The following is a 224,556-nucleotide window of genomic DNA, read 5'->3' as shown; positions in this document are numbered from 1 at the left end:
CGCCGCCCATTCCGTTGAGCAGCAGCACATCCGGCCCGAGGGGGCTGGTGATTTTGGCCAGGCGTGAGGCTTGGTTAAAAAGCATCGGTTAACCCGTAAATGTCGTTATGTCTGACGAAACCGCATCAAAATGTGGGAGCGGGCTTGCTCGCGAAGGCGGTGAATCAGTCGCCGGTTGTGTCAACTGACACACCGCTTTCGCGAGCAAGCCCGCTCCCACAGTTTTTCCCGCATTTCTTCAGGTCAATCGTTGAACTGGTAGTGCAATTCGTTATCCCGGCTGCTGATCCGCACACCCGCCAACGCCTTGCCTTCGAGCATGCGCGTGAGGAATTCACGGCTCATGTCCGGCAGCAGGCTGTTGGTCAGGATCGTATCGATCATGCGCCCGCCGCTTTCAGTCTCGGTGCAACGCGAGACGATCAGATCGACCACCGCGTCGTCGTAATCGAACGCCACCTTGTGCGTACTCTCCACACGCTTCTTGATGCGGCCCAGTTGCAGGCGGGTGATCGCCTTGAGCATCTCGTCGCTGAGCGGGTAGTACGGAATCGTCACCAGGCGCCCCAGCAGCGCCGGCGGGAAAATCTCCAGCAGCGGCTGGCGCAGGGCCTTGGCGATCTCTTCCGGCTCCGGCAGGTTCGCCGGGTCTTTGCACACGTGGGAAATCAGCTCGGTGCCGGCGTTGGTGGTGAGCAGGATCAGGGTGTTCTTGAAGTCGATCACGCGGCCTTCGCCGTCTTCCATCACGCCCTTGTCGAACACCTGGAAGAAGATTTCATGCACGTCCGGGTGGGCTTTTTCCACCTCGTCCAGCAGCACCACGCTGTAGGGCTTGCGCCGCACGGCTTCGGTCAGCACGCCGCCTTCGCCATAGCCGATGTAACCCGGCGGTGCGCCCTTTAGGGTCGACACCGTGTGGGCTTCCTGGAACTCGCTCATGTTGATGGTGATCACGTTCTGCTCGCCGCCGTACATGGCTTCGGCCAGGGCCAGGGCGGTTTCGGTCTTGCCCACGCCGGAGGTGCCCGCCAACATGAACACGCCAATCGGCTTGCTCGGGTTGTCGAGGCCGGCGCGGGAGGTCTGGATGCGCTTGGCGATCATCTGCAAGGCATGGTCCTGGCCGATGATGCGTTTTTTCAGGTGCTGGTCGAGGTTGAGCACCGTCTCCAGTTCGTTGCGTGCCATGCGGCCCACCGGGATGCCGGTCCAGTCGGCGACCACCGAGGCCACGGCCTGGTAATCCACGGTCGGCAGGATCAGTGGGGTTTCGCCTTGCAGGGCGCTGAGGCGCTGTTGCAGGTCGACCAGTTGAGCGCGCAATGCATCGTTGCCGCTGTCCACCGCGCCGACGGTCTCGCGCAGGGTCGCGCGGGTGGCGAGCAGTTCGTCCACCAGGGCCTTTTCTTCGGCCCAGCGGCTTTCCAGGGTGGCGAGACGCTCACGCTCGGCGCTCAACAGGGCTTCGGTATTGCTCTGGCGCGCGCCAATCGCGATGCCGATGGCATGCTCGCGGGCGATGATCTGCAGCTCGGTTTCCAGCGCTTCGATACGCCGGCGGCTGTCGTCCACTTCCGCTGGCACCGCATGCAGGCTGATGGCGACGCGGGCGCAGGCGGTGTCCAGCAGGCTGACGGATTTGTCCGGCAGTTGGCGCGCGGGGATGTAGCGGTGGGACAGCTTCACCGAAGCTTCCAACGCCTCGTCGAGGATCTGCACCTGATGGTGCTTCTCCATGGTCGAGGCCACGCCGCGCATCATCAGCAGGGCCTTGTCTTCCGAAGGTTCGGCAACTTGCACCACCTGGAAGCGACGGGTCAGGGCCGGGTCTTTCTCGATGTGTTTTTTGTACTCGGCCCAGGTGGTCGCGGCCACGGTGCGCAAGGTGCCACGGGCCAGCGCTGGCTTGAGCAGGTTGGCCGCGTCACCCGTGCCGGCGGCGCCACCGGCACCCACCAGGGTGTGGGCTTCGTCGATAAACAGGATGATCGGCTTGGGCGACGCCTGCACATCTTCGATGACTTGGCGCAGGCGCTGTTCGAACTCACCTTTCATGCTCGCACCGGCTTGCAACAGGCCGACGTCGAGGCTGCGCAGTTCCACGTCTTTCAGCGCTGGCGGCACGTCACCGGCGACGATGCGCAGGGCGAAGCCTTCGACCACGGCGGTCTTGCCCACGCCCGCTTCGCCGGTGAGGATCGGGTTGTTCTGGCGGCGGCGCATGAGGATGTCCACCAGTTGGCGGATCTCTTCATCGCGACCCACGATCGGGTCGAGCTTGCCGCTGCGTGCCTGTTCGGTGAGGTCGACGGTGAAGCGCTTGAGGGCTTCCTGCTTGCCCATGGCACTCGGCGCCATGGCGCCGCTGGCTTCGCCCGGAACCCCGGCGTTGAAACCGTCGCTGGCGCTCAAGGCATTTTCCGGCGAGTCGCCGACGTATTCGTCAAAACGTTCGCTCAGGGCTTCGGCCTTGATCTTGTCGAATTCCGACGACAGGCCCAGCAGCGCATGGCGCAGGCTCGGCGTCTTCAAGATGCCCAGCACCAGGTAGCCGGTGCGCACCTGGCTTTCGCCGAACATCAGGCTGCCGTAGACCCAGCCGCGCTCAACGGCTTCCTCCACATGGGACGACAGGTCGGTGATCGACGTCGAGCCACGGGGCAGGCGGTCCAGCGCTTCGGTGAGGTCACGGGCCAGGCGCGCCGGCTCGACGTTGAACTGGCGGATGATGCGGTGCAGGTCCGAGTCCTGCAGTTGCAGCAACTGGTGGAACCAGTGGGCCAGTTCCACATACGGGTTACCGCGTAATTTGCAGAACACCGTGGCGGCTTCGATGGCCTTGTAGGCCACGCTGTTGAGTTTGCCGAACAGTGCGGCGCGACTGATTTCACCCATGCTCTGGATTCCTTGAGGTGGTGGCGTGATCGGCGTAGTGCCGGGCCAGGATTAGGTCGTTGGCGTCTTGCTCGGGTTTGCCGAGCCAGGTGTTGAAGCCCAGGCGGAACCGGCCATTGAGTTGCAGCGCCGGGACTTCGGGTTGTTGCAGGACCAGGTTCAAGTCCCAGTCCAATTCATGCCCCAGGTACTCGGCCACCCATGCCACCAGCTCGTTGAACGGCTGTTGGCCGGGCAGCATGCCCATGTAGTCGTCGAGGCTGAGCGGGCCGAGGCGGATGCGGAATTTATGCTGGCGGTCCCACACGTGGCTGCCCAGGCAAAAATCCACGCCCAGGCGGTTGGCGCTGACCCCGACGCGGCTGCGTTCGGGCAGTTCCAGCCATTGGCCGACGTACTCTTCGATCGTCACCGGCAGGCCGAAATACTCGCCGAGGATCGCCTTCAAACCGTCCGGGTAGCGGGTTTGCGCCGACAAGTGGCCGCTGTAATGCAGCTTCGCCGTGTCGGGGATCAGGCCCTGATCGAGCAGGCTCGGCATGCCGCGACCGCTCAGGGCGGCGAGGCGGGCGGACCAGTAATCGTCGTGCGGGCGGTCGTGGCTGACCGTCGGCCGCGCCTCGGCCCAGGCCCGGTAAAACAGGCTGAGCAGGCGGTGGTGGAACACGTCCAGAAATTGTTTGCTGGTGCTGTCGGCGTTGTTGCGCTGGCGCTCGCGCACGTACTCGGTGATGTGCAGCGGCAGCGGGCCGTTGGGGCCGCCAAGGCCAAAGAAGAACTGCTCCAGGCGCGCCGGTTTGCCGTCGCCACCCGGATCGACCGAGGCCAGGGTGGCCGGGGCGAAGGTGCAATCGGCCCGCTGGCCAAGGCGCAGCGGGTCGTCCGCCAGGCGCAGGGAATGGCCCAGGCGCGGCAACTCTGGCGATTCGCACTCGATACGCCGCAGCGCCTGGAAAAAATCGTATTCCCAGGGTTCCTGATGCATCGCATCCAGGGTCTTCACAGGGTTGGCCGCCGCCCGGGCTTGGCTTTCCAGCGCATGATCTCGCCGCGCTCCGTGGTGCGGATCACCGTCTCGGTAAAGCTGTTGATCGACACGTAGCGCGCCAGGAAGCGTTCCAGCACCGCACCAAGCAGGAACACGCCGGTGCCGCGAAACGCGTTTTCGTCGAACTCCAGGGTGATCTCCAGGCCGCGGCCAAACACAATCGGGCCGGGCATCGGCAGGCGCCGGGTCACGGCTTTGCTGCTGACCTCGCGCAGGCCTTCGATCTGCAATTGCAGCGCGGCGTCGTTGCTGTCGCCGTACAGGCGCAGCAGTTCGCGCAAGGCGCCGGCCCCCTGGCCCTGTTCGCTTAAGGAAAGGTAATTGAGCGAGAGCTGGCTGATCAGGCGCCAGGCCTTGGCGTCATGCGCATGGCTGGCCCGTGGGCGGCTCGGGCCGGCGACGCAACGCACGGCCAGCACCGGGGCGCTGTCGGCCAGGGTGAAGTCGGTCTTGCCGTTGCCCACGCTCATGAACAACGGCAGGTCGCGGTTGGTGCACAGGGCGGTCACGCCGAGTTGGCGCAGGTCGTGGCCGTACGGCGCTTGGCGGCTGTCGACCAGGCTGACAAAGGTTTCGCTGCCCACATAGGTCGAGCGCGGCCCGTTGCGACGCTGGTCGCTGGACAGCACCCGTGGCTCGCGGCGCACCGTGTAATACGCCTGGTCGCGGCCGTAACGCGACGGATCGCGCACCGCGTAGAACGGCAAGAACGGCTGTTCCGGCCCGGTGCCATGGCCCGTCAGGCCGCTGAGCGAGTGAATCTCGAAATCCATCGGCCGCGTACGGTCGGCGATCACATGGTGTTCGTTGACGCGGTCGGACAGGTGGATACGGTCCACGCGCTTGGGAAACAGGTTGATTGCCGGCGTGCAGAACGGCAGGAACTGCGCCGCGCCGACGCTGCCTTCCAGGCTCGGCTCGTGGCGGTCGAACAGCACGATCAACTCCAGCTCCTGGCCGTCGCAGCGTTTGACCGCACGGCCCAGCTCGGCGAATTCGACGAACAGGAAACGGTGGGGCAGGGCGAAGTATTCCTGCAACAGGCGATAGCCCTGGAACGCGCGCGCCACCACCGGCATGGCGGCGTCGGCGTCGTCAAAGCCCCGGGAGCGCAACGCGTCCTGCGGCAGGCGTTCGACCCAATCGCCGCCGGGCTTGCGCGCAAATACCGCGCAGGCGTTGCCCAGCAGTTGCTCGTAAAGGCGGAACGGTTGCTCATCGGCGCCACTGAGGTACAGCGGCAAGGTGTCGAGGTCGAGGTTGTTGAACGGCAATTCGGCGCCGGTGCGCAAGGTCAGGCGCAGGCCGGCCTTGGCTTTCGGCTCGCTGGCGGCCAGGCGCCCGAGCACGGCGGCGGGGTTGCCGAAGTATTCGGCATTGGCCACCTGCAATGGCCACGACGTCACCGGGTGCGCGGTGCGGTACTCGCAGCAGGTCTGGGTTTCGCGGCCCAATGCGGCGCGCAGGACGGTGTCGCGGGGCAGCGGGAAGCCGCTGGCCAGCGAGCCTTCGTCCGGGTCGGTCTGCAATTGCACCACGGTCATCGACGGCGTCGGCGCCAGGTAGTGCGGGTAGGCGATTTCCAGCAGGTTGTGGGTGAAGGTCGGGTACTCGGCGTCGAGCTTGAGCTGCACGCGGGCGGTCAGGTAGGCAAAGCCTTCGAGCAAGCGTTCGACGTACGGGTCGGCGCAGTCCATGCCGGACAGGGTCAGCCGACTGGCGATCTTTGGGTATTCCTTGGCGAACTCGGCGGCGCTTTCGCGCACGTGGTGCAGTTCCTGGTTGTACAACTCCAGCAGGCGCGGGTTCATGGGCGTCTCCGCTGGTCGGCATTCACCACGCGCACGTGGCCGGATTCCAGGTCGAGGTCGGTTTGCAGCAACAGGCGCAACGGCACCGGCTGCGCCCACAGGTCGCCTTCGATCTCGAAACTCAGCGCGTTGTGGTTCATCTCGCCGTGGCCGACGCGGGCTTTGACGCGCAGGGTGTGGCGCAGAATGCGTGGCTCGAAGGTGGCGATCGCCTGGTAGATCAAGGCTTCCAGAGCCTTGATGTCGACGCCGGAAACACTGTTGCCAGCCAATGCCGGCAGGCCGTAGTTGACCACCGACGTACCGGCCGGGGTGTGCAGCGTGGCATCGGCATCGAGCAACGACGTGGTGTTGAGCAGCCACGCCAGGTCACGCAAAACCGAGGCTTTCAATTGGGTCAGGGACAGCACGCGTTTGTCGGCGCTTTCCTTGGGGTTGGTTGGGTCGTCGTCGGTCAACCTGTCCAGCAGGGACGGTTGCAGACGGTCGCGGGAAGCGATTTCAGTTACCACCAAAGCAGCTCCACGGACGGGTTGCGAGAGGAACAAAAATGCTGGGGCCGTGGCGGCAAGCCACGGCCACCAGAACTATCAGCGCTTGGTGTTGGAACGGATGTTCCAGCCAAACTTGATCGCGCCGCCGTCTTTGGTGCCGTCGGCTTTCTGCGGCTGGTAGTCGACCATCACTTGGGCGAAGTTCAGGGTGACGTTCTCGGTCAGGCGATCATCGGAGCCCGAACCGCCAGTGCTCAGGGACGTGACCAGCACTTCTTCCAGGTTGATCACCATGTACTCGACCTGGCTTTCACCACCGGCCTTGCGCACGGTCAGCTTGACCTTGTCGATGTGCTTGCCGCTGGCGCAGTGCATCATCAGGTTCGGCGAAGCCTTGTCGACGTACTTGGTCAGCGACAGGTCCTGGATATTCACCTTGCCCGCGCCGCCGCCACCGCCAACGTGCATGTTGCCGGACTGGGCCATGCCCCAGCTCCAGTTCAGCACGTCGATTTCGTCCTTGTGGGCCTTGTCCATGGACTCGCCCTTGATGTCGCCGATCTTGATGAAAATATCAACAGCCATGTTTTCTCCCTGTGTGGCCCAAGCCACTGAATTTGATTTGTGTGGGAGTCGCTTTGTGTGGGAGCGGGCTTGCTCGCGAAAGCGGTGTATCAGTCAAAGATAGTTCGACTGACCCACCGCTTTCGCGAGCAAGCCCGCTCCCACACAAGCCCCTCCCACAGACGAGCGAATGGTTTAGGCGGATTTTGCCGAAGGCAGCTTCGATACCAGACGCAGCGACACGGTCAGCCCTTCCAGTTGATAGTGCGGGCGCAGATAGAACTTGGAGTTGTAGTAACCCGGGTTGCCTTCCACTTCTTCCACGATCACTTCGGCGGCGGCCAACGGGTGCTGGGCCTTGGTGGTTTCGGTGGAGTGGGCCGGGTCACCGTCCACGTAGTTCAGGATCCAGTCCTGCAACCAGCGCTGCATCTCGTCCTTCTCTTTGAAGGAGCCGATCTTGTCGCGCACGATGCACTTCAAGTAGTGGGCGAAGCGGCACGTGGCGAACAGGTACGGCAGGCGCGCGGCCAGGTTGGCGTTGGCGGTGGCGTCCGGGTCGTCGTATTCGGCCGGTTTCTGCAACGATTGCGCGCCGATGAAGGCGGCAAAGTCGGTGTTTTTCTTGTGCAGCAGCGGCATGAAACCGTTCTTCGCCAGTTCCGCTTCGCGGCGGTCGCTGATGGCGATTTCGGTCGGGCACTTCATGTCCACGCCACCGTCATCGGTCGGGAACGTGTGGGCTGGCAGGTTTTCCACTTCACCGCCGGATTCCACGCCACGGATGCGCGAGCACCAGCCGTAGTGCTTGAACGAACGGTTGATGTTCACCGCCATCGCGTAGGCGGCGTTGGCCCAGGTGTACTTGGAGCTGTCGGCGCCGTCGGTGTTTTCTTCGAAGGCGAAGGCTTCCACCGGGTCGGTCTTGGCGCCGTATGGCAGGCGCGCCAGGAAGCGCGGCATGGTCAGGCCGATGTAGCGCGCATCTTCCGATTCACGCAGGGAGCGCCAGCCGGCGTATTCCGGGGTGGTGAAGATCTTGGTCAGGTCGCGCGGGTTCGACAGTTCCTGCCACGAGCCCATGCCCATCACGGTCGGCGAAGCGGCGGCGATGAACGGCGAGTGCATCGCGGCGCAGACTTTCGACAGCTCGCCCAGCAGCTCGACATCCGGCGGCGACTGGTCGAAGTAGTAGTCGCCCACCAGGCAGCCGTACGGTTCGCCGCCGAACTGGCCGTATTCTTCTTCGTACATCTTCTTGAAGATCGGGCTCTGGTCCCACGCGGTGCCCTTGAATTTCTTCAGGGTCTTGTGCAGGTCCGGCTTGGAGATGTTGAGCACGCGGATCTTGAGCTGCTCATCGCTCTCGGTGTTGTTGACCAGATAGTGCAGGCCGCGCCAGGCGCTTTCCAGCTGCTGGAAATCCTGGTGGTGGATGATCTGGTTGACCTGAGCGGTGAGCTTGGCGTCGATGGCGGCGATGATCGATTCAATCGACTTGATCGCGTCGTTGGACACCAGGTCAGTCTGCGCCAGGGCCTGTTCTGCCAGGGTACGCACGGCGGTTTCCACGGCTTCGCGGGCACGCTCGGTCTTGGGCTTGAACTCTTGCAGCAGCAGGTTCGCGAACTCGCTGGCTTCTTCGGTGGCGCCCAGGATCTGGGAGCCTTCGCGGGCGGTATTGTCAGTCATGATTACTGGTCCCCTGCAGGCTTGGGCGCACTGGCAAGTGCTTGCAGCAGTGCCGGGTCCTTGATCGCCTTCATGATGATTTCTTCAGCGCCGGTCTTGCCGTCCATGTAGGTCAGCAGGTTGGCCAGCTGGGTGCGGGCTTCGAGCAGTTGGTTCAGCGAGTCGACCTTGCGGGCCACGGCGGCCGGGCTGAAGTCGTCCATGCTTTCGAAGGTGATGTCCAGGCTCAGGTTGCCTTCGCCGGTCAGCTCGTTCGGCACGTGGAAGGCCACGCGCGGTTGCATGGCCTTGAGGCGCGAGTCGAAGTTGTCGACGTCCACTTCAAGGAACTTGCGGTCGGCCACGGGCGCCAGAGGCTCGGCGGGCTTGCCGGCGAGGTCGGCCATCACGCCCATCACGAAGGGCAGCTGGACCTTTTTCTCGGCGCCGTAGAGCTCGACGTCGTACTCGATCTGCACTCGAGGCGCGCGGTTGCGCGCGATGAATTTCTGAGAACTTTGCTTCGCCACGTTGCTGCTCCTGGTCGCTTGAGCGACGGTGTTGTTACTGCACAGCCGGGCGGTTTACTCGCCGTCCGGGCCGCGCAGGTTTTCAAATTGGGACATGCCGTCGGGAATCAGATTGCGCACGATGGCCGCGAAGTCGGCGTGCACCAGATTCTTCGCCCGGTTCAACAGCACCGGCAGCGGGCTCGAAGGCTCGTGCCGGGTGTAGTACGCAAGGATCTTGTCGAGGCTGCGCAGCACGTCATCGCGGCTGGCGATGTCGCCCACCGGGCGCGGTGCTGCGGGGGCGGCGTATTCGACCGAGGGGGCACTGTCGTCACTGACGGCCTCGGGCTCGCTGCTGCCTTCGGTGCCGGGCACCGCTTGATTGAGTATTTGCAGCGCCTGCTTGAGCGGCTGCTTCAAGGCGCTGAGGTCCACGCCCTGGGCGGAACCGACCTGCTCGTTGACCTGCTGCTCGATGGCTTCGCAGGCCGCCCGCGCTGCACTCAGGGCGTCGCGGGTGGCTTGCAGGTGCTCGGGGTCGCTGTCGAGGAAGGCGGCGTTGAGCTGCTGGGTGCCGAGGGTTTCATCGGCGAAGTTTTGCAGGCCGCTGGCGTTGAGCGCTGCGCGCAGGCTCACCGGGCCGAAGGTGCGCGAGCGCGTGAGGATGCTTTCGCGCAGCAGGCGAATGTTGGTGTCGCAGGTCAGGCCGGTGAGGGCGTTGATGCGCACGGTGGGGTCGTTGTCGTCGTCGGCATCCAGGCGCGGGTGCAGGTCGGCCCAGTAGTCACGCAGCAGTGCGTTGATCAGCGACAGGGCTTCGGCAAGCCCGGCCACACCCTGGAGGGCGAGGCTGCTTTGCACTAGGAAATGGGTGATGCGCAGGTCTTTGCTGCGCTGCAGCAAGTCCAGGCTTTGCTGCTGGATGCTGCGCCATTCCGGCGGTTCAGCGGGCAGGATGGAGTCGCCCATGCTGCGCTCGGGTTGGCCCTTGGCGGCACGCTCAAGTTGAAGAAAGTCTGCGTCATATTCCATGTCTTCACCACACGGCGAAGTCGCGGAAACGGCGGTGAGCAGCAACGGCACATCCACTGAATTCGATCTCCCTATCAGCCCGTTAAATGGCGGGCAATTCATGCATTAGTTGCGCGGGGAACTTTGCATGTTTTCTCGGTCATATAAGCAAGATGCCACTACTGTGCCATCACTGGTATTCGAGAAGTTGTGCATTTTTGGTGTAGTACTTATGCCTTGTCAAGGTAAGCTATTCGCCCTCTGTGACAGATGTGCGGTGTTTAACAACCTGCGCGACTGATGGGTCGAACGGCGCACCGGGATAGGATTTTTGTCATGGAGCCCAGTTAAGATCAGCGATCATGCTGGCATTGGCTGGTTTTGATGGTCGATTGCACGACCTGATGGGGATTTCTCGGGAACCGCTGTCCCGGGAGTCGACCGCGCGCGGAAGTATCAGCAAGGAGGCAAGATGGCGCTGTGTTTGACTATCACTAGTTATCACAAGATTACCCCTGGGCAATGCCCCGAAAAGTCCATGAATCAGGGCGTGATGGCTATTGGCCGCAGCGCGGATAATGACTGGGTATTGCCTGACCCCGAGCGCCTGGTGTCTTCCCAGCATTGCGTTATTCAATACAAAGATGGTCGTTATTATTTAACCGATAACAGTACAAATGGTGTGGAGTTGGTTAACGCCGGCATCCGTCTGCGCAGAGGTAATAGCGAGCCGCTGCAAGATGGTGAGTTGATCCGTATCGGCGATTACGAGATCCAGGCCCGCATCGACTTCAATGTGCAGGCCGTCGACAGTCAGCCGTTTGTCGGCGATTCCTCGAACAGTTTCGAAGCGCTGATGGGCGCGGTGGCGAGCAAGCCTGCGCCGATGCCCGCGCCTGTGATCGCACCGCAGTTCCAGGGCGCCTCGTCGATGGACACCCTGCCGGACCTGTTCGACTTCCTCAGCCCCACCGCCGTGCCGCCGCCGACCGTCGCCGATCATGTGCCGTCCGAGCAGCATGATTTCCGTCCGCCGACGCCGGTTGTCGTCGAGAAGCCCGTGGTATCCGGTGCGGTGATTCCCGAAGACTGGGACCTGTTTGGCGACGCGCCCGCCCCGGTCGTGTCCGCGCCACCGCCACCGCCACCGCCACCGCCGCCGTCACCAGCGCCTGCGCCAGTCGTGCAGCCGCCACCCGTGATCGAAGCGCCGGTCGCCAACCCGGCACAACCCGACCTGCTGCAAGCCTTCCTGCGCGGCGCCGGCCTTGAGCAGTTGAACCTCGACAAGGCCCAGGCTGAAGCGCAGATGGAAAACATCGGCCGCAGCTACCGCCTGATGGTCGACGGCCTGATCGACGTATTGCGCGCCCGCGCCAGCCTCAAGGGCGAGTTCCGCATGCAGCAGACGATGATCCAGCCTGCCGAAAACAATCCGTTGAAATTCGCGCCGAACGCCGACGAAGCGTTACTGCTTCTACTGCGCCACGGCAACCAGGCGTTTATGGCACCGGATGCCGCCGTGCGCGACAGTTTCAACGACCTGCGTGCCCACCAACTGGCGGTGATGGCTGGTGTTGAAGCAGCGATCAAACACCTGCTCACGCGCTTTGAGCCGGCGCAGCTGGAAGAGCGTATGGGCAAGCCCGGCGGGCTCTCGAGTATTTTCAACGGTTCGCGCCAGGCCCAGTACTGGCAGCAGTTCACCGAGCTCTACAGCAATATTTCCCGCGAGGCCCAGGAAGATTTCCAGGACCTGTTCGGCCGCGAGTTCAGCCGCGCCTACGAAGAGCACAGCGCACGACAGCGTCGCTAAACATCGCAGTACATGGATTAACGGAAAGCTAAGTACGTCATTGAGGACGCAGGATGATTCCCAGGTTTTTACTCGCAGTCGCCACGATGCTGCTGCTGACGGCGTGTGCCAAAGATGCCGCCGCACCCGCAGCGCCCGTCGAGGATGAGGCAAACACGGCCGCCATCGAGCTGCATTTCCACGCCATCGAAGGCCTCAACCCCGGCGCCAACGGCCAGGCCGCCCCGGTGCGGGTGCGCATCTTCGAACTGAAAAACGCCGCTACCTTCGCCCGTTCCGATTACTTCGCACTGGCTGACCGCGCCCAGTCCACCCTCGGCCTCGACCTGCTGGACCAGGACGAAGTGGTGGTGCAGCCCGGCCAGCAATTGAGCATCCAGCGCGACCTCGACCCGTCCACGCGCCAGATCGGCCTGCTGGTGGGTTACCGCGAGTTGGACCGCGCGCAATGGCGCACGGTGATCAACGTGCCGGCGCGCCAATACACTGAATACCAGATCAGCCTCGATGTGCGTGCCGTGCGCGCCGACATCGCGGTCACCCCATCCAGCCCTGCCCAATAAAAAGCAATCGGAGCCCCCATGTCCTGGAACAATCGCGTGGTCTGGTCGGAAGGCATGTTCATCGGAACGCAGCACTTCCAGCAGCATGACCGTTACCTGGAAAACCTGATCGACGCCCGCAGCCGCCCGCTATCTGCAGGGGCCTGGGGCTTTTCCGAACTGCTGATCGACCAGGGCCTGCTGGCCCAGGGCAAGCTGGCAATCATCTCGGCACGCGGCCTGTTGCCCGACGGCACGCCGTTCAACATCCCCCAGGATGACCTGGCGCCGAGCCCGCTGAACATCGACGACCACCTGCGCGACGGCCTGGTGTACCTGGCCTTGCCGCTCAAGCGTGCCGGTGCCCGCGACACCGTGGACGAAGGCGAAGCCCTGGAAGCCGCCCGCTACGTAAGCCAGGTGCGCGAAGTGCGTGACGACAACGCGCCGTTCGAAAACCGTGCGCCGGTGGCGGTGGGCTCCCGCGCCCTGCGCCTGCTGACCGCGCAGGACGGCATCAGCGATTACGCCGCCATCGGCCTGGTGCGCATCAAGGAAAAGCGCGCCGACCGCGCCTTGGTCCTCGATGACACCTACATCCCGCCGGTTCTCGATGTAGCCGCGAGCAAACCGCTGGCGGCCTTTCGCAGCGAACTGCTGGGCCTGCTGCACCAGCGCGGTGAAGCCCTGGCCGGGCGCGTGGTTGCATCGGGCGCCGGTGGCGCGTCGGAGATTGCCGACTTCATGCTGCTGCAACTGGTCAACCGCGCCCAGCCGCTGATCCAGCATTTCAGCCAACTCAGCCCGCTGCACCCGGAGCGGTTTTTCAGCGAGCTGGTGAGCCTGGCCGGTGAGTTTTCGACCTTCTCCACCTCAGGCCGTCGCCCCCAGGAATACCCGCAATACCAGCACGACGACCTGGCCGTGAGCTTCGCCCCGGTCATGGCCGCACTGCGTGAAGCGCTGTCGATGCTGATCGACAGCAAAGCCACGCCGATCCCGATTGTCGAGAAAGCCTACGGCATCCACGTGGCGATGCTGGCCGACAAGACCCTGCTCGACAGCGCCAATTTCATCCTCGTGGTGCGTGCCGATGTGCCCGGCGAAACCCTGCGCGCGCGCTTCGGCCAGCAAAGCAAGGTCGGCTCGGTGGAGCACATCCGCGACATGGTCAACCTGCAACTGCCGGGCATCGGCCTGCTGCCGCTGCCGGTGGCGCCGCGTCAACTGCCGTACCACGCGGGCAGTACCTATTACGAGCTGGACCGTGGCAGCGAGCACTGGCAGCAGCTGCAGAATTCCGGTGGTTTTGCCTTCCACATCGCCGGGCAGTTCCCGGGCTTGAACCTGGCCTTCTGGGCGATCCGAGGATAATCCGCGATGCACCCCAATGATGACGATCGCACCCAGTTCATGCCGCGCCCCGGTGGCCGTGCGCCGGAGCCTGCGCGTGCCGAACCCTCGCCCCTGGCGATGCCGGCCGCGCCGATGCTCACTGGCAAAAGCCAGGGCCTCAACCCGTTGGAAAGCGCCGCCGGCCCGCTGCTGGCGTTGTTGACGCGCCTGCGCAACACCATCGCTCACCCGGCACCGGCCAGCCTGCGTGCGCAGTTGCTGGCGTACCTGCGCCAGTTCGAAGAGCGCGCCGAGGCCGCCGGCATTGCCCGCAACGAGGTGCTGCTGGCGCGTTACGCGCTGTGCACCGCCCTCGATGAAGCCGTGTTGAGCACGCCGTGGGGCAGCGCCAGCGACTGGGGCAAGCAAAGCCTGCTGATCACCGTGCACAACGAAGCCTGGGGCGGCGAGAAAGTCTTCCAGTTGCTCGACCATTGCCTGCAAAGCCCACGGGAACGCCTGTACCTGCTGGAGCTGTTGTACCTGTGCATGTGCCTGGGTTTTGAAGGCCGCTACCGCGTGATGAACGACGGGCGCAGCCAGTTGGAAGCCTTGCGCGAACGCACCGCAGCGGCCATCCGCAGTGCCCGCGGTGAACACGAGCGCGAGCTGTCGCCGCACTGGCGTGGGGTGACCGTGGCGCGTGATCGCCTGGCGCAATTCATGCCGCCGTGGATCGCCGTGGCCATCGGCGTGGCGCTGCTGCTGGCGTTGCTGTTTGGTCTGCGGCTCAAGCTGGCGGCGGATGCCGAGCCGGTGTTCAAGAATATTCATGCCCTGGGCGAGATCCCGGTGCAGGCCATCGACCGCCCGGTGGCGCAGCCGAAAGTGATCGAGCGGCCGCGTCTGGCCGGCTTCCTGGTCGAGGACATCAAGGCCGGGCGCGTCGCCGTCGAGGATGCGGTGGACCGTTCGGTGGTGACCATTCGCGGCGATGAGTTGTTCGCGTCGGCCAGCTCCAGCATTGTCGATGACTACCAGCCACTGATGCTGCGCATCGCCGATGCGATCCGCAAAGTGAAGGGTCAGGTGCGTGTCACCGGGCACAGCGACAACCGTCCGATCGCCACGCTGCGCTTCCCGTCCAACTGGGCGTTGTCCGAGGCGCGGGCCAAGTCGGTGCTGGAGATCCTGGCGGCCAAGACCGGCCAGGCCGAACGCTTCAGCGCCGAAGGGCGCAGCGACACCGAGCCGGTGGCTACCAACAGCACCGCCGAAGGCCGTGCCCGCAATCGTCGGGTTGAAATCACCGTATTGGCGGAGGGCGTCGAGTGAAGGCGTTTTTCAGTTTCATGATTCGCTGGGTGATCCCAGTGCTCGGGCTGATTGCCCTGAGTTTGATCATCTGGTTTGTCGGGCCGTTGCTCGATGTGTTGGTCCCGCAAGGCCGTCGTTGGGCGCTGATCATCCTGGTGTTCGGCGTGTGGCTGGCCTACCGCGTGTGGCGCATCATCCAGGCACGCCGTCAGGCCGCCGAAGTGATGCGCAGCCTCGCCGCTGAAACCCCGGTCGATCCAAACTCGGTCGCCACCGCCGAGGAACTCAGCACCCTGCGCCAGCGCATGGACGAAGCCCTGGCGCTGCTGAAGAAAGCCAAGCTCGGCGGCGATGAGCGACGCAATCTCTACGAACTGCCGTGGTACGTGATCATCGGCCCGCCGGGTTCGGGCAAGACCACCGCGCTGGTCAATTCCGGCCTGCATTTCCCGTTGGCCGCCCAACTGGGCGCCGGTGCGGTACGTGGCGTCGGCGGTACGCGCAACTGCGACTGGTGGTTCACCGACCAAGCGGTATTGCTCGACACCGCTGGCCGCTACACCACCCAGGACAGCAACTCCACAGTGGATAAAGCCGCGTGGCTGGGCTTCCTCGGCCTGCTGAAGAAGCAGCGCTCGCGCCGTCCCATCGATGGCGCCTTTATCGCCATCAGCCTGTCGGACCTGCTGCTCGGCAGCGACGCCGAGCGCGCCGCCCACGCTGCGGCGATCCGCCTGCGTATCCAGGAGCTGTACACCCAGCTGGGCGTGCGTTTCCCGATCTACCTGATGCTCACCAAGCTCGACCTGGTGCCGGGCTTCATGGAGTACTTCGACAACCTGAGCAAGGAAGAACGTGCCCAGGTGTGGGGCATGACCTTTGCCCTGGACGACGGCAAGAACAGCGACAGCCCGCTGGCGCACCTGCAAAGCGAATTCGCCGGTCTCGAACAGCGCCTCAACGAACGCCTGGTGGAGCGTCTGCAACAGGAACGCGACCCGGCGCGGCGCGACCTGATCTACGGCTTCCCGCAGCAGTTCGGTGCGTTGAAGGATTGCCTGCAAAGCTTTCTTGAAGGTGTGTTCAAACCCAACGCCTTTGAAGAGCGCGTATTGCTGCGCGGCGTGTACTTCACCAGCGGCACCCAGGAAGGCAGCCCGATTGACCGCCTGATCGGCGCGATGGCCCAGAGCATGAACCTGGACCGCCAGCACCTGGCGCGCCAGAGCGGCACCGGACGCAGTTACTTCATCGAAAAACTCTTCACCGCCGTGGCGTTTGCCGAACGCGGCCTGGTGGGGGTGAATCCCAAGGTCGAGCGGCGGCGCAAGTGGGTCGCCCGTGGCGTACTGGCGGCCACCGTGGCGTTGGTGCTGGTGGTCAGCAGCCTGTGGTGGGTGAGCTATCGCGCCAACCAGGCGTATATCGCCCAGGTCGACCAGAAGGTCGCGCCGCTGGGCCAGACCGTGCAGAACCTGAGCCCGGCACAACGCGAAGTGCTCGCTGTACTGCCGTTGCTCAATGCGGTGAAGAACCTTGCTGGGGATTCGCCGAGTTGGTCAGAAGGCTTGGGCTTGTACCAGGGCGACATGCTTGAAGCCGAGTCCGCCAGCGTCTACCGCAAGCTGTTGATCGCCGTGCTCGCGCCGCGCCTGGTGACGCGCATCGAAGAACAACTGCACGCGGGCGGCAATTCCGACTTCCTCTACGAAGGCCTCAAGGCCTACCTGATGCTGGCTGACAGCGAGCATTACGATCCAGATTTCATCAAGGCCTGGATTGCCCTGGACTGGGACCGCAACCTGCCGCGTGATCTGCCGGCCGAGCAGCGCCAGGCGTTGAGCGGGCATTTGCAGGCACTGTTCGATCGTCATCCGCCGAGTGCGCGTCTTGATCCACGCTTGATCGACGACCTGCGTCGGCAACTGCAACAGCTGCCGGTGGCGCAGCGCGTCTACGACCGGGTCAAGCGCCAGAAACTGCCGGAAGGCATCGCGGATTTCCGCCTCAACGAAGCCGCCGGCCGCGATGCCGCGCTGGTGTTCAGCCGCAAGAGCGGCAAGCCGCTGGGCGAGCCGTTGAGTGGCTTCTTCACGGCCAAGGGGTATCGCCAGGCGTTCCTGCTGAGCAGCCTGAACCAGACCGGCACCCTCGCCGAAGAGCAATGGGTGTTGGGCCATGAACAGGCCGACCAGCAAAACGTGGTGAGCCTGGCCGCCGACGTGCGCCGCCTGTACTTCCAGGACTACCAGCGTCAGTGGGATGCACTGCTCGCCGACATCGACTTTGTGCCAATCACCAGCGTGGCCCAGGCCGCCGATGTACTGCGGGTGATTTCCGGCCCGACCTCGCCGCTGAAAAAACTGCTGGTGGCGGTGGCCAAGGAAACCGATCTGCAGGCCGAGGAGCGTCAACTGGCGGCCAAAGGCGTGCCGGTGGAAGGTGGCGTCGACAAGCTCAAGGAGCGCCTGGGCAGCTTGCTCGGCCAGGAACAACCGAGCGCTAACGCCGCGCAAGCCTCGGATGATCCGGTGACGGCGCACTTTGCCGAACTCAACAGCATCGTCAGCAAGAACGAAGGTGAACCGGCGACCATCGACGCTTTGCTCGCGGATATGAACGCGCTGTACGTGCAGGTCAGCGCCATGGTCGGCGCCAGCGGCGATGCGTTGCTCGGCGAGGCGAAGAACCAGGCGGCGGCTGCGGCCACGCGGGTCAGCCTGAATGCCGAACGCCAGCCGCCGTTGGTGCAGGGCATGGTCAAGTCGGTGGTCAACTCCACCACCAACAGCATGATGGGCGGGGTGCGCAACCAACTGAACGCGGCCTGGATGAGCGAAGTGGTCAACGTCTACCGCCAGTCCCTGGCCGGGCGTTATCCCCTGGCGCCGGGGAGTGCGCGGGATGCGACGCTGGATGACTTCGGCATGTTCTTCGGCGTGGGCGGGGTGATGGATAACTACTTCCGCAAATACCTGCAGCCTTACGTGGACACTTCCACCCAGACCTGGCGCTGGCAGCCGGGCGCGGCGCAGAAGCTCGGGATTGCGCCGGGCGTGCTGCAAACCTTCCAGCGCGCCGCGACGATCCGTGATGCGTTCTTCCGCGCAGGCGGTACGCAGCCGATTGTGCGTTTCGAACTCAAACCGGTGTCGATGGACCCGACCATCACCCAGTTCCTGCTCGACCTCGACGGCCAGCAACTGAGCTACGACCACGGCCCGAGCCGCCCGGTGGCCATGCAGTGGCCGAACCCCGGCAGCATCGGCGTGGTGCGCATCTCGATCATGCCCCCTGCCGCCAGTGGCCGCTCCGGCGTGACCCTTGATGGGCCATGGGCCTGGTTCCGTCTGCTGGAGCAATCGGACCTGACCCCGGGCAACTCGCCAGACCGTTTCAACCTGCGCCTGCGTGTGGATGGCGCGAGCATCGCCTACGAATTGCGCGCCAACAGCGCCTTCAACCCGTTCAAGAGCCGCGTACTCAGTGGCTTCAGCCTGCCGGAGCGGCTATGACGACGCTGGGTTTCTACGGCAAATTGGCCAGCCGTGGCGACTTTGTCAGCCGCGCCTTGCCCCAGAGCTTTGTCGGCCCGTGGGACAGCTGGCTGGCGGCCGGTTTGCTCGCCAGTCAGAACAGCCTCGGCGCCGATTGGCTCAACGTGTATCTGGTCAGCCCGCTGTGGCGCTTCGTCCTGGCGCCGGGTGTGTGCGGGCCGGACGCAGCGGCAGGGGTGGTGATGCCGAGCATTGATCGGGTCGGGCGCTATTTCCCGTTGGCGGTGGTTGCGCTGCTGGATCACGACACCAATCCGGCGTCCCTGGTGGGCGGGCCGGACACTTGGTTCGAGCAGGCCGAAGAGCTGCTGCTGAGCACACTGGACAGCGGTGCAAGCTTTGAAAGCTTCAACGCTGGCCTCGACCAACTGGGCGTCCCGACCCTTGAGCTGCGTGCGGTAGACAGCCGCTTCGCCGGCCTGCAACGGGTGTCCGCCACTGAGCCCCATAGCCGCATGACCGCGCTCGCCGAACAGGCCTGCGAAGGTGCGAGCCTGTGGTGGGGCCGAGGTTCGCAACGTATTTCACCCGGTTTATTGCGGTGTCAGGGCCTGCCTGCCGCCGGCGATTTTGCGCAGTTTTTGCTCGGACAAGAAGGTGTGGTGTAGATGGGGGCGACGTACAAATCCGCGAGCAAAAGCCATGTGGGCATGGTGCGCCAAGTCAACGAAGACGCCTGTCTGGATCTGCCGGAAAACCGCCTGTGGGTGGTGGCCGACGGTATGGGCGGGCATGCGGCGGGGGACTATGTCAGCAGCCTGATCGTCGACAGCCTGCGCAGTGTGGCGCCGGGCCGTTCCCTTGAGGAGTATTCGGCGGCGCTGCGCAACGACCTGGTACGCATCAACGCCGCTGTGCGCGAAGAAACCGTCAACCGTGGCGTGACCTTGATGGGCAGCACTGTGGTGTTGCTCGCCGCACGCGGTTTGCGCGGCGTGTGCGTGTGGGCCGGCGACAGCCGCTTGTACCGCCTGCGTGACGGCGTGCTGGAGCGCATTTCCCGCGACCACAGCTACGTGCAAGACCTGCAAGACAGCGGCCTGCTCAGCGAAGCCGACGCCCGCGTGCACCCGCGCGCAAACATTGTCACCCGCGCCATCGGCGTGGAAGCGCAGCTGGAACTGGCGGTGGTCGACCTGCTGATCGCCCCCGGCGACAGCTACCTGCTGTGCAGCGACGGCCTCAACAAGACCGTCGAAGACCACGAAATTCGCGAAGTCCTCAGCCACGACGCGCCGGACGAAATCGTCCGCAGCCTGGTGCACCTGGGTCTCAACCGGGGCGCGCCGGACAACATCACCACCATCGTCGTGAAGGTCTCGGCATGAATATCCTGATCCCCGGCTACGACATCGACGGCGAAATCGGCGAAGGCGCCATGGCCAGCGTGTACCTGGCGACCCAACGTTCGCTGGAGCGCAAGGTGGCGTTGAAGGTGATGGCGGCGGCGCTGGCGGCCGACCCGACCTTCTGCGAGCGATTCCTGCGCGAGGGCAAGACCCTGGCGCGCCTGTCGCATCCGCACACGGTGACCATCCATGACATCGGCAACGTCGGTGAGCTGTATTACATGGCCATGGAATACCTGCCCAACGGCACGCTCAAGGAGCGCATCGCCGCCGGCATGACGCCGGAGCAGGGGGTGACGCTGATCCGCCAGATCGCCTCGGCGCTGGGCTATGCCCACGCCCAGGGCCTGGTGCACCGCGACGTGAAGCCGGCGAACATTCTGTTTCGCGCCGACGGCACGGCGGTATTGTCGGATTTTGGCATCGCCAAATCCCTGGACGACCGCACCCAGTTCACCCAGGCCGGTTTTGCCGTGGGCACACCGAGCTACATGAGCCCGGAACAGGCGCGGGGCCAGGAGATCGATGGCCGCGCCGACCTGTATGCGCTGGGCGTGGTGTTGTATGAAATCCTCGTCGGCAAGCTGCCCTACAGCGGCACCGACGCGCTGTCGACGGCGCTGGCGCACCTGACCGAACCGTTGCCGGAATTGCCGGTGCATCACGGCCGTTATCAGGACGTGCTGCGCAAACTGTTGGCCAAGGACCCGGCTGAGCGTTTCCCGGATGCGGCGGCGCTGTTGCGGGCCTTGGACAACCTGCCGGCGGACTCCCCGGAAGCCACGCTGGTGCGGCCGTTGCCGATCCCGATGAGTTTTGACCTGGGGGGCATCACCCCAGAGTCGATCGAAATCCCCACCGAGAAACCCCAGCCGGTGCGCCAACCCGTGGTGCCACCGACCCAGCACAGCGAGCAGCGCCGTGGGCCGGTGTTGGCGCTGGCGGCAGTGGCAGTGGCGGTTGCACTGGCGATGGGTGGCGCGAGTTACTGGTGGTTGAGCGGCAGCGACGAGCCGGTGGCCAAGCCACCTGCCGCCGAGGTACCGAAAGTCACGCCACCGCCGCCAGCGGTCGCCGAAGTCGATGGTGGCCAGCGCCCGCTGTTGATGGCGGGCAAGAAGACCCTGTTCCAGCGCGTGCTCAGCAAGCCGGGCGCGAAACTCTCAACGGATGCCGGCGGCGCGCCAGGCAAGGCCCTGCCGGCGTTCTCCGTGCTCTACGTCTACCAGCGCAAAGACGTCGATGGCAGCCCGTGGGTACGTGTCGGCGCGGCCACCGATGGGCGCAGCGACGGCTGGTTGCCGGCGGCACAGGTCAGCGACTGGAAACAAAGCCTGGTGCTGAAATTTACCGAGCGCTCGGGCCGGGCACCGGTGATGTTCCTGCGCCAATCCGGCGAAGTGGAAAAACTGCTGGCTGATCCTTCCGCAGCCAAAGGCGTGCTGGCCAAGGCGCAGAAAAACAGCGAAGACAACAGTCAGATCCTGGCGTTGGAGCCCGCAGCCAGTGCAGTGCCGCAGAACCAGTTCTACCTGTTGCCGATCTTCGACTCCAAAGAGAGCTTCGACGAAAACGGCCAGCCGGTGCAGTTGCTGAATGTGGCGTCCATCGATCCCGGCAGCAGCGCGGTGGCAAAACCCGCAACGCCAGTGATCAGCGCCAACGCCGACGCCTTTCGCACCGCCGTGGTGTTGGTGGTCGACACCACGGTGTCGATGCAGCCCTACATCGACCAGATCCGCGACGTGGTGCACGAGCTGCAAACCCGCATCGCCGAGCGTGGCGAGTTGGACAGCGTCAGCTTTGGCATGGTGGGTTTCCGCAGCAGCGTGAAGAAGACGCCGGGCCTGGAATACGTGGCCAAGACCCTGATCAGCCTGGATCAAGGCCGCGACCCGCAGCGCTTCCTCGACTTGGCGCGGCAGGTCAAGGCGTCCACGGTGTCCAGCCATTCCTTCAACGAAGACGCGTTCGCCGGGGTGATGCAGGCGGTGGACGGCATGGACTGGTCCGGCTATGGCGGGCGCATCATCCTGCTGGTCACCGACGCCGGTGCGCTGCGCAAGAACGACCCGTTCGCCGCCACCCAGATGAACGAAGCCGAAGTGCGCCAGGCCGCGCTGGGCAAGCAGATCAAGATCTACGCCCTGCACCTGCGCACCGACGTTGGCAAGAAAACCCACGCCGGTGCCGAGAGCCAGTACCGCATCCTCACCGCCGACGCCAACCCGCAGATCGGCGACCTGTACACGCCGGTGCCCGGTGGCGATGTGCGCAAGCTCGGTGAGCGTGTGGATGAGATCGGCACGGTGTTCGCCAACCTCGTGCACCAGGTGCGCAGCAACACGCCCCAGCCGGTGCCGTTGCTGAGCAGCGCGCCGAGCCTGGCGGACAAATCCGCCGCCGTCGGCTACGCCATGCACATGGATTTCCTCGGGCGCAAAACCGCGAGCCAGGCACCGCAACTGGTCAGCGCCTGGACCGCCGACCGCGACCTGACCAACCCGGCGCTGCCGGCGTTCCAGGTGTGCGTGATGCTGACCAAGTTGCAGCTCAACGACTTGCAGCAGTCGCTGAAACTGATCGTCGATGCGGCGCGCAAGACCCAGACCTCGCCGAAGGATTTCTTCCAGGAAATCGCCAGCGCCTCGGCCTACATGAGCCGCGACCCGCAAGCCCTGCGCAAGGGCGGCAACCTGGCCGACGGCGGCATTCTCGGCGAATACCTGGAGGGCCTGCCGTACCGCAGCAAGTCGCTGAACATGACCCAGGATTTGTGGTTGTCGTTGAGCGTGGCCGAGCAGGAAGATTTTATCGACGAGCTGGATTCGAAAATCCGCCTCTACGAAACCTTCCACAACGACCTGGCCAACTGGGTCCGTTTCGGTGATGCCGAGCCGGGCGACGCGTTGTACCGCGTGCCGTTGTCGACGTTGCCGTGATGCTGAACCTGAGCGCGGTGCACAAGAGCCGGGGCGTCGGCAGCCAGCGCTACAGCCTGGTGATCCCGGCGCTGGCACTGCGTGCCGGCGAGCAAGTGGCGATTGTCGGGCCCAGCGGTTGCGGCAAAAGCACTTTGCTGGACCTGCTGGCGCTGGTATTGGCGCCGGATCAGGTCGGGCAGTTTGAGTTTCATCAGCAGGACATTGCCGGGCTGTGGCGCGCTGATCGGCAATCCGCGTTGGCCGCGCTGCGTAGCCAGCACTTGGGCTATGTGCTGCAAACCGGCGGCCTGCTGGGCTTTCTCGATGTGCGTGGGAATATCGCCTTGTCCCGACAACTGCTGGGCTTGAAGGACGATGGCAGCGTGACGCGCCTGGCCGAGCAATTGGAGATCGGCGACCAGTTGGCCAAGAAGCCGGCGGCGTTGTCGGTAGGCCAGCGCCAGCGCGTCAGCTGTGCCCGCGCCCTGGCCCATGCGCCGCAACTGGTGCTGGCGGACGAACCCACGGCGTCCCTCGACCCCCTGAACGCCGAGCGCGTGATGCAGGCGCTGCTCGCGCAGGCTCGCCAGCACCAGGCGGCCTGTGTGATCGCCACCCATGACGAGCCCCTGGCCCGCGCCAGCGGCTTGCCGGTGCGGCGCATCAGTTGCCGTCGCGACACCGACGGCGGCGTCACCGCGACCCTCGGGGAGGCGTGCTGATGCGCATCGGCTTGGTGGCGTCGCTGGCCTGGCAGGATTACCGCAACGATGCGTGGCTGTCGGCCTGTTCGGTGCTGGCGTTGGTCGCGGTTATCGCGCCGTTGCTGGTGTTATTCGGCCTGAAATTTGGACTGGTTAGCAGTTTGACCGAACGTTTGGAGACCGACCCCGCTACCCGTGAAATTATTCCGCTGGGCGGTGGTCGATTCAGCAGTGCGTTTATCGAGCAACTGGGCGAGCGCAGTGAGGTAGCCTTCGCCATCCCGCGTACGCGGCAGATTGCAGCGACGGTGCAGGTGGGCAGCCTGGCGTTGGAAATGCTGCCGAGCGCCTCGGGTGATCCGCTGCTGGCCGGCTTGCCGGTGCCCCGCGGCCTGGACCAGGTCGTGCTGAGCCACACCGCTGCCGAAAAGCTTGCGGCGCGGCCTGGCGATTGGCTGGAAACCAGCTTTGCGCGGCAGGTGGCCGGGCGTGTCGAAGCCCTGCGCACACGCGTACAGGTGCTGGCGGTGTTGCCGCTGGAGGCCTTTGCCCGTGACGGTTTGTTTGCCGACCTGGGTTTGCTGGAAGCGGCGGAAGACTACCGTGATGGCCGCGCAGTGCCGGCGTTGGGGTGGGCCGGTGAAGCGGTGGGTGTGAGTGAGCAGCGTGTGTACCCGGCATTCCGCCTGTACGCCCGCAACCTCACCGATGTGGAACCGCTGCGCGTGTACTTCGCCGGGCAGAACCTGTTGGTGTCGACCCAGGCGCAGACCATCGCCCAGGTGCAGTCGTTGAGCCGCAACCTGTCTATCGTGTTCTGGGTGATCTGCGGGTTGGCGTTGGCAGGGGCGTTTGCGGCGATCTTCGCCGGGGCCTTGGCCGCCGTGGCGCGCAAGCGCCGGGAGTTGTCGGTGTTGCGCCTGCTGGGGTTTTCCACGGGTGGGCTGCTGGTGTTCGTGGTGGTGCAGGCGCTATACAGCGCGGGTTTTGCCGCCGTACTCAGTGCCGGTCTGTATGGCCTGGCCGAGGCGGGTTTGAATGAATTATTCGTGCAGGTGCCGGGCGAGTACGCCAGCCACCTGCTGGCGCGCCATTACGGCCTGGCCCTGGTTGCAGTCCTCGGCGTCAGCGCCGTGGCGGCGGCTTGTGGTGGTTGGCGAGTGGCGCGTATCCAGGCTTCTGAAGGAATCAGAGATGTATAAGTTACTGGGCGCCTGTGTGGCGCTGACCCTGGCCTCGATGGCCTGGGCCGATGAGGCGAGTGACAAGCTCGACAACCCCAAGCCCTTGGAAGGGGATGTCAGCTTGCCGCTGCCCTGCGAAGGCAACATGGTGTTCCGCTACGCCTACGTGTTGGCCCAGGGCACCCTGGATGACCGCGAGATCAGCCTCGGCTACCCCTTTGCCGAAGGCGAGGCGGGTTACCAGCAATCGTTTATTTCCGGTTACCGCCGCGACTTCATCAACGGCCAGTTCACCCTCAAGGACTTGCCCAAAGACTGGAACAAAGTCATCGCGCCCTTGATGCCGAAGACCGACGCCAAGACCCCGCTCAAGCCCATGCTGTACTTCATCGGCAAGTACGAAGTGACTGCGCGCCAGTACGCCCAGGTCATGTCCCAGGCGCAGTCCCTGGCCAGTGGCGAGCCTGCGCCGGCGTGCGATGCGCCGACCGGGATGGCCGGGCGTTTGCCCAAGGTGAAATTGTCGCGCTTTGAGGCCGAACGCTTTTCGGCGGTGTACAGCGCGTGGCTGATGAAGTACCACCGCGACCTGCTGCCGGTGAGCGGGCGTGGTTCGTCGGCAGAGGATGGCGGCGTCGGTTTTGTGCGGCTGCCTACCGAAGTCGAGTGGGAGTTCGCTGCACGCGGTGGCCAGGCGGTGAGCCGTCAGGACCTGGAAGGGCGCCTGTTCCCGCGCCGCGCCGAAGGCAGCGACAGCGACGGCCCGCTGGGCGACTACGCAGTGTTCAACCAGGTCGCTGGCGGCACCGGCCAGGCTGCACGCCTGATGCCCATCGGCACCAAGCTGCCCAATCCCATTGGGATGTTCGACGTGATCGGCAACGCCGCCGAGATGGTCCAGGAATCCTTCCAACTGGTGCACGCCGGACGTCGCCAGGGCACCTACGGTGGCTTTGTGGTCAAGGGCGGCAACTACCTGGAAGGTGAGGGCACGCTGTTCACCGGCATGCGCCGTGAATACCCGCTGTTTGGCGCCGATGGCACCGAGCAGAGCAACGAGACCACCGGTTTCCGCGTGGCGATCGGCGCGCTGTCGGCACCGCGTTCGCGCTACAAGGAGCTGTTCGCCCAGTGGCAGAAAGAGGGCCGCCTGGCCTCGCTGACCGACGCCATCGACGACGCCCAGGACCCGACCAAGCGCCTGGACAGCATCATCGCCGCCAGCGTCGACCCCAAGCTGCAAGCCGAGCTGGGGCTGGTCAACGAGGAGCTCAAGCGCAACGTCTCGCTGATCGCCCAGCAACGCGAGGAAGCGGCGGGCAACCTGATTCAATCGGCCGCGCTGGTGGCCGAGACCATCGCCAACTACAACATCCGCCTGGCGAACCTGCAGAAAAGTCGCCAGCAGGCGCTCGACAAAAAGGACGAGGCCAGCGCGCAACTGTTCGACATGGCCATCGCCAATGGCCGCAGTGCCCTCGACGGCGCAGTGGCGATCTATATCGACAACCTGGCCACCGGCACGCGTTATACCGATGCGGTGATCCAGGCGCAGTTTCAACGGATCAAGGAAGAGTTGGATCGCAAGCCGGTGCTCGGCAAGAGCCTGGTGACGCGCGCGACACTGTTCGTTCGCCATGTCGGCAACTACCGCAAGCAACAGCGGGCCGACCCGGCAACGATCTTGAAGGAATTGCTCGCAGCGAGCGGTCAGCGATGAGCGCTGGCTGTAGAGCGAGCTTGGAAGGGACTCAGGCGGCCGTGGCCGTGCTGGGCAAGTCAAACTTAAAAGAGAACACACCTATGCTTTTTTCCCGTAAGGCGGTTTCCAAGCGTCACTTGCTGCTGATCGCAGCCGGCTTCAGCACCGTGCTGACCGGTTGCGCCACGTCGCCGGCCTCCAAGGTCGCGTCGAGCACCAAGGTCGAGTACTACCCCAACTGCTACGAGCCGGTGCAGCACTTGCGCGCCACCGACTCGAACATGACCAAGTCGGTTGTCACCGGCGCGGCCATCGGTGCTGCCGGCGGTGCCCTGCTCGGCGTCCTGACCGGCGACAAGGAAAAACGTGGCCGTAACGCCGCCATCGGTGCTGCGGGCGGTGCCCTGGCGGGCGGCGCAGCGGGTTACTACACCGAGCGCCAGAAGCAGATCGCCGATGACAACCAGCGTATTGCCTCGTATGCGGCTGATGTGAACAAAAGCGCCTCCGACATCGACCGCAGCACCGCGTACGCCAAGGCGTCCCAGCAGTGCTACCAGAGCGCGTTCACCAAGCTGGTGGCTGATCGCAAAGCCAAGACCGTCAACGACACCGAAGGCCGCAAGCGCCTGGCGGAAATCGTCGCGGGCCTGAAGGAATCCAATGACCTGATCGTTGCGGTCAACGGTAAAGCGGCCGAAGACCTGAACAACTACACCCAGGCCTACGAGAAAGACCTGCAACAGGTTGGCGTACAGCGTACCGACGTGGTCACCGTGGCCAAGGCCGATACAACGACACCTGTGGTAGCCGCGGGCAAGAAGAAAGGCACAGGCTCCAAGCCGCCGAAAAAGCCGCCGCTTCCAACCGTACCAACAGAAGCGGTGAGCACCGAGAAGACCTTCCAGACCGCCCAGACCAAGCAGGATGAAAGCAAGAGGGTCGCCAGCGCCGGTAAAGCTCAGCTCGAAGGCAGCTGCCGCGATCCGAACCTGGCCGACTGGGCGCCGGTTCCTTGCCCAAACGTTTAAGTAACATGCTGCTATAAGCGTCAAACGCCAGCCGATCTTCCGCTAATGCGCCAGATCGGTGGCGTTCTTTTTGCAAATCGCTACACTGCTGCGGCCACTCAATAATTACCCGAGGCCGTGTGCATGAAATTCCGTCTTCTCCTGTGGGTGCTGGGCCTGATGATGGGCAAAGCCAGCCGCACCAACCCTGCCTTCCAGCAACAACTGGGTGATAAAGACCTGGCCTTCCAGTTGCAGACCCTCGACGGCAAAGTCGCCCGTCACTTCATCGTCAAAGACCAACGCATCACCAGCCGTTCGGGTGTCCATCCGACGCCGGCGTTTGCCATCGCGTTCAAGGACGCTGCCTACGGCTTCGCCACGATGCAGGCGAAGAACAAGCAATTGGCGTTCATGACGGGGATTCAGGACAAGTCGATCCAGATCAAGGGCAACCCGGCGCTGGTGATCTGGTTCCAGGGGTTGACCAAGTATTTGAAGCCGAAGAAAAAGAAGTAGGGTTTTCAGGTAGACCGAGGTGGATTCTTCGCGAGCAAGCCCGCTCCCACATTCGACCGCATTCTCATGTTGGAACTCGGTCAACTGTGGGAGCGGGCTTGCTCGCGAAAGCGGTCTGACAGGCTACAGAGTCAGGGCTGGCTGAACTGTGAGGCCAGTTCGCGCAACAGCACCTCGGCATCCAACACCTTGCCCACCACTTCCTCCGCCTTGTCCCGGGTCAGTCCCAGGCGCTCAAGCAGTTCGTCGGGAATGGCCTCGTCCGGCCCGGAACCGATGCCTCGGCTGCGCAGCAAGCGCACGGCCAGGCACACCAGGTTCGGATACTCGGCGTACTGACCGTCATAGGTCGGGTCGTGCTGGAAGCGCAGGGCGGTGGACAGTTCGTCCGGCATGTCCCAGTAGCGCATCAGCCAGGCGCCGATCTGCTCGCGGCTGATACCCAGCAGGTGCTGTTCCACGTAGCTGTGGCATAGGTGCGGGTTGACCTCCAGGTGCCGGCAGATCAACGAGAAGTGCGGCGGGAACACGTGGGCCAGCAGCAGGTAACCGAAGTTGTGCAGCAAGCCGGCCAGGTAGGTCAGGCCGGCTTCCGGGCGCTGGGCGCGTGGCATGGCGCGGGTCAGTCCTTCGATCACGGCGGCGGTGTAGATCGACTGGTGCCAGTACGGCGTGGCCTGGTGCGGGTGGTCCTTGGGCAGGCTCAGGGTCTTGCCCAGGGCCAGGCCCAGTGCCAGATTGATCACCAGGTCGAAGCCCAGCACGCGCACGATGGCGTCTTCCACCGAGCGGATCTTGCCCGGCGAAGCGTAGTACGGCGACGCGGCCCAGCTCACCACCTGGGCGGCCAGGGCCGGGTCGGTTTCCACTACGCCCGTGATGTCATCGATGGTGGCGTTGGGGTCGACGCGCAGCTTGATGATCTTTTGCGCGGTGTCGGCCAGCGGCGGGATCTCAAGGGTCGCTTCCAGGCGCTGCTGGATACGGCGGGCGGTGAACGCCTGCATCGCCTGGGTGATTTCCTCACGGTCATCATTGGGGCGGTCGAGGTTCGGCCGGATGTTGCTCAGGGGCTCGCCGAACTGCGCGGCGCTGGCCTTGGTGAGCATGCTCTTGAAGTGTTCGCTGGCGATCTCCAGCAGCAACCCGGCTTCACCCGAATGCACCAGCAGGTTCGGCTCGTTGAGCAGGCTGCCTTCGTACAGGCACGGCGAGCTGGTCAGTGCCGGCAGGCCGGGCAACAGGCTTAGGTCGTGCTTGCCGAGCATGCGCGCGACGCGATCCGGCGCCACGGCCGTGAGGCGGCGGCCGGTGAGTTCGGCGAGGCGGTTGAGGTCGAGCAGTTGGTTCTGCGGGAACAGCACCATCAGAGCGCCCACGGCATCTTCCAACAACACCGCCTGGACCTTGCGCGCAGGGTTCAAGCCAAGGTGTTCGGTGACTTCCGTGTAGGGGATGGCGAGTTTGGCGAGCAGCGCCTGAATGACCGGCGGAGTGGTCAGTGGGGCTGTGGCGTGGGCAACTTCTGACATGGCCTGATCCAATTTCTTACAGTCGTTGGAGTATAACCAGCTTGATACACATGGGGGTCGTATAAGTGCGCGCAGCGTCACACTTGGCCGTATTGCTGCCCATGTCGGAGCCAGCGGTCCAGCAACGGACTGACATGTTCCGGCCAACGCTCCAGCAAGGCTTGCGCCGCATCACGCACGGCGGGTAGCAGGTCGGCGTCGCGCATCAGGTCGGCGACCTTGAATTGCAGCAGGCCGGTCTGGCGCGTGCCGAGCATTTCCCCGGGGCCACGCAGTTCGAGGTCTTTTTCGGCGATGACAAAACCGTCGTTGGTCTCGCGCATGATGCCCAGGCGCTGGCGGCCGATCTGTGACAGCGGTGGGTGGTACAGCAATACGCAATGGCTGGCGGCGCTGCCCCGGCCGACGCGGCCGCGCAGTTGGTGCAGTTGGGCCAGGCCCAGGCGCTCGGGGTTTTCGATGATCATCAGGCTGGCGTTGGGCACGTCCACCCCGACTTCGATCACCGTGGTGGCGACCAGCAGTTGCAGGTTGCCGGCCTTGAACTCGGCCATCACCGCGGCTTTTTCCGCAGGTTTCATGCGGCCATGGATCAGCCCGACCTTGAGCTCGCCGAGGGCGCTGGTGAGGTCTTCATAGGTGGTTTCGGCGGCCTGGCAGGTCAGCTCTTCGGACTCTTCGATCAGTGTGCAAACCCAGTACGCCTGGCGGCCTTCGGCGCAGGCGCCGCGCACGCGCTCGATCACTTCGACGCGGCGGGTGTCGGTGACCAGCACGGTGTTGACCGGGGTACGGCCGGGGGGCAGTTCGTCGAGGATCGAGGTGTCGAGGTCGGCGTAGGCGCTCATCGCCAGGGTGCGTGGGATCGGCGTGGCGGTCATGATCAGCTGGTGCGGATTCATGCGCCCGCCCACGCCTTTCTGGCGCAGGGCCAGGCGTTGTTGCACGCCGAAGCGGTGCTGTTCGTCGATGATCACCAGGGCGAGGTTCTTGAACTGCACTTCGTCCTGGAACAGCGCGTGAGTGCCGACCACCATCGGTGCGCCGCCGGCGATCTGCTCCAGCGCCGCGGCGCGGTTCTTGCCCTTGAGCTTGCCGGCCAGCCATGCCACTTCCAGGCCCAGGGGTTCAAGCCAGCGCTTGAACGTGATGAAGTGCTGCTCGGCGAGGATCTCGGTAGGGGCCATCAACGCGACCTGGTAGCCGGCTTCCAGCGCCTGCAAGGCCGCGAGGGCGGCGACCACGGTCTTGCCCGCGCCGACGTCGCCCTGGATCAGGCGCAGCATCGGTTCTTGCTGGCTGAGGTCGTAGGCGATTTCATTGCCGACGCGCTGCTGGGCCCCGGTCGGGGTGAAGCCGAGGTTGGCCAGGTATTGTGCAGGCAACCTGGTGGCCTTGGGCATCGCCGGTGCGCGCAGTGAGCGCATGCTTTCGCGCAGGCGTTGCTGGGACAGCTGGTGTGTCAGCAGTTCTTCGAAGGCCAGGCGGTGCTGGGCCCAGTGGTGACCAAGGGCCAGCTCATCGACATCGGCGTCGGCGGGCGGGTGATGCAGATAGCGGATCGCATCGTCCAGCGGCGCCAGTTGATAGTCGCGGGCCAGCTCCAGCGGCAGCCAGTCGGGCAGGCTTTTCGGGCCGAGCAGGGTCAGGGTCTGCGTGCACAACTGGCGCAGGCGCTGTTGGGTCAGGCCTTCGGTGAGCGGGTAGATCGGGGTGAGGGTGGTGTCCACCGGAGGCGGCTCGTCGCCGGTGATGGCCCGGTACTCCGGGTGGTAGATCTCCAGGCCGGATGCACCGGGCCGCGCTTCGCCGTAGCAGCGCACGCGGGTGCCGCGCTTGAGACCTTCCTTCTGCGCATTGCTGAAATGATAGAAGCGCAGGCTCAGGCCGCCGGTGCCATCCTGCAAGCGCACCACCAGGCTGCGTCGCTTGCCCATCACCACGTCGGCGCCGCTGACGGTGCCTTCGACCACCGCGTCCTGCCCTGGGCGCAAATGGCCGATGGGCACCACGCGGGTGCGGTCCTGGTAGCGCAGGGGCAGGTGGAAGAGCACGTCCTGGAGATTCTCCAGGCCGACCTTGGCCAGTTTTTCGGCCATGGCTTCACCGACACCCTTGAGTGCCGTCACCGATACCTGCGACAGCTCAGTCATACGGTTACTTAGCTCGCAACAGGCGGCTTGGCCACCGAACACAGGCGGATCGAGTCGGCGAGGATCTCAATGGCCTTTGGCCGTGGGAAGCTGGCGCGCCAGGCAATCGCTACGGTGCGAAATGGCACCGGCGGTGTCAGTGGGCGCACTTCGATCACGCCGGGGGCATAGTGATGGCTGTCGACTGCCGACAGCGGCAGGATCGAGATGCCCAGGCCGGAGGCGACCATGTGGCGGATGGTTTCCAGGGAGCTGGATTCCACGGTGGTGTGTTTGGCGCCGTCGTTGCCCTTGGTCAGGGTCGGGCAGGCTTCCAATACTTGATCGCGGAAACAGTGGCCTTCACCAAGCAGCAGCAGGCTCTTGTCGTTGAGCAGGGCGGCGTCGATGGTGTCTTTTTTGGTCCACGGGTGGTCGGCGGGCATCAACACCTGGAATGGCTCGTCGTAGAGCGGCAGGGTCAGCACGTCGGCCTCGTTGAATGGCAGGGCGATGATGATCGCGTCCAGCTCGCCGTTGCGCAGTTTGTCGCGCAGCACGTGGGTGAAATTTTCTTCGATATACAGCGGCATCTGCGGCGCGACGCGGTGCAGTTGCGGGATCAGGTGCGGGAACAGATACGGGCCGACGGTGTAGATGGCGCCGACTTTGAGCGGGGCGGTCAGCTGGTTTTTACCGGCTTGGGCCAGCTCGCGGATGCTTTGCGCCTGCTCCAGGACTTTTTGCGCCTGGGCCACGATGCCTTCGCCCACGGGTGTGAGGCGCACGGCGCTTTTGCTGCGCTCGAAAATCAGCACACCGAGTTCGTCTTCAAGCTTTTTCACGCCCACCGACAGCGTCGGCTGGCTGACATGGCAACGCTCGGCCGCATGGCCAAAGTGCTGCTCTTGGGCGAGGGTCACGATGTAGCGTAATTCTGTAAGAGTCATAGCGGGCGTCCATGAGGTTGCGGGCCAAGCATACCGGCTGCAATCGATAGACACACGTTATCAGAAGTTTGCTGGGGATTGAGCGGGGAATGCCGGGGATTTTGTGGGAAAGAGACTTTATGCAGCGATGAAATCAAATGTGGGAGCGGGCTTGCTCGCGAAAACGGTGTGTCAGTGATGAATGTATCAACTGACACTCCGCTTTCGCGAGCAAGCCCGCTCCCACATATAGGCCGCGCTTGCGCGCGGTATTTAGCGGCGCTTCTCGATGTTGTACACGAACGGTGCAACGATCTCGATGGTGCCACCTTTGAGCATGTCGCTTGGCGGCTTGGGCAGCGGTTGGGCACGACGGATCATGTCCAGGGTCGCACGGTCCAGGTCGGCGTTGCCGGAGCGGCCCACCAACTCATAGGACAGCACGTTGCCGTCTGCATCCACCACGAACTTCAGGCGGTTCAGGCCTTCCTTGCCACGGGCCTGGGCGCCGGGCGGGTACTTCTTGTATTTCTGCAGGTGCGCCAGCAGGGTGCCTTCCCAGGATGCCTTGGCGGCAATCTGTTGTGGCGATGGGCCGGGCACGGGCTGGGCCGATTTTTCAGCCGGTGCCTGGGTCGGTGGAGCGTCGCTCGGCGGCTCTTCGGAAGGCTTCTCCTTGACCGGCTCGACCTTTTTCTCCACCGGCTTGGGCGGCTGCGGTTTCGGTTTGGGCTTGGCCGGCTTGGGCACCTGGATTGTCGGCTTGGGTGCCTCGGCCAGTTTCGGCAATGGCAGCTCTTCCACCGGCGCTGGTGGTTGCGGCGGCGTGATCACCTTCGGCGGAGCCGGCGGTGGCGGCGCGGGCATCGGCGCCAGGTCGATGACCATGGCAGCCGGCGGCAACTGGACCGTATGCGGCGCGGACCATTGAAGCGCGATGATGATCGCGACGGCATGCACGCCCAGCACGACAGCGAGGCTTGTGCCATACCGCGTCAGTTTGTGGCGCGTCGTGATCATTTCTTGGCTGCCGTCTCAAGTCCGACCAGGCCTACCTTGAGGTAGCCGGCTGCCCGCAGGGCATCCATCACGCTCATCAGGTCGCCGTAGTCCACGCCCTTGTCGGCCTGGAAGAAGATCGTCGTGTCTTTCTTGCCCTGGGTCTTGGCGTCGAGCACCTGGCCGAGGGTTTCGGATTTGACTTCTTCTTCGCCCAGGAACAGACGCTGGTCCGCCTTGACGCTGAGGAACACCGGTTTCTCTGGCCGTGGCGCCGGTTTGGCGCTGGAGGCGGGCAGGTCGACCTTGATGTCCACAGTTGCCAACGGTGCCGCCACCATGAAGATGATCAGCAGCACCAGCATCACGTCGATAAACGGCGTGACGTTGATTTCGTGGTTCTCGACGAGTTCGTCGTCGCCTTGATTCAAATGCAGGCCCATGGCCGATTACCCCACTTTCACCATGTGCGGTTGCGAGCTGCGCTCGGTAGGCAGGTGATCGAGGTCGCGGCTGACCAGCAGCAGGACTTCTGCCGACGCGTCGGATACCTGGGCCTTGTAGCCGGCAATCGAACGGGCGAAGACGTTGTAGATCACTACCGCAGGAATCGCTGCAACCAGGCCCAGGGCGGTGGCCAGCAGGGCTTCGGCGATGCCCGGGGCGACGACGGCGAGGTTGGTGGTCTGGGTTTTGGCGATGCCGATGAAGCTGTTCATGATGCCCCACACGGTGCCGAACAGGCCGACGAACGGTGCGGTGGAACCGATGGTTGCCAGCACGCCGGTGCCGCTGCTCATGTTACGGCCGCAGGCCGCAACCAGGCGCTCGAGGCGGAAAGCCACACGTTCCTTGATGCCTTCTTTTTCGCGGGTGTTGGCCGACAGGCGCATTTCTTCCAGCGCGTCGTGCACCAGAGTGTTGGCCAGGGTGCCCTTCTTGGTCGCGCTTTCGCTGGCTTCCTTGAGGGTGGTGGCTTTTTTCAGGTGGACGATTTCAGCGCGCAGACGACGCTTGGCGCCCAGCAGCTCGAAGCCTTTGGCGATCCAGATGGTCCAGGTGATGATCGAGGCGATGGCCAGGCCGATCATCACGGCTTTCACCACTACGTCAGCGTTCTGGTACATGCCCCATGGGGACAGGTCGTGGGCCATGCCCAGGGTGTTGTCTTCTTCCAGGACCACGCCGGTTTCGTCGGCGGGTGCAGGTGCAGGTGCTGCAGCCAGGGCTGGATCGGTGGCGGCCGGCGCGGCGGCAGGCGTCGCAGTGCTGTGCTCGGCAGCAGCTGGAGCGGCCGGCGCGGTGGCATCGGCGAATGCTACGGTCGGTGCCAGCAGGACGCTGAGCATCAGCGCGGCAATCGCGCGCCAGGCGCGGGACGTGGTTGGCGAAGCGGGGTTTGTATTACGTGTCATGCTGGCCGGACCTGAGAAGAAAAAGTGGGTGATCGTCCTTCCAGACCCGGGGGGGCCGAGGACAAATGGGCGGTTATTATTGCAAGTAATTCTTGTTAACAGAAGTAATACAGTAACTTTATTTGTGCTTTTTCTGGCCGCCGGTCTGCTGCGAGGGCTAATCTAGACCTTTCAGTACGGAGTTTTGTGATGTCTGCGCCTTCTGTTGTGATTGCCGGTTGCGGCGATGTGGGTAGTCGGCTGGCTAGCCAATTGCTGGCCTCGGGATGGGAGGTTCATGGCCTGCGTCGCGATATTTCGCGCCTGCCCGAGGGCGTCATTGGCATCGCCGGCGACCTGTTCAGCAAGGACTGTCCGGACACCTGGCCGATTGGCGGGGTGGATTACCTGGTGTATTGCGCAGCCGCGACCGACCACGACGAGGCCGGGTATCGCGCGGCTTACGTGCAGGGCTTGAAGCATGTGCTGGAGTGGCTGGACGACTACGGCCAGGCGCCGAAGCACCTGCTGTTTGTATCCAGCAGCAGTGTGTATGGGCAGCAGAACGGTGAGTGGGTCGACGAAACATCCGATACCCAGGCCAAGGGCTATTCCGGTCAGGTGATGCTGGAAGCCGAGCAAGTCGCGCTCAATAGCGGCATCCCGGCGAGCGTCGTGCGGCTGACCGGTATCTATGGTCCTGGGCGTGAATGGTTGCTGACCCAGGTGCGCCAAGGCTATCGCGTGGCAATCGACCCGCCTTTATATGGCAACCGTATTCATGCGGACGACGCCGCAGGCTTGCTAGCGTTTTTGCTGCGGCATGTGGAACAGGGCGGGCAGTTGGACAAGGTGTACATCGGCGTCGATGACGCGCCGGCGCCGTTGGCCGAGGTGGTGGATTGGTTGCGCGGGTATCTGGGCGTGACGGAATGGGCGGATGATGCGAGTGTGCGCCGTGCCGGGAGCAAGCAGTGCAGCAATGCGCGGGTGAGGGCTCTGGGTTGGAAGCCAACTTATCCGAGCTATCGCGAAGGTTATGCGGCCATCCTCAAGGGCTGAAATGCGGTCAAAAATGTGGGAGCGGGCTTGCTCGCGAATGCGGTGTTTCAGAAGCACATTCAGTGACTGACACTCCGCATTCGCGAGCAAGCCCGCTCCCACATTTATATCAGCGTGAGGCTGGCTATTGTTTTTCAAGCAACCATTGGCGCGGGCCTGGGGTGAACTGAGGCACTTCATCCGCCTGTGCAGTGTTGACGGCCTGGAAAATTTCCAGCTGCCCGCCTTTGCGCACAAAGATCCAGGGATTGCCCTGGCCATTCAATTGCAGCCAAATGCTGTCGTAACCGCCGCTCATCGACGCACAATCACCCGCCAGGCACAGCGAGTACTGGTCCGCATTCGGCAGGCCGACCACCTTGCCGTTGGCCTGGAACTGCACGATGGCGCCATTGCCGAAGCCGTCGGTAATCTTCCAGTCGCCGCCCAGGTAAGCGGCATATAGCGCCCGTTCGAAGTTGGCGCCCAGTGGGGCACCGTCCGGGGCGGGGTCTTTGGCGCGGGCGAACAGTTGCTCGGGCTCATTGTCGTTGGCCGCTTGCAGCAGTTGCTTGCCTTTGCGCTTGAGTTCGGTGGCGGAGCTGCCGTAGAAATCCACGCGCCATATGCCGGATTGTTCACCCAGCAACTTGCCTTCGGCTACTTCAAAACCGTTGTAGTAGCGTGCCTGGCCAGCCTTGGTGTTGACCTCCCATTCGAGGTTCGGGCCAAAGCTTTGCAGGGCTTCACGCAAAGGGCCGCCCTTGGCCGCTGCATCGATGGCGACCTGGTTGATCCAGGTGCCGCTCACATCGAGGTCGGCGGGGTTGCTGGCGCAGCCGCCGAGCAGCAGGGTGAGCAATGAAGAGGCTACAAGCGCTTTGCGCATTACGAAATCCTTCTGAAACAAAGTCGGCGCAGCCCGTGAGGCTGCGCCGGGTGTTTTACTCGATGACCAGAATCGCGTCCATCTCAACCTGCGCACCCTTTGGCAGGGCGGCTACGCCGATGGCGGCGCGGGCTGGGTAGGGTTGTTCGAAGTATTTGCCCATGATCTCGTTGACCTTGGCGAAGTGGCTCAGGTCGGTGAGGAAGATGTTCAGCTTGACGATGTCCTTGAACGAACCGCCGGCCGCTTCAGCCACGGACTTGAGGTTTTCGAAGACCTGCACGGTCTGTGCTTCGAAGCCTTCCACCAGTTCCATGGTCTTTGGGTCCAGCGGGATCTGGCCGGACATGTAGACGGTGTTGCCCGCCTTGATGGCCTGGGAGTAAGTGCCGATGGCGGCTGGGGCCTTGTCGCTGGTGATAACAGTCTTGGTCATGAGTGACTCCTTGTAAGAGACAGGTTATGCACGCATGCGGGTGATGCGGATCACTCCGGTCAGGGCGCGCAGTTTCTTGATCACGCGGGCCAGGTGCACACGGTCGTGCACGCTGACTACCAGCTGGACCACGCTGATGCGACCATCGCGTTCGTCCATGCTGATTTTCTCGATATTGCCATCGGCCGCATTGACGCTGCTGGCCAGCAAGGCGATCAGGCCGCGCTGGTGTTCCAGTTCGACGCGCAGCTCGACGTTGAATTCGCCGGTAACATCCTTGGCCCACGACAGCTGGATGCATTTTTCCGGGTTGTGGCGGATCTCGGTGATGTTGCGGCAGTTGTCCAGGTGCACCACCATGCCTTTGCCTGCCGACAGGTGCCCGACAATCGGGTCGCCCGGGATCGGCGTGCAGCACTTGGCGTAGCTGAGCACCAGGCCTTCGGTGCCGCGAATCGCCAGCGGGCCTTCGGGGCTTGGCAGTTGTTCGCCTTCGCCAAGCAGGCGACGGGCGACCACGTAGGCCATGCGGTTGCCCAGGCCGATGTCTTCCAGCAAGTCTTCGATGGTTTCCTGGCGGTACTCGTGGAGCATCGCCTGCACGCGTTCGGCCGGGATCTTGTCGAGGGCGCTGTCGAAACCGTTGAGCACCTTGTTCAGCAGGCGCTCGCCGAGGCTGATGGACTCGGAGCGACGTTGCAGCTTGAGGGCGTGTCGGATGTGGGTGCGCGCCTTGCCGGTGACCACGAAGTTGAGCCAGGCCGGGTTCGGGCGGGCGCCCGGTGCGCTGACGATCTCGACCGTGGAGCCGCTTTGCAGTGGCTCGGACAGCGGTGCGAGACGACGATTGATCCGACAGGCAATGCAGCTGTTGCCCACGTCGGTGTGCACGGCGTAGGCAAAGTCGACCGCCGTGGAGCCCTTGGGCAGCTCCATGATCCGGCCTTTGGGCGTGAACACGTAGACCTCGTCCGGGAACAGGTCGATCTTCACGCTTTCGATGAACTCGAGGGAGTTGCCGGCACGTTGCTGCATTTCCAGCACGCCTTTGACCCACTGGCGCGCGCGGGCATGGGTGCCCTTCGGCTGCTCGTCGCCGCTGGACTTGTACAGCCAGTGGGCGGCAATGCCGTTGTTGGCCATCTCTTCCATTTCGCGGGTGCGGATCTGGATCTCGATCGGCACGCCATGCATACCGAACAGCGTGGTATGCAGCGACTGATAGCCGTTGGCCTTGGGAATCGCGATGTAGTCCTTGAAGCGGCCCGGCAGGGGCTTGTACAAATTATGTACAGCGCCCAGCACGCGGTAGCAGGTGTCGACCTTGTCGACGATGATCCGGAACGCATACACGTCCATGATCTCGTTGAAGGCCCGGCGCTTGCCGCGCATCTTCTTGTAGATGCCGTAGATGTGTTTCTGCCGGCCGCTGACTTCGCCCTCGATCTCGTCGATCGCCAGGCAATGGCTCAGGGACTCTTCGATCTTGTTGACGATTTCCTTGCGGTTGCCCCGGGCGCGCTTGACCGCCTGGTAGATGCGCGCCGAACGCATCGGGTGCATGGCCTTGAAGCCGAGGTCTTCGAATTCGATACGAATGGCGTGCATGCCCAGCCGGTTGGCGATGGGCGCGTAGATTTCCAGGGTTTCCTTGGCGATGCGCCGGCGTTTTTCGCCGGACAGCACTTCCAGCGTGCGCATGTTGTGCAGCCGGTCGGCCAGCTTGACCAGGATCACCCGGATGTCGCGGGCCATGGCCATGGCCATCTTCTGGAAGTTTTCCGCCTGGGCTTCGGCCTTGGTCTCGAAGTTCATCTGGGTCAGTTTGCTGACCCCGTCGACCAGTTCGGCCACGGTTTCGCCAAATTGTGCGCTGAGCGCTTCCTTGGCGATGCCGGTGTCTTCGATCACGTCATGCAGCATCGCGGCCATCAGGCTCTGATGGTCCATGTGCATGTCGGCAAGAATGTTTGCCACCGCAAGAGGATGGGTGACATACGCCTCGCCACTGCGGCGGCGTTGGCCGTCATGGGCTTGTTCGGCGTAGAAATACGCTCGGCGGACCAGGTTGACCTGGTCTGGGCCGAGGTAGGCCGATAAGCGATCGGCGAGGGCGTCTATGCTCGGCAAAGTGTTAACTCCTGCCGATGGCTGTGACCCCGCGCCGTGCTACGTCGACCAGGCATAGGCTTAGACGGCCTCGTTGGACTCGTCCTCGAACGCTGCAAACAGCGGTTCGTCTTCAACGATTTCAGCGTTGGCGATGAACTCGTAGCTCATCAGGCCTTCAGCGATTTCACGCAGGGCTACAACGGTAGGCTTGTCGTTTTCCCACTGGACCAGTGGCTCTTTGCCGCCAGTGGCCAGTTGACGGGCACGCTTGGTAGAGAGCATGACCAGCTCAAAGCGGTTATCCACGTGTTCTAGGCAGTCTTCAACGGTTACGCGGGCCATGGTATTCCTCGGAGCGAATGCAAGATGCGCGCTGCCCGGTTGGGCGAGCGGACTGAGCAGTTTAAAAAATCACCAGCGTTTAGGGAAGCGCTGATTTTTCGCGAGCCTTCGTAAACCGCCGCAAGTGCCAATGTAAAGCCCTTGCAGCGGTTTTGGGAAGAGCCAATCAGCCGAGCAGTTCAGCCAATAATTTGCCGAAACGCTGCTGTTGACGCTTTTGCTGGAGCTGATTGGTGCGGAAAATCGCCTTCAAATCATCCAGCGCGTGGGAAAAGTCGTCGTTGATGATCAGGTAGTCGTAGTCGACGTAGTGGCTCATTTCGCTGACGGCTTCACGCATGCGGCCTTCGATGATCTCGTCGCTGTCCTGGCCGCGGTTGGTCAGGCGCTGGTGCAAGGCGTCGAGGGATGGCGGCAGGATGAAGATCGAGCGCGCCTGGGGCATCAGCTTGCGTACTTGCTCGGCGCCCTGCCAGTCGATTTCCAGGATCAGGTCGTGGCCTTCGTCCAGGGTCTGCTGCAGGTGGCTTTGCGAGGTGCCGTAGAGGTTGCCGAAGACTTCGGCGCGTTCGAGGAAGTCGCCGTGTTCGATCATCTTGACGAATTCGGTGCGCTCGACGAAGTGATAGTGCACGCCGTTCACCTCGCCCGGGCGCATGGCGCGGGTGGTGTGGGAGACCGAGATGCGGATCTGCGCGTCAGCGTCGGTCAAGGCCTTGACCAGGCTGCTCTTGCCCGCGCCCGAAGGAGCGGAAATGATGTAAAGGGTGCCGGTGCTGTGGGTCATGGAAGTTGCCTTACTCAATATTCTGTACTTGTTCGCGCATCTGCTCGATCAACACTTTAAGGTTGACCGCCGCTTGTGTGCTGCGCGGATCGAACGCCTTGGAACCCAGTGTATTGGCTTCCCGGTTGAGTTCCTGCATCAGGAAGTCCAGGCGCCGACCGGCGGCGCCGGCGGACTTGAGCACGCGGCGCACTTCAAGGATGTGGGTGCTCAGGCGGTCGAGCTCTTCGGCGACGTCGCTCTTTTGCGCCAACAGCACCATTTCCTGCTCCAGGCGCGTCGGGTCGAGGTCGGCTTTCATGTCGGTGAAGCGATCGAGGACCTTCTGGCGTTGGGTCGCCAGCATCTGCGGTACCAGCTCGCGCAGGGTGACCACGTCTTCTTCGATCGACGTCAGGCGTTCGTTGATCAAACGGGCCAGTTCGGCGCCTTCACGCTCGCGGCCGGCTTTCAGTTCCTTCAAGCCCTGGTTGAACAGGGCGAGGGCTTCGGCGTTGAGGGCTTGCGGGTCGCTGGCGTCGGCCACCAGCACGCCGGGCCAGGCCAGGACTTCCAGGGGGTTCAGCGCGGCGGGTTGCTTGATCAGGCCGGCGATGGTCTCGGCGGCGGCGACCAGTTGCGCGGCGCGGTCGCGGTCTACCTGCAGCGGCTTGCCGGTGGTTTCCTCGGTAAAACGCAGGGTGCACTCCAGCTTGCCGCGGGAGATGCCCTGACGCAGTGCTTCACGGACGGCGCCTTCGAGGTCGCGGAACGATTCCGGCAGGCGCAGGTGCGGCTCCAGGTAGCGGCTGTTGACCGAGCGCAGTTCCCAGCTCAGGGTGCCTTGGACGCCGGCTTTTTCGACGCGGGCGAAGGCGGTCATGCTGTGCACCATGGAGGTACCTCGCGTTGCAGCCCGTGTACACGGGCTGATGGTTAAGAAGGCGCAGGATTGTAGCGCAGTGGGGCGAGCGCGCCCAAACAATGGGCGACGGCCCGAGCATTCGTAAGCGAATTTTTTAGGCGTGCCCCGAATCGGTTCGCGGCTCTATAATGTCCGGCAGTTTTTCGTCCTCTGTACAGGTATCCCCTATGAAACGTCCAAGTGGTCGCGTTGCCGATCAGCTCCGCTCGATCCGCATCACCCGCAACTACACCAAACACGCCGAGGGTTCTGTACTGGTCGAGTTTGGCGATACCAAGGTGATCTGCACCGTCAGCGTCGAAAACGGCGTGCCACGTTTCCTCAAAGGCCAGGGCCAGGGTTGGTTGACTGCCGAGTACGGCATGCTGCCGCGCGCCACCGGCGAGCGTAACCAGCGTGAAGCCAGTCGTGGCAAGCAAGGCGGGCGCACCCTGGAGATCCAGCGCCTGATCGGCCGTTCCCTGCGCGCGGCGCTGGACATGTCCAAGCTGGGCGATGTGACCCTGTACGTCGACTGCGACGTGATCCAGGCTGACGGCGGCACCCGCACGGCATCCATCACCGGCGCCATGGTGGCCCTGGTTGATGCACTCAAAGTGATCAAGAAGCGTGGCGGCCTGAAAGGTGGCGACCCGCTCAAGCAAATGATCGCCGCCGTATCGGTGGGCATGTACCAGGGCGAGCCTGTACTGGACCTGGACTACCTGGAAGACTCGGCTGCCGAGACCGACCTGAACGTGGTGATGACCAGCACCGGTGGTTTCATCGAAGTGCAGGGCACCGCCGAAGGCGCGCCATTCCAGCCGGCCGAGCTGAACGCCATGCTCGCCCTGGCCCAGAAGGGCATGACCGAGATCTTCGAACTGCAGAACGCCGCACTGGCTGACTGAACCCGTCTCAAGGAGAAGCGCCATGAATGACAACCAAGTGCCGGTACCTACGCCTTCCTACGAAGTGCGCCAGGGCGCGATGTTGTGCCATCTCGCGGCGTTTCTGGGGTTTATATTCCCCTTCGGCAGCGTCGTGGGGCCGCTGATCCTGTGGCAGATGAAGAAGGAATTGGACCCGTTCATTGATGATCAGGGCAAGGAGGCGCTGAATTTCCAGATCACCGTGGCCATCGCCTGGATTGTTTGCATCGTGTTGGCTTTTGCGGTCATCGGGTTTTTCCTGATGACGGCGCTGGCCATCGCCGGTGTGGCGCTGACGATCATCGGCGCGATCAAGGCCAACAAGGGCATCGCCTACCGCTATCCCTTGACCTGGCGCCTGATCAAATAATGAACGCTCACAAAAAAACCGACAGCGATGTCGGTTTTTTTGTGCCTGGAAAAAGACCTTAGATGGTCAGTGTCCAGTCGTAGTCCACGATCAGCGGCGCGTGCTGCGAGAAGCGCGGCTGGCGCGGCAAGCGTGCGCTGCGAACAAACCGGCGCAGGCCAGGGGTCAGCAACTGGTAGTCGAAACGCCAGCCCAGGTTGAGCATCTCGGCCTGTTCGTTGTCTGGCCACCAGCTGTACTGGTCGCCTTCGCGGCTGACTTCGCGCAGGGCATCGACATAACCCATGTTGCCGACAATCTCGTCCATCCAGGCCCGTTCCGGCGCCAGGAAGCCCGGGGATTGCTGGCTGTCACGCCAGTTCTTGATATCCAGCTTCTGTTGCGCCACGTACAGCGAGCCACAATAAATGTACTCGCGACGCTTGCGTCGCTGTTTATCAAGGTAACGGGCGAAATCGTCCATTAGCTTGAACTTCTGGTTCAAGTCTTCATCGCCGTTCTGCCCCGAAGGAAGCAGCAAGGTCGCGATGCTGACCTTGTCGAAATCGGCTTGCAGGTAGCGCCCGTAGCGGTCGGCTGTCTCGAAGCCGAGGCCGCTGATGACCGCCTTGGGTTGCAACCGCGAGTACAAAGCCACGCCACCTTGGGTGGGCACTTCGGCATCGCAGGCATAAAGGAAGTAGCCATCCAGTTGGAAGGCTGGGTCGTCCAGTTCAAAGGCGGAGGCGCGGGTGTCCTGCAGGCAGATGACGTCGGCATTCTGGGCTTGCAGCCAACTGAGCAAACCACGCTCGACTGCAGCCTGAATACCATTAACGTTCACACTGATGATCCGCATAAATGGCCCCAAAAATCGCGTGCGTGTATGATACACGCCGTCTACCTAATTAGCTAAATCCGTGGTATCTGAGGCTTTTTTCATGCAGGCGTATCAACGCGATTTCATTCGTTTTGCCATCGATCGCGGCGTTTTGCGCTTCGGTGAGTTCACTTTGAAGTCCGGGCGCACCAGCCCGTACTTCTTCAATGCAGGCTTGTTCAACTCGGGCTCGGCCCTGGCGCAACTGGGTCGTTTCTACGCAGCGGCCATCGTTGAAAGCGGTATTTCCTTTGATGTGCTGTTTGGCCCAGCCTACAAGGGCATTCCTTTGGCGGCCGCTACGGCCGTGGCGTTGGCGGAGCATCATGGGCAGGATCTGCCTTGGTGCTTCAACCGTAAAGAGGCCAAGGCCCACGGCGAAGGCGGCAGCCTGGTCGGGGCGCCGCTCAAGGGTGACGTGCTGATCATCGACGACGTGATCACCGCTGGCACCGCCATCCGCGAAGTGATGCAGATCATCGCTTCCCAGGACGGCGCCAAGGCCGCTGGCGTGCTGATCGCGCTGAACCGCCAGGAGCGTGGCAACGGTGAATTGTCGGCGATCCAGGAAGTGGAGCGCGATTTCGGCATTCCGGTGGTGAGCATCGTGTCGCTGAACCAGGTGCTGCAGTTCCTGGAAGATGATCCGCAGCTCAAGCAGCATTTGCCGGCTGTTCGTGCGTACCGCGAGCAGTTTGGCGTCTGACGCAGTAAGTCCTGTGGGGTGGGCTTGTGTGGGAGCGAGCTTGCTCGCGAATACGGTGTTTCAGAAACATATCTGCTGACTGACACTCCGCTTTCGCGAGCAAGCCCGCTCCCAAAAGGGGATCTCCATTGGTCTGCAGGTTCAGCGCACATAAAAAAGGCCCCGCTCAATCAGATTGAGCGGGGCCTTTTGTTTGTAGCGTTTAAGGACGCTTGCGGTTACTGATCAGTGTGCCCACACCGGTATCGGTGAAGATTTCCAGGAGGATTGCATTCGGAACCCGGCCGTCGAGGATCAGCGAGCTGCCCACGCCACCTTGCACCGCTTCCAGTGCGCAACGGATCTTCGGCAGCATGCCGCCGTAGATGGTGCCATCGGCGATCAACTCGTCCACTTGTTGCGTGGTCAAGCCGGTCAGCACCTTGCCTTCCTTGTCCATCAGGCCGGCGATGTTGGTCAGCAGCATCAGCTTTTCAGCCTTCAGCGCTTCCGCCACCTTGCCTGCTACCAGGTCGGCGTTGATGTTGTAGGACTCGCCGTTGGCGCCCACGCCGATAGGCGCGATCACCGGGATAAAGTCACCCTTGACCAGCAGGTTCAGCAGGTCGGTGTTGATACCGATCACTTCGCCCACCTGGCCGATGTCGATGATTTCCGGCTGGGTCATTTCCGGCGTCTGACGGGTGACTGTCAGTTTTTTCGCGCGGATCAGTTCCGCGTCCTTGCCGGTCAGGCCAATGGCGCTGCCGCCGTGGCGGTTGATCAGGTTGACGATGTCCTTGTTCACCTGGCCACCGAGGACCATTTCCACCACATCCATGGTCTGTGCGTCAGTCACGCGCATGCCATCGATGAAATGACTCTCGATCGACAAGCGCTTGAGCAGGTCGCCGATCTGCGGGCCGCCACCGTGGACCACCACCGGGTTGATCCCCACGGCTTTCATCAGCACGATGTCACGGGCAAAGCCGGTTTTCAGCTCTTCGCTTTCCATGGCATTGCCGCCGTATTTGATCACCAGCGTCTTGCCGACGTAGCGTCGAATGTAAGGCAACGCTTCGGAAAGGACCTTGGCGGTGTTGGCAGCGGCTTCGCGTTCGAGGGTCATTCAGGGCTCCGGTGCAAAAAATCAGAACGGTAATTGGAGATCAGGGGCAACACGTTTCAACTGGGCGTGGAACACGTCCTTGATGCGCTGCAACTCAGCCTCGGTATCCGCCTCGAAACGCAGGACCAGCACCGGTGTGGTGTTGGACGCGCGAACCAGGCCCCAGCCTTTGGCGTAATCGACTCGCACACCATCAATGGTGGTCAGGTTGGCGCCTTCGCCCCATTGCGCATCGTGCAGTGCGTCAATGATGCTGAATTTGCTCTCCTCGGTCACATGGATATTGATCTCTGGCGTAGAAATATCATTCGGGAAGGTCTCAAACAGCTCTTGGGCCGTGGATTTTTCCTTGCTGAGGATCTCCAGCAGACGAGCGGCGCTGTAAATGCCGTCGTCAAAACCGAACCAGCGTTCCTTGAAGAACACGTGACCGCTCATTTCGCCGGCCAACAGGGCGCCGGTTTCTTTCATTTTCTTTTTGATCAACGAGTGGCCGGTCTTCCACATTAGCGGGCGGCCGCCATATTCCTTGATCAGCGGGGTGAGGCGGCGGGTGCACTTGACGTCGAAGATGATCTCGGCGTTGGGGTTGCGCGCCACCACGTCACGGGCGAACAGCATCAGCAAGCGGTCTGGGAACACGATCTCGCCGGTTTCGGTCACTACGCCGACGCGGTCACCGTCGCCGTCGAAGGCCAGGCCGACATCAGCCCCGGTTTCCTTGACCTTGGCGATCAGGTCCACCAGGTTTTCGGGCTTGCCCGGGTCCGGGTGGTGGTTGGGGAAGTGGCCGTCGACTTCGCAGAACAGCGGGATCACTTCACAGTTCAGCGCTTCGAGCAGTTGCGGTGCGATCACGCCGGCCGCGCCGTTGCCGCAGTCCACGACCACTTTGAGGCGGCGGGCGAGCTTGACGTCGCGGGTAATTTCATCGGCGTAGCGCGGCAGGATGTCGACCTTGGTGATGCTGCCTTTGCCGCTGCTCAGGTCGTTGGTCTTCAGGCGTGTGTGCAGGGCCTGGATCTGTTCGTTGGCCAGGGTGTCGCCAGCGATGACAATCTTGAAGCCGTTGTAGTCCGACGGGTTATGGCTGCCGGTGAGCATCACCCCGGACTTGCCGGCCAGGACGTTGGCGGCGTAGTACAGCGCCGGTGTTGGCACCAGGCCGACGTCGCTGACGTGGCAACCACTGTCGGCCAGCCCCTGGATCAGTTGCTCCACCAACTCCGGGCCAGACAGGCGGCCGTCACGGCCAACCGAGACATTGGGCTCATCCTGCGCCAGGCTTTGGGCGCCAATGGCGCGGCCGATCCAGTAGGCGGTTTCGGCGGTCAGGGTCTTGGGCACTACGCCACGAATGTCGTAGGCGCGAAAGATGCTGTCGGGGAATGTCGGGGCTACTCGGGCTGCGGTACTCATCGCGGGGGGAAACTCCATCTGAAAGGGGCAAGGCTGGCCGTAAAGCGGCTGACCGGCAGGCTCAAACTGAAGGGTATGACGGCTTTTTCGGCAGAGAGTTCGTGGTGCAAAAGTGCCATCGGAGCAGTCGCTCCGTGCTTCATCGTGCGTAATCTGTTGATTTAGCTCGTGAAATCTCGCTGATTAGGTCCGCGCATTCTTCATCCCGAAAAGCCATGCGGTGGCATCGAACCGGGCTGGGCTGCCCGGTTTGATTCAGCGTAGTCAGTGGCTGCCAGAATGGCCAAAGCCGCCTGCGCCACGTTGTGTTTCAGCAAATTCCGTAACCAGTTCGAAGTGCGCCTGCACCACCGGCACCAGCACCAGCTGCGCGATGCGCTCGCCGACGGCGATGTTGAACGCGGTCTGGCCACGGTTCCAGCACGACACCATCAACTCGCCCTGGTAGTCCGAGTCGATCAGGCCGACCAGGTTGCCCAGCACGATCCCGTGTTTATGGCCCAGGCCCGAGCGCGGCAGAACCAGCGCGGCCAGGCCCGGATCGCCGATGTAGATCGACAGGCCGGTGGGAATCAGGACGGTCTGGCCCGGTTCAAGGACGGTGTCTTCCTTGAGCATGGCGCGCAGGTCCAGGCCGGCGGAGCCTTCGGTGGCGTAGGCCGGCAGTGGGAAGTCGGTGCCGATGCGGGGGTCGAGGATCTTGGCTTGCAAAGCGTGCATGGAAATTAAACCTGGTTCAGCCGTTGGGCGATAAATGAGATCAGTTGGCGGGCAATCTTGCCTTTGCTGGTCTGGGCGAAAAGGGTGGCGTGCAGCTCGCGGTCGATCACGCTGCAGGCGTTTTCCTCACTGTTGAAGCCGATGCTCGGGTTGGCGACATCGTTGGCAACGATCAGGTCGAGGTTTTTGTCTTTCAATTTGCGCGAAGCATAGTCCAGCAGGTGCTCGGTCTCGGCGGCGAAACCGACGCTGAACGGACGGTCAGGACGGGTGGCAATGGTGGCCAGGATGTCTGGGTTGCGCACCATTTGCAGGAGCAGGCCGTCACCGCTCGTAGGGTCTTTCTTGAGCTTTTGCGGGGCGACGACTTCCGGGCGGTAATCCGCAACCGCTGCCGAGGCGATAAACAGGTCGCACGGAATCGCCGCTTCACAGGCCGCAAGCATGTCCCGTGCGCTGACGACGTCGATTCGCGTGACGCGATCGGGGGTCGGCAAATGCACCGGGCCGGTGATCAGGGTGACGCGTGCGCCTGCCTCGACCGCCGCTTCCGCCAAGGCAAAGCCCATTTTTCCTGAGCTATGGTTGGTGATGTAGCGCACCGGGTCGATGTTTTCCTGGGTCGGCCCGGCGGTGATCAGCACGTGCTTGCCGGTCAGGGCCAGGTGTTGGAAGCACTCCGCGGCGCACAACGCCAGGTCGGTGGCTTCAAGCATGCGACCCATGCCGACGTCACCGCAGGCCTGGCTGCCGGAGGCCGGGCCGAACACCTTGAGGCCACGGCTTTGCAGGAGTTGGGTGTTGGCCTGGGTGGCCGGGTCGCGCCACATGGCCTGGTTCATGGCTGGGGCGATGGCGACGGTGGCGTCGGTGGCCAGTACCAGGGTGGTCAGCAGGTCATCGGCGATGCCTTGGGCCAGGCGGGCGATCAGGTCGGCGGTGGCCGGGGCGATCAGTACCAGGTCGGCCCATTTGGCCAGCTCGATGTGGCCCATGGCGGCTTCGGCGGCCGGGTCCAGCAGGTCCAGGTGAACCGGGTGGCCGGACAGCGCCTGCATGGTCAGAGGGGTAATGAACTCACTGCCACCGCGGGTCATGACCACGCGCACTTCGGCGCCCTGGTCCAGGAGCCTGCGAACCAGTTCTGCGCTCTTGTAGGCGGCAATGCCGCCGCCGACGCCGAGAACGATGCGTTTCCGATACAGACGCTGCATTGGTTTGCCTTTCCAGTTCAGTGATGCCAGTTCAGTGACGCCTGCGATACCCCCTCCCCAGGGGAAATCACATGCAAAAAAGAGGGCTTACGATAACACAGCGTCCGCCAGGCAACAGCGGCGTGCATGCCATGGCGCTTACGAAGAGGGAGGTGGGATGAGTATTCGCGATTGGCCTGTGGCGGAGCGGCCACGGGAGAAACTGTTGGAATGGGGGGCGAAGAGCCTTTCGGATGCCGAGTTGCTGGCGATCTTCCTGCGTACGGGGGTTTCCGGCAGAAGTGCGGTGGACCTGGCGCGCCATTTGCTGACGCAATTTGGCGGTTTGCGCCCACTGTTGGAGGCCAGTCAGAGCTTGTTCAGCCAGCATCTGGGCTTGGGGCCGGCCAAGTTTGCGCAGTTGCAGGCGGTGCTCGAAATGTCCCGGCGGCACCTGGCAGAGCGTTTGCGCAGTGACTCGGTGCTGGAAAGCCCGGTAGCGGTACGTGATTACCTCAAGGCGCTATTGCGGCATGAGCCCCATGAGGTTTTCGGCTGCCTGTTCCTCGACTCGAAGCATCGGGTGCTGGGGTTCGAGGCGTTGTCCCAAGGCACTATCGACACCGCCGTGGTTTATCCGCGGCAAGTGGTCAAGCGTGCCCTGGCATACAACGCCGCGGCCTTGATCCTGTGTCACAACCACCCTTCCGGCAGCCTTGAGCCCAGTGCAGCTGATCGAAAATTGACCAAGTTGCTGCAAAAGGCCCTGGAAGTGGTGGACGTGCGGGTACTCGATCACATCATCGTGGGGGACGGGGACCCCTTGTCGATGGCGGAATACGGCTGGATGTAGACCCGCCCCATGGGGGGGCGGGGCGAGTGTTCAGGGCTTGACGCGGACTTTCGAAAAGTCCTGGCGGCCGAACGGGCTCACTTGATAGCCCTGGACATTCTTGCGTGCCAGGGCAAACGCGGTCGGGTGCGCCAGTGGCAGCCACAGCGCCTGTTGCTGGATCTGCGCCTGGGCCTGCTGGTACAGCTTGCTGCGCACCCCTTGCTCGTTGGTGGTCTTGCCAGCGCTTATCAGTTTGTCGAGGGCAGGGTCGCAGTAACGGGCGAAGTTGGTGCCGGATTTCACTGCGGCACAAGAGAACTGCGGGGTCAGGAAGTTATCCGGGTCGCCGTTGTCGCCGGCCCAGCCCATGAACAGCAGATCGTGCTCGCCGGCTTTGGCGCGGCGAATCAGTTCGCCCCATTCGATCACGCGGATATCGGCCTGGATACCGACCTTAGCCAGGTCGGCTTGCAGCAATTGTGCACCAAGGTTCGGGTTGGGGTTCAGCAGGCTGCCGGTGGGCCGTGTCCAGATGGTGGTCTTGAAGCCGTCCTTGAGCCCGGCGCGCTCCAGCAGGGTCCTGGCTTTGGCGAGGTCCTGTGGATAACCCGGCAGATCCTTGGCGTAGCCCCAGGTATTGGGCGGGTAAGGGCCGTTGGCGGCTTCGGCGGTGCCTTCAAACACGGCCTTGAGGTAGCTGGCCTTGTCGAAGGCGAGGTTGATGGCCTGGCGTACTTCGGGCTTGTCCAGCGGCGGGTGCTGGCTGTTGATGGCAACGAAGGCGGTCATGAAGGCCGGGGTTTTCTCGACCTTCAGCGCAGGGTCCTTTTCGGCCTCACCCACGTCCAGGGGCTTGGGCGACAGGGCGATCTGGCATTCATCGCGGTGCAGTTTCTGCAGGCGTACGTTGGCATCCGGCGTGATGGCGAAGATCAAGTTATCCACAGCGGGTTTGCCGGCGAAATAATCCGGGTTGGCCTTGTAGCGCACCACGGCGTCTTTCTGGAAACGGCTGAAGATGAAGGGACCGGTGCCGATGGGCTGGCTGTTGAGCTTCTCCGGCGTACCGGCCTTGAGCAGTTTGTCGGCGTATTCGGCCGGGTAGATCGAGGCAAAACCCATGCTCAGGGCGGCGAGGAAGGTGGAGTCGGCGTGGTCGAGGGTGAAGCGCACGGTGAGTGGGTCGAGGGCGTCGATCTTCTTCACCAGCGCCGGCAGTTGCAGCGATTGCGCGTGGGGGAAGCCGCTCTGGGCAATCTTGTGCCAGGGGTTGGCCGGGTCGAGCATGCGTTCGAAGCTGAAGCGCACATCTTCGGCAGTCAGGGTGCGGCTCGGGGTGAAGTATTCGGTGCGGTGGAATTTCACGTCCGGGTGCAGCTTGAAGGTGTACGTCAGGCCATCCGGCGAGACGTCCCAGCTGTCCGCCAGGCTTGGCACCAGCTTGCCGGCGGCTGCGTCATAGTCCACCAGGCGGTTCATCAGCACGTCGGCCGAGGCATTGGTGGTGGTCAATGAGTTGTACTGCACCACATCGAACCCTTCGGGGCTGGCCTCGGTGCAGACGCTCAAGTTGTTGGCGGCAGTGGCCAGCGGGGCGATAAATAGAGGGGCTAGCAATAGCGGTAGGGCAGCGAGGCGCATGTTCGGTTTCCTTTGCAGATCGAAGGCCCATCTGCGAGTGCAGTCTGGAAAAGGCCTACCGTAGAGGTCTGATTGAAAAATGACTAGTCCATTTTTGCCTGTGCTTTTGCTTCAAATGCTGTTTTCATGGCGCCTCAGCGCGTTTCGCCGAGCACTTCATCGTGCCTGCGGGCGCTGTAAATCATTCTGTGCGACGAGCGGTCGGCTGTGACAGCGGCCCCTCCTGGCAACGGTTCAGGTGTGTTTTGCCTAGATTTACACCGGTAAAAACACACGGGCTGTTGTTGCACCAGGGTCTTTCTGGTATAAAGCAGCGCTCTTTTCTAGGGGCCCGGTTCCTTCGCTTGTAGGTGTAGCCGGTAAGACCCTAAAGAAACGCGGCGCCTGGCGCCAAATGACTGAGAGATTAAGCGGCCAACCCATGCCGGGTTGGGCATGTGGTTTTAGAGGGCTGAGGCATGTCGAGAGTCTGTCAAGTTACCGGTAAGGGTCCGGTGACTGGGAATAACATTTCCCACGCAAATAACAAAACCCGTCGTCGTTTCCTGCCGAACCTGCAGCATCACCGCTTCTGGGTTGAAGAAGAGAAACGTTTTGTTCGCCTGCGTGTATCTGCCAAAGGCATGCGTATCATCGACAAGCGCGGCATCACTGTCGTGCTCGCCGAAATCCGCGCCGCTGGCAAGATCTAAGGAGCTCTATCATGCGTGAATTGATTCGAATGATCTCTAGCGCCGGTACTGGTCACTTCTACACTACCGACAAGAACAAGCGTACTACCCCGGACAAGCTCGAAAAGAAAATGTTCGACCCGCGCGTTCGCAAGCACGTGATCTACAAAGAAGGCAAAATCAAGTAATTGATTTTCCTCCTTGTGAAAAAAAGCCCGTATCTCACGATACGGGCTTTTTTTTGCGCCGGATTTGTTGATCAGGCTTTTTGTTCGAACACCACGTAGATCTTGCGGCACGGCTCCAGTACTTCCCAGGTGCCGCTGAAACCCGCGGGGATCACGAAGCGATCGCCAGCACGCAAGGTCTTGGCGTTGCCGTCGGCATCACGCAGCACCGAAACACCCTGCACAATCTCGCAGTACTCATGTTCGGTGTAATTGACCTTCCACTGTCCGACTTCACCTTCCCAGACGCCGGCACTCATCTGGCCGCATGGGCTGTTGTAGTGGTTGTAGATCGTTTGCTCGGGGTCGCCCTTGAGGACTTTCTCGGCGGCGGGGCGGTAACGGTCGGCGGGGGTCTTGGCTTGGCTGAAGTCGACGATGTCCTGGATGCTCATGTGCGTGTCCCGTCTGGCCTGCGGTGGGGGAGTCCAAAGTCTATGTTTATTAAAATGAACATCGCAAGGGCGTTTGCCGCGCTTGTGTCAAATATATTGAAACATCCCCAGCCGCTGGTTTAGGGTGGCAGCTGCCTTGAGCCGAACAGCAGGCTGGCCGGGCAAGAATTCTTTGAGGCTGCCGGGGGACATCACCTGGCCCTTGTATTCAATAAGAGGAGGACACTCGCATGACCACCCTGACCCGTGCCGATTGGGAACAACGCGCCAAGGACCTGAAGATCGAAGGCCGCGCCTACATCAACGGCGAATACACCGCCGCAGCTTCCAGCGACACGTTCGAATGCATCAGCCCGGTCGATGGCCGCCTGCTGGCCAGCGTGGCCAGTTGTGACGCCACCGACGCCCAGCGCGCCGTGGAAAACGCCCGCGCCACCTTCAATTCCGGTGTCTGGTCGCGCCTGGCGCCGGCCAAGCGCAAAGCCACCATGATCCGTTTCGCCGCGTTGCTCAAGGCCAATGCCGAAGAGTTGGCGCTGCTCGAAACCCTGGACATGGGCAAGCCGATCAGTGACTCCCTGAATATCGACGTGCCCGGTGCAGCCAACGCGCTGAGCTGGAGCGGCGAGGCGATCGACAAGATCTACGACGAAGTCGCGGCCACCCCTCACGACCAATTGGGCCTGGTGACGCGCGAGCCGGTGGGCGTCGTCGCTGCCATTGTGCCGTGGAACTTCCCGCTGATGATGGCCTGCTGGAAACTCGGCCCGGCGTTGTCCACAGGTAACTCGGTGATCCTCAAACCGTCCGAAAAGTCTCCGTTGACTGCCATCCGCATCGCTGCCCTGGCCGTTGAGGCCGGTATTCCAAAAGGCGTGTTCAACGTGTTGCCAGGTTACGGCCATACCGTAGGTAACGCGCTGGCGCTGCACATGGACGTCGACACCTTGGTGTTCACGGGTTCGACCAAGATCGCCAAGCAGCTGTTGATCCGCTCCGGCGAGTCGAACATGAAGCGTGTATGGCTGGAAGCCGGCGGCAAGAGCCCGAACATCGTGTTCGCCGACGCCCCGGACCTGCAAGCCGCTGCCGAATCCGCCGCCGGCGCCATCGCCTTCAACCAGGGCGAAGTCTGCACCGCCGGTTCGCGTCTGCTCGTGGAGCGCTCCATCAAGGACAAATTCCTGCCCATGGTGATCGAGGCCCTCAAGGGCTGGAAGCCCGGCAACCCGCTGGACCCGGCGACCAACGTCGGTGCACTGGTGGACACCCAGCAGATGAACACGGTGCTGTCGTATATCGAAGCCGGTCACGCCGATGGCGCCAAGCTGGTGGCGGGCGGCAAGCGCACCCTGGAAGAAACCGGTGGCACCTATGTTGAACCGACGATTTTCGACGGTGTGACCAACGCCATGAAAATCGCCAAGGAAGAGATCTTTGGCCCAGTCCTGTCGGTGATCACCTTCGACAGTGCCGAAGAAGCGGTCGAGATCGCCAACGACACCATCTACGGCCTGGCCGCAGCAGTGTGGACGTCGGACATCTCCAAGGCGCACCTGACCGCCAAGGCGCTGCGTGCCGGTAGCGTGTGGGTCAACCAATACGATGGTGGCGACATGACCGCGCCGTTTGGTGGCTTCAAGCAATCGGGTAATGGTCGCGACAAGTCGCTGCACGCGTTCGACAAATACACCGAGCTGAAGTCGACCTGGATCAAGCTGTAACTTTCAGGGCTCATCGCAGGTAAACGTGTGGGAGCGGGCTTGCTCGCGAATACGGTGTATCAGTACCAGATGAGCTGGCTGGCCTACCGCATTCGCGAGCAAGCCCGCTCCCACAGTGTTTTGTGTGATTTCAGGAATTATCCACAGGAGCGTGGACATGCGTTGGGCGACTTATTTCGCCGTTCTGGCCTCGGTCCTCAGCGTTGGCCTGGCCCTGGGGGTCAGCATGCCGCTGGTGTCCCTGCGACTCGAAGGCTGGGGCTACGGCAGTTTTGCCATCGGGGTGATGGCGGCGATGCCAGCTTTTGGTGTGTTGCTGGGGGCGAAGCTTTCCAGTCGTTTGGCCTCGTGGCTGGGCACTGCCAATTTGATGCGCTTGTGCCTGTGGGGCGGGGCGCTGTCCATCGGTTTGCTGGCGATTTTGCCGAGCTATCCGGTGTGGCTGGTGCTGCGGCTGATGATCGGGGTGATCCTGACCATCGTGTTTATCCTCGGCGAAAGCTGGATCAACCAGTTGGTGGTGGAGCAATGGCGTGGCCGGTTGGTCGCGTTGTATGGCTGTAGCTATGCCTTGAGCCAACTGTCCGGGCCCTTGCTGCTGGGCCTGATCGGCACCGACCATGACTACGGCTTCTGGGTGGGTGTCGGCTTATTGGTGGTGGCGCCCGTGTTGTTGCTGGGACGCTCCGGTGCACCCACTGCCGAGTCGTTCAGCGTGACCTTCGCCGACCTGTGGCGCTTCTGCCTGAGCCTGCCGGCGATTGCCTGGGCGGTGGCCTTATTCGCCGCGTTCGAGGCGATGATTCTGACGCTGCTGCCGGTGTATTGCCTGCAACAGGGCTTCACTGCCGAGATCGCCTTGGCGATGGTCAGCACCGTGGTGGTGGGTGATGCGCTGCTGCAATTGCCCATCGGTGCGCTGGCTGACTACCTGCCGCGACGCACGCTGTTCCTCAGTTGTGCGGTATTGCTGCTGGCGTCGAGCCTGGCGATTCCGCTGACCTTGCACACGTTGTTGATCTGGCCGGTGTGGGTGGTGTTCGGCGCCAGTGCTGGAGGGTTGTTCACCCTGTCGTTGATTCTGATCGGCGAGCGTTATCGCGACGATGCGCTGGTGCGCGCCAATGCCCACGTGGCGCAGTTGTGGGGGATTGGCTGCCTGATCGGGCCGTTGGTGGCGGGGGCAGGGAGCCAGTGGATCAGCGGGCATGCGTTGCCGTTCCTGATGGCGGCCGGCGCGTTGGGCCTGGTGGTGTTGCTGCTGCGCCAGGGGGCGTTCGGCGCAGCGCAACCGGCCTGACCTTACCGTGCAGTCAGCTCCCACAGTTGATCGGTGTTGTTCTTAAAGCATGCGTTCCAGGCCCACAGACGTGGCAAACCATGCATTGAAGCGCCGCCACCAACTGCCCGGCTCGCGGTTCAGGGTGTGCAATTGGCCGTTGTCCTCGGTCACCCACACCAACTGCCCATCCTGCAATTTTGGTTCATAACTCAACGCTGGCGCCATGCCTTGCAGCGCCAGGTTGCGCACATGTTCAGCCAGTTCGGGACTGTCGACCAATACGCCGACTTCGGTGTTCCAAAGCACCGAACGCGGGTCGAAATTGAACGAGCCGATGAAGGACTTTTCCCGATCAAAGATCATCGCCTTGCTGTGCAGGCTGGAGTCCGAACCGCGAAAGGTGCCACGCCGAAACAGGTGGGGGCCGCTGCCGCTGCCATCGCCCGGTTGGCGGCGCAGTTCGTAGAGTTTTACCCCGTGTTCCAGCAGGGCCTTGCGATACGGCGCGTAGCCGCCGTGCACGGCCGGTACGTCGGTGGCCTCCAGGGCGTTGGTCAGCAGGCTCACGGACACGCCTGCGTCGGCGCGCCCGGTCAGGTACACCAGCCCCGGCTGGCCGGGCACGAAGTACGCCGAGATCATGATCAGCTCGTGATTGACCCCTGCCAGCTCCGGCGCGAGTTGGGTGGTGAGCAGCAAGTGCGGGTCCGGTTCGGCCGTGGCCAGCACCTTGCTCGGCGCATCCCACAGCGCCTGGTTCCAGGCCCAGATCAACTCGCGGCGCCAGGTGTCCATGCGCGGTTGGGTCTGATAGGTGCGCAGCCGGTTGTACAGGGCGTAATGCTGCTGGCGTGATTCGGCCAGCGAGTCTTGCAGGCGCGCGCGTGCGGTCGCCAAGTCGCCTTTGGATGGCGTGTTGGAGACAAAGTCGTCAATCGGCTTGCTCAGGGCACTGTTCCAGTACTGGTCGAAGCTGTGGCCGAGCTGCTCGGCCACCGGGCCCAGGCTGAGCATGTCGATGTCGGTGAAATTCAGGTTGGGCTCGGCGTCGAAATACTCATCGCCCAGATTGCGCCCGCCGACGATGGCTGCGCTGTTGTCGGCCAGCCACAACTTGTTGTGCATGCGCCGGTGCTGCAAAGACAGATTGAACAGACGACCCATGGCCCGCGTCACGCCGGTGCTGCGGCCCAGATGCAACGGGTTGAACAGGCGGATTTCGATCTTGGGGTGGGCGGCGAGGGTGGCGATGATCTGGTCGAGGCCGTCGCTGGTGGTGTCGTCCAGCAGGATGCGCACACGCACACCGCGGTCGGCGGCCTTGAGCAGTTCGTCCACGAGCATGCGCGTGCTGATACCGTCGTGGACGATGTAGTACTGCAAGTCGAGGCTGGTCTGGGCGTTGCGGATCAGTTCGGCGCGGGCCATGAACGCCTCGCTGCTGTTGGGCAGCAGGCGAAACCCGGAGCGGCCCTGGTAAGGCGCGGCCTGGGCCTGGATCGAGCGGCCGAACGACGACTGGGCGGCGGGCAGCGCATCGCTGGGGACGCGCGGTGCGTTCACGGTGGCACAGCCGCCGAGGGCCAGGGCTCCCAACAGGAAAAACGGGAATAGCCGTTGCATCATCAAGGGAGTCGCTTCCAGATCAGGGCGGTTGTCGACATCTGACGGCTATTTCTCGGGAAAGGTCAGTGCATTTCCTCGTTCAGCAGTTTGATCGCGGCAGCACCGACCTTGCGCACGGCCTCTTCGATCTGCGGGCTCGGCTTGGCGCCGTAGTTCATGCGCAGGCAGTTCCGGTATTTGCCCGAGGCCGAGAAGATGCTGCCTACCGCCACCTGTACGCCTTGTTCCAGCAAGATCCGGTTGAGCTTCAAGGTATCAAAGCCATCCGGCAACTCGACCCACAGCATAAAGCTGCCCTGAGGGCGGCTGGCTCGTGTGCCCGCGGGAAAGTAGCGGCTGACCCAATCGAGCATCAGGTCGCGATTGCGCTGGTATTGAGTGCGCATCCGCCGCAAATGCGGTTCGAAGTGGCCGTTTTTCAGAAATTCTGCGATCGCAATCTGCGGTTGGGTCGCAGTCGAGCCGGTGCTGATGTATTTCATGTGCAGCACCCGTTCCAGGTAACGCCCCGGTGCTACCCAACCGATGCGCAGGCCGGGCGCCAGGGTTTTGGAGAACGAACTGCAGAGCAGTACGCGGCCGTCTTCGTCGAAGGATTTGATCGTGCGCGGGCGCGGGTAGCTGTAGGCCAATTCGCCATACACATCGTCTTCGATGATCGCCACGTCAAAGCGCTGGGCCAGGGTCAGCAGGGCGCGTTTGCGCGCTTCCGGCATGATGTAGCCCAGCGGGTTGTTGCAGTTGGGGGTCAGTTGGATGACCTTGATCGGCCATTGTTCCAGGGCCAGTTCCAGGGCTTCCAGGCTGATGCCGGTGATGGGGTCGGTGGGGATTTCCAGGGCCTTCATGCCCAGGCCCTTGAGGGTCTGCATGGCACCGTGAAAGCTGGGTGAATCCACCGCGACAATATCCCCAGGTTCACAAATGGCGCGGATGCTCGCAGACAGCGCCTCATGGCAACCGGTGGTGACCACAATGTCTTCGGCGTTCAGTTGGCAGCCGGAATCCAATGACAGCCGAGCGATCTGTTCGCGCAATTCCATACAGCCCATGATGTTGTCGTAATACAGCCCCGGCAGATCCTGGCGGCGGCTCACGCGAGCGAGGCTGCGCAGCAGGGGCTTGAGGGTCGGTGACAGCACATCCGGCATGCCGCGGCCCATCTGTATGACGTCTTTGCGCGGGACGGCGCGAATCAGCTCCAGCACCTGGTCCCACTGGGAAATGTCCACCGGGCGCTGGGCCGGGCGGCCGACTTCAGGCAGGGCCGGCAACTCGCGGCCGACCGGCACAAAGTAGCCGGATTTGGGCTTGGGCATCGCCAGGCCATTATCTTCCAGCAAGCGATAGGCCTGTTGCACGGTGCTCAAGCTGACCCCGTGTTCCACGCTCAAGGCGCGTACGGAAGGCAAGCGATCGCCGGGACGGTAGAAGCCTTGTTCGATGCGCGTGCCCAGCAAATCGGCGAGGTTGACGTATAGGGTCATGGTGGTCGCTCCCAGGGGACCAGTACAGATACAGGGAAAATACAGGATTCAGCCGCCCATAGGCAGTGTCTGTATGGATTTAATAAAAATTGATTGGATCTGTAATGGTTTTGCTCGCGCGCCCATCCTAGTCACTCATGGCAACAGGTAAATGAGGGGCGACACAATGAGCGGCATGAGCGATGTGCGGTTGGCGTTACACAGTCAGGAACTGGAAGCGGAGCAGGGACGCACGCTGTCGGCGCCGGCCAACAGCCGCTGGAGTCTGTTCTGGCACCGCAGCCATACGCGCAAGGCCTTGCTGGACATGACCGCCGAACAGCTCAGGGACATCGGCCTCAGCGCAGAACAGGCGCGCCAGGAAGGGGTGAAACCGTTCTGGCGCAAGTGATCACATCAGCTCTTTGAGGCGGTGCCAGAGCATCCCTAGCGCCAACAGTGGCGAGCGCAAATGCTTGCCGCCGGGGAAGGTGATGTGCGGCACCTGGGCGAACAGATCGAAGCGGCCCTGCTGCTGGCCGCTGATGGCCTCGGCCAGTAGCTTGCCCGCCAGGTGCGTGGCGTTGAGGCCATGGCCGGCGTAGGCCTGGGCGTAATACACATTGGGTTGGTCGGGCAGCCGGCCGATCTGCGGCAGGCGGTTGGCGCCGATGCCAATCATGCCGCCCCACTGGTAATCGATCTTCACGTCGGCCAATTGCGGGAACACCTTGAGCATTTTCGGCCGCATATAGGCGCCGATGTCCTGCGGATCGCGGCCGGAGTAGTGGCAGGCGCCACCGAACAGCAGGCGTCGGTCGGCGGACAAGCGGAAGTAGTCCACTGTCACCCGCTGGTCACATACGGCCATGTTCTGTGGCAGCAGGCTGGCTGCCTGGGCTTCGCTCAACGGTTCGGTGGCGATGATGTAGCTGCCGGCAGGCAGCACTTTGCCGCTCAACTGCGGGTTCAAGCCGTTCAGGTAGGCGTTGCAGGCCAGCACCAGGGTCTTGGCGCGCACGTTGCCCTGGGTGGTGTGCACGTTGATCTCGGGGCCGTAGTCGATGCGCGTGACGGCGGATTGCTCAAACAACTGCACGCCCAGTCGCTGCGCGGCGGCGGCTTCGCCCAACGCGAGGTTGAGTGGGTGCAGGTGGCCGGAGCCCATGTCGATCATGCCGCCTACGTAACGGTCCGAGCCGATCACGCTGCTCATCTGGCTGGCTTGCAGTAGGCGTACTTCGTGGCGATAGCCCAGGCTGCGCAACTCTTCGGCGTCTTCGGCCAGGCCTTGCAGGTCGCGGGGTTTGTTGGCGAGGTCGCAGTAGCCCCAGGTCAGGTCGCAGGGGATCTGGAAGCGTTCGACGCGCTCGCGCACGATCTCCACAGCTTCCAGGCCCATCAGCTTCATCTGGCGCACGCCGTCGCTGCCGATCACTGGGGTGAACTGCTCGAGGCCATGGCCGACGCCGCGAATCAATTGGCCGCCATTGCGCCCGCTGGCGCCCCAGGCGATTTTGCGGGCTTCCAGCAGCACCACGCTGAAGCCGCGTTCGGCCAGCTCCAGGGCGGTGTTCAGCCCGGAAAAGCCACCGCCGACCACGCACACGTCGGCCGTCATTTCGCCGGTCAGTACCGGGTAATCGGGTTGCGGCACGCTGGTGGCGGCATAGTAGGAAGCGGTGTGCCGGGCGCTGGCGGTCATGGGAGCATCCCTGTTTGGAAAATTTGACGCAGGATACAGCGGTCGGACGAAGCTGTCTCACCGCGGGCTTTTGCGGCAGAATCCACGCCTATTCGCCGTTCGGTACGTGTTTCGATGAGTTGCAACAACCAAAAGATCAGCGCACTGCGCCGACAGATTCCTTCGTTCGAGTGCGTCCCCGGCTGCCACGACTGCTGTGGGCCGGTGACCACTTCGCCTGAAGAAATGTCCCGTCTGCCGCGCAAGACTGCGGCCGAGCAGGACGCTGCCATGGACGAGCTGAACTGTGTGCACCTGGGCCCCAGCGGTTGCACGGTGTACGACGAGCGGCCACTGATCTGTCGGCTGTTCGGCACCACTAAGACCTTGCCGTGCCCGAATGGGAGACGGCCGGTGGAGCTGATCCACCCGCGGGTGGAAAAGCAGATCCACGACTATATGGCGAGCACCCGGCAGGTATTGGTCTGACAGGTGTACTCGGTCAAAGTGTGGGAGCAGGGTGCCAGTTAATCGGGAATCGGCAGGTTCAGGCTCTCTTTCACTTCTTCCATCACGATATAGCTCTTGGACTCCCGCACATGGGGCAGCTTGAGCAGGATGTCGCCAAGCAATTTGCGGTACGAGGCCATCTCGGAAATCCGCGCCTTCACCAGGTAGTCGAAGTCACCCGACACCAGGTGGCACTCCAGCACATGGGGCAGTTTCAGTACGGCGCGGCGGAATTCCTCAAAGGTGTCGCCTGACTTGTAATCGAGGCTGATCTCGACAAATACCAGCAAACTCCCCTTCAAATGCTGAGGGTTGAGCCGCGCGTTGTAGCCCATGATGATCCCTTCGCGCTCCAACCGGCGCACGCGCTCGGTGCACGGCGTGGTCGACAGCCCGACTTTTTCTCCCAGCTCCGTGAACGAAATCCGCCCGTCGGTTTGCAGGATTCGCAGGATGTTGCGGTCGATCTTGTCCAGCTCCCGCTTGGTCTGGGTATTGGTACGCATAGGGGATCTGCCTCTGTGAAAAGGGTTTTTGCCGAGAATTGTCGCCAAATATAGGCATTTATATAGTGAAATGCACTGGTCATTGTTTTTTAAACTGCGCTCATCATTGCTCGAACAACACACGTCAGCGGCCACGCCCGCGATGAGGATATAAAAATGCGCGTTCTGGTCTTGGGTAGCGGCGTCATTGGTGTGACCAGTGCCTACTATTTGGCGCGGGCCGGCTTTGAAGTGGTCGTGGTCGACCGTCAGCCCGCCGCTGCCATGGAAACCAGTTTCGCCAATGCCGGCCAGGTGTCCCCAGGCTACGCCTCGCCCTGGGCGGCTCCGGGTGTGCCGCTCAAGGCCATCAAGTGGCTGCTGCAACGCCACGCACCGCTGGCGATCAAGGCCACTGCCGATGTCGATCAATACCTGTGGATGGCGCAGATGCTGCGCAACTGCACCGCCAGCCGCTATGCGGTAAACAAAGAACGCATGGTGCGTTTGTCCGAATACAGCCGTGACTGCCTCGACGAACTGCGCGCCGAGACCGGCATTGCCTACGAAGGTCGTAGCCTGGGGACTACCCAGTTGTTCCGCACCCAGGCCCAACTCGATGGCGCCGCCAAGGACATCGCCGTACTGAAAGAGTCCGGCGTGCCGTTCGAACTGCTTGACCGTGCCGGTATCGCCCGTGTGGAGCCGGCCCTGGCCAGCGTCACCGACATCCTCGCCGGCGCCCTGCGCCTGCCGAATGACCAGACCGGCGACTGCCAGATGTTCACGACGCGCCTGGCCGAGATGTGCAAGCAGTTGGGCGTGGAATTTCGCTTCGAGCAGGACATCCAGCGCCTCGACTACGCCGGCGAACGCATCAACGGCGTGTGGATCGACGGCAAGCTGGAAACCGCCGACCGCTACGTACTGGCCCTCGGCAGTTACTCGCCCAAATTGCTCAAGCCGCTGGGGATCAAGGCGCCGGTGTACCCGCTCAAGGGGTATTCGCTGACCGTGCCGATCACCAACCCGGCGATGGCCCCGACTTCGACCATTCTCGACGAAACCTACAAGGTCGCGATCACCCGCTTCGACAACCGCATCCGCGTCGGCGGCATGGCGGAAATCGCCGGTTTTGACCTGTCGCTCAACCCGCGTCGGCGCGAAACCCTGGAGATGATCGTCAACGACCTTTATCCTCAGGGCGGCGATCTGGCCGAAGCGACTTTCTGGACCGGCCTGCGCCCGACCACACCCGATGGCACACCGATCGTCGGTGCCACGCCGTTCAAGAACCTGTTCCTGAACACCGGCCACGGCACCCTCGGCTGGACCATGGCGTGTGGCTCGGGCCGCTTGCTGGCCGACCTGATGGCCAGGAAAACCCCGCAGATCAGCGCCGCAGGCCTCGATATTTCCCGTTACGGCAACCACCAGGAGTCCGCAAAACATGTCAATCCAGCGCCAGCTCACCAATGAGCGCATGAGCCAGATCGTAGTCCACAGCGGCACCGTCTATCTGGCCGGGCAAGTCGGCGACGACATGAACGCCGGGATTGAACAGCAGACCCGTGAAACCCTGGCCAACATCGAGCGTTTGCTGGACCTGGCCGGTACCGACAAGACCAAGTTGCTGTCGGTGACGATCTACCTGAAAGACATCGACGCCGATTTCGCCGGCATGAATGCGGTGTGGGACAAGTGGCTGCCCAAGGGCGTCGCCCCGGCCCGCGCCACGGTTGAAGCCAAGTTGTGCGAACCGCAAATCCTGGTAGAGCTGTCGGTCGTGGCTGCGCTGCCGTAAACCAGATCCTCCCCCGGTGCCGACGTTATTGGGCGGCATCGGTTTTTTTTTCACTCTGTCGCCTAGAAGCCTGCCGCCATGCGTCCTGCCCGTGCCCTGATCGATCTCCAAGCCCTGCGCCACAACTACCAATTGGCCCGTGAAGTCACGGGGGCCAAGGCCCTTGCCGTGATCAAGGCGGATGCCTATGGCCATGGTGCCGTGCGGGTGGCCCAGGCGTTGGAGGCCGACGCCGATGGGTTTGCCGTGGCGTGTATCGAAGAGGCGCTGGAGCTGCGCGCCGCCGGTATCCGCGCGCCGGTGTTGCTGTTGGAAGGTTTTTTCGAAGCTGACGAGCTGCCACTGATCATCGAGCATGATTTGTGGTGCGTGGTGCATTCGTTGTGGCAGCTGGAGGCGATCGAGCAGGCCAGGCTGAGCAAGCCGCTGACCATCTGGCTCAAGCTCGACTCCGGCATGCACCGCGTCGGCCTGCATCCCAAGGATTATCACGAGGCATACCAGCGCCTGCTGGCCAGCGGCAAAGTGGCCAAGATCGTATTGATGAGCCACTTCGCCCGCGCCGATGAGCTTGATTGTGCGCGCAGCGATGAGCAAGTGGCAGTCTTCGACGCGGCGCGCCAAGGCCTGGCGGCCGAGGTCAGCCTGCGCAACTCGCCGGCGGTGATGGGCTGGCCCAACGTGTCCAGTGACTGGGTGCGCCCCGGCATCATGCTGTACGGCGCGACGCCGTTTGGCGAAGACCAGGCCGTGGCCGCGCGCTTGCAGCCGGTGATGACCCTGGAATCCAAAGTCATTTGCGTCCGTGAACTGCCGGCCGGCGAGCCGGTGGGCTACGGCGCCAAGTTCATCACGCCAAAACCGATGCGCATCGGCGTGGTTGCGATGGGCTATGCCGACGGTTACCCGCGCCACGCACCGACAGGTACACCGGTACTGGTCGCCGGGCAGCGCAGCCAATTGCTCGGCCGTGTGTCCATGGACATGCTGTGCGTCGACCTGACGGACGTGCCTGAGGCGGGTCTCGGTTCGACCGTGGAGCTGTGGGGCAAAAACATCCTCGCCAGCGACATCGCCACTGCCGCCGAAACCATTCCCTACCAGATCTTCTGCAACCTGCGCCGAGTGCCAAGGCTCTATTCCGGCGATTGACCGCCCGCTACGAACGCCGCTGCCCGGGATTTAGGCCCAAGTGTTGTAAATACTGAACGCTGTCGCCATGATAACGCTCAATTACAACAAAGCCTGAATCCTAGGAGGCTCCTGCATTGGACGTCGGCGAACGACTGCAATCCATCCGTAAACTGAAGGGTCTTTCCCAGCGCGAGCTCGCCAAGCGTGCGGGTGTCACCAACAGCACCATTTCGATGATCGAAAAAAACAGCGTCAGCCCCTCGATCAGCTCCTTGCGCAAGGTGCTGGGCGGTATCCCCATGTCCATGGTCGAGTTCTTTTCCGAGGAGATCCTCCAGGAAATACCGACGCAGATCGTCTATAAAGCCAATGAGCTGATCGACATCTCTGACGGCGCCGTCACCATGAAACTGGTAGGCCGGGCGCACCCCAGCCGGGCGATTGCGTTTCTCAACGAGATCTACCCGCCGGGCGCCGACACTGGCGAAGAAATGCTCACCCATGAAGGCGAAGAAACCGGGATTCTGGTGGAAGGTCGTCTGGAATTGGTGGTCGGTCTTGAAACTTTTGTGCTCGAAGCCGGCGATAGCTACTACTTTGAAAGCACCAAGCCCCATCGTTTTCGCAATCCGTTCGATGTGCCGGCGCGACTAATCAGCGCAGCCACACCCGCGAACTTTTAACAAAAGAGGCGCCCTGCCAGCGTTGCAGAGGTTCCCGCAGCCGTATCCGCAGGGCCGAATCCCCCTTTATTTAATAGGGTTGTTTCGGCCCGGCGGGCTAACCGTTATACTTTCGCCGCCTGCGAAACCGTGGCCGCAGGCGTGAATAGCCACCATTGAGGGTGAACGCGTGAACCTAATTATGAAAATGCTGGCTGCACCAGCAACCGTACTGGCCCTATGGGCTGTCAGCGCTCAAGCTGCGACCAATGATGACATTGCCAAACGCCTGGAGCCGGTCGGCCAAGTCTGCGTCCAGGGCCAGGAATGCAAGGGGATGGAAGTCGCGGTCGCCGCTGGTGGAGGCGGGGCGAAAACCCCGGACGACATCATTGCCAAGCACTGCAACGCCTGCCACGGTACCGGCCTGTTGGGCGCGCCGAAAATCGGCGACACCGCCGCCTGGAAAGAGCGCGCCGACCACCAGGGCGGCCTCGACGGCATCCTGGCCAAGGCGATCACCGGTATCAACGCCATGCCGCCAAAAGGCACCTGCGCTGATTGCTCGGATGACGACCTCAAGGGCGCCATCAAGAAGATGTCCGGGCTCTAATCCGCCGATCTTCGCCAAAAAAGCCGCTTACGAGCGGCTTTTTTGTGCCCGTTATGTGTGCTGAGGGCTGTTCATTGCAGCAAACACCGGCCACTCTCTGTCCAACCCCTAATCACGGAATGTTCAGGAGGGTCGGATGGTGCAGTTGTGTTCAATCGAGCAAGCAGTTGACGACGTACTCGCGCGTTTGCCGGCGCATATTCATTTGGGTATGCCGTTGGGTCTGGGCAAGCCCAACCTGTTCGTCAACGCGTTGTACCGGCGCATTGCCAAACTGCCGGAGCGGGCGCTGACGATCTACACCGCGCTGAGCCTGGGCCGTCCAACCCTGGGCGACGGCTTGCAGAAACGCTTTCTCGAACCTTTTATTGAAAGGGTGTTTGGCGATTATCCCGAGTTGGATTTTCTCGCCGACCTGCGCAAAGACAGCCTTCCACACAACATCCGCGTGCAGCAGTTCTTCATGCAGCCCGGCAGCCTGCTGCACAGCACTTCGGCCCAGCAGGATTACGTCAGCAGTAACTACAGCCACGCCGCCCGGGACATCAACGCCGCCGGCCTGAACCTGGTGGCGCAACTGGTGGCCAGCAGCGCCGAGCATCCTGATCGCCTGAGCCTGAGCTGCAACCCTGACATCACCCTCGACCTGCTACCGATGATCGCCAAGCGCCGCGCCGCCGGGGAAACCGTCCTGATCGTCGGCCAGGTCCACACCGAGTTGCCCTACATGCCCGGTGATTCCGAACTGGGCATGGACGCCTTTGATTACCTGATCGACGAAAAGGACAGCACCACGCTGTTCTCCACGCCAAACATGCCGGTGGGGTTTCAGGACCACTTTATCGGCCTGCACGCCAGCACCCTGGTGCGCGATGGCGGCACCTTGCAGATCGGCATCGGCTCCATGGGCGATGCGCTGACCGCCGCGCTGCTGGCGCGCCAGGCCGACAACGAAGCCTACCGCTCGTTGCTGACCGACCTCGACGTGTACCAGTGGGCGCCGCTGATCAGCCATGAAGGCGGCGTCGAACCCTTCGCCCGCGGCCTTTACGGTTGCAGCGAAATGTTCGTCAACGGTCTGCTGGTACTGGCCGATGCCGGGATTGTGCGGCGCAAGGTCTACCCGGATGTGCCGACCCAGGAACAGGCCAACGCCGGCACCCTGGACGACGCCGCGCAATCGGATGGGGTTTCGATCCACGGCGGTTTTTTTGTCGGGCCGCGGAGTTTTTACCAGCGCCTACAGGAGATGACCCACGGCAAACGCCTTGAATTCAACATGACCCGCATCAGCTACATCAACGAACTGTACGGCCAGGAAGAACTCAAGCGCCTGCAACGCCTGGATGCGCGGTTTATCAACAGCGCCATCATGGTCACCTTGCTCGGTGCGGGGGTGGCCGACCAGTTGGAAGATGGCCGGGTACTCAGCGGTGTGGGCGGGCAGTACAACTTCGTTGCCCAGGGCCATGCGCTGGAGGGCGCGCGCTCGATCCTGATCCTGCGCAGCTGGCGCGAGGCGGCGGGGGAGGTCAGCTCCAATATCGTCTGGGACTACGGCCACTGCACCATTCCCCGACACTTGCGGGACATTGTCATCACCGAGTACGGAATTGCCGACTTGCGCGGTCAGACGGATGCCAAGGTGATTGAGGCGTTGCTCAATATCACCGACTCACGCTTCCAGCACGACTTGATCGAACAGGCACAGAAGGCCGGCAAGTTGCCCAAGGATTTTCAGCTCGATCCGCGCTTTGCCGACAACACGCCGCAGCGGCTCACAGGTATCCAGGCCCGGCATCGACGGTTGTTTACGGAGTACCCGCTGGGCAGCGACTTTACCGATGAGGAGCGGGATCTGTTGCGCGCGTTGAACTGGCTCAAGAGCAAATTCAAGCTGACGGAGATACTGGAGTTGGGCAAGGCGGCGTTGGATGCGCCGGAGCCGGAGATGTTTCCAGAGCACTTGAAACGGATGGGGTTGGATCAGCCGGAAGGGCTGAAAGAGGACTTGTACCAGCGCCTGCTGCTCGCCGGCCTACAGGCCACCGCGCACTAACAACCCACACAAAACCAACTGTGGGAGCTGGCTTGCCTGCGATAGCGGAGTGTCAGGCGACATCAATGTCGCTGTACCACCGCGATCGCAGGCAAGCCAGCTCCCACATTTTTAACCGTGCGCGTTCAGGAGTAGTGCTTACTCGATGAAGGTCACCACACCACCCGCCAGCGATTTAACCCGCGCCAGCGACTCAACCCGATAACCCTGCGCATCCAGCTCTGCACGGCCACCCTGGAACGATTTCTCGATCACGATCCCCAGGCCGGCAACGGTGGCACCGGCTTGCTTGATGATCGAAATCAGCGCCTGGGACGCCTTGCCGTTGGCCAGGAAGTCATCAATCACCAGTACACGGTCGCTGCTGGTCAGGTGGCGCGGCGAGATCGCCACGGTGCTTTCGACCTTCTTGGTGAAGGAGTACACCGTCGCCGACAGCAGGTTTTCGGTGAGGGTCAACGATTGCTGCTTGCGTGCAAAAATCACCGGGACCCCCAGGTTCAGGCCCGTCATGATCGCCGGCGCGATGCCCGAGGCTTCGATGGTGACGATCTTGGTGATGCCCGAATCCTTGAACAGCGCAGCGAATTCGTCGCCGATCAGTTTCATCAGCGCCGGATCGATCTGGTGGTTCAGAAAGGCGTCGACCTTGAGTACCTGATCGGAAAGCACGATGCCTTCTTCGCGAATTTTCTTGTGCAGTGCTTCCACGAAAGCTTCCTCTGTTGACGCAATACGCGTCGAAAGTAGATTGAAAAGTAGTCGATTCTAGCGCTTTAGCATCGCGCGTATGTCCGCCAGGGCGGTGTTGCCGCGAACGGCTTTCACCTCGGTCGGGGTGTCGTCATTGCCTTCCCAGGCCAGGTCGTCCGGCGGCAGTTCATCCAGGAACCGGCTGGGGGCACAATCGATGATTTCGCCGTATTGCTTGCGCTTGGCGGCAAAGGTGAAGGCCAGGGTCTGACGGGCGCGGGTAATGCCCACGTAGGCCAGTCGGCGTTCTTCCTCGATGGTGTCGGCTTCGATGCTGGAGCGGTGTGGGAGGATTTCCTCTTCCATGCCCATGATGAACACGTAGGGGAATTCCAGGCCCTTGGATGCATGCAAGGTCATCATCTGCACACCTTCGGCGCCGTCTTCCTCTTCCTGCTGGCGTTCGAGCATGTCGCGCAGCACCAGCTTGCCGATGGCGTCTTCGACGGTCATCTCGCCGTCTTCGTCTTTTTCCAGGGTGTTCTTCAGCGCTTCAATCAGGAACCAGACGTTGCCCATGCGGTAATCCGCGGCCTTGTCGCTGGAGCTGTTGGTGCGCAGCCAGTTTTCATAGTCGATGTCCATGACCATGCTGCGCAGGGCGCTGATCGGGTCTTCGCCGGCGCACTGCTCGCGGACCTTGTCCATGAAGCGCTTGAAGCGCGACAGGCGGTCGGTGAAACGGGTGTCCAGGTGTTCGCCCAGGCCGATCTCGTCGGTGGCGGCGTACATCGAGATCTTGCGTTCGGTCGCGTAGTTGCCGAGCTTTTCCAGGGTGGTGGAACCGATCTCGCGGCGCGGCACGTTGATCACGCGCAGGAAGGCGTTGTCGTCATCCGGGTTCACGATCAGCCGGAAGTAGGCCATCAGGTCTTTTACTTCCTGACGTCCGAAAAAGCTGTTGCCGCCCGACAGGCGATACGGCACCTGGTGGTGCTGCAATTTCAGCTCGATCAGCTTGGCCTGGTAGTTGCCGCGATACAGGATCGCGAAATCGCTGTAGGGCCGGTCAGTGCGCAAGTGCAGGCTGAGGATTTCCACGGCCACGCGCTCGGCTTCGGCGTCTTCGTTGCGGCAGCGGATCACGCGGATCTCGTCGCCGTGGCCCATCTCACTCCACAGTTGTTTTTCAAACTCGTGGGGGTTGTTCGAGATCAACACGTTGGCGCAACGCAGGATGCGGCTGGTAGAGCGGTAGTTCTGCTCCAGCATCACCACTTTCAGGGACGGGTAGTCGTCCTTGAGCAGCATCAGGTTTTCCGGGCGGGCGCCGCGCCAGGCGTAGATCGACTGGTCATCGTCGCCTACCACGGTGAACTGGTTGCGTTTGCCGATGAGCATTTTCACCAGCAGGTACTGGCTGGCGTTGGTGTCCTGGTATTCGTCCACCAGCAGGTAGCGCACCTTGTTCTGCCATTTTTCGAGGATGTCGGCGTGTTCCTCGAACAACTTCACGGGCAGCAGGATCAGGTCGTCGAAGTCCACCGCGTTGAACGCCTTGAGCGTGCGCTGGTAGTGGGTGTAGACGATGGCGGCGGTCTGTTCCTTGGGGTTACGTGCGTTTTCCAGGGCCTGGGGCGGCAGGATCAGGTCGTTCTTCCAGGCGCCGATCATGTTCTTGATCTCGTCCACGCCGTCGTCGCCTGCGTATTCCTTCTGCATGATGTCGGTCATCAGCGACTTCACATCGGTTTCGTCGAAGATCGAGAAGCCCGGCTTGTAGCCCAGGCGTGCATGCTCCTTGCGGATGATGTTCAGGCCCAGGTTGTGGAAGGTACACACGGTGAGGCCACGGCCTTCGCCACCCTTGAGCAGGGTGCCGACGCGCTCTTTCATTTCCCGCGCCGCCTTGTTGGTAAAGGTCATGGCGACGATGTACTGGGCGCGGATGCCGCAGTTCTGGATCAGGTGCGCGATCTTGCGGGTGATCACGCTGGTCTTGCCGGAGCCTGCGCCGGCGAGCACCAATAGAGGGCCGCCGACGTAGTTCACGGCTTCTTGCTGCCGGGGATTGAGTCGGGACATACAGAATTTCAGGAGTCGTTGTTCAAAAGGGCGGGCATTTTAACAGGCTGGCAGGATTCTGCTCTCTCAGAACGACGGTGTGACGTACCACTCGATCTAAATTTGCCGGTTTTGCTACTTTGCCGCAGGATGTCAGGGCATTTGCGACTAACTGCGTGCAGTCTGTGTATTTGATAACCCCTATCATTGGTGATTGTCAGGCCGCACGTCATACTGCCTGTCGCCAACGAAATCTTGCAGAGTCTAGGGAGCTAGCTTGTCTACGCCTGTCGAACCCTTGCGTTTGCTGCTGCTGGCCGATGAGCCGGCATGGGCAGCGTTGTTGCGCGAGTGCCTGGCGCCGATGGGCGATGGGGCTGTGCTGATCAGTGCACCAAATTGGGATTCCGTAAGTCGTCTGTTCGATGACGACCACGGTGCCGTGCTATTGACCACGCCAGGCCTGCAACCCGCTCCCGGTCGTTGCAGCTTGCCGTGTGTGTTGCTGTTGGAGCAGGAGCCGCTGGTGCCGCCGCTGGGTGCCAGCGATTGGCTGGTTCGCACGGTGTTGGACGCCGATACATTGCGCCGCTGCCTACGCCATGTGCGCGAACGCGGTGTGCTGGAAAACACCCTGCAACGCCTCGCCGAGCAAGACCCGCTGACCGGTATCGCCAACCGTCAGGGTTTCCAGACCTTGCTGGCGGCGCGGCTGGCCGAGAATGAAGGTCGCGGCCTGGCCCTCGGTCACCTGGACCTCGACAATTTCCGTCACGCCAACGACGCCCTCGGGCACCAGGCCGGCGACCGGTTGATCCTGCAAGTGGTCTCGCGGCTCAAGAGCCAGCTGGAAGCCGGCGACCAACTGGCGCGCCTGGGCAGCGACGAATTCGCCCTGCTGATCGACACCCGCCGTGCGCCCCAGCGCGCCGAGTGGATGGCCGAACGCATTACCGAGGTCATGGCCGAACCCTACTGGGTGGACGGTGAAAGCCTGTTGATCGGTTGCAGCCTGGGCATGGCCCATGCGCGTGCGCGTGCTGGCGCCGACCCGCTGATGTGGCACGCCCACATCGCCATGCAGCAAGCCAAGAGCACCCAGGGCTGCACCTTTCATATTTTCAACGAACGCATCAATCGTAACGCGCGCAGCCTGGCCGACCTGGAAAGCGAACTGCGCCGCGCCTTGCGTCGGGATGAGCTGGAGTTGCACTACCAGCCGCGCCTGGACCTGGACGACGGGCATATCGTCGGCCTCGAAGCCCTGGTGCGCTGGCGTCACGGCGAGCGCGGCCTGTTGCCGCCCAGCGAATTCGTGCCCCTGGCCGAGCAAAGCGGGCTGATCGTGCCGTTGGGTTACTGGGTGATTTCCCGGGCCCTGCGCGACATGCAAGACCTGCGCGAACGTGGCCTGCCGCCGTTGCACATGGCGGTCAACCTGTCGTTCCGCCAGTTCCAGGACAGCCAATTGCTCTCCACCCTCAGCCGGCTGATCGCCGAACGCGGCGTGGAAGCGCAATGGCTGGAATTCGAACTCACCGAAACCGCCGTGATGCGCCGCAGCGATCTGGTCAAGCAGACCATGGACGCCCTCGGTCGCCTCGGCGTGCGTTTTTCCCTGGATGACTTCGGCACCGGTTTCTCATCGTTCGTGCACCTCAACAGCCTGCCGATTGCCTTGCTCAAGATCGACAAGAGCTTTGTCGGCGGCATGGAAGAGCGCGAAGAGAACCGCAAGCTGGTGCACGCGATGATCAACCTGGCCCACAACCTCAACCTGGAAGTGGTGGCCGAGGGTGTGGAAACCCCTGAGCAACTGGCGTTGTTGCGGTTGTTTGGATGCGACCAGGCCCAGGGATATCTGATCAGCAAGCCGTTGCCGTTGCCGGAGTTGATCGAGTACCTGACCTTCGGCAAAGGCCGTGAGGCTTTACTGGGTTGAATTGCAACGCCGGTCGACTGTGCGAGCGGGCTTGTGTGGGAGCGGGCTTGCTCGCGAATGCGGTGTATCAGTCACTGACTATTTGGCTGACCCAGCGCATTCGCGAGCAAGCCCGCTCCCACAGTTGTTGACCTGGTTAGGTCGTTACTCCGCTTGTGCCGCCTGAAATGTGGCTTGAACCTGCGGCTCGTGGCGGATCATCCGCTTCATCTTCGCCTCAAACGCCCATGTCAGGCTCACCGCCGCGCACGCCAGCCCCAGCGCCAAACCCCACCACACGCCTGTCGGCCCCCAACCGAGGGTGAACGCCATCAGCCACGCCGACGGTGCACCGATCAGCCAATAGCAACCCAGGCCCACCAGGAAAGTGGTCTTGGCGTCCTTCAGCCCGCGAATGCAGCCCATGGCAATGGTCTGCACCCCGTCGAACAACTCGAACCACGCCGCCACGGCCAGCAAGCTGACGGCCAGGACGATCACGTCGTGGAATGCCGGGTCGTTGTGGTCGAGGAACAGTCCTATCAATGGGTCGGAAAACAGCCACAGCACCGCCGCAAATCCCAACATCACCGCGGCGCCAAAGCCGATGCCGACCCGGCCGGCCAAACGTGCCTGCAGCAGTTGCCCGGCACCGTAATGCTGGCCGATACGCATGGTCACCGCGTAGGACATTCCCGCCGGCACCATGAAGGCCACCGAGACGATTTGCAGGGCGATCTGATGCGCCGCCAGCTGCGTGCTGCCCATGGTGCCCATGCACAGCGCGGCGAAGGCAAACAGTCCGACCTCGACCGCATAGGTGCCGCCAATCGGCAGGCCCAGGCGCCACAGTTCGCGCAGATAGTGCGTGTTCAGGCGTAGGAGGCCGGTGCCCAGCGGGTAGGCAGCATAGGCGCGGTTGCTGCGGATGTACCACATCAACGCCAATGCCATGCCGTTGGCCACAATCGCGGTCACCAGGCCGATGCCCATCAAACCCAGTTTCGGCAAGCCGAACATGCCTTCGATCAGGGCGTGGTTGAGCAGGTAGTTGAGCACCGTGCCACACAGGCTGATCACCATCACCGGGGTGGCCTTGCCGATGGCGCTGGTGAAACCGCGCAAGGCCATGAAGCTCAGGTAGCCGGGCAGGGCGAAGGGCAGGATCGTGAGGAATTGCCCGGCGGCGTGCACGTTGGTTTCGGTCTGGCCGAACATCAGCAGCACCGGCTTGAGGTTCCACAGCAGCAGCGCGGCGGCCAGCGCCATCAGCCAGGCCAGCCACAGCCCGGCCTGGGTCAGGCGTGTTGCACCGTCGATGTCGCCCGCTCCATGCCGGATCGCTACCAGGGTGCCCACCGCCGCAATCACGCCGATGCAGAAAATCGACACGAACGAATAGCTGGCCGCGCCCAGGCCACCACCGGCCAAGGCTTCGGGGCTCAGGCGGGCCATCATCAGCGTGTCGGTCAGCACCATCAACATGTGCGCCAACTGTGAGGCAATCAACGGCCCTGACAGCCGCAGAATGGCCCAGAGTTCGGTACGTGCCGGATGCTGCATGATCATCACGCTCAAAAAGTCATAGGGTTGTGGAAGGGTTGATTCTCGGCGCTCTGGGCCTATTGCACAAAGGGATAAAAGCGATCACTTGCATGATTAAAACTCATGCCTGAATGATTCTGGTAGGGTTTCGGCATCCTGCTGTCGGAGCCTTCCCTATGTCTCGTCGTCTTCCTCCGCTTTACGCGTTGCGCGCATTTGAAGCCGCGTCCCGACACCACTCCTTCACCCGCGCGGCAGAGGAGTTGTCCATCACCCAAAGCGCGGTGAGCCGGCACATCCGCACCCTGGAGGAACATTTCGCCTGCCGCCTGTTCCAGCGCAGTGGCCGCACGTTGCAGCTCACCGAAGCGGCCCGCCTGCTGCTACCGGGCGTGCGTGAAGGCTTCGCCGCCCTTGAGCGGGCCTGCCATACCTTGAACGCCGAAGATGACATCCTGCGCATGAAGGCGCCGTCCACCCTGACCATGCGCTGGCTGCTGGCGCGGCTCAGCCGGTTCCGCGCGTTGCAGCCGGGCAATGAGGTGCAATTGACCAGCGCGTGGATGAGCGTGGACGAGGTGGACTTCAACCAGGAGCCGTTCGACTGCGCGGTGCTGTTGAGCGACGGGCATTTTCCGGCGGACTGGGAAGCCTGCTACCTGTTCCCCGAGTTGTTGATCCCGGTGGGCGCGCCGAACCTGCTGGACGACGGCCCGTGGGACGCTACGCGCCTGGCCACTGCCGAGTTGCTGCATCCCACGCCCGACCGCCGTGACTGGCGCAACTGGCTGCAACGCATGGGCTTGTCGTCGCAGGTCTCGCTCAAGGGCGGGCAGGTGTTCGATACCCTTGAACTGGGCATGATCGCCGCTGCGCGGGGTTACGGCGTGTCCATGGGGGACTTGCTGATGGTGGCCGAAGACGTCGCCCAGGGGCGATTGAGCCTGCCGTGGCCAACTGCCGTGGCCAGTGGGGAAAATTACTATCTGGTGTGGCCTAAAACCCGTCCCGGCGGTGAGCGCCTGCGCCGCTTGGCGGACTTTCTCCAGAACGAGGTGCAGGCCATGGCACTGCCGGCGGTAGAGCGCCTCGATTGAAGGGGGATGGCTCGGTATAGCAATCGTTTGCGTGATACCCCTGTGCAGTACTCAAGTATTGCTCGGCGCCGCCGAAGTAGGGTGTTGGAACCATCGTACTCCAACGCTACCCACCAGATAATTTGCCGAGCCGCGCTATGAGATCAGGATGATCCTGGCCTCGGCCAGGAGCTGTCATGTCTCAACCTCGTGCTCGGATTGCTTCCCAGCTAGGCCTCGCGCTCGCCGTGATTTTGGCTGTCGTCATCAGCGGCAGTACGGTGTTTGCCTTGCGTTCCCTCGACTCCGCCAACCTCGACACCCGCGAGGAACACCTGGCCAGCGAAGCGCGCCTGCTCGCCGATCAACTCAACACCTTCCACAGCACCTTGCGCGAAAGTACCCAGCGTTTGAGCGGGCTGTTCGAAAAGCGCTTCGGCGCCGGTTTGAGTGTGCGTGCCGACCAGCCGGTGAGCGTGGCCGGCGTGCAGACCCCGGGCCTGTACCTGGGCAACGCGGTGCTGAACAACGATTTCGCCGAAGTCGATGAGTTCAAGGACACCTCGGGCGGCGTGGCCACCGTGTTTGTGCGCACGGGCGAGGACTTTGTGCGCGTCAGCACGTCCCTGACCAAACAGGACGGCAGCCGTGCCATCGGCACCGCGCTGGATCACCAGCATCCGGCCTATCAACGCCTGCTGGCCGGGCAAAGCTACGTCGGCCGTGCAGTGTTGTTCGAACGTTCCTACATGACCCAGTACACGCCGGTGCGCGATAGCGCGGGCAAAGTCATCGCGGTGCTGTTTGTCGGTTTCGACTACACCGACGCGCAAAACGCCCAGTTCGATAACCTCAAGCGTTTCCGCATCGGCCAGACCGGCTCCCTGGCGCTGCTCGATGAGCAGAAACACTGGCTGGTGCCGCCCGCGGGCGTGCAGGCGCTGGACCAGGCAGCCCCAGTGATCGTCGACCTGGCGAAAAAACCGGGTGAAGGGCGCTTCTGGAGCGACAAGAACGAAGACTTCTACAGCGTCGCGGTGCCGTTCGACGGCGGGCCGTGGTCGGTGGTGGCGAGCATGCCCAAGGCAGAGATTCGCTCCGTGACGTGGTCGGTCGGGATTCGCCTGATCATCGGCAGCGTACTGGCGATGTTGCTGGCGGTGGGCGCAACGGTGTGGTTGCTACGCAGCAAGCTGGCGCCGTTGAGCGACCTGGTACGCCAGGCCGAAGCCCTCGGCGCGGGCGATTTGAGTGCCCGTCTGAACGTCTCCAGCCATGACGAAATCGGCCAACTGGCACGCAGCTTCAACCAGATGGGTGAAGCGCTGTCGACCATGGTTTCGCATATCCGCAAGGCCGCCGAAGAGGTCAACAGCCGCGCCCAAGCGTTGTCCGGTTTGTCTGGCGGTGCCTATGAAGGCATGGAGCAGCAATCCGGCGAGATCACCAGCATGGCCGGTGCGGTGGAAGAATTCAGCGCCACCTCGTTGAACATTGCCGACAATATGGGCAGCACCGAACGCCTGGCCCAGGAAAACGCCCAGCAGACGCGCATCGGCCGCAATTCGATGCAAGAGGCGTCGTCGTCCCTGGAGCACATCGCCACCGCCTTGAACAGCACGGCCACGGTGATCAACACCCTCGGCCAGCGTTCCCAGGAAATCGGTGGGATCGTCGGCGTGATTACCTCCATCGCCGACCAGACCAACCTGCTCGCGCTCAACGCTGCCATCGAAGCCGCGCGCGCCGGTGAGCAGGGCCGTGGGTTTGCCGTGGTGGCCGATGAAGTGCGCAACCTGGCCTCGCGTACCCGCCAGGCCACCGACGAGATTTCCGGGATGATCCAGAGCATCCAGCAGGAGACCGGCAACGCCATCAGCACCATGGAGCATGGCAACGTATTGATGCAGGAAGGCCTGTCGCGCAACGCCGATGTCGCGTCGGCCCTGGCGCGCATCGATGAGCAAAGCCGTTCGGCGGGGCAGCAGTTTGCCGCGATCACCACCGCGACCCAGGAGCAGAGCAGCACCGCGACCTTGCTCAGCAGCAACCTGCAAAGCATTGCCCTGGCCAACAGCGAGCAGCGTGAAGTGGTGTCGAACCTGGCGATTACCGCCAAGGAGCTGGAGACATTGGCGGCGGGCCTGCGCCATGAGGTTGACCGCTTTCGTTGACCCAGACACGGCAACGCCGGTGTACGGGATAGCGATTCCCATACACCGGCGTTGCTCAAGCGCGTAAGCCGAGGGTTACACGGTCGCGCCCGCTGGCTGGGCGTCGATCACCTCGTTGTACGGCGCCTGGACCCGATCACGCAGGCCGTAGTCACGGATCACCGAGGTCACGCGCACGCGGTAGTCGTCGAAGATCTTGTCGCGGCCGGCTTTTTGTGCCGACAGGTGCGCGGTTACGTTGCGCCATTGGACCACGGCTTCTTCATCGCGCCAGGTGGTCACCGACATGACTTTCTTGGGGTTCAGGGTGCTTTGAAAGCACTCCACGGAGATGAAGCCTTCCATGGGCTCAAGCATCGGCGTCAGCTTGTTGACCAGATCGACATAGGTCTCGCCCTGGCCCGGCAGCGCTTGCAGCTCAAACAAAACTACGATCATGTTAATTCCTCATCCTTGTGTTTTTAGTGGGTGTCGCTCAGGCGGCCGTCACGGTCGACGGCCTGCTGTTCAGTGCTGTGCTGGCGTTTCCAGTGCGTCCAGCCAGTCGTTGATCACGGTGCGGGCGGCCACGGTCAGGCGGTCGCCCAGCTCGATGGCGGCGGCGCGCAAGGCGTGGGGGTTGATGCCGGTTTGCGACAGTTCGCAGGCATGGCCGACCAGCCAGTGTTCGAGCTTGTTTACATCGGCTTCGAGGTGAAATTGCAGGGCCAGCACGTTGCGACCCAGGGCGAATGCCTGGTGGGCACCGACCGCCGTGCTGGCCAGGTGCACGGCATCCTTGGGAATGTCGAATTGGTCGCCGTGCCAGTGCAGTACGGGGGTGCCTTGCAGTGCCGCGAGCACCGAATCCTGGCCGGCCGTGGTCAGGGTCAGGGCTGAAAAACCGATTTCCTTGACGCCCAGCGGGTACACCTTGGCGCCCAGGGCGCGGGCAATCAGTTGTGCCCCCAGGCAGATCCCCAGCATCGGTTTGCCCGACTGCAAACGCTGGTTGATCAGCGCCAGCTCGTCATGCAGGAACGGGTAAAGCTGCTCGTCGTAGGCCCCGATCGGGCCACCCAGCACGATCAGCAGGTCGGCCTTTTGCACGTGCGCGCTGTCGAGTGTGTCGAGCATGGGGTCAAGGTAGTGCAGTGCGTAACCCTGTGCGGCCAGGACGGCTTCCAGGGTGCCGGCGTCCTCGAAATGTATGTGGCGCAGCGCAATTGCAGTCTTCATGGAAAAAACTCGTGTGTGAAAGCGATTAAGTGCCGGTTCATGCCGGCGGGTTCAGGTCTACGTTGAGCGTCCCGGAACGCGGGAAGGTGCAGCAGGCCAGGGCATAGCCTTGCTGCTTGTCCTGATCGCTGAGGCAGAAGTCCGGTTGCAGGGTGTAGTCGCCGTCGGACAACTTGACCCGGCAGACACCACAGATCCCTGCCCGGCACAGACTGCGCACGGCAATATCACCGGCTTCGAGCATGGCCAGCAGGCTTTGGCCGGCGGGGCCTTCAACCACCTGGTCGGTGTCCTTGAGCTGCAAGCGCACGCTAGACGGCGATTCGGCCGCCGCTGCGGGGGCCGCTACCGGCGTGAACGATTCGATCAACAGCGTGCTGTCAGGAAACAGCGCCGTTGTGTGTTCGCGCATGCCTTGGGCAAATGCCTGGCTGCCGCAAATCACCACGGCCTCGGGCGCGCCCAGCAGGCTCAGGTCGGCGGCGCTGGGGCGCCCGGCCTTGAAGTGGCCGTTGCTCTTGACCGTCTCGCGGGTGACAAACACCTGCAAGGCGAACCACGCCGTGGTCAGTTCCAGCTCCAGCAGCTCCTGCAAGAACGGGATCTGGGCAATGCTCGGTACGCACAACACCAGCGCCACATCGGGCACCGCCAAGCCGCGCTGTGCACGTTCGCGCAGGCCGCGCAGCAAGGCGATCGGCAGCGTGATGCCAATGCCACCGGCGAGCATGCCGACCTGCTGGCAATCCACAATCGAGGCCAGGCAAATGTCGCCGGCGACAAAGTGCATCGGTGCCGTTTCGCCTGCGCACAAGGTCGCGTGCAATTGGTCGGAGACGCCGCCGTGGCCTTCGCGTTTGACCGCAATTTCAAACAGGTCCGCCGCCGGTGTGCGGGTGATCGAATACAGGCGCTGCTGGGGCGTGCCGGTGGTGTCCGGGTAACTCACCGCCACGTGCCGGCCGGGGCGCAGGCCGTCGAGGAACTCGGCGCTGGCGCCGTGGGCGCGCAGGGCGAAGACCTTGATGTCGGCGGTTTCATGGGTAACGCTTTCGCAGCGCGCCTGAAGTGTCATGCCGTTCATGCGCGGGCCTTTTCGCGAAGGGCGTCCATTGCGCTGTCGACGTTGCCCAGGCCGTTGCCGGTCAGGCCGATGCGGTCGATCAGGGCTTCGACCGAGTCGGTGTAGACGCTGATCTCATTGTTGTCGCCGACGTCATGCAGGATGTCCTGGGCATGGGGGAAGTCGAGCATCGCGAACACGGTCGACCAGGCGCCCATTTCGTTGTTGGCGAACATCTGCACGGTCTTGAGAATCACCGCGCGCAGGTACTCGCGCTCCTTGCGGCTCAGGCCGTGCACGATGTCGGACGCGACGAAACTGAACACGCTGGAATGGCTCCATTCGTCCATGGCGTGGGTGCGGGTGACCTCATGACAGATCGCCTGGATGCTGGTGTCTTCCGCCATGGTCTTGAGGTAGTCGGTGATCAGCGTCTCACTGGCGCACGCGACCCCAAAGCGGGTCAGGCGCCGTTCCCATTCGGCGGTGCAGTTGGCCAACAGCCCTTCGCGCCAGGTCACCAGGTTGAACGCGCTGAAGTCCAGCGGCTTGAGTTTGCGCATGTCGTAGATGTAGTTGCAGGCCATGATCGACATGCGCGTATGCAGCGCCTCGTCCAGCAGCGCCTGGGACATCACGTCTTGCAGCAAGGCGCGGTTCTGGCTGGGCGGAGGGGTCTTGATGATGTCTTCGCAGGCAGGCACCACCACATCGCATTCGATGTAGATGGTCTTGAGGTTGTAGATCCCCCAGGCGTAGGACAGGCACTGCGATTGCAGGGCCTGCGGGGCTTCGCGCCACGCCTGGTGATCGCGGAACGGCAGCAGGCAAGCACTGAAATCCTGCTTGGCCGGGTTGAAGGCCAGGTTCCAGTAGTCGGGTTGTGGGTTGTTGACGGCGGCGCGGGTTTTCCACAGGCCGGATAATTTCGTCAGCATGTTCTGAACCACGTCATCGGTTCCACAGTTCAAACGGTCCATGTTTTCTTTCCCATTGGTCAGGCTATTTTTTTGTCTGTGTCTGGTTTGCGCATGTGGTTTTTTTCTACAGGCATGCGCTTTTCAAGTCTGCGGCAATTCGGTTGGCACGGTGTTGTCCTGGGTCATTTAAGGGCCACGAGCGGTGCGGTTGATGGGTTTGATCGCTCCAGGTACCAGGACTGCATCAAGGTCAACGCCACGGTCAATCCCATGAAAGCGGCGCTGGCCCAGAAGATGGCGTCGGGGTGGCCCCTGTCGAGCAGCCAGCCGAAACCGACCGGCCCCAGCGTGCCGCCGATGTTGAAGCCGGTGCTGACGATGCCAAAGGTTTTGCCCTCGGCGCCCTTGGGTGAGGCGGCGCGGACGAGCATGTCGCGGGACGGTGCGATCAGGCCGGTCAAGAAGCCGGCGCTGCCCAGGGTGATCAGCAAGGCCATGTCGCCCAATTCGGCGTTGGCCACAATCAGGATCAGTACGCCGGCCAGTGCAAAGGCGAGGGCGGCGACGAGGCCGTGGCGTCGGGTCCGATCCGCCAGCGCACCGCCGGCCAGCACGCCAAAGGCGCTGGCGAACAGGAATGCGGTGAGTGCCGCATTGGCCCAGGTCAGTGCCACGCCCTGGCCTTGCATCAATGCCGCGACAGAGAATTTTTCAATCGCGCTGGTGCTCAGGTTCAACACCACAAACAGCAAGGTCAGGCTCAGGATCATCGGCGAGAGCAGCACGGCCCGTCGGCCGCCGTTGCTGTCGGACGGCGTGGCGACGCGGCGTACATGGCTCACTTCTGCCAGCCCCGAGCCGGGCAGCAGCAACACCCCCAGCGCCACCACGCCCACCAGTGCGGCCGCCACGAAGGCCAGGCCCGGATGACTGGCGGTGGCAATCGTGAGCAGCAATACCGGGGCCACCGCTGCGCCGAGAAAACCGGCAAAGGTGTGCACCGAAAACGCCTTGCCGATATGGGCGGGGTTGATCGCCTGGGAGAGCAGTGCGTAGTCCGCCGGGTGATAGACCGCATTCGCCAGCCCCGCCAGGACCATGGCGATCAGCAGGCAGGTGTAGTTGGGGAACAGCGCAATCAGCAGGAAGCTCAGGCTGCCCAAGGCCACGGCGGCGATGAGCAGGCGCCGGGCGCCATAGTGGTCGACGGCGTAACCCATGGGGGCCTGCACCAGCGCCGTGACGATATTGAACAGGCTCAGCGCCACGCCCAGTTCCACATAACTGACGCCCAGAAACGCCGGCAACACCGGAAACAATGCCGCCAGCACCATGATGTGCAAATGGCTGACAAAGTGCGCCGTGGCGACCTGTGAGAGCAGTCCGATACGAACGATCGACATGGCTGAACCTGTTCAATGAGCGAAGAGTCGTTTGTTGAGCCGGGGCATTGGAAAAGCCATTGCGGCTCGAATCGGCGCAGATATTAAGCAGGCTATGGTCTTGCGCAGTAGTCCATTGCGGGCGGAGTAACCAGACCACTTGTAGGGTTATGCCAGCCGCTTGCGATGTGCCCAGGGATACAAGGTGCGTGGTTGCGAAGTGGTCTGTAGAACCGGCACGCAATGGTCTATCTGGCGCGTCGGGAGGCCGTTAGGGTAGTCGGCCATGGATAAGCCCGCTGGCGGGTGTGGCTTGCTATTCGATGTGCGCCGACAGGAGTCAATATGCCGAATTTCGCTCGAAGGGACGGATGTGCGCTGCCATTCGTCAGTGCCGATCACTTGTCCCAGGTGGACCGCGAAGTCTGGGGCGCGATCGAAGCCGAGCGTCTGCGCCAGATCCATTCCATTGAACTGACGGCCACGGAAAACGTGGTCAGCCGGGCCGTGCTCGAAGCCCAGGGATCGATCCTCACCAACAAGCACGCCGAGGGTTACCCCGGGCGGCGTTATTACGCCGGTTGCCACAACGTCGACGTGGTGGAAAACCTCGGCATCGAACGCGCCAAGCGGCTGTTCAATTGCGCCTACGCCAACCTGCAACCCTATTCGGGCAGCCAGGCGAACCAGGCGGTGTTGCTGGCATTGCTGGTGCCGGGGGACAAGATCCTCGGGCTGGACCTCAAGGCTGGCGGGCACCTGTCCCATGGCGCGCGGTTCAACCTGTCAGGCCGGTGGTTCCAGGCCTTGAGCTATGGCGTGCACCCCGAGACGCATCGCGTAGACATGGAGGACGTCGAGCGCATCGCCCGGCAAGAGCGTCCGCAACTGCTGATCGCTGGCGCTTCGGCGTACTCGCGCACGCTGGACTACGCGCGGTTTCGCGCAATTGCCGACGAGGTGGGCGCTTACCTGATGGTCGACATCGCCGAGGTGGCCGGGCTGGTCGCGGGCGGCGCGTTTCCGTCGCCGATCGAGTTTGCCCATGTCACCACGGCGACCACGCACACCACCCTGCGCGGGCCACGTGGGGGAATCATCCTGTGCAATGACCCGGTGATTGCGCAAAAAATCAACGCGGCGGTGTTCCCAGGCCTGCAATGCGCGCCGCTGATGCACATCATCGCGGCCAAGGCGGTGGCCTTGGGCGAGGCCCTGCAACCGGGTTTCAGCACCTATGCCCATGCCGTCATCGCCAACGCCCGGGCCTTGTGCGGACGGCTGGCGGAGGGCGGGTTGTCGGTGGTGTCCCAGGGCACCGACTCGCACCTGGCGGTGATTGACCTGCGGCCCTGGGGCCTGGCGGGCAACGTCGCCGAACACGCCCTGGAACAGATCGGCATCACCTTGAATCGCAATGCGGTACTGGGCGACCAGGCCAAGCCCAACGTCACCTCCGGTATCCGCCTGGGCAGCGCGGCGTGCACCTCGCGGGGGATGGGCATCGAAGAGTTCCAGGAAATCGGCGACATGATCCTGGCCTTGCTCGGCGGGGTCCGCAGCGGCACCTTCGACCGTCGCACCGCGACGTCCATCCGCGAAGGCGTCGCCAGCCTGACCAAGCGCTTCAGGCTGCCCTACTGACGCCTCCCGCCATTTGCCAGAAGAAGGACCTGCCATGCCGGACATCGCTCATCGCTACCGTCACAAAACCCTGCGCACGCCAGCGCAGACCGCCGCGACAGCGTGCGCCAACAAGCTGCGGCGCGCGCGGATGTATGCCCAGGCGCAGCGCCTGTTGATGAACTACGCCCTGGGTCACTAGCGGGTTTTCAGCGCATTCGCCAGGCGCAGCATGGCGGCTTCGATCTCGTAGGCGGTCAGGGACGAATAGCCGAGCAGCCAGCCCTGCTTCTTTTCCTCGCCCGCATACAGTCGGCTGAGGCCGGACAACTGCACACCGGCACTGGCGGCCTGGCGGATGGTTTTCTCTTCCGACCAGCCTTCATGCAGCAGACACGGGATCTGCAAGCCACCCTGCGGGCGCCAGGCCGTTACCACCCCGGCCAAGTGCTTGCCGATCGCGTCCAGCATGATCGACTGGCGCCCGGCGTAGAGCTTGCGCATGGCGCGCACGTGGGCGTTGTAGTGACCGTCTTCCATAAAGCGCGCCAGGGTCAGTTGCAGGATCTGCGGCGTGTGGCCGTCCATCATGCTGCGGGCGTAGGTGAAGGCCTTGACCAGCTCGCGCGGCAGCACCATGTAGCCCATGCGCAGGCCGGGGTAGAGGGTCTTGCTGAAGGTGCCGATGTAAAGCGTGCGCTGGTACTTGTCCAGGCCCTGCACGCAGGCGGTGGGTTTGCCGTCGTAGTGAAACTCGCTGTCGTAGTCATCTTCGATCAGCCATTTGCCTTTTTCCGCGGCCCAGTTGATCAGTTCGAGGCGGCGTTCCAGGGTCAGCGTGGCGCCGGTCGGGTATTGGTGCGAAGGCGTGACGTACACGCAGTGGGCGCCGCTGCGGTCGGCGTACAGCAGGTCGGTGCGAATGCCATGCTCATCGACATCGATGGGCAGCACCTTGGTCTCGGCGGTTTCAAAGGCCTTCTTGGCGCCGTAGTAGCCCGGATTTTCCAGCAGGATCGGTTTGCCCACGTCTGCCAGCAACTGGGCGCACAGGAACAGCGCCTGGCGGGTACTGCTCAGCACCAGCACCTGGTCCGGCGAGCATTTGGCGCCACGTTCGAGGTTCAGGTAGGTGGCGATGGCCTTGCGCAGCGGCTCGGCGCCTTGGGGGTCGCCGTGCAACAGCACATGGCTGCGATAGTCCTTCATCACCTGGCGTTGCAGGCGCTCCCACACGTCGGTGGGGAAGGTGCGGGTTTCCGGCAGGCCGGTGGCGAACGCCTTGATCACCTGTTGATCGGTGACGCCGCCGCTGTCGAGGATCATCCGCCCGCGCTGGCTCAAGCCGGCGCCGGGTGTGGCCTGGTTGCTTTTGACTTCCTGAGCCTTGATGCGTCGGCGCGAGGCGCCGCGCAAGTCGGTGCCGATGGCGTCGCACACATAGCTGCCGGAACCTTCGCGGCGCACGATGAAACCGTCGCGGTGCAACTGCACGTAGGCGTTTTCCACGGTGTCGCGGGCGATCCCCAATGACTTGGCCAACACCCGCGTCGCCGGCAGCTTGAGGCCGGGGGCGAGTGCGCCTTCCAGGATCAGGGCGCGCAAGGCGCGTTGAATGCGCTGGTGCAGGTCCAGCAGTTGGAATTCAGCATCCTTGAGCCGCATCTGCAGCGTCTCCAACTCGAACGTTTTTGCCATGTGGTCTGCCTAACTTCCGTGAATTGGCCTGTAGCGGCAGGCCAGTCTATCCGTAGACTTCAAACCCTGCCACCGCCTTCATCGGCGGCCAATCCAGATGCTGCGTGCATGCTTCGACAGGGAGTCGTCAATTATGGCCAGGTCACACAATTTCAGCGCGGGCCCTGCGGCATTGCCCATGGAAGTGCTGCGCCAAGCCCATGAGGAATTTTTCGACTTTGCGGGCACGGGCATGTCGGTGATGGAAATCAGCCACCGCAGCGGGATCTTCATGGAAGTCGCCCACCAGGCCGAACAGGACCTGCGGGAGCTGTTGCAGGTGCCCGCCGCGTACAAGGTGCTGTTCCTGCAAGGCGGTGCTTCGCTGCAATTTGCCCAGGTGCCGATGAACCTGTTGGGCGACAAACGCAGCGCGGACTACCTGCATACCGGTCTCTGGTCGGGCAAGGCCATCGAGGCTGCCCAGCGTTACTGCGACGTGCGTATCGCCGCCAGCGCCAAGGCCGACGGGTTTGATCGCGTCCCCGCCGTGGCGGGCTGGAACCTCAACCCGGACGCCGCCTACCTGCACTACACCGAGAACGAAACCGTGCACGGCGTGCAATTTGCCGATGTGCCCGACAGCACTGTGCCGCTGGTATGCGACGCCTGCTCAAGCCTGCTTTCCAAGCCGATCGACGTGGCCCGGCACGGCTTGATCTATGCCGCCGCGCAAAAAAACATGGGCATTGCCGGGCTGACGGTGGTGATTGTCGACCCGGCGCTGCTGGATGCCGCCCAGGCGTTCACCCCCGACATTCTCAGCTATGCGCGCATCGCCGACGCGCAGTCGATGCTCAACACGCCGGCGACCTTCCCCTGGTATCTCACCCACCTGACGCTCCAATGGATCAAGCGCAGCGGCGGCGTCGAGGCCCTGCACCGGCTCAACCAGGCCAAGGCCGAGCTGCTCTATGGCGTGCTCGATAACAGCGACGGGTTTTATCGCAACAGCGTGCAAGTGCCGTTTCGTTCGATCAACAACGTGCCGTTCCGGCTGGCCGATACCGCGCTGGAAAAGACCTTTGTGCAGCGCGCCGAACAGGCCGGCCTCTACGGGCTCAAGGGGCACGCCTCGGTCGGCGGATTGCGCGCCAGCCTCTACAACGCGGTCACGCTCGATTCCGTCGCGGCGCTGGGCGACTTCATGCAGGGTTTTGCCCGCGTGCACGGCTGAACCCGGGCGGTCTGCCAAGTGGTCTGGTCAACCTGGCGCAAGTGTCGGGGCAAAACCAGCCATTTCAGGGTTAAAAATTATCCACCTCGCGGGGCCCGAAACCTCGTTCTGTCAGGAGCAAATCCGTCATGTCTTCTCTGAGATCACCGTCATCGCTGCGCTTGCGCGACCTGTTTCATCCCGTGATCGCCGGACTAATCTCGGTGATCGTCAACTATGGCGGGACCTTTATCCTGGTGTTCCAGGCGGCCAGGGTCGCCGGGCTCAGTCCGGAGCTGACGGCATCGTGGGTGTGGTCGGTGTCGATTGGCGTCGGCGTGACCGGGCTGTTTCTCAGTTGGGTCAGCCGCGAGCCAATCATCACCGCCTGGTCGACGCCCGCCGCGGCGTTCCTGGTGGTGGCGTTGTCTACCACGCCCTACGCGGAGGCGGTCGGCGCATACATTATTTCCGCGGTCGCCTTCGTATTGCTGGGGTTGTCGGGCTGCTTTGAAAAAGTCATCCGGCTGATTCCGCCAGGCGTTGCCGCGGCGTTGCTCGCCGGGATCCTGCTGCAATTCGGTATCGGTGCGTTTGGTGGCATGAGCCTGGACCCGGTGCTGGTGGGGTTGCTGATCGTCGCCTACATCGTGCTCAAACGCTTTACCGCCCGTTACGCCGTAGTCGGCATCCTGGTGCTGGGGTTGGTGTTTCTGTTGACGCAGAACCGCGTGGACCTGTCCGGGTTGTCGCTGCAATTGGCCGCGCCGGTGTTCACCGCGCCCGAGTTTTCGCTGAATGCGCTGCTCAGCGTGGCGCTGCCGCTGTTTCTGATCACGCTGACGGGCCAGTACATGCCGGGCATGCTGGTGCTGCGCAACGATGGCTTCAAGACCAGCGCCAACCCGATCCTGACCGTGACCGGGCTGGGCTCGCTGCTCATGGCTCCGTTTGGCTCCCATGCGTTCAACGTGGCGGCGATCACTGCAGCGATCTGCACCGGCAAGGAAGCGTCGGAAGACCCGTCCAAGCGTTGGGTCGCCGGGGTAGCGGCGGGCGTGTTCTACATCCTCATCGGTGTGTTTGGGGTGACGCTGGCCGCTGTGTTCATGGCGTTCCCGGCCACCTTCATCACGACGCTGGCCGGCTTGGCGCTGCTCGGCACCATCGGCGGGAGCCTGGCCAGCGCCATGGCGGACGTCAAATCCCGCGAGGCCTCGTTGATTACCTTCCTGGCGTGCGCCGCCAACATCACCCTGCTGGGCATCGGTGGCGCGTTCTGGGGGCTATTGATCGGGCTGACCGCGTACGCCGTGCTCAACGGCCGCCTGCCACGGCGCAAGGCACAAGTGGCCGAGACCGACGTGACCGTCAAGGAGGCGACCCAGTGACAATCGCCCAACCGCAAGACCTCGGCACCCTGCACTCAGGTCACGGCCGCTATCCGCAGGCCACCAGCGTGGAGGATTTCCGCCGCAACCTGGCGGCGGTGCAGCAGCGGATCAACGACGCCTGTGCACGGGTCGGGCGCGATCCGGCGAGCGTGCGCCTGCTGCCGGTGAGCAAGACCTTTGATGAAGCGCATCTGCGCCTGGCCTACGCCGCCGGTTGCCGGTTGCTGGGGGAAAACAAGGTGCAGGAAGCGCAGCGCAAATGGGAGGCAATGGCCGACCTGACCGACCTGCAATGGTCGGTGATCGGTCATCTGCAAACCAACAAGGCCAAGCAGGTCGCGCGCTTTGCCAGTGAGTTCCAGGCGCTGGACAGCCTGCGGGTGGCCGAGGCGCTGGACCGTCGCTTGCAGATCGAGGGGCGCCAGCTGGATGTGTTTGTCCAGGTCAACACCTCCGGCGAGGCCAGCAAGTACGGGCTGGCGCCGGATGCCGTGGCGGATTTTCTACAGGCCCTGCCGGCGTTTTCCGCGCTGCGGGTTCGCGGCTTGATGACCCTGGCGCTGTTTTCCGCCGATGTGGTCCGCGTGCGCCCGTGCTTTGTACGTCTGCGTGAACTGCGCGAACGCCTGCGTGACAGCGCCCCGGCGGGTATCGGCCTGGGCGAGTTGTCGATGGGCATGTCCGGCGACTTTGAAATTGCGATTGAAGAAGGCGCCACCGTCGTGCGCGTCGGCCAGGCCATTTTCGGCGCCCGCGCCATGCCGGACGCCTACTACTGGCCGACAGCGGACGCCTGATCGACCGGCCTTGAACAACCTACGTATCGAGTGACTTGCAAGGAAACCCTGTGATGTCTTCTGCACCCGCGTACCTCATGCACACCTATGCCCGCCAACCGGTCGCGTTTACCCGGGGCGAGGGACCCTATCTTTGGGATACCCAGGGCGTCCAATACCTGGACGCCATTGCGGGCGTCGCGGTGACCAGCCTGGGTCACGCCAACCCGGAGATCGCCGCGGCCATTGCCGAGCAGGCCGGCCAGTTGCTGCATACCACCAACATGTTCCAGATCGAGTGGCAGGCGCGGTTGGGCGAACGTTTGTGCGGTTTGTCCGGCATGCAGCGCGCCTTTTTCTGCAACTCCGGTGCGGAAGCCAACGAAGCCGCGCTGAAGCTGGCGCGCTTGCACGGCAACGCCCGGCAGGTCGCGCAGCCACAGATCGTGGTGATGGAAAACAGCTTTCACGGGCGCACCCTCGCCACGTTGGCCGCGACCGGCAACCCTGCGGTGCAGCGCGGCTTCGAACCGTTGATGCCAGGTTTTATCCGCGTGCCCTACAACGACATCGACGCCATTCGCGCAGTGGCCGAGCAGTATCCCGACATCGTCGCGGTGCTGGTCGAGCCGGTGCAGGGCGAGGGCGGTGTACACCCGGCGTCCCGCGAGTACCTGCATGCCCTGCGAGAACTATGCGATGCCCATGACTGGCTGATGATGGTCGATGAAGTGCAGACCGGCATGGGCCGCACAGGTGCCTGGTTCGGCTTCCAGCACGCGCAGGTCGTACCGGATGTGATCACCCTGGCCAAGGCGCTGGGCAATGGCTTTCCCATTGGCGCCTGCCTGGCGCGGGGCAAGGCCGCCGAGTTGTTTTCGCCCGGCCACCATGCCTCCACGTTTGGCGGCAACCCGCTGGCCTGCCGGGTCGGGTGCACGGTGGTCGACATCATGGCGCGGGACCAGATCCCGCTGCGTGCGGCCGTCTCGGGGCGGCGCCTGTTGGCCACGTTGCAGGAGGCGTTGGGCAATCACCCGGAAGTGGTGTCGATTCGCGGCCTGGGCTTGATGGTCGGCATCGAACTGAATCGCCCATGCGCCGAACTGGTGGGACGCGCGCGTGACGAACAACACCTGCTGATCACCGTGACGCGGGGCACCACTATCCGCCTGCTGCCGCCGCTGATCTGCGACGACGCGCAGATCGACGACATCGCCGAGCGTGTCACTCGACTCCTGGCCCACAGCGCCTGACTTTTCACTCAAGGACCTCTTCACCATGTACGACTCAACGTTGACCCTTAAAGCTTTCGACCCTCAGCTGTGCGAGGCGATTCATAACGAAGAACATCGCCAGGAAGACCATGTCGAGCTGATCGCTTCCGAAAACTATGCAAGCCCCCTGGTGATGCAAATCCAGAGCACGGTGCTGACCAACAAGTACGCCGAGGGGTACCCGGGCAAGCGTTATTACAGCGGCTGTGAATACGTCGACGTGGCCGAGCGGCTGGCCATCGAGCGGGTCAAGACGCTGTTCGATTGCGACTACGCCAACGTGCAGCCCCATGCCGGTGCCCAGGCGAACGCCGCCGTATTCTTGGCGCTGATCAACCCCGGCGACACGGTGATGGGCATGAACCTGGCCCAGGGGGGTCACCTGACCCACGGTAACCCGTCGAACTTTTCCGGCCGTCATTACAAGATCGTGCCGTATGGCCTCGATCCAAAGACAGGCCTGCTCGACTACGACGAGATGGAGCGCATTGCCTTGGAAACACGGCCGAAGATGTTGATCGGTGGTTTCTCGGCCTACTCGCGATACAAGGACTGGGCGCGTATGCGCGAAATTGCCGACAAGGTCGGGGCGATTTTCTGGGTCGACATGGCGCACGTCGCCGGGCTGGTCGCCGCCGGTGAATACCCGGACCCATTGCCCCATGCCCATGTGGTCACCAGCACCACGCACAAGACGCTGCGCGGTCCTCGGGGCGGCCTGATTCTGTCCAAGGGGCAAGACGAAGCGTTTTACAAGAAGCTCGACTCGGCGGTGTTCCCGGGGGTTCAGGGGGGGCCGTTGATGCACCAGATCGCGGCCAAGGCGGTCGCGTTCAAGGAAGCGCTGACGCCTGAGTTCAAGACCTACCAGGCCCAGGTGGTGACCAATGCCCGGGCCATGGCTACGGTGTTGCAGCAGCGCGGGTACAAGATCGTCTCGGGCGGCACCGATAACCACATGATGCTGATCGACTTGTCCGACCGGCCTTACACCGGCAAGGAAGCCGACGCGGCCTTGAGCAACGCCTACATCACCGCCAACAAGAACTCGGTGCCCAACGATCCACGTTCGCCGTTTGTGACCTCGGGCCTGCGCATTGGCACGCCGGCCGTCACCACCCGTGGTTTCGGCGTATTCGAATGCGAGCAGTTGGCCGGCTGGCTGTGCGACGTACTTGACGCAATGGAGCGCGATGACAGCGATAGAGTCGCCCATCATGTGCGCGAACAGGTGATTGCGCTGTGCCGGCGTCACCCGGTCTACCGTTGATCGGCCTGGCCGCAGGCGACTGGCCGGTATTGCAGCGCTTCGGCCAGGTGCGGGCGGGTGATGGTGTCCACACACTCCAGGTCCGCCAGGGTGCGGGCGACTTTCAACAGCCGATGGGCGGCCCTGAGGGATAGGGTCAAACGCTCGCACGCGCTTTCCAGCCACGCTTCATCCGGCTTGGACAGCGCGCAGTGCCGGCGCAGCCCGGGCAAATCCAGGAAGGCGTTGGCGCAGCGCTGGCGGTTGTGTTGGCGCTCCCGCGCCTGGGCAACCTGCGCCGAGGCGGTGGCCGTGTTGTCGCCACTTTGCGGCGTGGGGTTCAATGCGGTGGCTTCCCGGGCAACGGTCAGGTGCAGGTCGATGCGGTCCAGCAGCGGGCCGGAGAGTTTGTTGCGATAGCGCTGGATCTGTTCCGGCGTGCAGCGACAGCGTCCGCTGGCATCGCCCAGGTAGCCGCAGGGGCAGGGGTTCATCGCGGCCACCAGTTGAAAGCGCGCCGGGAAACTCACCCGGTCGCGGGCGCGGGAGATGACGATATGCCCTGACTCCAGGGGCTCGCGCAGTACCTCCAGGACCTTGCGGTCGAACTCCGGCAATTCATCCAGGAACAACACGCCGTGGTGCGCCAGGGTGATTTCCCCTGGCTGCGGTTTCGACCCGCCGCCGACCAACGCCGGCCCTGATGCCGAATGGTGCGGCTGGCGGAACGGCCGGTGGGGCCAATGGTTCAACGGCTCCAGGCTGACCACCGATTGAATCGCGGCGACCTCCAGGGCTTCCTGCTCACTCAGCGGCGGCAACAGGCCCGGCAAGCGGCTGGCAAGCAGGGTCTTGCCGGTGCCCGGCGGGCCGCTGAACAACAGGTTGTGCGCGCCGGCGGCGGCGATCAGCAAGGCGCGCTTGGCGGCGAGTTGGCCCTGTACCTCGCTCAGGTCCGGGTAAGGTCGGTTCAGGTACAACAAACCATCGGACTTGTAGGGCTCAATGGGCTGGTGCCCGTTCAGATGGGCCACCACTTGCAGCAAATGATCCACTGCAATCACCTTCAGCCCCGACGCCAGGCAGGCTTCCTCGGCATTGGCCCGCGGCACTATCACGGTGCGTCCAGCCTTGCGCGCGGCCAATGCCGCCGGCAACACGCCCTTGACCGCCCGCACGGCGCCCGACAAGGCCAGTTCACCCAGGCATTCGACCTCATCGAGCATCAACGCCGGCACCTGCACGCTGGCCGCGAGGATTCCCAGGGCAATCGCCAGGTCAAACCGCCCGCCGTCCTTGGGCAGGTCGGCGGGCGCGAGGTTGAGGGTGATGCGCCGGGCCGGGTATTGCAGCGCGCTGTTGAGGATGGCACTGCGTACGCGGTCCTTGCTTTCCTTGACCGCGGTTTCGGGCAAGCCCACCAGGGTGAGGGACGGCAGACCATTGGCCATGTGCACTTCAACGGTGACGGAAGGGGCTTCGACGCCGACCTGGGCGCGACTGTGGACGATGGCGAGGGACATGCTCGTTCCTTGAAATGGGGGCCGCATCCTGCGGGCTTTTCAAGGGTAGACGAGGAGTGAAACTATCGATGGCGGGAGGTTTTACAGAACGTATCCAGAGAGCGACGGGGCCAAATGTGGGAGCGGGCTTGCTCGCGAAGGCGGTGGGTCAGTCAATAAACTCGGAGACTGACACCCCGCCTTCGCGAGCAAGCCCGCTCCCACAATGGGCCGCGTTTATTCAGCAGATGGCGGCGTCAATCGTGCTTCCAGTTCGGCGACCTTCGCTTCCAGGCTCTCCAGCCGCGCACGTGTGCGGGCCAGCACGACCATCTGGCTGTCAAACTCTTCCCGGCTCACCAGGTCGAGCTTGCTGAAGCCGCTTTGCAACAGCGCCTTGAACTGGCTTTCGATTTCGTTGCGGGGCAGCGGGGTGTCGCCGCTGAACAGGCGAGAGGCATGGCCGCTCAGGGCGTCGAGGAGATCTTTGGGCGCGAGCATGGGAAATATTCCGGAATAACTGTTGGCCGGCAGTGTATCACGCAGCGTCTATAGTCTTTTTCACCGCGTGGGGCGCACGCTTTTCGCGCAACGTGCCGTCCGGCTGCGCACTGTTTTTGTGCGCAATACGGCCGCCAAAAAGCCCCGAAGGTGGACAGAAGTGGGCAAAGGACTGATTTCAGTGATTTTTACGGAGCTGGCAAGGTTTCTGCTTAGACGATCATGACCCATGCACTGATGCAGTCGCTGTGACGAATGCAGTGCGCCGACGGATCAGGGGTACAGGTTTCGTCACCAGTGGTTCGCTGGTGTCGCAATGGCAACTGCCGTTGAGACGATGCGTTACAAAGCCAGGCACTGCGCTTAGACTTGAGACGGGTTTGTTTTCCTGGGGCAAGTCCACCAATTCGGGAGAGAGTTTTCATGAAGCTAGTCACTGCCATCATCAAGCCGTTCAAGTTGGACGATGTACGCGAGTCGTTGTCCGAGATCGGCGTGCAGGGCATTACCGTTACTGAGGTCAAAGGCTTCGGTCGGCAGAAGGGTCACACCGAGCTGTATCGCGGCGCGGAATACGTAGTCGATTTCCTGCCGAAGGTGAAGATTGATGTCGCCATTGACGACAAGGATCTTGACCGGGTTATCGAGGCGATAACCAAGGCGGCCAACACCGGCAAGATCGGTGACGGCAAGATCTTCGTGGTCAATCTGGAACAGGCTATTCGCATCCGTACCGGCGAAACCGATACCGACGCAATCTAAGCCGCCAAACCCCAACGCCCCAGGAGAAAACAATATGACTCTGCGTAAATTCGCAGGGCTAGGAGCCCTGTTGTCCATCGTAATGCCAAGCCTGGCCATGGCGGCAGACGAAGTGGCTGCTCCAGTCCTCAATTCCGGCGACACGGCGTGGATGCTCACATCCACCGCGCTGGTGCTGTTCATGACCATTCCAGGCCTGGCGCTGTTCTACGGCGGCATGGTGCGCTCCAAAAACATTCTTTCCGTGATGATGCAGTGCTTCGCCATCACCGGCCTGATCAGCATCCTGTGGGTCGTCTACGGCTACAGCATCGCCTTTGATACGACCGGGATGGAGCAGGGCGTCGTCAACTTCAACTCCTTCTTCGGCGGCATGGGCAAGGCGTTCCTGGCGGGCGTGACCCCGGCCAGCATCACCGGGCCTGCGGCACTGTTCCCCGAGGCGGTGTTCATCACCTTCCAGATGACCTTCGCGATCATCACTCCGGCGCTGATCGTCGGTGCCTTCGCCGAGCGCATGAAGTTCTCCGCGATGCTGATCTTCATGGCGATCTGGTTCACCCTGGTCTATGCGCCGATCGCGCACATGGTCTGGAGCGGTAACGGTGGCCTGCTGTGGGACTGGGGCGTGCTGGACTTCGCCGGCGGCACCGTGGTGCACATCAATGCCGGTGTGGCTGGCCTGGTGGCGTGCATCGTGCTCGGCAAGCGTAAAGGCTACCCGACCACCCCGATGGCCCCGCACAACCTGGGTTACACCCTGATCGGCGCGGCCATGCTGTGGGTGGGCTGGTTCGGCTTCAACGCCGGTTCCGCCGCTGCGGCCAACGGCACCGCCGGTATGGCGATGCTGGTCACCCAGATCGCGACCGCTGCTGCAGCGCTGGGCTGGATGTTCGCCGAGTGGATCACCCATGGTAAGCCAAGCGCACTGGGTATTGCCTCGGGTGTCGTGGCCGGCCTGGTTGCTGTAACGCCAGCCGCAGGCACCGTGGGCCCGATGGGCGCCCTGGTGATCGGCCTGGTGGCCGGTGTGGTCTGCTTCTTCTGCGCTACCAGCCTCAAGCGCAAGCTGGGCTACGACGACTCCCTGGACGCCTTCGGCGTGCACGGTATCGGCGGTATCGTCGGTGCAATCCTGACCGGTGTGTTCGCAGCGCCAGCCCTGGGCGGCTTCGGCACCGTGACTGACGTTGCTGCGCAGGTCTGGATCCAGTGCAAAGGTGTCGGCTTCACCGTGATCTACACGGCGATCGTGACCTACATCATCCTCAAGGTGCTGGACATGGTCATGGGCCTGCGGGTTACCGAAGAGGAAGAGGCTGTCGGCCTCGACCTGGCACAACACAACGAACGCGGCTACAACTTGTAAGTACGCGGAAAAAAGATGCCCGGCTTGCCGGGCATTTTTTTGCCTGGCGTTTGTCAGTGTCTCAAAGCTGTAACGGTTTTTGCGTTGTGTTTGTGATGGGGCACACAAGCCACTTTCAAGCATGCGAATGTCTTACAGGCATGTAGGCGTATTCGGCACTTTGTTTTTTTCCTGAGCGCGCTAGAATGCGCGCCGATGGGCGCAGAACTGTATTTATCCGGCGAGCAGCGTGAACACGGCGGTGCTCGTAAAGTCCTCGCCATCTTGCACGGTGATGGGGCATAAGCCACTGGTTATCCGGTGGATGTTGATTTTTTTCCAGCGGCCTCGACAGGGGATGAAGCTGGGCTATAACTAATCTGCTTTTCGCAAGTCATGAGGTAGAACATGAGCGACGATGATCTGGAAAACGACGACCTCGAAGTAGGTGATGACGACGAGACCGATGAAGGTCTTGAAGTTGCAGCGGATGATGACAGTGCCGACGAGGTCGATGACAGTGGCGACGACGCTGCTCCCAAGGCCAAAGGCAAAGCCAAGGCCGCCGTTTCGGTAGATGAACTGCCGAGCGTTGAAGCCAAGAACAAAGAGCGCGATGCGCTGGCCCGCGCGATGGAAGAATTCCTCGCCAAAGGCGGCAAAGTGCAGGAAGTCGAGGCCAACGTGGTGGCAGATCCACCGAAGAAGCCGGATAACAAGTACGGCAGCCGACCTATCTGAGGTCAGCCACCTGCTTGTAAGAAAAGCCCGCCGTCGCTGCGGGCTTTTTCATGTCTGGAATAATTTCCTAAGGCCCGCCGCATACCCAATGTGGGAGCGGGCTTGCTCGCGAATGCAGTCTGTCAGTTACTGATGTGCTGACTGACACACCGCATTCGCGAGCAAGCCCGCTCCCACAGGTTTGATCTGCGTTTTTACTGCCAGCCGCGAAGCAACTCTGGCAATTGCGCCAGGTTACGAATCTCGGCATCCGGGCGCTTATCTGCATCCCACACCTTGCCCGTCGGGTTGAACCACACCGCCCGCAACCCCGCCTGCTGCGCCCCGGCAATGTCATCCCCTGGATGATCGCCGATATGCACCGCCGCACTGGCCTCCACGCCGCCGCGCTTCATAGCCTCCTGAAACAATCGCGCATCTGGTTTGGCAATCCCGATGTCTTCGGCGCGCAGGGCAAAGTGGAAGTAGTCGGCCAGGCCAACGCGCTGCACATCGGCATTGCCGTTGGTGATTACCCCTAGCAGGAAGTGCTGACGCAGCGCTTGCAGCATCGGTTCGGTTTCAGGGAACGGGGTGAGCTGATGACGCGCATGAATGAACGCCTCAAAACACACATCGGCCATTTGTGTGGCCTCGGGCTGTGGATAACCGGCTTCTTCAAAGGCATGCATCAACACCCGGTGGCGCAGCACGCTGATGCGGTGCTTCAGCTCCGGATGGCGCTCCAGCACCTGCTGGCGCAGGCTGGCGAAATGCTCCAGGGGCAAGTCGCCGACCTTCGACGCGTGGTTCGCCAGCCATTCACGCATCGACGCTTCGGCGCTGATGATGACGGGTACGTTGTCCCAGAGCGTGTCGTCCAGGTCGAAGGTGATCAGCTTGATACTCATGAGTCGCCGCCCTTGATGCGTTTGGCCCGTGGATGGGCGCTGTCGTACACCGTTGCCAGGTGTTGGAAATCCAGGTGGGTGTAGATCTGCGTGGTCTTGATGTCGGCGTGGCCGAGCAGTTCCTGCACCGCGCGCAGGTCCTGGGATGATTCGAGCAAATGGCTGGCGAAGGAGTGGCGCAGCATGTGCGGGTGCAGGTTCTGGCCCAATTCACGCTCGCCCGCCGCCTTGACGCGCAATTGGATGGCACGTGGCCCCAGGCGTCGGCCTTGTTGGCTGACAAACACCGCGTCGTCCGCCGGGTTGGTCAACAACCGCAGCGGCAGCCACAGTTGCAGGGCTTCGCGGGCTTTGCGGCCCACCGGCAGCACTCGGGTCTTGCTGCCTTTGCCCAGCACTTGCACCAGGCCGTCCGCCAGGTCCAGTTGATCCAGGTTCAGGCCGGTCAGTTCCGACAGGCGCAGACCTGAGGAATAGAACAGTTCGAGGATCGCCTGGTCGCGATGGGCCAGGAAGTCGTCCTCGACCGCACCGTCGAGCAATTGCAGGGCGCGGTCGGTGTCGAGGGTCTTGGGCAGGCGTCGCTCGCCTTTGGGCGGTGACAGGCCATTGGCCGGGTCGTGCTCGCACAGGCCTTCGCGATTGAGATAGTGATACAGGCCGCGCACCGCCGACAGCAGGCGCGACAGGCTGCGCGAGGATTGGCCGGCCTGGTGCAGGCGAGCAATCAAGCTGCGCAGGCTTTGGATGTCCAGGGCCTTCCAGCTGGCGATCTGCTGTTTTTCGCAGTACGCCAGGACCTTGTTCAAGTCGCGCCGATAGGCTTCCAGGGTGTGGGGCGACACCTGGCGCTCGCTGCGCAGGTGAGCGCAGTAAGCGTCCAGTTGCCGTTCCATGCCTAGCGCACCGCGCGCAGGGCGGTGGTGAAACGCGGCAGGACGCGGCCCAGCACTTCGGCGATGTAGGTCAAGAACAACGTACCCACCGAGCTTTTGTAGTGCGCCGGGTCGCGGCTGGCGATGGCGAGAACGCCATGCAGGCCTTGATGGCTGAGGGCGACGACGGCAGTGGAGCCGATCTGCTTGCGCTGTTCGGCGCCAAACAGGAAGTCCAGCTCATGCTCGCGCAGGGTGCCGCTGATGGTCTTGCCTTCGGACAGCAGGCCGCCGATGGCGGTCTGTGCTTCGGCACCGCTGACCCATCGCCCCACCGGCATCGGGTTGTCGCTGAACAGGATCAGGCTGACAAAGGGCACCTGGAAATCCTGGCGCAGGCTGTCTTCCACGGCGATCACCGTTTCTTCCAGGCTGGTGGCGTCCATCAGTGTGAGGATCAGGCGGCGGGTTTTCTCGAACAGGCGGTCGTTGTCGCGGGCCACGTCCATCAGGTGCGAGAGCTTGTGGCGCATTTCGATGTTGCGCTCGCGCAGGATCTTCATCTGCCGCTCCACCAGCGACACGGTGTCGCCGCGCTGGTGGGGGATGCGCAGGGCCGGCAGCAGCTCCTCGTGTTCGACGAAGAAGTCCGGATTAGCCTCAAGGTACGCCGCGACGGCAGCGGCCTCCAGACTGTCGCTCGGGGATGCTTGTGCGGGTACTTGAGGCTTATCGGTCATTGGCTGGGCTCACTCATAGACGGACCTGTCCTTCGTATACACGCGAGGCCGGCCCGGTCATCAGTACCGGGTGGCCAGGGCCTGCCCATTCGATGGACAGACGTCCGCCGGGCAGGTCGATCAACAGTGGCGAATCCATCCACCCCTGGCTGATCGCGGCCACGGCAGCGGCGCAAGCACCGGTGCCGCAAGCCTGGGTTTCGCCGGCACCGCGTTCCCAGACGCGCAATTGCGCGCGGGAACGGTCGATCACCTGCAGGAAACCTACGTTGACCCGGGCCGGAAAGCGCGGGTGGTGTTCGAGCTTGGGCCCCAATTCGTGTACGGGCGCGTTATTGATGTCGTGGACCCGCAGTACCGCATGGGGGTTGCCCATGGACACGGCGGCCAGCTCGACACTCTGCCCGTCGACGTCGACCGTGTAGCTGGCGGCCTGCTCGGTGGCCTGGAACGGAATGTCCGCCGGCACCAGGCGTGGCGCGCCCATGTTGACGCTGATCTGGCCGTCGTTGCGGACGTCCAGTTCGATCACGCCGCTCTTGGTCTCGACGCGGATCTGGCGCTTGGCGGTCAGGCGCTTGTCCAGCACAAAACGCGCAAAGCAGCGCGCGCCGTTGCCGCACTGTTCCACTTCGGAGCCGTCGGCGTTGAAGATCCGGTAACGGAAATCCACCTCCGGGTTGCTCGGCGCCTCGACGATCAGCAATTGGTCGAAACCGATGCCGGTGTGACGGTCGCCCCACTGTTTAGCGTGTTTGGGCAGGATATGCGCGTGCTGGCTGACCAGGTCGAGGACCATGAAATCATTGCCCAGCCCGTGCATCTTGGTAAAACGCAGCAGCATGGCTTACTCCGGCAGCAGGCTTTCGCCAGCATACAACTCGGCTACCGTCTCGCGGCGACGCACTTCAAACGCTTGATCACCGTCCACCAGCACCTCGGCGGTACGCCCGCGGGTGTTGTAGTTGGAACTCATGACAAACCCGTAGGCACCGGCCGAATGCACGGCCAGCAGGTCGCCTTCTTCCAGGGCCAGCTGACGATCCTTGGCCAGGAAGTCGCCGGTCTCGCAGATCGGGCCGACGATGTCGTAGGCGCGCGCTTCGCTGTCGCGAGGGGTTACGGCGGTGACGTTCATCCAGGCCTGGTACAGCGCTGGGCGGATCAGGTCGTTCATCGCCGCGTCGACGATGGCGAAATCCTTGTGTTCGGTGTGCTTGAGGTACTCGACCTGGGTCAGCAGCACGCCGGCGTTGGCGACGATATAGCGGCCCGGCTCGAACAGCAGCGCCAGGCCACGGCCTTCGATGCGCTCGCGCACAGCCTTGATGTAGTCGGCGATCTGCGGCGGCTCTTCATCGCGGTAACGCACACCTACGCCACCACCGAGGTCGATGTGGTGCAGGTAGATGCCGCACTCACCGAGGCGGTCGACCAGTGCCAGCAGGCGGTCGAGGGCGTCGAGGAACGGTGGCAGGGTGGTCAGTTGCGAGCCGATATGGCAGTCGACACCCAGTACTTCCAGGTTTGGCAGTTGGGCGGCGCGGATGTACACGTCCTCGGCGTCGGCAATGGCGATGCCGAACTTGTTCTCTTTGAGACCGGTGGAAATGTACGGGTGGGTGCCGGCGTCGACGTCCGGGTTGACGCGCAGGGAGATCGGCGCGCGAACGCCCATCTCGGCGGCCACCACTTGCAGGCGTTCCAGCTCGTCGGTGGATTCGACGTTGAAGCAGTGCACGCCGACTTCGAGGGCGCGGCGCATGTCGTCGCGGCTCTTGCCGACGCCGGAGAATACGATCTTGTCAGCCTGGCCGCCGGCGGCCAGTACACGTTCGAGCTCGCCACGGGAGACGATGTCGAAACCAGCGCCCAAGCGCGCCAGGACATTCAGTACACCCAGGTTGGAGTTGGCCTTGACCGCGTAGCACACCAGGCTCGGCGTGCCTTCCAGCGCGTCGGCAAAGCTGCGGTATTGGGCTTCGATGTGCGCACGGGAGTACACGTAGGTCGGGGTGCCAAAACGTTCGGCAATCGCGGACAGCGCCACGCCTTCCGCGAACAGCTCGCCGTTCCGGTAGTTAAAAGCGTCCATGAATGTCCCTTAGTAGGTGTCGTGCTTATGCGCTTTTGCAGATTTTTGCGACGATTGCGCCTGTTCATTCGGGTCTTTACTGTCGTCGGGCAGGTACAGCGGGCCTTTTTGACCACAGGCACTAACGAGGCAAGCGACCGCGACGAGCGCAGCAAGGGAAGAGATCAGGCGCTTCATGGCGAAATCCTTGAATATGCATTAATTGCGCCCGAGTATACCGACCACCCGCCAGCTTGCCTATGCGCTGAAATACCCGTCCGGCGGGGGTTTGCCGAGATGGCTGCGAAGCGGACTACGCTGACTGGGGATATTTCATACCGCCAATCGCGATGGAATCGGTATCCTTTGCAATCGGCCGGGCTCGCCCGTATCGTGCGGCGCTTGAGCAAAACCAGACACTTTTGAGGTTGCCACAATGAGTTTGACCGAAGCCCGTTTTCACGACTTGGTGGATGCGACCCAGCAGGCGCTGGAAGATATTTTCGACGACAGCGGCCTGGATGTAGACCTGGAGAATTCGGCTGGCGTGCTGACCGTCAAGTTCGAGAGTGGCCAACAACTGATCTTCAGCCGCCAGGAGCCGCTGCGTCAGCTGTGGCTGGCGGCGCGTTCCGGTGGCGTGCACTTCGACTACGACGAAGAAAGCGGCAAATGGCAGTGCGACAAGAGTGAAGAGTTGTTGGGCGAAATGCTTGCGCGCCTGGTCCACGAATACACCGGCGCCGAGCTGGACTTCGACGAGATCTGATGGTGACGCAGCCCGCTCCCGTACGTCCGCCCAAGCCGCTGTTCAGCAATGTCAGCCCGGCGGTGCCGTCACCTTGTATCAGTTTGTGTCGCCTGGACGAGGAAAAAGTCTGCCGCGGCTGCTTCCGTCACGTCGAAGACATCCGTGAATGGCGCTCCGCCGACGATGCGCGGCGCCGGGTGATTTGCGCCGAGGCCGAGCAGCGCAGGGCTGGCGCCTGAGGTCGTCTTGTTTATTTGTGACGCTGTGGTAGTGTCCGGCTACGCCTCAACTCATCGAGGCCAGTGAGAACCCCGCCTTTTTCTGGCGGGGTTTTGCTTTTTTGTGCAGAAAAAAGGAGTCTGCCTGAATCATGACCACCGCACCGTCCATCATCCTCACCCGTCTTGACGTGCAGCGTCTGGAGCAACTGATCGACCGCCTGGGCGACGAGTCTCCTGGCGTCGAAGCATTGCAAGCCGAACTCGACCGCGCCGAAGAGGTGGTTGGCCACGATGAAGTGCCTGCGGGTGTCGTGACCATGAACTCCAGCGTGCATTGCCGTGAACAAGGCAGTGGCAAGGACTACCACCTGACCCTGGTCTACCCGAAACACGCGAATGCCGATGAAGGCAAGATCTCGATCCTGGCACCTGTGGGCAGCGCGTTGCTGGGCCTGCAAGTGGGCCAGCATATCGACTGGCCGGCGCCCGGCGGCAAGACCCTCAAGCTGGAACTGCTCAGTGTTGACGGCCAGCCCAAGGACGGCGGCGCCTTCCCGCTCTAAATCTGCTTCAGCGCCGCGTTGAGCGAAAGCTCCAGCTCGGCCTTGTAACGCAGGTACAGGTTGCTCGGGCTTTGCACGTCGCCGAGCAGGCCCGACAGGTCCAGATCGGTGATGTAGCAGCGGTAGCGCTCGGTTTCCCGGCGCTGCCCGACGATCTCCTGAGCGACCACGCTAAAGAGCTGGTCGCCAAATTCCAGTTCGCAGAACTCCCGCTGATTGCAATACAAGGTAACGCCCACCTGGCCCGGTGCGGCCTTGCCAATAATCGCCTGCACGTCATAAAACGGTTTGTTGGCCGAGTTCTGCGGCGCCGGACGCGGCTCGACGCTGCGCGCGCGATTGCTGCCCGACGGCAACAGTTGGTAATACAGGATTTGCACTTCACCCAAGGGTTGCCTGTTGTCCAGCGGTGCCAGTGCTTCGCGTCGATAGATGATCGATTGCAGGAAGCGCTGCAGCGGCGCCAACAGGCTCTGCTCATCATGAAACGGCAATTGCTGGCGCCAGAGCGCGTTGAACTCATCCAGCACGTACAGCTCGGCAACACCGTCGTTGACCCGGTAGAACACCTGCACGCAATCGGCCAGGCCCATGGGCAGCAACAGCGCCAGGTCGTCGCCTTCCAGTGCCATGGCGTCCAGGTGCAGCGGGCTGTAGCCTGCCAGCTCTTCGCTGAGGTAGCTGATCAATGCGTCCTGGGTTGGCAGCGGTACGTGGGTGGCCTGGCCCGGCACCAGCTCCATCACGTGATAGTGCTGCTGCACCTGCAACAGGTAGCGGTGATTGCCTTGAGCCAGCAGCAGGTTCTGCGCGGTGTCGAAGATGTCCTCGACGCGCTGGGCAATGAACTGCGCACGGTTGTGACAGAAACAGCGCACCCGCAGGCGTGGCAGGTGATCCGACGGCAGTTGGTTCAGGTAGTCGCGCAGGCAATCGAGCAGGGCGTGCGGGCCGTCGTAGCGGCTGACCAGCACCTCGTTCCAACTATTGAGCGTGACCTGATCCAGGGTCAGGACCAGGTTGTCACGCACCCCGGCGTAGCTCAGGGAGTCGGTACGCTCGGTGGTCATCAGGATGTTCAGGTCGCGGTGGTGCTTGAGCGGGTCGACGCCGACGTTGATCAACAGCAGCACTTCCTCTGGCACGGCCGAGCGCAGCAGGCGTTCTTCATCGACACTGGCCAGGGGCAGGGCGACCGTCTGTTGCAGACTGCCGAGCAGGTTGAACAGCTCGAATTCGGTCATGTCGCTGATGCCAGGGTGCAGCGCCAGGCGGGTGCTGCTGTCGATGACGCCGTTGCGATGGCACCAGGTGAGCATCTCCAGCAGGTCGCGGCTGCGTTTGATCGGCGCGAAGTGTTCCGATTCCTGGGCTGTGAGGTTGCCGTTGTACAGGCCCCAGTAATGTTGACCGGGCTCCTTACGGTTGGGCGATTGCACCAGGGTCAGGGTGTCTTCAGCCAGGTCCGGGGCGATGCCGGGGTTGATGAACTCGACTTTGCTGGCCTTGCGCTCGAACGCGGCATACAGGCGGCGGCCGAGTACATTCAGGTCGCGCTTGTTGATCAGGCTGACGGTCTGCTCGGTGCGGGCGAACTGGGTAAGGAAGCGGTAGCTGTAGTTCAGCTCGTTGACCAGAGCGCGGCGCTCGGAGGCAACCTGGCGCACTTTCCATTGGCTGCGGCTGTCGAGCAGGGCCAGCTGGCGTTGGTCCCAGCCCCATTCGTGGGCCAGCCGCTCCAGCAGCAAGCGTTGCCAGCTGGTGGTGCGCTGGCCAGCGCTGAGCTTGCGGTTGACCTTCAGGTACAGGGCGCGTCGCACCAGTTCCAGACGCTCGGGCTCGTTGCGTGCCTTGAGGTATTCCTCGATGCGGCGGTAGACCACGATGTAGGGGTCCAACTCGTCGAGGTCGATCTGATTGGCGAACACCGCCCGCTTGAACCGCAGGCTCAAGCAATGCACGTGGGGGTGTTCGCTGGCGTAGACCTCGGTCAGCAGCAGCTTGAGCACCGATTTGTAGGGTGATTCGATGCCCTTGAACAGCTGCCACAGCCCGGCGCCGATGAACTCCCCCGGAGGGATGCGCGCCAGATGGCCGAGGTCGAGGGTTTCGTCGGCGCGGATAAAGCGCTTGGAGATCAGCGTGTGGGTGAATTCGGCGTAGCGGGTTTCTTCATACACCGGCACCAGCCACCAGATCGGCGTGCGTCCGGCCAGCCAGATGGCGGTACGGTAGAACTCGTCCAGCAGCAAGTAGTGCTGGGTGGTACCGCAGTCGTCGGAACTGAGCTGGGTGTCGCGCTCGCCCAGTACAAAGCGTGTCGGCTCGATCAGGAAGAAATGCGCTTCGGCGCCCATGCCCAGGGCCCAGGTTTCCAGCAACTGACACTTCTTGCGCAACTCGGCCAGTTCGTTTTCGCCGAGGTCCGGGGCGTGGCAGACCCACACGTCCATATCGCTCTGGTCGGCCTGGGCCAGGGTGCCGAGGCTGCCCATCAGAAACAGGCCGTGGATCGGCTGCGGCGGGTTGCCGTGGCGTGGCTTATAGGAAAACGAACGGGTCAGGCGCTGGGCTTCGGCCAGGGCTTGGGTGTCGGGTTCGAAATTCGACAGCCCGGCCGGCGTGCTTCCGGAGACGTAGCCGGGCAACAGCGGATGATTGACGTGGAAGAACAGCGGCAACAGGGTCAACACGCTTTGTTGGCGTGGTGTCAGCCCCTCGACAGCCCGGGCCATGCGGCCGTCGTTGAGCGCCATGAAGCGCGCACGCAGTTGGGCCAGCACCTTGCGGTCGATGCCTTCGTCCAGGTCAGGGCGGATTTCATGGGTGCGGGTCATGTCGAGCTCGGTGGCGCGCAGGGCCCGACGTGGGCGGCCGTATTGGAGTTTACCGCCAGGAGCATAGGAGGTTTAGAGGGTAATCGGTCTTTGACGTCAGAACTTTAACCCTTTCACAGCAGCGCCCCCGGAATCCGCATTGGGCGGACTCCATGGGCGGGTATCGAGCGTCAGGCGGCTTCTTTGGTACTGGCGGTGGTCAGGATGGTCAGCAGGGTTTGGGCCTGCTCTGCAGCGTCACGGCCAAGGCTGGTCAGGTAGCCTCCGTCCGGCTGGTCGATAAGTCCTTTGGCGTGGAGGCGCTTGGCTGCGGCGATAGCAGTGGGAGCGGCGGTCTGGTGGACTTTCAGACCTTCCTTGGTGCTGTCCAATGGGAAGAGTACAAGGATTTCCAGTTCGGCAACCAACTCAGGGGTATACGACATAAGGACTCCAGACTTTCTAAGAATTTATTAGAGGCTAGCAGGCCATAAGGTGAACGCACTTTGCCGAACTGTCCAGCGTGTTGCTGCGCCCTTGGATTATTGCTTTTCCGGCGGCAGATCCGGCAGGGCGCGCAGTGCAGTTTCATACCATTCGGTATTGAACGCACGGTCCTCTTCCAGCAGCGCATCAATCTCGACAGCCAGCACGTGGGCCATCAGTTGCAGGATTTCTTCACGCTCGTAACCCACCAGGGTCAACTTGTTGAACGTGGCCTTGGCCGCTGGTGGGTTTTCGCTTTCGATCTGGTTCTCGATCGCTTCGATCAGGGTGTTTTCGGCGAATTCTTCTTCGTCGTTGTCGATATCGGTCGGCTCGCTCATGGCAGGCTCCTCACAGGAAAGGGCGCCAGTCTACCCCCATTCAGGCGGGTGATGCTGCTGGCAACGTCGGGCTCTGGGAGCTATAACCCTTGCAGCCAACCCCATTCCCGGCCTGGAGGCGCCAGCAATGCTCAAGCTCTACGGATTCTCGGTCAGCAACTACTACAACATGGTCAAGCTCGCGCTGCTGGAGAAGGGACTGCCGTTCGAAGAGGTGCCCTTTTTTTCCGGGCAGACCTCCGATGTCTTTGCGGTCAGCCCACGTGGCAAGGTGCCAGTCCTCGGCGTCAAGCAGGGGTTTATCAACGAAACCAGCGTGATCCTCGAATACATCGAACAGAGCCAGGAAGGGCCTTCGCTGCTGCCCGCCGAGCCGTTCCAGCGAGCCCAGGTGCTGGCGCTGTGCAGGGAGATCGAGTTGTACATCGAGCTGCCGGCCCGTACTTGTTACCCCGAAGCGTTTATGGGCATGCCGGTGCCGGAGGCGATCAAGGAGAAGTCCAGGTCCGAGTTGCTACTGGGGTTCGGTGCGCTGGGCAGGCACGGCAAGTTTGCGCCGTATGTGGCGGGGGAGAGCTTCACGATTGCCGATCTGTATTTCATGTACAGCGTGAACCTCGCCTGCGCGGTGGGCGAGAAGCTGTTTGGGCTGGATTTGCTGGCTGAGATGCCGGCGGCCAAGGCGTTGCTGGAAAAACTGCATGCACTGCCCAATGCCCAGAAGGTCGCGGCGGACAGGGAAGCGGCGATGCCGGCGTTCAGGGCGATGATTGCTGCCAAGAAATAAGCAAGCCCGAGTGGATCAAGTGTGGGAGCGGGCTTGCTCGCGAAAGCGGTGTGTCAGTCAGCCCATAGCTAACTGATAGACCTTATTCGCGGGCAAGCCCGCTCCCACATTTGCCCGAGGTGTCTGGTAGTACTCGGTCTCTAGTGGGAGCTGGCTTGCCCGCGCTGCTTTTAGCTAGCGGCTGGCGAGCAATGCCTGGCCACGTGCAACGGCGGCCTTCACCTGCGCCGGTGCGGTCCCGCCAATATGGTCACGCGCATTCACCGAACCTTCCAGGGTCAGCACGGCAAACACATCCTGCTCGATCTGGTCACTGAACTGGCGCAGTTCTTCCAGGCTCATTTCCGCCAGGTCCTTGCCGGTGTCCACGCCGTATTTCACGGCGTGACCAACGATTTCGTGGCAGTCACGGAACGGCAGGCCGCGGCGTACCAGGTAGTCCGCCAGGTCGGTCGCGGTGGAGAACCCGCGCAGCGCCGCTTCACGCATGATCGCGTGCTTGGGCTTGATCGCCGGGATCATGTCGGCAAACGCGCGCAGCGAGTCGCGCAGGGTGTCGGCGGCGTCGAACAGCGGTTCCTTGTCTTCCTGGTTGTCCTTGTTGTAGGCCAATGGCTGGCCTTTCATCAGGGTCAGCAGGCCCATCAGTGCGCCGAATACGCGGCCGCTTTTGCCACGCACCAGCTCTGGCACGTCGGGGTTTTTCTTTTGCGGCATGATCGAACTGCCGGTGCAGAAGCGGTCCGGCAGGTCGATGAACTGGAATTGCGCGCTGGTCCACAGCACCAACTCTTCGGAGAAACGCGACAGGTGCATCATCGCGATGCTGGCCGCAGCGCAGAATTCGATGGCGAAGTCACGGTCGGACACGCCGTCCAGAGAGTTGCCGCCCACGGCGTCGAAGCCCAGCAGTTGCGCGGTGTAGGCGCGGTCGATCGGGTAGGTGGTGCCGGCCAGTGCGGCGCTGCCCAGCGGCATGCGGTTGGCGCGCTTGCGGCAATCCACCAGACGCTCGTAGTCGCGGCTGAGCATTTCGAACCAGGCCAGCAGGTGGTGGCCGAAAGTCACGGGCTGTGCGGTTTGCAGGTGGGTGAAGCCGGGCATGATGGTGGCGGATTCACGCTCGGCCTGCTCCAGCAGGCCTTTTTGCAGGCGGGTGATCTCGCCCAGGATCAAGTCAATCTCGTCACGAATCCACAGGCGGATGTCGGTGGCGACCTGGTCGTTGCGGCTACGGCCGGTGTGCAGTTTCTTGCCGGTCACACCGATGCGGTCGGTGAGGCGGGCCTCGATATTCATGTGCACGTCTTCCAGGTCGACGCGCCAGTCGAACGTGCCGGCTTCGATCTCACCCTGGATGGTGTTCAGGCCATCGATGATGCTGTCGCGCTCGGCGTCGGTCAGCACGCCGACCTTGGCCAGCATCGTGGCGTGGGCGATCGAGCCCATGATGTCGTGGCGGTACAGGCGCTGGTCGAAGGTGACGGAGGCGGTGAAGCGGGCGACGAAGGCGTCGACGGGTTCACTGAAGCGGCCGCCCCAGGACTGGTTGGTCTTGTCGGTGCTCATGGATTCGCTCGTGATCTGCTTTAAAGAGGCTTGGAGGTGTGCCGGCGATAATAACAGGGTTGCCCGTGGAGGCGGTGCTACGGGTGATCGGCATTTTTATTTGCACGAAGGATGGCAAAGTGCCTTGCCGCCGGACGCGTCCGGGAAGAGACTGGACTCGGGTGTTTATTGAAACGATATTTGACGATAGAGCAATACCGTCGCAGTGAGCGTCTACAGTTGCACTGAACAGAGCGTGAATGCACCAATGTCGGGTGCTGCGGTCAGAGCCCTGACTATCCATCAAACACGGGGGGATTCGGATTGTGTATCAGCAAACCCTACGACGATGCCCGAAGTCAGAAGGTCCTGGGCGCAATTGAACAGGTCCGGGTAAATATGGGTGCCGCTGTCAGGGCACTTTTTGCCGCTCGCGCTAGTCTTAGCGTGGATCGCTGTGACGCAAGTCACCGCACCTGTCTACGCTATCCTTGTGCGAGACTCACGCAGGAATCCAGCGCAATATGAATGTCCTGATCGTTGAAGACGAACCCCAAGCCCGCGAGCGACTGAGCCGTTTGGTCAGTGAACTCGAGGGTTATACAGTCCTTGAACCGAGCGCCACCACGGGCGAAGAAGCGTTGACGCTGATCGACAGCCTCAAGCCGGATGTGGTGTTGCTCGATATTCGCCTGCCGGGCCTTGATGGCCTGCAAGTCGCCGCCCGCCTGAGCGAGCGTGAATCGCCACCGGCGTTGGTGTTGTGCGCGGCCGAAGCGGAATTTTCGGCGCAGACCCTTGAGGTCAGTGGCGTCAGCTTCCTGTCCAAGCCGGTCGAGGCAGGTGCGTTGCTCAAGGCCCTGAAAAAGGCCGAGCGCCCCAACCGCAGCCAGCTCACCGCCTTGACCCAGCCTGCCGCCCAAAGTGGCAACGGGCCGCGCAGCCATATCAGCGCGCGTACCCGCAAGGGCATCGAGCTGATTCCCCTGAGCCAGGTGGTCTACTTTATTGCCGATCACAAATACGTGACCCTGCGCCACGAGGGCGGTGAAGTGCTGCTCGATGAGCCGCTCAAGGCTCTTGAGGATGAGTTCGGCGACCGCTTCGTGCGAATCCACCGCAATGCCCTGGTGGCCCGCGATCGCATTGAACGCCTGCAACGCACGCCACTGGGGCACTTTCAGTTGTTCCTGAAAGGGCTTAATGGCGATGCGTTGATCGTCAGCCGACGCCATGTCGCCGGTGTGCGCAAGATGATGCAGCAGCTTTAGCCCAAGGGTTTTGGCGCGACCTGCAGTCCTTATCCCGGTGCGATGCGGCCAGGGAGGCCCCGCACTTGCTGATTCAAATCAAAGCGTATTTGCCTGAGCTGTTATTATCTGCCGTATCTATTCAGTACGGATTGATCCATGTCCTCTCGCGAAATCCGCATCGCCACCCGTAAAAGTGCCCTTGCCCTGTGGCAGGCCGAATACGTCAAAGCACGCCTCGAGCAGGCCCATCCCGGCCTCACGGTGTCCCTGGTGCCCATGGTCAGTCGCGGCGACAAGCTGCTCGACTCGCCGCTGTCGAAGATCGGCGGCAAGGGCCTGTTCGTCAAGGAACTGGAAACTGCGTTGCTGGACAACGAAGCCGACATCGCCGTGCATTCGATGAAAGATGTGCCCATGGACTTCCCTGAAGGCCTGGGCCTTTTTTGTATCTGCGAGCGCGAAGATCCGCGCGATGCCTTCGTCTCCAATACCTACGCGTCCCTGGATGAGTTGCCCCAGGGCAGCATCGTCGGCACCTCCAGCCTACGGCGTCAGGCGCAGCTGTTGACCCGTCGCCCGGACCTGCAGATCCGCTTCCTGCGCGGCAACGTCAACACGCGCCTGGCCAAGCTGGATGCCGGTGAATATGACGCGATTATCCTGGCGGCAGCCGGTCTGATTCGCTTGGGCTTCGAAGACCGCATCACGTCGGCCATCAGCGTCGAAGACAGCTTGCCGGCCGGTGGCCAGGGCGCCGTGGGTATCGAATGCCGCACCGCTGACACTGAAATCCACGCACTGCTCAAGCCTCTTGATCACCACGACACTGAGGTGCGCGTTACCGCCGAACGTGCCCTGAACAAACACCTTAATGGGGGCTGCCAGGTGCCCATCGCCTGTTACGCGGTGCTCGAAGGTGAAAACCTGTGGCTGCGCGGCCTGGTCGGCGACCCGGACGGCGGCACCCTGTTGACCGCCGAGGTCCGTGGCCCGCAGGGCGACGCGGCAGCTTTGGGTATTCAGGTGGCCAACGCGCTGCTGGACCAGGGCGCCGGTGCCATCCTGCAAAAAGTCTACGGCGAGGCCGGCCCGCAGTGACCGATTGGCGTGTGCTGCTGACGCGGCCTGCCGAGGAGTGTCTGGCCTTGGCGGCGTCGTTGTCGGCAGCCGGGATCTTCAGCAGCAGCCTGCCGTTGCTGGACATCGAGCCGCTTCCCGTCACCCCCGAACAACAGGCCGTGTTTCGTGACCTGGGCCGCTATTGCGCGGTGATTGTGGTCAGCAAGCCGGCCGCCCGCCTGGCGTTGCAGCAGTTGGATCGCGCCTGGCCGCAGTTGCCGTGGTTCAGCGTCGGCGCCGCCACGGCCCAGGTATTGGCCGATCATGGCCTCAACGTTCACTATCCCCCAACCGGCGACGACAGCGAGGCCTTGCTAGCACTACCCGCCTTGCGCGAGGCTATCGCACGGCCTGGCGCCCGGGTGTTGATCCTGCGCGGCGAAGGCGGCCGGGAGCTGCTGGCTGAGCGTTTGCGCGAGAGAGGTGCTAGTGTCGACTATCTGGAGTTGTACCGTCGTTTCCTACCGACCTACGCCGCTGGGGCACTGGTGCAACGCATCCAGTTGGAACGCTTGAACGGCGTGGTGGTCAGCAGTGGGCAGGGTTTTTTACACCTGCAAGCCCTGGCCGGTGTCGATTGGCCCCAGGTGGCACAGTTGCCGTTGTTCGTGCCGAGCCCGCGAGTCTGTGAGATGGCGCGGGCTGCCGGCGCAGAAAAAGTTGTGGATTGTCGCGGCGCGAGTGCCGCGGCGTTGTTAGTGGCGTTGCGCGCCCATCGTGCGGCCACTCTCTGATACGCAAAGGACGGATACGTGAGCGAAACAGCCTTGCCCAAAGATGAAACCCAACCCGCAGCTGCTGCGTCGGTTGAGTCAGCTGTCACCGCGCCACGCCGTGGCAATGGCCTGGCGATCGTTGCCCTGTTACTCGGTGCGGCCGGTGTTGCCGCTGGCGGCTGGGGGCTCTGGCAGGTCCGTGCCTTGCAAGCCGGCAGCCAGCAACAGCTGGGCCAGGTGCAGACGCTTGCCGAACAGACTCAAGGCCTCAAGCAGGGTCAGCAACAGTTGGCGGCACGCCTGGCCCAGTTGCCGGCTGCGGACGAGCTCGAAGAGCGTCGCCGCCTGGTAGCCCAATTGCAGGGCGATCAACAGCGCCTCAGCCAGCGCCTGGAAACCGTGCTGGGTGCCAGCCGCCAGGATTGGCGCCTGGCGGAAGCCGAGCACCTGATCCGTCTGGCCAGCCTGCGTTTGTCGGCCTTGCAGGACATCAACAGCGCCCAGTCGCTGGTGCAGGGCGCCGACGAAATCCTGCGTGAGCAAAGCGATCCGGGCGCCTACGCCGCCCGTGAACAATTGGCCAAGAGCCTGGCCGCGCTGCGCAGTACCGAGCAGCCGGACCGCACCGGGCTGTACCTGCAACTGGCGGCGCTGCGCGATCAGGTGGTGCAACTGGCCGCGATCGCACCGGAATATCAGCTCACCGAACCTGCGTCCCAAGGGCGCCCGACCACCGATACCGAAAGCCGCTGGAGCCAATGGTGGGAGCAGATCTCGCGCTACTTCCGCATCGACTTCAACCCTGACGACAACATCCGCCCACTCCTGGCCGGCCAGGGTTTGAACCAGGTGCGCCTGGCCCTGAGCCTGGCGCTGGAGCAGGCGCAATGGGCTGCGCTCAACGGCGAGACGGCGGTCTACAGCCGCTCGTTGGGCGAGGCGCGTAGCGTGCTGCAGGACAACTTCAATCAGGACAACCCGCAGAGCAAGGCGATGCTGGCGCGTATCGCCGAGCTTGAGCCCAAGGCCGTGTCGGTGGTGACGCCGGATCTGGCGGCGAGCCTGGCAGCTGTGCAGGCATACCTTGAGCGCCGCCATTTGTCTGCCGACGAAGCCAAGGCGTCGGCGGGTAAGCCGGCCACCCAGGAGTGAAGCCGATGAAGCGTTTCTATGTGGTCCTCGTGCTGGCGATTGCAATCGCCCTGGCACTGGCTGTGGGCATCTCGAAACATACCGGCTACGTGCTGATTACCTATCCCCATGTGCTGAATTACGAGTCGAGCCTGTGGGCGACGCTGGTGGCGGTGTTTGCCATCGGCCTGGCGATCTACCTGGTCCGCCTGTTGTTGAGCCTGGTGACCACCTCCGGCGGCGTGGTCAACCCGTGGTCGCGGCGCAACCGCAGCCGCCGTGTGCAGATCGCGATTGAGCAGGGCCAGATGGACCTCGCCGAAGGCCGCTGGGCCAGCGCCGAGCGTCACCTGCATCGCGCCGCCGAAGCGGAGCGCCAGCCATTGCTCTACTACCTCGGTGCCGCGCGTGCGGCGAACGAGCAGGGTCGTTATGAAGAGGCGGATGGTTTGCTGGAGCGCGCCTTGGAGCGTCAGCCCCAAGCCGAGTTGGCGGTAGCCTTGAGCCATGCGCAATTGCAGATGGATCGCGGCGACACTGAGGGTGCCCTCGTCACCTTGCAGGCCATGCACGCCCGTCATCCCCATAACGCCCAGGTCCTGCGCCAATTGCAGCGCCTGCATCAGCAGCGTGGCGATTGGTCGTCGGTGATTCGCCTGCTGCCCGAGTTGCGCAAGGACAAAGTGTTGCCCGCCACCGAACTGGCCGAACTGGAGCGTCGCGCCTGGGGTGAAAACCTCAGCCTGGCGGCCCAGCGCGAGGAGCAGGGCGAAGCGGGCTTGCAGTCCCTTGAGCGGGCCTGGCAGCAACTGACCTCTGCCCAGCGTCAGGAGCCGCAGTTGGTGCTGGCGTATGCCGAACAGCTGCGCCAACTGGGCGCCGACGCGAAGGCCGAAGAGTTGCTGCGCGGGGCGCTCAAGCGCGGTTATGACAGTCATCTGATCCGACTGTATGGCTTGCTGCGTGGCAGTGATCCGGCGCGGCAACTGAAGTTTGCCGAGGGCTGGCTCAAGGACCATCCGGGCGATGCCAGCCTGCTGCTGACCCTGGGCCGCCTGTGTCTGCAAAACAGCCTGTGGGGCAAGGCACGCGACTATCTGGAAAGCAGCCTGCAGGTGCAGCGCAACCCCGAAGCCTGTGCCGAACTGGCGCGCCTGCTGGCGCAACTGGGCGATACTGAACGCAGTAATCAGCTGTTCCAGGAAGGCCTCGGCCTGCTGGATAACCGCCTGCTTGCTTCACCTTTGCCGGTGCCTGCGCGAGTCTGAAGTAGGAAGGATGCAAGGGGTGGCTCGGATACGTCTGACGGCCAACCCCTCAAGTCTACGCATTTACTCGGCCGAATCGCATTCGTCATAAACTCCTACGTAGCGTTGTGTTATGTCCTCCAAACTCTGGTGGGATGTCCTTACGTTTTCGCGGAATTGTCTGCTCTAGCGCGTATTGAAAGGGGTCAGGCCTTTCCTCTACCGTAACGACCTATCTTTTGCGGTACGGATAAACAATGTCTCTGGCCCCCTCACGTTCCCTGTTTCTCCTGGCGTTCATGGCAGGTGTGCTGACGTTGGGCGCGTCTTTCTACCTGGAATATGGCGCGCTTCTGCGGCCCTGCTTCCTGTGCCAGGTGCAGCGGGTATTTCTCGCCACGTTCACGCTGATCAACTTGATCGCGGTCGCTCATAACCCCAGACGTTTCGCCGCGGGTCTGTACGGGTTGGCGGGCATGGGGTGTGCGTTGCTTGGCGCAATTGCCGCAGCACGCCAGGTATTGCTGCAGAGCAGCACGTCGGGTGTAGCCCCTGAATGTTGGCCAAGCCTGCAGGACATGCTGGAAAAGCTGTCGTTCTGGCAGGCGGTGCACGCGATTTTCAACGGTACCGTCGATTGCGTGGAAATCAACTGGACGCTATTCGATTTGAGCCTCCCCGAGTGGAGCCTGTTGTTCTTTGTCGCGATGCTGATCCTGGGGGTCATGCAGTTTGCGGGGCTGTTGTCCGGCCAGCGATTGAGTCTGGGTTAGCACGCAAATCAACATTAGGGTTGTAGGACGGGATTAAACACTTGTATGAACTTTCTGTCCTGCGTACCTTGAAGCCATAGTCATGCGGGCATAATCTGGCCCGCATGCAGTATCGGAACCGTTTGTCCGATGCGGCCTTGTCCGGCCGCGGCGTTATCCTTTAAGTGTTGCGCGGGCACCAGGCGGCAGCGCCCCTATAGGGAAGAGAGATCATCATGCTGGAAAGTTGTCAGAATGCTCAGGAACGCTGGGGTGGGGTGCACAAGCTGATCGACAGCTGGTTGAAGGCACGTCACGAACTGGTTCGGGCCTTTGATGCGCTTGGCGCCAAGCCCGAGGAACTGGCTGAGAATCGCAAACCGTTGTTGGGTTTTTGCGGTGTACTGATGGACTACGTGTCTGAGGGACACTTCGGTGTCTACGATCAATTGACCAAGGAAGCAAAAGCCTTTGGTGATGATCGCGGCCTCAAGCTGGCGGATACTATTTACCCGCGCCTTGATGCAATCACTGAGAAGCTTGTCGCCTTCAATGACCTGTGTGATGCCGGTCAATGCGTGGCCGAGAAATTCAAAGAGTTGGGCGGCCTGCTTCACGAACGATTCGAGCTGGAAGACTGCCTGATCGAAGTGCTGCACAACGCTCACAAGGAAGAGCCCGCCACCCAGGCTTGACCCCTGAACTGCAGATAAGGAAACGGCGCGTTTTACGCGCCGTTTTTTATTGGGTCAGTGGCGGATGCCGAGTAATTCGATCTCAAAGACCAAGGGCGTGTAGGGCGGGATCAACTCGCCTGCACCGTCGGCGCCGTAGGCCTGGGCAGAGGGGATGACCAGGCGCCATTTTGCGCCCGTCGGCATCTGTTGCAGCGCGCTGGTCCAGCCGCTGATCACACTGTCCAGGCGGAACCATTGGGGCTGCGTGCTCTGATCGAATACCGTCCCATCGGGCAGTCGTCCCACGTATTTGACCTGCACTTCATCCGTCGCCAATGGCTTCGGACCACTGCCTGGTGCCAGCTCCGTCAGCAGGATTGCGTCGGCCAGTTCGCGCACGCCGGCAACGGCTTTTTCCTTGCTCAAGAACTGCTGTTCTGCGGCGAGTGCTTTTTCGCTTTGAGGTGCCTGTGCGTCGGCTGCGCTCTGTGCTTCGTGCTGGGCCAGCAGCTGTTCGATGCGCGCATTATCGAGTGCCAGCGGCTTGCCTTGATAGGCTTGCTTGAGGCCGTCGAGCAAGGCCTGGATCTGCAAGTCGGGGACTTCCTGGCGCAAGCGTTCGCCGAGGCTGGCGCCCAGGCTGTAAGCGAGGTCGTGCCGGTTCTGGTCAGTGGTTTTGGACGACGATTGCTCGCTCCCATTGGCCACTGAAATCGCCAGGCCCAATACAAGAAAAAGGTAACGCGACATGGGCATCCTCCCGCCGAAAGTGCGACGGATTATGCCAGTGCGAGGCGGTAAAAAGTGTCGTGTATTTTCGTTATGACGATAAGAATTTTCGCACGGTGCAACGCCAGGCAAACGATACTGTCAACATGCCCTAGCGGCGGTAAGAGCAGAGGGCTAGTATGAGCCGCACCCACGTCAGCCAGGAGGTAAACCATGTCGGCCAAACAGAAGCCTGTAAATACCCCGTTGCATTTACTCCAACAACTTTCGGGCAGCCTGCTCGAACATCTGGAAAGCGCTTGTTCCCAAGCCTTGGCCGATGCAGAAAAGCTGCTCGCCAAGCTGGAAAAACAACGCGGTAAAGCGCAAGAGAAGCTGCACAAATCCCGCACCAAACTGCAAGACGCCGCCACTGCCGGCAAGGCCAAGGCACAAGCCAAAGCCAAAGACGCAGTCAAAGAACTTGAGGACCTGCTGGATGCCCTCAAGGATCGCCAAGCCGAAACCCGCGGCTACATCTCCCAACTCAAAAAAGACGCTCAAGAAAGCCTGAAACTGGCCCAGGGCGTTGGTCGTGTGAAGGACGCCGTAGCCAAAGTGCTGGGCGCTCGCACCCCGGCAAAAGCCGCTGCGCCAAAAGCCCCAGCCAAAGCTGCTGTCGCCAAGCCAGCTGTTAAAACTGCTGCTGCAAAACCAGCCGCCAAGCCAGCTGCCAAAACCGCTGCTGCAAAACCAGCCGCCAAGCCAGTTGCTAAAGCCGCTGCTGCAAAACCAGCCGCCAAGCCAGTTGCTAAAGCCGCTGCTGCAAAACCAGCCGCCAAGCCAGCTGCCAAAACCGCTGCTGCAAAACCAGCCGCCAAGCCAGCTGCCAAAACCGCTGCTGCAAAACCAGCCGCCAAGCCAGCTGCCAAAACTGCTGCTGCGAAACCAGCCGCCAAGCCAGTTGCTAAAGCCGCTGCTGCAAAACCAGCCGCCAAGCCAGCTGCCAAAACTGCTGCTGCAAAACCAGCCGCCAAGCCAGCTGCCAAAACTGCTGCTGCGAAACCAGTCGCCAAGCCAGTTGCCAAAGCCGCTGCTGCAAAACCAGCCGCCAAGCCAGCTGTTAAAACTGCTGCTGCGAAACCAGCCGCCAAGCCAGCGGCCAAACCTGCTGCCGCGAAACCAGCCGCCAAGCCAGCCGCAAAACCTGCTGCTGCAAAGCCGGTCGCTGCTAAAGCCGCACCGGCCAAGCCTGCAACACCAGCGGCTACCCCGGCAGCGTCCACCACGCCAGCTGCTGCTCCAGCTGCTGCGCCGGTAGCACCAAGCACCACTCCAACCAGCGCTTCCTAAGTGCCGGTGACCATGACGCGCAGCTGTTGCAGCGCGTCATGGTCAAGGTTGGCGGCATCCTCGGCCGCCAATCCTTCCAGCCACGGCTGGTGACCTTTCACACCGGTTGGCCATTCCAGCGCCAGCGTTTCCAGGCGTGCCAGCAATTGCCGTTCGGCATCCAGCTCCAGACTTTTGACCCGCTCTCGCAACTGCGCCAGTGATTCGTCCTGCTGCGCCAAGGCGCGCCATTGCGTGCGCAGCTGTCGCAAGGGTTCAATCACCTGTGCGCGCCACGGGCGGGCGAGCTGTTGCAGTGCATGAACGCGCCCAGGCTCAAGTGCAACACCGCGTTGCTCCAACCATGCAGCGCAGAGCAGCAGGCACACATCCGCCCCGTGTTCCTGCAAGCGCAGGCACGTGCTTTCGACGCCCGGACGGGCGTAAGTCGAGAGGGCAAAGCTCCACAGGTCAGCGCACATATTCACACCCAAGCCAGCGGCCAACGAAGCTGGTAGACTCCGCCGCCATTATGATCCGACTTCAAAGCCTAACATTACAGCGTGGCCCGCAACGTCTTCTCGAAGACGCCGAGCTGACCCTGCACGCCGGTCACAAAGCCGGCCTGATCGGTGCCAACGGCGCCGGCAAATCCACGTTGTTCGCCCTGTTGCTGGGTGAGCTGACCCCGGATTCCGGGGACTGCTTGCTGCCGGCCGACTGGCGCATCGCCCATATGCGCCAGGAGATCGACACCCTGGACCGCATCGCGATCGACTACGTGCTCGATGGCGACTTGCGCCTTCGCCAGGTGCAGCGCGACCTGGCCGAGGCCGAGAAAGCCCAGGACGGTGCCGCCCAGGCGCGTCTGCATTCGGAGCTCGACAGTGCCGACGGCTACACCGCCGACGCCCGTGCGCGCAAGATGCTGGCGGGCCTGGGGTTCACCAACGAACAGATGGATCGCCCGGTCGCCGACTTCTCCGGTGGCTGGCGCATGCGCCTGAACCTGGCCCAGGCGCTGATGTGCCCGTCCGACCTGTTACTGCTCGACGAACCGACCAACCACTTGGACCTCGATGCGATCCTGTGGCTGGAAGATTTCCTCAAGAGCTACCAGGGCACCTTGCTGCTGATTTCCCACGACCGGGATTTCCTCGACGCCGTGGTCGACAACATCGCCCACGTCGAACTGAAGAAAATCACCCTCTATCGTGGTGGCTACACTGCGTTCGAACGCGCCCGCGCCGAGCGCCTGGCCCAGCAGCAACAGGCCTTCGAGAAGCAGCAGGCGCAGCGTGCGCACATGGAAAGCTACATCGCCCGGTTCAAGGCCCAGGCCACCAAAGCCCGTCAGGCCCAGAGCCGGATCAAGGCGCTGGAGCGCATGGAAGAGCTGTCGGCGGCCCACGTCGATTCGCCGTTCGACTTTGTCTTCCGCGAGTCGGTAAAAATTTCCAGCCCGCTGCTGGACCTCTCGGATGCACGCCTGGGTTATGGCGACAAAACCATCCTGGAGAAGGTCAAGCTGCAGCTCACGCCGGGCGCGCGCATCGGTTTGCTCGGTCCCAACGGCGCGGGCAAGTCGACGCTGATCAAGAACCTGTCGGGCGAGCTTGAGCCGCTGGCCGGGCGCCTGACCCGTGGCGAGAACACGGTGGTGGGCTACTTCGCCCAGCATCAGTTGGACTCCCTCGACTCCAAGGCCAGCCCGCTGCTGCACCTGCAACGCCTGGCGCCGACCGAGCGCGAGCAGACCTTGCGTGACTTCCTCGGTGGTTTCGACTTCCGTGGCGCTCGCATCGACGAGCCGGTGCTGAATTTCTCCGGCGGCGAAAAGGCCCGCCTGGCCCTGGCGCTGATCGCCTGGGACCGGCCGAACCTGCTGCTGCTCGACGAACCGACCAACCACCTGGACCTGGAAATGCGCCTGGCGCTGACCATGGCCTTGCAGGAGTTCAGCGGTGCGGTACTGGTGGTGTCTCACGATCGCCACTTGCTCAAGAGCACCACCGACAACTTCCTGCTGGTGGCCGACGGCAAAGTCGAAGAGTTCGACGGCGACCTCGACGACTACGCACGCTGGCTGACCGACTACCGCCTGCGCAACGCGCCGGTCAGCAACACCCCGGTCAACCCGGACAAGACCGACAAGAAAGCCCAGCGCCAGGCCGCTGCCGCATTGCGTCAACAGTTGGCGCCGCACAAGCGCGAGGCCGACAAACTGGAAGCCGAGCTGGGCAAGGTGCACGAGCGCCTGGCCAAGATCGAAGCCAGCCTGGGCGACAGCGCCGTGTACGAAGCCGCGCGCAAGGACGAATTGCGCGACCTGCTGGCCGAACAGGCCAAGCTCAAGGTGCGTGAAGGGCAATTGGAGGAAACCTGGATGGAGGCCCTCGAGTTGCTTGAAACCCTGCAAGCGGAGCTGGAGGCGCTGTCCTGATGGAAGCGCTGCAACTGCCGCTGCCGGCGCAATGGATCGCGCCTGTATGGATTGGTGTGCAAATCCTGCTGATCCTGCTGGCCGGCTACCTGGCCCAGCGTTTTGTCGCCAAGGGCCTGACGCGCCTGGGCCAGCGTTATCCGTTCCCGCCGCAGCTGCTGATGCCGCTTCGCGGCGGTCTGCGCTGGCTGATCATGGGCAGTGCATTGATCTTTGTGCTGGAGCGCGTGGGCGTGTCGGCCACGGTGTTGTGGACGGCGCTGTCGGGGTTTGTCGCCGTGGCCGCCGTGGCGTTCTTCGCCATGTGGTCGGTGCTCTCCAACCTGCTGTGCGCAATCCTGATCTTCACCGTCGGGCCATTTCGCATCGGTGACATCGTCGAGTTGGTCGACACGGTCGACAAACCCGGGGTGAAAGGTCGGGTGGTGGCGATCAACCTGCTGTACACCACACTGATCGAAGTCGCGGAGGCCGGGACTGACAGTGCGATGGTGCAGGTGCCGAACAGCCTGTTCTTCCAACGCTCGGTGCGTCGCTGGATCACACCCGCTTAAAAAAATCTATAGCCAGGCCTCGTTGCTCGGAGTTAGCTTAACGCTCACGACGAATTTGAAATGAGGTGTGTAATGGCACTCGATACATGGCTGGCCTTTTTCGTGGCCAGTTGGGTCATCTCTCTTTCCCCTGGTGCCGGCGCCATCGCCTCGATGTCCAGCGGCCTGCAATACGGTTTTGCGCGCGGCTACTGGAACGCCATCGGCCTGCAAATCGGCCTGGCGATGCAGATTGCCGTGGTCGCCGGCGGCCTGGGTGCCATTCTGGCGACGTCTTCCACAGCGTTCTACGCGATCAAATGGTTTGGCGTGGCGTACCTGGTGTACCTGGCCATCAAGCAATGGCGCGCCTTGCCCGTGGACATGACCGACGACGCGGCCGTGCGCCCGATCGGCAAGCCGCTGGCGATGATGTTCCGTGGCTTCCTGGTCAACGCGAGCAACCCCAAGGCCTTGGTGTTCATGCTCGCGGTGCTGCCACAGTTCGTGAACCCGCAGGCGCCGCTGCTGATCCAGTACCTGATCCTGGGCGCGACGATGATCTGCGTGGATATGATCGTGATGGCGGGGTATACGGGGCTGGCGTCGAAGGTGTTGCGGTTGTTGCGTACGCCTAAGCAGCAGAAGCGTATGAATCGCACGTTTGCGGGGTTATTCGTGGGGGCCGCAGGCTTCCTTGCCAGCCTGCACCGCGCCACGGCATAACTGTCGAAACCGGATTAAAAAAGTGGGAGCGGGCTTGCTCGCGAATACGGTCTGTCAGTCACTGATGTGCTGACTGATACACCGTATTCGCGAGCAAGCCCGCTCCCACATTGGTTTTATGTTGCCTGTGAGATAGCTGATCAGCGCAAGATCTTCGGTGCTTCATCCCTCGGCAAGTTGTTGCGCAGCACCGGCTGGTCTGGCGCTTGATAGCCGCCGCCCAACTGTTCTGCCAACTGCCGTGCCACATCCTCCCCCAACGTCTTGGACACTTCCTTCACCACCCGCGGCCGGTTCAGGCTCACACGCACATCGCGGCTGCTGACCAATTTGGTGTCCTGGCCTTCGCCCATGGCGGTAAACGCCGAGGTGATCTCGAAGGTGCGCGTATTGATCAGGCTGAAATCCGCCACCAGGGTCAGGCCCAGCACCGCCGAGTAGCTGTTGGTGCGGTCGATGGCGTTGAGGTCCTGGGTGAAGTCGATGTCGGACAGGGTGCCGAACAGCACGTAGTCCGCGCCTTTGAAATTGCCGGCCTTGATGCGCTTGATCACGTCATACACGTCAGCTGTGGCATCGGCGGTGTAAGGCGTGCCCTGCACCAGTTGGAACTGGCGCGACTTGAGGATCTCGCCCTTGATGTCACCGCTGAATTTACGCAGCTCGTTCTGCTCGATGTAGCTGGAGCGGCTTTCGTACTCGCTGTAGCTCGACGCGCCACTGGCGTTGTACGCGCTTGCCTGGAAGTTGTTGCTGGCCGAGACCTGGTGGATGTATTCCTCGACCCGCGCCTGATAGGCCAGGTCGGTCACCGCGATCTTCGGGGCGGCCGTGGCGCCAAAGGCACACAACAGGCCGATCATGCCGATCCATGCACGCATTGCTTAGCGCTCCGTGGTCTTGCGGATTTCTTTTTCGTCCATCCATTCAGCCAGACCGCTCTCGACGTCGATCAACTGCAGGCTGAATTTGTAGAACACGTCCTTGTAGTCCGAGCTGCGCTTGACTATGGAGCTGATGGAGCCTTCCAGGCGGTACTTGGCAGCGACCATGTTGCCGGTCTTGCTCACCGTGGACTTCTTGTACAGGCCGCTCTGGTTTTGCAGCTTGAGCTGGTCGACCTGGCTCTGCATGTCGGTGTTGTCGCTGGCGAAGCGCGCGGTGCCAGTCTTCATCAGCTGGGTCTTGATCGACGTGGTGATCTCACGGGTGTCGATGTACTCGCTGGTCTTGTTTTTCACGTCGTACACCTGCACCACCGGGCGGCCTTGCAGGATGCCGGACTGGGCGAGGGAGCGGGTCATGCTTTCGGCGATCATCTGCAGGTCGGTGGAACCGAACTCGTTGGTGACCAGTTCCACGGCCTTGGTGTCGCCGTAGCTGATGTTTTTACCGCCCAGCACCGGCGACGTGTTGGAGCAACCGCTGGCCAGGACGGCAACCACGGCGAGAATCGAGAAGCGTGCAAACATGGGGAAATCTCTCAGCAGCAAAAAGGATGAACGGCTCAAGGGGTTTTCACTTCAAGACGGAAGTCCGCCGCCTGCGGCAGGTTGGCAATGGCCGGCAGGAAGGTCGCCTGGTTGGCGTACAGGCTCAGCACCTTCCAGGCTTCTTCATCACCCACCGGGAAACCGTCGGCGCCCAGCCAGGCAAAGCGGTAATACATCATCTGGTTGCTGCTGGTGATGTTGCTCAGCTGCACCTTGGCGGTGAGGAAACCGTTCTCGCGGGCCACACGAATGGCGCCGACGGCGATGCCCTTGAACTTGCCCATCACCACGATTTTGCTCGCGGCGCTGCCAGGGGCCGGTGGTGGCGGGGTGGCGCAGCCGGCGAGCAGGACCAGCGCCAGGGCGCCGAGGATGAAATGACGCATAGCGTGCTCCTTAAGGTTGTTTGAGGGCGATGGCTTGGGTTGCCGCGTTCGGCACCACGTGGGCGGCGAGACCGCCGGCGAACACCTGATTGCCGACCACGCGCAGGGTGATCACCTGGTAACGCTGGTCGGCCTTGACCGTGACCAGCGTGCCGCCCAAAGCGTTGGGTAGGCTGACCTGGTGCTCGCCGCGCTTGAGGCGCAGGCGGGTGACCTGGGTCAGGTCCGGCAGGGTGCGCCAGGTGCGCGTGTCGGCGCCTTCGGCGACGGCCGAGGCGATACCTAGTACCAGGCCGGCCATGGGGTTGGTCTTGTTCAGGTTGTTTTGCGCCACGCCACGGCTGACGGCGCGCACGGTGGTGCGCAGGATGATCCCCGGCATGTCGTCACGCAGGGCGCGACGGGACATGGCGGTGGTGCTGTTGAGCGCAGTGAGGTTCTGTTGCTGGCCGTCGACGCCGATCTGGGCGAAGGCTTGGGTGGACGTGTCGGGCTTGATAATCGGGAACGACAGCGGGGTGATCACCAGGTTGCCGTTGATCGGGATCGGCAGCGGCAGGCGAATCGAATCGCGGGCCGGGGCCAGGCCGCTCTGGATCACGATCAGCACGTCGGTTTCATCGGCGCCGACCTTGGATTTGTCCAGGTCGAGCAGGGCCTTCTCCAGCAGCGGAGTGTTCGGGCGCAGTTCGGCGGCCTTGCGGTAGCCGGGGGCAGCCAGGTCTTTTTCGCCGAGGGCTTCGTAGACGAAACCGGCCAGGTAATGGCTGAACGCACTTTGGTAGCTGTTCTTCAGGCCGACCACTTCCGGTGCGTCGAGGGCTTGCACCGGGTAGCCGTGCAGGTCTTTGAGCTGGGTGGTCACGCCCTGGCGCTCGGCGTCGTCTTCGCGCTTGAGGTACTCCTTGTCACGCAGGTCGGCGATCACGGCTTCGCGCTCGTGGGTCTTCTTGATTTCGGTGCGGGCGCCGTCGAAGTCATTCAGGGCCAGCAGATTCAAGGCCATCTGGGTGGTCAGCATGACTTTTTCGTAGTCGTAGCCTTCGTAGCGGCGCACCTTGTCGTTGGCCAGGAAGCTGCCGAACTGGGCGAGGTACTTGTCGCTGTCGAACTTGACCGATTCTTCCCACTTGTAGACTTGCAGGTCGGCGCTGCGCCAGGCGGTCTGGCTGCCGCTCAGGTCGCCCTTGGCCCGTAGCAGCTCACCCTTTTCGAAGAAATACAGCAGGTCTTTGTCTTCGCTGCTGTTGTTCTTTTCCAACAGGGTCAGGGCCGCGTCGACATTGCCGGTGGCCAATTGCTGGTTGGTGGCCTGCAGCTCGGTGTCGTAGCTGCGAAACATCGAGCAACCGGACAGCAACGTGACTGCCACGAGCGCAAGCGGGGTAACGGCGCGAAATGCCATGCAAACTTCTTCCCTGAAAGTAACCAGCTGATGTGCAGATTCCTCATAAACATGAGGCAATAAAGACCCTTTCGCGATAACAGGGCGCGGCATTATAGGCGCCATCAGTGGCAAAACAATGGCTTTTTGCTCGGTTTACGGCGGTAAGTGCCATCATCGGTTCAAGGGTTTTGCAAACGCCCATTCACTAACGCCTTGAGTCAAAGCCGTTAAACCTCAACAATGTGTTACTTCGTATTTCCCTTTGAGATTCATTCATGACTGCCCCCTTCCGTTTTCTCGCCTGGCTGATGCTACCGGCGCTGATGTCGTGCAGCTTCAACCTGCTGGCCGCGACTGCCGAAGGCGCCCCACAGGCCCTGCATTTGCTGGACTACATTGGCGCCGACTACCCTCCCACCGTGGAAGCGGGCAAGGTCATCGATGAATCCGAATACCGTGAGCAGGTGGAGTTCCTCGGAGTATTGCAGGGGTTGGTGGCGCAGTTGCCGGCGAAGCCCGAGCGGGCCGACTTGGTAAAGGGCGTCGATGAGTTGCTGGCGGCCGTGACCGCTCACGCCGAGGGCGCGACCGTGGCTCGCCAGGCCCGGCAATTGGGTGCCCAACTGGCGGTGGCGTATGAAGTCAGCCAGGCTCCGGCGATCACCCCTGACCCGACGCGTGGCGCGCCGCTCTACGCCCAGCATTGCTCGGTGTGCCACGGTGCTGCCGGGGCCGGTGATGGCCCGGCGGGCATGGGCATGATGCCGCCGCCTGCCAATCTGACGGACACCACGCGCCTGGATCGCCTGAGCCTCTACGCGATCTACAACACCCTCGGCCTGGGCGTCGAAGGCACGGACATGCCGTCTTTCGCCGATCAATTGGACGACCGTCAGCGCTGGGACCTGGCCACCTACATCGCCGGTTTCACCGCCGACCCGGCTGCCGCGAAGAGCGAACAACCGTTCAACCTCGCCGACCTGGCCCGCCAGACCCCAAATGAAGTGCTGGCTGCCAGCGGCCCAAGCGCTGCCGCGACCTTCCGCGCCCAGCGTGCTCAACCGCCGCAGGTCAAGCGTGGCCCGGCGCAGTTGCTGGATTACACCGCCAGCACTCTGGACAAGAGTCTCGCCGCGTTCCGCAATGGCGACCACGAGCAGGCTTACGACCTGTCCGTCGCCGCCTACCTGGAAGGCTTCGAGCTGGTGGAAAGCTCGCTGGACAACGTCGACGCCAACGTGCGCAAGGACACTGAGAAAGCCCTGATGGCCTATCGGCAGTCGTTGCAGGACGGGTTGCCGATCGAGCAGGTGCAACAGCGCCTGGACGTGGCCAAGGGCAAGCTCACGCAATCCGCCGGCTTGCTCGGCAGCGATGGCCTGAGTTGGTCGTTGAGCTACATCTCCGGCTTGCTGATCCTGCTGCGCGAAGGCCTGGAAGCGATCCTGGTGCTGGCGGCAATCCTCGCGTTCCTGCGCAACACCGGCCAGCAGTCGGCGGTGCGCAGCGTCAACGTCGGCTGGGGCCTGGCGCTGTTGGCCGGGCTGGCGACCTGGGCGCTGGCGGCGTATGTGATTGACGTCAGCGGCGCCCAGCGCGAACTGCTTGAAGGCTGCACGGCGCTGTTCGCCAGTGTGATGGTGCTGTGGCTCGGCGTGTGGATGCACGACCGTCGTCACGCCGCCGCCTGGCAGGACTACATCAAGAGCAGCCTGGTTGGCGGCGGCGGGCGCTTTGGTTTTGCGATGCTGGCGTTCTTCTCGGTGTACCGCGAGCTGTTCGAAGTGATCCTGTTCTACGAAACCCTGTGGCTGCAAGCCGGTCCGGCCGGGCACAACGCGGTGCTGGCCGGCGGCGCCACGGCGCTGGTGCTGTTGGTGGGCCTGGCGTGGGTGATCCTGCGCGGTTCGGCGAAGCTGCCATTGGCACTGTTCTTCGGCATCAACGCAGCGCTGCTGTGTGCGTTGTCGGTGGTGTTTGCCGGGCATGGCGTGAAGGCGCTGCAAGAAGCCGGCATCTTCGGTACGCGGCCGGTAGCATTTTTTGACTTTGACTGGCTAGGGATTCATGCCGATGCGTACTCGTTGAGTGCGCAGGCGGTGGCGATCCTGGCGATTGTGGTGTTGTATGGCCGCAGTCGGTTGGCTGAGAAGCGCCACGCCACTGCTTAAGCGGGCACAGTCAGTGTGGGAGCGGGCTTGCTCGCGAATGCGGTGTATCAGCTTGCCTATATATTGCTGACCCACCGCTTTCTCGATCAAGCCCGTTCCCACACAAGCCCGCTCCCACATGTTGAACTGTGTTGTGGATATGAGGAGTGTTTATGCGCGTATGGATCGATGCCGACGCCTGCCCTCGGGCAGCCAAGGACCAGGTGGTCAAGTTCGCCCTCAAGCGTCAGTTCGAGGTGGTGCTGGTGGCCGGACAAAGCCAGATCAAGCCGAGCTTTGCCTGCGTGAAGCTGATCGTGGTGCCTAGCGGCCCTGACGCGGCGGATGATTATCTGGTGGAGCACGCGGTGCCCGGCGACTTGGTGATCTGCAGCGACGTGCCCCTGGCGGATCGTTTGGTGAAGAAGGGCGTTACGGCCCTCGACCCGCGGGGCAAGGAGTTCAGCCCGGCGAACATGAGTGAACGCCTGGCGGTGCGCAACCTGTTCACCGATCTGCGCGAACAAGGCCAGATGGGCGGCGGGCCACCACCCCATGGCGAGAAGGACAAGCAGGCGTTCGCCAATGCCCTGGACCGCATCCTCACACGCCTGATGCGCCAACCCTGAATCGTCGTGAGCGGGCCAAGCCCGCTCACTACAGGGTCAGTCGTTTTCGTGGGTCAGCTCGAGCACCCGGTCTACCAGCTTGTTGATGCCCGACGCCACCTCGCTGATGCTTTTGCCCACCATATAGGCCGGTGTGCTCACCAGCCTGCGCGCCGTGTCCTCGACGATGTCGTCCACCGCGCATTCCTGGTGGGTGGCGCCCATCTTGTCCAGGGCCGCTGCCGTGTCAGCGCAATTGCCGATGGTGCAGGTCACGCCGGGGCCGTAGATCTTCGCGGCCAGGGCCGGGGAGATGCAGATCAGCCCTACCGGCTTGCCCGCTTCGGCAAAGGCTTCGGCCAACGCCAGTACCTGCGGGTTGACGCTGCAACCGGCGCCTTCCACGGCAAAGTTCGATAGGTTTTTCGCCGCCCCAAACCCTCCGGGCACGATCAGCGCGTCGAAGTCGGCGGCGTTGGCCTCGCCAATGTCCTTCACGTCACCGCGAGCGATACGTGCCGACTCCACCAGTACATTGCGCGACTCGGGCATTTCTTCGCCGGTGAGGTGGTTGATCACGTGCAGTTGCGCAATGTCCGGGGCAAAGCATTGGACCTGAGCGCCGCGCTGGTCCAGACGCAGCAGGGTGATCACGCTTTCGTGGATTTCGGCGCCGTCGTACACGCCGCAGCCGGAAAGGATCACTGCAATTTTTTTGCTCATGGGCATTTCTCCTAGGGTCTTGGCGTTAAATGTCTACTAATTTGTCACCTGTTGCCAATGGGCTCTCGCGGCGCTACACCTACTCTAGATGTAACAAAAATAGACCGGACTAGCCCATGGACTTCGTGCCTTACGCGGTACCGTTTTTCATCGCCTTGATCGTGGTAGAGCTGCTTGCCGACCGCTGGCGCGGCGCGCGCAATTACCGGGTGGCAGACGCCATCAACAGCCTCAGCACCGGCGTGCTGTCCACCACCACAGGCTTGCTGACCAAAGGCGTGGGGCTGCTCACCTACGCGTTTGCCCTCAAACACTTGGCGCTGCTTGAATTGCCTGCCCAGACCCCCTGGACCTGGGTATTCGCTTTCGTGTTCTACGACTTCTGCTACTACTGGCTGCACCGCATGGGCCACGAGCGCAATATTTTGTGGGCCGCGCATTCGGTGCACCATCAGAGTGAGGACTACAACCTCAGCACCGCCCTGCGCCAGACCAGCACCGGTTTCCTGCTGAGCTGGATCTTCTACCTGCCGCTGGCGGTGGTCGGCGTGCCGCTGGTGGTGTTTATCAGCGTGGCGTCGCTCAACCTGCTGTACCAATTCTGGGTGCATACCCGCCACGTGCCCAAGCTTGGCTGGTTCGAATGGTTCTTCGTCACACCGTCCAATCATCGGGCGCACCATGCACAAAACGCTCTCTACATGGATCGCAACTACGGCGGTGTGTTCATTATTTGGGACCGGCTGTTCGGCACCTTCCAGGAAGAAGACGACAACGAACCGGTGATTTTCGGCGTGACCACGCCCCTGGCCAGTTGGAACCCACTGTGGGCCAACCTGCAGTTTTATGCCCAGCTGTGGAGTGATGCGCGGCGCACCGAGAAGTGGTGGGACAAATTGCGCATCTGGTTCATGCGCACCGGCTGGCGCCCGGCGGACGTGAAAGCCAGGTACCCGTTGGCCAAGCACGACTTGAGTCAGTTCCGCAAATTCGAGGTGCCGCTGGATGTGCGCCAACAGGTGTACATCGCTCTGCAATTTGCCGCGTATGTGGGGTTTGGCAGCTATCTGATGAATTTCGGTGAAGGCCTGCCGACCGCGGCGTTGATTCTGGGCTGGAGTGCCATGGCACTGGGATTGTTTACCCTGGGCGTGGCCCTGGAGGACCGGCCGTGGGCGCTGAAGGCCGAGCTGACGCGGCTGGCGCTGAATGTGCCGCTGGTGTGGCTGGCGCCGCAGGTCGGGCTGTGGCCGGCCAGCAACCTGGGCTGGCTGGGCCTGGCGAGTTACAGCCTGCTCAGCGTGATCGGCCTCTACTGTTGCAGAAGCCGGCTTACTCGACTGGTGTCTTAGACGCCTCGACCGCCGCCGGCTCGGCCGCGAGCCGGGCCTTGGCGTCGGCGCAGGCTTGACGGGCGATGCGCGCGTTCTTGATCCGGCGGCGCAGCCACAGGCCAAAGCCCAGCACCAGCAGCGCGCCCAGCACCCACAGCTCGTACTTCTTGACGCTGCCGAGCATGCCTTCGAGCACCGCGCCGAAGTGGTACGCCGCTGCGCCCAGCGCTGCCGCCCAGATCGCCGCGCCAATGCCGTTGAGGATCAGGTAACGCACCGGCGGATAACCGGAAAGGCCGATCGCCACGGGCATCACCGTGCGCAAGCCGTAGACGAAGCGGAAGCTCAGTACCCAGATGTCCGGGTGCTTGCGGATATGCTCCAGGGCTTTGTCGCCCATCAATTGCCAGCGCGGCTTGCGCGCCAACAGCTTGCGGCCGTGCTTGCGCCCCAGGAAGTACCACAACTGGTCGCCGGCATAGCTGCCGAAGAAGGCAACGACCACCACCAGATTGATGTCCATGTACCCACGGAACGCCAGGAAGCCTGCGAGCACAAGGATGGTCTCACCTTCAAAGAAGGTGCCCAGGAAGAGCGCAAAGTAGCCGAAGTCATGCAGGAATTGTTGAAGCATGGTCTGGGGTGCTGGCGAAATGAACGCGCAGCCTACGCCTTCGTGAACATTCATGAAAGTATCGAGATGTGTCTTGAAGTGAACAATTCCTACATAAATGACGAATGCGGCTACAGGTCGCACCGTTAAGCACAACTGTCATTCATTCGTCATAATGCCCGCTTATAACTGCAACGCTCGCCCGTAAACGCGGGCTCAGGAGTCTGTCGTGAGCTTTACCCCTGCCAATCGCCTGTTCCCCGCCACCCGCCTGCGTCGCAATCGTCGTGATGATTTTTCTCGCCGTCTGGTCCGTGAAAACGTGCTGACGACGAATGATCTGATCCTGCCGGTGTTTGTGCTCGACGGCGAGAATCGGCGCGAAGCAGTGGCGTCGATGCCGGGCGTGGAGCGCTTGACCATCGATCAGTTGCTGATCGAGGCGGCGGGTTGGGTCGAGCTGGGGATTCCGGCGGTGGCGTTGTTCCCGGTCACACCGGCGGGGCTCAAATCCCTCGACGCGGCCGAAGCCTGGAACCCGCAGGGCATCGCCCAGCGCGCCACCCGCGCCCTGCGCGAGCGTTTCCCGGAGCTGGGCGTGATCACCGACGTTGCCCTGGACCCGTTCACCACCCACGGCCAAGATGGCATTCTGGACGAAGACGGCTATGTTCAGAACGACATCACCGTCGATGCGCTGGTCAAGCAAGCCTTGTCCCATGCCGCAGCCGGTGCCCAGGTGGTTGCACCGTCGGACATGATGGACGGCCGCATCCAGGCGATCCGCGAAGCCCTGGAGCTGGCCGGTCACGTCAATGTGCGGATCATGGCCTACTCGGCCAAGTATGCCAGCGCCTATTACGGCCCGTTCCGCGATGCGGTGGGTTCGGCACTGAACCTGGGCAAGGCCAATAAGGCCTCGTACCAGATGGACCCGGCCAACAGCCACGAAGCCCTGCACGAAGTGGCGGCCGACCTGGCCGAAGGCGCCGACATGGTGATGGTCAAGCCCGGGATGCCGTACCTGGACATCCTTTACCGGGTCAAAGAGGAATTCAAAGTGCCGACCTTTGTCTATCAGGTCAGCGGTGAATACGCCATGCACATGGCCGCGATCCAGAATGGTTGGTTGAGTGAAGGGGTGATCCTTGAATCCCTGACTGCCTTTAAACGTGCCGGCGCTGATGGCATCCTGACTTACTTCGCCGCCCGCGCTGCCCAATTGCTTAGAGAGCAACAATAGCCCTCACAGGAACACTTGATGAATACCGAAGGACTCACAGAAGTTGCCGTAAAAGACGCTCACCCGGTGGTTGAACCTGTCACCGAGACCCCGCCGGAGCTGGAGCCGGCCCCACCTGTCGTGGTGGTCGAAACACCGGCCCCGGCGCCTGTGGCGGTGGTGACCAACCTGGATGACAGCAGCCTGTACATCCATCGCGAGCTGTCACAACTGCAATTCAACATCCGCGTGCTGGAACAGGCGCTGGATGAGTCCTACCCGTTGCTGGAACGCCTGAAGTTCCTGCTGATCTTCTCCAGCAACCTGGACGAGTTCTTCGAAATCCGCGTCGCCGGCCTCAAGAAGCAGATCACCTTCGCCCGTGAACAAGCCGGCGCCGACGGCCTGCAACCTCATCAAGCGCTGGCGCGCATCAGCGAGCTGGTGCATGGCCACGTGGACCGCCAGTACGCGATCCTCAACGACATCCTGCTGCCGGAACTGGAGAAACATCAGGTCCGCTTCATCCGTCGCCGCCACTGGACCACCAAGATCAAGACCTGGGTGCGCCGTTACTTCCGTGACGAAATCGCGCCGATCATCACCCCGATCGGTCTCGACCCTACGCACCCGTTCCCGTTGCTGGTGAACAAGAGCCTCAACTTCATCGTCGAGCTGGAAGGTATCGACGCCTTCGGTCGCGATTCCGGCCTGGCGATCATCCCGGCGCCGCGCTTGCTGCCACGGATCATCAAAGTACCGGAAGAGGTGGGGGGCGCTGGCGATAACTATGTATTCCTGTCGTCGATGATCCATGCCCATGCCGATGACCTGTTCCAGGGCATGAAGGTCAAAGGCTGCTACCAGTTCCGCCTGACCCGCAACGCCGACCTGGCGCTGGACTCCGAAGACGTCGAAGACTTGGCCCGTGCCCTGCGCGGCGAGCTGTTCTCGCGGCGCTACGGCGATGCGGTGCGCCTGGAGGTGGCCGACACCTGCCCGAAACATCTGTCGGACTACCTGCTCAAGCAGTTCAACCTGGGCGAGACCGAGCTGTATCAGGTCAACGGCCCGGTGAACCTGACGCGCCTGTTCAGCATTACCGGCCTGGACAGTCATCCGGAACTGCAATACACGCCGTTCACCCCGCAGATCCCGAAACTGCTGCAAAACAGCGAGAACATTTTCAGCGTGGTGAGCAAGCAGGACATCCTGCTGCTGCACCCGTTCGAGTCGTTCACCCCGGTGGTCGACCTGCTGCGCCAGGCCGCCAAGGACCCGCACGTTCTGGCCGTACGCCAGACCCTGTACCGCTCCGGCGCCAACTCGGAAATCGTTGACGCCCTGGTCGACGCTGCGCGCAACGGCAAGGAAGTCACCGCGGTGATCGAGTTGCGGGCGCGCTTCGACGAAGAGTCCAACCTGCAACTGGCCAGCCGCCTGCAAGCGGCCGGTGCGGTGGTGATCTACGGCGTGGTCGGCTTCAAGACCCACGCCAAGATGATGCTGATCCTGCGCCGCGAAGCGGGTGAGATTGTGCGCTACGCCCACTTGGGCACCGGCAACTACCACGCCGGCAACGCCAAGCTCTACACCGACTACAGCCTGCTGACTTCCGACGACGCCCTGTGCGAAGACGTCGGCAAGTTGTTCAGCCAGTTGATCGGTATGGGCAAGACGCTGCGCATGAAAAAGCTGCTGCACGCGCCGTTCACCCTCAAGAAGGGCATGCTCGACATGATTGCCCGCGAAACCCAGTTCGCCCTCGACGGCAAGCCGGCGCACATCATTGCCAAGTTCAACTCGCTGACCGATCCGAAGATCATCCGCGCGCTGTACAAGGCCAGCCAGTCCGGCGTACGCATCGACCTGGTGGTGCGCGGCATGTGCTGCCTGCGTCCGGGGATTGTCGGCGTATCGCACAACATCCACGTGCGCTCGATCATCGGCCGCTTCCTGGAGCACACGCGGGTGTTCTATTTCCTCAATGGCGGCGAAGAGCAGATGTTCCTCTCCAGCGCCGACTGGATGGAGCGCAACCTCGACAAACGTGTGGAGACTTGCTTCCCGGTGGAAGGCAAGAAGCTGATCATGCGCGTCAAGAAGGAGCTGGAAAGCTACCTGACCGACAACACCCACAGCTGGAGCCTGCAATCGGACGGGCGCTACGTGCGCAACACGCCAACCGGCAACCAGAACCCGCGCAGTGCGCAGGCGACGTTGTTGGAGCGGTTGGGTAGCCCGATCCTGACGGTGAGCTGAAACCTGCGACAAACCAAATGTGGGAGCGGGCTTGCCCGCGATAGCGGTAGGTCAGTCAAAGATGCATTGACTGACACTCCGTCATCGCGGGCAAGCCCGCTCCCACATTTGTTTTTGCAGTGTTCTTTAGAGCGCCTCAGCGCACGTTCAGCGTGAACCCCACCCGCGTCAACCATTCCGCTTCTTGCGCAAAATCCGCCTGGGTCAGCTGGTTTTCGTCCAGCCAGCCTTTCGGGAACACCACGTCCAGGCTCTCGGCGTCGGCGCGCAAGGTCACCTGGGGCATTTCCTGGGTACCACGGATGTGATGGAACAGGATCGCAAAACGCAGCAGCACGCACAGGCGGATCAGCTTGATGCCGTCGTCGCCGAACTCGGCAAACTTGTCCTTGGGGATGTTGCGGCGGTGGCCGCGCACCAGCAGGGCGAGCATCTGTTGGTCTTCGCGGGAGAACCCGGCGAGGTCGGAGTGCTCGATCAGGTAGGCGCCGTGCTTGTGGTAATGGTAGTGGGCGATGTCCAGGCCCACTTCATGCACCTTGGCCGCCCAACCCAGCAGCTCACGCCAGACACCGTCTTCCAGGTCCCAGTCGGCCGCGACCTGGTCGAAGGCGTGCAGGGCTTTGCGCTCCACGCGCACCGCTTGTTCCATGTCGACGTGATAGCGCTCCATCAGCGAGCCGAGGGTGCGCTCACGCACGTCTTCGTGGTGGTGGCGGCCCAGCAGGTCGTAGAGCACGCCTTCACGCAGGGCTCCGTCGCAGTGGTCCATGCGTTGTAGTTCGAGGGCGTCGAAGATCGCCTCGAGAATCGCCAGGCCCGCCGGAAAGATGGTGCGACGGTCGGGCTTGATGCCGTCAAAGTCGATTTTTTCCGCGTCACCCAGCTTGAACAGCTTGCGCTTGAGCCACGCCAGGCCTTCGGCATTCACCTCGCCGGTGCCATGGCCGCCGGCTTTCAGGGCCAGGCCGATGGCGCGGATGGTGCCGGAGGAGCCGATGGCTTCGTCCCAGGTCAGGCGGTGCAGGGCGTGCTCGATGCTCATGATCTCCAGCCGCGCCGCCGTGTAGGCCTGGGCGTAGCGTGCCGGGGTGATCTTGCCGTCCTTGAAATAGCGCTGGGTGTAGCTGACGCAGCCCATCTGCAGGCTTTCGCGCAACAATGGCTCGAATCGTTGGCCGATGATGAATTCGGTACTGCCCCCGCCGATGTCGGCGACCAGGCGTTTGCCGGGGGTGTCGGCCAGGGTGTGGGATACACCGAGGTAGATCAGGCGTGCTTCCTCACGGCCGGAGATGACTTCCACCGGGTGCCCGAGGATGTCTTCGGCGCGGCGGATGAATTCGCCACGGTTGCGCGCTTCACGCAGAGCATTGGTGCCGACGATACGCACGGCGCCCAATGGCATACCGTTGATCAACTGGGCAAAACGCTTGAGGCAATCGAGGCCGCGTTGCATGGATTCTTCGTTGAGCTGACGCTCATCATCGATCCCGGCTGCCAGTTGTACTTTCTCGCCGAGCCGCTCAAGGATGCGGATCTCACCGTTCTGGGCCTTGGCCACGACCATGTGAAAGCTGTTGGAGCCCAGGTCGATGGCGGCGATCAGGGACAGATTCTTGGCTTGGGATTGCGGCATGGTTTGGGGGTCTCGGTCGATAACCTAGCCATCGTGCCACGATCGACCGCTGGAGCCAACGCGTAGTGCTTCGGGAATTTCGCTGAGGCCGCTTGTGAAGCTTTTTTGCAGAAAATATAGGTTGTCTTTACGGGCTTATGTCGAGGTGGATGACGGATATGTAGGAGTTGTTAACTGGGGACTGTTGTAGAACTTCTTATGACTTCTCCTACAGTAGTTGGTCAATGTTCTTTTTGTTTTATTGTTCTGCGCCTACCACTGAGACGGGCTCTTTGCGCAACTTGTCTTTTACTGGTCCTACGCTAACTGATGTGTTGTCTTATTCTTTAATGGAGTACCAAAGCGACAGACTGTCACCCGGCAATTTCGCCGTGGTGTTATTTATTTATGGATTTATGTTTCCAGGATAAAAATAAATACGCCTGATAACTTTAAGTGACGGGTCGACTATGAAGAAAATTATTGGATTGACGCTTGGTATCGCTTGCCTGGCAGCAACGCTTAGCGCCCAGGCAACCACCAGCGCTCAGTTGGTGGTCAGGGGCTCAATTACACCTGCCGCCTGCAACCTCAGCCTGGCAGGCAGTGGCATTGTCGATTACGGCGTGATCCGTTCTGGTGAGCTCTCCCAGACAGCATTCAACCCGCGCGAGGAGAGGACCACTTCCCTGGTCGTCAACTGCGGTACGACGCCAGCGAAGTTCGGCCTCACCTTCACCGACCTGCAAGCGGGTAGCAAGGTGACGGGTATCCTGGGTGCCGGCTTTACCGAGGCGCAGAACTATGGCTTGGGCATGGCAGGAAACCGCAGAACCGGCGGCTACTCGATCACGCTCAAGGATCTGCGGTCTTCCGGCGTAACGCTGTATCCGATCATGCGCTCCGGTGGCGGAGCTTGGCAGAGCAGTGATGGTAAGGTTGCGCAGTCACCCAGCCAGTACTCCTGGCGCAACGGTGCGACGATTACACCTGCCTCCATCACCCAACTGACAGGGACCATTGCAGTGAAGGCCGTCATCAATAAAGCCCAGGACTTGGACCTGAGCCGCGACGTCTCCATTGATGGGCGAGCCACGCTGGTATTGAGTTACATCTAAACGACGACAATACAGCCGTTCAAGAAGTGTAACTACTTCTTGTCGGCTGTTTTACGTGGGCGCTTGGCTATCAACCGTTAACTTCATGGATTGCGGGGAATACTGCGTGCGTGGTTCTTCAGTAATAAACAGTGTGCTGTTACAGGTGGCAAGTTTATTTATTCTTTTAACCAATGTTGCGGCAGCGGACGGCATGCAGCCGGAAACTACTGTGGTCGTGCTGTATGAAGAAGCGGGTGAAGCCACACTCAATGTCAAGAACACGGACGCGGGCCCGGCGCTGCTGCATTCCGTCGTGGAAAATGTGCCCGAGGACCAGGCCCCGCTACTGATTGTCACGCCGCCGATCACACGGGTGGAGGCGGGCGATACGCAACTGGTGCGTTTTATCGGCACATCGACGGAACCGCTGAAGACCCAGCGGCTCAAGCGTGTGTCCTTCGAGGGGATTCCCCAGGCACGTGCCGCCGGCGCTGCGACCATCGGTATCACCCTGCGCCAGAATTTGCCGCTGATCCTTCACCCGCGGGGCCTGCCTTGGCATCACACGCCCTGGGAATTGCTGGTGTGGCGGCGGGCCGGTGAGCAGCTCACGGTGCATAACGACAGCGCGTATGTCGTACGCCTGGCGCCAGACGTGCGTTTGTTGCCGCAGGGCGTCCCGGCCACATTGCCGCGTGCCTACCTCTTGCCGGGTGAAACGCTGACCGCGAAGGCCGACGGGCCCATGGCGGGCTCAGTCACGGTCGAGATCCAGCCGGCCACGGTCTACGGTTTCTCGGTAGACAGTTACCAGGCGCCGATCACCCAGGGCGAGGGTTGATCAGCCCATGACAAACCTGTCGACTGTCCCCATTACGGCCTCTTCCAGGTCGCGCCGGCCGTCACTGTTCGTGGGGGTTGCCACGCTCTGGAGCTTGCCGGCCCTGGTATCGGCCCTCGAGTTGGGCGAGGGTTTCGACCTGGCGGCGCTTACCACCCTTGGCATTGACCCGAAGGTCTCCGATTATTTTCGCAGCGCCGCGCGTTTTCGCGAGGGCGTCCATGTGGTCGGTTTGCGGGTCAATGGAAACCCGCTCGGGCTGGTGGATGCCCGTTTCGATGCACAAGGCCGATTGTGTTTTACCCCTGGTTTGCTGGAAAAGGCCGGGTTGGTCAAACCCGATACGGTCATTGGCGAGGGCGCGGCACCGGGCGAGGCCTGTCATGACTTCCTCGGTGAGTTCCCGACGACCATGGTGAGGCTGCGCCCCGGCATCGACGAAGTTGCGTTGGTGGTGCCCACCCAGTCATTGCGTGAGCCCCAATGGGAAGCCGGACAATTTTCCCAAGGCGGAGGGGCGGCATTGTTCAACTATGACCTGCTGGGTTTTGACAGCCGCTCGCGCAGTGGGCCCAGCCGGTTCGTGTCGGCCTATACGGAGGCGGGCTTCAACTGGGAGGACTGGATCGTTCGCAGCCGCCAGTTTTATGTGTCGGATAACGGCAAGGTCCGCACCGAGCACCTGTACGCCTATGCCCAGCGGGACATCGCTGCGTTGCAGTCGACCTTTCAACTGGGCCAGATTTCCAGCAACAACCCGCTGTTTGGCGGTGTGCAGTTGTCGGGTTTGCAGTTTTCCCCCGATGGCCAGTCGCGAGTGCCGGCAGGCAGTCATAACGCGGTGGTCGAGGGGCTTGCCCATAGCCAGTCGCGGATCGAGGTGCGTCAATCCGGTGTGCTGATCCACAGCACGCTGGTGCCCGAGGGGCCGTTTCGTCTGACGGGGTTGCCCCTGCTCAATGGCACCAGTGACCTTGAAGTCAGCGTGATCGATGTGCGGGGCGCCAAGCGCAGCTTTGTTGTGCCGGCCGCGTCGTTCGGCGGCGCTGCGGCTGCCCCCGGCTACTACTTCTCGGTGGGGAAGGCGCGTGAAAGCACTGGCGAAGGGGCGGCGTCACCGATGGTTGCCATGGGCAGCGGCACCTGGGGGCTTGGGCGCGATTCGTCCATGGGGCTTGGCGTGTTGGGCGCCGAAGACTACTGGTCGGCGGGAGGCAGTTTGAGCAACGTGTTTTTCCAGCGGGTTGCAGTGGGCGCGCGCCACAACCTTTCCCGGGACAGCCGCAACGCAGTGTCCGGTTCGCGCAGTACCGTGTCGGTGAGCAGCCCCGTTTCTGCCAATGTGCAAGCCAACCTCAGCGCCACCCGCCAGACCCGTGGTTATCGGGAGGTGCTCGAAGCGGGCCGGTCATGGACGGCCGATGAGCTGGGTACGCGGTTCAAGAACCAATATACGGCGGGCATGAGCTGGGTTGATCCCTCGCTGGGCGTGTTCTCCCTGGGATATACCCGCAGTGCGCAATTCGACGGGCGAGCCACCGAGCAGGTGTTCGCTTCGTGGAACAAGTCGTTCAATCGCGTGGATGTCGGGTTGATTGCCGATTCGCAGGTAGGCGGCACGCGTGATTCCACGCCCGACGGCAACCGCCGCAACGCGCCCCAGGACAATGACCTGGCGGTACGCCTGCAAGTCAGCGTGCCCCTGGGCGCTGATCGTCGCCTGAACAGCTATGCCAGCCGCCGTGGGGATCAGTTCGGCGCCGGCACTGCGCTGAACGAGCGGGTCAACGAGTACGTGAACTACGAGGTGGGCGTCGAGCGAGACCTCAAGGCTGGGGAGCAATCGACTCGCGCTCATGTCGACCTGCTGCCGCGCTATACGCGGGTCGGCCTGGGGGTCAGTCGCGACCCGCTGGGCACCAGCTACTCGGGACAGTTGCAGGGCGGGATCGTGGCACACGAGCGCGGCGTGACCTTTTCGCCCTACGCCGTACAGGACACGTTTGGCATCGTTTCCGTGGGCGACATCGGCTCGGCCCGGATCGAAACCCCGCAAGGCCCGGTGTGGACCGACTACCGTGGGCACGCGGTGATCGCCGGCTTGCCGGCGTATACCAACAGCCGCGTCGAAGTGCAGACCCGCTCGCTGCCCAAGCGCGTCGACTTGAAGAACGGCACCCAGGTGCTTGCTGCTGGCCGTGGTTCCGTCAATAGCGTGGATTTCGATGTGGTGAAAGTCCGTCGCGTGTTGCTCAACGCCAGTGATGCGCAAGGCCGACCACTGCCCCAGGGGGCTGCGGTACTCGGCAAGGGCAACCGCTTCCTTACCAGCGTGGCGGGTGAGGGCATGGTTTTTCTGAATGATGTCAATGAGTCGCAAGACCTGCGGGTATCACTGCCGGACTCCTCCACCTGCTCACTGCGTGTCGACGCCGAGGCCAAGCCGGATAATGACAAGTTCTACGAGACTGCATCGGCGGTGTGCCATGCTCTTTAAGTGGGCAATGCTGCTTTGCGCGGTACTGATCGCTCCGGGAGCGTGGGCCGAAAACTGCCGCTTGTCGTTGAGCCAGGCTCATATCGACTACGGTGCCATTCGCCGGGCCGGGCCGGTGACAGGCGCCTCCATGGCACTGCCGACTCGTTCGCTGCACTTGACTGTGCTGTGTGCCGAGCCCTCGGCAATGGCGTTGCGCTTTACCGGCGCGGCTGCCGATGGCCAGGGGTTTCAGTTTGGTCGCCCAGGGCGCTTTCGCCTGAGCCTCAAGCACGCGCGGGTGGACGGCCGCGCGGTCGAGTGGGCGGCGATGCAACGGCCCAACGAGTCGGCGGATGGGCAATTGCTGCCTGGCCAGACCCTGGAGGTGCGAGTGGCGGGGATGCGGGTGGCAGGGCGAAGGCTGACCGCTCAAGTCGACATCGACACCGACCTGCCAGCCGATGCCCTGGAGGTGCGCAACGAGGCGCGCCTGGAAGGACGCGGCAGCCTTGAGCTGATCAGCCTGCCTGCTCCACCGAGCCAATGAAGTTGGCGAACTCAGTGGTCTGCGGGTTGGCGAACAGCACCTTGGGGTCGCCCACTTCATGCACCTTGCCCTGGTGCATGAACACCAGCTTGTCGCCGACTTCGCGGGCGAAGCGCATTTCGTGGGTCACCATGATCAGGGTCATGCCGTCCTTGGCCAACTGGCGCACCACGCTGAGCACTTCGTTGACCAACTCCGGGTCCAGGGCCGAGGTGATTTCGTCGCACAGCAAGACTTTCGGCGACATGGCCAGCGCACGGGCAATCGCCACGCGTTGTTGCTGGCCGCCGGACAAGCGATCAGGGAAGGCATCGAATTTTTCGCCGAGCCCGACGCGTTCCAGCATCTGCCTGGCCAGTTGCGCGGCCTTGGCCTTGGGCACTTTCTGCACCACCTGTGGTGCGAGCATCACGTTTTCGCCCACCGTCAGGTGTGGGAACAGGTTGAATTGCTGGAACACCATGCCGACTTTCTGTCGCAGGCTGCGCAGGTCGGCGCGAGCGGCGTCGAGGTACTCTCCGTCGACTTCGATCACGCCGTCGTTGATCGATTCCAGGCCGTTGAGGGTGCGCAGCAAGGTGGACTTGCCCGAGCCGCTGCGGCCGATGATCGCTACCACCTGGCCTTCTTCAACGGTCAGGTCGATGCCCTTGAGGACGTGGTGATCGCCGTAGTACTTATGCAGGGCGGAAATTCTAAGCAGAGGCATGCAGTCTCCTTTCCAGGTAGCGCGCGCTGAGGGACAGGGGGTAGCAGAGCAAAAAATAACCAAGGGCCACCAGGCCGTAGACCATGAAGGGCTCGAAGGTGGCGTTGGCGAGCATGCCGCCGGTCTTGGTCAGTTCGGTGAAGCCGATGATCGAGGTCACGGCGGTGCCTTTGACCACCTGCACCGAGAAGCCCACGGTGGGCGCCACGGCAATTCGCAGGGCCTGGGGCAGGATCACGTAGCGCAGTTGCTCCAGTGGGTTGAGCGCCAGGCTGGCCGAGGCTTCCCATTGCCCGTGGGCGATGGAGTCGACGCAGCCGCGCCAGATTTCGGCGAGGTAGGCACTGGTGAACAGGGTCAGGGCAATCGCGGCGGCAAGCCAGGGCGAAATATCCACACCGAGCAGGGCGATGCCGAAAAACACCAGGAACAGTTGCATCAGCAACGGTGTGCCCTGGAACAGTTCGATATAGGTGCGCGCCACGTTACGCGGGAACGCCTTGCTGCTGATGCGCAGGGTCATCACCAGCAAGCCGATCAGGCCGCCGCCGATGAACGCCACCAGCGACAGCAATAGGGTCCATTGCAGGCCGGTGAGCAGGTTGCGCACGATGTCCCAGAACGAAAAATCACTCATCGGCTATTCCTCATCACAAACCGGCGGCCGATCCAGTTGAGCAACTGGCGAATCATCAAGGCCATGCACAGGTACACCAGGGTGGTCAGGGCATAGGTTTCAAAGGCGCGGAAATTGCGCGACTGGATAAAGTTGGCGGCAAAGCTCAACTCTTCGGTGGCGATCTGCGAGCACACTGCCGAACCGAGCATCACGATGATGATCTGGCTGCTCAGGGCCGGCCACACCTTGCCCAGTGCCGGTAGCAGCACCACGTGGCGAAACGCTTCGAAACGCGTCATCGCCAGCGCCGCTGCGGCTTCCAGTTGCCCACGGGGGACGGCCTGGATGCCGGCGCGGATGATTTCGGTGGAGTAGGCGCCCAGGTTGATCACCATCGCCAGCACGGCGGCTTGCCATTCGGTGATCTTCAGCCCCAGGGACGGCAGGCCGAAGAAGATGAAGAACAGCTGCACCAGGAACGGCGTGTTGCGGATCAACTCGACGTATACGCCGAAGAACCAGGCGAACGGCTGGATCTTCCACGCCCGCACCACGGCGCCGGCAGTGCCCAGGGCCACCCCGAGAATCGCGCCAATGGCGGTCAGCTCCAAGGTGAACAGCGCGCCACGCAGCAGCAGGTCGGTGTTGGCCAGCACGGGCACAAAGTCGAACTGATAGGCCATGGGTCAGCTCCGCCTTCAAAGATCAGCCGGCAAAGGCTCTTTCAGCCATTGCAGGGCGTTCTTTTCCAGGCTGCCATCGGCCTTGGCGGACACCAGGATCTGGTTGACCTTTTCCAGCAGCGCCGGCTCGTTCTTGTTCACGCCCACGTACACCGGCGAATCCTTGAGCTTCACCTTCAGCGCAGGCACGCGTTTGGGACTGCGCTCGCTGATCGCGACCATCACCACGTTGCCGCTGGCGATCAGGTCGACCTGGCCGGCCAGGTAGGCGGCGATGGTCGAATTGTTGTCTTCGAAGCGCTTGATCGTGGCTTCCTTGGGCGCAACGGCGGTCAGCTCGATGTCTTCGATGGCGCCACGGGTCACGCTGATGGTCTTGCCCTTGAGGTCGTCGAGACCAGTGACAGCCGCGTCAGGCGGGCCGAATACTGCCAGGTAGAACGGCGCGTAGGCCTTGGAGAAGTCGATGACCTTTTCCCGCTCGGGGTTCTTGCCCAGGCTGGAGATCACCAGGTCGACCTTGCCGGTGGTCAGGAACGGAATGCGGTTGGTGCTGTTGACCGGGGTCAGCTCCAGCTTGACCTTGAGCTGGTCGGCCAGCAGCTTGGCGGTGTCGATGTCCAGGCCCCGCGGTTTCATATCCGGGCCGACCGAGCCGAAGGGCGGGAAGTCCTGGGGCACGGCGACCTTGAGGGTGCCACGGGCGACGATGTCGTCCAGACCGTTGGCCTGGGCGGGTGCCTGGCTCAGCATCAGGCTGGCAAACAGGGCAGTGAGCAGGGCGCTGTAGCGCTTGGTCATGGCAACTCTCCGAGAAGGGCGAAGGGGTTTTCTGGATTGGGCTGACGGGGTAATTGCACAGCCCATGCCAGCCTGCGCAGGATCGTCTGCAAGGCAGGGTTTTGCTGCGCTGCGCTGGTCTTACTGGTCTGAACAGTGGTGGGGCTTTTCGCACCCTTTTCGAGCGCCGTTAAAACCGCGCGAGCCCCTTTGGGGCGTGGCTTGCCGCCGGCCGCGAATAGCTTTACAACTAGCCGCTCAGTTGACTGGAACCTTGAGTTTTTTATGAATTCCATCGCCCAAGCCGTACCGGAAGCGGCCCTGCAGGCCATCCGCAAACTGATCAAGGAGCAAGGCTTCGGGCCGGGCGATGCATTGCCGTCCCAGCGCGACCTGGCGCTGCAGTTGGGGGTGAGCCGGGCGTCGTTGCGCGAGGCGCTGTCGTCTTTGAGCGCCTTGGGCGTGGTCAGCGTGCAGCCGGGCAAAGGTGTGTTTGTGCAAGCAGTCGACGAGGCGCCGGGATTTGCCTGGCCGTTTGCGGCACAGGCCACGCCGTTGGATATTTTCCAGTTACGCTATGCCCTTGAAGGCTTTGCGGCGGGTCTGGCGGCGGTGACGTTGACCATCGACGAGCTGGACAGCCTGGACGATAACGTCGAGGCGATGCGCAAGGTGCTCAAGGCCGGTGACTTTGAAGCGGCGGCGCGGCTGGACTTCGAATTCCACCAGCGCATCCTGCTGGCCAGTGGCAATCAGGCGATGGTGAGCATCCTGAGCGCCAGCGCCGAGGTGTTCCTGGAAAGTCAGAAACTACCGTTCATCCGGCCGGAGCGGGCCATGGAAACCTGGCAGGAACACCGCAAGATCCTGCGCGCCCTGGCCCGGCGCGCCAGTGCGGCGGCGCAGAAAACCATGCAGGAACACGTGCGCAATGCGGCGCTGCGCACCGGCATTGCCTTTGTGACTCCCGTAGCGCCTTGAGTTGGGCTATACCCAAACTCATGCACCACCATAGCAAGACTCAATCAGAGGCGGCTTCCTGAACGGGGGAAGGGCAGCTATGATGGGCCACGTTTTTTTGCTTACAATCCGGAGACATCCATGAGCAACGATCTTATCAAGCACGTCACCGACGCGACCTTTGAGGCCGAAGTACTCAAGGCTCAAGGCCCGGTGCTGGTTGACTACTGGGCTGAATGGTGCGGCCCTTGCAAAATGATCGCTCCTGTTCTGGACGACATTGCAACCACCTACGAAGGCAAATTGACCATTGCCAAGCTGAACATCGACGATAACCAGGAAACCCCGGCCAAGCACGGCGTGCGTGGTATCCCGACGCTGATGCTGTTCAAGAACGGTAACGTCGAAGCCACTAAAGTGGGCGCGCTGTCGAAGTCCCAGTTGCAAGCTTTCCTCGACGCGAACATCTAAACGTCGTCAGAAAGGCCCCGCAAATTGCGGGGCTTTTTCGTGAAACAGGGCTAGACGCTCCGAAACTCAGGTGGTACATTCGGCCCCGCACTGGTTTCTCCACTGCCCCCTGCATGCCGTCGCCGACGCACTCCTTTTCGATTAGTACGCGATCCTGTCGCCTTCTCTGCGGCGCGGCCTCATTAAGCCAAAAGCTTAATTTCCCCCCTCCATAAATGATTACGTCATTCCTATATGAATCTGACTGAACTCAAGCAAAAGCCGATTACCGACCTGCTCCAGCTGGCCGAAGAAATGGGCATAGAAAATATGGCCCGTTCGCGCAAGCAGGACGTGATTTTCTCCCTGCTGAAAAAGCACGCGAAAAGCGGCGAGGAAATCTCCGGTGATGGCGTGCTGGAGATTCTCCAGGACGGCTTCGGCTTCCTCCGCTCTGCAGACGCCTCCTATCTTGCCGGCCCAGACGACATTTACGTCTCGCCGAGCCAGATCCGTCGCTTCAACTTGCGCACCGGTGACACCATCGTTGGCAAGATCCGCCCTCCAAAGGAAGGCGAGCGTTATTTCGCCCTGCTCAAGGTCGACACGATCAACTTCGATCGTCCTGAGAACGCGAAAAACAAGATTCTCTTCGAGAACCTGACTCCGCTGTTCCCGACTGTGCGCATGAAGATGGAAGCCGGCAACGGTTCCACCGAAGACTTGACCGGTCGTGTGATCGACCTGTGCGCCCCGATCGGCAAAGGCCAGCGTGGTCTGATCGTCGCACCGCCGAAAGCCGGTAAGACCATCATGCTGCAGAACATTGCAGCGAACATCGCGCGTAACAACCCTGAAGTTCACCTGATCGTGCTGCTGATCGATGAGCGCCCGGAAGAAGTGACCGAAATGCAGCGCACCGTGCGCGGCGAAGTGGTTGCCTCGACGTTCGATGAGCCGCCAACCCGCCATGTGCAGGTTGCCGAAATGGTGATCGAGAAGGCCAAGCGCCTGGTCGAACACAAGAAGGACGTGGTGATCCTGCTTGACTCCATCACCCGTCTGGCCCGTGCCTACAACACCGTGATCCCGAGCTCCGGCAAGGTATTGACCGGTGGTGTCGACGCCCACGCCCTGGAGAAACCGAAGCGTTTCTTCGGCGCCGCGCGCAACATCGAAGAAGGCGGCTCGCTGACCATTATCGCCACCGCACTGGTTGAAACCGGTTCGAAGATGGACGAAGTGATCTACGAAGAGTTCAAGGGTACCGGCAACATGGAACTGCCCCTGGACCGTCGCATCGCGGAAAAACGCGTATTCCCGGCCATCAACATCAACCGTTCCGGCACCCGCCGTGAAGAGTTGCTGACTGCCGACGACGAACTGCAGCGCATGTGGATCCTGCGCAAGCTGCTGCACCCGATGGATGAAGTTGCTGCCATCGAGTTCCTGGTCGACAAGCTGAAGACCACCAAGACCAACGACGAGTTCTTCTTGTCGATGAAGCGTAAGTAATACGACGCTTGCGGTCCGAAAGAATGGCGCCCCCAGGGGCGCCATTTTTTTTGCGCCCGCTTTTTAAGTGCTCCGGCAGCCAAATGCCCCTCGGAGCAGGTAGGATGTACGCCTATTTTACGGGTGGCATGGTTAATGAAATTCAAGGATCTTCGGGATTTCGTGCAGCAGCTTGAGCAGCGCGGAGAGTTGAAACGTATCCAGATGCCGGTTTCCCCGGTGCTGGAAATGACTGAGATTTGCGACCGTACCCTGCGCAACAAGGGCCCGGCGCTGCTCTTCGAAAACCCGACCGGCTTTGACATTCCGGTGCTCGGCAACCTGTTTGGCACCCCCGAGCGGGTGGCGTTTGGCATGGGCGCCGAGTCGGTCAGCGAGCTGCGCGAAATTGGCAAGCTGCTGGCTTTCCTCAAGGAGCCCGAGCCGCCCAAGGGGTTGAAGGACGCCTGGTCGAAGCTGCCGATCTTCCGCAAGATCATTGCCATGGCCCCCAAGGTGGTCAAGGACGCGGTGTGCCAGGAAGTGGTCATCGAAGGTGATGACGTCGACCTCGCCATGCTGCCGGTGCAGACCTGCTGGCCCGGCGACGTCGGCCCGCTGATCACCTGGGGCCTGACCGTCACCAAAGGCCCGAACAAGGACCGCCAGAACCTCGGCATCTACCGCCAGCAAGTAATCGGCCGCAACAAGGTGATCATGCGTTGGCTGAGCCACCGTGGCGGCGCGCTGGATTACCGTGAATGGTGCGAAAAACACCCAGGCCAGCCATTCCCGGTCTCCGTGGCCCTGGGCGCCGACCCGGCCACCATCCTTGGCGCCGTGACGCCGGTGCCTGACAGCCTGTCCGAATACGCCTTCGCCGGCCTGCTGCGCGGTAACCGCACCGAGCTGGTGAAGTGCCGTGGCAACGACCTGCAAGTGCCGGCCACCGCCGAAATCATCCTCGAAGGCGTGATCCACCCGGGGGAAATGGCCGACGAAGGCCCGTACGGCGATCACACCGGCTACTACAACGAAGTCGACAGCTTCCCGGTGTTCACCGTCGAGCGCATCACCCACCGGATCAAGCCGATCTACCACAGCACCTACACTGGCCGGCCGCCGGATGAGCCGGCCATTCTGGGCGTGGCGCTCAACGAAGTGTTCGTGCCGATCCTGCAAAAGCAATTCCCGGAAATCACCGACTTCTACCTGCCGCCGGAAGGCTGCTCGTACCGCATGGCCATCGTGACCATGAAGAAGTCGTACCCAGGCCACGCCAAGCGGGTAATGCTCGGTGTGTGGTCGTTTTTGCGACAGTTCATGTACACCAAGTTCGTTATTGTCACCGACGACGACATCAACGCCCGCGACTGGAACGACGTGATCTGGGCCATCACCACGCGCATGGACCCCAAGCGCGACACGGTGATGATCGACAACACGCCGATCGACTACCTCGACTTCGCCTCGCCGGTGTCGGGCCTGGGCTCGAAGATGGGCCTGGATGCCACCCACAAATGGCCGGGTGAAACCACGCGCGAGTGGGGCCGGGTGATCGTCAAGGACGAAGCTGTCACAGCCCGTGTCGATGCAATGTGGAAAGAATTGGGAATAGATTGATGCGTGTAACCCTGCAACCGTCCGGCGCCGTGCTGGAGTTGGTCCCTGGCGAGCGAATCCTCGAAGGCGCCCGTCGCCTGGGCTACGAGTGCCCCCAGGCCTGTCGCAACGGCGTGTGCCACATATGCGCGGCGTTGCTGGTGGAAGGCCGGGTGCAGCAAGCCGGTGAGGTGCGCGACCACGGTGAGTTCTACACTTGTATCGCCGAGCCGCTGGAAGATTGCATTGTGTTGTGGGATGGCGTGCTGGCGCCGGGAGAGTTGCCGTTGCGCAAGTTGTCGTGCCAGTTGAGTGAGTGCGTGGACGTCGGCGGCGACGTGTGGCGCGTGCGCCTGCGTGCACCGGCCGGCAAGGCGGTGCGTTACCACGCCGGTCAATACCTGATGATCGAGCGGGACAATGGCGACAAGTCGGCGTTCTCCCTGGCCTCGGCGCCCCACGCCGGGCGTGACTTGGAGCTGCACGTGCTGGCCCGTGAAGACAGCGCCCGCAGCTTGCTGGCGCAGTTGCAGCGCAACCAGATGGCGCGCGTCGAGCTGCCATTTGGCGACACCCACCTGGCCGAACTACCGGACGGGCCGCTGGTGCTGATCGCCGCCGGCACCGGCATGGCACAGATGCACAGCTTGATCGAACACTGCCGCGCCTCGGGCTTCAAGCACCCGGTGCATCTGTATTGGGGCGTACGTCGCCCGGAAGATTTCTACACCATCGAGCACTGGGACCAGTGGCTGCAACTGCCCAACCTGTTCCTGCACAAAGTTGTCAGCGACCTGTGCGGCTGGGACGGGCGTTGCGGGTTGTTGCATGAAGCAGTGTGTGAGGACATCGCCGACCTCAAGGCCGTGCACGTCTATGCCAGTGGTTCGCCGGCGATGATATACGGCACATTGGATGCCCTGGTCGAAGCCGGGATGGACGCGCACCAGATGCGCGCCGACGTATTTGCCTACGCTCCCCGTCCATAAATTACTGGCCTACACCGATCAAAATGTGGGAGCGGGCTTGCTCGCGAAAGCGGTGTGTCAGCCAAAGATGTTTTGACTGATCCACCGCTTTCGCGAGCAAGCCCGCTCCCACACAAGCCCGCTCCCACATTGGATTGTGTCGTGTCAGGGTCAGAAGCGTACGCCGGTTGTCACCATCGCCGCATTGAACCCCAGCAACACCAATTCCGCCGCCACCGGCCCGTAATGGGTGCCCACTGATGGAATGATCACCGGCGCCACGCCGAAACGGTTCAACGGAATCTTGTCGCGGTATTCGCCGCGATAGCCCTGGATCACCCCGCCGGTCAGCTTGAGGTACACCGGATAGTCGCTCATGTCATAGCGCTTGCCCGCATAGGCGTAGTACGAGCGCTGGCTGAACGAGTTGCGAAATGTCGCCCCGCCATATACCCAACCAGATGCGTCATTGCGCTCCAGGCCGATCAGGTCCTGGTTGTTGTTGTGCTTGGGGTCCGGTGAGAAGTGCCGGGTGTAGACGCTGGTCTGCGCGTACCAGAAGCCCTTGTCGTCTGGCGCAGCGGTTTCGTTGGCCAGGGCAGCGGTGGCTTGTGCCAGAAGCAGCAAGCCGAGGAAAAGCTGTTTCATGATCCGACCTCGGTAGTCGTTTGGATGGGCGGCTAGTGGGGTCGCTTAATCCCTGTAGTTTGACGGCTAGCGCCCGACCTGGCCTGAACGTGGGCTGAAAGTATGACCGCCTATGCTTATGCATTTAAGGTCTTTTAAATGTAGGAAAAGTCTTATTAAGATATAAGGCAACGGACTACCGACGTTCTGCCAAACACCAACAACTGACCGCCACCGCCCGCCAGCCGGATCGATCGTACGCATTCAGAGCATGACGTTCTGATAGATGATTCCAAGGGGAGCGGTATGGGGAGCTACAAGAAACACGCGCTGTACTCGGCGATTTTGTCAGCCAATTTGCTGACCGCCGCAGGCTTCAATCCTGTCTTTGCGGCCGAAACGTCCGCCACCGATGCGCCTAAGCTCGACACCGTGATCGTCACCGGCACCCGCGCCCAGGAGCGGACTGCCAGTGCCTCGCTGTCGCCGGTGGATGTGATTTCCGGCGACACCCTGCGCAGCACCGGTTCCGATGAGCTGGGCGCAGTGTTGGCGCGGCTGATTCCGTCGATCAACTTTCCACGTCCAAGCCTGGTGGATGGCGCCGAACTGGTACGCCCTGCGCAGCTGCGCGGGTTGTCGCCGGACCAAGTGTTGGTGCTGGTCAACGGCAAGCGCCGCCACACCAGTGCCTTCGTCAACCTCGGCGGGGCGGTGGGGCGTGGCTCGGCCCCAGCGGACCTGAACGCGATCCCGCTGTCGGCGGTGGACCATATCGAAGTGCTGCGCGACGGCGCGTCCGCGCGCTACGGTTCGGACGCGATTGCCGGGGTGATCAACGTAATCCTCAAGCATGCCGACCATGGCGGCTCGATCTCCAGCAAGTTCGGCCAGTACAAGAAGGGCGACGGCATCCAGCGCAATATCAGCGGCAACACCGGCCTGGCCTTGGGCGACAACGGCTTTATCAGCCTCTCCGGCGAAGGCGCCGACAACGATTACACCAACCGTGCCGGCAAGGATTACCGCACTGCCAGCATTGGCTCCACCACCTACGGCCAGCGCGTGTTCCGCCAGGGCGAACCGGCGACCAATGAAGGCAAGCTGGCGTTCAACTCCGAATATTCCTTCAACGATGCGGCCGAGTTCTACAGCTTTGGCGGTTACAGCAAGCGGCGTGGCGAGACGGCGGCGTTCTACCGTGCAAGCAATGCGTCCAACAACATCGCGGCGCTCAACCCCAATGGCTACCTGCCGCTGATCAAGGGCAGCCTGGAAGACACCTCGCTGGTGGTGGGCCTGCGCGGCTTGCTGGCCTATGACTGGCATTACGACCTGTCGGCCAACTACGGCAAGAACACATACGAGCTGAGCACCGAAACCATCAACACCTCCCTGGGCCTGGCCACGCCGCGCAAGTTCGACAACGGCACCCTGAGCAACGACCAGAAGCAAGTCAGCCTGGACCTGTCCCGTGAGTTCGACGTGGGCTTGCTGCCGTATCCGGTGTCCGTCGCGTTTGGCGGTGAATACCTGCGCCAGGGCTATGAAATCGAAGCGGGCGAGCCGGCATCCTACTACCAGAGCGGCAGTTCGGGCCTCGGCGGCTTCCGTGAGGCTGACGCCGGCAGCAGCTCGCGCCACAACTGGGCCCAGTACCTGGACCTGGAAACCAACTTCACCGAAAAACTCAGCGCCTCGGCCGCCGTGCGGCATGAGGATTACAGTGACTTCGGCTCCAATGTCAGCGGCTCGCTGTCGGCGCGCTACGATTTCACCCCGCAGGTGGCCTTGCGCGGCAGTATTTCCAACGGTTTCCGCGCACCGTCCCTGGCCCAGCAGAACTTTGCGTTTACCTCGTCCCAACTGATCGGCAGTGAAATCCGCGAGGCCGGCACGTTCCCGGCCTCCAGCCAGGTTGCCCGCCTGCTTGGCGCAGAGGACCTGAAGGCCGAAAAATCGCGCAACTACAGCCTCGGCCTGGTACTGGAGCCCGCCGATGACCTGACCGTGACGCTGGATGTGTACCGCATCGATATTCGCGACCGCATCAGCCTATCGTCCAACCTCAACCTGAGCCCCGCGACCCAGGCCTACCTGCAAGCCAACGGCGTCGGCAACATCAACTACACCACGGCGCGCTACTTCACCAATGCCACCGACACCAGCACCGACGGCGTCGACCTGGTGGCCAACTATCGCTACCAGTTCGACAACGGCATCCGCTGGAACAGCACCGTCGGCTACAACTACAACCACACCAAGGTCACGGACGTGAAGGCCAACCCGGCGATCCTCGACAGCCTGGGGGCCAACCTGGTGCGGGTCGACCGCCGCGAGAAAAGCGGCCTGCTCGGCGATACCACGCCAGAGCACAAGCTGAGCCTGGGCAACGACTTCACCTTCGGCAATTGGGCGTTGCACAGCAACCTGGTGCGCTATGGTGAGTTCACCAGCTATCAGGCGGACAAGGTCAACGACCAGACCTTCAAGGCAGCGTGGGTGCTGGACCTGTCGGCGGACTACAAGTTGCAGAACTGGACCTTCACCCTGGGCGGCGACAACGTCACCGATAAATACCCGGAAAAGGTCAATGCGTTCGCCAGCAGCGGCGGCAACCTGGCCTACAGCACATTTTCGCCGTACGGTTACAGCGGCGCGTTTTATTACGGTAAAGTTGCTTACAACTGGTAACACACAGGAGACCTAAGCGATCTGCCATGACCGTTATTGAATCCGATCTTATGCAATTGGCTTACCCTCCGCGGCTCGATCTGGGGCCGCAACTCACTCACGAGCAGTTGATGAGTTCGATGCAGGCGACCATGGGCCGGCACAAGGGTGGGCCGGTCTGGCTGTTCGCTTACGGCTCGTTGATCTGGCGTCCTGAATGCTCATCCACCCAACGCGTGCGGGCGCGGGTCCACGGTTATCACCGTGGCTTGTACCTGTGGTCCCACGAGCACCGGGGGACGCCGGAATTGCCGGGGTTGGTCTTTGGCCTGGATCGCGGCGGCTCATGCAGCGGGTTTGCCTACCGCTTGCCGGAAGACCAGCTGGAAGCCTCGCTCTACGCACTGTGGTGCCGCGAAATGCCGTACCCCTCGTATCGGCCACACTGGCTCAGTTGCCGTCTTGAAGATGGCAGTCAGGTGCAGGCCTTGGGGTTTGTGTTGGAGCGGCACTTGCCCAGCTACGCGGGCAATCTTCCCGACGCCATCCTGAACCACGTGTTGGAAAGCGCTTGCGGGCGTTACGGCACTACGCGCGATTATGTCGAGCAGACCGTCCACGCCCTGCGTAGCCACGCCATGCCAGATAAAAACCTGGAGGCGCGGCTCAAGCGTTGTGCGAAGGGGTGTTCAGGCGGTTAACGCGCCGAACTGACGCTGTTGGTGTGCCACAGCGTGGGGATCAGGAACGCAATCGCCAACACGCACGCGCCGATCAGCAGCACGAAACCACCGTCCCAGCCGAAGTGGTCCACGGTGTAGCCCATGGCCGCACTCGCCGCCACCGAACCGCCCAGGTAACCGAACAGGCCGGTGAAACCCGCCGCCGTACCGGCAGCTTTCTTCGGTGCGAGTTCCAGCGCCTGCAGGCCGATCAGCATCACCGGGCCGTAGATCAGGAAACCGATGGAGAACAGCGCGATCATGTCGATCATCGGGTTGCCCGGCGGGTTGAGCCAGTAAACCAGGGTCGCCACCGTCACCAGCGCCATGAACACGATGCCGGTCAGGCCACGGTTGCCACGGAAGATCTTGTCCGACATCCAGCCGCACAGCAGCGTGCCCGGAATACCGGCCCACTCGTAGAAGAAGTACGCCCACGACGACTTGTCGACGGTGAAGTGCTTGGCTTCCTTGAGGTACGTCGGCGCCCAGTCCAGCACGCCGTAGCGCAGCAGGTAGACGAACACGTTGGCGAAGGCGATGTACCAGAGCATTTTGTTGCGCAGCACGTACTTGACGAAGATTTCCTTGGCGCTGAATTCGTCTTCGTGGCTGGCGTCGTAGCCTTCCGGATAGTCGTTCTTGTACTTCTCGATGGGCGGCAGGCCGACCGATTGCGGGGTATCGCGCATGGTGATGAAGGCAAACGCCGCCACCAGCAGGGCCACGGTGGCCGGTACGTAGAACGCCGCGTGCCAGTCGTTGAACCAGGCCATGCCAAGCAGGAACAGCGGGCCGATCAGGCCGCCGCCGACGTTATGCGCCACGTTCCACACGGAAACCACGCCGCCGCGCTCCTTCTGCGACCACCAGTGCACCATGGTCCGGCCACTTGGCGGCCAGCCCATGCCTTGGGCCCAGCCGTTGATGAACAGCAAAATGAACATCATGGTCACGCTGGACGTCGCCCAAGGTGCGAAACCGAAAATGAACATCACACCCGCTGAAACCAGCAGGCCGAAGGGCAGGAAGTAACGCGGGTTGGAGCGGTCGGACACCAGGCCCATGAGGAACTTGGACAGGCCGTAGGCAATCGCGATGGCGGACATCGCCAGGCCCAGTTCGCCGCGGGTGTAACCCTCGTCGATCAAGTACGGCATGGCCAGGGAGAAGTTTTTACGCAGCAGGTAGTAGCCGGCGTAACCAAAGAAAATACCGGCGAAGATCTGCCAGCGCAGGCGTCGGTAGGTGCTGTCTATTTTTTCTTCAGGCAGGGGCGCCTGGTGTGCGGCAGGACGAAAGAAAGCAAACATTCAAGAGCTCCAAATTTCTTGTTTTGACTGCGGATGCGAATGTTACAGTTTCGTTACCGAAAATAGCATCGCCTCTTATCTGCAAACACAGGAAATGAGCGTCAGTGGATGTTCTCTTACGAACATGTCGCGAATGGATAAGTGTGGGTCGTGATGGGGTCTCGCAGGACACTGGAGATCCAAATGTGGGAGCAAGCTTGTGTGGGAGCGGGCTTGCTCGCGAATGCGGTGGATCAGTCACCGAATATATTGACTGGCACACCGCTTTCGCGAGCAAGCCCGCTCCCACATTCAACTGTATTTCAAGTGGGTTAGCGGGTTTGGACGACGACTTTCCCGACAGCCCGGCGCTGCCCCAGGTCATTGATCGCCTGCGCCGCCTGTTCCAGCGGATACACCTGCGACACCAACGGCTTCAACTTGCCCTCGCCATACCAAGTGAACAGCTGCTGGAAATTCGCGGCATTGTCTTGCGGCTGGCGCTGGGCGAACGAGCCCCAGAACACCCCGACCACCGCCGCGCCCTTGAGCAGCGCCAGGTTCACCGGCAGCTCCGGGATGCGCCCGCTGGCAAACCCCACCACCAGCAAGCGGCCGTTCCAGGCGATGCTGCGGATGGCCTGGTCAAACAGGTCGCCACCCACCGGGTCGTAGATCACATCCGCGCCGTTGCCGTCGGTGAGGCGCTTGATCTCATCCTTCAGGCTGGTTTCGCTGTAGTTGATCAACTCATCGGCACCGGCGGCTTTTGCCACCACGAGTTTGTCGGCGCTGCTGGCCGCCGCGATCACACGGGCGCCCATGGCCTTGCCGATTTCCACCGCCGCCAGGCCCACGCCACCGGAGGCGCCGAGTACCAGCAGGGTTTCCCCGGGTTGCAGGTGGCCGCGCTGTTTGAGCGCGTGCATCGAGGTGCCGTAGGTCATGCTGAAGGCGGCGGCGGTGTTGAAGTCCATGCTCGGCGGGATCGGCAGCACGTTGTAGCCCGGCACCGCGACCTGCTCGGCAAAGCTGCCCCAGCCGGTCAGGGCCATGACCCGGTCGCCGACTTTCAGGTGGCTGACCTTCTCGCCGACTTCACTGACCACACCTGCCGCTTCGCCACCCGGCGAGAACGGAAAGGGCGGCTTGAACTGGTACTTGCCCTCGATGATCAAGGTGTCCGGGAAGTTGACCCCGGCAGCATGCACGTCCAGCAGGATCTCGTTTTTCTTGATCGCTGGGCTTGCGACATCTTCCAGCACCAGGGTTTCGGCAGGGCCGAAGGCTTTGCACAGCACAGCTTTCATCGGACTATTCCTTTGGGCGTCGTGGCCGATAAGTGTAGAAGGGTGCGTCTGGGGGTCAACGAGCATGCTCGTGCCTGATACGTCGCCATAAGCTTGTGCTGAGCGTTGCTAGCGTTATGCTAGCGCGCAACCGAATGTGAGGAATGAACTGTGAAAGCGTGGATCCTGTTGATGCTGGCCCTGACCTTGCCGATGGCAGCCCAGGCCCAGGAAGCGAAAGAAGGCGAGGCGCCGAAAGTCAGCTATATCAGCCTGACGCCACCGTTCGTCGGCAACTATGGCCTGGACGGCACCGCCAAGCTGAAGGTGTACAAGGCCGACATCGCCCTGCGCGTGACCGGCACCGAGGCGGCCGCGGCGGTCAAAGCCAACGATGCGTTGATCCGTAATCAACTGGTGGCGCTGTTCACCCAGCAGACCAACGAGACCATGAGCACCGTCGAAGGCAAAGAGAAACTGCGCCAGGAAGCGTTGAAGCAGACTCAGCAAGTGATGAACGATGAGACGGGCAAGCCAGTGGTGGAAGATCTGTTGTTCAACAACCTGATCATTCAGTAACCCGGGCGCTTCGCGCCATTCGCGCGCAAGCCCGCTCCCACAGTTGACCGCATTCTCATGTTGAAACGCGGTCAACTGTGGGAGCGGGCTTGCTCGCGAAGAGGCCCTGACAGTCACCTCAGGACGCCAAACTCTTCCTGAACCGTCCCAGCGCCACCGCAAAAAACACCAACCCGATCCCCGCCAGCGCCAGCAAGTCCGGCCACACCACACCCACCCCCGCATCCCGAAACAGAATCGCCGCGCTCAGGCTCACAAAATGCGTCGAGGGCGATGCCTGCATCACCCACTGCAACCACTCGGGCATGCTGTCCAACGGCGTACTGCCGCCGGACAACAACAGCATCGGGATAATCACCGGAATCGCCAGCAAGCCAAATTGCGGCGTCGAACGGGCCAGTGTGGCGAGAAAGATCCCCAGTGCGGTGCTGGCAAACAGATACAGGGCCGTGACAAACAGGAACAACCCCAGCGACCCCGCCAGCGGTACGCCGAGCAAACCCTTGACCACCACCTCCAGCGACACCCAGGTGCACAACACCACCACCAGCATGTTGCTCCAGATTTTTGCCAGCATGATCTCCAGCGCGGTCAGCGGCAGCACCAGCAAATGGTCGAGGGTGCCGTGCTCGCGTTCCCGCAGCAGCGCAGTGCCGGTGAGCACGACGGCGAGGATGGTGATGTTGTTGACGATCTGGATCACCGCCAGAAACCAGCCGCCTTCCAGGTTGGTGTTGAACAGCGCGCGGGTGGTCAGCAGGGCCGGCGTGTTACTCGCGGCAGCGGTCTGCCCGCTATAGGCCAGCAGCTCACGCTGGAAAATCCGCCCGATGTAGCCCGCGCCCATAAACGCCTGGCTCATCGCCGTGGCGTCCACATTCACCTGCACGCCGGGTTGGCGACCGGCCAGCAGGTCGGCCTGGAAATTCGCCGGCACATTGATGACGAAGGTATACGCGCCGCTGTCCATGACCTTGTCCAACTGGTCATAGGCTAATGGCACAGGCGCTTGAAACTCGGGTGGCTGCAGCGCTTCGGCCATCTGCCGCGAGAGCGTGCTGTGGTCTTCGTCGATAAACGCCACACTGGCGTTGTGTACGCCAATCACCGAACCGGCGGCGGGCATATAGATGGCTACGGTGAAGGCGTAGAACAGGAACAGCAGCAAGACGCTGTCGTGGCGCAGGCTGGTGAGTTCCTTCAGACCCAGGCGCAGGATGTGCGCGAACTTGTGCATCAGGCCTCCTGCTTCTTGAGCATGATCAGGCTCAACCCGGTGAACCCGACGAAAAAACCGAACAGCGCCAGGCACTGCGGCCACAGCTGGCGCAGGTCCAGGGCCTTGGTAAAGGTGCCTACCGCAATGTCGAGGAAATGCCCCGCCGGAAACAGCATGCCCATCAGCGCGGCGGCGCCTTCCAGGGACGAACGCGGCACGATCAGCCCGGAAAACTGGATAGTCGGCAGGCTGGTGATGATCATGGTGCCGAGGATCGCGGCGATCTGGGTGCGGGTGAACGCGGAAATCAGCAGGCCCATGCCGGTGGTGGCCAGCACATACAGCAGGCCGCCGAACGCCAACGTCAGGCCGCTGCCCTTGAATGGCACGCCGAACAGCCAGCGGTTCATCGCCACCAGCAGTGCCAGGTTGATCAGGCTGACGGCCAGGTACGGCGCCTGTTTGCCCAGCAGGAACTCCAGGCGTGTGAGCGGCGTGGCGTAGAAGTTGGTGATCGAGCCCAGCTCCTTTTCACGCACGATGCCGAGGGCGGTGAGCATCGCCGGAATAAACGCCAGGATCAGCGCCATTACGCCGGGGCCGATGGCGTTTACGCTGACCACGTCCTGGTTATAGCGAAAGCGCGTTTCCAGTTTGGCCGCTGCCGGGGTGTTTTGTGGCCGGCTGCTCAGTTCGCCCAGTTGCTGGAGGTTGGCTTGGTGCACGGCTTCTACATAGTTGCGGCTGGTTTCCGCACGAAACGGCATGCCGCCGTCGAGCCAGGCGGCCACGGTGGGTTGGCGACCTGCGTAGAGGTCGCGGCCAAAACCGGGGGGGATCTCCAGGGCCAGTTTGATTTCCGAGCGTTGCAGGCGCCGGTGCAGTTCGCTCGAATCCTGAATCGCCGGTTGCTCCTCGAAGTACCGCGAGCTGCGGAACGCCTCCAGGTAGGCGCGACTCTGCGGGGTCTGGTCTTGGTCATAGACGGCGAAGGCGAGGTTTTCCACATCCAGGGAAATGCCGTAGCCGAAGATCACCATCATGAACATCGCGCCGAGCAGGGCGAAGGCCATGCGCACCTTGTCGCGCAGCAGTTCCTTGCCTTCGCGGCTGGCCACGGCCAACAAGCGCGCCAGGCTGAAACCGCGCTTGCTCACCGGCGGCGCCGCGGTTTCGCTGACCGTGGCGGTGGGCGCAGTCGGCTCGGGTTCGCCCTGGGCCTGTTCCAGGCAGGTGACGAAGGCGGCTTCGAGGGTGTCGCCGTGGAACTGCTGTTGCAGCGCGTGCGGCGTGTCGCAGGCCAGCACCTTGCCCGCGTGCATCAAGGAAATGCGGTCGCAGCGCTGGGCTTCGTTCATAAAGTGTGTGGACAGAAAGATGGTCACGCCCTGTTCGCGGGACAACTCGATCAGCAGCCGCCAGAAGTCATCCCGCGCCGCCGGATCGACGCCCGAGGTCGGCTCGTCGAGGATCAGCACTTCCGGGCGATGCAGCACCGCCACCGCCAATGACAGGCGCTGGCGCAGGCCCAGGGGCAGTTCGCCGGAGGGTTGCTCGGCGACATCACCGAGGTCGAAACGCTGGATCAACTCGTCGATCCGCGGCCCGCTCTCGGCCGGGTTCAGGTCGAACAACTGCGCGTGCAGTACCAGGTTCTGGCGCACGCTGAGTTCGCCATACAGCGAGAAACTCTGCGACATGAACCCCACGCGCTTGCGGGTGGCCAGGTCCTTGGCATTCACCGGGTTGCCCAGCAACTTCGCGCTGCCTTCGGTGGCCGGCATCAGCCCGGTCAGCACCTTCATGGTGGTGGTCTTGCCGCAACCGTTGGAACCGAGGAAACCGAAAATCTCGCCACGGCCGATGGCGAAACTGACCTTGTTCACCGCGGTGAAATCACCGAAACGCAGGGTCAAGTCGTGGGCTTCGATGGCGATGTCGGTGTTGGCACTTTCCCGGGGTGGGATCAGCAGCGGTTGGTTGTCGTGGGCGCTGTCGCCCTGGAAGTGGGTGAAGGCCTCATCCAGTTTGCCACTGGGTGTGGCGGCGGCCAGTTCGCTGCTCAGGCCGTCGGCGATCAGTTTGCCGCGATCGAGCATCAGGCAATGTTCGAATTGTTCGGCTTCTTCCATGTAGGCCGTCGCCACCAGCAACGTCAGCTGCGGGCGCTCGCTGCGTACGGTTTCTACCAGCTCCCAGAAGCGTCGGCGCGACAGCGGATCGACGCCGGTGGTGGGTTCGTCGAGGATCAGCAGGTCCGGGTCGTGGATCAGCGCGCAGCACAGGCCGAGCTTCTGCTTCATCCCGCCGGACAGCTTGCCCGCCGGGCGTTCGGCGAAGCGTGCGAGGTCGGTGGCCAGCAGCAGGTTGTGCATGCGCTGGTCGCAGTCGGCTCTGGACAGGCCGAACAGCGTGGCGAAGAAACGGATGTTTTCGCTGATCGACAGCTCGGGGTACAGGTTGCCGCCCAGCCCTTGGGGCATGAAGGCGATGCGCGGGTAGAGGCTGTTGCGGTGGCGCCGGTCCTGGATCGAGCCGCCAAGCACCTCTAGCTGGCCTGCCTGGAGCTTTTTGACCCCGGCGATCAACCCCAGCAGGCTCGACTTGCCTGCGCCGTCCGGGCCGATCAAGCCGCAGCGCGTTCCGGCGGGCAGGCTGAAGGCGATGTCGAGCAAAGCCTGTTGTTTGCCGTAGCGATGGCTGATCCCGCTGGCGTGCAGCGCCAGGCCGGTCATTGCAGGTTGGCCGGCCAGGCGATGTCTGCCGTGCGCACGTAACCGGCGCCGGGCATGCCCGGTTTGGCTTGGGGCACGGCGTCGGGTTGGGTCAGGCGCAGTTTGACGCGGAACACCAGTTTCTGGCGCTCGTCGCGGGTTTCCACTTCCTTGGGCGTGAACTGGGATTTGGCGGCGACAAAGCTGATCTTGGCCGGCAGCGGTTGCTGGGGCAGGGCATCGAGCAGGATGCGCGCGTCGCTGCCGACGGTCAGGCGACCGGTGACGGAGGCGGGCAGGTAGAGGTTCATGTACTGGTCATTCGGATCGATCAACAGCAGCACACGTCCGCCCGCGCCAAGCACTTCGCCGGGCTCGGCCAGGCGCAGTTGGATGATCCCGTCGATGGGCGCGCGCAGGCTGCTGTCGTCGATCTCGCTGTTGAGCTGGGCGACTTGGGCCTGGGCCGCACCGATGGCGGCCTTCACCGAGTTGACCTGGGCTTGCGCGGCGATCACCGCGGCGTTGCCGGTGTTCTGCCGGGCTTGCTGCTGGTCGATCAGTTGGCTGCTGGCGAAGCCGCGCTTGTACAGCTCCTGGGTACGCTTGAGTTCCTGGTTGGCCAGCAACTGCTCGCTTTGGCGCAGTTGCACATTGGCCTCGGCGGCGGCGAAGTTTTCCTTGGCGCGCAGCACTTCGGCCTCGGCCTGGGCGCGTTGGGCCTCGAGGGTGCGGGTGTCCATGCGTGCGAGCAGTTGGCCTTTGAGCACCTTGTCGCCTTCGTCCACGCGCACCTCGGCCAGGCGCCCGGGGATCTTGGCGGCGATTTGCACTTCGGTGGATTCCAGGCGCCCGTTGCCCATGCTCAGGCCTTCGGGGAGGCGGTCCTGGAGGGAGCGCCAATAGCCGAAGCCGCCGGCACCCAGCAACAGGGCGATGAGTGCGATGGCGAAAAGACGGGAGGTGTGGTGATTCGTCGACATGGCGGCTTCCTGCGGCATTAGCATCCTAGTTTGACCGGATGGCGCCCAGGAGCGGTTGATTCCGGTCAAATGAAGCACCAGCCTAACCCGCCCGGCGTGCAGATGCATGCGTCTGGCGCGTGACTGCCGGGTTCTGGGTGTTTAACCCAGGGCGAGCACCGCCGCCCATTGTTCGGCGGTCACCGGCATCACCGACAGTCGGCTGCCTTTTTGCACCAGCGGCAACTCGGCGAGGGCGGTTTGCTGCTTCAGGTAGCCCAGGCCCAGCACCTTGGGGAATGTCTTGACGTGGGCGACGTCGATCGCGCTCCACGGATTTTTGTCCGGGGTGGCCTTGGCGTCGTAGTAGTGGCTTTGCGGCTCCAGGGCTGTGGGGTCCGGGTAGGCTGCCTTGATGATTTTTCCGATGCCGGCAATCCCTGGCTCCGGGCAGCTGGAATGGTAGAAGAAAAACTCGTCGCCCTCGGCCATGGCGCGCAGGAAATTGCGCGCCTGGTAGTTGCGGACCCCATCCCAGCGAGCTTCGCCGAGCTTTTCCAGGCCCTTGATGGAGAGTTCATCGGGCTCGGATTTCATCAGCCAGTAGGCCATTTTTGCGCTCCTCAAAATGGGGTTGGGCAAGTTGTCGGGCAATTGCATGACAAACCGACAGTCGGTTGGCGTCAAGGTTTGCGTGTTGGTTCACGTTACCGCAGAATGCCCGCTTTTAAGCTTGACAGCGCCGCAACGGACTCCTGAGGAACGTTGTTGTCATCGTGTACGAAGTGCCTGAAGGGGGGCAATCGATGCAACGTAAGCCGGATTTACTATGGATTTTGGTTATTTTGTTTGGTCTGGGCGTCGTGACCACCGGGTATGCCCAAAGCTTGTGGTCGAACAAGACCGATGCTCCCGTTGAATTGACTCAGCAACAGCCGCAACCGTTCAAGCGTTGACCCTTCTTCCAGACGCCGCTTTTTTTACTGCGGCGTCTGCGCGATATACCACTGCTTATCCGTGACGGTGCCGGCCAATGGCACATCCCAGCTCGCCTGCTTCAACTTCTCGACCTTCTGGCATTCATGGGCCAGGCCCAGCAACGTCGGCTTGCGCCAGCTCTGGCGGCGCGCGAGGTAAGCGAGGCTGCGGTCGTAGAAGCCGCCGCCCATGCCCAGGCGGCCACCCGCATCATCGAAACCGACCAACGGCAACAACACCAGGTCCAGCGCCCAGACCTTGCGCTGTTGGCCGATGTTGACCCGTGGCTCGAGGATGCGGAAGCGATTGGGCCTTAGCTTTTCCCCAGGCCGCACGCGCTGGAACACCATCTTGGTGCGTGGCCATGCGCTGAGCACCGGCAGGTAAGTGGCCTTGCCCCGGCGCTGGGCGGCACGCAGCAACAGGCGCGGGTCGATTTCGCCGTCCGTCGGTAGATACAGGGAAATGTGTTTGGCCCGGCGAAACAGCGGCTGCTGTGCCAGTTGCCGATAGAGGCCGTGGGCGGCCTTGCGCTGCTGGCTCGGGCTGAGCTCGCGGCGGGCCTTGCGCAACATGCGTCGAAGTTGCGGACGGGAAAGCGGCGCAGGTTCGGTCATGGTTTTCGGCTCATAAAACAATGCCAGTCCGAAGACTGGCATTGAGTTTGGGAATTCAGGCTCCCCGACAGAGCCGCTGTCGACTTAGCCCTTGAACCCGAAAGTTCAAGGTGGAAGAAGCAGTAGGCTTTAAGGCTTTCCGTCTAGCGGACATGCACACCAGCCCAACGTGCAACTTCCAGGGTAGTGCGAATCGGCTCAGGGACATCGCCGACTGGCAAACACGCCAGGGAGTGGGGCGAGTATACCTTAAACAGTCGCGGCAATCAGCCCTTGGGTGTGTCTGAATCGCTGGACAGCACCAGATCCACACGTTCCAGCAGGTCGCGCACCTGCTCGCGTGTCGAGCCGCTGGCCTGCACGTCAGGGCGCTCCTGCTTGTGCAGCAGATCGTGAGTGATGTTCAGCGCGGCCATCACGGCGATACGGTCGGCGCCGATGACTTTGCCGCTGCTGCGGATTTCACGCATTTTGCCATCCAGGTAGCGGGCGGCGCTCACCAGGTTGTTGCGCTCTTCCTGGGGACAGATGATCGAATATTCTTTATCCAGGATCTGCACGGTGACGCTATTGCTTGAACTCATGAGTCTTGCTCCAGGGCCTTCAGGCGCGAAATCATCGATTCGACCTTACGCCGGGCGATTTCGTTTTTTTCAATGAGGTGAGCGCGTTCCTCGCGCCAGGTTTTTTCCTGAGCTAGTAGGAGTCCGTTTTGACTCTTAAGTTGCTCGACCCGATCAATTAGCAACTCGAGTCTGGCCATCAGCGCTTGCAGGTCGGTGTCTTCCATTGGGTTCCACTGGATTTGTCTGATGAATGGCAACTGCAGGATAAACGATCTGACGCCCTTGATAGTCTTGGTACGTCTGCCGGTGCTAGGATACAGCGCTTCATTCTAGACATTGCGCCGTCTGGCGCCTAGCTCACCATGCCCATTCAGAACTCCCCGTACGATGCTTTTTCCAAACTGCTGAGCGCCAGCGGTCACCCATGCTCGCCTGCCGAATTGCACGGCGTGTTGCTGGGCCGCAGCTGCACCGGCGTAGGCTTTGATGCCGACAACTGGCTGGCCGATGTGGCCGAGCTGCTGGAGACCGAGCCGACCGACAACGTGCGCAACGCGCTGATCGGCCTGCAGGAAATGGTCAAGGGCGAGCTGACCGGTGACGACGTCACCGTGGTCCTGCTGCTGCCGACCGACGACGCACCGCTCACCGAACGCGCCGCCGCACTGGGCCAATGGTGCCAGGGCTTCCTCCACGGTTTCGGCGTGAACGCCGGCGGCCTGGAACTGAGCACCGACGCCAAGGAAGTGTTGCAGGACCTTGCGGCCATCTCCCAGGTACAAGACGCCCTGGAAGAGTCCGAAGACGGCGAAGGCGACTACATGGAAGTCATGGAGTACCTGCGCGTCGCGCCGCTGCTGCTGTTCACCGAGACCAAGAAGTCCGCAGAACCTGCCGCACCCAAGCCGTCGCTGCACTAAGCAAGGAAGCCCATCTGCCCATGATTCATATCCCCAGAGCGGAATACACCCGGCGTCGCAAGGCGCTCATGGCGCAGATGGAACCCAACAGCATCGCGATCCTGCCGGCCGCCGCCGTGGCGTTCCGCAACCGTGATGTCGAGCACGTCTACCGCCAGGACAGCGACTTCCAGTACCTGAGCGGTTTCCCCGAACCCCAGGCGGTGATCGTGCTGATGCCCGGTCGCCTGCATGGCGAGTACGTGCTGTTCTGCCGCGAACGCAACGCTGAACGCGAATTGTGGGACGGCCTGCGCGCCGGCACCGAAGGCGCGATCCGCGACTTTGGCGCCGACGACGCGTTCCCCATCACCGACATCGACGACATCCTGCCCGGCCTGATCGAAGGCCGCGACCGGGTGTATTCGGCCATGGGCAGCAATGCCGAATTCGACCGCCACCTGATGGAGTGGATCAACGTGATCCGCTCTAAAGCGCACCTCGGCGCCCAGCCGCCGAACGAATTTGTTGCGCTGGATCATCTGCTCCACGACATGCGCCTGTATAAATCGGCGGCGGAAGTGAAGGTGATGCGCGAGGCGGCACGGATTTCCTGCGCGGCCCACGTACGGGCGATGCAGGCCAGCCGCGCCGGTTTGCACGAGTTCAGCCTGGAAGCCGAACTGGACTACGAATTCCGCAAGGGCGGCGCAAAGATGCCGGCCTATGGCTCCATCGTCGCCGCCGGGCGCAACAGCTGCATCCTGCATTACCAGCAGAATGACGCCGTGCTCAAGGACGGCGATCTGGTGCTGATCGACGCCGGTTGCGAGATCGACTGCTACGCCAGCGACATCACCCGCACCTGGCCGGTCAACGGCAGGTTTTCGCCCGAGCAAAAGGCGGTCTACGAGATTGTGCTGGCCTCCCAGGAAGCCGCCTTTGCCCAGATCGCCCCCAACAAACATTGGAACCAGGCCCACGAGGCGACGGTGCAAGTCATCACCGCCGGGCTGGTCAAGCTGGGCTTGTTGCAGGGCGACGTCGACGAGTTGATCGCCAGCGAAGCCTACAAAGCCTTCTACATGCACCGCGCCGGCCACTGGCTGGGCATGGATGTGCATGACGTGGGCGAGTACAAGGTGGGCGGTGAATGGCGCGTGCTGGAGGTGGGCATGGCATTGACCGTGGAGCCGGGGATCTACATCTCGCCGGACAACCAGAATGTGGCAAAGAAATGGCGTGGCATTGGCGTGCGCATCGAGGACGACGTGGTAGTGACCAAGCAAGGCTGTGAAATCCTGACCGGCGGCGTGCCCAAGACCGTCGCCGAGATCGAAGCGTTGATGGCGGCTGCCCGATGAGCCGGGTCAACCTCGCGATCATCGGCGGTGGCCTGGTGGGCGCCAGTCTGGCCCTGGCGTTGCAGGCCGGGGCCAAGGCGCGTGGCTGGAAGATCGTGATGATCGAGCCGTTCGCACCGGGCGACAGCTACCAGCCGAGCTACGATGCGCGCTCGTCGGCGTTGTCCTACGGCGCCCGGCAGATTTATCAGCGCCTGGGCCTGTGGCAGGACATTTCCCGTCGCGCCGAGCCGATCAAGCAGATTCACGTGTCGGACCGGGGGCGTTTTTCCACGGCGCGCCTGTCTGCCATGGAAGAGGGCGTGCCAGCCCTGGGTTATGTCGTCGAAAACGCCTGGCTCGGCCAATGCCTGTGGCAAGGTTTGGATAAAGACGTGGTCAGCTGGCGCTGCCCGGCTGAAGTCACGCGCATGGAACCACTGCCCGACGGCTATCGCCTGACCCTCAACGATGAAACCGTGCTGGAATGCGACCTCGCCGTGCTGGCCGACGGCGGCCGTTCCGGCCTGCGCGAGCAACTGGGCATCGGCGTGAAAACCCGGCCGTACAACCAGAGCGCGCTGATCGCCAACATCACCCCGAGCGAAGCCCACAACGGCGAAGCCTTCGAGCGTTTCACCGATGAAGGCCCGATGGCCTTGCTGCCGCTGCCGGACAACCGTTGCGCACTGGTGTGGACGCGCATCGGCATGGACGCCCAGCGCCTGGCGAACCTCGATGAGCGCAGCTTCCTCAGTGAATTGCAGGGCGTGTTCGGCTACCGCCTGGGCACCCTCAAGCAAGTTGGCGCACGTCACCTGTATCCGTTGACCCTGGTGGAAGCCGAAGAACAAGTGCGCTCCCACCTGGCGATCCTCGGCAACGCCGCCCACAGCCTGCACCCGATTGCCGGGCAGGGCTTCAACCTGTCCCTGCGGGATGCCCACGCCTTGGCCGAAGCCTTGCTGGCCGGGCCTGAGGTGCCGGGCGACCTGGCGACGTTGCAAGGCTACCGCGAGCGCCAGCGCCTGGACCAGAAACTTACTGTGGGCTTCTCCGACCAGGTCACGCGCCTGTTTGGCAGCGCCCAGCCGCTGGTCGCCCTGGGCCGCAACATGGGCCTGCTCGGTCTCGACCTGCTACCGCCGGCCAAACGCTGGTTCGCCCGTCAGGCCATGGGCCTGGGCACGCGTCCCGATGCGTAAGTGGTTGATTGAGCGCCTGGGCAAGGCGCGCTTGTTGCGTTGGATCATGACCCTGTACCCGCCGTACCTGGGGGCGGGCGTCAGCGTGCAGCAGATGAGCGCGGACTTTCGCCACGTCAAAGTGCGCATGGGCCTGGGCTGGTACAACCGCAACTATGTCGGCACGCAGTTCGGCGGCAGCCTGTATTCGATGGTCGATCCCTTCTACATGTTGATGCTCATGGAGAACCTGGGCCGCGACTACATCGTCTGGGACAAGGCCGCGAGTATCGATTTCATCTCGCCGGGCAAAGGCCCGGTGTTTGCCGAGTTTTCCATCGACGATACGTTGCTCGATGAAATCCGCCGGCAGACCGAGGGTGGCGAGAAGTACTTGCCTCACCTCAAGGTACAGATTCATGACGGCGCCGGCACCCTGGTGGCGCGCGTCGACAAAACCCTTTACGTGCGGCGCAAGCCGCCAGCGAGACAGGCTTAAACCATGGACATGCGCGCAGATGTGCTGATTGTCGGGGCCGGAATGGTCGGAAGCGCCCTGGCGCTGGCGTTGCAGGGCAGTGGCTTGCAGGTGTTGCTGCTCGACGGCAGCCCGCTGAGCGTCAAGCCGTTCGCTCACGACGCGGCGTTCGAACCCCGCGTGAGCGCCTTGTCGGCCGCCAGCCAGCGCATCCTCGAGCGCCTGGGCGTGTGGGACGGCATCGTCGAGCGCCGCGCCAGCCCTTACGGCGAGATGCAGGTGTGGGACGGCAGCGGCACCGGGCAGATCCACTTCTCGGCGGCCAGCGTGCATGCCGAGGTGCTTGGGCATATCGTCGAAAACCGTGTGGTCCAGGATGCCTTGCTTGAGCGCCTGCACGACTGCGACCTGGGCTTGCTGGCCAATGCGCGCCTGGAACACATGCGCCGCTCCGGCGATGACTGGCTGCTGACCCTGGCCGATGGTCGCAAGTTGCGCGCGCCGTTGGTGGTGGCGGCCGACGGCGCCAACTCCGCCGTGCGCCGCCTGACCGGCACCGCGACCCGCGAATGGGATTACCTGCATAACGCCATCGTCACCAGCGTGCGCAGCAGCCAACCGCACCAGCGCACGGCGTGGCAACGTTTCACCGACACCGGGCCGCTGGCGTTTTTGCCCCTGGTACGCGATGGGCAAGAGGACTGGTGTTCGATCGTCTGGTCGACCACGCCGGCGGAGTCCGAGCGCCTGATGGCACTGGACGATGAAGGCTTCTGCCGTGAATTGGAGCGCGCCTTTGAAGGCCGCCTGGGCACGGTGATCAGCGCCGACCCGCGTGTCTGCGTGCCGCTGCGCCAGCGCCACGCCAAACGCTACGTGGCCGAAGGCCTGGCGTTGATCGGCGACGCAGCCCACGTGATTCACCCGTTGGCGGGGCAGGGCGTGAACCTGGGCTTTCTCGATGCGGCGACGCTGGCCGAAGTGCTGTTGTCCGCCACCGAGCGCGGCGAACGCCTGGCGGATGTAAAAGTGCTGAGCCGCTACGAGCGCCGACGCATGCCGCACAACCTGGCGTTGATGGCCGCGATGGAGGGCTTCGAGCGGTTGTTCCAGGCCGACCAACTGCCGCTGCGCTGGTTGCGCAATGCCGGGCTGAAGATGGTCGACCAGATGCCCGAAGCCAAGGCCGTGTTCGTGCGCCAGGCCTTGGGCCTGACTGGCGATCTGCCTGATTTGGCAAAGCCCTGAGCTTGAAACCCGGTCCCCTGTGGGAGCTGGCTTGCCTGCGAAGAGGCCATCAGCCCCACTATAAATCCTAGTCATGCAACATCTGGTAACGCCTCCAGCAAGCGCCGGCAAATGTGAGTCCTTATCATTTGCGCTCTTTTTGCAAATGAGAGACCGCACCCATGTTGGCACCCAAGCGCCTCCTGACTGCCCTGGCACTCACCCTGATCGGCAGCACCACCGTGCAGGCAGCCGACGAAGTGGTGGTCTACTCCTCGCGCATCGACGAACTGATCAAGCCGGTGTTCGACGCCTACACCCAGAAGACCGGTGTGCAGGTGAAGTTCATCACCGACAAGGAAGCCCCGCTGATGCAGCGCATCAAGGCCGAGGGCGAAAACGCCACCGCTGACCTGCTGCTGACCGTCGATGCCGGCAACCTCTGGCAGGCCGAGCAAATGGGCATCCTGCAACCGTTCACCTCGCCGGTGATCGACAAGAACATCCCCCTGCAGTATCGCTCCTCCAACCACGCCTGGACTGGCCTGAGCCTGCGTGCCCGTACCATCGCCTATTCCACTGACCGGGTGAAACCGGGTGACCTGACTACCTACGAAGCCCTGGCCGACAAGCAGTGGGAAGGTCGCCTGTGCCTGCGCACCGCGAAGAAGGTCTACAACCAGTCGCTGACCGCCACCCTGATCGAAACCCATGGCGCGGCCAAGACCGAAGAAATCGTCAAGGGTTGGGTCAACAATCTGTCCACCGACGTGTTCTCCGATGACATCGCCGTACTCGAAGCGATCAACGCCGGGCAATGCGACGTGGGCATCGTCAACACCTATTACTACGGGCGCCTGCACAAGCAGAACCCGAAGCTGGCGGTGAAGCTGTTCTGGCCGAACCAGGGCGACCGTGGCGTGCATGTGAACCTGTCGGGCATCGGCCTGACCAAGCACGCGCCGCACCCGGAAGCCGCCAAGGCCTTGGTCGAGTGGATGACCACGCCTGAGGCGCAGAAGATCTTCGCCGACGTGAACCAGGAATTCCCGGCCAACCCGGCAGTGCCGCCGTCGGCGGAAGTGGCGACCTGGGGCAAGTTCGTGGCGGACACCTTGCCGGTGGAAGTGGCGGGCAAGCGTCAGGCCGAGGCGATCCGCCTGATGGATCGCGCTGGCTGGAACTAAGTACAATCTGCCAGGCACCGCAGTCCTGAATGTGAGAGCTGGTTTGTGTGGGAGCTGGCTTGCCTGCGATAGCATCACCTCGGTGTATCAGTGATACCGAGGTGATGCTATCGCAGGCAAGCCAGCTCCCACATTGGTTAGCGGCGACTTCAAATTCTTCATTATTCCGAGAGCTTTTCCTTGGCCCACCCTGCCCAACGCCGCTGGTACCTGCCGGTTTTCACCGTCGCCGCCCTGGTGCTGCTGCCGCTGAGCGTGCTGTTGCTGTCGTGGCAGAGTATCGATGTGCAGATCTGGTCCCACCTCTGGGAAACCCAGATGCCGCGCCTGCTGGGCAACACCCTGACTCTGGTGCTGGGCGTCGGCGTCGGTGTGACCCTGCTTGGGGTCAGCCTGGCCTGGCTGACCAGCCTGTGCGAATTCCCCGGGCGGCGCTGGCTGGATTGGGCGCTGATGCTGCCCTTCGCCATTCCGGCCTATGTACTGGCGTTTGTGTTTGTCGGCCTGCTGGATTTTTCCGGGCCGGTGCAAACCCTGCTGCGCGAGTGGTTCGGCACCGGCCTGCGCCTGCCACGCGTGCGTTCCACCAGCGGCGTGATCACCGTGTTGGTGCTGGTGTTCTATCCCTATGTCTATCTACTGGCGCGCACCGCGTTCCTCGCCCAGGGCAAGGGCCTGATGGAAGCGGCGCGGGTGTTGGGGCAGTCACCGTGGCAAGCGTTCTGGCGCGTGGCGTTGCCCATGGCGCGGCCGGCGATTGGTGCCGGCGTGGCGTTGGCGCTGATGGAAACGCTGGCGGATTTCGGCGCGGTCTCGGTGTTCAACTTCGATACCTTTACCACCGCCATCTACAAGACCTGGTACGGTTTTTTCAGCCTGTCGAGTGCGGCGCAACTGGCCAGCCTGTTGCTGTTGGTGGTGATGCTGGTGCTGTACGGCGAGCGCCGTGCCCGGGGCGCCAGCCGGCCGAGCAACGAGCGGCCACGGGGCAAGGCGCTGTATCACCTGCGTGGGCTCAAGGCGGCAGCAGCCAGCAGTTGGTGTGGGTTGGTGTTTGCCTGCGCGTTTGTCATCCCGATGCTGCAACTGGTCGCTTGGTTCTGGCAGCGCGGTCGCTTCGACTGGGATGAGCGTTATTCGGGCCTGATCGTGCATACGCTCTACCTGGGCGGTATCGCTGCGCTGATAACCGTCAGTGTGGCGCTGGTGCTGGCGTTCGCCAACCGGCTGGCACCTACCCGGGCGATTCGCTCCGGCGTCAGCCTGGCCAACGTCGGCTACGCCTTGCCGGGCTCGGTGCTGGCGGTGTCGATCATGTTGGCGTTCAGCTACCTGGACCGTGAGCTGGTGGTGCCGCTGTCGGGCTGGCTGGGCGGTGCGGGCAAGCCGTTGCTGCTGGGCAGCCTGTCGGCGCTGGTGCTGGCGTATCTGGTGCGCTTTTTGGCGGTCGCCTACGGGCCGCTGGAAAACAGCCTGGCGCGAATCCGACCCTCGTTGCCGGAAGCGGCGCGCAGTCTTGGCGTGAGCGGGCCACGACTGTTTTGCAAAGTGTATCTGCCGTTGCTGCTACCGGGGACGTTGAGTGCGGCGTTGCTGGTGTTCGTCGATGTGCTAAAGGAAATGCCCGCGACCCTGCTGATGCGTCCGTTCGGCTGGGACACTCTGGCCGTTCGGATCTTTGAAATGACCAGCGAAGGCGAGTGGGCGCGGGCGTCTTTGCCGGCCCTGACGTTGGTGTTGGTCGGCCTGTTGCCGGTGATCGGGCTGATCCGGCGCTCTGCTCGGCAAATCGGCTAGGTGCCAGTCCTACGGCTTGCAGCTACAATGCGCGGCATTCGGTGCGCTCCGCCTTTCTGGCCGGGTTGCTGTAGGTGGTTGCCGGCCTTGTAAATCAAGGCGTTCAGCACGTACGACAACGCTGCGCACCTTCGCCAAGCCCGGAAGGAGAAACCCATGGGACAGCGTACGCCTCTGTATGACCTGCATCTCGCCCTCGGCGCGAAAATGGTCGATTTTGGCGGTTGGGATATGCCTCTGCACTATGGTTCGCAAGTCGAAGAACACCATCAGGTGCGACGCGACTGCGGGGTGTTCGATGTATCTCATATGACCGTGATCGATGTCACCGGCCCCCAGGCCAAGGAATGGCTGCAGCACCTGCTGGCCAATGATGTCGAGCGCTTGCATGGCTGCGGCCGTGCGTTGTACAGCGCCATGCTCAACGAAAAGGGCGGCGTGGTGGACGACATGATCGTCTACCGCACCGAGAGCGGCTACCGGCTGGTGGTAAACGCCGCTACCCGCGACCAGGACATCGCCTGGATGCAGGCGCAACTGAGTGGCTATGAGGTGCAACTGCACGAGCGGTCCGAGTTGGCCATGCTCGCCATTCAGGGCCCCCATGCCCGGCAGAAGATCGCCGAGTTGGTCACCCAGTCCCGCGGCGCCCTGATTCATCAGCTCAAGCCGTTTGAAGGCCTGGCCGATGGCGACTGGTTTATCGCACGCACCGGTTATACCGGCGAGGACGGTTTGGAAATCGTGCTGCCCGCCGAACAGGCCCCGGGCTTTTTCAACGATCTGGTGGGCGCGGGCATTTCTCCCATTGGCCTCGGCGCCCGCGATACCTTGCGCCTTGAAGCGGGCATGAACCTGTATGGCCAGGATATTCACCAAGATGTTTCGCCGCTTGCGGCCAACATGGCCTGGAGCATTGCCTGGGAACCGGCCGAGCGCAATTTCATCGGCCGTACCGCGCTGGAAGCCGAGTTGGCGGCCGGTGTGCAATTCAAATTGGTCGGGTTGGTGCTGGAAGAACGAGGTGTTTTACGCGCTCACCAAGTAGTTCGTATCGCCAATGTTGGCGAAGGGGAGATCACCAGTGGTAGTTTCTCTCCTACGCTGAGCAAATCCATTGCCCTGGCACGTGTACCGACGGCGACAGCTGATCGTGCCGAAGTGGAAATCCGCGGCAAGTGGTATCCGGTTCGAGTGGTCAAGCCGACCTTCGTGCGCCATGGTAAAACCTTGATCTAACCTATTTCCGGCAGGCCAAAGGCCGCTGACACTACTTCTTGAGGACACAGACTATGAGCAATATCCCGGCCGACCTGCGTTTTGCCGAGAGTCATGAATGGGCCCGTCTGGAAGCTGACGGCACTGTGACCGTCGGTATCTCCGACCATGCCCAGGAAGCGTTGGGTGATGTGGTGTTTGTTGAGCTGGCGGAAGTCGGCGCGCAGTTCGAGGCTGAAGGCCAGGCGGGTGTGGTTGAGTCGGTGAAGGCGGCTTCGGATATTTATGCGCCCGTTGCTGGCGAAGTGATTGCCGTCAACGAGGAACTGAGCGGGAGCCCTGAGCTGTTGAACTCCGACCCGTACGGCGCCTGGATTTTCAAGCTCAAGCCAAGCAACCCGGCTGACCTGGAAAAACTGCTGGATGCTGCCGGCTACAAAGCCGCCATCGGCGAATAAGCACGGGTAAAAATCTGGGAGGGGGCAAGCCCCTCCCAGATTGGCGTCTACTCAGGGTTTGAGTACGGCTTTTACGGCCTCCACCGACCGTTCCACATCCGCTTCCGTCATCGCCGTGAACATCGGCAACGACACGATCAAACGTCCCACCTTTTCCGCGACCGGGAACATGCCTTCCTTGAACCCCTGTGCCCGATAAAGGCTCAACAGGTGGATAGGCGGGTAGTGATAGCCGATGCCGACGCCGCGGGCCTGCATCTGCTCCATGAAGGTGGCGCGAGCGGGCAGGCCGTCCTGGCGTTCCGGCAGCACCAGTTGGAACAGGTGCCAGTTGCTGTTCTCAAAATCCGCCGGCGGCAGCTGTGCACCGTATTTCTCTTCGAAGTCGCTGCCGAAGCATTTGAAGTAGTGCCGCGCCAGGTTCTGGCGGTGGGCAGTGATCTCTTCGATGTGGGCAAACTGGCCCAGGCCGATGGTGGCGGCGATGTCGGTCATGTTGAACTTGCCGCCGAGTACATCCACGTCCAAGCCGTCGAAACCGGTGCGTGTTACGCCTTGCAGGCGATACTTCTCTGCCAGGCGGGCTTCGTCGGCATTGTTCAATACCAGGCAGCCACCCTCGGAACAGGTGACATTCTTGTTCGCCTGGAAGCTGAACGATACGAAGTCACCAGTGGCGCCGATGCGCTCGCCATCCCAGCTGGAGCCCAGGGCCTGGGCGGCATCTTCGATGACGCGCAGGTTGTACTTGTTGGCCAGTGCGTAAAGCATCGGCATGTCCAGGGGCAGGCCGGCCAGGTACACCGGGATGATTGCCTTGGTACGTGGCGTGATCGCGGCTTCTACCTGGGCCAGGTCGAGGTTGCGGGTGACCGGGTCGATGTCGGCAAATACCGGCGTGGCGCCCACTTCCAGAATTACGTTGGCGGTGGCGACCCAAGAGATTGGCGTGGTGATGACTTCATCGCCCGCGCCGATCCCGGCGATGCGCAGCGCGATCTCCATGGTGCAGGTGCCCGAGTTGAATGTGCGCACCGGCCGGCCGCCAAAATATTCCGACAGCTGTGCTTCGAACGCCTGCACTTTCGGCCCGCTGGTGATCCAGCCCGAGCGCAGTACATCGCCAACCGCCGAGATGGTGGCTTCATCGATGATGGGTTTGGAGAACGGCAGAAAGGGCTGTTGGCTCATGACGACGAAGGCATCCGTTTCAAAGGGGTAATGAGTGAAAAATCGGTCAGTGCCGGCATAGTTGCACGGTCCGACTGAATATAGCCTGTCCTGCGTGAATGAATCGTCACCGTCGGGTTAAAAATGCCGCTTCAAAAGTGGCATTCTGTGAAGGCTTCAAAAAGAGTAGCGGGCTTCCAGAAACACATTCTGCTCCTTGAGCTTGCCTTTGATTTGTTCATCCCGGGCGTTCACACGGTTCGCAAAGGTGTTGTAGCCGGTTTCAACATCGCCCATTGCGATGTAACGGTAACCAGTGCCCAGTGTGATCTGGTCAGTGACCTTGGCTTCCAGCCCCATGCCTAGGCTATAGGCGAAGTTATGCTGGCGGTTATTGGCGAAACGACGGGCCACATTGGTTTGATAGCCTTCGGCTTCAACACGTGCGACGCCCACCCCGGCCATCCCGTAGAACGACAACCATGGGTTGATCGAGATGTCTTTGTAGCCATTGAGCATCAAGCGTTGGCTCTGGACATGCAGGCTGTTGACGTTGGCATTAAAGGGGGCCCAGTAGGACTTGAATGTCGAGTCGTTCGGCATCGTGTATTCCCCTTCCAGACGCCAGCCACTGTCGAAGGCATAGCCCGCGGCGAACGAGGCCACGACAGACTTGCTGCTGTCCGGGGCGTCCACCCGTTCTGTCACGCGAGGGCTGGTGAGCAGCGAACTGGCGAGGTTCTGGCGAGCGCTGTTGAATTTGACTGATCCGTACCAGCTTTCTGCCTGGGCGTAGCTGGCGGAAAATGCAGACAGTAGCAGTGCATAGGCAATCTTGTGCATGGGCAGTGATTCGCTTTATCTAAAAAGGAATCCTTAGCTTGTTACCCACCCGGATGAGGCTCGACAGGACTTTGCTGTATTGGGCTGTGAAAGCAGGAGTGCTTGTGTAGTGCCCCGGTGAGATTGACTGTAGGAATGGAAGACAAAAAAAATGCCGCTGGTTAACAGCGGCATTTTTTATCGAGCACGAATCACTCGGTAACTGCGTTTTTCGCAAGGATGGCGTTGGCCAACTCCATGTCCGTGGCCTGTAGGCCAGGGTTGTCGGCGCGGACTTTCTGCATCGCAGCTTCCAGGTATGGGCCACGGATGCCACCGTCGCTGGCGACAAAGCTGCCTGCATCGTCTTGTGCAGCGACCACCAGTTTGTGGTCTTTGAATGTCAGGTACGTCGAGCCGGTAGTGGCGCCCGACGAGATGACATTGCGCCAGAAACTGTCGGCCATGGCTGAACCGACAGGAAGGGAAAGCACAGCAAGGGTTGCGACAGCATATTTGAGACGCATGATGGGTGACTCCGGGTGGGTTATCTGTTCTTTATGATTGTAGTTAGTCCAACCGAGTTCCCTCACTGACTAAACAGTTTCAACCCTCAACACTACGCCGTCCTGACCAACCACCCGGACTTGAGCGCCCACAGGGCTGTCCGGGCCGGTCACCATCCACACGCCATCGCCGACTTTTACCTTGCCTCGTCCATCCACAATCGCCTGGTGCACCATGAAGGTGTGACCGATCAGCTCCGAGCCGCGCTCGTTGAGCCCGGGTTGGTCGCTCACCTTGGCACTGCTGCGCTGGCGCTTCCACCAATACACCGCTGTCAGTATGGACAGCAGCGCAAACAACAGGAGCTGCCACTCCAGCCCCAAGGGCGGCACCAGGAACTTGATCACGCCCACGGCAGCCGCGGCGATACCCATCCACAACAGGTAACCGCCAGCGCCGAAAACCTCGAGAATCAGCAGCACCGTACCCAGTGCCAGCCAATCCCAGAACGACAGATGCTGCAGGAAATCCCACATGGTGCTGGCCTCAGCCTTTCTTGTTGTCGAATGTAGCCTTGACGATCTCGCCGATCCCGCCGACCGCTCCGATCACCTGGCTGGCTTCCAGCGGCATCAGGATGACCTTGCTGTTGTTGGCGGAGGCCAGCTTGCCCAGTGCGTCGATGTATTTTTGCGCGACGAAGTAGTTGACCGCCTGCACGTTGCCCGACGCGATCGCTTCCGACACCACCTGGGTAGCGCGGGCTTCGGCTTCGGCCTGACGTTCACGGGCCTCGGACTCCAGGAACGCGGCCTGGCGGCTACCTTCGGCCTCCAGGATCTGCGCCTGCTTCTTGCCTTCGGCGGTCAGGATCGCCGACGCCCGCAGGCCTTCGGCTTCGAGGATTTGTGCGCGCTTGATCCGCTCGGCTTTCATCTGGCCCGACATGGCGGCCATCAGGTCGGCGGGCGGGCTGATGTCCTTGATCTCGATCCGGGTGATCTTGATGCCCCACGGCGCGGTGGCTTCGTCCACGGTTTTCAGCAGTTTTTCGTTGATGCCGTCACGCTGGCTGAGCATGGCATCCAGCTCCATGGAGCCGAGCACGGTACGGATGTTGGTCTGCAGCAGGTTGCGGATGGCGTGTTCGAGGTTGTTCACCTCATAGGCCGCCTGCGCGGTGTTGACCACCTGGAAGAAGCACACGGCGTCGATCTGCACGGTGGCGTTGTCGGCGGTGATGACTTCCTGGGGCGGGATGTCCAGCACGCTTTCCATCACGTTGATCTTGCGACCGATGCGGTCCATGACCGGGATGATGATGTTCAGGCCGGGCTTGAGGGTATTGGTGTAACGGCCGAAACGCTCGACCGTCCATTGGTAGCCCTGGGGGACGACCTTGAAGCCCATGAACAGGATGGCGATGGCCAATCCCACGAAAAGAAGCAGTACGGTTCCGATCTGCATAGCGATTCCCTATCCGATGTTTTCAGTGAGCGGATTGTAACGGTGTTGTCACCGTTAAGAACGGTTTCACACGGCAACAATCAACGGATTTGTTTCTGAATCCCCAGGCGTCACCCGCAATGCTTCGGCCATCGTCGTCAGGCCGGCGGCGACCTTGTCCGTGGCGGCCTTGCGCAAGCTACTCATGCCTTGGGCAATTGCGCGTTGACGCAAGGCCTGTACGTCGGCACCGGGCGTGATCAGCGCCCTGAGGTCATCATTGAGCACCATGATTTCGTAGACCCCGGCACGCCCCCGGTAACCACTGTTTCGGCATTGCGCGCAGCCAATGGCCTCGTAGGCATCACCCATCGCACGCTTGCAGTGCGGGCATAACAGTCGCACCAAGCGCTGGGCCATCACTCCTATAAGGGTAGCCTTGATCAAATAATGAGCAATGCCCAACTCCTGCAAACGACTGACCGCGCTGGGCGCGTCGTTGGTATGCAGGGTCGACAGCACGAGGTGCCCGGTCAATGCGGCCTGGATCGCCATTTCGGCGGTTTCCTGGTCGCGGATCTCGCCGATCATGATGATGTCCGGGTCCTGGCGCAGCAGCGCGCGGATGCCGCTGGCGAAGCTCAGGTCGATGTTGTGTTGTACCTGCATCTGGTTGAAGGCCGGTTCGACCATCTCGATGGGGTCTTCCACCGTGCACAGGTTGATCTCCCGTGTCGCCAGTTGCCTGAGGGTGGTGTACAGCGTGCTGGTCTTGCCTGATCCGGTCGGGCCGGTGACGAGGATGATGCCGTTGGTCTGGCGTGTCATGGCGTGCCAGCGCTGCTGGTCGTCACCTGACAAGCCCAGTTGATCAAAGCCCTTGAGCAGCACCTGCGGGTCGAAAATCCGCAGTACCAGTTTCTCGCCAAACGCCGTCGGCAAGGTCGAGAGGCGCAGCTCGACCTCGGCCCCCGCCGGGCTTTTGGTCTTGACCCGGCCGTCCTGGGGTTTGCGTTTTTCCGCCACGTTCATTCGCCCCAGGCTTTTGAGGCGGCTGACCACCGCCATCGTGACCTGGGGTGGAAACTGATACACGTCGTGCAGCAGGCCGTCGATGCGAAAGCGCACGCGGCCTTGCTCACGGCAGGGTTCGATATGGATGTCACTGGCGCGCTGGCCGAAGGCGTACTGCAACAGCCAATCGACGATATTGACGATATGCGCGTCATTGGCGTCCGGCTCCTGGTCGCTGGCGCCCAGGTTGAGCAGATCGGCGTTGCCTGGCGCAGCGAGCTTTTGGTCGGCGCCGCTGACGGACGTGGCCAGGCGATAAAACTCACCGATACAGCGGCGGATGTCCTCGGGGTTGGCCACCACGCGCTTGATCGTACGTTTGAGCACCTGCGCCAGGCCGGCCTCCCAGCGGGTCACGTAGGGCTGGGCGCTGGCGATGGTGACGGTCTGCGCGTCCACGGCCACCGCGAGAATGGTGTGGCGCTGGGCGAAGGCGTGGGACATCAATGGCACTACCTTCGCCACGTCGATGCTCAGCGGATCGATGCGCCAATACGCTTGCCCGGCCTGTTCGGCGAGCCACTGGGTGAGGGTTTCCAGAGGGACGCCCTGGGCGGCGATGCATTCGAGGGGGTGTTGGGTAGGGCAGACCGGCAGTGCCAGCAGGCGTTTCGCCACCTCGGCGGTCACCAACCCAGCGGTGATCAAGGCCGGCAATAAGTGCTGCAATTCCAATCGCTGATCAACGGACATCGAGGTGTTCCTGGGTGACTTGGGGTGTCATCCCAGGCTAGTCAGCCCCTGAACCGCTCAGTGGCGAGGTGTATTGCAGGTTTTTACTAAGCACTCGCCATTGCCGCGGCAGGCCGCGCGGAATCAGCCGGCCACAGTTCCAGTGAACACACGCTGATCAGGTTTCGAATCTTTTCACCGATCACCTGGGCGCGATGCCAGCTCAGGCCATCCATCACGATGTCGAGGGTCAGCAGGTCCTGCTCGCGGCTCATCGTCACCTGTTGCGGCGTCAAAAATTGCAGCGCGAAATAGTTGAGTACCCGGCACAGCACGTCCGGCTCCGCTTCGGCGACGATCTGGTAATGCGCCTGGCAATGGCTGCTGTTGACGGCCCACGCATCGACGCGGGTGACAGGTTGGGTGGTTTCGACGGCGTGCATGGGACATCTCCACAAGTGATGGGAGAAATTTTTACATTCGCCAGCGGAGATTTCTTATCTAAAATGGGCATGATTTGCGAATAATCGAATCATACAATTCAAGATAAGCACCATAGAAGGTATTTATATGCACAGCGAGCTGGACGCCTACGACCGCCGCATCCTGGCCCTGCTGCAAGAGGACGCCTCGCTTTCCAGCGCGCAGATTGCCGAGCAGGTCGGCCTGTCCCAATCGCCGTGTTGGCGGCGCATCCAGCGGCTCAAGGAAGAGGGCGTGATCCGCGCGCAGGTGACCTTGCTGGACCGCAAGAAAATCGGCCTCAACACGCAGATTTTCGCCGAGGTCAAACTCAACGCCCACGGTCGCTCCAACTTCACCGAATTCACCGACGCGATTCGCGGGTTTCCGGAAGTGCTGGAGTGTTATGTGCTGATGGGGGCGGTGGATTTTCTGTTGCGCATCGTGACGGCGGATATTGAGGCGTACGAGCGGTTTTTCTTTGAGAAGCTGTCGATGGTGCCGGGGATTCAGGAGGTCAATTCGATTGTGGCGCTTTCGCAGATCAAATCCACTACCAGCCTGCCAGTGTTGCGCTGACCCTGTGGGAGCGGGCTTGCTCGCGAATGCGGTGTGCCAGTCAGAAATCAGCTAACTGACCCACCGCTTTCGCGAGCAAGCCCGCTCCCACACAAGCCCGCTCTCACATTTGGATTACAGACGCAGCAGAGTCTTCCACGCCCGGTTCTGATACACCGCAATCGCCTGATGCATCCGCGCATCCAGCGACTCATCGGTGATCGGCTGGTTGGCCAGTTGCGCCAACTTGTTCAGCTCGCCGTACAGGCGGTCCAGTTCCGGGATGTCCACCACCTGACGCGCATGGTGCAGCCAGGCCTGGATGCGTTCGATGCGCGGCAGTTGCTCGGCGAGGTCTTCCGGCTGTTGCTGGTAGCGCGGCAGTTGCAGGGCGACGGCGTCGTCGGCCAGCAGGCGCGGCAGCCAGTTGGTGATTTGCGCCGCGCCCTGGCGGTTGCCGCGCACGTTGCGGTCGGCGGTCCAGGTGCGGGCCAGCAGCCAGCGGGAGGCGTTGAGTGAGAACAGGCCCCAGCGCACGTCCTCCAGTTCCTCGGCGAATTGCTCCGGCGCGGCCTTGCGGATGTCTTCGTCGTCATCGCCGGCTTGCACCAGTGGGCGCCAGTCTTCCAGCAGGGCGTCCAGTGCACTGCGCAGTTCGCTGGTGGATTGACGCGGTGCGGCCTGGCCGAGGCTGCCGACCAGGGCGCGCATTTCGCCGAGGTTGTCGACCCAGTCTTGCAGCAGGCGCCAGTGGCCATTGAAACGGTATTGCTCGGCCAGGCGCTGGCTGCTGCCGAGCAGGTGCCACATGATCGCGGCGAAGGCATCGTCCAGAGGCATTTCGGCGTGGATCTGAGGCGCGGGCAGGCTCAGGGAGTAGCTGCTGGCGTCATACAGACGGTAGCCGCGTTCGGCCTTGCTGATGTCACACGGCATCAACGCCAGGGTCGCGGCCAGTTCGGCGGCCAGTTCCAGCAGGGCGGCCGGTTCACCTTCGCGCAGTTCCAGTTCCAGCTCGCAGATTTCTTCTTTCTGCTTGCCGACCACCACGTGGCCCAGGTCGAGTGCGGCTTCGATGACTACTTTGGCCTTGCCACGGCCCCAGGCGATTTCGGCGCGTTCCCGCACGAAGTCGGTGGTGAAGATCGGCTTGAGGGTCTTTTTGTCCAGTTCGGCCAGTTGCTCGGGCCAGCATTCGCCGTCGAGCTTTTTCACGTCGAGCTTGGCTTTGGGCAGGTCCCAGTTGTACTCGTTGCGTTCCGACAAGCCGGCGATGCTCTGACCGCGGGTCTTGAGGGTCTGGATGATCTCGTCACCGTCCTTGCGCAGGCGCAGGGCGACTTTGGCCTGGGCCAGGTCGCGCTCGGGGGTGTCGAAATACTGGTTCATCAACTCACGGCGTTCCCAGCCACTTTTGTTGCGTTTTTTCAGTAGCGGGTGCTCACGCAGCGCGGCGAGTGTTTCGCGGCTGACGCGGAGCTTGATTTCGGTTTCTTTCTGCATGGCCGGAAAATCCAGGATCGGGAGCGCAGCCGGGGAAAAGAGTGGCTGCCAAGGTCGTGCAGTGTACAGGACTGAGCCCGGCAACGCGCCGCAACGGTTTATTGTGTCGTACAGATGGCTCTATAGTGGGACTCATCCGGGAAGTTGAGAGGCCGCGCATGCCGTTACCGTCCATGAAAGAACAGTTCGCTGCGCTGATTGCCGCGCCGTCGGTCAGTTGCACCCAAGCGTCTCTGGACCAGAGCAACCGCCCGGTGATCGATTTGCTCGCCAGTTGGCTGGGGGATTTGGGTTTTGCCATCGACATCCAGCAAGTCAGCCCCGGCAAGTTCAACCTGCTCGCCAGCTTCGGCAGCGGCCCCGGTGGCCTGGTGCTGGCGGGGCATAGCGATACCGTGCCGTACGACGCGGCGTTGTGGAAGACCGATCCGCTGAAGCTGACGGAAGTCGACGGCCGCTGGGTAGGATTGGGCAGTTGCGACATGAAGGGTTTTTTCGCCCTGGCCATTGAAGCGGTGCTGCCGCTGCTGGAGCAACCGTTCAAGCAACCGCTGCTGATCCTCGCCACCTGCGATGAAGAAAGCTCCATGTCCGGCGCCCGTGCGCTGGCCGCAGCCGGACGCCCGCTGGGCCGTGCGGCTGTGATAGGCGAGCCGACGGGCCTCAAGCCGATCCGTCTGCACAAAGGCGTGATGATGGAACGCATCGACATCCTGGGCCGCAGCGGCCATTCGTCGGACCCGAGCCTGGGCCACAGCGCCCTTGAAGCCATGCACGACGCCATCGGCGAACTGCGCGGCCTGCGCCAGACCTGGCAGCGCGAGTACCGCAACGCGCAATTCAGTGTGCCGCAGCCGACGATGAACTTCGGCTGCATCCACGGTGGCGACAACCCCAACCGCATCTGCGGCCAATGTTCCCTGGAGTTCGACCTGCGCCCGCTGCCGGGCATGGACCCGCAGGTGCTGCGCGATGCCATCCGCCAGAAGCTCGAACCCCTGGCCGAGCGCCATCAGGTGAAGATCGACTACGCGCCGCTGTTCCCCGAAGTGCCGCCGTTCGAGCAGCCCGAAGACGCCGAGCTGGTGCGCGTGGCGGAACGATTGACCGGTCATCGTGCCGAAGCAGTAGCGTTCGGCACCGAAGCACCTTATCTTCAGCGCCTTGGCTGTGAAACCCTGGTGCTCGGCCCTGGCGACATCGCCTGCGCCCATCAGCCGGGCGAGTACCTCGAAATGTCACGCTTGACGCCTACAGTGCGTCTATTGCGGGAACTGATCGAACATTACTGCCTGAAACCTGCATAAATTAACCCCTGTCTGTTCGTACATAGAAGGAGAGCGAGCGTGTCGCCAAGCCTGTTCCGACGATAACCATCAGCCTGCTGTGCGCTTTCACGATTGATCCTTTTTCGGCTGCTTTTTATTACAGGCCCAGGTGTTATGCCCGACTACGTTAATTGGCTTCGTCACGCGTCCCCTTACATCAACGCCCACCGCGACTGCACCTTTGTGGTCATGCTGCCCGGCGACGGTGTGGAACACCCCAACTTCGGCAATATCGTCCACGACCTGGTGCTGCTCCACAGCCTGGGCGTGCGGCTGGTGCTGGTGCACGGTTCGCGCCCGCAGATTGAAACCCGCCTTGAAGCCCGCGGCCTTACTCCGGCTTACCACGAAGGCTTGCGCATCACCGATGCCGCCACGCTGGAGTGTGTGATCGACGCGGTCGGCCACCTGCGTATCGCCATCGAAGCGCGCCTGTCGATGGACATGGCCTCTTCGCCAATGCAGGGCTCGCGCCTGCGGGTGGCCAGCGGCAACCTGGTAACCGCACGGCCGATCGGCGTGCTCGAAGGCGTGGACTACCACCACACCGGCGAAGTGCGCCGGGTCGACCGCAAGGGCATCAACCGCCTGCTCGACGAGCGCTCCATCGTGTTGCTGTCGCCGTTGGGTTATTCGCCCACCGGCGAGATCTTCAACCTGGCCTGCGAAGACGTCGCCACCCGCGCCGCCATCGACCTGGGCGCCGACAAGCTGCTGCTGTTTGGCGCCGACATGGGCCTGCTCGATGAAAACGGTCGCCTGGTGCGTGAACTGCGTCCGCAGCAAGTACCGGCGCACCTGCAACGCCTGGGCAGCAGCAACTATCAAGCCGAATTGCTCGATGCCGCCGCCGAAGCCTGCCGTGGCGGGGTAGGGCGCAGCCATATCGTCAGCTACGCCGAAGATGGCGCGTTGCTCACCGAACTCTTTACCCGCGACGGCGGCGGCACGCTGGTGGCCCAGGAGCAATTCGAGCTGGTGCGTGAAGCGGCGATTGAAGACGTGGGCGGCTTGCTGGATTTGATCAGCCCGCTGGAAGAGCAGGGCATTCTGGTACGCCGCTCGCGGGAGGTGCTGGAGCGTGAGATCGAGCAGTTCAGCGTGGTCGAGCGCGAAGGCATGATCATCGCGTGTGCGGCGCTGTATCAGATCGCTGATTCGGACGCGGGCGAGCTGGCCTGCCTGGCGGTGAACCCGGAGTACCGCCACGGCGCGCGCGGCGACGTATTGCTGGAGCGCATCCAGACCCGTGCGCGGGCGCAGGGTTTGAAGACCTTGTTCGTGCTGACGACCCGCACCGCCCACTGGTTCCGCGAGCGTGGGTTCGTGCCGAGCAGCGTGGATCGCCTGCCATCGGCGCGGGCGTCGCTGTACAACTATCAGCGCAATTCGAAGATCTTCGAAAAGGCGCTGTAAACCCGGCTTTCAAGCCAATGCAGAGGGGGCTTGCCCCCGATAGCGGAATGTCAGTCAGTCCATCTGATATTGATACTCCGCCATCGGGGGCAAGCCCCCTTTTGCATTTGCCTGGCTGGGTGCCCATGCCCCCTGCGACAACGTGACTGCCGTTGCGGGCTATCCATGCTTCAGAAAGCTTGATTTGCGCCTATACGATGAGCGCGACGATGGATAGATTGCGCGAAGTGGCGACCGAGAAGATTTGAACCGAGGTTGCCGATAGGCAAATCGGCTGGCTTAGACAGCAGAAGAAATTATTAGTGACACTAAAACTGTAACAAATTGACGGGAGGATATGCGTTTGGCCATGATGGCGTCGCCTTTTTGATCGTGGGTGACGTAAGAAACGATACGGCCACACTAATCGGTCTAAAAAAGCGTCGAAAAACACCCTTTAGGAATTAGCTTGTGGAGCGGGTCGTCTACGCTGACCGGTCCATGTCGCGCAAATGCTTATTCCCAAATCGTATGAAAAAGAATGAAACAATTCTTTTTGGGTGTATGAAAAACTCATTACCCTGCAGGGACCAAATCAACTGCTGTTAGACGAAGGTAGTAGACACACAAGGTTACGATTGACTTGCCAGTCACTATCCGGTGCTAATCGCGCATCTGTGGATCAAGGGCGTCAGACCCGAGACCAAAGAAATACAAAAATTAGAAATGAGAGGAGCGGTACATGAAGAAGTCCACCTTGGCTTTGGCTGTAGCTTTGGGCGCAATCGCCCAGCAAGCAGGCGCTGCCGGTTTCATCGAAGACAGCAAGGCGAGCGTTACTGCCCGCAACTTCTACATCAACCAAGACAACCGTGACGGCACTGCCAAACCGAACAAGCAAGAAGAATGGGGCCAAGGCTTCATCTTCAACTTTGCTTCCGGCTACACCCAAGGCACCGTAGGTTTTGGTCTTGACGCAATTGGCCTGTACGGCGTGCGCCTGGATTCGGGTAAAGGCACTGCCTACAACAACAATAGCGCCAACAAGGGCGGCATTGTGTTCCCAAGCGACAGCGACGGTCGTGCGGTGAACGATTTCGGTAGCATCGGTCTGACCGGCAAGGTCAAGATCTCCAAGACTGAACTGAAGCTGGGTACCCTGCAGCCAAAACTGCCGGTTGTGACTTCCAACGACGGTCGTCTGCTGCCACAAACCTTTGAAGGTGGCCAGATCACCTCCAATGACATCGACAACCTGACCCTGGTTGGCGGTAAGTTGGAACACGCCAAAGGCCGTAACTCGTCGAACAACGACTCGCTGACCATCGCTGGCTCCAACGGCGCTACCCGCACCGCGACTGCCAACGCCCGCAGCAACGAGTTCTACTACGCCGGTGGTGACTACAAGATCACCAAGGACCTGACTGCCCAGTACTACTACGGCAACCTGTCCGACTTCTACAAGCAGCACTTCCTGGGCCTGTCCCACAACTGGGCATTGCCAGTGGGCGTGTTCAAGACCGACCTGCGTTACTTCAACAGTGACTCCGATGGCAAAAACGCCAGTCAGGAAGGTCGTATTGCCGGCTACCGCGCTTCTGGCTACCAGAACAACGGTGAAGTCGACAACCGCACCTGGAGCGCCAAGTTCACCTACGCCCTGCAAGGCCACGCGATCAGCGCCGGCTACCAGCGCGTGAACGGCACGAGCGACTTCCCGTTCCTCAACCAGGGTGACGGTGCTTCTTCGTACCTGATCACCGACGTGCAGATCGGCAAGTTCCAACGCGCCGGCGAGCGCACCTGGTTGGCCCAGTACGCCTATGACTTCGCTGCTGTCGGCCTGCCAGGTCTGACCACTTCCGTCATGTACCTCAAGGGCGACAACATCGCTGCTTCCACTGGCGAGAAAAGCGAGTGGGAACGCGACTTCAACCTGGGCTACGTAGTACCTGAAGGTACTTTCAAAGGCCTGGGCGTTGCCTGGAAAAACGCTTCGCTGCGTTCCGAAGTGACTACTCAGCGTAACCAGGACGAAAACCGTCTGATCGTCAGCTACACCCTGCCGATCCTGTAAGACTGTTTGTAAAACCTTGCCCGGCGCAACGCCGGGCAAGGTGTCTTGCCTTTCAAGTCGGGCCAAACCCCCGCAAGCCCTTCCTGAACCCCTCTTTGTACAGCGTCTCAAGGCCTTCTCGAACCTTGGAAACGATGGTGCGCCTCGCGCATGGCCGCGTCCAATGAACACATTTTTAATATTCCTTTATCGTCTAGATAAATTGATATTTATTCTTTTTAAATAATCTGCAACCCATGCACAGTAGGCTCCATAAGCACTCACCAGGAGCCATACCATGAGCCTAAGACTGGGCGACATCGCCCCCGACTTCGAACAGGATTCCAGCGCCGGCAAGATTCGTTTCCACGAATGGTTGGGCGATAGCTGGGGGGTGTTGTTTTCCCATCCGGCGGACTTCACTCCGGTGTGCACCACCGAGTTGGGCTTCACCGCCAAGCTCAAGGATGAATTCGCCAAGCGCGGCGTCAAGGCCATCGCCCTGTCGGTCGACCCGGTGGATTCGCACCACAAGTGGATCGAAGACATCAACGAAACCCAGAACACCATCGTCAACTTTCCGATCCTGGCGGACGCCGACCGCAAGGTCTCGGACCTGTATGACCTGATCCACCCGAATGCCAGTGACACCCTCACCGTGCGTTCGCTGTTCGTGATCGACCCGAACAAGAAGATTCGCCTGACCATCACCTATCCGGCCAGCACCGGGCGTAACTTCCACGAGATCTTGCGGGTGATCGACTCGTTGCAGCTGACCGACAACTACAAAGTCGCCACGCCGGCCAACTGGCAGGATGGTGATGAAGTGGTGATCGTGCCGTCGCTCAAGGATGAAGAAGAGATCAAGAAGCGCTTTCCGAAGGGCTATCGCGCAGTGAAGCCTTACCTGCGCCTGACCCCTCAGCCCAACCGCTAACGCAGAACCAATGTGGGAGCGGGCTTGCTCGCGAATGCGGTCTGTCAGTCACAGATGTGTTGTCTGACCCACCGCTTTCGCGAGCAAGCCCGCTCCCACACAAGCCATCCTTCACATTTAAATCGTATTTCAAGGCTCACAATGCAGGGGTTTTCAGGCCGTTTTCACGGCCTTTTTTTTCGCCCGGCGTTTCATCATCCATATATGCATTTAAGGAATAAACAAATGAAAAAATAAGATTTATAGATATATAAATCTGCTGATAAGGTCTGTTCCATCTTGGCGCCATCGCCACACAGCGAACCGCCGGCACTTGCTCAAGGAATTACTGCATGTTGGTCGTAACACTTGGAGGCAGTCCCAGCCAGCGTTCCCGCTCCGGGGTGTTGCTGGAAAAAACCCGTCAGTGGTTGCAAGACAAAGGTGTGGAAGTGGTGAGTTACCAGATTCGGGACTTCCCGGCTGAAGACTTGTTGCACGCCCGTTTCGATAGCCCCAAGGTCATCGACCTGCTGCAACAGGTCGCCAACGCAGACGGTCTGGTGATCGCCACGCCGGTGTACAAGGCCTCGTTCTCCGGTGCGCTGAAAACCGTGCTGGACCTGCTGCCCGAACGCGCCCTGGCCCACAAGATCGTCTTGCCAATGGCCACCGGCGGCAGCATCGCCCACATGCTGGCGGTGGACTACGCCTTGAAGCCGGTGCTGTCGGCGCTCAAGGCCCAGGAATTGCTCCACGGCATCTTTGCCGAGGACAGCCAGATTGCATACGCCGAAGGCAGTGCCCAGGCGCAGTTGGTGCCGGTACTCGAACAGCGTTTGCACGAAGCGCTGGAAACGCTCTACGGCGCCATGGCCCGTCGCCCGAAACCGCTGGACCCCCATGTGTTGAATGAACGTTTGTTGAGTGCTCGCTGGAGCATTTGAGCCTCACCGCACTAAAAAGATTTACTCACCTTACTCAGCCGCCAACGGCCAAGCAGGTGCAGCCAACCCCCTAAACGCATTATTTGGAGAGAGCGCCATGCGCACTGCCATCTTGCGTCGTGGCCTGGTCGCACTGTTTGCTGCGGCTGTGTCCTTCGGCGCCATTGTTCAAGCCCAAGCCGCCGAGACCCTGCGGATCGGTTATCAGAAATACGGCACGCTGGTGCTGCTCAAGGCCAAGGGCACGTTGGAAAAACGCCTCGCCGCCCAAGGCGTCAACGTGCAGTGGACCGAGTTCCCAGGCGGCCCGCAATTGCTCGAAGGCCTCAACGTCGGCTCCATCGACTTTGGCGTCACCGGCGAAACCCCTCCGGTGTTCGCCCAGGCCGCCGGTGCCGACCTGCTTTATGTCGCCTACGAGCCGCCAGCGCCGACCAGCGAAGCGATCCTGGTGCCGAAAGACTCGCCGATCAAATCCGTGGCCGAGCTCAAGGGCAAGAAAATCGTGCTCAACAAAGGCTCCAACGTGCACTACCTGCTGGTACGTGCGCTGGAAGACGCCGGCCTCAAATACACCGACGTGCAGACCGTATTCCTGCCGCCCGCCGATGCCCGCGCCGCGTTCGAGCGCGGCAGCGTGGACGCCTGGGTGATCTGGGACCCGTACCAGGCCGCCGCCGAGAAACAACTGCAAGCGCGCACCCTGCGTGACGGCACCGGCATCGCCGACAACCATCAGTTCTACCTGGCCACCAAGCCTTACGCCGAAAAACACCCGGAAGTGGTCAAGGCGCTGATCGAAGAAGTGCGCGCCGTGGGCGAGTGGTCCAAGGCCAACCCGCAGGAAGTCACTGAACAAGTCGCACCGCTGCTCGGCCTGCCGGCCGACATCACCCTGACCTCGGTGAAACGCCAGGGCTACGGCGCGCTGTTCCTGACGCCGGAAGTGGTCGCCGCCCAGCAAAAAATCGCCGACAGCTTCTACCAACTCAAATTGATCCCCAAACCCTTGAGCATCAAGGACGTGATCTGGACGCCACCCGCCGCCGTTGCCAAAGCGCCGTAATCCGACTACTTCAGGAGACAACTCCATGAGCCTCAATATTTTCTGGTTCCTGCCTACCCACGGCGACGGCCATTACCTTGGCACCGCCGAAGGCGCTCGCGCCGTTGATCACGGTTATTTGCAGCAAGTGGCCCAGGCCGCTGATCGCCTGGGCTTCGGCGGGGTGCTGATCCCCACCGGGCGTTCGTGCGAAGACTCGTGGCTGGTGGCCGCGTCGCTGATCCCGGTGACCCAGCGTTTGAAATTCCTTGTCGCCCTGCGCCCCGGGATCATCTCCCCGACGGTGGCGGCGCGTCAGGCCGCGACTCTGGACCGTCTGTCCGGCGGTCGCGCGTTGTTCAACCTGGTGACGGGCGGGGACCCGGAAGAATTGGCCGGTGATGGTTTGTTCCTGAGCCATGAGGAGCGTTACCAGGCCTCGGTGGAGTTCACCCGCATCTGGCGCCGCGTGCTGGAAGGCGAAACCGTGGACTATGACGGCGAGCACATCAGCGTCAAAGGCGCCAAATTGCTCTACCCGCCGATCCAGCAGCCGCGTCCGCCGCTGTACTTCGGTGGTTCCTCCGACGCGGCCCAGGATTTGGCGGCCGAACAGGTGGACATGGTGCTGACCTGGGGTGAGCCGCCTGCCGCCGTCGCGGAAAAAATCGCCCAGGTACGGGCCAAGGCCGAGAACCTTGGGCGCACCCTGCGCTTCGGCATCCGCTTGCATGTGATCGTGCGCGAAACCAACGAAGAGGCATGGAAAGCCGCCGACAAGCTGATCTCTCACGTCGACGACGACACCATCGCCCGCGCCCAGGCCTCGCTGTCGCGTTTTGACTCGGTGGGCCAGCAACGCATGGCCGCATTGCACGGCGGTAGCCGCGATAACCTCGAAGTCAGCCCCAACCTGTGGGCCGGCGTCGGCCTGGTGCGCGGCGGTGCGGGCACGGCGCTGGTGGGCGACGGCCCGACCGTCGCGGCGCGGGTCAAGGAATACGCGGACCTGGGTATCGACACCTTTATCTTCTCCGGTTACCCACACCTGGAAGAGTCGTACCGCGTCGCCGAACTGCTGTTCCCACATCTGGATGTCGAACGTCCCGAACTGCCCAAAGGCGCCGGGTACGTCAGCCCGTTCGGCGAGATGGTCGCCAACGACATCCTTCCCAAAGCTGCGTCGGCGAGCTGAGGCGGCCCATGAACTATGAAAAATTGAGCCATCGCGTGGCGCCCTGGGTGCTGCCGATCCTGTTGCTGGCGATATGGCAGCTGTCGGTGTCGGCCGGTTGGTTGTCGACGCGCATTCTGCCGGCGCCGAGCGCAGTGATCGCAGCTGGTGTCCACTTGGTGGTCAGCGGCGAAATCTGGACGCACCTGGCCATCAGTGGCTGGCGTGCGGGCCTGGGGTTTGTGATCGGTGGCGGCATCGGTTTGGCCCTGGGCTTTATCACCGGCCTGTCGCAGTGGGGCGAGCGCCTGCTGGACAGCTCGGTGCAAATGATCCGCAACGTGCCGCACCTGGCGCTGATCCCACTGGTGATCCTGTGGTTCGGCATCGACGAGACCGCGAAGATTTTCCTGGTCGCCCTCGGCACGCTGTTCCCGATCTACCTGAACACCTACCACGGCATCCGCAACGTCGACCCGGCGCTGGTGGAAATGTCGCGCAGCTATGGCTTGTCCGGGTTCAGCCTGTTCCGTCAGGTGATCCTGCCGGGTGCGCTGCCTTCGATCCTGGTGGGGGTGCGCTTCGCCCTGGGCTTTATGTGGCTGACGTTGATCGTGGCGGAAACTATCTCCGCCAGCTCGGGCATCGGCTATCTGGCAATGAACGCCCGGGAGTTCCTGCAAACCGACGTGGTGGTGCTGGCCATCGTGATGTACGCGATCCTCGGCAAGCTCGCCGACCTCGCGGCGCGCGGCCTGGAGCGTGTGTGGCTGCGCTGGCATCCGGCGTATCAAGTAAATAAAGGAGGTGCGGCATGACTGCTCAACAACCTCCGCGCCTGCTCAAGGGGATCCCGCTGGCTGTGCGCAAGCTGCGCAAGGCCTTTGGTGCGCGGGAAGTGCTCAAGGACATCGACCTGCATATTCCGGCCGGTCAATTCGTAGCGGTGGTCGGTCGCAGCGGTTGCGGAAAAAGTACCCTGCTGCGCCTGCTCGCCGGCCTGGACAAGGCCAGCAGCGGTGAGCTGTTGGCTGGTTCCGCGCCGTTGAGCGAGGCGATTGAAGACACGCGGCTGATGTTCCAGGAAGCACGCCTGCTGCCGTGGAAAAAGATCATCGACAACGTGGGCCTGGGCCTCAAGGGCAACTGGCGCCCCAAAGCGTTGGAAGCCCTGGAAGCGGTCGGCCTGGCCGAGCGTGCGAATGAATGGCCGGCGGCCCTGTCCGGCGGCCAGAAACAACGGGTGGCCCTGGCGCGCGCCTTGATCCACCAGCCGCGCCTGTTGCTGCTCGACGAACCGTTGGGCGCACTGGATGCACTGACCCGTATCGAGATGCAGCAACTGATCGAAAACCTCTGGCGCAAGCACGGCTTTACCGTGTTGTTGGTGACCCACGACGTGAGCGAAGCCGTGGCGATTGCCGACCGGGTGATTTTGATCGAAGACGGCGAAATTGGCCTGGACCTGATCGTCGACCTGCCACGCCCGCGCGCCCGGGGTTCCCATCGCCTGGCGGCGCTGGAAGCCGAAGTGCTCAACCGTGTGCTGTCGCTGCCCGGCACGCCGCCAGAACCCGAACCTGTTTCACCGCTGCCTACGCAATTGCGTTGGGCTCAATAACTCACGCGTCCCACGAAGAGAGAACTCCATGACTATTAAAGCCATCAACGTGCGCAACCAGTTCAAAGGCACCATCAAGGAAATCGTCGTAGGCGACGTGCTGTCGGAAATCGACGTGCAGACCGCGTCCGGCATCGTCACTTCCGTGATCACCACCCGCTCGGTCAAGGAGCTGGAACTGGTGATTGGCAGTGAGGTGATTGCCTTTGTTAAGTCGACTGAGGTGTCGATTGCCAAGTTGTGATTGGCAGCGTTCCTGAGGCCGCCATCGCAGGCAAGCCAGCTCCCCCATTTTGATTTGCAAACACCGTCAAATGTGGGAGCTGGCTTGCCTGCGAAGGGGCCCGCCCAACCACCACAAGACTCAACGCTTGGGCAGGTAGGCCGGCAAATACAGCCCCACATACGCATCAAACACCCGCATCCCTTCCTCCGCCATGCGCGGCGTGATCAGCCCATGCTGATGCATCGAGCGTGCATACACGCGGTCGCTCAGTTCCAGTGCCAGCGCAAACACATCCACGTCTTTGGGCAAGGTCGGCACTTCGAAGTGGCGGTTGAACACCGCGAGCATCAAGTCGCCCAATTCCAAGTCATGCTGACGGTCGGCCTGGGTCACTTCGGTCAGCCCGTGCTGCGCCAGGATCAACTGGCGTGCGGCGGCGTCGTGCTCATAGATGGTCAGCATGCGCTGTTCAACGATGTAGGACAGGTCCCGCCAGTGCTTGAGTGATTCATGCTCGATGGGCGCCTGGATTGCTGCACGGAAGGCCGCGTGCACATCCGCTGTCAACGCTTCCAGCAGCGCCGGTACGCTGGCGAAAAAGTGGTACACCGACGATGGCGGGATCTGCGCGCGCTCGGCCACGCTATAGATCGACAAACCGGCCACCCCTTCGGCGGCCAGCAAGGTGCGGGCGGCGTCTAGGATCGCGTCGATCCGGGCCTGGCTACGGGCGCGGGGTTTGCGAGGGGCGGCGGGGCGGGGGGGCATGGAAGTCTCCTACAAGGCAGCGGGCATTGTATGAGCAGGAAACTGTGTTGTCTTCAAGGCCGCCATCGCAGGCAAGCCAGCTCCCACAGTTGCCCGAGTTCCAGCTTTGGAATGCAGTCAACTGTGGGAGCTGGCTTGCCTGCGATGAGGCCACCTCGGTTTCCCGAATTAAACCCATAAAAAAACGCCACAGACCAAAAGCCTGTGGCGTTCTTTTTATGCAGCCGCCGGTTAGACGGTATGCAGGTACCAGTTGTACTCAAGGTCGGAGATGGAGTGCTCAAACTCCTCCAGCTCACTTTCCTTACAGGCGACGAAGATATCGATGTATTTAGGATCGATGTACTTGGCCATCACCTCGCTGTCGTCCAGCTCGCGCAGGGCATCACGCAGGTTGTTCGGCAGGCTCTGCTCGTTTTGCTCGTAGCTGTTGCCTTCCACTGGTGCGCCCGGTTCGATCTTGTTGGTCAGACCGTGGTGCACGCCTGCCAGGACCGAGGCCATCAGCAGGTACGGGTTGGCGTCGGCGCCGGCCACGCGGTGTTCGATACGTACGGCGTCGGACGAGCCGGTCGGTACGCGAATCGCCACGGTGCGGTTGTCCAGGCCCCAGCACGGCGAGTTCGGCACATAGAACTGTGCGCCGAAACGACGGTAGGAGTTGACGTTGGGGCACAGGAACGCCATTTGGGCGGGCAGGGTCTCCAGCACACCGCCGATTGCGTGACGCAATGCGGCGTTCTGCTCGGGATCCTCGCTGGCAAAGATGTTCTTGCCGTCCTTGTCCAGAATGGAGATGTGCACGTGCAGCCCGTTGCCTGCCTGGCCTGGGTAAGGCTTGGCCATGAAGGTGGTGTCCATTTCATGGTCGTAGGCGATGTTCTTGATCAGGCGCTTGAGCAGTACCGCGTAGTCGCATGCCTTGATCGGGTCGGCGACGTGGTGCAGGTTCACTTCGAACTGCGCCGGGGCACTTTCCTTGACGATGGCGTCGGCCGGGATGCCTTGCTCCTTGGCACCTTCCAGGATGTCCTGGAGGCAGTCGACGTATTCGTCGAGGTCGTCGATCAGGTAGACCTGTGTCGAGTGCGGGCGTTTGCCGGAGATCGGCGAGCGGGGCGGTTGTGGGCGGCCGTTCACGTTCTCCTGGTCGATCAGGTAGAACTCAAGCTCGAAGGCGGCGCAGATGGTCAGACCGAGGTCGTCGAATTTGCTTACAACTTGGCGGAGCACTTCGCGCGGGTCGGCGAAGAAAGGTTCACCTTCGAGTTCGTGCATGGTCATCAGCAGTTGCGCGGTTGGGCGCTTTTGCCAGGGCTCATTGCACAGGGTGTCGGGGATCGGATAACAGATTCGGTCAGCATCACCGATGTCCAGGCCCAGGCCGGTGCTTTCCACCGTCGAGCCGTTGATATCCAGGGCAAATAAAGAGGCAGGCAGGTTAATGCCCTTCTCGTAAACCTTGTGGAGGCTGGTGCGTTCGATGCGCTTGCCGCGCACCACACCATTCATATCCGCAATTAGAAGGTCTACGTACAGAACCTCAGGATGATCCTTAAGGAACGCGTTCGCTTCGTTAAGCTGAACGGCACGCGGGGGTACCGACATGATGCAACACCTTTGTTGTTAAAAATATCAATCATTGATCTTTTCTGGTTTCAGTCAACCCGAACGGCATGCCGAAGTCAAGCGAGGCCTTTTTTGCCCTAAAAAAGCGCTGCAATGGCTTTTTTGGGGCTTTTTGGGGCGATTTTTCCGCTTTGAATGGTGTGGGACTCGCGGGCTTGAGCGGGCCGTGTTGTATTTTTTACGGGGGAGTTGTGTAAAAAAATGAACAAGGCTAAGCTCGATTCAAACCCATAACAGCAATAATACCGGGGTGTTTCATGCGTCGCCTGTCTCCAACCGGCGTCTCTGCCTGCTTCAGGCAGGCCAGTTCCATCGCTCATTCTTCCTTTGCCCGTGTGGGGGTTCCGGTCAATATTCTTGACGGTTCAACCGCCTGCGTCTTTACCGCCTCGCGACTCCAATGCCTGTCTCAAGAAGCGCGCCTGCCAAGGTGCCGCTCATGATTCTGCACGGCTTTTGCTTTAGGAATGCAACACCACCACAAATGGCAGGTAAGCTCCTATCCGGAACGAAAAGACGACGCGGATGCTGCGTCAACCAACGCCTGGCCTTTAATGGATGCCAGGAAACCCAGCCCAGAGGCATTTATGAGTAACAACCTCGACCAGCTCACCGATTGGTTGAAAGACCACAAGATCACAGAAGTCGAATGCATGATTGGCGACCTGACCGGCATCACCCGGGGCAAGATCTCGCCGACCAACAAGTTCATCGCCGAAAAAGGCATGCGCCTGCCCGAGAGTGTTTTGTTGCAGACCGTGACCGGCGACTATGTCGAAGACGACATCTATTACGAATTGCTCGACCCGGCCGACATCGACATGATCTGCCGCCCCGACCAGAACGCCGTCTACCTGGTGCCCTGGGCCATCGAGCCGACCGCGCAGGTGATTCACGACACCTACGACAAGCAAGGCAACCCGATCGAGCTGTCGCCGCGCAACGTGCTCAAGAAAGTCCTCCAGCTCTACGCCGACAAAGGTTGGCAGCCCATCGTGGCACCGGAAATGGAGTTCTACCTGACCAAGCGCTGCGAAGACCCCGACTTCCCGCTGCAACCGCCGATCGGCCGTTCCGGTCGCCCGGAGACCGGTCGCCAGTCCTTCTCTATAGAAGCGGCCAACGAATTCGACCCGTTGTTCGAAGACGTCTACGACTGGTGCGAACTGCAGGAACTGGACCTCGACACCCTGATCCACGAAGACGGCACCGCGCAGATGGAAATCAACTTCCGTCACGGCGACGCGCTGTCCCTGGCCGACCAGATCCTGGTGTTCAAGCGCACCATGCGTGAAGCCGCACTCAAGCACGACGTGGCCGCCACCTTCATGGCCAAGCCCATGACCGGCGAGCCCGGCAGTGCGATGCACCTGCACCAGAGCATCATCGACATCGCCACTGGCAAGAACGTCTTCTCCAATGAAGACGGGACCATGAGCCAGCTGTTCCTCAACCACATTGGCGGCCTGCAGAAATTCATCCCCGAATTGCTGCCGCTGTTCGCCCCCAACGTGAACTCGTTCCGCCGCTTCCTGCCCGACACGTCGGCGCCGGTCAACGTGGAATGGGGTGAAGAAAACCGCACCGTCGGCCTGCGCGTACCGGATGCCGGCCCGCAGAACCGTCGTGTGGAAAACCGCCTGCCGGGCGCCGACGCCAACCCGTACCTGGCGATTGCCGCCAGCCTGCTGTGCGGCTACATCGGCATGGTCGAAGGCCATAACCCGAGCGCACCTGTGGTCGGCCGTGGTTACGAGCGACGCAACCTGCGCCTGCCGTTGACCATCGAAGACGCCCTGGAGCGCATGGAAAACAGCAAGACCATCGAGAAATACCTGGGTCAGAAATTCATCACAGGCTACGTCGCGGTCAAGCGGGCCGAGCATGAAAACTTCAAGCGCGTGATCAGTTCGTGGGAGCGGGAATTCCTGCTCTTCGCCGTCTGATGCGCCGGGCGCACGGGGTAACCCGCGCGCCCTTCACTGAAAAGTCTAGGAGATTGGTATGTCCAGCAACAACCCGCAAACCCGTGAATGGCAAGCCTTGAGCAGTGAGCATCACTTGGCGCCGTTCAGTGACTTCAAGCAATTGAAAGAGAAAGGCCCACGGATCATCACCAAAGCCCACGGCGTTTACCTGTGGGACAGCGAAGGCAACAAGATCCTCGACGGCATGGCCGGCCTGTGGTGCGTGGCGATCGGATACGGTCGCGATGAACTGGCTGACGCCGCCGCCAAGCAGATGAAAGAACTGCCGTACTACAACCTGTTCTTCCAGACCGCTCACCCGCCGGTGCTGGAACTGGCGAAGGCCATTTCCGACATCGCGCCCGCCGGCATGAACCACGTGTTCTTCACGGGTTCGGGCTCCGAAGGCAACGACACCATGTTGCGCATGGTCCGCCACTACTGGGCGATCAAGGGCCAGCCGAACAAAAAAACCATCATCAGCCGCAAGAATGGCTACCACGGTTCCACCGTAGCCGGCGCCAGCCTGGGCGGCATGACCTATATGCACGAGCAGGGCGACTTGCCGATCCCGGGTATCGTCCATATCGCCCAGCCGTACTGGTTTGGCGAAGGCGGCGACATGAGCCCGGAAGAATTCGGTGTGTGGGCCGCCAACCAGTTGGAAGAGAAGATCCTGGAACTGGGCGTGGACAACGTGGGCGCCTTTATTGCCGAGCCGATCCAGGGCGCCGGCGGCGTGATCGTGCCGCCTGAGACCTACTGGCCGCGCATCAAGGAAATCCTCGCCAAGTACGACATCCTGTTTGTGGCCGACGAAGTGATCTGCGGTTTCGGCCGTACCGGTGAGTGGTTCGGTAGCGATTTCTACGGCCTGAAACCACACATGATGACCATCGCCAAGGGCCTGACCTCGGGTTACATCCCCATGGGCGGCTTGATCGTGCGCGATGAAGTGGTGGACGTGCTCAACGAAGGCGGCGATTTCAACCACGGTTTCACCTACTCCGGCCACCCGGTGGCAGCGGCGGTGGCCCTGGAAAACATCCGCATCATGCGCGATGAAAAAATCGTCAGCCGCGTGCACGAGGAAACGGCACCGTATTTGCAGAAACGTCTGAGGGAACTGGCAGATCACCCGTTGGTGGGTGAAGTTCGCGGTGTGGGCATGCTCGGTGCGATTGAGCTGGTGCAAGACAAGGCCACGCGCAAACGCTACGAAGGCAAGGGTGTGGGCATGATCTGCCGCACGTTCTGCTTCGAGAATGGCCTGATCATGCGCGCCGTGGGCGACACCATGATCATTTCGCCGCCGCTGGTGATCAGCAAGGCAGAGATCGACGAGCTGGTGACCAAGGCTCGCCATTGCCTGGACCTGACTTTGGCGGCATTGCAGGGCTAAGTGCTAGGCTCAGCACGCAGGCTTTCGAGCGCTGCGTGCTGAGCAGTTATAGATGAGGCTTTGGTTGAAAGCCGGCCTCTGAACTTGCCAGACTGTCGCCCTGTTTTGTCGCCCTTTGGAAGGGTCGCAAAACCTTGTAAGAACGTGGCCCAAAAAAGAAAAATTGGAGCATCACCAAATGAAGGCATTAGGTTTGAAGAACGCTGGCAAGACCCTCCTCGCCTTGTCCCTGATGGGCGCAATGGCGGGCGCGGCCCAGGCGGACGATAAAGTCCTGCACGTCTACAACTGGTCCGACTACATTGCACCGGACACCATCGCCAACTTTGAGAAAGAGTCGGGCATCAAAGTGGTGTATGACGTTTTCGACAGTAACGAAACCCTGGAAGCCAAGTTGCTGGCAGGCAAGTCCGGTTATGACATCGTCGTACCGTCGAACAACTTCCTCGCCAAGCAGATCAAGGCCGGTGTCTACCAGGAACTGGACAAGTCCAAACTGGTGAACTACGACAACCTGAACAAATCCCTGCTTAAAGCCGTGTCGGTCAGCGACCCGGACAACAAGCATGCCTTCCCGTACATGTGGGGCTCGATCGGCATCGGCTACAACCCGGAGAAGGTCAAGGCTGCGCTGGGCGTGGACAAGATCGATTCGTGGGACGTGCTGCTCAAGCCTGAAAACATCGCCAAGCTCAAGAGCTGCGGCGTGAGCTTCCTCGATTCGCCAACCGAAATGTTGCCAATCGCCCTGCATTACCTCGGTCTGCCGACCGACAGCCAGAAGAAGCCAGACCTCAAGCAAGCCGAAGACCTGTTCCTCAAGATCCGTCCTTCGATCGGCTACTTCCACTCGTCCAAGTACATTTCCGACCTGGCCAACGGCAACATCTGCGTGGCCGTGGGCTACTCGGGTGACATCCAACAGGCCAAGTCCCGCGCGGCTGAAGCCGGTGGCAAGGTCAAGGTGGCCTACGACATTCCGAAAGAAGGCGCTGGCAGCTTCTTCGACATGGTCGCCATCCCTAAAGATGCCGAAAACGTCGACGCCGCCTACAAGTTCATGAACTACCTGCTCAAGCCGGAAGTCATGGCGGCGATCACCAACAGTGTGCGTTTCCCGAACGGTAACGAGAAAGCCACCGCCCTGGTGGATAAAGACATCACCAGCGACCCGGGCATCTACCCGCCAGCGGACGTGCAAGCCAAGCTCTACGCGATTGCCGACCTGCCAGCCGCTACTCAGCGTGAGATGACACGCAGCTGGACCAAGATCAAGTCCGGCAAGTAAGCCTTGAAACCTGTGGGAGGAGGCCAAGCAGTGAGCCCCCTCCCACAAATTAAATGACAGAAAGTTTTGCCGGATCGGTTTATCGAGGGTAAGTTGCGCGCCGGTTTTGTTGCCGGGCAACAACTTCAAGGCCCAACTATTTAAGAGGACCTCCACTTGCCAATTTCTTTATTTCGCAAAGCCATGCTGGTGGGTGCAGGTATCACGCTGACGTTGAGCGTGCAGGCCGCATCGACGGTGCATATTTATAACTGGTCGGACTACATCGGCACCGACACCCTGGCCAACTTCGAAAAAGCCAGCGGCATCAAGCCCGTGTATGACGTGTTTGATTCCAACGAAACCCTGGAAGGCAAGTTGCTGGCCGGGCGTACCGGCTACGACGTGGTCGTGCCGTCCAACCACTTCCTGGGCAAGCAGATCAAGGCGGGCGCATTCCAGAAGATCGACAAGTCGCAGTTGAGCAACTACGCCAACCTCGATCCGATGCTGCTCAAGCGCCTGGAAAAGAACGACCCGGGCAACCAATACGCGGTGCCGTACCTGTGGGGCACCAACGGCATTGGTTACAACGTCGATAAGGTCAAGCAAGTGCTGGGCATCGACAAGATCGACTCCTGGGCGGTGCTGTTCGAACCGCAGAACATGAAGAAACTCGCCACGTGCGGCGTATCGTTCATGGATTCGGCGGATGAAATGCTGCCGGCGGTGCTCAACTACATGGGCCTGGACCCGAACAGCACCAACCCGGACGACTACAAGAAGGCCGAGGAAAAGCTGCTTAAAGTGCGGCCCTACGTGACCTACTTCCACTCTTCCAAATACATCTCCGACCTGGCCAACGGCAACATCTGTGTGGCCGCCGGTTTCTCTGGTGATGTGTTCCAGGCCAGGGCCCGCGCGACCGAGGCGGGCAAAGGCGTGAACATCGCCTACGCGATTCCGAAAGAAGGCGGCAACCTGTGGTTTGACGTGCTGGCGATCCCCAAGGATGCCACCAACGTCAAAGAGGCCCACGCCTTCATCAACTATTTGCTGCAACCTGAGGTGATCGCTCAGGTCAGTGATTACGTCGGTTATGCCAACCCTAATCCGGGGGCGGACAAACTGATGAAGCAATCGATACGCACCGACGAAGCGGTTTACCCACCGCAGGCGGTTCTCGACAGGACGTTCGTCAACTTCGAGCTACCCCCGAAAGTGCAGCGTGTAATGACCCGTATCTGGACCAAGGTCAAGACGGGCAAGTAAGGCTCAAACTATCCAGGGTTCGCTTGCACAGAGCGAACAGCACCGTTTTTTTTTGGGAGTTTCGTAAATGGCAGTTGCCTCCGGCGCCTATAAGAAAGCCCTCGAAGGGGACCAGACACCGAAGAAGGTGCTGGTCAAAATCGACCGGGTCACGAAGAAGTTCGACGAGACGATTGCCGTGGACGATGTGTCCCTGGAAATCAAGAAAGGCGAGATCTTCGCCCTGCTCGGCGGTTCGGGTTCGGGCAAGTCCACCTTGCTGCGCATGCTCGCAGGTTTCGAGCGCCCGACTGAAGGTCGCATCTACCTCGACGGTGTGGACATCACCGACATGCCGCCCTACGAGCGGCCGATCAACATGATGTTCCAGTCCTACGCCTTGTTCCCGCACATGACCGTGGCGCAGAACATCGCGTTCGGCCTGCAACAGGACAAGATCCCCAAGGCCGAGATCGACGCCCGCGTGGCCGAGATGCTCAAGCTGGTGCAGATGAGCCAGTACGCCAAGCGCAAGCCGCACCAGCTGTCCGGTGGCCAGCGCCAGCGTGTGGCCCTGGCCCGTTCCCTGGCCAAGCGCCCGAAACTGCTGCTGCTCGACGAGCCCATGGGCGCCCTCGACAAGAAGCTGCGCTCGCAGATGCAGCTTGAACTGGTTGAAATCATCGAACGCGTTGGCGTGACCTGCGTGATGGTGACCCACGACCAGGAAGAAGCCATGACCATGGCCGAGCGCATCGCGATCATGCACCTGGGCTGGATCGCCCAGATCGGCAGCCCGATCGACATCTACGAGACGCCAACCAGCCGCCTGGTGTGCGAGTTCATCGGCAACGTCAACATTTTCGAAACCCAGGTGGTCGATGACGCCGAAGGCCACGCGGTGCTCAAGTGCCCGGACCTGGACCGCGACATCTACGTGGGCTACGGCATCGCCACGGCGGTGGAAGACAAGTCGGTGACCTACGCCATCCGCCCGGAAAAGCTGCTGGTCACCTCCGAAATGCCGACCTGCGAGCACAACTGGTCCAGCGGCAAGGTGCACGACATCGCCTACCTCGGCGGCCACTCGGTGTTCTACGTGGAACTGCCGAGCGGCAAGCTGGTGCAATCGTTCGTCGCCAACGCCGAACGCCGTGGGCAGCGTCCGACCTGGGGTGACCAGGTCTACGTGTGGTGGGAAGACGACAGCGGCGTGGTACTGCGCTCATGAACATGAAGAAGCTCAAGCGCCGCCTGCAACGAATAACCCCCAGTGGCCGGCATGCGGTCATTGGTATTCCCTTCCTGTGGCTGTTCCTGTTCTTCATGCTGCCGTTCTTCATCGTCCTGAAGATCAGCTTTGCCGAAGCCGACGTGGCGATCCCGCCTTACACCGAGATCTACACCTTTGTTGAGCAGAAACTGCAGTTGGTGCTGAACCTGGCCAACTACGCGATGCTCGGCGACGACGAGCTGTACATCGCCGCGTACCTGGGTTCGCTGAAAATGGCGTTCTTCAGCACGCTGCTGTGTCTGCTGATCGGCTACCCGATGGCCTACGCCATTGCCAGTGCGCGCAAAGAGATGCAGACCGTGCTGGTGCTGCTGATCATGATGCCGACCTGGACCGCGATCCTGATCCGCGTGTATGCGTGGATGGGCATCCTCAGCAACAACGGCTTGCTCAACGGTTTTTTGATGTCCATCGGGCTGATCAACGAACCGTTGCAGATCCTCAACACCAACATCGCGGTGTATATCGGCGTGGTCTATTCGTACCTGCCGTTCATGATCCTGCCGCTGTACGCCAACCTGGTGAAACACGACCAGAGCCTGCTGGAAGCTGCATCCGACCTGGGTTCGAGTACCTTCAACAGTTTCTGGAAGATCACCGTGCCGCTGTCCAAGAACGGCATCATCGCCGGCTGCATGCTGGTGTTTATCCCGGTAGTGGGCGAGTTCGTGATCCCGGAACTGCTCGGTGGCCCGGAAACCCTGATGATCGGTAAAGTGCTGTGGCAAGAATTCTTCAACAACCGTGACTGGCCGGTGGCCTCCGCCCTGGCGGTGGTGATGCTGGCGATCCTGATCGTACCGATCATCCTGTTCAACCGCAGCCAAGCCAAAGAGATGGAGGGCAAGATATGAAGCGCTTCAGTTTCTCCAGCTTTATGCTGGTGGCGGGGTTGTTGTTCATCTACCTGCCGATGCTGATCCTGGTGATCTACTCGTTCAACGAATCCAAACTGGTGACGGTGTGGGGCGGTTGGTCGATCAAGTGGTACGTGGGCCTTTTGGACAACACCCAGTTGATGGGCTCGGTGGCGCGTTCCCTGGAAATCGCCTGCTACACGGCGGTGGCCGCCGTGGCGCTGGGCACGTTGGCGGCATTCGTGCTGACCCGTATCAGCCACTTCAAGGGCCGCACGCTGTTCGGCGGCCTGGTGACCGCGCCGCTGGTGATGCCGGAAGTGATCACCGGTCTGTCGCTGTTGCTGCTGTTCGTGGCGATGGCGCAGATGATCGGCTGGCCCCAGGAGCGCGGCATTGTCACCATCTGGATCGCCCACACGACGTTCTGTGCGGCGTATGTGGCGGTGGTGGTGTCGGCACGCTTGCGTGAGCTGGACCTGTCGATCGAAGAAGCGGCGATGGACCTGGGCGCGCGGCCGTGGAAGGTGTTCTTCCTGATCACCATCCCGATGATCGCGCCGTCGTTGGCGGCGGGCGGCATGATGTCGTTCGCGCTGTCCCTCGACGACCTGGTACTTGCCAGCTTCGTGTCGGGGCCGGGTTCGACCACCTTGCCGATGGAAGTGTTCTCGGCGGTGCGTCTTGGGGTCAAACCCGAGATCAACGCCGTGGCCAGCCTGATTCTGTTGGCGGTGTCGCTGGTGACCTTCCTGGTGTGGTTCTTCAGCCGTCGTGCCGAAGAGATGCGCAAGAAGGCCATCCAGCAAGCGATCGAAGAAGCGGCGGCGGATGGCTGGCAGCAGCCGGACAAGCGTAGAGCACCCGCACCGGTCTAAAGGTCGGAACGGGGGTCAAAATGTGGGAGCGGGCTTGCTCGCGAATGCGGTGGATCAGTCGGTAAATCTGGTGACTGACACTCCGCCTTCGCGAGCAAGCCCGCTCTCACATTTGATTGCATTTCAAGGCAGCGATTATGCGGCCCAAGGGGATTTGCGAATCACCTCGACAAAATTCATCGGCCTGAACCCCGGCTCCTGATCCACCAGCACATCGGTCTTCACGTTGCCAAACGTAGTCTGCGGACGATGGCGCAAGCCGTCGGCGAACGCGCAGATGATGCACTCCTTGAACCCTTCACCGCGTGGATGCGCATGCACCACCGCTTCGCGCTGGGTGTCGCTGAAGGCGGCGTAGTCCATGCCCAGCACGTCCATCTCGACGCCGGCAGTCACCAGCGCGACGGTCGGGCGCAGATGTTGCGGTACGCCCGGGGTGGTGTGCAGGGCGATGGACAGCCACACCTGTTCGATGTCGTCCTCGCTCAGGCCATAGGGCTTGAGGAAAGCTGCCGCCGCGTTGGCGCCGTCCACTTCAAAACGTTCGTTGTCACTGCGATGGCCGGCCACCAGGCCCAGGTCGTGGAACATCGCGCCCACGTACAACAACTCCGGGTTGTAGGCCAGTCTCTTGCGCTCACCGCTCAAGGCGCCAAACAAAAACACCCGGCGCGAGTGGTGGTAGAGCAGGTCGGATTCGACGTCGCGGATGTATTCGGTGGTGGCCTTGGCGAGGGCGCTGTCGGGGATCGGGATGCCGGCGATGGTGGTCATGGTGGTTCTCCTGTGGGAAGAATTCCAGTCTGATCGCGCGCCCCTGGCGGAGCCATCGCCGCGAGGGCGCGATCCCGGCCAATGTGCCGCCACTTCATGCCAAGGGTGTACACAGTCCAATGTGGGAGCTGGCTTGCCTGCGATAGCATCACCTCGGTATACCTGCTGCACCGAGGTGTCTGCATCGCAGGCAAGCCAGCTCCCACAGGGGGGGCTGTGTTTATCCAGTTAGAGAAGGTGTGCCTGTTCATGAGCAAAACCGTCGCCATCCTGATCTTCCCCGGCGTCCAGTCACTGGACGTGAGCGGTCCGATGGACGTGTTCTGCGAGGCCAACCGCTTCCTGCCAACCCAGGACCACTACCAGTTGGACGTCATCGGCCTCGGCCACGGCAACATGACCGCCTCCAATGGCTTGTCATTGCAGGCCCATCGGCATTACAGCGAAGCCCTTGAGCCCTATGACCTCTTGTTGGTCGCCGGCGGCCCACGGTTGCCTTTCGAAGATTTCGGCGCCGGGTTCGACGCCTGGCTGCGCGCCGCCGCCGCCCGTGCCCAGCGCTTCGGTTCGATCTGCAACGGCGCGTTCATGCTGGCTCGCGCCGGGTTGCTGGAGGGCAAAACCGTCACCACCCACTGGAATGACGCCGCCGACCTGGCGCGCCTGTGCCCGTCGGCCAGGGTCGAAGCCGACCGTCTCTACGTGCAGGACGGCAATCTCTACACCTCGGCCGGGGTTACGGCGGGCATCGACTTGTCGCTGTATTTGCTGGCCCAGGACCACGGCCCGGAAGTCGCGCTGAGCGTGGCCAAGCGATTGGTGGTGTTCACCCAGCGAGCGGGCGGGCAGTCGCAGTTCAGTCCGTTCCTGACGCCCCACGCCGAAACCACCTCGGCGGTGGCGTTGGTGCAGCTCTACGTGCTGGCCAACCTGACTGGTGACCTGGGCATCGCCGACCTGGCCAAGGCGGCCAATATGAGTGCGCGCAACTTCTCCCGGGTGTTTGCCCGTGAAGCGCGGATCACCCCGGCGGAGTTTGTCGAGCGGGCAAGGGTGGATGCGGCGCGGGTGATGCTTGAAAGCAGCCACGCGCCGCTCAAGACCGTGGCTTATCGGTGTGGCTTTCGTGATGCCCAGCATATGCGCAGTGTGTTCAACCGCCGGTTGGGCGTGACACCACAACAGTTCCGGCTCAACTTTGCCGCACCGATCTGAAGCAGTACTCGGACCCACTGTGGGAGCTGGCTTTTGTGGGAGCGGGCTTGCTCGCGAATACGGTGTGTCAGTTACAGATGTTTCTACTGATCCACCGCATTCGCGAGCAAGCCCGCTCCCACATTTTGACCGGATTCCAAGCCGTTATCGGGCTGGCAGCAGTTTCAACGTGCCACGGGTATTGGCCGTGACTTCTTCATCGGTGAAATGCGCCTGTTCGTAGCCACCCTCGATATAAGTCTCCGCCTGATCCCCATAGTGCCGATCAAAAGGCACCCCGCTTTGTCCCACCGGGTTGATGGTCAGGGCGTGGGCTACGTCGGCAAAGTCGATCAGGCGTCGGGTAGATGGGCCATAGGTCACCGGCCATGGCGCCGGGCCGATAGCGGCGGACTGGTTGTTCGGCACTTCATGGGTGCCCGGCGCCGGGAATGGGCCGACGTTGAACACGCTGTCCAACGGCTTCTGCATACCCAGCGGATGGCCGTGGGTCAGGGTGTGGGCCTTGCCCCATTGCCACTGGCTCGGGTCATCGCCCAAGGTTGCCTTGAGGTGCGCGAGGCTGTTGTCCCAGGCGCGCTTGACGGTCTCGGTACGCTGGCCATTCCACCAGGGTGAATCCGCCGATGCGGCCAGACGCGGCAGCGCGGCGTCGATCACACGGGTGCCGAGCAGGGTCTTGAACATGCCGTCGCCGAGCTTGGGGTGGAACGCCGCGTCGGCGAGGTTGAACAGGAACTGGTTGAACAGCGTGGCGCTGGTGGAGTCCAGCGGGTAGTCGCCTTTCCAGCTGGCCAGTTGCTCCAGCAGTGGCAGCTGCGCCGGGTCCTTGACCACCTCGCGCAGCACCGGCAATAGCGGCGCCAGCAGGCGCGGGCCGAAGGCGGTGGTGGTGCCCAGTTGCAGGGCCTGGCTGTTGTTCACGTCCCATTTCACGCTCTTGTCGCTCAATTGCGCATTCAACTGCTGGCCGCGATCAGCGAGGTTGTAATAGCCCGGGATCTCCATGCCGGTGGGCGAGACCGGCTGGGCATTGGCCGACACCACGTAACCGCGTGCCGGGTTTTCTTCCTGGGGGTTGGCGCTGAAGGGGTAGAAGCCCAGCTTGTCAGCCTGGGCTGTGCTGCCGTCGAGGATAAACCCGGCGTTGACCCCGGCCGGGCGGATCGGCAGCTGGGCCGAGGCCCACCAGCCAATATCGCCCTTGGCGTTGGCCCAGACGATGTTCAAACCCGGCGCCGACACCTTGGCCGCCGCCGCGCGGGCCTTGGCCAGGGTGTCGGCACGGTTGAGCTGGTAGAAACCTTCGAGGATCGGGTTCTGCGTGTCGAGGAATGCCCACCACATGGCAATCGGCGTCTTGCCGGCATTTTCCCCGAGCACGTCATTGATGATCGGCCCGTGGGGCGACTGGCGCAGGGTGAGGCTGACCGGCGCCTCGCCCTTGACCTTGATCTGTTGCTCGGTGCGGGTCATGTCGACCCATTGGTCGTGGTACCAGACCTGGTTGGGGTTGTCCGGGTTGACCTTCTCGGCGATCAGGTCGAGGTCATCGTTCTGGAACATGGTCAGGCTCCAGCCGAAGTCCAGGTTGTGCCCCAGGAACGCCACCGGCACCAGCGCGTTGTGATAGCCATACAGCTCAAAGCCCGGCGCCGACAGCTGCGCCTCGTACCACACCGACGGCACCGAGAAGCGGATATGCGGGTCGCCCGCCAGCAACGGCTTGCCGCTCTTGGTACGGTTGCCGCTGATGGCCCAGGCGTTGCTGCCTTCGAATTGCGGCAAGCCGTTGTCGGCCAGTGCCTGCTCGCTCAGGGAGGCAAGGGCGCCGAGGGTTTGCCAATCGCTGGCGGCGAGGTTGAGGGCGCCCTTGGGTTGCCAGTCGAGGTCGAAGACTTTCAGGTAGTCGCTGCCCAACTGGTCGCGTACGTAAGTCAGCAAAGGTTCGGTACGAAACGCGGCGGCAAAGCTGTAGGCCATGTACCCGGCGACGCTGATGGTGTCCTCGGCGGTAAACGCGCGCTTGGGGATGCCCAGCACGTCGAACTCCACCGGGCTGGCGTGGCTGTCCTGATACTGATTGATGCCGTCCAGATAGGCTTGCAGGGCTTTCCAGTGTGCGGACTCATGGTCCAACTGCGCCACATAGGTGGTGGCACGCTCGCGAATGCGCAGGCTGCGGAACAGCTTGTCGGTCTCCAGCACCTTGGGCCCGAGCACTTCGGCCAGTTCGCCGCGGGCCAGGCGCCGCATGATTTCCATCTGGAACAGCCGGTCCTGGGCATGGACATAGCCCAGGGCGCGGTACAGATCGGTCTCGTTTTCGGCGCGGATATGCGGCACGCCACGGTCGTCGTAGCGCACCGTGACCGAGCCTTGCAGGTTGCTCAGCATCACCGTGCCCTGGCGGGTCGGTTGCTTGCTGTAGATGTACAGGCCTGCGCCGAGGGCGACCAACACCAGCAGAACCGCGAGAACCTGCAAGACGCGCTTCATGAACTTTCCTTGGCAAGAATGGGGGACGGACTACTGATCCTTAGGCCACGAACAATAGCAGCCCACCGCCAGGGTGTGCGTGGCATTCACTTCGCGTCCGCTCTCCAGTGCCATGAGGATCGGCTCGATAAAACTGTTGCTGGAGTTGCACGTCAGCCCTTCGCTGTAGGGCCCGAAATACGCGAGCTTGCCGCTGCGATCCCAGATGCCCACGGCGGGGCTGGCGGGCACCTGGTCGGCGCCGGGCAGGGCGTTGAGGATTTTCATCTGGCGCAGGTTTTCCGGCAGTTGGCCGTGGCTGCCGGGTTTTTGCAGGGCGTAGAACTCGACGCCCTGGGGCGCGTAGCGCTCGATCAGCTCGCCCAGATGTTGCTGGTTGCCGACGTTGCACGGGCAGGCCGGGTCCCAGAAATGCACCAGGCGGATCGGGCCGGGGCCGGCGAGGTCGGCAGGCAGTGTCAACGGATCGCCGGAAAACACCGCCGTGTGTTCGCTGAAAGCGCGCAGATAGCGGCCCTGGAACCAGTCATACGCCGCCCACAGCACACCGGCGCAGATGACCAGGAGCAGGCTGGCGAACAGGGCGGAACGGTAGGACGGTCGCATTCAGATGTATCCTCGAAGGTCGCGTAGCTTGCCATGCTTGTCCTGACAGATGAATATCGCAGCTCGATATTCATCTGCGCCGCCAGTCTGGAAGCCTTTATGCCCGTCACCTTTGACCCCGATCATCTGCGCGAAAGCTTGCGGCCCCTGGTGGACGCGCAACCGCTCAGCGCCGAGGCGCGGGTCTACCAGCGTTTCTACGGGCTCGATCAGGCCGTCAGTCGCCTGGGGCGTTTCGAGGTGGCTGGGTTCGAGGTTGTTGCGCAAGTGTGGTGGCCGGCCCAGCCTGTGGCGACGATGTTCATGTATCACGGCTTCTACGACCACATGGGGCTGTATCGCCACGTGGTGAAGTGGGCGTTGGAGCAGGGCTTTGTGGTGATTGCCTGCGATTTGCCGGGCCACGGCCTGTCCAGCGGCGAGCGGGCGAGCATTGATGATTTTGCGGTGTACCAGCAGGTGCTGCAGGCGCTATTTGCCGAGGCCCTGACGCTGCAATTGCCGCAGCCGTGGCACCTGTTCGGGCAAAGCACCGGCGGTGCGGTGGTGGTGGATCACTTGCTCAACCATGGCGCCGACAGCCCGGCCCAGGGTAAGACGTTCCTGTTGTCGCCATTGGTGCGACCGCGTGCGTGGGGCTGGTCGCAGGTCAGTTATTACCTGCTGCGGCCGTTCGTCAAAGGCATCGCGCGGCGGTTCAGCGATAACACCAACGACCCCGCGTTCAAGCCGTTCCTCGAAGCCGACCCGCTGCAACCACGGCAACTGCCGACAGCGTGGGTGGGCGCGTTGGCCCGCTGGATCAAGCGCATCGAAGCCGCCCCGCGTAGCTCACGACGGCCGGTGATTGTGCAGGGCGAGGAAGATATGACGGTGGACTGGCGGCACAATTTGCAGGTGCTGCGGGGTAAGTTCGATCAGCCCGAAGTGTTGATGCTGGCGCGGGGGAGGCATCACTTGGCGAATGAGATTGCGGAGATTCGCCAGGAGTACTTCAGTTTCCTCACGGACCAACTGAAGTAACACCGTTCAAAATGTGGGAGCGGGCTTGCTCGCGAATACGGTATGTCAGTCACAGATGTTTTGACTGAGCCGCCGCTTTCGCGAGCAAGCCCGCTCCCACATAAGCCCATTCCACACTGATTACTGCGTCAGGCTTGAAGTGCTTTGGCCAACAGCAAGCCCTGCGCGAATCGCCGCCAGCGCCGCCTGGTAATACGCCTTACCCTCTGGTGATTCGGCAAACGTGGCGAATTCTTCCAGCTCCGGGTCAGACAAATCCCGATAGACGTACAGCAACGTATTGTTCAGATCATTGCCAATCTGCTGCATCAACCGCTCACGCTGGCCATTCAGCATGCCTTGCGCCTGACCACCGCCAAGCAGCCCGGGAATCATCTGGCTCAAGCTGTCGGCAGCCACCCCGGCAATCGCCAGGCTGACTTCCGCACCGGCTTCACGGGCGGGCAGTGCTTGCGCCAGGTGACCGATGATCAGGCTGCGAGTGGCGTCGGCTTCGATTTTCGGCAGGCCCTGGGCGTTTTTCGCCAACTGGTCGCGGCGCGTGGCCAGCAACTCGGCGGCCACAATTTTGCGGCCCAAGGGCGACTGGAAGAACGCCAGCGCGGGTGCCGGGTCGGCCAAATTCTTGCGCAACTGCGCCTCGGCACGCTGGTCCATGGCCTGGGCGGCGAAGCGTTTATTGCTGTTGTCTACCAGCGCTTGGTAAACCGCCGGCGGCAGGCTGTTGCGGTAGCGTTGCTGGGCGGCACTGAGGGCGTCATTGAAATGCGCACGTTGTTCGGCCCAGCCGGCGACCTTGTACAACTGGTCATGGCCGTCTGCCCAGGCGGGCATTACGCAGAACATCAGCAAGGATAAAAACAAACGACGCATTAGGGACTCCTGTCAGTCGGCCACTATTGTCCGTGTCGGGCGTAGGATTTGTCGAGAAGTCCTATCAGTCGCCTGACTAAAGTGTATTCAGATGCTCGGCGGCTCTGTCGGATTCACAGGCGTATGGATACTATGCGCGCCATGCAAATACCCCTCGATCACCCGCTGTTGCAACGTATTGTCGACGACCTGGCTGAAAAGGGCTGGTCGCGGCAGGACGGCTTCGTGCCCCAGGCTCTGACCCTGGAACTGGCGGCTGAGTGCCGTAAACGTGCGGCTGAAGGTGAATTGGCACCGGCGGCAGTAGGACGTGGTCCGACCCAGGAGGTCCGTGAGGGTATCCGTGGTGACCATATCCAGTGGCTGGAGGAGGGTGACTCGCCCGTCTGCGATACCTACATGGCGTTGATGGACAGCCTGCGTCTGGCGATGAACCGCAGCCTGTTCCTTGGCCTGGAAGACTTCGAAAGCCACTTCGCGATGTACCCGCCGGGGGCGTTTTACCTCAAGCACCTCGACCGCTTTCGCGACGATGACCGGCGCACGGTCTCGGCGGTGATCTACTTGAACGAGGCCTGGCTGTCCGAGCAGGGCGGCCAGTTGCGCATGTACCTCAAGGACGGTGTCGAATACGACGTGGACCCTGCGGGGGGAAGCCTGGTGGTGTTCCTGTCTGGCGAAGTGCCCCATGAAGTGCTGCCCGCCACGCGCGAACGCCTGTCCTTGACCGGTTGGTTTCGCCGGCGCGGCAACGAGCCGTTTTAAGCATGGAAAAGATTCTGATCAGCCGCTGTTTGCTCGGGCACAAGGTGCGCTACGACGGTGGCGCCAGTGGGCCGTTCGATCAATTGGCGGCGTGGCAGGCCGAAGGGCGGGTGGTGGCGATCTGCCCGGAAGTCTCCGGTGGCTTGCCCACGCCGCGCCCGCCCGCCGAGATACCCGGCGGGCAAGGTGTGGATGTGTGGGAAGGGCGAGCCCAGGTGTTGACGGCTGAGGGTGAAGATTTCAGCGAAGCCTTCCTCGACGGTGCTCGCCAGGCGTTGGCGTTGGTGCAGCGGCATGGCATTCGTATCGCCGTGCTCAAGGCCAATAGCCCGTCTTGTGGAAATTTGCTGACATATGACGGCACCTTCTCGGGTGTGAAGGTGAGCGGCGAAGGCGTGACGACAGCGCTGCTCAGACAGCACGGGGTGCAGGTGTTCAGTGAGCTGGAGTTGCCCGAGGCGGCAGCGGCCTTGGCCCATCTCTCAGAAAGTGTCTAGTTCAATGTGGCTGGACTACCGGCGGCTCGTTCTCCAGCCACTTCTGCGCCAACGCCTTCAACCGCCCATCCGCCTTCACCCGCTGCAGCGCGCTATCCAAACTTGCCTTGAACGCCGGGTTGCCCTTCTGGAACGGGATCGCCAGCTCAGGCTTCTCGCGATACGCCTCACTGAAATCGAACCGATCCTGCAAGGCGGCAGTCATAGCGATATGGTTGATGGCCACGTCGTACTTGCCGGTTTCCACGCCTGGCAGTAAATCGGCGTCGTCGGTGGTGATAAACGAAGGGCGCACGTCCATCTCCTTGGCCAGTTGCTCGCCGAGTTCCACTTCAAAACCGGTGAGTTTGTCGCCTTCCTTGAAGTTGAACGGCGGGGTATTGGCTTCAAGGGCGATGCGCAGTTCGCCACGATCAAACACATCATCGACCAGTTCGGCGTGAGCCAAGGGGCTCATGAGGGGCAGCAACAGTAACAGGCCAGGCGAAAAGCGCATGGTCACTCCTAGAGAATTTTTTATGTGCGAGGCGCCGTTCAGCATCGCTTTGCTATGGTGTTGAGTGCCTTGGACAGCAATTTGTCGCGAAGTTGTCACAACCCTACAGATTTCCTGGAAAAACTGGAGAAGCGAATGAAAGCCCTTTTGTCCCGTGCAACGATTGCCAGCCTGTTGCTGGGTACCTCGATGTTGGCCAATGCCGCCGATGTGCCTCGTACCCCTGCACCGAAGGGTGCCGAGGTGTTTATCGTCTCGCCCAAAGACGGCGCGACGGTCGATAAGACCTTTACCGTCAAATTCGGCGTCAAGGGCCTGGACCTGGAGCCGATCGACAAGCAAGTGCAAGGCGCCGGCCACCATCACCTGTTGGTCGACCGGGACGTGCAGTCGCTCAAAGCCGACGAAGCCATTCCAGCCGATGCCACCTCGATCCACTTCGGCAAGGCACAAACCGAAACCGAACTGACCCTGACCCCGGGCAAACACACGCTGCAACTGGTGGCCGGCGACAACGTACACCGCCAGTTCGAGCCCACTGTAGCCTCGAAAGTGATCACGGTTAACGTCAAGTAAGATTTGTTCAGATGCAAAAAAGGGAGCCCCGAGGGGCTCCCTTTTTCATGGTGCGGTTGAAACCTTAGAACAACACGCGGCTACGGATAGTGCCGTTGATGTGCTGCAGTTTCTCTTGTGCCAGGTCCGAGTACTCGGCGTCGACGTCGATCACCACGTAGCCGACCTTTTCGTTGGTCTGCAGGAATTGACCGGAGATGTTGATGCCGTTTTCCGCGAAGACCTTGTTGATCTCCATCATCACGCCAGGGATGTTCTGGTGGATGTGCAGCAGACGGTGCTTGCCAGGGTGAGCCGGCAGGGCCACCTCCGGGAAGTTCACCGAGGATACCGACGTACCGTTGTCGCTGTACTTGACCAGCTTCTCCGACACTTCCAGGCCGATGTTGGCTTGGGCTTCGGCAGTGGAACCGCCGATGTGCGGGGTCAGGATCACGTTGTCCAGGCCACGCAGCGGGCTTTCGAAGATGTCGTCGTTGGAGCGTGGCTCCACCGGGAACACGTCGATGGCGGCGCCGATCAGGTGCTTGTCCTTGATCGCGTCGGCCAGGGCGTCCAGCTCGACCACGGTGCCGCGTGCAGCGTTGATCAGGATGCCGCCTTTCTTGATGGCGCGGATTTCCTTCTCGCCGATCATCCACTGGGTCTCAGCGGTTTCCGGAACGTGCAGGGTCACGATGTCGGACATGCCCAGCAGTTCGGTCAGGCTGGCCACTTGGGTGGCGTTGCCCAATGGCAGCTTGGTCAGGGTGTCGTAGAAGAACACCTGCATGCCCAGGCCTTCGGCCAGGACCGACAGTTGAGTACCGATCGAGCCGTAACCGATGATGCCCAGCTTCTTGCCGCGGATTTCGAAGGAGTTGGCAGCGCTCTTGATCCAGCCGCCACGGTGGCAGGAAGCGTTCTTCTCAGGAATGCCGCGCAACAGCAGGATCGCCTCGGCCAGCACCAGCTCCGCCACGGAACGGGTGTTGGAGTACGGTGCGTTGAACACCGCGATGCCGCGCTCGCGCGCTGCGTTGAGGTCGACCTGGTTGGTGCCGATGCAGAAACAGCCGACCGCCACGAGTTTCTTGGCGTGATCGAAGATTTCTTCGGTCAGCTGAGTGCGGGAGCGAATGCCGATGAAGTGCGCGTCGGCGATCTTTTCCTTGAGCTGGGCTTCCGGCAGAGAACTGGTGATGTACTCAATGCTGGTGTACCCGGCGGCTTTCAGAACGTCGACAGCCGATGGGTGGACGCCTTCCAGAAGAAGGAACTTGATCTTGCTCTTATCGAGAGAAGTCTTGCTCATCTGCGTAAACCTGTATCCCGGAGAAAAATGGCAGGGAATCGGATCGCTTAAGCTGACCCGGACGGCAGGAAAGCCGTCACCGCAGAAACGCCCTTGGGCTCTGTCCTGCGGGGGCGGTATGCTAGCATACGCGCCCCGCAAACACTCATTCCTGCGACGTGAAGCGTTCTCAGGATGACCATGAATTGTTCGAGAGTTCTGTCGATGACCCATCCTGCCCTGATTGATGAGCTAAAGACCCTGGTTGAGCCTGGCAAAGTGCTGACCGATGCAGACTCCCTGGAGGCTTACGGCAAGGATTGGACCAAGCACTTCGCACCCGCGCCGACCGCCATTGTCTTCCCCAAGACCATCGAGCAGGTCCAGGCCATCGTGCGTTGGGCCAATAACCATAAGGTCGCGCTGGTGCCATCCGGTGGTCGTACAGGCCTGTCGGCCGCTGCCGTGGCGGCGAATGGTGAAGTGGTCGTGTCCTTCGACTATATGAACCAGATCCTCGACGTGAACCTCACCGACCGCACCGCCGTGTGCCAGCCGGGCGTGGTCACCAAGCAACTGCAGAACGTTGCCGAAGAAAACGGCCTGTACTACCCGGTGGACTTCGCATCCTCCGGTTCCAGCCAGATTGGCGGCAATATCGGCACCAATGCCGGCGGGATCAAGGTGATTCGCTACGGCATGACCCGCAACTGGGTGGCCGGCATGAAGGTCGTCACCGGCAAGGGCGACGTACTGGAGCTGAACCGCGATCTGATCAAGAACGCCACCGGCTACGACATGCGCCAGCTGTTCATCGGCGCCGAAGGGACGTTGGGTTTTGTGGTCGAAGCCACCATGCGCCTGGACCGTGCGCCGAAAAACCTTACCGCCATGGTGTTGGGCACGACTGATTTCGACTCGATCATGCCGGTGCTGCACGCGTTCCAAAGCAAGCTTGACCTGACAGCCTTTGAGTTTTTCTCCGACAAGGCCCTGGCCAAAGTCCTCGGCCGTGGCGACGTGCCGGCACCGTTCGAAACCGAGTGCCCGTTCTACGCGCTGCTGGAATTCGAAGCGACCACCGAAGAAGTTGCCAACCACGCGCTGGAAACCTTCGAACACTGCGTGGAGCAGGGCTGGGTGCTGGACGGCGTGATGAGCCAGAGCGAAACCCAACTGCACAACCTGTGGAAACTGCGCGAGTACATCTCCGAGACCATTTCCCACTGGACTCCGTACAAGAACGACATCTCGGTAACCGTGTCGAAAGTGCCGGCGTTCTTGAAGGAAATCGACGCGATCGTCGGCGAACACTACCCGGACTTCGAAATCGTCTGGTTCGGCCACATCGGCGACGGCAACCTGCACCTGAACATCCTCAAGCCGGAAAACCTGAGCAAGGATGAGTTCTTCGCCAAGTGCGCCACTGTTAACAAGTGGGTGTTCGAAACCGTCGAGAAGTACAACGGTTCGATCTCCGCCGAACACGGAGTGGGCATGACCAAGCGCGATTACCTGACCTACAGCCGTTCGCCAGTCGAGATCGAATACATGAAAGCCGTCAAAGCGGTGTTCGACCCGAACGGGATCATGAACCCTGGCAAGATCTTCGCTGTTTAATCGCCCCTGAAGGAGTCGTTCCATGAGCTACCAGCACAAGTATGTCGACGGCACCAACATCCACTTTCCGGTAGGGAAAGTGGTGTGCATTGGGCGTAACTACGCCGAACATGCCAAGGAACTGGATAATCCGGTGCCAACCGAGCCGTTGCTGTTCATCAAGCCAGGCAGCTGCGTGGTGGCGTTGGAAGGAGGGTTTGCCATCCCTACCGAGCGCGGTTCGGTGCACTACGAAGCGGAAATCGCAGTGTTGATCGGCAAACCACTGTCGACCAAGCCCAGTCGCGAAGAAGTGCTGGACGCGATCTCTGGTTTCGCCCCGGCGCTGGACCTGACCCTGCGCGACAAGCAGGCCGAGCTGAAAGCCAAGGGCCTGCCGTGGGAAATCGCCAAGTCCTTCGATGGCGCGGCAGTGATCGCGCCGTTCGTGGTGAGCAGCACCTTCCCTGACCTGACCGACATCGGCATCCGCCTGACCATCAATGGCGAAGTGCGCCAGGACGGCAACAGCGCAATCATGCTCAACCCGATCGTGCCGATGATCCAGTACATGGCGGGCTGCTTCTCGCTGCAGGCTGGCGACGTGATCCTCACCGGCACCCCGGCCGGCGTGGGCCCGCTGAATGTGGGCGATGAGCTGGTGCTGGAGTTGTCGGGTGTGAATCGCTTCGAAAGCGTGGTTCGCTAGGTACTGACGAAACGCGATTAAAAATGTGGGAGCGGGCTTGCTCGCGAATACGGTGGTTCAGTTGGAACATCTTTGACTGACACACCGCTTTCGCGAGCAAGCCCGCTCCCACACAAGCCCATTCCCACATTGGTTTTGTGTGTGCCCGCAAAATCCAGTTCTTTGCATTTTTTTCACACGCCATCCGGATAATCCTCAGCCTCTTGCGCGCGGGCTTCTAGATCCTGTGCTATCACCTAACGCTGACTTTCCGGAAAAAGCGCCCCCATGGCCGTTACCCTGCCCAGCAGTACCTCCAAGCCGCGTTCGCGTTTTGCCCTGCGCTGGTATTCCTGGCTGCTATTGGTCGGCGTGATTACCTATGGCCTCGCCTGGGCGATGCACTGGGATGATCGCGGCATGCTGTGGGTCAAGGAACGCTTCGAGAACCCTGCCGAACGCCAGCAGAGCGTGTGGCTGCCGGATTATCAGGTGGTGATCGATGGCAAACTTTTGCCAGGCATGGAGAAGGATGAGGCTTCGGACGTTTCCTACAACCCCCGCACCAAAACCCTGTTTTCCGTCATGGGCAAAAACCCGTTCCTGGTTGAGCTGACCCTGCAAGGCGATGTGCTGCGCAAGATGCCACTCAACGGCTGGAGCAACCCGGAAGGCGTGACGGTGCTGGAAAACGACCTGCTGGCCGTGGTCGACGAGCGTGACCACACCTTGACCATCGTCAAGGTCGACACCGACACGACCCAGCTGAACAAGGCCGACTTCCACAGCTACGACCTGGGCCCGTCGAAGAACCAGAACAAAGCCTTTGAGGGCGTCACCTGGGACAAGCGCAACCAGCAGATCATCCTTGGCGAAGAACGCCCGCCTGCGCTGTTCACCTGGAAAAGCGACGGCAGCCAGACCCTGGCTGGCGACAAGCAAAAACTGAGTAGCACCGAATTGGACATGCGCAACCTCTCGGCCCTGGCCGTGGACCCACGCACCGGTCACTGGCTGGTGCTTTCGGCCGATTCCCACCTGCTGCTGGAGCTGGATGAAAAGGGCGAGCAAGTCAGCTTCATGACCCTGCTTGGCGGTTTCAATGGGCTCAAGGACACCATTCCACGTGCGGAAGGGGTGACCATGGACGAGGACGGCAACCTGTACATGGTCAGCGAGCCGAACCTGTTCTATCGCTTCGAAAAGCACAAATAGCACCTCGGTTACGTCGGATAGTTCTCTAAGAACGGCATCCACCAGACACCAGGGCGCGTTTAAGTTTAAATTCAGACGGGCGTGATATTCATGCGCCACCTTTGACTTTGAGCCCGCCCGATGCGCCGACTTGTCCGCCCCACACCTATCCTCCTGCTACTTGCGCTGATCGCCCTGATCAGCGCTGCAGTGGTTGCGCAAGAATTTCGCCTGTTCGAGCGTGGCTGGTTCAACTTTCTGGCGTGGCGCCAGCCAGCCAATGAGCATTCCATAGGCCTGGCCGATTACCGTGTGACCCTTGAGGCCCAGGTCATCGAAGGCCTGGACAGTGATGTGTCGGCCCTGACTTACGACCCGGTGCGCAAGAGCCTGTTTACTGTCACCAATAGAAACCCGGAGCTGATCGAACTGTCGCTGGAAGGCAAGATCCTGCGGCGCATCCCCCTGGTGGGGTTTGGGGATGCCGAGGCGGTGGAATTCATCAGCGAGAGCATCTACGTCATCAGCGACGAGCGCCAGCAGCGGCTGATCAAGGTGCATGTGGATGACGACACGCAGTTCCTCGATGCCGCCGACGCCGAGCAAATGGTCCTGGGCCTGCACATGGGTGGCAACAAGGGCTTTGAAGGGCTGGCCTATGACTCGCAGGGCAAGCGTCTGTTCGTGGCCAAGGAGCGCGACCCGATGCTGATCTACGAGATTCACGGCTTTCCCCATTTCAAGCCGGAAAAAACCTACTCGGTGCATGTGATCAACAACCCCAAGCGCGATGCCGGGCTGTTTGTGCGTGACCTGTCGAGCCTGCAATACGATGAGCGCAGCGGCCATTTGCTGGCGCTGTCGGATGAGTCGTTTCTGGTGTTGGAGCTGGATGTCGACGGTCGCCCGTTGAGCAGTTTGTCGCTGCTCAACGGGCGCCATGGCCTGAAAAAACGCGTGCCTCAGGCCGAAGGGATCGCCATGGACGATGACGGTACGTTGTACCTGACCAGTGAGCCCAACCTGTTCTACGTGTTCAAGAAGCCCTGATCAGAACATCCATTGCACCCCCAGCGAGTAGCCGGTCTGGCTGCCTTCGCTGTGGCCCAGGCGGCCGTTGACCTCGGCAAATACTCCCAGCTGCGGGGTGATCGCCAATTGGCTGCCGACTTGCGCGCGACCAAAGCTCTTGTCCGCTGAACCCAGCTTGGCGGTGCGCGCCTGGCCGTCGGCGCGGGCGGTCAGTTGCAGGTCGTCCAGGCGGCCGTCAGCCATCTCCTTGACCCAAGCGATGTCGCCGTAAGGCAGCAGGTTGAGGCCGTAGGGCAGGGCGACAGCGCCTCGCACGCGCCAGCCGAGGCTGGCTTCCAGGGAGTCGAAAGACTGTTCCTCGTAGGTCAGGGCCGTGCGCAGGTCCTGCTTTTCGCGGAATTTATCGATACGCGAGTGGCTGTAGTCCAGGCCTGCAAAAGGCCCGCTCTTGATGGCGCCGAAGTCAAAGTCATAGCCACCCAGCACGCGCGCGCCCAGGGTCAGGGCGTCGGTGTTGCCGGTCAATTGCTGGTTGAGCAGGATCGGCCCGCCATTCGCCTGGATCAGCAGGTTGCGCTTGGACTCGAAGCGGGTGTGGCCGATGCTCAGGTCGCCGGCCAGCCAGCTCGGCCCGCCATCGTTGAGCAGCGCATAGGCCGCGGCTTGCCAAGTGTCGCTGTCGAGTTTGCCACGGTGCTCAAGCGTGTCACGGCCGTTGAGGTAGCTTAGGCTGGCGCCGATGTTCAGGCTCGGGGTCAGTTGATAGTCGCCCAGCGCATGCAGGCCCACGCGTCGCGCTTCGGGGTTGGGGGCAGTATCGAAGCCGCTGTCCGGGTTGTATTCGCCGTCCACGCCGATCTCGCCATCAAAGCTGCCAACCTCGCGGCTGGCCGACTGCAAGGTCAGCCAGCGCCGGTCATGCAGGCGCACCATGGCCTGGTGCTGGCGTTGCAGGTTGTCCTGCATATTGCGCGCAACGGCGCCGCCCGAGGCGGTGGAGGCCATCAGGTCGGCGTTGGTCAACTCCAGCACGAGGCGGCTGAGCAGGCGCGAATAGTCGCGCAGGCGTTGATCGATGCGCGCCTGGCCGAAGGCGTCGGTGAGCACGGCCTTGTTGTCTTCGGCGGGGTCGTGCCAGGTCGAGCCGCCGGGGATCTTCGGGTTGTCGGTCTGGGTGTAACCGTCGAGGTCGCCCAGTTCCCAGTTGGTGGCTTCTATATACAGAATCGGGATGTTCAGCGGTTCGAAGGGCTCGCCATCGCTGCAGCAGCCGGTGCCTTTGGGGTATTGCGGGTCCAGGCCGGGGTTGGTGAACAGCGGGATGTTCAATTCCTTGGCGATCTCAAAGGTGTGCTCGCGCAACGACGCCAAGGCCGGGTTGGCGGTGCTGTTCTGGCCGGCGTGGGCGTACATCATGTCGCCGGTGATCAGGCTGTCGAGGTTGATCATCGCCAGCATGTTCGCGCGCTGGCTGGCGCTCAGCGACGCGACAAACGCCCGCGAACCGCGCAGGCCTTCCTCTTCGGCGCCAAAGCCGACGATCTGCAAGCCGTTTTCCAGTTGCAGGCCGCCAAGGTTCTTCGCCACTTCCGTCAGCACGCTGGCGCCGGAGCCGTTGTCGTCCAGGCCTTGCAGGGTCGGGCGGCCGAAGAAGGTGTCGAAGTGTGCGCCAATCACCACGTACTGCGGTTTGGTGCCGGCGGCGTAGGCCACCACGTTTTGCGACGCGCGACTGCCGTTGTTCCAGGTGAAGTCCTGGCGGCTGATGCTGTAGGCCGTGCCCATCTGGCTCTGCATCCAATCGGCGGCCCCGGCGAAGTTGGCCGTGCCGCGATAACGGCCGGGGTAGTCGTTGATCAGTTTTTCCAGGGTGGTGTTGGCGTGCTCGCCGTAGTCGTAGGCCAGGAGGTGGGTCGGCAGCAGGGCGCAGGCCGCGCTGATAGCAAGTGCTAGGGGCTTTATCACAAGGTCTTCCTTGAGGTGATGGGGATGTTCAAGCCCAGACCTTTGCACAATGTGCGCCTCATTCCCTGGGCGATTGTGATTTGGCGCATTGTTAAACGGGTGAGTCGCCTGGCTGTAATTTGTAACGGATTTGATACCAGTGGCGGTGTTGAGTGTCGTGACGTGGCGCACGATTTTGGCGAGGGGGGCTGCGAAAAGTAGCGTTTTTGTTACATGGGTGCTGTGAGCGAGGGGATCAAATGTGGGAGCTGGCTCCCACATAAAGCGAGGCAGTGAGCCTTAGGCCTTGAGGGTTTTCACACCTTCAGCGGTGCCCAGCAGCAGTACATCAGCCGGGCGCGCAGCGAACAAACCATTGGTGACCACGCCGACGATGGCATTGATCTGGGTTTCCAGCTCCACCGGGTTGGTGATCTGCATATTGAACACATCCAGGATGATGTTGCCGTTATCGGTCAACACGCCCTCACGGTAAACCGGGTCGCCGCCCAGTTTTACCAGCTCGCGGGCCACGTGGCTGCGGGCCATCGGGATCACTTCCACCGGCAGCGGGAACGCGCCGAGCACCGGTACCAGCTTGCTGGCGTCGGCGATGCAGATGAAGGTCTTGGCCACGGCCGCGACGATCTTCTCGCGGGTCAGGGCTGCGCCGCCGCCTTTGATCAGGTTCAGGTGCGCGTCGCTTTCATCGGCGCCATCGACGTAGAACTCCAGGTCGCTCACGGTGTTGAGCTCGTACACCGGAATGCCATGGCCCTTGAGGCGTGCAGCGGTGGCTTCGGAGCTGGCCACGGCGCCGTCGAATGCGCCCTTGTGCTGGGCCAGCGCATCGATAAAGCAGTTGGCGGTGGAGCCGGTGCCGACACCGACGATGCTCTTGTCGTCGAGTTTGGGAAGGATTAAATCGACAGCGGCTTGGGCCACTGCCTGTTTGAGTTGATCCTGGGTCATGCGGGCTCCGGAACGGGCGGGGGAGTTATCGAGGGGCGCGAGTATAACCCAACAAAACCTCTGGATTCGTGTGGTCGCCCGGCCAAAAGCCGGGTTAGACTCCTTGGCCCTGCCAAACCGTGAAAGTAGATGCCCGCCGATGCTTGAACAGTACGTCAAAAAGATCCTCACCTCCCGCGTCTACGACGTTGCCGTAGAAACCCCGCTGCAGACCGCCCGCCAGCTCTCCGAGCGGCTGGGCAACAAGGTCTGGCTCAAGCGTGAAGACTTGCAGCCGGTGTTCTCGTTCAAGATTCGCGGCGCCTACAACAAGCTGACCCAATTGAGCAGCGAGGAGCGTGCCCGCGGTGTGGTCACGGCCTCGGCGGGCAACCATGCCCAAGGCCTGGCCCTGGCCGCCAAGGTGCTGGGGGTCAAGGCCACCATCGTGATGCCCAAGACCACCCCTGAGATCAAGGTTGAAGGTGTGCGCTCCCGTGGTGGCAAGGTGGTGTTGCACGGTGATTCCTTCCCGGAAGCCCTGGCCTACTCGCTGAAACTGGTCGACGAAAAGGGCTACGTCTACATTCACCCCTACGATGATCCGCACACCATTGCCGGGCAGGGCACCGTGGCGATGGAAATCCTGCGCCAGCACCCGGGGCCGTTGGACGCGATCTTCGTACCCGTGGGCGGCGGCGGGCTGATCGCCGGTATCGCGGCGTACGTGAAATACCTGCGGCCGGACATCAAGGTCATCGGCGTTGAGCCGGACGACTCCAACTGCCTGCAAGCCGCGCTGGCCGCAGGTGAGCGCGTGGTACTGCCGACCGTCGGGCTATTTGCCGATGGCGTGGCGGTGGCGCAAATCGGCCAGCACACCTTCGACATCTGCAAGCACTATGTGGATGAAGTGATCACCGTGAGCACCGATGAAATCTGTGCGGCGATCAAGGACATCTACGACGACACCCGTTCCATCACCGAGCCGGCAGGCGCGCTGGGTGTGGCTGGCATCAAGAAGTACGTCGAGACCCGTGGCGTCACCGGGCAAACCCTGGTGGCCATCGACTCCGGTGCCAACGTCAACTTCGACCGCCTGCGCCACGTAGCCGAGCGCGCCGAGCTGGGCGAAGGCCGTGAAGCGATTATCGCCGTGACCATCCCCGAGAAGCCGGGCAGCTTCAAGGCGTTCTGCGAGGCCGTGGGCAAGCGCCAGATCACCGAATTCAACTACCGCTTCCACTCTGGCAGCGAGGCGCACATCTTTGTCGGTGTGCAGACCCACCCGGAAAACGACCCGCGCAGTGCCTTGATCGCCAGCCTTACCGGCCAGGGTTTCCCGGTGCTGGACCTGACCGAGAACGAACTGGCCAAGTTGCACATCCGCCATATGGTCGGCGGGCATGCGGCGCACGTCAGCAATGAAGTGGTGTTTCGCTTCGAATTCCCGGAGCGCCCGGGAGCCTTGTTCAACTTTCTTAACAAATTAGGCGGGCGCTGGAACATCTCGATGTTCCACTATCGCAACCACGGCGCAGCTGACGGCCGTGTGGTCGCAGGCCTGCAAGTGCCGGCGAACGAGCGTCACCTGGTACCGGCAGCCCTGGAAGCCATCGGCTACCCGTACTGGGATGAAAGCGATAACCCGGCCTACAAACTGTTCCTCGGTTGAGCGACTACGCTGATTGGGGTGGCCTTTGAGAGATTCGAGATATGCAAACCCTGATCACCCTGAAAGTTATCCACATCGCGGCCACCGTGTTGCTGCTGCTCAGCGGCCTCGGCCTGGCGCTGTTGGCCTGGCGCAAACGCAGTGCCGGCCCGGCGGTCACCGTGCAGCGGCCGTGGGCCTTCGTCTGGTTGCTGATGGGGATCTGCGTAGTCAGCATGCCGTTCACCGGCTGGTGGCTGGTGCATTTGGTCGGCTGGCCGCTGGGGCAGACCTGGATCCTGGGCTCCAGCATCCTCTATACCGTAGCGGCGCTGGCCTGGTTCTGGCTGGTGGCGCGGCTTAATCGCCTGCGTAAAGGCGAGGGCGGCAGCCTGAATTTCACCCTGGTGCTGGCGGTGGTCAGCCTGGTGGGGTTCGTGGCGATTGCGGGGCTCATGGGCGCTAAGCCGGTTTAAGGCGCAAGACCGAGTCGCCTGCATTCGCGAGCAAGCCCGCTCCCACACTCGACCGAGTTCCAACATGAGAATACGGTCAAAATGTGGGAGCGGGCTTGCTCGCGAAGGGGCCATCAGCTACGCAGCGTAATCACCGGCCAGCCGCGCTTTTCGGCCTCAGCCCGCAAATTCGGGTCCGGATCCACCGCCACCGCGTGCGTCACTTGCTCCAGCAACGGCAGGTCATTCATCGAATCGCTATAGAAATAGCTGCCTTCCAGGCTGAATCCGGTTTCTTCCAACCACCGATTCAAACGCGTCACCTTGCCTTCCCGGAAGCACGGCACGTCGGTGCTGCGCCCGGTGTAGCGGCCATCTTCCATCTCGCATTCGGTGGCAATCAGGGTTTCCACGCCCAGGCGTGCGGCAATCGGCGCGGTGACGAAACGGTTGGTGGCGGTGATGATCACCAGCGTGTCGCCGGCGGCGCGGTGCTTGGCCAGCAGTTCCACGGCGCCGGGCAGCATCAGTGGCTCGACGCAGTCGCGCATGAAATCGCGGTGCCACTCGTCGAGTTGGGCCATCTCGGTACGGCCGAGGATTTCCAGGCTGAAGTTCAGGTAGGCGGCGTTGTCCAGCTTGCCGGCCAGGTAATCCTGGTAAAACTCGTCATTGCGGGCCTTGTAGGCGATCGGGTCGAGAATCCCGCGTTCACAGAGGTAATCGCCCCAGGCGTGATCGCTGTCGCCGCCGAGAAGGGTGTTGTCCAAGTCGAATAAAGCCAGGCGCATTGCAGTTACTCGCTGAAATGTCTGTAAAAAGGCGTCCAGAATACGGTCTTTTCACAAGAGTGCACATAAGCTAAGAAGCCTCGTTGCCGCTGCAACAACCTTTGTGGAACAATGCGGCGACATGCGTTTGCGAGGTTGTTGCCGTGATCGACCCCGATGGTTTCCGTCCTAATGTCGGGATTATTCTTACGAATGATGCCGGACAGGTGCTATGGGCTCGCCGAATCAACCAAGATGCCTGGCAGTTTCCTCAAGGTGGAATCAACCCCGACGAAACCCCTGAAGACGCCTTGTACCGTGAGTTGAACGAAGAAGTCGGCCTTGAGCGCGAAGATGTGCAGATTCTGGCCTGTACCCGTGGCTGGTTGCGTTATCGTTTGCCGCAACGCCTGGTGCGTACCCACAGCCAACCGCTGTGTATCGGCCAGAAGCAGAAATGGTTTCTCCTGCGCCTGATCTCCAACGAGCAGCGGGTGCGGATGGATTTGACCGGTAAACCGGAGTTCGATGGCTGGCGTTGGGTCAGCTATTGGTATCCGTTGGGCCAGGTGGTGACATTCAAGCGCGAGGTTTATCGTCGCGCTCTCAAAGAGCTTGCCCCGCGCCTTTTAGCGCGCGACTGACGACGGAGTTCGACCCCGAGCCATGCTCAATACGCTGCGCAAGATCGTCCAGGAAGTTAACTCCGCCAAGGATCTCAAGGCGGCGTTGGGGATTATTGTGTTGCGCGTCAAGGAAGCCATGGGCAGCCAGGTCTGCTCGGTTTACCTGCTGGACCCCGAGACCAACCGTTTTGTGCTGATGGCCACCGAGGGCTTGAACAAGCGCTCCATCGGTAAGGTCAGCATGGCGCCCAATGAAGGTCTGGTGGGCCTGGTGGGGACGCGTGAAGAACCCCTGAACCTCGAAAACGCGGCTGATCACCCGCGTTACCGCTACTTTGCCGAAACCGGCGAGGAGCGCTACGCCTCGTTCCTCGGCGCGCCGATCATTCACCACCGCCGCGTCGTCGGCGTGTTGGTCATCCAGCAAAAAGAACGCCGCCAGTTCGACGAAGGTGAAGAAGCCTTCCTCGTGACCATGAGCGCGCAGCTCGCCGGGGTAATCGCCCACGCCGAGGCCACTGGCTCGATTCGCGGCCTGGGCCGTGAGGGCAAGGGCATCCAGGAAGCCAAGTTCGTCGGCGTGCCGGGTTCGCCGGGCGCGGCGGTCGGTACGGCGGTGGTCATGCTGCCGCCGGCGGACCTGGATGTAGTGCCGGACAAGACCGTCAACGACATCGACGCTGAAATCAAACTGTTCAAGACCGCCCTCGAAGGCGTGCGCGCCGACATGCGCAACCTGTCGAACAAGCTGGCCACCCAGCTGCGCCCCGAAGAGCGTGCGCTGTTCGACGTGTACCAGATGATGCTCGACGACGCGTCCCTGGGTAACGAAGTCAAGACCGTGATCAAGACCGGCCAGTGGGCCCAGGGCGCGCTGCGCCAGGTGGTCACCGATCACGTCAACCGCTTCGAAATGATGGACGACGACTACCTGCGCGAGCGCGCCTCGGATGTACGCGACCTCGGTCGCCGTCTGCTGGCGTACCTGCAGGAAGATCGCACCACCAATATGGTCTTCCCCGACAAGACCATCCTGGTCAGTGAAGAACTGACCGCGACCCAACTGGGCGAAGTGCCGGAAGGCAAGCTGGTGGGCCTGGTCTCGGTACTCGGTTCGGGCAACTCCCACGTCGCGATCCTGGCCCGGGCCATGGGCATCCCGACGGTGATGGGCCTGGTGGACCTGCCGTATGCCAAGGTCGACGGCATCGACATGATTGTCGATGGCCATCGCGGCGAGGTGTTCACCAACCCCGGCGAAGTGCTGCGCAAGCAATACGCCGAGGTGGTTGAAGAAGAGAAACAACTGGCGCTGGGCCTCGATTCCTTGC

General features: G+C 62.1%; 210 protein-coding genes, 1 other RNA gene and 1 pseudogene (2 of these 212 running past the window's edge). 116 read left to right on the top strand and 96 right to left on the bottom strand.

Annotation, left to right across the window (positions count from 1 at the left end; genetic code table 11):
• From PSH81_RS26795 to tssA, 9 genes are all read right to left on the bottom strand, one after another.
• On the bottom strand, positions 1-85 hold the 5' end (the start) of the coding sequence (locus PSH81_RS26795; protein ID WP_305391752.1) for a type VI secretion system Vgr family protein. It extends 1,856 nt beyond the left edge of the window; only the first 85 of its 1,941 coding nucleotides appear in the window; its start codon is at positions 83-85; its stop codon lies off the left edge, out of view.
• Positions 86-243: 158 nt separating this feature from the next.
• A complete protein-coding gene (tssH, locus tag PSH81_RS26790) occupies positions 244-2,898 on the bottom strand; it encodes a type VI secretion system ATPase TssH (RefSeq protein WP_192298036.1) in 2,655 nt (884 codons plus the stop codon).
• Positions 2,891-3,934, bottom strand: a complete 1,044-nt coding sequence (gene tssG / locus PSH81_RS26785) for a type VI secretion system baseplate subunit TssG (RefSeq protein WP_192298246.1) — start codon at positions 3,932-3,934, stop codon at positions 2,891-2,893. The genes tssH and tssG overlap by 8 nt, the downstream gene beginning before the upstream one ends.
• Entirely contained in the window at positions 3,898-5,757 is a 1,860-nt protein-coding gene (gene tssF / locus PSH81_RS26780; protein WP_305391751.1) for a type VI secretion system baseplate subunit TssF, read from the bottom strand. Before tssF ends, tssG begins: the two co-directional genes overlap by 37 nt.
• Positions 5,754-6,269, bottom strand: coding sequence for a type VI secretion system baseplate subunit TssE (tssE, locus tag PSH81_RS26775; RefSeq protein ID WP_192298034.1), 516 nt, complete (start codon positions 6,267-6,269; stop codon positions 5,754-5,756). Before tssE ends, tssF begins: the two co-directional genes overlap by 4 nt.
• Positions 6,270-6,347: 78 nt before the next feature.
• Positions 6,348-6,836: a type VI secretion system tube protein Hcp gene (locus PSH81_RS26770; RefSeq protein ID WP_017735732.1), complete on the bottom strand. Its 489-nt coding sequence runs from the start codon at positions 6,834-6,836 to the stop codon at positions 6,348-6,350.
• Between the two features lie 174 nt (positions 6,837-7,010).
• Positions 7,011-8,507: a type VI secretion system contractile sheath large subunit gene (tssC, locus tag PSH81_RS26765; protein ID WP_122485224.1), complete on the bottom strand. Its 1,497-nt coding sequence runs from the start codon at positions 8,505-8,507 to the stop codon at positions 7,011-7,013.
• Between the two features lie 2 nt (positions 8,508-8,509).
• Positions 8,510-9,016 (bottom strand): type VI secretion system contractile sheath small subunit, encoded by a 507-nt coding sequence (tssB, locus tag PSH81_RS26760; RefSeq protein WP_010207547.1) that lies wholly within the window; start codon positions 9,014-9,016, stop codon positions 8,510-8,512.
• A gap of 54 nt (positions 9,017-9,070) precedes the next feature.
• Positions 9,071-10,087, bottom strand: coding sequence for a type VI secretion system protein TssA (gene tssA, locus PSH81_RS26755; protein WP_192298033.1), 1,017 nt, complete (start codon positions 10,085-10,087; stop codon positions 9,071-9,073).
• A 394-nt stretch (positions 10,088-10,481) separates the two neighbouring features.
• Between tssA and tagH the strand changes: the two genes are divergently transcribed.
• The 13 genes from tagH to PSH81_RS26690 all read left to right on the top strand — a co-directional run bounded on the left by tagH (position 10,482) and on the right by PSH81_RS26690 (position 27,968).
• The gene (gene tagH / locus PSH81_RS26750; protein ID WP_305391750.1) at positions 10,482-11,825 is read left to right on the top strand and encodes a type VI secretion system-associated FHA domain protein TagH; all 1,344 of its coding nucleotides are present in this window, start codon (positions 10,482-10,484) and stop codon (positions 11,823-11,825) included.
• A 53-nt stretch (positions 11,826-11,878) separates the two neighbouring features.
• Positions 11,879-12,388 (top strand): type VI secretion system lipoprotein TssJ, encoded by a 510-nt coding sequence (gene tssJ, locus PSH81_RS26745; RefSeq protein WP_192298031.1) that lies wholly within the window; start codon positions 11,879-11,881, stop codon positions 12,386-12,388.
• Positions 12,389-12,406: 18 nt separating this feature from the next.
• Positions 12,407-13,741, top strand: a complete 1,335-nt coding sequence (tssK, locus tag PSH81_RS26740) for a type VI secretion system baseplate subunit TssK (protein ID WP_192298030.1) — start codon at positions 12,407-12,409, stop codon at positions 13,739-13,741.
• A 6-nt stretch (positions 13,742-13,747) separates the two neighbouring features.
• Entirely contained in the window at positions 13,748-15,037 is a 1,290-nt protein-coding gene (locus PSH81_RS26735) for a DotU family type VI secretion system protein (RefSeq protein ID WP_226454692.1), read from the top strand.
• Positions 15,034-18,534, top strand: coding sequence for a type VI secretion system membrane subunit TssM (gene tssM, locus PSH81_RS26730; RefSeq protein WP_305391749.1), 3,501 nt, complete (start codon positions 15,034-15,036; stop codon positions 18,532-18,534). Before PSH81_RS26735 ends, tssM begins: the two co-directional genes overlap by 4 nt.
• Entirely contained in the window at positions 18,531-19,184 is a 654-nt protein-coding gene (gene tagF, locus PSH81_RS26725; RefSeq protein ID WP_226454690.1) for a type VI secretion system-associated protein TagF, read from the top strand. The genes tssM and tagF overlap by 4 nt, the downstream gene beginning before the upstream one ends.
• Positions 19,185-19,904, top strand: a complete 720-nt coding sequence (locus tag PSH81_RS26720; RefSeq protein WP_226454689.1) for a PP2C family serine/threonine-protein phosphatase — start codon at positions 19,185-19,187, stop codon at positions 19,902-19,904.
• A complete protein-coding gene (locus PSH81_RS26715; protein WP_305391748.1) occupies positions 19,901-22,867 on the top strand; it encodes a serine/threonine-protein kinase in 2,967 nt (988 codons plus the stop codon). Before PSH81_RS26720 ends, PSH81_RS26715 begins: the two co-directional genes overlap by 4 nt.
• On the top strand, positions 22,867-23,571 hold the full coding sequence (locus PSH81_RS26710) for an ABC transporter ATP-binding protein (protein ID WP_305392807.1): 705 nt from the start codon (positions 22,867-22,869) through the stop codon (positions 23,569-23,571). The genes PSH81_RS26715 and PSH81_RS26710 overlap by 1 nt, the downstream gene beginning before the upstream one ends.
• Positions 23,571-24,755 (top strand): ABC transporter permease, encoded by a 1,185-nt coding sequence (locus tag PSH81_RS26705; RefSeq protein WP_305391747.1) that lies wholly within the window; start codon positions 23,571-23,573, stop codon positions 24,753-24,755. Before PSH81_RS26710 ends, PSH81_RS26705 begins: the two co-directional genes overlap by 1 nt.
• The gene (locus PSH81_RS26700; protein WP_192298023.1) at positions 24,748-26,457 is read left to right on the top strand and encodes an SUMF1/EgtB/PvdO family nonheme iron enzyme; all 1,710 of its coding nucleotides are present in this window, start codon (positions 24,748-24,750) and stop codon (positions 26,455-26,457) included. Before PSH81_RS26705 ends, PSH81_RS26700 begins: the two co-directional genes overlap by 8 nt.
• Positions 26,458-26,540: 83 nt before the next feature.
• A complete protein-coding gene (tagQ, locus tag PSH81_RS26695) occupies positions 26,541-27,470 on the top strand; it encodes a type VI secretion system-associated lipoprotein TagQ (protein WP_305391746.1) in 930 nt (309 codons plus the stop codon).
• A 123-nt stretch (positions 27,471-27,593) separates the two neighbouring features.
• On the top strand, positions 27,594-27,968 hold the full coding sequence (locus tag PSH81_RS26690) for a hypothetical protein (protein ID WP_058424462.1): 375 nt from the start codon (positions 27,594-27,596) through the stop codon (positions 27,966-27,968).
• Positions 27,969-28,099: 131 nt separating this feature from the next.
• On the opposite strand, the gene PSH81_RS26685 is transcribed toward PSH81_RS26690, so the two are convergent.
• The 6 genes from PSH81_RS26685 to exbB form a co-directional block, all read right to left on the bottom strand.
• Positions 28,100-29,500, bottom strand: coding sequence for an aminoacyl-tRNA deacylase and HDOD domain-containing protein (locus PSH81_RS26685; protein ID WP_192298020.1), 1,401 nt, complete (start codon positions 29,498-29,500; stop codon positions 28,100-28,102).
• Between the two features lie 77 nt (positions 29,501-29,577).
• The gene (gene recG, locus PSH81_RS26680; protein WP_192298019.1) at positions 29,578-31,653 is read right to left on the bottom strand and encodes an ATP-dependent DNA helicase RecG; all 2,076 of its coding nucleotides are present in this window, start codon (positions 31,651-31,653) and stop codon (positions 29,578-29,580) included.
• Positions 31,654-31,661: 8 nt separating this feature from the next.
• Positions 31,662-32,582 carry a hydrogen peroxide-inducible genes activator gene (locus tag PSH81_RS26675; RefSeq protein WP_226454684.1) on the bottom strand — a complete coding sequence of 307 codons (921 nt, stop codon included), beginning with the start codon at positions 32,580-32,582 and terminating at the stop codon, positions 31,662-31,664.
• Between the two features lie 252 nt (positions 32,583-32,834).
• Complete coding sequence (locus tag PSH81_RS26670) at positions 32,835-33,581, bottom strand: energy transducer TonB (RefSeq protein WP_305391745.1); 747 nt, start codon at positions 33,579-33,581, stop codon at positions 32,835-32,837.
• Positions 33,578-34,003 carry a TonB system transport protein ExbD gene (gene exbD, locus PSH81_RS26665; RefSeq protein WP_017735752.1) on the bottom strand — a complete coding sequence of 142 codons (426 nt, stop codon included), beginning with the start codon at positions 34,001-34,003 and terminating at the stop codon, positions 33,578-33,580. Before exbD ends, PSH81_RS26670 begins: the two co-directional genes overlap by 4 nt.
• Before the next feature lie 6 nt (positions 34,004-34,009).
• Positions 34,010-34,975, bottom strand: coding sequence for a tonB-system energizer ExbB (exbB, locus tag PSH81_RS26660; protein ID WP_226454683.1), 966 nt, complete (start codon positions 34,973-34,975; stop codon positions 34,010-34,012).
• A 189-nt stretch (positions 34,976-35,164) separates the two neighbouring features.
• On the opposite strand from exbB, the gene PSH81_RS26655 reads away from it, so the two are divergent.
• Entirely contained in the window at positions 35,165-36,016 is an 852-nt protein-coding gene (locus PSH81_RS26655; protein ID WP_192298015.1) for an SDR family oxidoreductase, read from the top strand.
• Positions 36,017-36,140: 124 nt separating this feature from the next.
• On the opposite strand, the gene PSH81_RS26650 is transcribed toward PSH81_RS26655, so the two are convergent.
• The 6 genes from PSH81_RS26650 to PSH81_RS26625 form a co-directional block, all read right to left on the bottom strand.
• Positions 36,141-36,884: a hypothetical protein gene (locus PSH81_RS26650; protein ID WP_192298014.1), complete on the bottom strand. Its 744-nt coding sequence runs from the start codon at positions 36,882-36,884 to the stop codon at positions 36,141-36,143.
• A 55-nt stretch (positions 36,885-36,939) separates the two neighbouring features.
• A complete protein-coding gene (locus PSH81_RS26645; RefSeq protein WP_003176922.1) occupies positions 36,940-37,320 on the bottom strand; it encodes a RidA family protein in 381 nt (126 codons plus the stop codon).
• A 24-nt stretch (positions 37,321-37,344) separates the two neighbouring features.
• Positions 37,345-39,450: a bifunctional GTP diphosphokinase/guanosine-3',5'-bis pyrophosphate 3'-pyrophosphohydrolase gene (gene spoT / locus PSH81_RS26640; RefSeq protein ID WP_056860838.1), complete on the bottom strand. Its 2,106-nt coding sequence runs from the start codon at positions 39,448-39,450 to the stop codon at positions 37,345-37,347.
• Between the two features lie 60 nt (positions 39,451-39,510).
• The gene (rpoZ, locus tag PSH81_RS26635; protein ID WP_003176920.1) at positions 39,511-39,774 is read right to left on the bottom strand and encodes a DNA-directed RNA polymerase subunit omega; all 264 of its coding nucleotides are present in this window, start codon (positions 39,772-39,774) and stop codon (positions 39,511-39,513) included.
• Between the two features lie 166 nt (positions 39,775-39,940).
• A complete protein-coding gene (gmk, locus tag PSH81_RS26630) occupies positions 39,941-40,561 on the bottom strand; it encodes a guanylate kinase (RefSeq protein ID WP_192298013.1) in 621 nt (206 codons plus the stop codon).
• A 10-nt stretch (positions 40,562-40,571) separates the two neighbouring features.
• Positions 40,572-41,435, bottom strand: a complete 864-nt coding sequence (locus PSH81_RS26625) for a YicC/YloC family endoribonuclease (protein WP_192298012.1) — start codon at positions 41,433-41,435, stop codon at positions 40,572-40,574.
• Between the two features lie 197 nt (positions 41,436-41,632).
• Between PSH81_RS26625 and rph the strand changes: the two genes are divergently transcribed.
• The gene (rph, locus tag PSH81_RS26620) at positions 41,633-42,355 is read left to right on the top strand and encodes a ribonuclease PH (protein ID WP_017735760.1); all 723 of its coding nucleotides are present in this window, start codon (positions 41,633-41,635) and stop codon (positions 42,353-42,355) included.
• Positions 42,356-42,377: 22 nt separating this feature from the next.
• On the top strand, positions 42,378-42,746 hold the full coding sequence (locus tag PSH81_RS26615; RefSeq protein ID WP_192298011.1) for a DUF4870 domain-containing protein: 369 nt from the start codon (positions 42,378-42,380) through the stop codon (positions 42,744-42,746).
• Between the two features lie 58 nt (positions 42,747-42,804).
• Here the strand turns inward: PSH81_RS26615 and PSH81_RS26610 are convergent, their stop codons facing one another.
• Entirely contained in the window at positions 42,805-43,584 is a 780-nt protein-coding gene (locus tag PSH81_RS26610) for an exodeoxyribonuclease III (protein ID WP_003195493.1), read from the bottom strand.
• An 82-nt stretch (positions 43,585-43,666) separates the two neighbouring features.
• Between PSH81_RS26610 and pyrE the strand changes: the two genes are divergently transcribed.
• A complete protein-coding gene (gene pyrE / locus PSH81_RS26605; RefSeq protein ID WP_028618476.1) occupies positions 43,667-44,311 on the top strand; it encodes an orotate phosphoribosyltransferase in 645 nt (214 codons plus the stop codon).
• Positions 44,312-44,513: 202 nt separating this feature from the next.
• On the opposite strand, the gene argB is transcribed toward pyrE, so the two are convergent.
• The 4 genes and pseudogenes from argB to coaBC form a co-directional block, all read right to left on the bottom strand.
• Positions 44,514-45,419 carry an acetylglutamate kinase gene (gene argB, locus PSH81_RS26600; protein WP_017735763.1) on the bottom strand — a complete coding sequence of 302 codons (906 nt, stop codon included), beginning with the start codon at positions 45,417-45,419 and terminating at the stop codon, positions 44,514-44,516.
• Positions 45,420-45,440: 21 nt separating this feature from the next.
• A pseudogene (locus PSH81_RS26595) lies at positions 45,441-46,856 on the bottom strand (phosphomannomutase/phosphoglucomutase); the annotation flags it as partial.
• A gap of 246 nt (positions 46,857-47,102) precedes the next feature.
• Entirely contained in the window at positions 47,103-47,558 is a 456-nt protein-coding gene (gene dut, locus PSH81_RS26590; protein WP_192298009.1) for a dUTP diphosphatase, read from the bottom strand.
• A 5-nt stretch (positions 47,559-47,563) separates the two neighbouring features.
• A complete protein-coding gene (coaBC, locus tag PSH81_RS26585) occupies positions 47,564-48,772 on the bottom strand; it encodes a bifunctional phosphopantothenoylcysteine decarboxylase/phosphopantothenate--cysteine ligase CoaBC (RefSeq protein ID WP_192298008.1) in 1,209 nt (402 codons plus the stop codon).
• 157 nt (positions 48,773-48,929) lie between these two features.
• Here coaBC and radC point away from each other — a divergent pair, with 157 nt between their 5' ends.
• A complete protein-coding gene (radC, locus tag PSH81_RS26580) occupies positions 48,930-49,604 on the top strand; it encodes a DNA repair protein RadC (protein WP_192298007.1) in 675 nt (224 codons plus the stop codon).
• Between the two features lie 30 nt (positions 49,605-49,634).
• On the opposite strand, the gene PSH81_RS26575 is transcribed toward radC, so the two are convergent.
• Positions 49,635-51,227: an ABC transporter substrate-binding protein gene (locus tag PSH81_RS26575; RefSeq protein WP_305391744.1), complete on the bottom strand. Its 1,593-nt coding sequence runs from the start codon at positions 51,225-51,227 to the stop codon at positions 49,635-49,637.
• Positions 51,228-51,685: 458 nt separating this feature from the next.
• Between PSH81_RS26575 and rpmB the strand changes: the two genes are divergently transcribed.
• Together rpmB and rpmG are read left to right on the top strand one after the other, a co-directional pair.
• Positions 51,686-51,919 (top strand): 50S ribosomal protein L28, encoded by a 234-nt coding sequence (rpmB, locus tag PSH81_RS26570; RefSeq protein WP_003176907.1) that lies wholly within the window; start codon positions 51,686-51,688, stop codon positions 51,917-51,919.
• 11 nt (positions 51,920-51,930) lie between these two features.
• The gene (gene rpmG / locus PSH81_RS26565; RefSeq protein WP_003176906.1) at positions 51,931-52,086 is read left to right on the top strand and encodes a 50S ribosomal protein L33; all 156 of its coding nucleotides are present in this window, start codon (positions 51,931-51,933) and stop codon (positions 52,084-52,086) included.
• A 71-nt stretch (positions 52,087-52,157) separates the two neighbouring features.
• Here rpmG and PSH81_RS26560 read toward each other — a convergent pair whose 3' ends face one another.
• On the bottom strand, positions 52,158-52,520 hold the full coding sequence (locus tag PSH81_RS26560; RefSeq protein ID WP_192298005.1) for a cupin domain-containing protein: 363 nt from the start codon (positions 52,518-52,520) through the stop codon (positions 52,158-52,160).
• A gap of 230 nt (positions 52,521-52,750) precedes the next feature.
• On the opposite strand from PSH81_RS26560, the gene PSH81_RS26555 reads away from it, so the two are divergent.
• Both PSH81_RS26555 and PSH81_RS26550 read left to right on the top strand, forming a co-directional pair.
• Positions 52,751-54,244, top strand: a complete 1,494-nt coding sequence (locus PSH81_RS26555) for an aldehyde dehydrogenase (RefSeq protein ID WP_226454680.1) — start codon at positions 52,751-52,753, stop codon at positions 54,242-54,244.
• A gap of 157 nt (positions 54,245-54,401) precedes the next feature.
• Positions 54,402-55,544 (top strand): MFS transporter, encoded by a 1,143-nt coding sequence (locus PSH81_RS26550; protein WP_192298003.1) that lies wholly within the window; start codon positions 54,402-54,404, stop codon positions 55,542-55,544.
• A gap of 42 nt (positions 55,545-55,586) precedes the next feature.
• Here PSH81_RS26550 and PSH81_RS26545 read toward each other — a convergent pair whose 3' ends face one another.
• Both PSH81_RS26545 and PSH81_RS26540 read right to left on the bottom strand, forming a co-directional pair.
• Positions 55,587-57,152, bottom strand: a complete 1,566-nt coding sequence (locus tag PSH81_RS26545; protein WP_305391743.1) for a phospholipase D family protein — start codon at positions 57,150-57,152, stop codon at positions 55,587-55,589.
• A gap of 62 nt (positions 57,153-57,214) precedes the next feature.
• Entirely contained in the window at positions 57,215-58,639 is a 1,425-nt protein-coding gene (locus tag PSH81_RS26540; protein WP_226454677.1) for a PLP-dependent aminotransferase family protein, read from the bottom strand.
• Positions 58,640-58,805: 166 nt separating this feature from the next.
• Between PSH81_RS26540 and PSH81_RS26535 the strand changes: the two genes are divergently transcribed.
• Entirely contained in the window at positions 58,806-59,030 is a 225-nt protein-coding gene (locus PSH81_RS26535; protein ID WP_305391742.1) for a DUF1127 domain-containing protein, read from the top strand.
• Here the strand turns inward: PSH81_RS26535 and PSH81_RS26530 are convergent, their stop codons facing one another.
• Entirely contained in the window at positions 59,031-60,323 is a 1,293-nt protein-coding gene (locus tag PSH81_RS26530) for an FAD-binding oxidoreductase (RefSeq protein WP_305391741.1), read from the bottom strand. It lies immediately after the preceding gene.
• A gap of 114 nt (positions 60,324-60,437) precedes the next feature.
• Here PSH81_RS26530 and PSH81_RS26525 point away from each other — a divergent pair, with 114 nt between their 5' ends.
• Positions 60,438-60,791: a YkgJ family cysteine cluster protein gene (locus tag PSH81_RS26525; RefSeq protein WP_305391740.1), complete on the top strand. Its 354-nt coding sequence runs from the start codon at positions 60,438-60,440 to the stop codon at positions 60,789-60,791.
• A gap of 38 nt (positions 60,792-60,829) precedes the next feature.
• Here the strand turns inward: PSH81_RS26525 and PSH81_RS26520 are convergent, their stop codons facing one another.
• Complete coding sequence (locus tag PSH81_RS26520) at positions 60,830-61,318, bottom strand: Lrp/AsnC ligand binding domain-containing protein (protein ID WP_003176896.1); 489 nt, start codon at positions 61,316-61,318, stop codon at positions 60,830-60,832.
• Positions 61,319-61,474: 156 nt separating this feature from the next.
• On the opposite strand from PSH81_RS26520, the gene dadA reads away from it, so the two are divergent.
• The 6 genes from dadA (at position 61,475) to PSH81_RS26490 (ending at position 67,569) form a co-directional block, all read left to right on the top strand.
• The gene (dadA, locus tag PSH81_RS26515) at positions 61,475-62,776 is read left to right on the top strand and encodes a D-amino acid dehydrogenase (protein ID WP_226454673.1); all 1,302 of its coding nucleotides are present in this window, start codon (positions 61,475-61,477) and stop codon (positions 62,774-62,776) included.
• Complete coding sequence (locus PSH81_RS26510; RefSeq protein ID WP_034110260.1) at positions 62,748-63,101, top strand: RidA family protein; 354 nt, start codon at positions 62,748-62,750, stop codon at positions 63,099-63,101. The genes dadA and PSH81_RS26510 overlap by 29 nt, the downstream gene beginning before the upstream one ends.
• Positions 63,102-63,179: 78 nt before the next feature.
• Positions 63,180-64,253, top strand: a complete 1,074-nt coding sequence (alr, locus tag PSH81_RS26505) for an alanine racemase (RefSeq protein ID WP_226454671.1) — start codon at positions 63,180-63,182, stop codon at positions 64,251-64,253.
• Positions 64,254-64,369: 116 nt separating this feature from the next.
• Complete coding sequence (locus PSH81_RS26500; protein ID WP_003176893.1) at positions 64,370-64,918, top strand: cupin domain-containing protein; 549 nt, start codon at positions 64,370-64,372, stop codon at positions 64,916-64,918.
• A gap of 181 nt (positions 64,919-65,099) precedes the next feature.
• The gene (locus tag PSH81_RS26495; protein WP_042945469.1) at positions 65,100-65,510 is read left to right on the top strand and encodes a cytochrome c5 family protein; all 411 of its coding nucleotides are present in this window, start codon (positions 65,100-65,102) and stop codon (positions 65,508-65,510) included.
• Between the two features lie 136 nt (positions 65,511-65,646).
• Positions 65,647-67,569, top strand: coding sequence for an acetyl-CoA hydrolase/transferase C-terminal domain-containing protein (locus tag PSH81_RS26490; protein WP_226454670.1), 1,923 nt, complete (start codon positions 65,647-65,649; stop codon positions 67,567-67,569).
• 138 nt (positions 67,570-67,707) lie between these two features.
• Here the strand turns inward: PSH81_RS26490 and PSH81_RS26485 are convergent, their stop codons facing one another.
• Complete coding sequence (locus PSH81_RS26485; RefSeq protein ID WP_010207474.1) at positions 67,708-68,280, bottom strand: xanthine phosphoribosyltransferase; 573 nt, start codon at positions 68,278-68,280, stop codon at positions 67,708-67,710.
• A 57-nt stretch (positions 68,281-68,337) separates the two neighbouring features.
• Positions 68,338-70,347, bottom strand: a complete 2,010-nt coding sequence (rep, locus tag PSH81_RS26480) for a DNA helicase Rep (protein ID WP_192297995.1) — start codon at positions 70,345-70,347, stop codon at positions 68,338-68,340.
• Between the two features lie 256 nt (positions 70,348-70,603).
• On the opposite strand from rep, the gene PSH81_RS26475 reads away from it, so the two are divergent.
• Complete coding sequence (locus PSH81_RS26475; protein WP_192297994.1) at positions 70,604-72,268, top strand: bifunctional diguanylate cyclase/phosphodiesterase; 1,665 nt, start codon at positions 70,604-70,606, stop codon at positions 72,266-72,268.
• A 144-nt stretch (positions 72,269-72,412) separates the two neighbouring features.
• Here the strand turns inward: PSH81_RS26475 and PSH81_RS26470 are convergent, their stop codons facing one another.
• A complete protein-coding gene (locus PSH81_RS26470; protein ID WP_305391739.1) occupies positions 72,413-73,816 on the bottom strand; it encodes a NorM family multidrug efflux MATE transporter in 1,404 nt (467 codons plus the stop codon).
• A 152-nt stretch (positions 73,817-73,968) separates the two neighbouring features.
• On the opposite strand from PSH81_RS26470, the gene PSH81_RS26465 reads away from it, so the two are divergent.
• On the top strand, positions 73,969-74,889 hold the full coding sequence (locus PSH81_RS26465; RefSeq protein WP_305391738.1) for a LysR substrate-binding domain-containing protein: 921 nt from the start codon (positions 73,969-73,971) through the stop codon (positions 74,887-74,889).
• A gap of 176 nt (positions 74,890-75,065) precedes the next feature.
• Positions 75,066-77,042 carry a methyl-accepting chemotaxis protein gene (locus PSH81_RS26460; RefSeq protein WP_305391737.1) on the top strand — a complete coding sequence of 659 codons (1,977 nt, stop codon included), beginning with the start codon at positions 75,066-75,068 and terminating at the stop codon, positions 77,040-77,042.
• A 75-nt stretch (positions 77,043-77,117) separates the two neighbouring features.
• On the opposite strand, the gene PSH81_RS26455 is transcribed toward PSH81_RS26460, so the two are convergent.
• The 5 genes from PSH81_RS26455 to PSH81_RS26435 all read right to left on the bottom strand — a co-directional run bounded on the left by PSH81_RS26455 (position 77,118) and on the right by PSH81_RS26435 (position 81,646).
• Complete coding sequence (locus PSH81_RS26455) at positions 77,118-77,480, bottom strand: antibiotic biosynthesis monooxygenase (RefSeq protein ID WP_192297991.1); 363 nt, start codon at positions 77,478-77,480, stop codon at positions 77,118-77,120.
• A gap of 69 nt (positions 77,481-77,549) precedes the next feature.
• Entirely contained in the window at positions 77,550-78,260 is a 711-nt protein-coding gene (locus PSH81_RS26450; RefSeq protein ID WP_226454667.1) for a glutamine amidotransferase, read from the bottom strand.
• Between the two features lie 37 nt (positions 78,261-78,297).
• Positions 78,298-79,344: a 2Fe-2S iron-sulfur cluster-binding protein gene (locus tag PSH81_RS26445; protein WP_305391736.1), complete on the bottom strand. Its 1,047-nt coding sequence runs from the start codon at positions 79,342-79,344 to the stop codon at positions 78,298-78,300.
• Positions 79,341-80,303, bottom strand: a complete 963-nt coding sequence (locus tag PSH81_RS26440; protein ID WP_226454665.1) for a diiron oxygenase — start codon at positions 80,301-80,303, stop codon at positions 79,341-79,343. The genes PSH81_RS26445 and PSH81_RS26440 overlap by 4 nt, the downstream gene beginning before the upstream one ends.
• Positions 80,304-80,425: 122 nt before the next feature.
• Positions 80,426-81,646 carry an MFS transporter gene (locus tag PSH81_RS26435; RefSeq protein ID WP_192297987.1) on the bottom strand — a complete coding sequence of 407 codons (1,221 nt, stop codon included), beginning with the start codon at positions 81,644-81,646 and terminating at the stop codon, positions 80,426-80,428.
• Between the two features lie 324 nt (positions 81,647-81,970).
• On the opposite strand from PSH81_RS26435, the gene PSH81_RS26430 reads away from it, so the two are divergent.
• Complete coding sequence (locus tag PSH81_RS26430) at positions 81,971-83,269, top strand: serine hydroxymethyltransferase (RefSeq protein ID WP_226454663.1); 1,299 nt, start codon at positions 81,971-81,973, stop codon at positions 83,267-83,269.
• Between the two features lie 34 nt (positions 83,270-83,303).
• Positions 83,304-83,450, top strand: a complete 147-nt coding sequence (locus PSH81_RS26425) for a hypothetical protein (RefSeq protein ID WP_226454662.1) — start codon at positions 83,304-83,306, stop codon at positions 83,448-83,450.
• Here the strand turns inward: PSH81_RS26425 and PSH81_RS26420 are convergent.
• Positions 83,447-84,946, bottom strand: a complete 1,500-nt coding sequence (locus tag PSH81_RS26420) for a PLP-dependent aminotransferase family protein (RefSeq protein WP_226454661.1) — start codon at positions 84,944-84,946, stop codon at positions 83,447-83,449. The two genes, PSH81_RS26425 and PSH81_RS26420, sit on opposite strands and share 4 nt — an antisense overlap.
• 133 nt (positions 84,947-85,079) lie before the next feature.
• Here PSH81_RS26420 and serC point away from each other — a divergent pair, with 133 nt between their 5' ends.
• From serC to glyA, 5 genes are all read left to right on the top strand, one after another.
• The gene (serC, locus tag PSH81_RS26415; protein ID WP_305391735.1) at positions 85,080-86,162 is read left to right on the top strand and encodes a 3-phosphoserine/phosphohydroxythreonine transaminase; all 1,083 of its coding nucleotides are present in this window, start codon (positions 85,080-85,082) and stop codon (positions 86,160-86,162) included.
• 128 nt (positions 86,163-86,290) lie between these two features.
• Positions 86,291-87,532 (top strand): benzoate/H(+) symporter BenE family transporter, encoded by a 1,242-nt coding sequence (locus tag PSH81_RS26410; RefSeq protein ID WP_226454659.1) that lies wholly within the window; start codon positions 86,291-86,293, stop codon positions 87,530-87,532.
• On the top strand, positions 87,529-88,332 hold the full coding sequence (locus PSH81_RS26405) for a YggS family pyridoxal phosphate-dependent enzyme (protein WP_370694874.1): 804 nt from the start codon (positions 87,529-87,531) through the stop codon (positions 88,330-88,332). Before PSH81_RS26410 ends, PSH81_RS26405 begins: the two co-directional genes overlap by 4 nt.
• A 53-nt stretch (positions 88,333-88,385) precedes the next feature.
• Positions 88,386-89,567, top strand: coding sequence for an aspartate aminotransferase family protein (locus PSH81_RS26400; RefSeq protein ID WP_192297981.1), 1,182 nt, complete (start codon positions 88,386-88,388; stop codon positions 89,565-89,567).
• A 25-nt stretch (positions 89,568-89,592) separates the two neighbouring features.
• Complete coding sequence (gene glyA / locus PSH81_RS26395) at positions 89,593-90,858, top strand: serine hydroxymethyltransferase (protein ID WP_305391734.1); 1,266 nt, start codon at positions 89,593-89,595, stop codon at positions 90,856-90,858.
• Here the strand turns inward: glyA and PSH81_RS26390 are convergent.
• Positions 90,849-92,360, bottom strand: a complete 1,512-nt coding sequence (locus PSH81_RS26390) for a YifB family Mg chelatase-like AAA ATPase (protein ID WP_305391733.1) — start codon at positions 92,358-92,360, stop codon at positions 90,849-90,851. The genes glyA and PSH81_RS26390 overlap by 10 nt on opposite strands.
• A gap of 216 nt (positions 92,361-92,576) precedes the next feature.
• A complete protein-coding gene (locus PSH81_RS26385; RefSeq protein WP_071488052.1) occupies positions 92,577-92,840 on the bottom strand; it encodes an accessory factor UbiK family protein in 264 nt (87 codons plus the stop codon).
• A 423-nt stretch (positions 92,841-93,263) separates the two neighbouring features.
• Between PSH81_RS26385 and glnK the strand changes: the two genes are divergently transcribed.
• The 3 genes from glnK to sutA all read left to right on the top strand — a co-directional run bounded on the left by glnK (position 93,264) and on the right by sutA (position 95,694).
• The gene (glnK, locus tag PSH81_RS26380) at positions 93,264-93,602 is read left to right on the top strand and encodes a P-II family nitrogen regulator (protein WP_002555808.1); all 339 of its coding nucleotides are present in this window, start codon (positions 93,264-93,266) and stop codon (positions 93,600-93,602) included.
• Positions 93,603-93,636: 34 nt separating this feature from the next.
• Positions 93,637-94,974 carry an ammonium transporter gene (locus PSH81_RS26375; RefSeq protein WP_192297978.1) on the top strand — a complete coding sequence of 446 codons (1,338 nt, stop codon included), beginning with the start codon at positions 93,637-93,639 and terminating at the stop codon, positions 94,972-94,974.
• A 387-nt stretch (positions 94,975-95,361) separates the two neighbouring features.
• Positions 95,362-95,694 carry a transcriptional regulator SutA gene (sutA, locus tag PSH81_RS26370; protein ID WP_305391732.1) on the top strand — a complete coding sequence of 111 codons (333 nt, stop codon included), beginning with the start codon at positions 95,362-95,364 and terminating at the stop codon, positions 95,692-95,694.
• 194 nt (positions 95,695-95,888) lie between these two features.
• Here sutA and PSH81_RS26365 read toward each other — a convergent pair whose 3' ends face one another.
• Genes PSH81_RS26365 through PSH81_RS26340 form a run of 6 tightly spaced genes read right to left on the bottom strand, consistent with a single transcriptional unit; the run spans position 95,889 to position 100,471 of the window.
• Positions 95,889-96,584 (bottom strand): HAD family hydrolase, encoded by a 696-nt coding sequence (locus tag PSH81_RS26365; RefSeq protein ID WP_305391731.1) that lies wholly within the window; start codon positions 96,582-96,584, stop codon positions 95,889-95,891.
• Entirely contained in the window at positions 96,581-97,480 is a 900-nt protein-coding gene (gene xerC, locus PSH81_RS26360) for a tyrosine recombinase XerC (protein ID WP_192297975.1), read from the bottom strand. The genes PSH81_RS26365 and xerC overlap by 4 nt, the downstream gene beginning before the upstream one ends.
• 2 nt (positions 97,481-97,482) lie before the next feature.
• On the bottom strand, positions 97,483-98,199 hold the full coding sequence (locus tag PSH81_RS26355; RefSeq protein ID WP_192297974.1) for a DUF484 family protein: 717 nt from the start codon (positions 98,197-98,199) through the stop codon (positions 97,483-97,485).
• A gap of 13 nt (positions 98,200-98,212) precedes the next feature.
• Positions 98,213-99,043, bottom strand: coding sequence for a diaminopimelate epimerase (gene dapF / locus PSH81_RS26350; RefSeq protein ID WP_192297973.1), 831 nt, complete (start codon positions 99,041-99,043; stop codon positions 98,213-98,215).
• 3 nt (positions 99,044-99,046) lie between these two features.
• Positions 99,047-100,294 (bottom strand): diaminopimelate decarboxylase, encoded by a 1,248-nt coding sequence (lysA, locus tag PSH81_RS26345; RefSeq protein ID WP_192297972.1) that lies wholly within the window; start codon positions 100,292-100,294, stop codon positions 99,047-99,049.
• Positions 100,295-100,303: 9 nt separating this feature from the next.
• Positions 100,304-100,471 (bottom strand): lipoprotein, encoded by a 168-nt coding sequence (locus PSH81_RS26340; RefSeq protein ID WP_192297971.1) that lies wholly within the window; start codon positions 100,469-100,471, stop codon positions 100,304-100,306.
• A 238-nt stretch (positions 100,472-100,709) separates the two neighbouring features.
• Between PSH81_RS26340 and cyaY the strand changes: the two genes are divergently transcribed.
• From cyaY to rnk, 3 genes are all read left to right on the top strand, one after another.
• The gene (gene cyaY / locus PSH81_RS26335) at positions 100,710-101,042 is read left to right on the top strand and encodes an iron donor protein CyaY (RefSeq protein ID WP_027608321.1); all 333 of its coding nucleotides are present in this window, start codon (positions 100,710-100,712) and stop codon (positions 101,040-101,042) included.
• A 2-nt stretch (positions 101,043-101,044) separates the two neighbouring features.
• Complete coding sequence (locus PSH81_RS26330; protein WP_192298242.1) at positions 101,045-101,263, top strand: DUF1289 domain-containing protein; 219 nt, start codon at positions 101,045-101,047, stop codon at positions 101,261-101,263.
• A 131-nt stretch (positions 101,264-101,394) separates the two neighbouring features.
• Positions 101,395-101,808, top strand: coding sequence for a nucleoside diphosphate kinase regulator (gene rnk, locus PSH81_RS26325; protein WP_192297970.1), 414 nt, complete (start codon positions 101,395-101,397; stop codon positions 101,806-101,808).
• Here the strand turns inward: rnk and PSH81_RS26320 are convergent.
• The 3 genes from PSH81_RS26320 to PSH81_RS26310 form a co-directional block, all read right to left on the bottom strand.
• Positions 101,805-104,645: a class I adenylate cyclase gene (locus tag PSH81_RS26320; RefSeq protein WP_226454653.1), complete on the bottom strand. Its 2,841-nt coding sequence runs from the start codon at positions 104,643-104,645 to the stop codon at positions 101,805-101,807. The two genes, rnk and PSH81_RS26320, sit on opposite strands and share 4 nt — an antisense overlap.
• Positions 104,646-104,815: 170 nt before the next feature.
• On the bottom strand, positions 104,816-105,070 hold the full coding sequence (locus tag PSH81_RS26315; protein ID WP_003195403.1) for a TIGR02647 family protein: 255 nt from the start codon (positions 105,068-105,070) through the stop codon (positions 104,816-104,818).
• A gap of 96 nt (positions 105,071-105,166) precedes the next feature.
• A complete protein-coding gene (locus PSH81_RS26310) occupies positions 105,167-105,451 on the bottom strand; it encodes a hypothetical protein (protein ID WP_192297968.1) in 285 nt (94 codons plus the stop codon).
• A gap of 127 nt (positions 105,452-105,578) precedes the next feature.
• On the opposite strand from PSH81_RS26310, the gene PSH81_RS26305 reads away from it, so the two are divergent.
• Positions 105,579-106,238: a glutathione S-transferase family protein gene (locus PSH81_RS26305; protein ID WP_305391730.1), complete on the top strand. Its 660-nt coding sequence runs from the start codon at positions 105,579-105,581 to the stop codon at positions 106,236-106,238.
• A 174-nt stretch (positions 106,239-106,412) separates the two neighbouring features.
• On the opposite strand, the gene argH is transcribed toward PSH81_RS26305, so the two are convergent.
• Positions 106,413-107,807: an argininosuccinate lyase gene (argH, locus tag PSH81_RS26300; RefSeq protein ID WP_192297966.1), complete on the bottom strand. Its 1,395-nt coding sequence runs from the start codon at positions 107,805-107,807 to the stop codon at positions 106,413-106,415.
• Positions 107,808-108,310: 503 nt separating this feature from the next.
• On the opposite strand from argH, the gene PSH81_RS26295 reads away from it, so the two are divergent.
• The 7 genes from PSH81_RS26295 to rsd all read left to right on the top strand — a co-directional run bounded on the left by PSH81_RS26295 (position 108,311) and on the right by rsd (position 114,699).
• A complete protein-coding gene (locus tag PSH81_RS26295) occupies positions 108,311-109,057 on the top strand; it encodes a LytTR family DNA-binding domain-containing protein (RefSeq protein ID WP_192297965.1) in 747 nt (248 codons plus the stop codon).
• A gap of 138 nt (positions 109,058-109,195) precedes the next feature.
• Positions 109,196-110,137: a hydroxymethylbilane synthase gene (gene hemC / locus PSH81_RS26290; protein ID WP_192297964.1), complete on the top strand. Its 942-nt coding sequence runs from the start codon at positions 109,196-109,198 to the stop codon at positions 110,135-110,137.
• Positions 110,134-110,892: a uroporphyrinogen-III synthase gene (locus PSH81_RS26285; RefSeq protein ID WP_305391729.1), complete on the top strand. Its 759-nt coding sequence runs from the start codon at positions 110,134-110,136 to the stop codon at positions 110,890-110,892. Before hemC ends, PSH81_RS26285 begins: the two co-directional genes overlap by 4 nt.
• Positions 110,893-110,910: 18 nt before the next feature.
• Entirely contained in the window at positions 110,911-112,026 is a 1,116-nt protein-coding gene (locus PSH81_RS26280) for a uroporphyrinogen-III C-methyltransferase (RefSeq protein WP_226454650.1), read from the top strand.
• Positions 112,027-112,031: 5 nt separating this feature from the next.
• Positions 112,032-113,273, top strand: coding sequence for a heme biosynthesis protein HemY (locus PSH81_RS26275; protein WP_305391728.1), 1,242 nt, complete (start codon positions 112,032-112,034; stop codon positions 113,271-113,273).
• Between the two features lie 236 nt (positions 113,274-113,509).
• A complete protein-coding gene (locus PSH81_RS26270) occupies positions 113,510-114,025 on the top strand; it encodes a disulfide bond formation protein B (RefSeq protein WP_226454648.1) in 516 nt (171 codons plus the stop codon).
• A 215-nt stretch (positions 114,026-114,240) separates the two neighbouring features.
• Entirely contained in the window at positions 114,241-114,699 is a 459-nt protein-coding gene (gene rsd / locus PSH81_RS26265; protein ID WP_226454647.1) for a sigma D regulator, read from the top strand.
• Positions 114,700-114,753: 54 nt separating this feature from the next.
• Here rsd and PSH81_RS26260 read toward each other — a convergent pair whose 3' ends face one another.
• Entirely contained in the window at positions 114,754-115,431 is a 678-nt protein-coding gene (locus PSH81_RS26260) for an FKBP-type peptidyl-prolyl cis-trans isomerase (RefSeq protein ID WP_226454646.1), read from the bottom strand.
• Positions 115,432-115,623: 192 nt separating this feature from the next.
• On the opposite strand from PSH81_RS26260, the gene PSH81_RS26255 reads away from it, so the two are divergent.
• Complete coding sequence (locus PSH81_RS26255) at positions 115,624-116,742, top strand: AlgP family protein (protein WP_305391727.1); 1,119 nt, start codon at positions 115,624-115,626, stop codon at positions 116,740-116,742.
• Here PSH81_RS26255 and PSH81_RS26250 read toward each other — a convergent pair.
• Positions 116,739-117,203: a TIGR02444 family protein gene (locus PSH81_RS26250; RefSeq protein WP_226454644.1), complete on the bottom strand. Its 465-nt coding sequence runs from the start codon at positions 117,201-117,203 to the stop codon at positions 116,739-116,741. The genes PSH81_RS26255 and PSH81_RS26250 overlap by 4 nt on opposite strands.
• A 50-nt stretch (positions 117,204-117,253) precedes the next feature.
• On the opposite strand from PSH81_RS26250, the gene PSH81_RS26245 reads away from it, so the two are divergent.
• The 3 genes from PSH81_RS26245 (at position 117,254) to PSH81_RS26235 (ending at position 120,423) form a co-directional block, all read left to right on the top strand.
• Entirely contained in the window at positions 117,254-119,164 is a 1,911-nt protein-coding gene (locus PSH81_RS26245; RefSeq protein ID WP_305391726.1) for an ATP-binding cassette domain-containing protein, read from the top strand.
• Complete coding sequence (locus PSH81_RS26240) at positions 119,164-119,718, top strand: mechanosensitive ion channel family protein (RefSeq protein WP_192297956.1); 555 nt, start codon at positions 119,164-119,166, stop codon at positions 119,716-119,718. The genes PSH81_RS26245 and PSH81_RS26240 overlap by 1 nt, the downstream gene beginning before the upstream one ends.
• Before the next feature lie 72 nt (positions 119,719-119,790).
• Positions 119,791-120,423: a LysE family transporter gene (locus tag PSH81_RS26235; RefSeq protein ID WP_226454642.1), complete on the top strand. Its 633-nt coding sequence runs from the start codon at positions 119,791-119,793 to the stop codon at positions 120,421-120,423.
• A 140-nt stretch (positions 120,424-120,563) separates the two neighbouring features.
• Here PSH81_RS26235 and PSH81_RS26230 read toward each other — a convergent pair whose 3' ends face one another.
• Genes PSH81_RS26230 through PSH81_RS26215 form a run of 4 tightly spaced genes read right to left on the bottom strand, consistent with a single transcriptional unit; the run spans position 120,564 to position 123,707 of the window.
• The gene (locus PSH81_RS26230; RefSeq protein ID WP_305391725.1) at positions 120,564-121,304 is read right to left on the bottom strand and encodes a penicillin-binding protein activator LpoB; all 741 of its coding nucleotides are present in this window, start codon (positions 121,302-121,304) and stop codon (positions 120,564-120,566) included.
• A 3-nt stretch (positions 121,305-121,307) separates the two neighbouring features.
• Positions 121,308-121,895 (bottom strand): penicillin-binding protein activator LpoB, encoded by a 588-nt coding sequence (lpoB, locus tag PSH81_RS26225; RefSeq protein WP_049710984.1) that lies wholly within the window; start codon positions 121,893-121,895, stop codon positions 121,308-121,310.
• Positions 121,896-121,930: 35 nt separating this feature from the next.
• A complete protein-coding gene (locus tag PSH81_RS26220) occupies positions 121,931-122,302 on the bottom strand; it encodes a YcfL family protein (protein WP_192297953.1) in 372 nt (123 codons plus the stop codon).
• A gap of 10 nt (positions 122,303-122,312) precedes the next feature.
• Positions 122,313-123,707: a COG3014 family protein gene (locus PSH81_RS26215; protein ID WP_226454639.1), complete on the bottom strand. Its 1,395-nt coding sequence runs from the start codon at positions 123,705-123,707 to the stop codon at positions 122,313-122,315.
• Positions 123,708-123,964: 257 nt separating this feature from the next.
• Between PSH81_RS26215 and PSH81_RS26210 the strand changes: the two genes are divergently transcribed.
• Together PSH81_RS26210 and PSH81_RS26205 are read left to right on the top strand one after the other, a co-directional pair.
• Entirely contained in the window at positions 123,965-125,860 is a 1,896-nt protein-coding gene (locus PSH81_RS26210) for a cytochrome c/FTR1 family iron permease (protein WP_305391724.1), read from the top strand.
• Positions 125,861-126,012: 152 nt separating this feature from the next.
• Complete coding sequence (locus tag PSH81_RS26205) at positions 126,013-126,468, top strand: YaiI/YqxD family protein (RefSeq protein ID WP_305391723.1); 456 nt, start codon at positions 126,013-126,015, stop codon at positions 126,466-126,468.
• 36 nt (positions 126,469-126,504) lie between these two features.
• Here the strand turns inward: PSH81_RS26205 and elbB are convergent, their stop codons facing one another.
• Positions 126,505-127,170 carry an isoprenoid biosynthesis glyoxalase ElbB gene (gene elbB / locus PSH81_RS26200; RefSeq protein WP_226454636.1) on the bottom strand — a complete coding sequence of 222 codons (666 nt, stop codon included), beginning with the start codon at positions 127,168-127,170 and terminating at the stop codon, positions 126,505-126,507.
• Between the two features lie 116 nt (positions 127,171-127,286).
• On the opposite strand from elbB, the gene PSH81_RS26195 reads away from it, so the two are divergent.
• Positions 127,287-128,522 (top strand): sterol desaturase family protein, encoded by a 1,236-nt coding sequence (locus PSH81_RS26195; RefSeq protein WP_305391722.1) that lies wholly within the window; start codon positions 127,287-127,289, stop codon positions 128,520-128,522.
• Here PSH81_RS26195 and PSH81_RS26190 read toward each other — a convergent pair.
• Positions 128,503-129,138 carry a DedA family protein gene (locus PSH81_RS26190; RefSeq protein ID WP_226454826.1) on the bottom strand — a complete coding sequence of 212 codons (636 nt, stop codon included), beginning with the start codon at positions 129,136-129,138 and terminating at the stop codon, positions 128,503-128,505. The genes PSH81_RS26195 and PSH81_RS26190 overlap by 20 nt on opposite strands.
• A gap of 208 nt (positions 129,139-129,346) precedes the next feature.
• Between PSH81_RS26190 and hemB the strand changes: the two genes are divergently transcribed.
• Positions 129,347-130,360: a porphobilinogen synthase gene (gene hemB / locus PSH81_RS26185; RefSeq protein ID WP_192297947.1), complete on the top strand. Its 1,014-nt coding sequence runs from the start codon at positions 129,347-129,349 to the stop codon at positions 130,358-130,360.
• A gap of 18 nt (positions 130,361-130,378) precedes the next feature.
• Positions 130,379-132,601 (top strand): polyphosphate kinase 1, encoded by a 2,223-nt coding sequence (gene ppk1 / locus PSH81_RS26180; protein ID WP_305391721.1) that lies wholly within the window; start codon positions 130,379-130,381, stop codon positions 132,599-132,601.
• Positions 132,602-132,737: 136 nt separating this feature from the next.
• On the opposite strand, the gene ppx is transcribed toward ppk1, so the two are convergent.
• The gene (gene ppx, locus PSH81_RS26175) at positions 132,738-134,240 is read right to left on the bottom strand and encodes an exopolyphosphatase (protein ID WP_305391720.1); all 1,503 of its coding nucleotides are present in this window, start codon (positions 134,238-134,240) and stop codon (positions 132,738-132,740) included.
• A gap of 449 nt (positions 134,241-134,689) precedes the next feature.
• Here ppx and PSH81_RS26170 point away from each other — a divergent pair, with 449 nt between their 5' ends.
• From PSH81_RS26170 to PSH81_RS26155, 4 genes are all read left to right on the top strand, one after another.
• Positions 134,690-135,337: a DUF1120 domain-containing protein gene (locus PSH81_RS26170; protein WP_226454632.1), complete on the top strand. Its 648-nt coding sequence runs from the start codon at positions 134,690-134,692 to the stop codon at positions 135,335-135,337.
• A gap of 85 nt (positions 135,338-135,422) precedes the next feature.
• Complete coding sequence (locus PSH81_RS26165) at positions 135,423-136,160, top strand: fimbria/pilus chaperone family protein (RefSeq protein WP_192298240.1); 738 nt, start codon at positions 135,423-135,425, stop codon at positions 136,158-136,160.
• A 7-nt stretch (positions 136,161-136,167) separates the two neighbouring features.
• Entirely contained in the window at positions 136,168-138,657 is a 2,490-nt protein-coding gene (locus tag PSH81_RS26160) for a fimbria/pilus outer membrane usher protein (RefSeq protein ID WP_305391719.1), read from the top strand.
• Positions 138,647-139,186, top strand: a complete 540-nt coding sequence (locus tag PSH81_RS26155) for a hypothetical protein (protein ID WP_305391718.1) — start codon at positions 138,647-138,649, stop codon at positions 139,184-139,186. The genes PSH81_RS26160 and PSH81_RS26155 overlap by 11 nt, the downstream gene beginning before the upstream one ends.
• On the opposite strand, the gene PSH81_RS26150 is transcribed toward PSH81_RS26155, so the two are convergent.
• Genes PSH81_RS26150 through PSH81_RS26135 form a run of 4 tightly spaced genes read right to left on the bottom strand, consistent with a single transcriptional unit; the run spans position 139,158 to position 141,998 of the window.
• Positions 139,158-139,895, bottom strand: coding sequence for an amino acid ABC transporter ATP-binding protein (locus tag PSH81_RS26150; protein ID WP_305391717.1), 738 nt, complete (start codon positions 139,893-139,895; stop codon positions 139,158-139,160). The genes PSH81_RS26155 and PSH81_RS26150 overlap by 29 nt on opposite strands.
• A complete protein-coding gene (locus tag PSH81_RS26145; RefSeq protein WP_192297940.1) occupies positions 139,882-140,532 on the bottom strand; it encodes an amino acid ABC transporter permease in 651 nt (216 codons plus the stop codon). The genes PSH81_RS26150 and PSH81_RS26145 overlap by 14 nt, the downstream gene beginning before the upstream one ends.
• Entirely contained in the window at positions 140,529-141,197 is a 669-nt protein-coding gene (locus tag PSH81_RS26140; RefSeq protein ID WP_192297939.1) for an amino acid ABC transporter permease, read from the bottom strand. The genes PSH81_RS26145 and PSH81_RS26140 overlap by 4 nt, the downstream gene beginning before the upstream one ends.
• A gap of 15 nt (positions 141,198-141,212) precedes the next feature.
• Positions 141,213-141,998, bottom strand: a complete 786-nt coding sequence (locus PSH81_RS26135) for a transporter substrate-binding domain-containing protein (protein ID WP_226454628.1) — start codon at positions 141,996-141,998, stop codon at positions 141,213-141,215.
• 264 nt (positions 141,999-142,262) lie between these two features.
• Here PSH81_RS26135 and PSH81_RS26130 point away from each other — a divergent pair, with 264 nt between their 5' ends.
• From PSH81_RS26130 to PSH81_RS26110, 5 genes are all read left to right on the top strand, one after another.
• On the top strand, positions 142,263-142,958 hold the full coding sequence (locus PSH81_RS26130) for a FadR/GntR family transcriptional regulator (protein ID WP_192297937.1): 696 nt from the start codon (positions 142,263-142,265) through the stop codon (positions 142,956-142,958).
• 120 nt (positions 142,959-143,078) lie between these two features.
• Positions 143,079-143,408 (top strand): thioredoxin TrxA, encoded by a 330-nt coding sequence (gene trxA, locus PSH81_RS26125; protein WP_003213989.1) that lies wholly within the window; start codon positions 143,079-143,081, stop codon positions 143,406-143,408.
• Positions 143,409-143,642: 234 nt separating this feature from the next.
• Positions 143,643-144,902, top strand: a complete 1,260-nt coding sequence (rho, locus tag PSH81_RS26120; RefSeq protein ID WP_016973082.1) for a transcription termination factor Rho — start codon at positions 143,643-143,645, stop codon at positions 144,900-144,902.
• Between the two features lie 135 nt (positions 144,903-145,037).
• Complete coding sequence (gene ubiD / locus PSH81_RS26115; protein ID WP_305391716.1) at positions 145,038-146,504, top strand: 4-hydroxy-3-polyprenylbenzoate decarboxylase; 1,467 nt, start codon at positions 145,038-145,040, stop codon at positions 146,502-146,504.
• Positions 146,504-147,472 (top strand): CDP-6-deoxy-delta-3,4-glucoseen reductase, encoded by a 969-nt coding sequence (locus PSH81_RS26110; protein ID WP_226454626.1) that lies wholly within the window; start codon positions 146,504-146,506, stop codon positions 147,470-147,472. The genes ubiD and PSH81_RS26110 overlap by 1 nt, the downstream gene beginning before the upstream one ends.
• Positions 147,473-147,622: 150 nt before the next feature.
• Here PSH81_RS26110 and PSH81_RS26105 read toward each other — a convergent pair whose 3' ends face one another.
• Positions 147,623-148,099: a sn-glycerol-3-phosphate transporter gene (locus PSH81_RS26105; RefSeq protein ID WP_226454625.1), complete on the bottom strand. Its 477-nt coding sequence runs from the start codon at positions 148,097-148,099 to the stop codon at positions 147,623-147,625.
• 285 nt (positions 148,100-148,384) lie between these two features.
• On the opposite strand from PSH81_RS26105, the gene PSH81_RS26100 reads away from it, so the two are divergent.
• Positions 148,385-150,772 (top strand): TonB-dependent siderophore receptor, encoded by a 2,388-nt coding sequence (locus PSH81_RS26100; protein WP_226454624.1) that lies wholly within the window; start codon positions 148,385-148,387, stop codon positions 150,770-150,772.
• Positions 150,773-150,798: 26 nt separating this feature from the next.
• Positions 150,799-151,452, top strand: coding sequence for a gamma-glutamylcyclotransferase (locus tag PSH81_RS26095; protein ID WP_226454623.1), 654 nt, complete (start codon positions 150,799-150,801; stop codon positions 151,450-151,452).
• On the opposite strand, the gene glpT is transcribed toward PSH81_RS26095, so the two are convergent.
• Both glpT and PSH81_RS26085 read right to left on the bottom strand, forming a co-directional pair.
• The gene (gene glpT / locus PSH81_RS26090) at positions 151,449-152,786 is read right to left on the bottom strand and encodes a glycerol-3-phosphate transporter (RefSeq protein WP_192297931.1); all 1,338 of its coding nucleotides are present in this window, start codon (positions 152,784-152,786) and stop codon (positions 151,449-151,451) included. The two genes, PSH81_RS26095 and glpT, sit on opposite strands and share 4 nt — an antisense overlap.
• A gap of 311 nt (positions 152,787-153,097) precedes the next feature.
• Complete coding sequence (locus PSH81_RS26085; protein WP_305391715.1) at positions 153,098-154,075, bottom strand: NADPH:quinone oxidoreductase family protein; 978 nt, start codon at positions 154,073-154,075, stop codon at positions 153,098-153,100.
• A gap of 150 nt (positions 154,076-154,225) precedes the next feature.
• Between PSH81_RS26085 and PSH81_RS26080 the strand changes: the two genes are divergently transcribed.
• On the top strand, positions 154,226-154,633 hold the full coding sequence (locus PSH81_RS26080) for a flagellar basal body-associated protein FliL (protein WP_192297929.1): 408 nt from the start codon (positions 154,226-154,228) through the stop codon (positions 154,631-154,633).
• Between the two features lie 118 nt (positions 154,634-154,751).
• Here the strand turns inward: PSH81_RS26080 and PSH81_RS26075 are convergent, their stop codons facing one another.
• The 4 genes from PSH81_RS26075 to PSH81_RS26060 form a co-directional block, all read right to left on the bottom strand.
• Positions 154,752-155,870 (bottom strand): ABC transporter permease, encoded by a 1,119-nt coding sequence (locus tag PSH81_RS26075; protein ID WP_305391714.1) that lies wholly within the window; start codon positions 155,868-155,870, stop codon positions 154,752-154,754.
• Positions 155,870-158,587 (bottom strand): ribosome-associated ATPase/putative transporter RbbA, encoded by a 2,718-nt coding sequence (rbbA, locus tag PSH81_RS26070; protein ID WP_226454619.1) that lies wholly within the window; start codon positions 158,585-158,587, stop codon positions 155,870-155,872. The genes PSH81_RS26075 and rbbA overlap by 1 nt, the downstream gene beginning before the upstream one ends.
• Positions 158,584-159,549, bottom strand: coding sequence for an HlyD family secretion protein (locus PSH81_RS26065; protein ID WP_192297926.1), 966 nt, complete (start codon positions 159,547-159,549; stop codon positions 158,584-158,586). Before PSH81_RS26065 ends, rbbA begins: the two co-directional genes overlap by 4 nt.
• A gap of 141 nt (positions 159,550-159,690) precedes the next feature.
• Positions 159,691-160,140, bottom strand: a complete 450-nt coding sequence (locus tag PSH81_RS26060) for an EVE domain-containing protein (RefSeq protein ID WP_305391713.1) — start codon at positions 160,138-160,140, stop codon at positions 159,691-159,693.
• Positions 160,141-160,334: 194 nt separating this feature from the next.
• Here PSH81_RS26060 and PSH81_RS26055 point away from each other — a divergent pair, with 194 nt between their 5' ends.
• A complete protein-coding gene (locus tag PSH81_RS26055; protein WP_092355790.1) occupies positions 160,335-160,484 on the top strand; it encodes a hypothetical protein in 150 nt (49 codons plus the stop codon).
• A 24-nt stretch (positions 160,485-160,508) separates the two neighbouring features.
• Here PSH81_RS26055 and PSH81_RS26050 read toward each other — a convergent pair whose 3' ends face one another.
• The 4 genes from PSH81_RS26050 to PSH81_RS26035 all read right to left on the bottom strand — a co-directional run bounded on the left by PSH81_RS26050 (position 160,509) and on the right by PSH81_RS26035 (position 161,913).
• Entirely contained in the window at positions 160,509-161,123 is a 615-nt protein-coding gene (locus PSH81_RS26050) for a 5-formyltetrahydrofolate cyclo-ligase (RefSeq protein WP_305391712.1), read from the bottom strand.
• 57 nt (positions 161,124-161,180) lie between these two features.
• Positions 161,181-161,359, bottom strand: a non-coding RNA gene (gene ssrS / locus PSH81_RS26045) — 6S RNA.
• A 30-nt stretch (positions 161,360-161,389) separates the two neighbouring features.
• The gene (locus PSH81_RS26040; RefSeq protein WP_159937738.1) at positions 161,390-161,707 is read right to left on the bottom strand and encodes a cell division protein ZapA; all 318 of its coding nucleotides are present in this window, start codon (positions 161,705-161,707) and stop codon (positions 161,390-161,392) included.
• The gene (locus PSH81_RS26035; RefSeq protein WP_003177365.1) at positions 161,704-161,913 is read right to left on the bottom strand and encodes a TIGR02449 family protein; all 210 of its coding nucleotides are present in this window, start codon (positions 161,911-161,913) and stop codon (positions 161,704-161,706) included. The genes PSH81_RS26040 and PSH81_RS26035 overlap by 4 nt, the downstream gene beginning before the upstream one ends.
• A gap of 138 nt (positions 161,914-162,051) precedes the next feature.
• On the opposite strand from PSH81_RS26035, the gene PSH81_RS26030 reads away from it, so the two are divergent.
• The 9 genes from PSH81_RS26030 (at position 162,052) to gcvH (ending at position 171,480) form a co-directional block, all read left to right on the top strand.
• The gene (locus tag PSH81_RS26030; RefSeq protein ID WP_058426458.1) at positions 162,052-162,609 is read left to right on the top strand and encodes a YecA family protein; all 558 of its coding nucleotides are present in this window, start codon (positions 162,052-162,054) and stop codon (positions 162,607-162,609) included.
• 20 nt (positions 162,610-162,629) lie between these two features.
• Complete coding sequence (pepP, locus tag PSH81_RS26025) at positions 162,630-163,952, top strand: Xaa-Pro aminopeptidase (protein WP_305391711.1); 1,323 nt, start codon at positions 162,630-162,632, stop codon at positions 163,950-163,952.
• A complete protein-coding gene (gene ubiH, locus PSH81_RS26020) occupies positions 163,949-165,136 on the top strand; it encodes a 2-octaprenyl-6-methoxyphenyl hydroxylase (RefSeq protein WP_192297922.1) in 1,188 nt (395 codons plus the stop codon). The genes pepP and ubiH overlap by 4 nt, the downstream gene beginning before the upstream one ends.
• Positions 165,129-165,614, top strand: a complete 486-nt coding sequence (locus PSH81_RS26015; protein WP_226454615.1) for a DUF4442 domain-containing protein — start codon at positions 165,129-165,131, stop codon at positions 165,612-165,614. Before ubiH ends, PSH81_RS26015 begins: the two co-directional genes overlap by 8 nt.
• 9 nt (positions 165,615-165,623) lie before the next feature.
• Positions 165,624-166,841: a 2-octaprenyl-3-methyl-6-methoxy-1,4-benzoquinol hydroxylase gene (locus tag PSH81_RS26010; RefSeq protein ID WP_305392805.1), complete on the top strand. Its 1,218-nt coding sequence runs from the start codon at positions 165,624-165,626 to the stop codon at positions 166,839-166,841.
• Between the two features lie 161 nt (positions 166,842-167,002).
• Entirely contained in the window at positions 167,003-168,007 is a 1,005-nt protein-coding gene (locus tag PSH81_RS26005) for an extracellular solute-binding protein (protein WP_017739066.1), read from the top strand.
• Between the two features lie 180 nt (positions 168,008-168,187).
• Positions 168,188-169,804 (top strand): iron ABC transporter permease, encoded by a 1,617-nt coding sequence (locus PSH81_RS26000; RefSeq protein WP_305391710.1) that lies wholly within the window; start codon positions 168,188-168,190, stop codon positions 169,802-169,804.
• A gap of 156 nt (positions 169,805-169,960) precedes the next feature.
• Complete coding sequence (gene gcvT / locus PSH81_RS25995) at positions 169,961-171,043, top strand: glycine cleavage system aminomethyltransferase GcvT (RefSeq protein WP_305391709.1); 1,083 nt, start codon at positions 169,961-169,963, stop codon at positions 171,041-171,043.
• 53 nt (positions 171,044-171,096) lie between these two features.
• Positions 171,097-171,480, top strand: a complete 384-nt coding sequence (gene gcvH / locus PSH81_RS25990) for a glycine cleavage system protein GcvH (protein WP_192297917.1) — start codon at positions 171,097-171,099, stop codon at positions 171,478-171,480.
• Between the two features lie 51 nt (positions 171,481-171,531).
• Here gcvH and PSH81_RS25985 read toward each other — a convergent pair whose 3' ends face one another.
• The 7 genes from PSH81_RS25985 to PSH81_RS25955 form a co-directional block, all read right to left on the bottom strand.
• A complete protein-coding gene (locus PSH81_RS25985; protein ID WP_226454611.1) occupies positions 171,532-172,671 on the bottom strand; it encodes a DegT/DnrJ/EryC1/StrS aminotransferase family protein in 1,140 nt (379 codons plus the stop codon).
• 156 nt (positions 172,672-172,827) lie between these two features.
• A complete protein-coding gene (locus PSH81_RS25980; protein WP_305391708.1) occupies positions 172,828-173,493 on the bottom strand; it encodes an outer membrane protein in 666 nt (221 codons plus the stop codon).
• A gap of 191 nt (positions 173,494-173,684) precedes the next feature.
• Entirely contained in the window at positions 173,685-173,999 is a 315-nt protein-coding gene (locus PSH81_RS25975; RefSeq protein WP_003176799.1) for a DUF2388 domain-containing protein, read from the bottom strand.
• Positions 174,000-174,068: 69 nt separating this feature from the next.
• Positions 174,069-174,515: an NfeD family protein gene (locus tag PSH81_RS25970; RefSeq protein WP_192297914.1), complete on the bottom strand. Its 447-nt coding sequence runs from the start codon at positions 174,513-174,515 to the stop codon at positions 174,069-174,071.
• Positions 174,516-174,525: 10 nt separating this feature from the next.
• Complete coding sequence (locus PSH81_RS25965) at positions 174,526-175,446, bottom strand: SPFH domain-containing protein (RefSeq protein ID WP_010207363.1); 921 nt, start codon at positions 175,444-175,446, stop codon at positions 174,526-174,528.
• A 66-nt stretch (positions 175,447-175,512) separates the two neighbouring features.
• A complete protein-coding gene (locus tag PSH81_RS25960) occupies positions 175,513-177,192 on the bottom strand; it encodes a GspE/PulE family protein (protein WP_305391707.1) in 1,680 nt (559 codons plus the stop codon).
• Positions 177,193-177,278: 86 nt separating this feature from the next.
• Positions 177,279-177,614, bottom strand: a complete 336-nt coding sequence (locus PSH81_RS25955; protein WP_305391706.1) for a hypothetical protein — start codon at positions 177,612-177,614, stop codon at positions 177,279-177,281.
• 127 nt (positions 177,615-177,741) lie between these two features.
• On the opposite strand from PSH81_RS25955, the gene PSH81_RS25950 reads away from it, so the two are divergent.
• The gene (locus tag PSH81_RS25950; protein WP_192297911.1) at positions 177,742-178,212 is read left to right on the top strand and encodes an Lrp/AsnC family transcriptional regulator; all 471 of its coding nucleotides are present in this window, start codon (positions 177,742-177,744) and stop codon (positions 178,210-178,212) included.
• A gap of 114 nt (positions 178,213-178,326) precedes the next feature.
• Here the strand turns inward: PSH81_RS25950 and PSH81_RS25945 are convergent, their stop codons facing one another.
• On the bottom strand, positions 178,327-179,694 hold the full coding sequence (locus tag PSH81_RS25945; protein ID WP_192297910.1) for an inorganic triphosphatase: 1,368 nt from the start codon (positions 179,692-179,694) through the stop codon (positions 178,327-178,329).
• Between the two features lie 158 nt (positions 179,695-179,852).
• On the opposite strand from PSH81_RS25945, the gene argE reads away from it, so the two are divergent.
• From argE to PSH81_RS25895, 10 genes are all read left to right on the top strand, one after another.
• Complete coding sequence (argE, locus tag PSH81_RS25940; RefSeq protein ID WP_226454608.1) at positions 179,853-181,001, top strand: acetylornithine deacetylase; 1,149 nt, start codon at positions 179,853-179,855, stop codon at positions 180,999-181,001.
• Positions 181,002-181,136: 135 nt separating this feature from the next.
• Positions 181,137-182,438 (top strand): amino-acid N-acetyltransferase, encoded by a 1,302-nt coding sequence (gene argA, locus PSH81_RS25935; protein WP_192297908.1) that lies wholly within the window; start codon positions 181,137-181,139, stop codon positions 182,436-182,438.
• Between the two features lie 721 nt (positions 182,439-183,159).
• Complete coding sequence (locus PSH81_RS25930; RefSeq protein WP_305391705.1) at positions 183,160-184,494, top strand: OprD family porin; 1,335 nt, start codon at positions 183,160-183,162, stop codon at positions 184,492-184,494.
• Between the two features lie 277 nt (positions 184,495-184,771).
• A complete protein-coding gene (locus PSH81_RS25925) occupies positions 184,772-185,410 on the top strand; it encodes a peroxiredoxin (protein ID WP_177043807.1) in 639 nt (212 codons plus the stop codon).
• A 332-nt stretch (positions 185,411-185,742) separates the two neighbouring features.
• Positions 185,743-186,336 carry an NADPH-dependent FMN reductase gene (gene ssuE, locus PSH81_RS25920; protein WP_159960795.1) on the top strand — a complete coding sequence of 198 codons (594 nt, stop codon included), beginning with the start codon at positions 185,743-185,745 and terminating at the stop codon, positions 186,334-186,336.
• Between the two features lie 97 nt (positions 186,337-186,433).
• The gene (locus tag PSH81_RS25915) at positions 186,434-187,402 is read left to right on the top strand and encodes a sulfonate ABC transporter substrate-binding protein (RefSeq protein WP_192297905.1); all 969 of its coding nucleotides are present in this window, start codon (positions 186,434-186,436) and stop codon (positions 187,400-187,402) included.
• 25 nt (positions 187,403-187,427) lie between these two features.
• Positions 187,428-188,576, top strand: a complete 1,149-nt coding sequence (gene ssuD, locus PSH81_RS25910) for an FMNH2-dependent alkanesulfonate monooxygenase (RefSeq protein ID WP_192297904.1) — start codon at positions 187,428-187,430, stop codon at positions 188,574-188,576.
• 8 nt (positions 188,577-188,584) lie between these two features.
• The gene (gene ssuC / locus PSH81_RS25905; protein ID WP_305391704.1) at positions 188,585-189,373 is read left to right on the top strand and encodes an aliphatic sulfonate ABC transporter permease SsuC; all 789 of its coding nucleotides are present in this window, start codon (positions 188,585-188,587) and stop codon (positions 189,371-189,373) included.
• On the top strand, positions 189,370-190,176 hold the full coding sequence (gene ssuB / locus PSH81_RS25900) for an aliphatic sulfonates ABC transporter ATP-binding protein (RefSeq protein WP_192297902.1): 807 nt from the start codon (positions 189,370-189,372) through the stop codon (positions 190,174-190,176). Before ssuC ends, ssuB begins: the two co-directional genes overlap by 4 nt.
• Positions 190,177-190,204: 28 nt before the next feature.
• Positions 190,205-190,420, top strand: coding sequence for a molybdopterin-binding protein (locus PSH81_RS25895; RefSeq protein WP_003176783.1), 216 nt, complete (start codon positions 190,205-190,207; stop codon positions 190,418-190,420).
• 120 nt (positions 190,421-190,540) lie between these two features.
• On the opposite strand, the gene PSH81_RS25890 is transcribed toward PSH81_RS25895, so the two are convergent.
• Together PSH81_RS25890 and PSH81_RS25885 are read right to left on the bottom strand one after the other, a co-directional pair.
• Entirely contained in the window at positions 190,541-191,170 is a 630-nt protein-coding gene (locus PSH81_RS25890) for a TetR/AcrR family transcriptional regulator (RefSeq protein ID WP_226454606.1), read from the bottom strand.
• Between the two features lie 231 nt (positions 191,171-191,401).
• The gene (locus PSH81_RS25885; protein ID WP_003213894.1) at positions 191,402-192,778 is read right to left on the bottom strand and encodes a glutamine synthetase family protein; all 1,377 of its coding nucleotides are present in this window, start codon (positions 192,776-192,778) and stop codon (positions 191,402-191,404) included.
• Between the two features lie 608 nt (positions 192,779-193,386).
• On the opposite strand from PSH81_RS25885, the gene PSH81_RS25880 reads away from it, so the two are divergent.
• The 7 genes from PSH81_RS25880 (at position 193,387) to PSH81_RS25850 (ending at position 201,715) form a co-directional block, all read left to right on the top strand.
• Entirely contained in the window at positions 193,387-194,745 is a 1,359-nt protein-coding gene (locus PSH81_RS25880) for a glutamine synthetase family protein (protein WP_226454605.1), read from the top strand.
• 58 nt (positions 194,746-194,803) lie between these two features.
• Positions 194,804-196,168, top strand: a complete 1,365-nt coding sequence (locus PSH81_RS25875; protein WP_192297899.1) for an aspartate aminotransferase family protein — start codon at positions 194,804-194,806, stop codon at positions 196,166-196,168.
• A gap of 193 nt (positions 196,169-196,361) precedes the next feature.
• Positions 196,362-197,456: a polyamine ABC transporter substrate-binding protein gene (locus PSH81_RS25870; protein WP_192298238.1), complete on the top strand. Its 1,095-nt coding sequence runs from the start codon at positions 196,362-196,364 to the stop codon at positions 197,454-197,456.
• 156 nt (positions 197,457-197,612) lie between these two features.
• Positions 197,613-198,707 (top strand): polyamine ABC transporter substrate-binding protein, encoded by a 1,095-nt coding sequence (locus PSH81_RS25865; RefSeq protein ID WP_305391703.1) that lies wholly within the window; start codon positions 197,613-197,615, stop codon positions 198,705-198,707.
• Positions 198,708-198,774: 67 nt separating this feature from the next.
• Positions 198,775-199,917: an ABC transporter ATP-binding protein gene (locus PSH81_RS25860; protein WP_192297897.1), complete on the top strand. Its 1,143-nt coding sequence runs from the start codon at positions 198,775-198,777 to the stop codon at positions 199,915-199,917.
• Complete coding sequence (locus PSH81_RS25855; RefSeq protein ID WP_065902286.1) at positions 199,914-200,834, top strand: ABC transporter permease subunit; 921 nt, start codon at positions 199,914-199,916, stop codon at positions 200,832-200,834. Before PSH81_RS25860 ends, PSH81_RS25855 begins: the two co-directional genes overlap by 4 nt.
• Positions 200,831-201,715, top strand: a complete 885-nt coding sequence (locus PSH81_RS25850) for an ABC transporter permease subunit (protein WP_056860728.1) — start codon at positions 200,831-200,833, stop codon at positions 201,713-201,715. The genes PSH81_RS25855 and PSH81_RS25850 overlap by 4 nt, the downstream gene beginning before the upstream one ends.
• Positions 201,716-201,850: 135 nt before the next feature.
• Here PSH81_RS25850 and PSH81_RS25845 read toward each other — a convergent pair whose 3' ends face one another.
• On the bottom strand, positions 201,851-202,489 hold the full coding sequence (locus tag PSH81_RS25845; protein ID WP_226454604.1) for an HD domain-containing protein: 639 nt from the start codon (positions 202,487-202,489) through the stop codon (positions 201,851-201,853).
• 249 nt (positions 202,490-202,738) lie between these two features.
• Between PSH81_RS25845 and PSH81_RS25840 the strand changes: the two genes are divergently transcribed.
• Positions 202,739-203,704 (top strand): GlxA family transcriptional regulator, encoded by a 966-nt coding sequence (locus PSH81_RS25840; protein ID WP_305391702.1) that lies wholly within the window; start codon positions 202,739-202,741, stop codon positions 203,702-203,704.
• A gap of 144 nt (positions 203,705-203,848) precedes the next feature.
• Here PSH81_RS25840 and PSH81_RS25835 read toward each other — a convergent pair whose 3' ends face one another.
• Together PSH81_RS25835 and PSH81_RS25830 are read right to left on the bottom strand one after the other, a co-directional pair.
• Entirely contained in the window at positions 203,849-206,203 is a 2,355-nt protein-coding gene (locus tag PSH81_RS25835; protein WP_305391701.1) for a penicillin acylase family protein, read from the bottom strand.
• Between the two features lie 30 nt (positions 206,204-206,233).
• A complete protein-coding gene (locus tag PSH81_RS25830; RefSeq protein WP_226454601.1) occupies positions 206,234-206,809 on the bottom strand; it encodes a DUF6436 domain-containing protein in 576 nt (191 codons plus the stop codon).
• A 99-nt stretch (positions 206,810-206,908) separates the two neighbouring features.
• Here PSH81_RS25830 and PSH81_RS25825 point away from each other — a divergent pair, with 99 nt between their 5' ends.
• Positions 206,909-207,832 carry an alpha/beta hydrolase gene (locus tag PSH81_RS25825; RefSeq protein WP_305391700.1) on the top strand — a complete coding sequence of 308 codons (924 nt, stop codon included), beginning with the start codon at positions 206,909-206,911 and terminating at the stop codon, positions 207,830-207,832.
• Between the two features lie 120 nt (positions 207,833-207,952).
• Here the strand turns inward: PSH81_RS25825 and PSH81_RS25820 are convergent, their stop codons facing one another.
• Entirely contained in the window at positions 207,953-208,705 is a 753-nt protein-coding gene (locus tag PSH81_RS25820) for a DUF2059 domain-containing protein (protein ID WP_192297892.1), read from the bottom strand.
• 132 nt (positions 208,706-208,837) lie between these two features.
• Here PSH81_RS25820 and PSH81_RS25815 point away from each other — a divergent pair, with 132 nt between their 5' ends.
• A complete protein-coding gene (locus tag PSH81_RS25815) occupies positions 208,838-209,470 on the top strand; it encodes a 2OG-Fe(II) oxygenase (protein ID WP_192298236.1) in 633 nt (210 codons plus the stop codon).
• 2 nt (positions 209,471-209,472) lie between these two features.
• The gene (locus PSH81_RS25810) at positions 209,473-209,967 is read left to right on the top strand and encodes a DUF523 domain-containing protein (RefSeq protein WP_226454599.1); all 495 of its coding nucleotides are present in this window, start codon (positions 209,473-209,475) and stop codon (positions 209,965-209,967) included.
• A gap of 1 nt (position 209,968) precedes the next feature.
• On the opposite strand, the gene PSH81_RS25805 is transcribed toward PSH81_RS25810, so the two are convergent.
• Complete coding sequence (locus PSH81_RS25805; RefSeq protein ID WP_226454598.1) at positions 209,969-210,463, bottom strand: transporter substrate-binding domain-containing protein; 495 nt, start codon at positions 210,461-210,463, stop codon at positions 209,969-209,971.
• Positions 210,464-210,598: 135 nt separating this feature from the next.
• On the opposite strand from PSH81_RS25805, the gene PSH81_RS25800 reads away from it, so the two are divergent.
• A complete protein-coding gene (locus PSH81_RS25800) occupies positions 210,599-211,039 on the top strand; it encodes a DUF4399 domain-containing protein (RefSeq protein ID WP_305391699.1) in 441 nt (146 codons plus the stop codon).
• A gap of 64 nt (positions 211,040-211,103) precedes the next feature.
• On the opposite strand, the gene serA is transcribed toward PSH81_RS25800, so the two are convergent.
• The gene (gene serA, locus PSH81_RS25795) at positions 211,104-212,333 is read right to left on the bottom strand and encodes a phosphoglycerate dehydrogenase (protein ID WP_192297888.1); all 1,230 of its coding nucleotides are present in this window, start codon (positions 212,331-212,333) and stop codon (positions 211,104-211,106) included.
• Between the two features lie 204 nt (positions 212,334-212,537).
• Between serA and PSH81_RS25790 the strand changes: the two genes are divergently transcribed.
• From PSH81_RS25790 to PSH81_RS25775, 4 genes are all read left to right on the top strand, one after another.
• A complete protein-coding gene (locus tag PSH81_RS25790) occupies positions 212,538-213,932 on the top strand; it encodes an FAD-binding oxidoreductase (protein ID WP_192297887.1) in 1,395 nt (464 codons plus the stop codon).
• Positions 213,933-213,954: 22 nt separating this feature from the next.
• Positions 213,955-214,620 carry a fumarylacetoacetate hydrolase family protein gene (locus tag PSH81_RS25785; RefSeq protein WP_226454597.1) on the top strand — a complete coding sequence of 222 codons (666 nt, stop codon included), beginning with the start codon at positions 213,955-213,957 and terminating at the stop codon, positions 214,618-214,620.
• A gap of 267 nt (positions 214,621-214,887) precedes the next feature.
• Positions 214,888-215,814 (top strand): SdiA-regulated domain-containing protein, encoded by a 927-nt coding sequence (locus PSH81_RS25780; RefSeq protein ID WP_305391698.1) that lies wholly within the window; start codon positions 214,888-214,890, stop codon positions 215,812-215,814.
• 120 nt (positions 215,815-215,934) lie between these two features.
• Positions 215,935-216,843 carry an SdiA-regulated domain-containing protein gene (locus tag PSH81_RS25775; protein WP_305391697.1) on the top strand — a complete coding sequence of 303 codons (909 nt, stop codon included), beginning with the start codon at positions 215,935-215,937 and terminating at the stop codon, positions 216,841-216,843.
• Here PSH81_RS25775 and PSH81_RS25770 read toward each other — a convergent pair whose 3' ends face one another.
• Together PSH81_RS25770 and rpiA are read right to left on the bottom strand one after the other, a co-directional pair.
• Complete coding sequence (locus PSH81_RS25770; protein ID WP_305391696.1) at positions 216,844-218,790, bottom strand: autotransporter domain-containing protein; 1,947 nt, start codon at positions 218,788-218,790, stop codon at positions 216,844-216,846. It abuts the gene before it with no gap.
• A 279-nt stretch (positions 218,791-219,069) separates the two neighbouring features.
• Positions 219,070-219,741 (bottom strand): ribose-5-phosphate isomerase RpiA, encoded by a 672-nt coding sequence (rpiA, locus tag PSH81_RS25765; RefSeq protein ID WP_017736692.1) that lies wholly within the window; start codon positions 219,739-219,741, stop codon positions 219,070-219,072.
• Positions 219,742-219,880: 139 nt separating this feature from the next.
• Here rpiA and ilvA point away from each other — a divergent pair, with 139 nt between their 5' ends.
• Both ilvA and PSH81_RS25755 read left to right on the top strand, forming a co-directional pair.
• Positions 219,881-221,395, top strand: coding sequence for a threonine ammonia-lyase, biosynthetic (ilvA, locus tag PSH81_RS25760; RefSeq protein ID WP_226454594.1), 1,515 nt, complete (start codon positions 219,881-219,883; stop codon positions 221,393-221,395).
• A gap of 41 nt (positions 221,396-221,436) precedes the next feature.
• Entirely contained in the window at positions 221,437-221,850 is a 414-nt protein-coding gene (locus tag PSH81_RS25755; protein ID WP_226454593.1) for a DUF2269 family protein, read from the top strand.
• Positions 221,851-221,963: 113 nt separating this feature from the next.
• Here the strand turns inward: PSH81_RS25755 and PSH81_RS25750 are convergent, their stop codons facing one another.
• The gene (locus PSH81_RS25750) at positions 221,964-222,620 is read right to left on the bottom strand and encodes an HAD family phosphatase (protein WP_226454592.1); all 657 of its coding nucleotides are present in this window, start codon (positions 222,618-222,620) and stop codon (positions 221,964-221,966) included.
• 143 nt (positions 222,621-222,763) lie between these two features.
• Between PSH81_RS25750 and PSH81_RS25745 the strand changes: the two genes are divergently transcribed.
• Both PSH81_RS25745 and ptsP read left to right on the top strand, forming a co-directional pair.
• Positions 222,764-223,243, top strand: coding sequence for an RNA pyrophosphohydrolase (locus PSH81_RS25745; RefSeq protein WP_003176750.1), 480 nt, complete (start codon positions 222,764-222,766; stop codon positions 223,241-223,243).
• A gap of 22 nt (positions 223,244-223,265) precedes the next feature.
• Positions 223,266-224,556, top strand: partial view of a phosphoenolpyruvate--protein phosphotransferase gene (gene ptsP / locus PSH81_RS25740; protein WP_192297879.1) — the 5' portion only. The gene runs 989 nt beyond the window's last position; 1,291 of the gene's 2,280 nt are visible here — the first part of the coding sequence; its start codon is at positions 223,266-223,268; its stop codon lies off the right edge, out of view.

Source organism: Pseudomonas sp. FP2335 (assembly GCF_030687535.1).
Taxonomy (GTDB): domain Bacteria; phylum Pseudomonadota; class Gammaproteobacteria; order Pseudomonadales; family Pseudomonadaceae; genus Aquipseudomonas.
The sequence above is the reverse complement of the archived record's forward strand: the minus strand, read 5'-3'. Positions and strand labels throughout refer to the sequence as shown.

What these genes read in the sequence shown, in the direction of transcription:
- tssH (WP_192298036.1), bottom strand. Translation starts at nt 2,898, where the DNA reads ATGGGTGAAATCAGTCGCGCCGCACTGTTCGGCAAACTCAACAGCGTG.
- tssF (WP_305391751.1), bottom strand. Translation starts at nt 5,757, where the DNA reads ATGAACCCGCGCCTGCTGGAGTTGTACAACCAGGAACTGCACCACGTG.
- PSH81_RS26770 (WP_017735732.1), bottom strand. Translation starts at nt 6,836, where the DNA reads ATGGCTGTTGATATTTTCATCAAGATCGGCGACATCAAGGGCGAGTCC.
- tssC (WP_122485224.1), bottom strand. Translation starts at nt 8,507, where the DNA reads ATGACTGACAATACCGCCCGCGAAGGCTCCCAGATCCTGGGCGCCACC.
- tagH (WP_305391750.1), top strand. Translation starts at nt 10,482, where the DNA reads ATGGCGCTGTGTTTGACTATCACTAGTTATCACAAGATTACCCCTGGG.
- tssJ (WP_192298031.1), top strand. Translation starts at nt 11,879, where the DNA reads ATGATTCCCAGGTTTTTACTCGCAGTCGCCACGATGCTGCTGCTGACG.
- tssK (WP_192298030.1), top strand. Translation starts at nt 12,407, where the DNA reads ATGTCCTGGAACAATCGCGTGGTCTGGTCGGAAGGCATGTTCATCGGA.
- PSH81_RS26735 (WP_226454692.1), top strand. Translation starts at nt 13,748, where the DNA reads ATGCACCCCAATGATGACGATCGCACCCAGTTCATGCCGCGCCCCGGT.
- tagF (WP_226454690.1), top strand. Translation starts at nt 18,531, where the DNA reads ATGACGACGCTGGGTTTCTACGGCAAATTGGCCAGCCGTGGCGACTTT.
- PSH81_RS26720 (WP_226454689.1), top strand. Translation starts at nt 19,185, where the DNA reads ATGGGGGCGACGTACAAATCCGCGAGCAAAAGCCATGTGGGCATGGTG.
- PSH81_RS26715 (WP_305391748.1), top strand. Translation starts at nt 19,901, where the DNA reads ATGAATATCCTGATCCCCGGCTACGACATCGACGGCGAAATCGGCGAA.
- PSH81_RS26710 (WP_305392807.1), top strand. Translation starts at nt 22,867, where the DNA reads ATGCTGAACCTGAGCGCGGTGCACAAGAGCCGGGGCGTCGGCAGCCAG.
- PSH81_RS26705 (WP_305391747.1), top strand. Translation starts at nt 23,571, where the DNA reads ATGCGCATCGGCTTGGTGGCGTCGCTGGCCTGGCAGGATTACCGCAAC.
- PSH81_RS26700 (WP_192298023.1), top strand. Translation starts at nt 24,748, where the DNA reads ATGTATAAGTTACTGGGCGCCTGTGTGGCGCTGACCCTGGCCTCGATG.
- tagQ (WP_305391746.1), top strand. Translation starts at nt 26,541, where the DNA reads ATGCTTTTTTCCCGTAAGGCGGTTTCCAAGCGTCACTTGCTGCTGATC.
- PSH81_RS26690 (WP_058424462.1), top strand. Translation starts at nt 27,594, where the DNA reads ATGAAATTCCGTCTTCTCCTGTGGGTGCTGGGCCTGATGATGGGCAAA.
- PSH81_RS26685 (WP_192298020.1), bottom strand. Translation starts at nt 29,500, where the DNA reads ATGTCAGAAGTTGCCCACGCCACAGCCCCACTGACCACTCCGCCGGTC.
- recG (WP_192298019.1), bottom strand. Translation starts at nt 31,653, where the DNA reads ATGACTGAGCTGTCGCAGGTATCGGTGACGGCACTCAAGGGTGTCGGT.
- PSH81_RS26675 (WP_226454684.1), bottom strand. Translation starts at nt 32,582, where the DNA reads ATGACTCTTACAGAATTACGCTACATCGTGACCCTCGCCCAAGAGCAG.
- PSH81_RS26670 (WP_305391745.1), bottom strand. Translation starts at nt 33,581, where the DNA reads ATGATCACGACGCGCCACAAACTGACGCGGTATGGCACAAGCCTCGCT.
- exbD (WP_017735752.1), bottom strand. Translation starts at nt 34,003, where the DNA reads ATGGGCCTGCATTTGAATCAAGGCGACGACGAACTCGTCGAGAACCAC.
- exbB (WP_226454683.1), bottom strand. Translation starts at nt 34,975, where the DNA reads ATGACACGTAATACAAACCCCGCTTCGCCAACCACGTCCCGCGCCTGG.
- PSH81_RS26655 (WP_192298015.1), top strand. Translation starts at nt 35,165, where the DNA reads ATGTCTGCGCCTTCTGTTGTGATTGCCGGTTGCGGCGATGTGGGTAGT.
- PSH81_RS26650 (WP_192298014.1), bottom strand. Translation starts at nt 36,884, where the DNA reads ATGCGCAAAGCGCTTGTAGCCTCTTCATTGCTCACCCTGCTGCTCGGC.
- PSH81_RS26645 (WP_003176922.1), bottom strand. Translation starts at nt 37,320, where the DNA reads ATGACCAAGACTGTTATCACCAGCGACAAGGCCCCAGCCGCCATCGGC.
- rpoZ (WP_003176920.1), bottom strand. Translation starts at nt 39,774, where the DNA reads ATGGCCCGCGTAACCGTTGAAGACTGCCTAGAACACGTGGATAACCGC.
- gmk (WP_192298013.1), bottom strand. Translation starts at nt 40,561, where the DNA reads ATGACCCACAGCACCGGCACCCTTTACATCATTTCCGCTCCTTCGGGC.
- PSH81_RS26625 (WP_192298012.1), bottom strand. Translation starts at nt 41,435, where the DNA reads ATGGTGCACAGCATGACCGCCTTCGCCCGCGTCGAAAAAGCCGGCGTC.
- rph (WP_017735760.1), top strand. Translation starts at nt 41,633, where the DNA reads ATGAAACGTCCAAGTGGTCGCGTTGCCGATCAGCTCCGCTCGATCCGC.
- PSH81_RS26615 (WP_192298011.1), top strand. Translation starts at nt 42,378, where the DNA reads ATGAATGACAACCAAGTGCCGGTACCTACGCCTTCCTACGAAGTGCGC.
- PSH81_RS26610 (WP_003195493.1), bottom strand. Translation starts at nt 43,584, where the DNA reads ATGCGGATCATCAGTGTGAACGTTAATGGTATTCAGGCTGCAGTCGAG.
- pyrE (WP_028618476.1), top strand. Translation starts at nt 43,667, where the DNA reads ATGCAGGCGTATCAACGCGATTTCATTCGTTTTGCCATCGATCGCGGC.
- argB (WP_017735763.1), bottom strand. Translation starts at nt 45,419, where the DNA reads ATGACCCTCGAACGCGAAGCCGCTGCCAACACCGCCAAGGTCCTTTCC.
- dut (WP_192298009.1), bottom strand. Translation starts at nt 47,558, where the DNA reads ATGCACGCTTTGCAAGCCAAGATCCTCGACCCCCGCATCGGCACCGAC.
- coaBC (WP_192298008.1), bottom strand. Translation starts at nt 48,772, where the DNA reads ATGCAGCGTCTGTATCGGAAACGCATCGTTCTCGGCGTCGGCGGCGGC.
- radC (WP_192298007.1), top strand. Translation starts at nt 48,930, where the DNA reads ATGAGTATTCGCGATTGGCCTGTGGCGGAGCGGCCACGGGAGAAACTG.
- PSH81_RS26575 (WP_305391744.1), bottom strand. Translation starts at nt 51,227, where the DNA reads ATGCGCCTCGCTGCCCTACCGCTATTGCTAGCCCCTCTATTTATCGCC.
- rpmB (WP_003176907.1), top strand. Translation starts at nt 51,686, where the DNA reads ATGTCGAGAGTCTGTCAAGTTACCGGTAAGGGTCCGGTGACTGGGAAT.
- rpmG (WP_003176906.1), top strand. Translation starts at nt 51,931, where the DNA reads ATGCGTGAATTGATTCGAATGATCTCTAGCGCCGGTACTGGTCACTTC.
- PSH81_RS26560 (WP_192298005.1), bottom strand. Translation starts at nt 52,520, where the DNA reads ATGAGCATCCAGGACATCGTCGACTTCAGCCAAGCCAAGACCCCCGCC.
- PSH81_RS26555 (WP_226454680.1), top strand. Translation starts at nt 52,751, where the DNA reads ATGACCACCCTGACCCGTGCCGATTGGGAACAACGCGCCAAGGACCTG.
- PSH81_RS26550 (WP_192298003.1), top strand. Translation starts at nt 54,402, where the DNA reads ATGCGTTGGGCGACTTATTTCGCCGTTCTGGCCTCGGTCCTCAGCGTT.
- PSH81_RS26545 (WP_305391743.1), bottom strand. Translation starts at nt 57,152, where the DNA reads ATGATGCAACGGCTATTCCCGTTTTTCCTGTTGGGAGCCCTGGCCCTC.
- PSH81_RS26540 (WP_226454677.1), bottom strand. Translation starts at nt 58,639, where the DNA reads ATGACCCTATACGTCAACCTCGCCGATTTGCTGGGCACGCGCATCGAA.
- PSH81_RS26535 (WP_305391742.1), top strand. Translation starts at nt 58,806, where the DNA reads ATGAGCGGCATGAGCGATGTGCGGTTGGCGTTACACAGTCAGGAACTG.
- PSH81_RS26530 (WP_305391741.1), bottom strand. Translation starts at nt 60,323, where the DNA reads ATGACCGCCAGCGCCCGGCACACCGCTTCCTACTATGCCGCCACCAGC.
- PSH81_RS26525 (WP_305391740.1), top strand. Translation starts at nt 60,438, where the DNA reads ATGAGTTGCAACAACCAAAAGATCAGCGCACTGCGCCGACAGATTCCT.
- PSH81_RS26520 (WP_003176896.1), bottom strand. Translation starts at nt 61,318, where the DNA reads ATGCGTACCAATACCCAGACCAAGCGGGAGCTGGACAAGATCGACCGC.
- dadA (WP_226454673.1), top strand. Translation starts at nt 61,475, where the DNA reads ATGCGCGTTCTGGTCTTGGGTAGCGGCGTCATTGGTGTGACCAGTGCC.
- PSH81_RS26510 (WP_034110260.1), top strand. Translation starts at nt 62,748, where the DNA reads ATGTCAATCCAGCGCCAGCTCACCAATGAGCGCATGAGCCAGATCGTA.
- alr (WP_226454671.1), top strand. Translation starts at nt 63,180, where the DNA reads ATGCGTCCTGCCCGTGCCCTGATCGATCTCCAAGCCCTGCGCCACAAC.
- PSH81_RS26495 (WP_042945469.1), top strand. Translation starts at nt 65,100, where the DNA reads ATGAAAATGCTGGCTGCACCAGCAACCGTACTGGCCCTATGGGCTGTC.
- PSH81_RS26490 (WP_226454670.1), top strand. Translation starts at nt 65,647, where the DNA reads ATGGTGCAGTTGTGTTCAATCGAGCAAGCAGTTGACGACGTACTCGCG.
- rep (WP_192297995.1), bottom strand. Translation starts at nt 70,347, where the DNA reads ATGTCCCGACTCAATCCCCGGCAGCAAGAAGCCGTGAACTACGTCGGC.
- PSH81_RS26470 (WP_305391739.1), bottom strand. Translation starts at nt 73,816, where the DNA reads ATGATCATGCAGCATCCGGCACGTACCGAACTCTGGGCCATTCTGCGG.
- PSH81_RS26465 (WP_305391738.1), top strand. Translation starts at nt 73,969, where the DNA reads ATGTCTCGTCGTCTTCCTCCGCTTTACGCGTTGCGCGCATTTGAAGCC.
- PSH81_RS26460 (WP_305391737.1), top strand. Translation starts at nt 75,066, where the DNA reads ATGTCTCAACCTCGTGCTCGGATTGCTTCCCAGCTAGGCCTCGCGCTC.
- PSH81_RS26455 (WP_192297991.1), bottom strand. Translation starts at nt 77,480, where the DNA reads ATGATCGTAGTTTTGTTTGAGCTGCAAGCGCTGCCGGGCCAGGGCGAG.
- PSH81_RS26450 (WP_226454667.1), bottom strand. Translation starts at nt 78,260, where the DNA reads ATGAAGACTGCAATTGCGCTGCGCCACATACATTTCGAGGACGCCGGC.
- PSH81_RS26445 (WP_305391736.1), bottom strand. Translation starts at nt 79,344, where the DNA reads ATGAACGGCATGACACTTCAGGCGCGCTGCGAAAGCGTTACCCATGAA.
- PSH81_RS26440 (WP_226454665.1), bottom strand. Translation starts at nt 80,303, where the DNA reads ATGGACCGTTTGAACTGTGGAACCGATGACGTGGTTCAGAACATGCTG.
- PSH81_RS26435 (WP_192297987.1), bottom strand. Translation starts at nt 81,646, where the DNA reads ATGTCGATCGTTCGTATCGGACTGCTCTCACAGGTCGCCACGGCGCAC.
- PSH81_RS26430 (WP_226454663.1), top strand. Translation starts at nt 81,971, where the DNA reads ATGCCGAATTTCGCTCGAAGGGACGGATGTGCGCTGCCATTCGTCAGT.
- PSH81_RS26425 (WP_226454662.1), top strand. Translation starts at nt 83,304, where the DNA reads ATGCCGGACATCGCTCATCGCTACCGTCACAAAACCCTGCGCACGCCA.
- PSH81_RS26420 (WP_226454661.1), bottom strand. Translation starts at nt 84,946, where the DNA reads ATGGCAAAAACGTTCGAGTTGGAGACGCTGCAGATGCGGCTCAAGGAT.
- serC (WP_305391735.1), top strand. Translation starts at nt 85,080, where the DNA reads ATGGCCAGGTCACACAATTTCAGCGCGGGCCCTGCGGCATTGCCCATG.
- PSH81_RS26410 (WP_226454659.1), top strand. Translation starts at nt 86,291, where the DNA reads ATGTCTTCTCTGAGATCACCGTCATCGCTGCGCTTGCGCGACCTGTTT.
- PSH81_RS26400 (WP_192297981.1), top strand. Translation starts at nt 88,386, where the DNA reads ATGTCTTCTGCACCCGCGTACCTCATGCACACCTATGCCCGCCAACCG.
- glyA (WP_305391734.1), top strand. Translation starts at nt 89,593, where the DNA reads ATGTACGACTCAACGTTGACCCTTAAAGCTTTCGACCCTCAGCTGTGC.
- PSH81_RS26390 (WP_305391733.1), bottom strand. Translation starts at nt 92,360, where the DNA reads ATGTCCCTCGCCATCGTCCACAGTCGCGCCCAGGTCGGCGTCGAAGCC.
- PSH81_RS26385 (WP_071488052.1), bottom strand. Translation starts at nt 92,840, where the DNA reads ATGCTCGCGCCCAAAGATCTCCTCGACGCCCTGAGCGGCCATGCCTCT.
- glnK (WP_002555808.1), top strand. Translation starts at nt 93,264, where the DNA reads ATGAAGCTAGTCACTGCCATCATCAAGCCGTTCAAGTTGGACGATGTA.
- PSH81_RS26375 (WP_192297978.1), top strand. Translation starts at nt 93,637, where the DNA reads ATGACTCTGCGTAAATTCGCAGGGCTAGGAGCCCTGTTGTCCATCGTA.
- sutA (WP_305391732.1), top strand. Translation starts at nt 95,362, where the DNA reads ATGAGCGACGATGATCTGGAAAACGACGACCTCGAAGTAGGTGATGAC.
- PSH81_RS26365 (WP_305391731.1), bottom strand. Translation starts at nt 96,584, where the DNA reads ATGAGTATCAAGCTGATCACCTTCGACCTGGACGACACGCTCTGGGAC.
- xerC (WP_192297975.1), bottom strand. Translation starts at nt 97,480, where the DNA reads ATGGAACGGCAACTGGACGCTTACTGCGCTCACCTGCGCAGCGAGCGC.
- PSH81_RS26355 (WP_192297974.1), bottom strand. Translation starts at nt 98,199, where the DNA reads ATGACCGATAAGCCTCAAGTACCCGCACAAGCATCCCCGAGCGACAGT.
- dapF (WP_192297973.1), bottom strand. Translation starts at nt 99,043, where the DNA reads ATGCTGCTGCGTTTTACCAAGATGCACGGGCTGGGCAATGATTTCATG.
- lysA (WP_192297972.1), bottom strand. Translation starts at nt 100,294, where the DNA reads ATGGACGCTTTTAACTACCGGAACGGCGAGCTGTTCGCGGAAGGCGTG.
- PSH81_RS26340 (WP_192297971.1), bottom strand. Translation starts at nt 100,471, where the DNA reads ATGAAGCGCCTGATCTCTTCCCTTGCTGCGCTCGTCGCGGTCGCTTGC.
- cyaY (WP_027608321.1), top strand. Translation starts at nt 100,710, where the DNA reads ATGAGTTTGACCGAAGCCCGTTTTCACGACTTGGTGGATGCGACCCAG.
- rnk (WP_192297970.1), top strand. Translation starts at nt 101,395, where the DNA reads ATGACCACCGCACCGTCCATCATCCTCACCCGTCTTGACGTGCAGCGT.
- PSH81_RS26320 (WP_226454653.1), bottom strand. Translation starts at nt 104,645, where the DNA reads ATGACCCGCACCCATGAAATCCGCCCTGACCTGGACGAAGGCATCGAC.
- PSH81_RS26315 (WP_003195403.1), bottom strand. Translation starts at nt 105,070, where the DNA reads ATGTCGTATACCCCTGAGTTGGTTGCCGAACTGGAAATCCTTGTACTC.
- PSH81_RS26310 (WP_192297968.1), bottom strand. Translation starts at nt 105,451, where the DNA reads ATGAGCGAGCCGACCGATATCGACAACGACGAAGAAGAATTCGCCGAA.
- PSH81_RS26305 (WP_305391730.1), top strand. Translation starts at nt 105,579, where the DNA reads ATGCTCAAGCTCTACGGATTCTCGGTCAGCAACTACTACAACATGGTC.
- argH (WP_192297966.1), bottom strand. Translation starts at nt 107,807, where the DNA reads ATGAGCACCGACAAGACCAACCAGTCCTGGGGCGGCCGCTTCAGTGAA.
- PSH81_RS26295 (WP_192297965.1), top strand. Translation starts at nt 108,311, where the DNA reads ATGAATGTCCTGATCGTTGAAGACGAACCCCAAGCCCGCGAGCGACTG.
- hemC (WP_192297964.1), top strand. Translation starts at nt 109,196, where the DNA reads ATGTCCTCTCGCGAAATCCGCATCGCCACCCGTAAAAGTGCCCTTGCC.
- PSH81_RS26275 (WP_305391728.1), top strand. Translation starts at nt 112,032, where the DNA reads ATGAAGCGTTTCTATGTGGTCCTCGTGCTGGCGATTGCAATCGCCCTG.
- PSH81_RS26270 (WP_226454648.1), top strand. Translation starts at nt 113,510, where the DNA reads ATGTCTCTGGCCCCCTCACGTTCCCTGTTTCTCCTGGCGTTCATGGCA.
- rsd (WP_226454647.1), top strand. Translation starts at nt 114,241, where the DNA reads ATGCTGGAAAGTTGTCAGAATGCTCAGGAACGCTGGGGTGGGGTGCAC.
- PSH81_RS26260 (WP_226454646.1), bottom strand. Translation starts at nt 115,431, where the DNA reads ATGTCGCGTTACCTTTTTCTTGTATTGGGCCTGGCGATTTCAGTGGCC.
- PSH81_RS26255 (WP_305391727.1), top strand. Translation starts at nt 115,624, where the DNA reads ATGTCGGCCAAACAGAAGCCTGTAAATACCCCGTTGCATTTACTCCAA.
- PSH81_RS26250 (WP_226454644.1), bottom strand. Translation starts at nt 117,203, where the DNA reads ATGTGCGCTGACCTGTGGAGCTTTGCCCTCTCGACTTACGCCCGTCCG.
- PSH81_RS26245 (WP_305391726.1), top strand. Translation starts at nt 117,254, where the DNA reads ATGATCCGACTTCAAAGCCTAACATTACAGCGTGGCCCGCAACGTCTT.
- PSH81_RS26240 (WP_192297956.1), top strand. Translation starts at nt 119,164, where the DNA reads ATGGAAGCGCTGCAACTGCCGCTGCCGGCGCAATGGATCGCGCCTGTA.
- PSH81_RS26235 (WP_226454642.1), top strand. Translation starts at nt 119,791, where the DNA reads ATGGCACTCGATACATGGCTGGCCTTTTTCGTGGCCAGTTGGGTCATC.
- PSH81_RS26230 (WP_305391725.1), bottom strand. Translation starts at nt 121,304, where the DNA reads ATGCGTGCATGGATCGGCATGATCGGCCTGTTGTGTGCCTTTGGCGCC.
- lpoB (WP_049710984.1), bottom strand. Translation starts at nt 121,895, where the DNA reads ATGTTTGCACGCTTCTCGATTCTCGCCGTGGTTGCCGTCCTGGCCAGC.
- PSH81_RS26220 (WP_192297953.1), bottom strand. Translation starts at nt 122,302, where the DNA reads ATGCGTCATTTCATCCTCGGCGCCCTGGCGCTGGTCCTGCTCGCCGGC.
- PSH81_RS26215 (WP_226454639.1), bottom strand. Translation starts at nt 123,707, where the DNA reads ATGGCATTTCGCGCCGTTACCCCGCTTGCGCTCGTGGCAGTCACGTTG.
- PSH81_RS26210 (WP_305391724.1), top strand. Translation starts at nt 123,965, where the DNA reads ATGACTGCCCCCTTCCGTTTTCTCGCCTGGCTGATGCTACCGGCGCTG.
- PSH81_RS26205 (WP_305391723.1), top strand. Translation starts at nt 126,013, where the DNA reads ATGCGCGTATGGATCGATGCCGACGCCTGCCCTCGGGCAGCCAAGGAC.
- elbB (WP_226454636.1), bottom strand. Translation starts at nt 127,170, where the DNA reads ATGAGCAAAAAAATTGCAGTGATCCTTTCCGGCTGCGGCGTGTACGAC.
- PSH81_RS26195 (WP_305391722.1), top strand. Translation starts at nt 127,287, where the DNA reads ATGGACTTCGTGCCTTACGCGGTACCGTTTTTCATCGCCTTGATCGTG.
- PSH81_RS26190 (WP_226454826.1), bottom strand. Translation starts at nt 129,138, where the DNA reads ATGCTTCAACAATTCCTGCATGACTTCGGCTACTTTGCGCTCTTCCTG.
- ppk1 (WP_305391721.1), top strand. Translation starts at nt 130,379, where the DNA reads ATGAATACCGAAGGACTCACAGAAGTTGCCGTAAAAGACGCTCACCCG.
- ppx (WP_305391720.1), bottom strand. Translation starts at nt 134,240, where the DNA reads ATGCCGCAATCCCAAGCCAAGAATCTGTCCCTGATCGCCGCCATCGAC.
- PSH81_RS26170 (WP_226454632.1), top strand. Translation starts at nt 134,690, where the DNA reads ATGAAGAAAATTATTGGATTGACGCTTGGTATCGCTTGCCTGGCAGCA.
- PSH81_RS26165 (WP_192298240.1), top strand. Translation starts at nt 135,423, where the DNA reads ATGGATTGCGGGGAATACTGCGTGCGTGGTTCTTCAGTAATAAACAGT.
- PSH81_RS26160 (WP_305391719.1), top strand. Translation starts at nt 136,168, where the DNA reads ATGACAAACCTGTCGACTGTCCCCATTACGGCCTCTTCCAGGTCGCGC.
- PSH81_RS26155 (WP_305391718.1), top strand. Translation starts at nt 138,647, where the DNA reads ATGCTCTTTAAGTGGGCAATGCTGCTTTGCGCGGTACTGATCGCTCCG.
- PSH81_RS26150 (WP_305391717.1), bottom strand. Translation starts at nt 139,895, where the DNA reads ATGCCTCTGCTTAGAATTTCCGCCCTGCATAAGTACTACGGCGATCAC.
- PSH81_RS26145 (WP_192297940.1), bottom strand. Translation starts at nt 140,532, where the DNA reads ATGAGTGATTTTTCGTTCTGGGACATCGTGCGCAACCTGCTCACCGGC.
- PSH81_RS26140 (WP_192297939.1), bottom strand. Translation starts at nt 141,197, where the DNA reads ATGGCCTATCAGTTCGACTTTGTGCCCGTGCTGGCCAACACCGACCTG.
- PSH81_RS26135 (WP_226454628.1), bottom strand. Translation starts at nt 141,998, where the DNA reads ATGACCAAGCGCTACAGCGCCCTGCTCACTGCCCTGTTTGCCAGCCTG.
- PSH81_RS26130 (WP_192297937.1), top strand. Translation starts at nt 142,263, where the DNA reads ATGAATTCCATCGCCCAAGCCGTACCGGAAGCGGCCCTGCAGGCCATC.
- trxA (WP_003213989.1), top strand. Translation starts at nt 143,079, where the DNA reads ATGAGCAACGATCTTATCAAGCACGTCACCGACGCGACCTTTGAGGCC.
- rho (WP_016973082.1), top strand. Translation starts at nt 143,643, where the DNA reads ATGAATCTGACTGAACTCAAGCAAAAGCCGATTACCGACCTGCTCCAG.
- ubiD (WP_305391716.1), top strand. Translation starts at nt 145,038, where the DNA reads ATGAAATTCAAGGATCTTCGGGATTTCGTGCAGCAGCTTGAGCAGCGC.
- PSH81_RS26110 (WP_226454626.1), top strand. Translation starts at nt 146,504, where the DNA reads ATGCGTGTAACCCTGCAACCGTCCGGCGCCGTGCTGGAGTTGGTCCCT.
- PSH81_RS26105 (WP_226454625.1), bottom strand. Translation starts at nt 148,099, where the DNA reads ATGAAACAGCTTTTCCTCGGCTTGCTGCTTCTGGCACAAGCCACCGCT.
- PSH81_RS26100 (WP_226454624.1), top strand. Translation starts at nt 148,385, where the DNA reads ATGGGGAGCTACAAGAAACACGCGCTGTACTCGGCGATTTTGTCAGCC.
- PSH81_RS26095 (WP_226454623.1), top strand. Translation starts at nt 150,799, where the DNA reads ATGACCGTTATTGAATCCGATCTTATGCAATTGGCTTACCCTCCGCGG.
- glpT (WP_192297931.1), bottom strand. Translation starts at nt 152,786, where the DNA reads ATGTTTGCTTTCTTTCGTCCTGCCGCACACCAGGCGCCCCTGCCTGAA.
- PSH81_RS26085 (WP_305391715.1), bottom strand. Translation starts at nt 154,075, where the DNA reads ATGAAAGCTGTGCTGTGCAAAGCCTTCGGCCCTGCCGAAACCCTGGTG.
- PSH81_RS26075 (WP_305391714.1), bottom strand. Translation starts at nt 155,870, where the DNA reads ATGCACAAGTTCGCGCACATCCTGCGCCTGGGTCTGAAGGAACTCACC.
- rbbA (WP_226454619.1), bottom strand. Translation starts at nt 158,587, where the DNA reads ATGACCGGCCTGGCGCTGCACGCCAGCGGGATCAGCCATCGCTACGGC.
- PSH81_RS26065 (WP_192297926.1), bottom strand. Translation starts at nt 159,549, where the DNA reads ATGTCGACGAATCACCACACCTCCCGTCTTTTCGCCATCGCACTCATC.
- PSH81_RS26060 (WP_305391713.1), bottom strand. Translation starts at nt 160,140, where the DNA reads ATGGCCTACTGGCTGATGAAATCCGAGCCCGATGAACTCTCCATCAAG.
- PSH81_RS26055 (WP_092355790.1), top strand. Translation starts at nt 160,335, where the DNA reads ATGCAACGTAAGCCGGATTTACTATGGATTTTGGTTATTTTGTTTGGT.
- PSH81_RS26050 (WP_305391712.1), bottom strand. Translation starts at nt 161,123, where the DNA reads ATGACCGAACCTGCGCCGCTTTCCCGTCCGCAACTTCGACGCATGTTG.
- PSH81_RS26040 (WP_159937738.1), bottom strand. Translation starts at nt 161,707, where the DNA reads ATGAGTTCAAGCAATAGCGTCACCGTGCAGATCCTGGATAAAGAATAT.
- PSH81_RS26035 (WP_003177365.1), bottom strand. Translation starts at nt 161,913, where the DNA reads ATGGAAGACACCGACCTGCAAGCGCTGATGGCCAGACTCGAGTTGCTA.
- PSH81_RS26030 (WP_058426458.1), top strand. Translation starts at nt 162,052, where the DNA reads ATGCCCATTCAGAACTCCCCGTACGATGCTTTTTCCAAACTGCTGAGC.
- pepP (WP_305391711.1), top strand. Translation starts at nt 162,630, where the DNA reads ATGATTCATATCCCCAGAGCGGAATACACCCGGCGTCGCAAGGCGCTC.
- ubiH (WP_192297922.1), top strand. Translation starts at nt 163,949, where the DNA reads ATGAGCCGGGTCAACCTCGCGATCATCGGCGGTGGCCTGGTGGGCGCC.
- PSH81_RS26015 (WP_226454615.1), top strand. Translation starts at nt 165,129, where the DNA reads ATGCGTAAGTGGTTGATTGAGCGCCTGGGCAAGGCGCGCTTGTTGCGT.
- PSH81_RS26010 (WP_305392805.1), top strand. Translation starts at nt 165,624, where the DNA reads ATGCGCGCAGATGTGCTGATTGTCGGGGCCGGAATGGTCGGAAGCGCC.
- PSH81_RS26005 (WP_017739066.1), top strand. Translation starts at nt 167,003, where the DNA reads ATGTTGGCACCCAAGCGCCTCCTGACTGCCCTGGCACTCACCCTGATC.
- gcvT (WP_305391709.1), top strand. Translation starts at nt 169,961, where the DNA reads ATGGGACAGCGTACGCCTCTGTATGACCTGCATCTCGCCCTCGGCGCG.
- gcvH (WP_192297917.1), top strand. Translation starts at nt 171,097, where the DNA reads ATGAGCAATATCCCGGCCGACCTGCGTTTTGCCGAGAGTCATGAATGG.
- PSH81_RS25985 (WP_226454611.1), bottom strand. Translation starts at nt 172,671, where the DNA reads ATGAGCCAACAGCCCTTTCTGCCGTTCTCCAAACCCATCATCGATGAA.
- PSH81_RS25980 (WP_305391708.1), bottom strand. Translation starts at nt 173,493, where the DNA reads ATGCACAAGATTGCCTATGCACTGCTACTGTCTGCATTTTCCGCCAGC.
- PSH81_RS25975 (WP_003176799.1), bottom strand. Translation starts at nt 173,999, where the DNA reads ATGCGTCTCAAATATGCTGTCGCAACCCTTGCTGTGCTTTCCCTTCCT.
- PSH81_RS25970 (WP_192297914.1), bottom strand. Translation starts at nt 174,515, where the DNA reads ATGTGGGATTTCCTGCAGCATCTGTCGTTCTGGGATTGGCTGGCACTG.
- PSH81_RS25965 (WP_010207363.1), bottom strand. Translation starts at nt 175,446, where the DNA reads ATGCAGATCGGAACCGTACTGCTTCTTTTCGTGGGATTGGCCATCGCC.
- PSH81_RS25960 (WP_305391707.1), bottom strand. Translation starts at nt 177,192, where the DNA reads ATGTCCGTTGATCAGCGATTGGAATTGCAGCACTTATTGCCGGCCTTG.
- PSH81_RS25955 (WP_305391706.1), bottom strand. Translation starts at nt 177,614, where the DNA reads ATGCACGCCGTCGAAACCACCCAACCTGTCACCCGCGTCGATGCGTGG.
- PSH81_RS25950 (WP_192297911.1), top strand. Translation starts at nt 177,742, where the DNA reads ATGCACAGCGAGCTGGACGCCTACGACCGCCGCATCCTGGCCCTGCTG.
- PSH81_RS25945 (WP_192297910.1), bottom strand. Translation starts at nt 179,694, where the DNA reads ATGCAGAAAGAAACCGAAATCAAGCTCCGCGTCAGCCGCGAAACACTC.
- argE (WP_226454608.1), top strand. Translation starts at nt 179,853, where the DNA reads ATGCCGTTACCGTCCATGAAAGAACAGTTCGCTGCGCTGATTGCCGCG.
- argA (WP_192297908.1), top strand. Translation starts at nt 181,137, where the DNA reads ATGCCCGACTACGTTAATTGGCTTCGTCACGCGTCCCCTTACATCAAC.
- PSH81_RS25930 (WP_305391705.1), top strand. Translation starts at nt 183,160, where the DNA reads ATGAAGAAGTCCACCTTGGCTTTGGCTGTAGCTTTGGGCGCAATCGCC.
- PSH81_RS25925 (WP_177043807.1), top strand. Translation starts at nt 184,772, where the DNA reads ATGAGCCTAAGACTGGGCGACATCGCCCCCGACTTCGAACAGGATTCC.
- ssuE (WP_159960795.1), top strand. Translation starts at nt 185,743, where the DNA reads ATGTTGGTCGTAACACTTGGAGGCAGTCCCAGCCAGCGTTCCCGCTCC.
- PSH81_RS25915 (WP_192297905.1), top strand. Translation starts at nt 186,434, where the DNA reads ATGCGCACTGCCATCTTGCGTCGTGGCCTGGTCGCACTGTTTGCTGCG.
- ssuD (WP_192297904.1), top strand. Translation starts at nt 187,428, where the DNA reads ATGAGCCTCAATATTTTCTGGTTCCTGCCTACCCACGGCGACGGCCAT.
- ssuC (WP_305391704.1), top strand. Translation starts at nt 188,585, where the DNA reads ATGAACTATGAAAAATTGAGCCATCGCGTGGCGCCCTGGGTGCTGCCG.
- ssuB (WP_192297902.1), top strand. Translation starts at nt 189,370, where the DNA reads ATGACTGCTCAACAACCTCCGCGCCTGCTCAAGGGGATCCCGCTGGCT.
- PSH81_RS25895 (WP_003176783.1), top strand. Translation starts at nt 190,205, where the DNA reads ATGACTATTAAAGCCATCAACGTGCGCAACCAGTTCAAAGGCACCATC.
- PSH81_RS25890 (WP_226454606.1), bottom strand. Translation starts at nt 191,170, where the DNA reads ATGCCCCCCCGCCCCGCCGCCCCTCGCAAACCCCGCGCCCGTAGCCAG.
- PSH81_RS25885 (WP_003213894.1), bottom strand. Translation starts at nt 192,778, where the DNA reads ATGTCGGTACCCCCGCGTGCCGTTCAGCTTAACGAAGCGAACGCGTTC.
- PSH81_RS25880 (WP_226454605.1), top strand. Translation starts at nt 193,387, where the DNA reads ATGAGTAACAACCTCGACCAGCTCACCGATTGGTTGAAAGACCACAAG.
- PSH81_RS25875 (WP_192297899.1), top strand. Translation starts at nt 194,804, where the DNA reads ATGTCCAGCAACAACCCGCAAACCCGTGAATGGCAAGCCTTGAGCAGT.
- PSH81_RS25860 (WP_192297897.1), top strand. Translation starts at nt 198,775, where the DNA reads ATGGCAGTTGCCTCCGGCGCCTATAAGAAAGCCCTCGAAGGGGACCAG.
- PSH81_RS25855 (WP_065902286.1), top strand. Translation starts at nt 199,914, where the DNA reads ATGAACATGAAGAAGCTCAAGCGCCGCCTGCAACGAATAACCCCCAGT.
- PSH81_RS25850 (WP_056860728.1), top strand. Translation starts at nt 200,831, where the DNA reads ATGAAGCGCTTCAGTTTCTCCAGCTTTATGCTGGTGGCGGGGTTGTTG.
- PSH81_RS25845 (WP_226454604.1), bottom strand. Translation starts at nt 202,489, where the DNA reads ATGACCACCATCGCCGGCATCCCGATCCCCGACAGCGCCCTCGCCAAG.
- PSH81_RS25840 (WP_305391702.1), top strand. Translation starts at nt 202,739, where the DNA reads ATGAGCAAAACCGTCGCCATCCTGATCTTCCCCGGCGTCCAGTCACTG.
- PSH81_RS25835 (WP_305391701.1), bottom strand. Translation starts at nt 206,203, where the DNA reads ATGAAGCGCGTCTTGCAGGTTCTCGCGGTTCTGCTGGTGTTGGTCGCC.
- PSH81_RS25830 (WP_226454601.1), bottom strand. Translation starts at nt 206,809, where the DNA reads ATGCGACCGTCCTACCGTTCCGCCCTGTTCGCCAGCCTGCTCCTGGTC.
- PSH81_RS25825 (WP_305391700.1), top strand. Translation starts at nt 206,909, where the DNA reads ATGCCCGTCACCTTTGACCCCGATCATCTGCGCGAAAGCTTGCGGCCC.
- PSH81_RS25820 (WP_192297892.1), bottom strand. Translation starts at nt 208,705, where the DNA reads ATGCGTCGTTTGTTTTTATCCTTGCTGATGTTCTGCGTAATGCCCGCC.
- PSH81_RS25815 (WP_192298236.1), top strand. Translation starts at nt 208,838, where the DNA reads ATGCGCGCCATGCAAATACCCCTCGATCACCCGCTGTTGCAACGTATT.
- PSH81_RS25810 (WP_226454599.1), top strand. Translation starts at nt 209,473, where the DNA reads ATGGAAAAGATTCTGATCAGCCGCTGTTTGCTCGGGCACAAGGTGCGC.
- PSH81_RS25805 (WP_226454598.1), bottom strand. Translation starts at nt 210,463, where the DNA reads ATGCGCTTTTCGCCTGGCCTGTTACTGTTGCTGCCCCTCATGAGCCCC.
- PSH81_RS25800 (WP_305391699.1), top strand. Translation starts at nt 210,599, where the DNA reads ATGAAAGCCCTTTTGTCCCGTGCAACGATTGCCAGCCTGTTGCTGGGT.
- serA (WP_192297888.1), bottom strand. Translation starts at nt 212,333, where the DNA reads ATGAGCAAGACTTCTCTCGATAAGAGCAAGATCAAGTTCCTTCTTCTG.
- PSH81_RS25790 (WP_192297887.1), top strand. Translation starts at nt 212,538, where the DNA reads ATGACCCATCCTGCCCTGATTGATGAGCTAAAGACCCTGGTTGAGCCT.
- PSH81_RS25785 (WP_226454597.1), top strand. Translation starts at nt 213,955, where the DNA reads ATGAGCTACCAGCACAAGTATGTCGACGGCACCAACATCCACTTTCCG.
- PSH81_RS25780 (WP_305391698.1), top strand. Translation starts at nt 214,888, where the DNA reads ATGGCCGTTACCCTGCCCAGCAGTACCTCCAAGCCGCGTTCGCGTTTT.
- PSH81_RS25775 (WP_305391697.1), top strand. Translation starts at nt 215,935, where the DNA reads ATGCGCCGACTTGTCCGCCCCACACCTATCCTCCTGCTACTTGCGCTG.
- rpiA (WP_017736692.1), bottom strand. Translation starts at nt 219,741, where the DNA reads ATGACCCAGGATCAACTCAAACAGGCAGTGGCCCAAGCCGCTGTCGAT.
- ilvA (WP_226454594.1), top strand. Translation starts at nt 219,881, where the DNA reads ATGCTTGAACAGTACGTCAAAAAGATCCTCACCTCCCGCGTCTACGAC.
- PSH81_RS25755 (WP_226454593.1), top strand. Translation starts at nt 221,437, where the DNA reads ATGCAAACCCTGATCACCCTGAAAGTTATCCACATCGCGGCCACCGTG.
- PSH81_RS25750 (WP_226454592.1), bottom strand. Translation starts at nt 222,620, where the DNA reads ATGCGCCTGGCTTTATTCGACTTGGACAACACCCTTCTCGGCGGCGAC.